Raw genomic sequence first — 230,686 nt, 5'->3', positions numbered from 1 at the left:
GCGGCCAGGGAAACCCGGCCCGCTGCCTTGTCAGGGCGGATGCCGGACCGGAACAGCGCCTCACATACATAGATGTTGCCCAGACCGGCCACGATCGACTGGTCGAGCAGGAGCTGCTTGATCGGCGCGGTCCGGTCCTTGAAGGCAGCGCGAAGGTGCGCGGCCGTGAGCGCGTCTCCCAGCGGTTCCGGACCCATGTCGGCGAACGGGCCCCATGTTTCCAGCCCATCCGTGGCGACAAGGTCGACCGAGCCGAAACGCCGGGCGTCGTTGAGTGCAAGGACATGGCCGGAGCCCGTTTCGATCACGAGGTGGTCGTGCTTTTCCGGCCGCTCCGGCTCGATCCGCCAGCGCCCCGACATGCCGAGATGGAAGACCATGGTCTGGCCGCGGTCGCTATGGATCAACCCGTATTTCGCCCGGCGCCCCATCGCGGTCACCGTCGCGCCGGTCATTACCTGCACGAGATCGGGCGGGAAGGGGCGGCGCAAGTCGGGGCGGTTGACCGCAATGCGGGCAATCCTCTCGCCCTCGAGAAAGCGGGCAAGGCCGCGCACGGTCGTTTCGACTTCGGGTAGCTCTGGCATCACCATGCAGATAGGCGCGCGATGCGCTCCTGTCATCGCTTCGTGATCGTTTGGCCGGGGCGCGCTCGCCAATCCGGCATGTCCCGGCTAAGGCCGCGGGCATGGGCAACGACCGGTCGCACCTTCGCGCATTCCTGATGCTGGGCATCGTCATGCTTTGCTGGGCAGGCAATTCGATCATCGGGCGCGCGGTGCGCGACGATATCCCGCCGCTCACGCTGGCCTTCGGGCGCTGGACTATCGCGGTGCTGATCCTGCTGCCCATCGCCTGGCGCCAGCTGCTGCTGGAGCGTGAGGCGGTACGGGCGGGCTGGCGCTGGATCGTCGCGCTGGGCGTGCTGGGCATCGTGTGCTTCAATTCGCTGGTCTATTCCGGGCTTCATTACACGACGGCGGCCAATGCCCTGCTGTTGCAGGCCTCGGTCCCGGCTGTGGTACTTCTGCTGGACCGAATCATCTTCAAGTCCCGGCCCGAGAAGATGCAGGCGATTGGCGTTATCGTATCGACCCTGGGGGTGGCGGCGATCGTCTTTCGCGGTGAGCTTTCCGCGGTCCTTAACCTGGAGATCGGCGGGAAGGGCGATGCGCTGATCCTGTGCGCGGTCACCGCCTGGTCGCTCTACACCGTACTCTTGCGCAAGAAGCCGCCGGTCAGTGCGCCGGTCTTCCTGCTGCTGACCTTTACGCTGGGCTCGGTAGTGCTTGCGCCCCTGGCCGCCATGGAATGGCTGCAGGGGCAGCAGGTGAACTGGGGCCTGCCGGTGCTGGGTGCCTTTGCCTATGTCGGCGTGTTTCCCTCGATTATCGCTTACTTCATCTACAATGCCGCGACCGCCACGATCGGACCGGCGCGCGCCGGGCAGGGCATCACGCTCATGCCCTTGTTCGGGGCCCTGCTTTCGGCGCTGCTCCTGGGCGAGCGGCTTCATGGTTACCACTTCGCCGGTATCGTCCTGATTCTCGCCGGGATCATTCTCTCGGCCCTCGCGTTGCGCAGCGGGGCAACGGGCAAAACTCCGGTGGCGCCCGGGCCGGCACGACGCTAGAGGACGGCGCATGAACGATAAGGTTTCCTTCGGCTACGAAGAAGTCGCCCCCGAGGACAAGGAGGGCCGCGTCGGTGCGGTCTTCTCCAGCGTCGCGCGCAAGTACGACGTCATGAACGATGCCATGTCCGCCGGCATGCACCGTTTGTGGAAGGACAAGTTCGTGCGCCGCGTGAAGCCGCAGGCGGGCGAGCAGATCCTCGACATGGCGGGCGGGACCGGTGACATTGCCTTTCGCATGGAGCCTTCGGGCGCGGCGATCACGGTTTCCGACATCAACCAGGACATGCTCGACGTCGGCATCGAGCGCGCCATGGAGCGCGGCATCGACAGTCTCGTCTGGTCACGCCAGAACGCCGAGGAACTGTCGTTCCCCGACCGCTTCTTCGATGCCTACACGATTGCCTTCGGCATCCGGAACGTCACGCATATCGACAAGGCACTGGCCGAGGCGCACCGGGTGCTCAAGTTCGGCGGGCGTTTCTTCTGCCTCGAATTCTCGACGACCGAATGGCCGGGCTTCAAGGAAGTGTACGACGCCTATTCGCATCATCTCGTCCCCCGGATCGGGCAGGCGATTGCCGGCGACGCGGATTCCTATCGCTACCTGATCGAATCGATCCGGCGCTTCCCGCCGATGCCCGAATTCGAGGCGATGATCCGAGGTGCGGGTTTCCGGCACACCAAGGTCGAGCCGATCATGGGCGGTCTCGTCGCGATTCACTCGGGCTGGAAGGTGTAAGCCAGCCATGGTTGCGATGAGCAAAGCCACGGTGCGGGCCGATGGCACGCGGCAGTCGGATGCCGCCGCGTGACCAGCAAGGTGACCCATATCGCCCGCCTGCTCAAATGGGGGCGGGTGCTGGCGCGCCACGGTGCGCTGCGCGGGATCGAGAAGGACCGCAATGCCCCGGCGCCGGTCAAGCGCCTGTGCCGCATCGCCCGTTTCGGTACGCGCCAGCCCAGGGAACCGGACTATGCCGGTGCCTTTCAGGAAATCGGCCCCGCGGCTATCAAGCTCGGCCAGGCGCTGGCAACGCGGCCCGATCTTGTCGGTGAAGGTCCTGCGCGCAATCTGCTTACCTTGCAGGACAGCCTGCCGCCCGTCGCCTTCGCGCTGATCCGCGAACGCGTAGAGGAAAGCTTCGGCAGGCCCATCGAGGCCCTGTTCTCCTCATTCGATGAAGAACCCATCGGTGCGGCTTCGATTGCCCAGGTGCATCGCGCCGTGACCACAGACGGCCGCCACGTCGCGGTCAAGGTGCTGCGCCCGCGTATCCGCGAGAAGTTCGCCCAGGACGTAGGCACCTACGAATGGGCCGCGGCGCACCTCGAGGCGCTGGGCGGCGAGGCGATGCGCCTGCGTCCGCGCGCGGTGATCGACAACCTCAAGCGCTGGACCCTGCGCGAGCTGGATTTGCGGCGCGAGGCGGCTTCGGCTTCGGAACTGGCCGAGGCGATGAAGGGTATCGAGGGCTACGCGATTCCCGATATCGACTGGGACCGCACCAACGGTTCGGTGCTGACGGTCGAATGGGTCGACGGCGTCAAGATGAGCGACCTCGAAGCGCTGCGCGCCGCCGGGCACGACTTGCCCAGGCTTGCCCGCAAGCTGGTGCTGACTTTCCTGACCCAGGCGATCTCCAGCGGTTTCTTCCATGCCGACATGCACCAGGGGAACCTGTTCGTGCGCGATGACGGCACCATCGTCGCCATCGACTTCGGGATCATGGGCCGGATCAACCGGCAGGCGCGCCTGTGGCTGGCGGAAATCCTCTACGGCCTGACCACCGGCAATTATCGCCGCGTCGCCGAGATCCACTTCGAAGCCCAGTACGTGCCGAGCTATCACACGGTAGAGGAGTTCGCGACGGCGCTGCGCGCGGTGGGCGAGCCGATGCGCGGCAAGCCGGTGTCAGAGCTTTCGGTCGGGCAGATGCTCGACGGGCTCTTCGCCATCACCCGCGACTTCGACATGCAGGTCCAGCCGCACCTGCTGCTGTTGCAGAAGACGATGGTCATGGTCGAAGGTCTCGCGACCGCGCTCGATCCGCAGATCAACATGTGGGACGTCTCCGGGCCTTTCGTGAAGGACTGGCTGCGCGACGAACTGGGCCCGGAAGCCAAGATCGCCGACCGCCTGCGCGAAGACCTCGGTACACTCGCGCGTCTGCCCGACCTGGTCCGCCGGATCGAGGAGAAGTTCCCGCCCAAGGGCGGCGCGCCCGAACAGGCGCCCCTGCCCGAAGTGGACCTGATCTGGGCCGGGAGATCGGCGCGTGAGGCTTCGGGCAAACCTGATGTTAACCATTGGGGTGGCTATGTTGTGGCAGCGCTTGCTGGGGGCATTGCTGCATGGGCCGTCACGTACTGGAGCATTCTGGGCTAGACCCGAGAGCCGGGGGGCTTGCGCCCGCCGCGCCTCGTGCTCCTGCTGCGCCGCGTTTTTCCGATTGGTCGCCGATGCTCGCCCGGCTCGTCCTGGCGATCCTTGGCCTGTTGCTCGTCGCCTCGGCCGTGGTGCCGGTCGGGCGACCGCAAGGCACGCCGGGGGCCATCGTGGCCTCGCACACGAAGCCGGTCGACACTGCGGAAGAGCCGTACGACGAGGACATCGCTCTGTACGAAGCGGCCATCGAACGCATTCGGCATGGCGAGAACTATTACGATTTCATCGTTCCCGAGCAGCGGGCGCGCAACTATCCGGTGAACCCGGGCCTTGCCGTGCGCCTGCCGACGCTGGCCTATCTCGATGCCTGGCTGGGCGAGGCGGGACAGATCGTCGCCGCGATTGCGCTGATGCTCGCAGTGATCGCCGCGTGGTGGTCGCGGTTTCGCGAGGACGCCTCGCTCGGCCGCCTGCCGCGCATGGCAACGACCATGGTCTTCGTCGGCGCATCGCTGGGGCTGAACCGCCACTATTTCCCGCTGCATGAGCTCTGGGCGGGCATGCTCGTTGCGCTTTCCTTCGGCCTGCACCGCATCGGTGCAGGCGGACAGGGCGGACGCTGGGGAGGGGCATTCCTCGCCGCGGCGCTGGCTCTGGCGATCCGGGAGCACAGCTTGCCGTTCGTACTGCTGATGGCGGCCACTGCGCTCTATTATCGGAACTGGCGCGAGGCCGCGGCATGGATCGCTCTGGTCGCGGTCTTCTTCGCCGCGCTGTCTTGGCACCTTGCCATCGTCTCGCGCGAAGTCCTGCCCAGCGACCCGCATTCCGCCCCATGGCTGGTGATGCGCGGTCTGTCGGGCTGGCTTGCCAATATCGTGCAGGCCAGCAACCTGCGGTTCCTGCCGCACTGGTTGGCGGGGCCCGCCGTGGTGCTCATGGCATTTGGCTGGCTGGGCTGGAATTCGCGGGCCGGGACCTTCGGGTTCCTGCTCAGCGCGGGGTATGGTTTCGCCTTCATGCTCGCCGGACGCTGGGACAACTTCTACTGGGGCGCGATGATCGCGCCGGCGATGTTCGCTGGCATCGTTTTCGCTCCGCGTGCCATTGCCGCCTTGTTGGAAGCAGCGGGATCAGGGGAAAGGCCGCGGTTAGTCGCGGTAAAGTAATTGCGTGAACTTCGATGCTGTTGCACAAGCGCCGACGATGAGTGGACCCAGGATTCTTCTGGTCATTGGCGGCGGCATTGCTGCCTACAAGGCCTGTGAGTTAGTCCGCCACATCCGCAAGGAGGGTGGCGAGGTTACCTGTGTTCTGACCGAAGGCGGATCGAAGTTCGTGACGCCGATGGCGCTCGCAGCGCTGTCCGAGAAGCCGGTCTATACCACGCTCTGGGACCTCAAGAACGAAGCCGAGATGGGACACATCCAGCTCAGCCGCGAGGCGGACCTCGTCGTCGTATGCCCGGCTACGGCGGACCTGCTCGCAAAGATGGCCTCGGGCATTGCCGACGATCTTGCCACGACGATGATGCTGGCGACGGACAAGCCGGTGATGGCCGTGCCTGCGATGAACGTGCGCATGTGGCAACACGCCGCCACGGTGCGCAACGTCCAGGTCCTGCGCGAGGCGGGTGTAGATGTCATGGAGCCAGACGAGGGCACGATGGCCTGCGGCGAGTATGGTCCCGGACGGCTGCCCGATCCGATCGCGATCTGGCAGCGTATCGCCTGGGCGCTTGGCCTCGGTCCCGTCGAAGTCGCGCCGCTGCCCGGCGACATGCCAAGCCGGGCCCTGCCCGAACCGCAGGACAATCCGCTTCAGTGGCAGCCGCAGTTCCATGAGCCTGAAGCCGATCTTTCCGAAGGTGAAGGACAGGGGCTGGGTGGGCTTTCGGGCTCTATGATCTCGCGCGGGCTGAAGAAGGCCAAGCAGGCGATTTCATTCGGGCACCACGAAGATGATCCCGCAGCCACCCGGGAGGCAGCGCCGTCGCCTGCGTCCTCGCTTCTGGTATCGAAGAAGGGCGCTGCCCGCGCGGCACCGCCGACCGACCCGGACGCGATCAACCACCTTGTCACCGGCGCCTCGGATTTTGCACGCCCCGAACCGTTCGACGGCGGCGTCGAGATGGTCGCCGACATGGGCGAGGTTCACAATCACCGCGGGGCCGGGACGCCGCAGCAGGCTTTCCCTGTCGAAGGGCCGCTGACCGGTCGCCACGTGCTGGTCACGGCCGGCCCGACCTGGGAGCCGATCGACCCGGTGCGCTACATCGCCAATCGCTCTTCGGGCAAGCAGGGCTTCTCGATCGCCGCCGCTGCGGCGGAAGCGGGCGCGCGCGTAACGCTGGTCGCCGGGCCGGTACACCTGCCCACTCCGCCGGGCGTCGACCGCGTCGACGTGGAGAGCGCGCTGGAAATGGCCGATGCCGTGAAGAACGCGCTTCCGGCCGACATTGCCGTCATGGTCGCGGCGGTCGCGGACTGGCGTACGGTCAATACCGCCAAGGAAAAGCTCAAGAAGCGCGGTTCGGCTCCGCCGGCGCTGCTGCTGACCGAGAACCCCGATATTCTGGCCACCGTTGCCGCGCGGCCGGACCGGCCGCCGCTTCTGATCGGCTTCGCTGCAGAGACCGACAACGTGCTCCAGTATGCCAAGGAGAAGCGCAAGCGGAAGGGCGCGGACTGGATCATTGCCAACGACGTGTCTGGCGATGTGATGGGCGGCGATGCCAATGCCGTGCACATCGTTACCGGCAGCGACGTCGTCAGCCTCCCCGAAATGCCCAAGGAGGATGTCGCGCGCATCCTCGTAGAAAGGTTTGCAGATGCACTCGCCCAGTAACGTTCCCGTGCCGATCAAGGTCCTGCCGCATGGCGAGGGGCTGCCGCTCCCCGCTTATGCGACGTCGGGCGCTGCCGGCATGGACGTCGTCTCGGCAGAGGACGTGACGATCGCGCCGGGCGCGCGTCATGCCGTGGCGACGGGCATTGCCGTGGCGATCCCGCACGGATTCGAGATTCAGGTGCGTCCGCGCTCCGGCCTTGCGCTCAAGCACGGCATCACTGTGGCCAATGCGCCCGGCACGGTCGATTCGGACTATCGCGGCGAGGTCAAGGCTATCCTCATCAACCACGGCAACGCGCCTTTCGAAATCCGGCGCGGCGACCGCGTCGCCCAGCTTGTTCTTGCGCCGGTCACGCTGGCCTCGTGGCTGCCGGTAGAGGAACTCGACGAGACCGAGCGCGGTGAAGGCGGTTTCGGTTCTACCGGCGGGGTCGTCGCCCTCGGCAACTGACCTTGCTTCAGTCGTCGCGGGCAGCGCTTTCGCGTCTGGCCCGGCGGCGCTTCATGCCATACCAGCCGACAAGGCCGAGCGTGCCCACAGTCGCGAACCCCTTGGCGAGCGAGGAGAAGGCTGCCGAAAGCGCGCCGACGGTCACACCCCAGAAGAGCTGCGACATGATGGCCATGAACGTGTTCATGGCTCGGGCTTGTCCGGGTTCGCGGCGGGCGCGTCAAGCTGCCTGAACGCATGAACCGCGCGGGCAGGTCTTACTGGGCATGCAAATCGGCTGGAGCAAGCTCCCCCTCCCGGCATACGCAAACGGCCAGCCAGCGGATGCAAAAAAGGACGGGCCCGCATGTCGCAGCGGACCCGCCCCTCGGTGTCTCCCTCTTTGCGCAGGGAGCCTGTCAGATCACTTCTTTTCCGGTGCGACTGTAATGCGCACGGTCTCGCCTGAGTTCCCGGGGAACCCGGTAAACATCGATTCGACGAGATTGGGTACGAGATACTGCAGGCGATTGGAGGTCGAGAGGGCCTCTGCCTTGCCTTCGAACAGCCGCTGGCCGTCGGCCGCGCGGTCGATCTTCAGGCTGATGCCGCTGGTATAGACGGTGTAGCTGTCGACGCCGCCATCGAAGAACGGGTCGTAGAAGCCATAGCGCCACGGTCCGCCCCAATAGCCGAAGCGCGACGGGCCCCAGTAGCCGAAGCGGTTGTAGCCATACCACGGGCCCCAGTAGGACGACGGGCCGATGCCGGTCGAACGGATGCGTTCGCGCCCATTGTCGACGCCATAGTCGAAGCGCACGATCATGTCCGCCTTTGCCGGGTCTTCGGTCGGAACATAGCCCAGGTTGGCCATGCGATCGCGCACGAGGCCAGCATACTGGGCGAATTCGAGACCGCCGGCCAGCTTGGGATCGTCTGCGACGACGGCGAAAGTCTGGCCCGAGGGGGCCGGAAGCTGGGACTGGAAGCGCGAGACGTCCGCCTTGAACGGCGTGGCGCAGGCGGCGACCGCCATCAGCAGCATGGCAGCGGCGACGAAGCGCAATCTGCCTAAAAATGATCCGGATTGATGTGACATCCTGGTTTTCTCCACGATCCATGCGGGGTCTGTCTTGCCCCGCCTGACGCGACCCGCGATTCCTTGCGATACTGTACTAGATTCAACGGCCTGAATAGCTGTTGAATGGAGGCGCAGCCGCGACGGGCCGTTGGCCTTGTTCAAACCGCCTTGGCGTGCGCGCTTCGGTCTATATGTAGGAAGACAAAGGCAAATGGCGAGTCTGATGTCCCCGTTGACCATTCCGGTTCTTTCCGTCCAGCGCGGCAAGGTGCGCAGCTTTCGCGGCGCGGACGAGCCGAGCGCAATCGGCAAGCGGCCGGTTGCAGGGAGGGTGGGTGTCGGCCGCCTCGGCCTCGACGGCGACGAGCAGGCCGACCTTGCCGTGCATGGCGGGCCGGACAAGGCGATCCACCACTATCCGCACGACCACTACGCCTACTGGCGGGGTGAAATCGGCGCGCACCCGCTTCTCGACGACTTCGGCGCTTTTGGCGAGAACGTGTCGACCCGGGGATTGACCGAGGACATGGTCTGCATCGGCGACCGATGGCGGCTCGGCACTGCACTCGTCGAGGTCAGCCAGGGGCGCCAGCCATGCTGGAAGCTCGACCACCGCTTCGACGGTGCGCGGGTCAACGCCGGCACCGTCAGGGCCCGGCGGCCGGGCTGGTACTACCGGGTGATCGAAGAGGGCGAGGTCGCTGCCGGCGACCTCATGGCACTCGAGCAGCGGCCCTATCCGGACTGGACGGTGCTGCGCGTCTTCGGCCTACTCATCGCAGGCGATCACAAGCGCGACCGGGCGAGCCTGGAAGCACTGGGCGATGTCGCGCCGCTCGCCGAACCCTGGGCCCGGCGGCGTACGCAACTCCTGGGCTGACGGCCTTTCCGCTGGGGGTCGCTCAGCCCCTGACGAGGCCGAGCGCCTTGTAGGTCGCATCGAGCGTCGGCACGGCCAGGGCGCGGGCCTTCTCGGCGCCCTTGTGCAGGATCGCGTCGAGTGCGCCGCGGTCCTGGCGCAGTTCGACAAAGCGCGCATTGATCGGCGCCAGCTTCTCGACCAGCAGTTCGCCCAGTGCAGGCTTGAACTTGCCGAAGCCCTCGCCGCCGAAATCGGCAAGCACGCCATCGACCGTGCTTCCGGTCATCACCGCGTAGATCCCGACGAGGTTCGCGGCTTCCGCGCGGCCCTCAAGCCCGGCCTTCTCGGAAGGAAGCGGTTCGGGATCGGTCTTGGCCTTCTTGACCTTCTTCATGATCGTGTCGGCATCGTCGGTCAGGTTGATGCGCGCCATGTCCGAGGGGTCGGACTTGCTCATCTTGGCCGTGCCGTCGCGCAGGGACATGATGCGCGCCGCCTCGGGCGGGATGATCGGTTCGGGCAGGGTGAACACCGGGTTCTCTTCCGAGGCGAAGTCGTTGTTGAACTTCTGCGCGATGTCGCGGGCAAGCTCGAGGTGCTGCTTCTGGTCCTCGCCCACCGGAACGTGGGTCGCCTGGTAGAGCAGCACGTCTGCGGCCTGCAGCACCGGGTAGGTGAACAGCGCGACCGAGGCGCCTTCGCGGTTCTTGCCGGCTTTGTCCTTCCACTGCGTCATGCGGTTCAGCCAGCCCATGCGGGCCGTGCCGTTGAGCAGCCATTGCAGCTCGGCATGGTGGGGAACCTGCGCCTGGTTGAACAGGATCGAGCGGTCCGGGTCGATGCCGCAGGCGACCAGCGCGGCGACCATCTCGCGGGTGTTTGACGACAGCGTTTCGGGCTCGAAGGGCATCGAGATCGCGTGGAGGTCGGCCAGGAAATACAGGCTCTGCCCGCCCTGCGCGGCCATGTCGTCCTGCATCTTCACCCAGTTGCGGATCGCGCCCAGGTAATTGCCGAGGTGCAGGTTGCCGGTGGGCTGGATGCCGGAGACGATACGCATGATGGATGAAGCCTGATGTTATTCCGAAAGATCGACCGGTTCCGCCTTCGCGGCCGGCCGGCGACGCCGTAGCTGGGCAAGCAGGTCCTTGTCGAGAGCGCCGACGACATAGGCGACGCCGAAGAAGACCACGAGGCCCGCCGTGCACAGGGCACCGAGCGACCAGATCTTCTCGAACACGTTGCCCCCATAGCGCGAGGCCATCGTCGGCACGAGCAGCCACAGGACCGCGCCCATCGCCGCGCTGGCGATGATCTGGCGCACGATGCGCGAGCCGAGCTTGCCGGTGAAGTGGAACCAGCCGCGCAGTTGCAGGATCGTGTAGAGCGTGATCACGTTGAGCGTGGAAGTGAACGCAGTGGCCGCTGCAAGGCCGACGATGCCGTAGATCGGCACGACGACGATGTTGATGGCGATGTTCACGATCAGCGCGCCGGCCGCGATCCAGACCGGGGTGCGGGTGTCCTCGCGGCTGAAGAAGGCGGGCTGGAACACCTTGACCAGCACGTAGGAGGGCAGGCCGATGACCAGTGCCACGACGATGTCGGCCATGATCGTCCCGTTCGCGCCGGTCATCTTGCCGCCCACGAAGAAGGCCGTGACGAAGGCGGGCGCGCAGATTGCCAGCGCAGTGGCCGCGGGCAGCGTGAGCAGGGTTGCGATTTCGACCGCATTGGCCTGAAGGCGCTGGGCTCCGGCCCTGTCATCGCTCTGGATGTGGCGCGCCAGCATCGGCAGGATCGCGGTGCCCAGGGCAATGCCGACGATGCCGAGCGGCATCTGGTTGAGGCGGTCGGCGTACTTGAGCAGCGTGAGCGAACCCTGCGCCAGCGAAGTGGCGAAGAAGGTATCGACGAACTGGCTGATCTGGTAGACGCCCGCGCCAAAGGTGGCAGGCAGGATCAGCATGCCCAGGCGCTTCACTTCGGGAGTGAACCTGGGCGTCGTGAGCTTCAGCTTCACGCCGGCCTTGCGCGTGGCCCAGGCCATGTAGGCGAGCTGCGCCACGCCCGATGCCGTCACTGCGACTGCGATCGACCAGGCGACCGTCACGTCGCTGCCGCCGTTTTCGCGCAGGAAATAGCCGGTGAGGATGCCGGTGATCAGCACGATGTTGAGCAGCACCGGCACGAAGGCGCCCGGCGCGAACTTCGAGTGCGCGTTGAGCAGGCCCGAGAGCATCGCCACCAGGCTGACGAGGCCGAGATAGGGGAAGGTCACGCGGCTGAGCGTTACCGCGAGCTCGAACTTGCCTGGGATCGCCTGGTATTCGGCTGCGAGCAGCCAGACGATCAGCGGCATCGCCAGCATGGCGATTGCCGAAAAGCCCAGCAGGACCCAGACAAAGACCGCAAGGACGTCGCTGGCGAAACGGTCGGCGGCATCCTCGCCGCCTTCGCCGGCCAGCGTCCGGGTGTACATCGGCACGAAGGCGACCGAGAAGGCGCCCTCGGCGAACAGGCGCCGGAAGGTGTTGGGCAGGACGAAGGCAAGCTGGAACGCGTCCGCGGCCAGCCCGGCGCCAAGGACGCGGGCCAGCAGCATGTCGCGGGCAAAACCGAAGACGCGGCTGAGGGCTGTGAGGCCGCCGATCGTGCCGACGTTGCGGACGAGACTCATGGCATCAGCCCTTCGGCATCCGGCCCGTTAGCCGCGCTTCGGTAGGGGTCAGGCGTTGCCTGCGGGCTGGGTTTCGGCAGCCTGCTGCTGAGCCTGAAGCTGCTGGACGTAGAGCCCGTTGAAGTCGATCGGCTCGAGCATCAGCGGCGCGAAGCCGGCATCGCGGACGGCGTCGGAAACCACGCGGCGCGCGAAGGGGAACAGGATGCGCGGCGCTTCGGCAAACAGGAAGGCGTGCGCCTGGCCCTCGTCGAGATTGCGCATGCCCACGAGCGCGCAATAGGACAGGTCGACGACATAGGCGGTGCCGGCCTCGGCCTTCGAGGTGCAGGTGATCTTCAGTTCGACTTCATGGACTTCGCCGTCGATCGGGCGTGCGCCGATGTTGAACTGGATGTCGACCTGCGGCTGGTCCTGCCACTGGAAGCTCTGCGGCGAATTCGGGTTCTCGACCGAGAGATCCTTGACGTACTGGGTGATGATGCCCGCGGACGGACCGGTGTCCTCGCCATTGCCGAGGTTGAGATCGGAGATGATGTTGCCGTCGTCGGCCATTTTGCTGTCTTCCCGCAAGTAGGTCTGAAATGAACTCTGGCGGCGCGCCTAAAGCATTTTGCCCCCCTGTGGAACACCCGAAGCGCGTGAATTTGCCTTCCGGAACGGATTCGCGCAGGGGATTTTCGTGAAGATCGGTGTCGCCGCCGGGCTATCGGGCAACGGACGGGCGAAAAAATGCCCCGACCGGGCCACTCACGCGTTGTTCATTTGTAAAGGCTACCTATCTCAGGTTATGTTGAATCGCTGGAACAGGGGCTCGTCCTTCGAGTTGAATGCCTGAAGGGTTGTTTGCCGGAACATGGCGCAATCGCTGTTTTACAGGTTTCCCTCAAAGCGAAGAAGGGATGGAATAAGGAACGTGACACCGGAAATCGTGATCCTGGCCATGATCGCAGCCTTCCTGGGCTTGCGGCTCTATTCCGTGCTTGGGCGTCGTGCCGAGCACGAAGAAGAGCCCATTCAGGGACGCTTCGAAGGCCGCCAGGGGCAGCCGGGTGCAGCGCGCGTTCCGGCTCCCAAGCCCGACGCCAAAGCGGACGATCGCAACCCTGCCCGGCAGGCCCAGCGCCTGCGTGAAATGCCGTTGGCCCCGCCTTCGGTCGAGCGGGGCCTCGCCGAAATCGCGCAAGTCGATCGCCGGTTCGATGCGCTTGCCTTCCTCGAAGGCGCGCGCAGTGCCTACCGCATGATCCTCGAGGCTTTCTGGAAGGCCGACAAGGCAGAGCTTCGCGCCCTGTGCGACGATGACGTCTACGAGAGCTTCTCGGCAGCGATCGATGCCCGCGTCGAGGCTGGCGAAACGATGGATAACCGCCTGATCCGCATTGAGGAATGCGCCGTCACGGCAGCCGGCATCGACAATGGTCTTGCCCGCATCACGCTGCGCTTCCGTTCGGACATCGCCGCGGTTACGCGCGACGCGGATGGGCATGTCGTGGCAGGCTCGCTCGACGATGCGATCGAAGCTGTCGACGTGTGGACCTTCTCGCGCGCCGTCAATTCGCCCGATCCCGACTGGCTGCTCGACGAGACCGACGCGGCCTGAGAATCAGGATCGCGGCAGCTCGAATGATGACCATTCGAAACTGAACTACGCGGGGCCGGTTTACCGGCCCCGTTCCGTCTGGGAGCATGGTCTTGGGGCAGGGACTTCAAACGGCAGGTAGAGCGCCAGAGGGCAAGTGCGCATTGGGCAACACTGGCGTTCCCGCGCGCAAGATCGCCGCTCTCTCGCTCGCCTTTCTGCTGGCCTCGTGCGTGCGACTGATCCCGGGCGGCAGCGTCAGTGGACCGGTGACGCCGCCTGTCGCGCTACCGACCGCCGAATCGGCGCTTGCCCTCGGCGTGCGGCAGGGGCCCGCCATCGCCGCCTTGCGACTCGGACAGTCCGACTCGGTTTCCGCGCTGGCCTCGTTCCGCGAAAGCTGCCCGCGCGTGACGGTGCGCGCCGACGGCAGCGGGCTTACCCGGCCAGAGGACTGGCGTCAGGCCTGCGTCGCTGCGGCGAGCTGGGCGCCTGCGACCGCGCCGCAATTCTTCACCACGTTCTTCGAGGCCGCGCGCGTCGGCGACGGATCGGCCTTCGCGACCGGATACTACGAACCGGAGATCGCGGGCTCGCGCATTCGCCGTCCCGGCTACGATGTGCCGATCTACGGCCTGCCGACGGACCTGGTGCGGGCGAACCCCGGCGATGCGCAGCCGCTTGAGAACGGTCGCATGCCGCTGGGGCGGTACGATCGCGACGGCCGTTTCGTGCCCTATTTCGACCGCGCCGAGATCGAGCAGGGTGCGCTCATGGGCCGCGGGCTGGAAATCGGCTGGGCGGCCGACCCGGTCGAAGTGTTCTTCCTGCAGGTCCAGGGTTCGGGACGGCTGCGTGCGCCGGACGGATCGGTGGTGCGGATCGGCTATGCCGGGCAGAACGGCCGGCCTTACACCGGTATCGGCGGCCTCATGCGCGAGCGCGGGCTGATCGGTTCCGGGCCCGGGCGGTATCCCGGCTCGATGCAGGGCATCATCCAGTACATCCGCGATCACCCGGCCGAGGGCGCAGCGCTCATGCGCGAGAACCGCTCCTGGGTCTTCTTCAGGGAGCTCACGGGCGACGGACCGCTTGGCGCGCTGAACGTGCCTGTACGACCGCTCAGCTCCGTTGCTGCCGATCCGCGCTTCGTGCCCCTCGGTGCCCCGGTCTGGCTGGACCTTGATCGCCGCGAGGCAGGCGGGCTCTGGATTGCACAGGACACCGGCGGCGCGATCAAGGGCGCCAACCGCTTCGATACGTTCTGGGGGGCAGGTGAGCAGGCCCGGCTCACCGCTGGCGGCATGAGCGGCCGGGGCAGTGCGCTGATCTTCCTGCCCAAGGGGACGCTGAAGCGACTTGGCGCGCAATGAGGCGTCCCAGCCGCAAGCTGTCGCCCGACGAGGCGGAAGTGTGGGCCCGCGTCGCGCGCACGGTCACGCCGCTGGAGAAGCGTAAGCCGCTGCCGGTCGCATCGCCCGCGCCTGCGGAACGGCCCAGCATCTCGTCTCCGCCAGTGCCGCCGCCGAAGAAGATCAAGGGGCGGGTGCCGCCGCCGCTCCCGCCGAAACCTCTGCCGCCCAAACCGAAGGGGGAGACGCAGCTCCACCTCGACGGTTCATGGGAGAAGCGCATTGCCAAGGGCACGCTGGTGCCCGACTTCAGTCTGGACCTGCACGGCTCCACGCTCGACAGCGCCTATCATCGCCTCATGCATGGGCTGGGACAGGCCAAGGCCATGGGCGCGCGCGTGGTGCTGGTGGTGACGGGAAAACCCCGCCCGGTCGACGCGATGGATCGCGGTGAGCGGCGCGGGGCTATCAGGGCCAAGATCAATGACTGGTTGGCCGCCAGTGAACATGCCTCCGACATCGTCGCCATTCGCGGCGCGCATCGCCGCCATGGCGGGCAGGGGGCTATCTACGTGGTGTTGAAAAGAAGGCGCTGAACCCGAAAGGGTCCAGTCAAATTCATCCGAATCGACTGTGCAGATCCGACGCGACTGCGTCAGTTCTTGCGAGCGCGTAAGTCATCGGGCCAGATCTTCTCAGGGACTGGCAAATCCAGATGCCATGGTCTTCGCAATAGTCGCGAAGTTCATGGAATTTGTCTTCTCTATACGTAAAGCGGTGAAAGTCCGATATATTGTTGGTCATGTGGCGAAGTATATACGAAGATTGCGAAATTTTCAACCGGAGCGGTTTGCATTATTTTTATGTGACCTGCGCGATTTCAGCGTCATTTTTTTCGCCGGTCCCTATGCTCATTTCCTGCAAGTCACAGGCCGGCGGGCGAGCCTTCGCTTCCACCGGATGTAAGCCGGAACGCAGGAACGGGCGGGGACCCTGCGATCCCCGCCCGTTCCGGTTATCCAGTGGAGTGCGCCGGATGATCCGGGCACCGCTGTTGCGCGATCAGGCGGCCTGGGCGGCCTGCGCGATCTCTTCGGGTGCCTCGTTGCGGATCAGGTAGTCGAATGCGGAGAGCGCCGCCTTCGATCCTTCGCCCATGGCGATGATGATCTGCTTGTAGGGCACCGTGGTGGCATCGCCTGCGGCAAAGACGCCGGGCAGGTTGGTCGCCGCCTTGCCGTCGATCGCGATCTCGCCGAAGCGGGTCATCTCGAGACCCGAGTCCTTGAGCCACTCGGTGTTGGGCACCAGTCCGATCTGCACGAAGACGCCTTCGAGCTCGACGTGGTGTTCCTCGCCGCTGTCGCGATCCTTGTAGGTCAGGCCGTTGACCTTCTCGCCGTCGCCGGTGACCTCGGTGGTCTGGGCGGAGACGAGGATGTCGACGTTCTTCATCGAACGCAGCTTGTCCTGCAGGACCTGGTCGGCGCGCAGCCTGGCGTCGAACTCGATCAGGGTGACGTGGCCGACGATATTGGCCAGGTCGATCGCCGCCTCGACGCCCGAGTTGCCGCCGCCGATCACCGCCACGCGCTTGCCCTTGAACAGGGGGCCGTCGCAGTGTGGGCAATAGGCCACGCCCTTGGTGCGGTACTCGGCCTCGCCGGGCACGCCCAGGTTGCGCCAGCGCGCGCCGGTGGTGAGAACCAGCGAACGGGCCTTGAGCGATGCGCCGTTCGAGAACTGCACTTCGTGATAGCCGCCGGCTTCGCTGGCCGGGATCAGCTTCTCGGCACGAAGCAGGTTCATGGTGTCGATGTCATACTCGCCCACGTGCTGTTCCAGCGCGGCGGCAAGTTTGGGACCTTCGGTGTAGGGAACAGAGATGAAGTTCTCGATGCCCATGGTGTCCATCACCTGGCCGCCCATGCGCTCGGCGGCGATGCCGGTGCTGAAGCCCTTGCGCGCGGTGTAGATCGCGGCCGAGGCGCCGGCAGGACCGCCGCCGATGACGAGCACCTCGAAGGGCTTCTTGTCGGCAAGCTTGGCCGCAGCCCTGGCGTCGGCGCCCTTGTCGAGCTTGCCGAGGATTTCCTCGATGCTCATCTTGCCCGAGCCCCACATGTCACCGTTGAGGAACACGGCGGGCACGGCGAGGACGCCGCGGCCTTCGACCTCGTCCTTGAACGCGCCGCCTTCGATCAGGGTGGCGGTGATGCGCGGGTTGTAGAGCGCCATCAGGGTCAGCGCCTGAACGACATCCGGACAGTTGTGGCACGAGAGCGAGAAATACATCTCGAAATCGAAGTCGCCCTCAAGCTGGCGGATCTGGTCAAGGACCTCGTCCGATACCTTGGGCGGGTGGCCGCCGGTCCAGAGCAGAGCGAGGACCAGGGACGTGAATTCGTGGCCGAGCGGAACGCCGGCGAAGCGGACCCATGCCTCGGTGTTCGAGGCACGACGGATGATGAAGCTGGGCTTGCGCGCGTCGTCGCCGTCGAAATGGGCGGTGACCTTGTCGGAGAGCGCGGCGATCTGGGTCAGCAGGTCGCGGGTTTCGGCCGACTTTGCGTCGTCGCTCAGCGAGGCAACGAGTTCGATCGGTTCGCGCAGCATTCCGAGATACTGCGAAAGCTGTTGCTTCAGGTTTTCATCAAGCATCGTGTTGGGTCCTGTGAAAATGTCGGGAGAGGTTGCGAAGGTCCGCGGCCCGGGGCTTTCGGGGGGAGGGATCCGCCCCGAGCCGCGTCCTTCAGGCGGCCCTCAGGCCGCCGTTCTCCGGTACGACCCGGAGGAAATCAGAGCTTGCCGACGAGGTCGAGCGAGGGAGCGAGGGTCTCGCTGCCTTCTTCCCACTTGGCCGGGCAGACCTGGCCGGGGTGGGCACGCACGTACTGCGCGGCCTTGATCTTGCGGACGAGTTCCGACGCGTTGCGGCCAACGCCTTCGCAGGTGATTTCCATGATCTGGATCACGCCGTCCGGGTCGACGACGAAGGTGGCGCGGTCGGCAAGGCCCGAATCCTCGCGCAGGACGCCGAAGTTGTTGGTCAGCGCGTGGTTCTGGTCACCCAGGAAAGCGTATCCGCACTTGCCGATCTTTTCCGAGGTGTCGTGCCAGGCCTTGTGGCTGAAGTGGGTGTCGGTCGAGACGCCGAACACTTCGACGCCCATGCCCTTCAGCGCGTCGTACTGATCGGCGAGGTCTTCCAGTTCGGTCGGGCAGACGAAGGTGAAGTCGGCCGGATAGAAGAAGAACACGGCCCACTTGCCCGCGATGTCGGCTTCGGTGACGTCGAAGAAGTCCTTGCCCGCCTGGAATGCGGTGTTCTTGAACGGCTTGATGGTGCTACCGATGATACCCATGGTCGTGTTTCCCTCTAGATTGGGTGTTGAATGGACGAGAGGGAGATAGGCGCTGCGCATGACGATTTGTAGCGCGATGATTCGATTGGCTTGATCGGATTGCTCGATTAGTCGCAGTCAAGTTGACCGATTTCATCGATAAGGCGTGTCCCCGCGCTTCCCGGGCCTCGAAAACGGCCGCTGCGATCATGCCGGAAGGGTTACCCTGTCGCCGCGTCCGGCACCGATCCGCTATCCCGAACGGGTAATTGACTCTCCGTGCTCCGGTCCTGTTCCCTGTAACTATAGATTAAAAAAGCGGTTTCGGAGTCGCGGTGTGAATGGGGATGAGGAACTGAACATGCGCGCCAGGTTGGGGCGTTTCGCGCGCGGGGCTGCCGGTTCGGCCATCAGGCTGCTGGATGCCTCGCTCGCGCCATTCGTGCCCGTCCGCTCGGCCCGGTCGCAGCATCCCCCCATCTTCATCGTTGGCCTGCCACGATCCGGAACCACGGTTGTCTACCAGGCAATGACGACGGTCTGGCGCTTCGCCTACATCAATAACATCACCGAGCGCTTCCCCCGCAGCAATGCGCGCGTTTCCAGGCTCTTGCGTGCGCATGCCTGGCGCGTGCCGCCCGAATTCACCAGCTACGTCGGCAGAACGCCAGGTCCGTCCGGACCGAGCGAGGGCATCGCCTTCTGGCAGCACGCCTTCCCGAGCGAGACGCACGAGGCGGTTGAGCCGGAGGAAGTGGATCCGGAGCGTGAGCGCTGGCTGGTGAACTCCGTGGCAAGCCTGAGCGAACAGTTCGATGCGCCCTTCCTGTCCAAGGTCCCCTGCAACAGCCTGCGGATTTCCGCGCTGGAGGCGATCTTCCCGGATGCGCTCTTCGTCGTCGTCCGGCGCGACCTGATGGATGTGGCGCAATCGCTGCTCAAGGCGCGCCGTGAACGCTGCGGAAACGCGCGCGGGCATTATTCCGTCATTCCGCGAGGGCTTGAGGATCTCGGCGATCTACCCCCGGTTGAGTATGTCGCCCAGCAGGTCGCCATGACCGAAATTGCCATGCGCGAAGCTCTGGAAAGTCTGTCGGGGAACCGCTTCCACGAAATCGACTATGTGGACTTCTGCGCCGAGCCGCGGGACGTGCTGGCACAGTTCGAACAATTCGCTTCGGAGCACGGTCTGGAGCTTGAGTGGCGATCCACGATGAGCCGGGTGCCCCCCGCTTTCGAAGCCAGCCAGGGGATCTGCATGCCTGCCGTCGAGCGCAAGACGATCGAAAAGACGCTGGTCAGGAACCGCGTGATCTAGACCGCGCCGCACTTTCGCGCGGCGCCGAAGCAGCCTCGTTCAGCCGCACTGGCCCCGGTGCAGGAGCTTGTGGTCCGCCAGCACCAGCGCCATCATCGCTTCGACTACCGGGACGCCGCGAATGCCGACGCAGGGGTCGTGGCGGCCCTTGGTGAACAGCTCGGTAGCTTCGCCTTCGCGCGTGACCGTCGGTTGCGGTGTGAGGATCGAGCTGGTCGGCTTGAAGGCGACGCGCACGGTCACCGGCTGGCCGGTCGAGATGCCTCCGGCAATGCCGCCGGCGTGGTTGGCGAGGAAGTCGGGGCCGTGTTCACCGGGGCGCATCGGGTCGGCGTTCTGCTCGCCGGTCAGGCGCGCGGCTGCGAAGCCGTCGCCGATTTCCACGCCCTTGACCGCATTGATGCCCATCATCGCCGCAGCGAGATCGGCATCGAGCTTGCCGTAGAGCGGGGCGCCCCAGCCAGCAGGGACATTGGTGGCCACGCATTCCACCACAGCACCGACCGAGGAGCCGGACTTGCGGGCATCGTCGACGATCTTCTCCCAGCGAGGGACCGCTTGGGGATCGGGGCAGAAGAAGGGATTGCGGCCGATCTCGGCGGGATCGAAATTCGCCATGTCGATGGCATCGCCGCCGATCTCGGCGACGTAGCCCAGGATCGAGACATCGTCGATGACCAGCCGCGCGACTGCTCCCGCTGCAACGCGGCTTGCGGTTTCGCGCGCGGAGCTGCGGCCGCCGCCACGATAGTCGCGAAAGCCGTACTTGGCGTCGTAGGCATAGTCGGCATGGCCGGGGCGATAGGCCTTGGCGACGTCCGAATAGTCCTTGGAGCGCTGGTCGACGTTCTCGATCATCAGGCTGATCGGCGTTCCGGTGGTGCGGCGCACGCCGTCGGGAGCCTCGAACACGCCGGACAGGATGCGGACCTGGTCCGGTTCCTGGCGCTGGGTCGTGAACTTGGACTGGCCGGGGCGGCGCGCATCGAGGAAGGGCTGGATGAGCGCTTCGTCGATCTCGATGCCCGGAGGGCACCCGTCGACGACGGCGCCGATCGCGGGCCCGTGGCTTTCGCCCCAGGTGGTGAAACGCAGGATATGGCCGAAGGTGTTGACGCTCATGGGTTGCGCTTTGTCGCGACAAGTACGGTTTGTCCAGCGTTTCGCAGGGTCTGGCGGCCTGCTCATATGCCTGTACTGCGTCCTGCGAGCTTTCGCGAAGTTGGCGAGTGGGATAGGGGGCAAGGATGTTTCTCGTCGTCTTCCGCAACCGCAAGCGCGCCGACATCGATGCGCGGGCCTATTCCCGCGATGCCGAGGCGATGGAAGCGCTCGCCCGCAGCCAGCCGGGCTTCCTCTCGTTCAAGAGCTACGCCAGCGAAGACGGCGAGGTGATCGCGCTGTCCGAATGGGAGGACGAAGCCAGCGCCCGCGACTGGGGCCGCCAGGCCGAGCATGTCATCGTCCAGGGCCGCGGCCGCGACGACTACTATCGGGACTATACCCTCTTCGCGTGCGATTCGCCGCGCATCCACCGCTTTGAAAGGAGCTGACATTGAGCCTCGAATTCTACGGCATTCCCAACTGCGACACCGTCAAGAAAGCGCGCAAGTGGCTGGAGGGGCAGGGGCTCGACTACGCCTTCCATGACTACAAGAAGGAAGGTGCGGATGCCGCCAGGCTGGAGAAGTGGGTTGCAGAAGCCGGTTGGGAAAAGGTCCTGAACCGCGCAGGCACGACCTTCCGCAAGCTGCCCGAAGAGGACAAGGCCGATCTCGATGCGGCCAAGGCCGTGCGCATCATGGCGGCCAATCCGAGCTGCATCAAGCGGCCCATCGTCGAGCATTCCGGTGGCATTCTCGTCGGTTTCAAGCAGCCCGAGTGGGAAAGCGCGCTGGGCTGAGGCGGCCCCGGCTCACCCTTCGGCGGAGGTGCCGAAAACCGCGGCCGCGGCACCGAGAACGGCCAGCGCGCCGAACAGCAAGACCCGCCGGTCGCGGCCATCCCTGGCGCCGCCATACCAGGCGCGCAAGGCGGCCAGCAGCGATTGCGCCGCGTAATAGAAGGCGAAGGCGCGCGATGCATAGGCGATGATCTCGAAGACATTGGCAAGCCAGGTCATGGCGAGGCCGACGCCGACCAGGATCAGGTAAGTCGTCTTGCCGCCGACCTTGCCTTGCGTCAGTTCGCGCACGAGGCCGCCCGATCCGTTGGTGTCTGCCACGGCGGCGCTGAACTGGGCGCTGAGCGCGGCCAGGATCAGCAGCGGGCCGAGGACGACCGAAACGCCGCGCATCATGTCGATGATCGCGGTTTCCTCCAGCGTGAACGAACCGCTTTCGAAGCTGACGGCGAGCAGGGCGACATAGGCGAGGTAGATGCCGGTCGCGATCCACTGCGACAGGCGCATGGATCGCTGCCGCTCGTCTGGCGAGTAGTGAGAGCCGAGATAGCGCGATGTCTCGAAGCCCTGCACCGTCACGATCAGGCCGAACATCAGCTGGACCGAGCCGATGAAGCCCAGCTTCATCCCGCTGGTTTCGAGGTGATGGCCGTTCCATTCGACCCCTGCATGGACGGCGAGGGCGGCGATCAGGGCGGCGATGACCACCAGCTTGATCGATACCGTGACCTGCTCCATCCGCTCGAGCAGCGAGAAGCCCTTGGTCAGCCCCGCCGCCAGGATCACCAGGTACACGCCGGTGGTGATGGCGCGTCCCAGGATGTCCGAAGGCGCACCGAAGATGCGCGCGGCGAAGGCGCCGAACAGGTTGAGGTAATAGGCAACCGAAATGACGTAGGCGAAGGCCAGCGCCCAGCTGGCGATCCCTTCGACGCGATTGGCGAGATCGGTGTCGCGGTCCGGCTCGTCGAGGCGGGCGATGTTGTAGCGGATCGCCGAGCCGAAGGCGTAACCGGCGAAACACAGCAGCGCCATGGCGACGATGCCCCAGGTGCCGAAAGTATCGGTGAGGATCGGGCCGAGAATGAGGAAGCCGCTGCCGATGATCGAGGCGAGCGGCGTCACCGTGGCCCGCCACAGCTTGGCCTTGGCAAGCCGCGGCCAGAACAGCAGGGCTGCCACGGCGATGCCGGCCACGGCCATGGCGATGTCGATCATGCCGGCGATCATCGGTTTCGGGTTCCGGGTGGAAGGATCAGGCCGCGCGCGCGGTGACGATGTAGTTGAGGGACATGTCCGAAGAGAGGTGCAGGCCGCTCACCGGCGACCACGAAATCCCTTTCGGCTCGCCCATGACAAGACCGGCTGCGGCCAGCAGATCGTGCAGTTCTTCGGGCGTGACGAACTGGCTCCAGTCATGCGTGCCGCGCGGCACCTTGCCGAGACGCTCGGCGGCCTCGACCAGCAGCAGGCGCGAGGCAGGTGTGCGATTGGGGCACGAGAGGATCATCAGCCCCTTCGCTGCCAGCGCTCCTGCCAGCTCGCCCACGAACTGCGCCTTGTCGGCGACGTGCTCGATCACTTCCAGCGAGCAGACGAGGTCATGGTCCTTCAGGCCCAGCGCGCCGAGTTCGCCGTGACGATAGTCGATGGCAAGGCCCATGGCCGCGGCATGGGCGCTGGCGGTTGCGACGTTCTCGGCCGCAGCATCGACGCCGGTGACCTGTCCGCCCAGCCGGGCGAGCGGTTCGCACAGCAGCCCCGCGCCGCACCCGGCGTCGAGCACGCGTTTTCCCGAAAGTGGACGCAGCGCGTGCGAATCACTCCCGAAATGCAGGTCGATCGCCTCGCGGATAAAGGAAAGGCGCACCGGATTGAGCTTGTGCAGCATCGCGGAGGAGCCTTTCGGGTCCCACCACTCTGCCGCCAAAGCCCCGAAATGTGCGGCTTCTTCCGGGCGAATCGTGGCACTTGCGGAAGGCTTGTTCACGTCCGTGCTCGTGGCAGTTGCATTGTTCATGGACCATCCCTAACAGCGCGCCGAACTCTTATCTACTCGCGCAATTTGACGGGAGCACCGGCACCTTGGCACGTATCGTGATGAAATTCGGCGGCACTTCTATGGCCGGGACCGAGCGCATTCGTCGCGTGGCGGGCATCGTCAAACGCCAGCAGGAAGCCGGGCACGAGGTTGCCGTGGTGGTTTCCGCGATGGCGGGCGAGACCGATCGCCTCGTGAACTTCTGCCGCGAGGCCAACGCGCTTTACGATCCGGCCGAATATGACGTCGTCGTCGCCAGCGGCGAGCAGGTCACGGCCGGCCTCCTGGCGCTGACCTTGCAGTCGATGGGCTGCAAGGCCCGTTCGTGGCTGGGCTGGCAGCTGCCGATCCGCACCGACGATGCCCACGCCAAGGCGCGCATCGAGGAAATGGATTCCGAAGCCGTGCTGGCCTCGATGGCGGGCGGCGAAATCGCGGTTTTCCCGGGCTTCCAGGGCATTTCGCCCGATGGCCGCGTGACGACGCTGGGCCGCGGCGGTTCCGACACTTCGGCCGTTGCCGTGGCTGCTGCGGTCAAGGCCGACCGCTGCGATATCTACACCGACGTCGACGGCGTCTACACCACCGATCCGCGCATCGTCGCCAGGGCGCGCAAGCTGCCGCTCGTCACCTATGAGGAAATGCTCGAACTGGCTTCGGTCGGCTCGAAGGTCCTGCAGACCCGTTCGGTCTCCCTTGCTATGAAGGAGAACGTCCGCGTCCAGGTGCTCTCCTCGTTCATCGACGAGAACGCCCCGCCGGCCGACGACCTGCCCGGAACGATGATCGTCAGCGATGAGGAATTGGAAGGAAGCGACATGGAACGCCAGCTGATCACCGGCATCGCCGCCGACAAGAATGAAGCGAAGATCACCCTGACCCGTGTGCCCGATCACCCGGGCGCCGTTGCCGCGATCTTCGCGCCGCTTGCCGAAGCGAACATCAACGTCGACATGATCATCCAGAACGTCCCCAAGGACAAGGGCGAGACCGACGTGACCTTCACCGTGCCGCAGGCGGACCTCGCCCGCGCACAGGCGATGCTCGAGGAACGCAAGGACACGATCGGCTTCTTCCGCCTGATCGCGGACGACAAGGTCGCGAAGATCAGCGTCGTGGGCGTGGGCATGCGCAGTCACGCCGGCGTAGCCTCGACGATGTTCAAGACGCTGGCCGACCGCGGCATCAACATCCAGGCGATCTCGACCAGCGAGATCAAGGTCTCGGTGCTGATCGACTCGGACGAAACCGAACTGGCCGTGCGCGTCCTGCACACCGCCTACGGGCTCGACGCCGCGGCCTGATTTCCCGCCAGACAGACCCGGCTTCGCGCGCTGGCGCGGACCCGGGGTGGCCGTGATGCGCTCAATCGGCCTCGCTCGCGTCGCGCACTCGGCAGCATGGATGGCTAGAGTGACCTTGCCAGTTCGTCCCGAAAGTGCGGATGGGCGAGGGCGATCATCGCTTCGGCCCGCTGTCTCAGCGATTTGCCGCGCAAGTTGGCCGCGCCGAATTCGGTGACGATCCAGTGGACGTCGTTGCGCGGCGTCGTCACCGGGCCTTCGAGGGACGGGACGATGCGGCTAACCGTTCCGTCCTTGGCGGTGGAGCGGCAGGCGATGATCGAGATACCGCCCTTCGAGGCATTTGCGCCGCGCACAAAATCGAGCTGCCCCCCCGATCCCGAGTACTGGTGGCCCATCATGTGCTCGGAATTGCACGCGCCCGACAGGTCGACCTGCAGCGTTGCGTTGACCGAGACGACATTGTCGTTCTTGGCGATGTGGCGCGGGTCGTTCACGATGTCGACCGGCAGAGAGTAGATCGCCTGGTTGTCGTCCAGCCATTCATAGAACGCGGTATCGCCCATCGCGAACGTGAAGACGGTGCGGCCCGGGAAGGTGGCCTTGCGCCGGTTGGTGACGGCTCCGCGCTGCATCAGCCCGGCGAGTGCGGGGGTGAGCAGTTCCGTGTGGATGCCAAGGTCACGGCGGCTCCTCAGGCGGCTGCAGACGGCGGCGGGCAGGTTGCCGATGCCCATTTGCAGGCAGGCCCCGTCATCGATCATTTCGGCGACGATCTGCGCGATTGCCTCGTCCTCTGGCGCTGCGGCGTGATCCTTCACGGTGATCAGGGGGGACCGGTTCTCGACGATGGCGTCGATTTCCGAGACGTGCAGCGGCGATTCGCCGAAGACGCGCGGCATGAGCGGATTGACCTCGACGATCAGCTTCCTTGCAGATCGGGCGGCAACCGAGGTGTAGTCGTTCGCCGTGCCGAAGGTGAAGTAGCCGTGCTTGCCCATCGGCGAGACCATTGTGACGCAGGCGTCGAGCGTCACATCCTCGCGCAGGAGCTGCGGCGAGGCGCTGAAGGCGGTGGGCACGAACTCGATCAATTCGTCGCAGTGCGACGGATCGTTCTTCATCAGGCCGCGCTCGACGCTGGACAGGAACATGCAGTGCGGGCGTACCCGGTCGAGCAGGTCGCGCCGCAGGACGCTGCTCGCCGCATGGGTCATCGAGTGGAAGTACCACAGGCGCAGCGCCGACAGGTCTTCGGTCTCCACGTGCCGTGCGATCGCGGCAAGCAGTGCCGGCGGTTCGGCAACGGCCATGCCCATGGCGACGTCGCTGTCGGCAACGATAAGCCGAGCCGCGTCCTGCGCGGACATCAGCTTCGAGCGATAGAGTTCCTGGACGTCCATTGCGGGCAAGGCTCGCACCGCCATGCGACAAGATCAAGTCGGCAGCCCCGCTTCGCAGCGGGCCTGACAGGCCCCATCGGTCCTGCTGCAGGCGCTGAATACGCGAAATAGCCGCAGGCGAGGCGTTCTCGACGCTTGTGCGCCGGGGTACGTCCGCCTATGGCCCATGCCCGGTTCCAAAGCGGGTTACGGGAGCATCGATGGCCGCCTACACAAAGACCTCTGCGCTGATGGCGCGGGGATGTGAATTTCTCGGCACCGAGTACGCGATCCTGTGCGGCGCGATGTCCTGGGTGTCGGAGCGCAACCTCGTTTCGGCGATCAGCAATGCCGGTGGTTTCGGCGTGATAGCTTGCGGTGCGATGACGCCCGAGCTGCTCGATGCCGAGATCGCGGGGACCAAGGCGCTCACCGCGAAGCCCTTCGGCGTGAACCTGATCACCATGCACCCCCAGCTCTTCGACCTGATCGAAGTCTGCAAGAAGCACGGCGTCGGCCACGTCGTGCTGGCCGGAGGCATTCCGCCCAAGGGCAGCGTGGAGGCGATCAAGGCGGGCGGCGCCAAGGTCATCTGCTTCGCGCCGACCCTGGCGCTGGGCAAGAAGCTGCTGCGTTCGGGCGCCGATGCGCTGGTGATCGAGGGCATGGAAGCGGGCGGCCACATCGGTCCGGTCTCGACTTCGGTGCTGGCGCAGGAAATCCTGCCCAACCTTGCTGCCGAAAATCTCGTCTTCGTCGCTGGCGGCATTGGCCGCGGCGAGCTGATTGCCGGATATCTCGAGATGGGCGCAGCCGGCGTCCAGCTTGGCACCCGCTTTGCCTGTGCGAGCGAATCCATCGCTCATGCCGCTTTCAAGAAGGCTTTCTTCCGTGCTTCGGCCCGCGATGCCATTGCGTCCGTCCAGGTCGACCCGCGCTTGCCGGTCATTCCGGTGCGCGCGCTGCGCAACAAGGGCACCGAGGAGTTTACGGCCAAGCAGCTGGAAGTGGCCCGCCTGCTCGATGAAGGCGTCGTCGACATGGGCGCGGCCCAGCTCGAGATCGAGCACTTCTGGGCAGGAGCCCTGCGCCGCGCGGTGATCGACGGCGACGTGGAAAGCGGCTCGGTCATGGCCGGCCAGTCGGTGGGCATGGTCACCAAGGAAGAGCCGGTCGTCGACATCATCGCCGAGCTGATGACCGAGAGCGAAGCAGCACTTTCCAATCGCGGCGCCGCGGCAGCCTGAGGTTAGTGCGCGTGGCCCAGCCCCTGATCCTTGCGCTGTCCTGCGCCGATCGGCCGGGCATCGTTGCCCGCGTTACCGGCTATCTCGCGCAGATGGGCGGCAACATCATCGAGGCGCAGCAGTTCAACGACCTGGATGAGGACAAGTTCTTCATGCGCGTCGCCTTCGATCCGGGGGCGGCCGATCGTGAGGAAATCCGCGAGGGCTTCGGCGCCATCGCGCACGAATACGGCATGGCCTGGTCGATGGTGCGCCGCGACCGGGCGCGGCGCGTGCTGCTCATGGTCAGCAAGTTCGACCATTGCCTCGTCGACTTGCTCTATCGCCAGCAGATCGGCGAGATCGCGATGGACGTGGTCGGCATCGTCAGCAACCATCCGCGCGATGCGATCAAGGCGCAGATGATCGGCGACATTCCCTTCCATCACTTGCCGGTGTCGAAGGAAACCAAGGCCGAGCAGGAAGCGCAGGTCCGGGCGCTGGTGCAGGAAAGCCGTGCCGAGCTGGTGGTGCTCGCGCGCTACATGCAGATCCTCTCGGATGAAATGGCCTCGTTCCTCTCCGGCCGCTGCATCAACATCCACCACTCGTTCCTGCCCGGCTTCAAGGGGGCCAAGCCCTATCACCAGGCGCACGCGCGCGGGGTCAAGATGATCGGCGCAACTGCGCATTACGTGACAGCAGACCTCGACGAAGGGCCGATCATCCACCAGGATGTGGAGGCCGTGACCCACGCCGACACGCCCGATGACATGGTGCGCAAGGGGCGCGACATCGAACGGCGGGTGCTGGCGGAGGCGGTGCGCCTGCATCTCGAGGACAGGGTCCTTCTCAACGGCAGCCGCACGGTCGTTTTCCGCAGCTGATCGACGCTCCTCTTGTCCGGGTCCGGCCGCGGGGCCATGATCGGTTGGAATTCCAGCGGAGCAGGGCCATGAAAGTCAGTGGCATCGACCACGTCAATATTCTTACGGACGATCTCGAGAAGACGGCATCGTTCTACGAGACTGTCCTCGGCCTGACGCGCAGCGAAAATCCGGCGATCGCCAGCGGCGTTGCCGGCTTCTGGATGCGCGACGCAACTGGTGCCCCCATCGTGCACCTCATAGACCGTGGGACCGTATCGGGACGCTACGACGCTTATCGGCCGGGCGAGCCGACCAATGCGCTGCATCACGTCGCCCTGCGCTGCGAAGGTTTCGCTGCGACATGTGCGCGGCTGGACGAATTGGGCTGCGCCTATCGCGTCAATGACCTGTCCCACATCAATCTCATGCAGATCAATCTGAGCGATCCCAATGCGGTCAACCTCGAGTTGAACTTCGCCGACCTTTGAACGCGACGGGAGCGAAGTCCCCCGGCGGAACCCTGCTTGTTCGCTTCATGGCGTGGTTTAAGCAATCGATTGCAATTCTTCATTCACTCTTTCTATATATAAGGGCTGCTACTTAGTGCGCCCAATTGAACGAACTGTTCGAATTAGACGGTGCATGGTAGTTCGGGGGTGATGGCAAGTTGGGGGGCAATTCGTTGAGTATCATGCGGTTTCTGGCGGGCGCTCGCTCGGAATCGGCTTCGTCGGCCGATAAATTCGTTGAACGGTCCCAAGCAGGCGAGGGCGGTCTTTCCGCGCGGGAACTCGTGCGCAAGCAGTTGATGGAAGACATCGGCGAATTTCTGCTCGGCAACGACCTCGAGATCTCCGAAGCCAATCTCTCCGCGGCGCTCGGCCTTTGCTCGGGCAACGACATCGGCCTGGCCAACCGCGTCGCTGAACGGCGGGCGAAAGGCCTGCCGATCGATCAGGCCTGGCTCGACGAGCAGCGCAAGAATGGCGACGAGGCCATCAACCGCATCTCGGACAAGCTGGAGCGAACCCTCGAGAGCTTCGCTGAGACAAGCCGCAGCGCGCGCGACACCGCAGCGCAGTACAATACCGAGATGCAGGCTCAGGTCGACAAGGTGGATTCCGGCGATGATCGCGAGGAAATCCGCAACCTGGCCGCCGTCGCCATGGCGATGATCGAGCGCACGCGCCATCTTGAACAGGAAATGCGCCGCAGCGAGAGCGAGGCGGATTCGCTGCGGGTGAGCCTTGCCAAGGCGCGGCGCGATGCCGAACACGATCACTTGACCGGCCTGCCCAACCGGCGCGCCTTCGAAGGTCTGCTCGAAAGCCACTTCCGTGAAGCCCAGCAGGAACTCGACGCTCTGAGCGTGGCCTTCTGCGACATCGATCACTTCAAGAAGATCAACGATACCCATGGACACGATGCGGGCGACCGCGTGCTTCAGGCAGTCGCGGCGACGCTGGCCAAGATCACCGACGACAACTGCCACGTCGCGCGCCACGGCGGCGAAGAATTCGTCATGCTGTTCCGCGGTCTTGGCAAGACGGCTGCCAAGGAAAAGCTCGACTCGGTGCGCGAGGTCTTCGCACGTCGCAAATTCGTGAACCGGCGCACCGATGAGCCGATCGGCACGATCACCTTTTCCGGCGGCGTGGCCGATGTCTTCGCCTATCCCACCACGCGCGATGCGCTCAAGGCGGCGGACATCGCGCTCTATTCCGCCAAGGAACAGGGCCGCAACCAGATCGTCGCGGCCTGATCCCTGATCCCTAGTCGCCGATGAAGCGGGCCCAGGCGGAGGCGTCCTTGTGGTCGCTTTGCGCCGGGTCCCATTGCACGCGAAGCAGGGCGCGCGCTTTGTCCGGGCTCATGCCGCGCGCTTGCCGGTTCCACCGGTATATGAAGGCCGAAACGCGCCAGTTGAGGATGCAATGGACGTGGACCGGCGCATCGCCGGCCGCGGCCATGGCATCGCTGAACGCGGTGAAATGCGCGTCGCCGGGCGCGTCGAACGGGACCGGGATGTGGCTGTAGGCAATGCCCGCCTCGGCCAGCAGTATGGCCTCGTCCGTCAGCGCACCCGGAGAATCCGGTAGCGCGAGGTTGATCACATGTCGCACGCCAAGGGCGCGCAGCCGCTCAGGGTCTGCGGGCGAGAGCTTGCCCGAAGTCGTCAGGCGTGCGTCGATGCGTTGCCAGCAGGGTATGTCGTCAGGGTCGCTCGGCATGGATACTCATTCTCGTGTTGAAACCATTCGCTCGCAATCTCGCTAGCGGCTTGGTAACCTCTCGGCAAATCTCGACAATCCGGGAGGCCTGTCCCCATGTGCGATGAATTCACCCAAGCAAGCGAAGACGCCAATCTGGCCCGGCGCGGCCTGAGCCGGCGCCAGTTCGCGGCCATGGGGGCAACCATTGCCCTGGCCAGTTGCTCGAAGTCGGTGGAGGCTGACGGGGGCAGCCAGGTTGCCGAGCGCATGGTTTCGATCACCACGCCTGATGGCGTTGCCGATGCCTTCTTCGTCCACCCGTCCGAAGGCGCCCATCCCGGCATCGTCATGTGGCCCGACATCGCGGGACTGCGGGAGGCCAAGAAGATCATGGCCCGCACGCTGGCTGCCGAAGGCTATGCGGTTCTGGTGGTGAACCAGTACTACCGCGGTGGCCCGGCGCCGCTTCTAAAAAGTTTTGCCGAGTGGCGCACGCCTGAGGGACAGGCCAAGATCGCGCCCTTGCGCGAACAGCTTACCCCGGCGGCAATCACCAGCGATGCCGGGGCCTATGTCGCGTTTCTCGATGGGCAGCGCGAAGTGGACAAGGGGCGCAGGATCGGCAGCAACGGCTATTGCATGGGCGGTCCGTTCACCGTGCGCACCGCGGCGGCCGTGCCCGATCGCGTCGGGGCGGCGGCCTCGCTCCATGGCGGCGGGCTCGTGACCGAGGAGCCGGACAGTCCGCATCGCCTGCTTGCGAAGACCGAGGCGTCCTATCTCTTTGCAATCGCCCGCAATGACGATGCGCGCGACCCGCAGGCCAAGGTGGAGCTGCGCAAGACAGCGGACGCCGCAGGCCGCCCGGCCGAGATCGAGGTCTATCAAGCCGATCACGGCTGGTGCGTGCCGGACTCGCCGTCCTGGGATCCGAGCGAAGCCGACAAGGCCTGGAACCGGATGCTGGCCCTGTTCGCTCGGCTCTGAGGACAACTTCCGCATCGCCGGTGCGTTCTGGCATCGCCAGGCTCAGTTGGATTGGCAGCGGGGCTTTCGGTGCAATTTAACAAGTTCCGGTTTTACTTGTCCCTTACGTCCCTGCCGCTAGGATCGTGCTTTATCGGCATGTAATGAGGGGATTGCGCCGTGACTGAATTTCTCATTGCCCTGATTGTCGTCGTGGTCGTCTTCCTGATGATGGGCGTTCGCGTCGTGCGGCAGGGCTATGTTTACACGGTAGAACGGCTCGGCAAGTTCACGCTTGCGGCGCAGCCCGGGCTTCATGTCATCATTCCTTTCGTCGACCGCGTCGGCCAGAAGGTGAACATGATGGAGCAGGTCCTGGACATTCCCGGGCAGGAGATCATCACCAAGGACAACGCCATGGTCGGTGTCGATGCGGTAGTGTTCTTCCAGGTGCTCGATGCCGGCAAGGCAGCTTACGAGGTCCACAACCTCTACAGCTCGATCATGGCGCTCACCACCACCAACCTGCGTACGGTCATGGGTTCGATGGACCTCGACGAGACGCTGTCCAAGCGTGACGAGATCAATGCGCGCCTGCTGTCGGTGGTCGACCATGCGACTTCGCCCTGGGGCGTGAAGATCACCCGCGTCGAAATCAAGGACATCCGGCCCCCGCTCGACATTTCCAACGCGATGGCCCGCCAGATGAAGGCCGAGCGCGAGAAGCGCGCCGAGATCCTCGAGGCCGAGGCAAGCCGAGCTTCGGCGATCCTGCGCGCCGAAGGCGAAAAGCAGTCGCAGATCCTCTCGGCAGAAGGTCGGCGCGAAGCCGCCTTTCGCGACGCCGAGGCGCGTGAGCGCGAAGCCGAGGCCGAAGCCCGCGCGACGCACATGGTCAGCCAGGCGATTGCGGAATCGGGCTCGCAGGCGATCAACTACTTCATCGCCCAGAAGTACACCGAGGCGGTGGCCAAGTTCGCGACCTCGCCCAATGCCAAGACGATCCTCTTCCCGGTCGAGGCGACCCAGCTGATCGGCACGCTGGGCGGGATCGGTGAACTGGCGAAGGAAGCGTTGAACAGCAATCCGCCGTCCTCGCCCCCGCCGCCTCCTGCCCAGACGCGCCGCGCCGCACCCAGCGTGCCGCCCTCTGCCGGCGGTGACCGCTGATGGATGACCTGATGAACCTGGAGGTGCATTACACCTGGCTGGCCATCGGCCTTGTGCTGGCGATTGCCGAGATGGCGATCCCGGGGGTGTTCCTGATCTGGATGGCCGGGGCGGCGCTCATCACGGGGCTCGTCGCGTGGCTGCTGCCGATCGGGCTGCCGCTGCAGATCGTGATCTTCGCGCTGCTGTCGATCATCGCCGTCTTCACCGGCAAGCGCGTGCTCAAGGATCACCCGGTGGTGGCCGCCGATCCCAAGATGAACCAGCGCGGCGAGCGCGTGGTGGGCGAAACGGTTGTGGTGACCCAGGCGATCGAGGGCGGTTCCGGCCGCGTGCGCCTGGGTGACAGCGAATGGCTTGCCAAGGGCGCGGATGCCATCGTCGGCACGCGCCTCAAGGTCGTCGGCCATGACGGCGTGGTGCTGGTCGTCGAACCGATGGCCTGAACCTGGGTGTGAGCTGCCCGGCACGGGGAGGGGCACTGGAAACCTGCGCCCCACCGCCCCATATCTGCGCCAAGGAGAAGTGCAGATATGACCGACAAGCTCAACCTCACGGAAGAAGAATGGCGCGAACGGCTGACGCCCGAACAGTACCAGGTGCTGCGGCAGGCTGGCACCGAGCGGGCCTTTACCGGCAAGTACGAAAGCAACAACCAGGCCGGCATGTACACTTGCGCCGGTTGCGGCGCGCCGCTGTTTTCGTCCGAAACGAAGTATAATTCCGGCTCGGGCTGGCCGAGCTATACGGCCCCTGTTGCGGGCGATGCCGTCGACGAACATCGCGACGTGTCGCACGGCATGGTGCGTACCGAGGTGACCTGTGCCCGCTGCGAGGGACATCTCGGGCATGTGTTCCCGGACGGTCCGGGGCCCGACGGCCTGCGCTACTGCATCAACAGTGCCTCGCTCGACTTCAAGCCGAAGGAAGACTGAACCGGCGCGCGGCGCTCGGTAAAGCGCCGTTTCATGCACATCTCGTTGTTAAGGTCGGGTTACAAATCCGGCGTACAAAGTGTACGACGCGTTCGGACAAGAAGGTCCGTCAAAGGGGTTTGCATCTAGAAGATGGCCAAGAATACCGGCCGGCGCCGCACATCGGGCGGCCCTTCCTCCAAGCCGACCAGGAAACCGCTCTGGTTCCGCGCAATCCGCTCACTGATGATCTGGGGTCTTGCCCTGGCATTGCTGGGCGGCCTGTTCCTTGCTGCGGCCGTGACGTTTACCATGCGCGAACTGCCCGATTTCAGCGCGCTCAAGAGCAGCCAGAACGGGCAGATGATCGTCGTGCGCGCCCGCGACGGCAGCGAGCTGGTCTCGCTCGGGCCGAGCTACGGCAAGTGGCTGGGCTACGACCAGATCCCGCAAATCATGAAGGACGCGATGATCTCGGTCGAGGATCGCCGCTTCCGCGATCACTACGGCGTCGATCCCATCGGCATCGTGCGCTCGGTCATGGTCCGCTATGAGGCCGGTCGCTGGAAGCAGGGCGCCTCCACGATCACCCAGCAGCTGGCGCGCAACATCTTCCTGAACAACGCCCGCACGTTCGGGCGCAAGGCGCGCGAGATGGTCCTGGCGCTGGCGCTGGAACGCAAGTTCAGCAAGGACCAGATCCTCGAGCTTTACCTGAACAAGGTCTATTTCGGTGGCGGCGCCTATGGCATCGACGCGGCGAGCCGCAAGTTCTTCGGCCATCCTGCGACCGAGCTTTCGACCGGAGAAGCGGCGATCATCGCCGGTCTGGTCAAGGCCCCGTCGAACTATTCGCCGACGGCCGACGTCCAGGCGTCCATCGCGCGCGGCAACGTCGTGCTCGGTACGATGGCCGACAACGGCGTCATTACCCAGAGCGAGGCGGACGGCACCGACCTCACCAAGGTCAAGCTTGCCAAGGAGAAGGGGCAGAACTCGGTTCGCTACTTCACCGACTGGGCGCTGCCCCAGCTGGACATGCTGCTGCCCGAGACCAACGAGCCGATCGAGGTCTGGACCACGCTCGACCCCAGGATGCAGGAAGCGGCGACCGCGGCGATCATCGCGAATGCTCCCAAGGGCGCGCAGGGCGCACTGGTCAGCCTCGACAACGACGGTGCGGTGCTGGCGCTGGTCGGCGGCACGGACTACATCAATTCGAACTACAACCGTGCAACCAGCGCGGAGCGTCAGCCAGGATCGGCCTGGAAGCTGTTCGTCTATCTCGCCGCGCTCGAGGCGGGCTACACGCCGAGCGATCCGGTGGTCGACGAGCCGGTGACGATCGACGGGTGGAGCCCGCATAATTCCGGGCGCAAGTATGCCGGGCAGATCGATATCCGCTCCGCCTTCGCCTATTCGAAGAACACCATCGCGGCGCAGCTTGGCAATGAGGTGGGCTTCGGTACCGTGGCCAGCATGGCCCGCCGCTTCGGCATCACCACGCCGATCAACACTCAGCCGGCCATGGTGCTGGGCACTTCGGAAGTGCGCCTGATCGACATGACCCGCGCCTTCGCTGCAGTCAGCGCCGGCGGCACTTCGGTGGAGCCTTATGGCATCACCAAGGTCACGACGACTGACGGCGAAGTACTCTACCAGCACAAGTCGGTGCGCGGGCAGGTTCTGGTGCCTCACTACGTTGCGGCCGGGATCACCGACCTCCTGCAGTCGGCCGTGGCCACCGGTACCGGCCGGGCGGCGCAGATCGGCCGACCGGTTGCGGGCAAGACCGGCACGACGAGCTCGAACAAGGACGGCTGGTTCCTCGGCTTCTCCAGCGGCGTGACTACCGGCGTGTGGATGGGCCGCGACGATGCCAAGGCGGTTCCCGGGCTGTCGGGCGGCCACGCTCCGGCGCGTGCTTTCGCCGACTTCATGAAGGTCGCCGTCGCCAAGCGTCCCGTGGAGGAGTTCGACACCAAGCTGCAACTTCCCGAGTGGCAGCTCGAGCCGGACGACGAGTATCTCCAGGGCAACCCGGATGACTACTACTACGTCGACGAGAACGGCAACCTGGTGCATCCGGGCAGCGGCTCGGGCGACGATGCCCCGATCTACGAGGACGGCACGATCGGCCCGGGGCCGGGCCCCGGTGCCGCGATGGTGCCAGATTACGGCAATCCGCCCGCCGCCAATGACGACTTCCTCGACCGGGCGACTGGCCGGGCCCCGGCCAATGATCCGGGTCTTCGGCCCGGACAGGGGCTTGCGCCCAAGATCGTTACCCCGCCCGCGCCGGGCGCAACCCGCACTCCGGCACCGGCCGCAACGCGCACGCCGACCCCCGTTCCCAACTACTGAGGCACTGCAAGGGGGGATCGGGGCGATCCCTTACATTGCGTTGCCGGGCCTTCCTTCGCGTTGCCGGGGGATGAGATCAGGCCCCGCACCCCGCGCCGCGAGCGCATACAGAAACACCCGCCGGATCGCTCCGGCGGGTGTTTCTGTATGTCCGCTGCCCCGACCTTGCGGCCGGGGCGCTGCGGCCCGTCAGCGGATGCGGACGGGCACGAAGGCGGAAGGCTGGCCGCGTGGCTGTACACGCAGCAGGATGGCCGAACGCCCGTCTGCCTTGGCGGCGCGGATGGCGCTTTCGAGGTCGGCTTGCGTGTTAACGTCCTGACCGTTGGCCTGGAGCAGGATGAAGCCGCGGGCGAAGCCCTTCTGGCCGGCGTCCGAGCTGGGATCGACGGCGACGATGACGAGGCCCTTCACGTTATCCGACGCACCGAGCTGGCGCGCGATCTGCGGCGTGAGCGGGGTGACCGAGAGGCCGATCGACTTCTCGATGTAGCCCTGCTCCTGCTGCTTGGGCGGGTTGTTGAAGGGATCGGCGTTCTGCTGGTCGTCTTCAGAGTTAAAGCTCTGCTGCAGTTCGTCTTCGCTCGGGCGCTTGGCGACCGTGGCGTTGAGAGTCATCTTGCGGCCGTTGCGGATCACTTCCACCGGCACGCGGCTGCCCGGCTCGGTGTTGGCAACGAGGTAAGAGAGCGTCTGCTCCTTGGTCACTTCCTTACCGCCGACCTTGACGACGACGTCGCCGGCCTTGACCCCGGCCTTGTCAGCCGCGCCGCCGGGTTCGACGGACTGGATGAACTCACCCTTGTTGCGTTCGAGGCCCAGCGACTCGGCAAGGTCGTCGTTGAGCGGCTGGATGCGCACGCCCAGGTAGCCGCGCTCGATCGCTTCACCCTTGATCAGCTTCTGCACGATCGGCGCCGCGGTTTCCGCCGGGATGGCGAAGCCGATGCCGACGCTGCCGCCGGTGGGCGAGAAGATCGCGTTGTTGATGCCGATGACCTGTCCGTTCATGTCGAACATCGGGCCGCCCGAGTTGCCGCGGTTGATCGCCGCGTCGGTCTGCAGGTAGCGGTCGTAGGCGCCGCCGCCGCCGGTGTTGCGGTAGACCGCCGAGATGATGCCCGAGGTCACCGTACCGCCGAGGCCGAACGGGTTACCGATGGCGATGATCCAGTCACCCACACGGGCGTGCGAGGAATCGCCGAACTTCACGAAGGGGAAGGGCTTGGAACGCTCGACCTTCAGGACGGCGAGGTCGGAAGCCGCGTCCTTGCCGATCAGCTTGGCGGGATATTCCTCGCCGTCGGGGGTGGTCACCGTGATCGATTCCACCTCGCCGCGACCTTCGGCGGTGATGACGTGGTTGTTGGTGACGATGTAGCCGTCGGCGCTGATGATGAAGCCAGAGCCCAGAGACTGGGCTTCACGCGTTTGCGGGCCGGCGCCGCCGCCGCCGCCGAACAGCCCTTCGAACGGCGTCCCGGCGAACGGATTGCTGTTCTGCTGGACCTGGATTCGCTGTCGGGTCGAGATGTTGACCACGGCTGGCGCAAGCTGTTCGGTCAGGTCGGCGAAACTGGCCGGAGCGCCGCCTCGCGGGACGACATGGGCCATCTGGCCGGCTTCGTTCTGGGCGACCTGCGCTCCTGCCGGATAGCCGGTTGCGAGCGACAGGGTGGCGCCTCCAAGCAGGAGGGCTGTGGTCAATCCATAAGCATATCGCACGGGCTTCACGTCCTTTGATTCCTCCATTTCGACGGTGTTCGACACCATCCATCGACCCCCTGCCGATTGACGCTCCATGAGCTTAACCGACCTTGAATGGCGCCTGTTTTCCGCCAGTTTGCGGCCTTGAAGGCCGCTCTCACGGCTCCTTGAAATGCTTCAGGTAAGCATTGTCCGACCCAAGCAGGATGGTCTTGCCGTCTTCGCTCTTGGCGAACGAAACGTCGTAGCTCTGCATGGCCCGGTAGAAGTCATAGAAGCCGGGGTCCTGGCCGAAGCTGTCGGCGTAGATCTTCGCGGCCTGCCCTTCGGCTCCGGCGCGGATGATCTGCGCGTCCTTCTGTCCCTTGGCGGTGATCGTCTTGGCTTCTTCCTGCCGGGCCGCTTCCATGCGGGTGAAGGCGCTGGCAAGCGCCCCTTCGGGCAGGTCGGCGCGCTTGATGCGCACGTCGACGACCTGGGCGCCATATTCGCGCGCCTCACGGTCGAGGCCGTCGCGGATGTTCTCCATCGCCTTGCCGCGCTCTGCGGTGAGCAGCGACTGGAACGTGCGCTTGCCCAGTTCCTGGCGCAGCACCGAGGAGAGGATCGGTTCAAGCTGCTCGGTCACGCGCTCGGTCGTGCCAGCGGTCTCGACCATCTTGATCGGGTCGATGATGCGATAGCGCGCATAGGCATCGACGATCAGGCGGTCCTGGTCGGTCGAGAGCACCTGCTGCTGCTCCATGTCGACCGAGAGCAGGCGCTTGTCGATGCGCTGGACCTTGTCGACCAGCGGGATGCGGAAATGCACGCCCGCGTCGGTCTGTCCGAAGGCGGCCTTGGGATCGTAGCCGTTGTAGACCGCAATCGGCTTGCCGGTGCGGATGACGACGGCCTGTTCGCTTTCGGGAACGACGATCATGCTCATCAGGATGGCGACGAGGATGACCCCGGCGCCGATCCAGAACGCCTTGTAGTCCTGCCAGACGTTGGACATCACTGGCCTCCCTTCGCGGCTGCATCCGGGGCAGCGTCCGCAGCGCGGCGTTTCACTTCGGACAGCGGCAGGTAGGGGGTCACACCCTTGGCTTCTGCCACGACCGTGTCGTTGTCGCGCAGCACGCGCTCCATGGTTTCGTAATACATGCGCCGCTTGGTGACCTCGGGGGCCAGCTTGTACTGTTGATAGACCTTGTCGAAGGCTTCCGCGTCACCTTGCGCGCGGGCCAGCAGCTGCTGTGCCCATGCGCGCGCTTCGGACCGGTCGCGCTCGGCTTCCTGCTGGGCGACGGTGACCTGCTGGAAGGCGGTGACCACCTTGCTGGGCGGATCGGCCTTCTTGATTTCCACGCCCTGCACCGCAACGCCTGCCTTGTAGTAGTCGAGGATGCGCTGCATGCGCTCGCGAACGTCTTGCTCCACCTGGGCGCGGCCCGCACCCGAAAGCGCGTCGTTCAGCGAGATCTGCGCGATCGAAGCGCGCATCGCCGCCTCGGCCACTTCGCGCACGGTTTCCTTCGGATCGGTGAGGCGGAACTTGTAGTTCACCAGGTTCTTGATGTTCCAGCGCACCAGGTAGCTGAGGTCGACGAGGTTCTTGTCGCTCGTCAGCATCAGCTTCTCGGTCTCGCCCTCGGGGATCGAGTCCACGGTGAAGGTGCGTACGTCCTCCACGTCGACCTGCTCGATCGGCCAGGGCAGGGTGAAGTTCACGCCCGAATCGATCGTGCGCGCATACTTGCCGAACAGGGTCACGACCGCCTGTTCCTTCGGGCCGATCATGTGAACGCTGGACAGCGCAAGCAGCGCGACGACCGCCGCGCCGATGCCGAGCGGCAGCCACGACTTGCCGTCGGGGCGCTGGGGCAGGCGCGGGAAGTTGCCGCCGCCGCCGCCGGGGCCGCCAGAGCCGCCACCGGGGCGGCGCGGATCGCGCGTGCGGAAAATGTCCTCGATGCTGGCGGACCGGCGCGGCGGCGTGGAGCCGCTGGGCAGCCATGGGTTGCGCGGACCGCGCTTGTCCCCCGAGCGATCGCCATCGCCCTCGGACCCACTGTCCCCGTCGTTGTCTTCGCCGTCCTTGCCGGACTCGTCCGAAGGCCCTTCGCCGCCCTTGTCGCTTCCGCCCCAGGGACTGCGGCGTCCGGACATGGCAAGGCCTGCTCGTGCGATTGCACCACCGATTGCTTTCATGGGACCATCTATAGGAAGCCTATCCCCACAAAAACAGTGCCTCTCTTGCCCTTTTTCGTTCCCTTTGCCACCTGAGCCCCTGAACTAGGGCCGGAGTAGACATGTCGAACGATCAAGCCGAGGGACTGAAAGCGCTGCTGCCGCAGGAGGCGGCAACGCGGTTGCAGTCGCTGCGGGTGGCGGACGGCCGGGCGACGCTGGTGCTCGATGCGACCGGTCTCGATTCGTCGGCGCGCAGCGCGCTCGAAGCGGCAGCGAAGCAGGCCCTGTCGGGCGCCGAGGGCGTTGCCGAGGTGCGCGTGGCAATGATGGCCGACAAGGTCGAGCGCCGGATCATCGCGGTCGGATCGGGCAAGGGCGGCGTCGGCAAGTCGACGCTGGCCACCAATCTGGCGGTCGCGCTCGCCCGGCAGGGGCGCAAGGTCGGCCTCGTCGATGCGGATATCTACGGGCCGTCGCAGGCGCGCCTGCTCGGCACCGAGGGCCAGCGTCCGGTCGCGCATGACAGCAAGCTGGTGCCGATCGCCAGCCGCTGGGGCGTACCGGTGCTGTCGATGGCGCACCTTTCCGACCCCGGGCAGGCCATTGCATGGCGCGGGCCGATGGCGGCGGGAGCCCTGACGCAATTGCTCGAGGGGCACTGGGACGGGGCGGAAATCCTGATCGTCGATCTGCCGCCCGGTACCGGCGACGTGCAACTCACGATGCTGCAGAAGTTCAAGCCGGCCGGCGCGGTGATCGTCTCCACGCCGCAGGACCTCGCGCTGATGGACGCCACCCGCGCGATGGAACTGTTCGAGAAGGGCGGCGTGCCGATCGTCGGCGTCGTCGAGAACATGGCCGGCTACGCCTGCCCGCATTGCGGCGAAGTCAGCGATCCCTTCGGCGCCGGTGGCGCGGAAGCGGCGGCCAAGACGATGAACCAGACTTTCCTGGGGCGCATCCCGCTCGACATGTCGATTCGGCTCGACAGCGATGCCGGCCAGCCCCCCGCTGCCGGCGAAGGGCCGCAGGCGCAGGCCTTCGCCGACCTGGCACGCAAGGTCGGGGAATGGCTGGACGGCGGCGCGAGCAAGGCTCACCCCTGATGGCGATCACGCGCCGAGGCATATTGATCGGCGCCCTTGCAGGTGGCGGACTTGCCATCGGCTACGCCCTGCGCCCGCGCCATTTCCCGCTGCCGCTCGAGCCGGGGCGCGACGAATATGCCTTCGACGCCTGGATCAAGATCGGCAGCGACGGCGTCGTCTCGGTCGCGGTTCCACAAGTCGAGATGGGGCAGGGCGTAACCACCCTCATCCCGCAGATTGTCGCCCATGAGCTCGGCGCGGATTGGCGGCAGGTGGCGGTCGAACCGGCGCCCACCAGCGCGATCTATGCCAATCAGGTCCTCGCCGCGCGATGGGCGCCGCTGTGGATGCCGGCCTTTCCCAAGCTCGCCGAGGAACCGGACAGCGTGTTCACCCGCCGCTGGGCGCAGGATACCCGCTTCAACGTGACGGCGGACGGCACCGCGGTTGCCGCCTTCGAAGCGCCGGTCCGGGAAGCGGCCGCCTCGGCCCGCGCGATGCTGATGCAGGCCGCCGCGGCTCGCTGGGGCGTTGCCTGGGAGGAGTGCCGGGTGCAGGGCGGTTTCGTGATTCACGAGGGCCATCGCCTGCCTTTCGGCGTGCTCGCCAGCGAGGCAGTCGGTTTCTCGCCGCCCGATCCGCCGCCGCTCGACCCGCAGCCGATGGGCGAGGATCCGGGCGATTTCGTACCTGGGCTGCAGCTTGCCTATCCCCGTCTCGACCTGCCCTCCAAGGTAGATGGCACCTGGACTTTCGCTGGCGACGTCCGGATCCCGGGCATGGTCCACGCCGCGATCCGTCATGCGCCGCTCGGCCGCGCCGAAGTCATCGGCTACAGGCAGGATGCCGCCAGGGGCCTGCGCGGTTTCGATCGCTTCGTGCAGCACGGCCCGTGGCTCGCCGCCGTCGCCCGTGACTGGTGGACGGCAGACACCGCGCTTTCCCGCGCTGCGCCCAGGTATCGCGTGTCCGGCGCAGCCGACAGCGGCCAGGCCGACACCGCGCTCGACGCGGCGATGCAGCAGGGTGAAACCCACCGCATCTTCGCTTACGGCGACATGGAGCAGGTAAAGGGCGGCTTGCCCCTGCAGATCCGCTATGAAGTCGCGCCAGCGCTTCACGCCACCATCGAGACTGCCAGCGCGACGGCGCGGATCGAGGGCGGCAGGCTGGAGCTTTGGGTCGGCACGCAGGCGCCCGAGGCAACGCGAAAGGCTGCGGCAAAGGCTCTGGGCATGAGCGTGGTCGACGTGGTGCTCTATCCCATGCCGATCGGCGGGAGCTTCGACCGGCGCCTCGAGCTCGATCATGCGGTGGAAGCCGCGCTGATCGCACGCGAAGTGGGCAAGCCTGTGCAATTGACCTGGTCGCGCCGGCAAGAGCAGGCCGCAGGACTGCCGCGCACGCCGGCAGTGGCCGTGATGGCCGCGAGGACCGATGCCGAGGGCAATCCGGTCGGCTGGCGGGCGCGCATAGCCGTGCCGCCGACGGCTCGCGAATTCGGCCGGCGCCTGTTCGATGGCGATACGCCGCAGGATGCGATCCGCGCCGTCGCCGGCGAAGGCGATGCCATGGCGGTGGACGGCGCAATCCCGCCCTATCGCATTGCCAATGTGGCGGTCGATCACGTACCTGCGCGGATCGACCTGCCCACCGCGCGCATGCGCGGCAATGCCCACGGCTACACCGCCTTCTTCACCGAATCCTTCATCGACGAACTCGCCCACAAGGCCGAGCGCGAGCCGCTGTCCTTCCGCATGGCCATGCTGGGCCAGAACCCGCGCCTTGCCGAATGCCTCCAGCGCGTCGCCGCGCTGGCGCAGTGGGGCGGCGGCGGTGACAACAGCGGGCAGGGGATCGCCTGCCACATGATCGGCGAAGGGCGCATCGCCGTCGTCGCCAGCGCCCGGCGCGACGAGAACGGCGTGCGGGTCGAGCGGCTGAGCGCAGTTGCCGACATCGGCCGGATCGTCAATTTCGATATTGCCCGCCAGCAGATCGAAGGCGGCCTGATATTCGGGCTCGGCCTGACGCTGGGCAGCAGCACCCGCTATACCGATGGCCGCCCCGATCTCGATGGCCTGGGCGACCTTGCCTTGCCGACCCTGGCAGACAGCCCGGAGATCGACCTAGCCTTCATCGCCAGCGATGCCGAACCGGCCGATCCGGGAGAGCTGGGCGTTGCCGCCGTTGCCCCGGCGGTTGCCAATGCGCTTTTTTCCGCGACCGGATACCGCTTCCGGCGCCTGCCGCTCTTTGCCGAGGAACTGTGATGACCAGCCCAGATATCCGCCCTGTCGATCACCCCGCGGTGGCGAGCGGAGGCGTGGCGGTCCTGCTCGTCAATCTTGGCACGCCCGATGCGCCCACCCCCGATGCGGTCCGGCGCTACCTTGCCGAATTCCTCTCGGACAAGCGCGTGGTGGAAATTCCCGCTATCGCATGGAAGCCGATCCTTCACGGCATCATCCTGCGCACCCGCCCCGCGAAATCCGCGCATGCCTATGCCCAGGTCTGGACCGAGGAGGGCTCGCCGCTTGCCGCGATTACCGCCGCACAGGCCCGCGAGCTGCAGGGCATGCTGGGAGACGGCGTGCGGGTGGACTGGGCGATGCGCTACGGCAATCCGTCGATCCCCTCGAAGCTCAAGGCGCTGATGGATGCAGGGTGTGACCGCATTCTCGTGGCCCCGCTCTACCCGCAGTACTCGGGCGCGACGACAGCTTCGGTGATGGACAAGCTAGGCGATGCGCTGCGCGATCTGCGCTGGCAGCCGGCATTGCGCACGCTGCCGCCCTACTTCGACGACGCAGCCTATATCGGGGCGCTGGAGGCGGACATCGCGGCGCAGGTCGAAGGTCTCGACTTCGCGCCTGAAGTCCTGCTGCTGTCATTCCACGGCATGCCCGAACGAACGCTTCACCTGGGCGATCCCTATCACTGTCACTGCCGCAAGACCGCGCGCCTGCTCGGAGATCGCCTTGCGCAGCGCTACCCGGGCCTGCGGATCGAGACCACCTTCCAGTCGCGTTTTGGCCGCGCCAAGTGGCTGGAACCGGCCACAGAGACGGTTCTCGAAGAGCAGGCGAAGTCGGGCACGCGGCGACTGGCGATTGCGGCGCCGGGCTTTTCCGCCGACTGCGTGGAAACGCTGGAGGAACTGGCGATCCGCGGGCGCGAGGTGTTCGAGGCGGCGGGTGGAGAGCGCTATGCCGTGCTGTCCTGCCTCAACGATACCCGGGCCGGGATGACCATGCTCGAGGCGCTGGTCACGCGGGAGCTGTCCGGCTGGTGACAGTAAGTTAACGCCCGTCATCATTGACTTGCGGCCATTTTGTTCCAACTATGTTCCTGTCCAGGAGCATGGAGGCGGGACGAGATGGCAGCGACGGACTTTGCCCAGAGCGATTTTTCCTACGGCAAGGCCGGTCTCGGCAAGGGTGCCGGCTCCGCCGGCCATGGCGATACAGGGCAGTCGGTTTCGATCTCGATCTATGCCAATCGCGGCCACTTGCGGGCAAGCCTGCGCGAAGATGCTGCTGCCGCCGGGTTGACGGTGTCGGCGGCAGGTCCGCTGCGGGATGTCGTCGATGCGCCGATGCGAGCCCTCGGCGATGTCGTCCTGCTCGATTGCCCGCAAGTCGATGGGCAGACGATGGCCGCCTTGTCCGAACTGGACCAGCGCGCGGCATCGGGGGGCTGCCGCCTGATCGTCTCGACCACGGTCGATGCGCTCGATGCGGTGTTCGCTTGCATGGATCAGTCCGCCCCAATTCTGCTCGTCGATCCCAACCGGGCCGAGCGGGTTCTGGCACTGGGCCGCGTTCTTTCGGAATTCCCCCAGGGGCGCCTGCGCGAATTGTCCGAGAATGACCGGTTGATGCTCTTGCGGTTGACCGAGCAGGTCAGCCAGATTGCCGGACGTATTGATCGACTCGCACCCGGCCGTCCGTCCGCCCCGGCCAGCGCGGCATCGGCCTTCTCGTTCGAACCCGCAGGATCGCAGGCGCGCGGCGCCCATTCCGGACGGGAGCCTGCGCGCTTGGGGCTGCCCGATGCGCAGACGGTGCGGCAGATCATCCGCATGCGGCAATTGCGGGGACGTTTCCTTGACGAGGAACTCTTCGCGGATCCGGCATGGGACATGTTGCTCGATCTCACTGCCGCCCGGCTGGAACGCAAGCGGGTTTCGGTCACCTCGCTGTGCATCGCTTCCGGCGTGCCGCCGACCACGGCGCTGCGCTGGATCGGCCAGATGGTCGAAGCTGGCCTGTTCGTGCGCGTATGCGACGACAGCGATCGCCGCCGCGCCTTCATCGAACTGACCGAGCCCGCCGTCGATGCCATGGCTCGCTATTTTTCAGAAGTTTCTCTGACCGCTCCCGTGCCTGTCTGACCCCCTCAGACACGGGAAACCCCGCTCCGGTCAGAGCCGGGTCGTCCCCTCGACCCATTGCCGTGCCACCTGTCGCAGAAGTTCCTTATCCTGCGGCAGGTGGGCGGCATCATCGAGCTCACGCGTTTTCAGCACCACGTCCCCAGGGAGCGGATCGAAAAAGGCGATGCCGCACTGAACTCCCTCAGCCCAGACCACTTCGCCGAATGCTTCGTACTTGTCCCATAGGATCAGCGCCTCGGTCCCCACCCTGGGCAGGTTCTCCAGAGCCAGTCGCGCGCCGCTTGACGACAAATCGATCAGTATCGCACGACAGGTAACGGACCTTGTTTCCAGACGCACGGGCAGGCGGACGCGCAAGCGACTCTGCTCTCGTCGTCCCCGCTGCATGGGACTGGATTTGTGCGGACCTTCGTTCATCGTTATCGCTATCTAGCAGCGGTTATATCGCACCTGATTCTACGGTTCTAGAAGAACTTGTGTGGTTATGAAACCATCAATCCCCGCCACTCCCCCTCTGCCGCAGAAGTCAGGTGGGGCTAACGAGATCCGTCACGCCTTAAGTTGCGTGCAATCATAAGTTAGGTTTCGGTTGATACAAATAACTGAAATCAGAGCGTTTCGATCCGTTCCGGAGTCAGATTGCCGCGGATAAGATCGAACAGGCCGATCCAGTTGCCTTTCATTCGTCCGGCGCGGTCCACCCACGGTTCCGGTCGCAGGGCCTTCAGGTGATTGGCAGCCAGGTTGCGCAGCATCAGCCGGGCAGCGAAGCGGCGTGACATCGTGCCCTTGCGCACAAGGTAGGAGGGATTGATGATTTGCGAATAGCCAAGCTTCAATCCAGGCGTACGCCCCAGCTTTACGCCGCGATGAACCCCCGAAAAGGCAAAAGTCTGCACAAGCCGGCCGTTCGTGCCGACCGAAGCGGCAAAGTCGATATCCTCCTGCCATGCGTAGAGCCGCAGCCGTTCGTCGAAGCGATGTTCACCGATGGCGGTGGTGCGATAGGCCATGTTGCAGCCGTAAAGACCCCGTAATCCCCTGACGATGCAGTTGGGTGCGAACCGGCGCTTCTCATGCGCGCGCACGATCTGCATCGCCTCGCCGAAGGAGATCCCTGCACCATTGATCCCGTCAGCCAGAACCTTTCCGGTCGCCCCTGCAACTTGCGGATGCTCGGCGAAGAATGCGCGGATGTTTTGGATGCTGAACTTTGATGGGACGAAATCATCGTCATAGAAAACGATGATGTCGAAGCGCGCCTTCAGCCAGTCCAGCGCGCGGTTGCGCTGGGCGCAGAGGCCCTTGCTGCCGCGGATGACACGCAAGCGGGTGCTTTCCTCCAGGCCGGGCGGAAGGTCTGCCGCGCTGACGACCGAGAACATCAGGATGTCCGGGCTGCTTGTCTGCCGCTCCATCAGGATCTGGAACTGACGTATCAGGTCGGGGCGGCCGAGGCTGGCGACGACAACTGCCACCGAAGGCTGAAGGGCCGGGATCTGGTCATATGCAGTCATCGCTTACGGTTCCGCAAAATGGGTCATGCATTTCGGCCACACTAGAACGCCGCGTCGAGGGCCGGAACGTCAGGCAAGTCCGAAACCGATCCATGGCTGGGGGGCGCCGATCGCTCGGGGCTTGCGCTGGCAGGCTCGATCAGCCGCGCTTTCCTTCGTCGCTCGCGGTACAGGTGCCTGTCGTCTGGACCGGGTTTGCGCTTGGTGGGCGCACGTCGCGAAGGAAGCGTGCGGGCACCCCCCCGACAACTGTCATCGGTGCGACGTCGCGGTGCACCACGGCCCCGGCGGCGACAACCGCCCCGCGGCCGATCTTCACGCCGGGTAGCAAGATGGCTCCAGCGCCGATCCAGGCATGGTCCTCGACGACGATCGGCGCGTAGACGCTCGGCCTTGCGCAGCCTTGCGTAAAGCTGAGTGGGTGTGTCGCGGTTTCGAAGCTGACGCGCGCGGCAATCTGTACGTTCCTGCCGATCGTTACGCCGCCGCGACTGGCAAAGCGCACGTCATTGTTGATGAAAGTCCGTTCGCCGATGCGAATGCGGCGGCCGCCACCGACCGGTACGATCGTCACCGGGCCCAGGACAATGACCTTTCCTGTCATTGCAATGCCGGCAAGCTTCAGCAATTCCCGGCGCGCCCGAATTCCGAAGCGGCCGCGTGGCATGCGATTTGCAAGCGCCAGAAAGAAGGATTCTCGCAAGTTCCGTTGCTCCCGGAAGGGTTGGCGCGCGTCCGGGCCCCTGCCGCGGGCGAGAACCCAAATGCTGCGTGCTGTCGGGTCTAGCCCCATCGGCACGCAGTGCGTGGCCCGGAATCCGCCGAAATGGAGCCAATTGCGCCCTTGGGGCAATGCGAAACCAGGAGAGGATGTTGCAGTGCCGGCAGGAGCCTGCGATCCAGTCGCAGTCGTTTCAGCAAGGAGAAGCGGTGCATGGATGGCCGGTCGCGCTTCACAAGACATTCCTGCTGGTATGGCCTTGGGCAATGCCTGCTGGCGCCGCTCCTCCTGCTTATGATCCTTGGGCGCTTCGGCAATGCGCATCCTGCGCTCGACCTCATCAATCTCTTTGCCGCACCGCTGGGATGGGCCAGCCTGGTCCTTGTTTGCGTCCTCGCGCTGCGGGCCCGATCATGGGCGGGGAGGGCGGCTTTAGCCTTCTGCTGCCTGCCTGCGCTTGGCCTGTTCTGGCCGGACCTGGCCCGATCCCCTGCCTGTTCACCCTCCAGCGCACGCCTGCGGATCGCCTGGATCAACACCCACAAGCCGAAGAATCCGGATCGCATCGCCGCCTGGCTCGACTCCGAATCGCCGCAGGTTGTCGGCGTGGCCGAATTGCCCAGATACCTGCCGCTGCACAGTGTGCTCGAAAAGCGTTATCCGCACTGGCAGTCGTGCCTCGACAATGGGCGTTGCTCGACGGCGCTGTTTTCCAGTATCGAACCAACTGCGACTGAGGCGTTGACGCACGGCGACCCTTTCAATCGCAAGTCCCTGCCGGCCGCAGGCATGGTTCTCCCATTCAAAGGACCGGCAGATCGTGCCGGAGACGAGAGAGGTCTTCAAGTCTTCGCGGTGCATTTGTCCCGTCCTCTGCCGCTGGGGCGACAGTCCCATGAACTGCGGCAACTCGACAAGGCGCTTACCGTGCCGGCTGGTTCCGTGATTGTCGGCGATTTCAATCTTTCGCCAAGAATGCGGCTCCTGGCCGATTACGCCGGGCGCAATGGCATGAGCCTGACGCGAACCGATCGTCCCACATGGCCAATCACTTACGAAGGCCACCGCTACCCCGGGTTCTGGCAAATCGATCACCTGCTGGTTGGTCGTGACTGGAAGGTCCAATCCATCCGGACCAGCCCCGATCTGGGTTCGGATCACAGGGGCTTCGTTGCCGACCTGTGCCGCGTTGACTAGGCGCACACGAATTAGGGAGAGGGCTTTTCCAAAGCTTCCGTTCCATCTTCCCAGAGATAGGTTCCTTCGTTTTCGATCTGGACGGGGACTTGCGGAACACGGCCGTTGCTCAGGATGCGGTCGATCGGATCGAGTAATGGGCGCAAGGGCAGCCCGGCGGGGATGAAGGGTTGCTCGGCGCTATCGGCAGCCAGGACCGCACCGCGAGGCGACGAATCGACATTGAACAATTCGGGGCTGAGTAGTCCGGCATCGCGCAGGACCGCGATCTTGCGGATGAACAGTTCGGCGCGCGTCTCGGCCGCGCTGGTACGGGCGGTGAGCAGGTCGTTGGTTACGTCCAGAACCTCGCGCAGGGTGCGTATGCCGGCCATTTCCTGACGTTTGACCCCGGCGACGGCGCTCTCTGCCGCGCGGACGGCCGCTTCGAATCGAGGCAGGGCCTCTGCCGCGGCGCGATAGAGGTTCCAGTCTGTCGCCAGCGTTTCGCGCACGTCGCGCCGGGTCTGTTCGGCGAACTGGATGTCGGCAAGGTTGCGCTGTTCTGCTTCCTGCAGCGCGGCAAGGAGCTGTCCGCCCGAATGAAGCGGCATCGCCAGACTGACGCCGGCTAAGAGCCGCTCGACCCGCCGCGTGTTCTGGTAAGGGGTCAACGGCGCGCGCTCGACCGAAGCGAAGGCGCTGACTTGCGGCCCCATGGCTGCGCGGGCGGAAGCGACAGCGGCACGTGATCTGAGTGCTGTATATCTGGCTGCCCGGACCTGCGGATTGTTCGCATCCGCACGCGCGTAAAGGTCCGCGAGCGGAGGAATGGGCGCAAGGTCGGGAAGCGCGGCCAGATCGCTGGGATAGGTGCCGACGATATTGCGATAGCGCGCCGCGCTGGTTTCCACGGCAGCGCGGGCTCGGATCACCCGTCCGGCGGCGATTTCGAGCCGGTTGGTAGTCTGATCGAGATCGGGTCTTGTCGAATCGCGCAGCCTGAAGCGGGCGGCAGTGACGTTGCTTTGTTGGGCGAGCAGGGCGTGGATATCCCGGGCGACACGAAAGAGTGTCAGGTCCCGCTGGACCGAGGCATAGGCATTCACGACATCAAGCATCAATTGCTGGCTGGCAGCGCGCAAGTTCTCCCGCGCGATCATCCGGCCGGCGCGGGCCCCATCCAGTCCAGAGGCAAGGCGACCCGAGGTGAACAGCGGTTGCAAAAGCGAAAGGGAGGCGGTGGTGCCGAAGCCCTGTTCGTCAAACGCAAGATCGTTCAGCGTCGTTCGATCAAAAGTATATTCATGACGGACCGAAACCGCGAGGCTGGGGCCATAGGCCCCCTTGGCCCTGGCAACTGCGGCGTCGGCAGACCGGGCCAGGAATTGCGTCCCCTTCAGTTGCGGATTGTATTCATGCGCCTTGGCAATGGCCTGCTCCAGTGTGTCCGCCATTGCCTGGCCAGCGAACAGGGCCGCAAACGGGATAATCGACAGATGCAACAAAGTCCTGCACTTCACGCATGGTTCCCCAAGGGGTGGTTTGGAAGGTATCGGACCGTGCGTGGGGGTTCTTGCGGAGCGGGCTGCTCGGGTAACGGCAGCCCGCTCCGCCGCCTCCCTCCGGCAAAGGCGCGATTGCTGCATCGATCCTAGGAGATGAGAGGCAGATGGGAACCGCGAGTGCATCCGGTTTGGCTCGGGAACGGACCTACTTCTGATCGCCAGAATCATGCTCGGCGATATGTAATGCGGCCCTCGCCATGGAAACGACAGCATGATCCTCGCGCCCCGGCTGAATACGGAACTGAAGCAGGCGCTCGTGCCGCTCAGGCGCGTGCTCTTGCCGGTTCTGGCAATCAGTAGTGTCTACAATGTGCTGCTGCTCTCCGGATCGTTCTTCATGCTGCTCGTCTATGACGACGTCCTGCCGAGCCGCAGCGTTCCCTCGCTCGTCAGCCTGCTGCTGATGGTGGCGCTCGCCTATGCATTCCAGGCCTTTCTCGATGTGGTTCGGGGGCGGGTGATGGTGCAAGTCGGCTCGATGTTCATGCGCGCGATCAGCGATCGCGTGCTCGATGTTCTGTCGCGCCATGAACTGACGCGCGGCGCAATACCGAATGGAACGCAGATCGTGCGCGACGTCGATACCGTCAGGGCGTTCATGTCGGGGCCGGGCCCGCTGGCGGTCGTCGACTTGCCTTGGATCGCGGTCTACCTGCTCATTCTTTCCATATTCCACTGGAGCATCGGCCTGCTCGCCTTGATCGGCGTGGCAGTGCTGGTGACGCTGATGTTCGTCAACAACCGGATGACCGAACCGCTGGCGCTGGCAACGATGCGCTCAGGGGCAAGGCGTGTCGGCCTGGCCGAAGCCACTTTGCGCAACGCCGAAACGCTCAAGGCGCTGGGCATGGCGAGTGCGCGCCAAAGCGAATGGCACAGTGTCGAGGCCGAATTCCTTCGTGCCAATGACCGGTTTTCGGCGATCTCGAGCACCTTGTCGGGATCGACGAAGGCCTTTCGCATGTTGCTTCAGTCGGCGACCTTGGCACTGGGCGCCTTTCTGGTGATCGACGGGCGCGCGACCGGGGGCATCATCATTGCAGGGTCGATCCTGTCGGCCCGTGCGCTTGCGCCGGTCGAACAGACCATTGCCAACTGGAAGGGGATGGTTTCATCCCGGCAGGCGCTGGATCGCCTGCGAAGCCAGTTCGAATCTGTGCCTTATCACGTTACGCCCATGGGGCTGGAGCGACCCCGGCGCGATCTTGTGGTGCAGGGAATCGCAGCCGGCCCCCCGGGAACGCAGAAAGTCACCGTGCTCGATCTTAGCTTCCGATTGCGTGCGGGCGATGCGCTGGCGGTAGTGGGCAGAAGCGGGTCCGGAAAGACGACCCTGGCGCGTGTGCTTTGCGGCATTTGGAAACCCTTGCGCGGCGCGATCCGGCTGGACGGCGCGACTCTGGACCAGTGGTCGCCGGACGAGATCGCCCGAATTCTCGGTTACGTGCCGCAGTCGATTGAACTGTTCGAAGGAACGATCGGCCAGAACATCGCCCGGTTCCAGCCAGATGCGGATCGCGAAGCGATCCTGGCTGCGGCAAGGGCTGCGGACTGCCACGACCTCATCGTACGGCTCGAGGGAGGCTACGATCATGTTATCGGGGCGCATGGCAGTGGCCTGTCGGCCGGGCAGCAACAACGGATCGCACTCGCGCGGGCCCTGTTTGCTGACCCGTTCCTGCTCGTGTTCGATGAACCCAACAGCAATCTCGATCATGACGGTGAGCGGGCCCTGGGTCTGGCGATCAGGCAGGCGCGCAGGCGTGGGGCGATCGTCGTCGTCATTGCCCATCGACCCAGCGTAATCGCTCATGCCAGTCACATCATGGCGATGGCCAACGGCAGGATCGAAAGGTTCGAAACAAGGGAAGAATTCGAGGCACGCCTCGCACCGTCAGCTACTTCCGACGGGAGTTTGCGATCGCGCCGCGATGAAAACGAAAAGGATGATGCTTCGGGCGATCCCTCGAAGGATGTCAGGCCTGCAGGCAGGCCGGTGGAGGTGGGCGAGTGAGCGTCCTTGCCCAAGCCTCGTCCATTTTGCTGGCTTCCCATGCGACGACGGGTGGGGGTGAATTCTCCACCGGGGTGGAGCGGGGGCTCTCGGATCTTTTGCGGCTGGGGTTGGGCGCAGTGGCTGTCCTGGTCCTGGGTTTCGGAGTTCTGATCGCCTTTCTGCCGATGGCTGGCGCAGTCATCGCGCCCGGCGAAGTGAGCGTCGAAACGCACGTGAAGGAGATTTCGCATCCATTCGGCGGGGTCGCAAAGGCGATTCTGGTCGAGGATGGAGATCATGTTCGCAAGGGGCAGGCGCTGATCCGCCTGGATTCGCGCGTGGCTGGTGCGGCGGCGCAGTACACAGGGCTTGATCTCTTTCAATTGCTTGCAAAGGAAGCGAGGCTGCGGGCTCTGCGCAACAATGCTGTGCGGATCGCTTTCCCTGCCGAATTGCGCAGCCGGGCCGACGATCCGCAAGTGGCGGTCATTCTGGCAGACGAGCGCCGGTCTTTCGAACTCGACCAGGTGGCGCGCGGCGATCAACGGTTGCAACTGGCCCGGCGCATTGCGCAGGCGCGGGCGGAGATTTCGGCGCAAAGCAGCCGCGCTGCAGCTTATGCCCGGCAATCCAACCTCGTTCTTGAGGAACTTTCGCAGACACGTGAACTCTACGCAGAACGGCTGACCACACTCGACAGGCTCAATGCGCTTGAACGCGCCGCAGTCGGCGTGGAAGCAGACCATGCGACGGCGCAGTCGAACATGGCCGAGGCGCGTGCGCGGATCTCCGAACTGCGCGCGCAGATGGCCTCAATCGAGAGTGTGGCCCGCAGTCAGGCAGCGATCGAACTGGCCCAGGTGCGCAATGCTATCGCCCAGGTGCGCAAGGAGGAGGTCGCCGCCAGCGATCAGAACGATCGCACCGTCATTCGCGCCCCGCAGACCGGTATCGTCGACAAGCTGGCCGTGCGGACGCTGGGTAGCGTCGTACCTGCGGGGCAGACTCTGCTCGAAATCGTGCCCGAGAAGGACCGTCTCGTCGTGAAGGCCCGGATCCGCCCCACCGACATCGATCAGGTGGCGCAGGACCAGGCCGCGCATTTGCGATTTACCGCCTTGAGCATGCGCACGACGCCCGAGCTGGAAGGCAAAGTCGTTCAGCTCGCCGCTGACCGAACCATCGACCGCGCGACGAATACGGCATTCTATCCCGCGACGATCGCGATTCCGGCAACGGAGCTGCGCAAGCTGGGCAAGACGCATCTGGCGGTGGGCATGCCTGTCGAAGTTTTTGTCCAGACGGGCGAGCGCACGATGTTGCACTACATCCTGCGCCCCCTTGGCGACCAACTGAGGCGCGCCCTTCGCGAATGAACTCAATTCGGGCTGGAGATGTCGTCAGCGTCCGGCGCGCTGCACTCCGAAATGGATTTATCACCCCCGGGTAGAAATGAAATTGGACCAGCTTGGACGTTCCCCGTCAAGTAATGAGGGTTTATTCGTATACACGTCAATTCGGGGCGTGGTCGTCTTGATGGGATCCGGGGCGGTCAGTTCATGTCTGACAATGCGCTCTGCCATTCTCGAATTGTGCTGTCAGGAGCCTGCCAATTGAATCTCCCTGTCATATATGAATCAGAAGCGGGGTTGCCGGCACCCATGCAGGGCACTGCCGGCGGCTTTCGCAGCAGGGATGAGCAGATCTCCGTGCGCTATCTGCTTTCGTTGCTGCGGCGCCGGCAGTCGGTCATGATCATGACGCTGCTCCTGGCGCTCGGGCTGGCGGTGGTCTGGACTTCAGCGTTGCCGCGCATCTATCGCAGTTCGGCTGACGTGGTGATGATTACCGGATCGACAGACGTTGTGCCGAACGAAGAGGCGCAACCTCGCGAAGCGCCAACCCGTTCTGAAGAGGTCGAGACGCAGATCCAGCTTGTCAGGTCACGGGAAATGGCCGGGCAGGTGCTCGACGCGACAAGGCTTCTGCATGATCCGATGTTCCGCCGCGATGTGGAAGTGCCCCGTTCTGCGCTCGATAACATTCTGGCCTCCATCGGCTTTGGCGCCGTTAGGCAGCGGGACAGGGTTACCGGGGATGGAGCGCAGTTTCGCCAACATGCGGTCAATTACCTCAGCTCGCGGCTCGATGTGGCGAGGGTCGGCAACTCGTTCAATCTGCGCATTGCCTTCGAAGATGCAGAAGCGACCCGCGCAGCTGCGATCGCCAATGCCTATGCGCGCCTGTTCACCACCGACGATGCCCGTGAACGTGCGCAGACCAACGCCACGGCCGCGCGCGTGCTGAAATCGAAGGTCGATGCGCTGCGTGCGCAGGCAAACCATGATTTCGCTGAAGTGCAGGCGTATCGCAATCGCCATCAACTCCTCAGTTCGCAGGCCACGAGCCTGACCGAGCAGGAGCTTTCGGCCTACAACCAGCAGATCGTCAACGCGGAGGCGGAAGCGGCACAGGATGCCGAAGCACTCGCCAGCGCTCGGGCACAGTTGCGCAGCGGCGGACCTGAAGGCGTGGGGGTCGGTGCAGGCGCCCCGGTGGTCGCCACCTTGCGGTCGCAACGCGCGCAACTGGTGATCCGCGAACGCGACCTTTCGCAGCGCTATTTTGACAGCCATCCCGACCTTGTGACCGTCCGACAGCAGATCGCCGATCTCGATCGGCAGATAGCCGGGGAAGTTTCGCGAACCCTGAGCGGCCTGGAAACCAAGGCCATGGCCTCGGCGCAACGGCTGGCCTCGCTGCGCCGCAGCCGAGGCGGCACGCAATCGCAACTGCAGACGGGCAACAGCGCGCTGGTCGAATTGGCTGATCTGGAGAAAAAGGCGGACGCTTCGAAGACTCTCTACGAATCCTACTTGCGCCGCTACAATGCCGTTGTGGCGGGAAGCGGGTCGGAGCAGCCCTCTGCTCGACTGATATCGGCCGCCAATGTCCCGGTCCTTCCCGTCTCGCCCGACCTGCCATTGAATCTGGGGTTGGCGCTCGTGGCAGGAGCGCTCTCGGGCATGATACTGGCGATCCTGGTAGAGCTTTCCTACGGCGGCCTGACAAGCCTTGGGGATGTTGAGACACGTATCGGCCTGCCGGGTTGGGGCTTCGTTCCAGCCATCCGTTCTATCGAACCTCACGCGAATACCCCGATGGATACCTTGCGCGAATACCCGGAAGGCCCCTTTTCCGAGGCGCTGCGCAACGTCATCGTTTCGGTGCGTCACTCGGTGTCGGGGTCGGGGAAGGTCCTTGCGATAACCTCGGCCATTCCCGGCGAAGGAAAATCGACGCTCGCTGCCTGCATCGGCCGGGCCCTGGCGATGGCTAACGAAAGAGTGGTGGTAGTCGACTGCGACGTCATTCGCTCGCAGCTCAGCAAGCGCTTCTGCGCGCCGGAGGGAGAGCCAGGCCTGTACGAAGCGCTTCATGACGAAACACAGGACATCGCACAATACGAAGATGCGAGTTCCCCCTTGAGGATCATTCCGATTACCCGTGCTTTCCCGAAGGGCGAACGCCTGTCGGAGCGGGGGAGGCTCGACAGGGTGGTCGCCCGTCTGCGAGAGACATTCGATGTGGTTATTCTGGATTGCCCCCCGATCTTGCCGATCGCTGAAACCCGTTCGATTGTCGCACAAGCTGATAGCGTCTTGCTCGTCGTGCAATGGCGCAAGACCGTCGATCGGATCGTCAAGGCGGCGATCCGGCAATTGCCCGGGCGTACCCTGAAGCAATGCGGCGTGGTGTTGAACCTGGTCGACATGAAGAAACAGGTGCGTTTCGGAGGAGAGGATGTCGCCAGCTTCTACGCCCATTACAAGGGATACTACCGATGACGAGGGAGGGGACAATCGCGCGCCCGTATCGCGTGGCCATCGTGCACTATTGGCTTGTCGGGATGCGCGGAGGGGAACGCGTGATCGAGCACCTGCTGGACCTGTTTCCCGATGCTGACCTGTTCACGCATGTCTATGATCCGCAGAAGGTTTCTGCCCGGATCAGAAAGGCTAATGTCAGGCAGAGCTTCGTCGGTCGTCTGCCCGGTGCGCGGCGCCACTATCAGAAATATTTGCCGCTGATGCCTCTCGCGCTCGAGGAACTGGATCTGCGGGGCTACGACCTTGTCATCAGCAGCGAGTCCGGGCCGGCGAAGGGCGTGATCACCGGGCCTGATACCCTGCACCTTTGCTATTGCCATTCCCCGATGCGATATCTCTGGGATCACTATCAGGACTACCGGGAAAGTGCGGGATGGCTCAGCCGCCGGCTCATCCCACTGGTATTCCACCGCCTTCGTCAGTGGGACGTCAGCTCGGCAAGCAGGGTCGATGGCTTTATCGCCAATTCCAGCTTCATCGCCAGGCGCATCGCCAAGGTCTGGGGACGTGAGGCATGCGTGGTGCATCCGCCGGTTGCCGTGGATGCCTTCGCGCCGTCATCGAAAGTAAGCGACAGGTACCTATGGGTCAGCCAGATGACCCCCTACAAGCGCGCCGATGTTGCGCTGGAGGCCTTCAATCGGCTGGGCGTGCCCGCCCTCATGGTTGGCGATGGCGAAATGTTCGACAGGATTGCCGCAAGTGCAGGACCGAACGTAGAGGTCCGCAAGCGGCTTTCCTTTGAGGAACTGCGGCACGCCTATGCCACGTGTCGTGCGCTTGTGTTCACGCCGGAGGAAGACTTCGGGATCGTTCCGGTCGAGGCTAATGCAAGTGGCCGCCCGGTTATAGCCTTTGGCCGGGGAGGGGTGACGGATTCCATCCTTGAGGGGCGAACGGGGATCTTTTTCGATCGTCAAACGCCGATGGATGTCGTCAACGCGATCCGCCGCTTCGAGGAATGGCAAGTGCAGTTTCGGCCCGACGATGCCATTCGCAATGCGGCCAGATTTGGTCCGGAAATCTTTGCCCGAGGCATCCGCGATGCGCTCGACCATTTTCGCCGCATGAGGCCTCACGACGCTTTCGGATCTTCGACAGGGTTTTTACAAGGGATGGGAATTGATGACAATTCGCTCGATGATAATCGCACTTTCCATGCTGATCGCGGGCTGCACGACGGTCGCGACGCGTTCTTTGCCCAGTGTCGATAGTCTCGCATACCAGCTTTCGCCGGGTGACAGACTGCATCTCGAGGTTTTCCGTGAGGACACCCTGAGCGGTGAATACGTGATCGACGATTTGGGCCTCATTGCCCTGCCACTGGCCGGTGAAGTGCGAGCTGCAGGCAAGACACTCGCGCAACTGCGACAGGACCTGCAATCGCTGCTCGGCCGCGAATATGTTCGCGATGCCCGCATCGCCATCGATGTCGTGGGATATCGGCCGATCTACATCCTCGGCGAAGTGGAAAAGCCTGGTGAATATCCCTACGCAGAAGGCATGTCCGTCCATGGACTAGTCGCGAAGGCCGGAGGGTTCACGTATCGCGCGAATGAGCATGTGGTTTACATCCGCCATGGCCGCGAAGCCGAGGAGAAGGCTTACCGGCTGACCAGTGGGGCCGCGGTACTGCCGGGCGACACGGTTCGCGTCGGCCAGCGCTATTTCTGATTGGGACCCCGTGGAACCTTCGAAGATCGGATCCTCGCCGGAGAGGGTGGTCCTGCTCCATGATTATAGCGAGGCTCTGGGCGGTGCTTCGTACCTGGTGCAAGTATTGATTGGTGAATTGCGCCGACGCGGCATTGCGACGACCTTCATCGCAGGAGACAGCGGCGCGCGCTTCGATCGCAGCGATGTCGAGTTTCTGCCGCTCCATGGGACGGCCCTGCTCGAACGTTCGAAGCTGAGCGCGCTGACCTGCGGTTTGTACAACCATAGCGCCTATGCCCAGACCCGCGATTGGATTGCGCGCAATGATACGCCGGGTACTGTCTACCACCTGCATGGCTGGTCCAAGATTCTGACCCCTGGAATATTTGCGGCCTTGCGCAAAGTGGGGGATCGGCTGATCCTGCACGGGCATGATTACTTCAATGGGTGTCCCAACGGCGCTTTTTTCGATTATCCGCGGGATCGTGACTGCACTTTGACGCCGCTGGGCAGCGCATGCCTGAAAAGCCGCTGCGACAAGACTTCTCATGCGCAGAAAATCTGGCGCGTTGGAAGGGAAGTCTTGCGGCGCGGTTTTCAGCAGTGCGGAGCCCATGCGGCACGCTTGCTGATGATCCACCCAGGGCAGGAGGCGCAGTTTCGGCTCAGTGGGTGGACCGCGGAAAGGCTTCGCGCAGTCCGCAATCCTGTTTCGCCACTTTCGGCAGATCGCGTTCCGGCCGAAGCCAATCGCGGTATCGTCTTCATCGGTAGGATTTCGGCGGAGAAAGGTGCGGACCTCGCGGCGAGAGCCGCGCTAAGGTCGAATCTGCCAATCACGTTCGTGGGCGAAGGCAGTGAAATCGAACAGGTCCGCACGTGTAATCCGGACGCAATCTTTCTGGGTCGGCAGGATCGGGCCGGTGTTGCACGCGCCCTGTCATCGGCCCGCGTCGCTGTGATGCCGAGCCGCTGGTCGGAGCCATTCGGGCTCGTAGCGCTGGAAGCCGTCGCTTCCGGCGTTCCTGTCGTCGTTAGCGATCGTGCGCTCGTTGCGCCGGAAATCGCGCAGGCTGGCTTCGGCTTGGCTGTCGATACGGCGGATCTGGATGCCTTTGCCGGCGTCTTGACTGCCCTGCATCGCGACAACCATGCGGTCGAAGCGATGTCGCGCGCGGGACACGCGGATTACAGATCGCTCTGCAATTCGGAGGAAACCTGGGCGGACGAAGTCGTAAGCCAATATCGCCAGGTTCTGACCGAAGCCAGTCATTGATCAGAGCGCTTCATCCAATCCAGGTCGCATGAGCGTTCGCGCTGCGAGTCTGGCCTTGGGCATGCAGCGCGCAATGCAGGGCGGTTCCGGCCAGATTTTCCGTGCGCCTTGCATTGGTGATTGAAAGTGCTGTGACCAAACCGAAGCCGAAAGCCGTCATTCCGCCAAAGTCGGCATCGCCAACCATCAAGGTCACGACGAAACTGGGAACGAAAGAGAAGCGAAAGCCTGATATCAGCAGCTGGCTTTCAATCGGGGTGCCTGCAGTCGGCCGCAAGAGCGATTGCAAGGCAAAGCCGTAATAGAGGGCCCCGCCGACCAGTCCCGCGCCGCTGAGAATGGCCACGAAACTGCTCGATGCGCGGGTGCTGCCGATACCGACACCGAAACCGTGCGTGGCTAGAACACTGTCCCAAGCCACGGCGCGCCACATGCCGCGTTCGGCGAAGGAATTCGACGCTGTTTTCTGCAGGACCATACGATCGATCAGCTCGAACACCGGGGCGAGGACTTCGGGCCGGACGATCAGTAGCAGTGAGACACCTATGAGAAGGGCGATGATGACGGAGAGTTCGCCGCCCAGGCCCCGGCGATAGATTGCGAACCGTCGGCTGTCTGCATTGGCGCGAACCAGCCACTCAAGCCCGGCGACCCCGAGCAGAAGAGCGATCCCGACATAAGTGCCCGATGAGGTGGAGAGCCATGCGCAAAGCGTGAGCAACGCGAAGATCATCGGAACCCAGACGTTGCGGAGTGTGCCATCGAAGATTGCCCGGCGGTAGAAGTAGAGGCCTGCCATGAGCGCCAGGCAGATCCCGCCATAGGCCGAGGCTTCCGGCATGAGCCCGGTGACCCGCCGTGAGCCCAGAACCTCAACATCTGTAACGAGTGCATAAGTTGCGGTTCGGAACGGCGCGAGCAGGGGATCGAGAGGCAGGTAGCGACTGGCATGATCGAGAAGACCGGTTGCAGCAGTCATGGCTCCCCCCAGGCACAAGGCTCTGAGCGCGTGTTGGCGCATGGCGGCAGATTGCAGGCTGACGGCAAAGGCAAAAACCGAAAAGACCGCGATCGTGAGATAGGCGAATTGCGACAGGTTCTGCAGGGTCGGCCGCAGGGGCGCAGTATCGCTCAATATGCCGCGGATGGGCACGATCATGACGGCGTTCTCGAACAGGCGCGGCATGAAGAAAGTCGTGACGCCAGCGACAAGCCAGAACAGGAACAGGAGCATCAGTCTGTGCGGTGCCAAGGCCAGCGAGAGTATTTCTGCCGGCCCTTGTGGCTTGCAGAACGTGCGCAAGACGATGAGCACGGTGACGAGCGGCGTGGGCGTGAAAGTGAGTCCGCCGGTCAGAAACGGCGGGATTGCGGCAAAAGCTCCGAACGGAAGTGTGGCGAAGAACAGGTAGATCAGCACCGGCTTGCGGCTGGCGACCCCCCAAAGCGCAAGGCTCCAGAACGCGGCGATGGGGAGCAAATCGATCACTGGCGCATCGATGCCGTGTGAGGATCGATGAGGGCCTTGGCTGCAGCTGCAGTGGCATCGGCCTGAGTGGCACCGGCCTGAATCTTGGCTTGCTCCGCATCCCACAAATCCAGCTTTCGCCCAATAAGGCTTTCAAACTGTGCGCGGCGCGGCGTGAGATATTCGGATAGGAACTGCCGGGCCTCAGCCTCGTCGACTTCTGCCTTGTCGAACGTGACGGTTGATGTTTCTCGCAGCCAGTCGATCCAACCGCGAGGCAGATGTGTGCGCAGGGCTGCCCACAGAGAGGAATCGCGCAGCTTGCGGACCGCGGCGAAGCGCTGTCTTCGGCTGGTGGGCGGCGAGCGATGGCGATCGCTGAGCTGCGCTTCGTGATAATCGAATGGAGCAAGGCCCAGCCAATCCAGTACGCCGGCCAAAACCTCACGCCGGTTCGTCCGCAATTCTTCGGCGACAACAACGTGGATCTGATCGCGATCGAAGTATTCGAGATATGCGCGAAGCTGCAGCGCATAATCCGAAGTGTCGCGATAGAGAGGATCTTCGCGCATCGCCTGGGCAACGGGGCGGACCTCCTGGAATTCCTTGTAACGCTGCCAGTAGTGACCGATCGCGCGTGTTACCGGCTCGCGAACGGTGTAGATGATGCGCGCGTCCGGGCAAGCCGCGGCAATGCGGGCTGGAACCCCGCTGCGGTGCGGAGCCTGAGAATAGTAGACGCTGCCTTCGCCGCGATAGCGCGCTGTATGGCCGCCCTTCCAGAGATCGAGATAGGCGGCTGGGTCGTGGGAACAGGGCCTGCGGGCCATGATGGGCCAGGCCTTTTCCAGTTCACCTTGATCGACGAAGAAGCATGGCTCCTTCTCGGTGCTCATGCAGATGTCCGGATGCGGTTTGAGGTAAGCGTGCAATGCGCTTGAACCTGACTTTGAAGCGCCGATCACGAAAAGGTTGGGCGCGAGTGGATTCGCCGTTGATCCATGCGATCCGACATCGAAGACACGTGCGCGGGCAGCGGCAGGGTCGGTCAGGGGCTCGGTGAGGAGAAGGGCGCTATCCTGGGGCAATTGCGCGATCCATATGCAGCTGCGGAGCAAGTCGGCACTCTAACTCTGCCAGCCTGCACTCGAAATCCGAGACGCTTCGGGAATGACGCTATCGATAGCCGTTCGCTCCATTTTGGCGCGGACCTGTGGCCCTTTTTTTTAAGTTGCGCACGGTTGGAGCGGGATGAGTGGGCCTGGCCTTACCGGGGTGCGCGTCGGGATTCAGTCAAATCCGGTTAACCGGCACCCGCAATCCCGAGGACGCGATTTAACTATGTCTGTAGGACCGGCTGGAAGACAATCCTGCCTATTGAACTACCTGAAAATTAACGTCTTGACGTTAGACACCTGACAGGTCGCGCGCAGGGAGATTGCCGCTGCCATAACGCGGGAGCTGGAAAATGGCCGCCTCAACACTTCGCAAGCCAATGCACCATGGGGACTCGGGTACTTCGTCCAAGGTCGCGTCGGGAACCGCGCGAGAGAGCAGGGAGGCGTCTCCCTGGCTTGTCGCGGTTGCCCCGGCCGATGCCGATACGCAATCCGAAGCGCGCCAGCCTGCGCTTGGACTTGCCATTGCCCTGACATTTTCGGCCTGTTTCTGGGTGGCCCTCGCAATCGCGTTCCTGTGAAGGCGCGGCGGGCAAGGTTGCCCACGCGATGCGTGAGAAAGCCGGATCGGGCGTAGGGTTACCCGATCCGGCCTCGCGTTGCCCGCCTGTCGGGCGCGCCCCTCAGACGACCAAAGTCGCCCCGGAAAAGTCGCTACCGGTGAGGTGTTCGTCGTAGAACGTGACGGAGGTACTGCCGTAAGTGAGGATCGTGTTGCTGCCGGCATAGGACAGGCTGTAGGTGCCGCCGTCGGTTAGTTCGACATTGTCATATCCCACTTCGAAATCGAAAACCTTGTCGGTTCCGTCGGCACTGTCGAATACGAAAGTGTCGAGTCCCATTTCGTTGTCGTTTCCATCGCCGGCATTGTCGCCGTAGAGCACGTCGTTGCCATCTCCGCCGATGATGATGTCGTTTCCGTCGCCGCCGTAGATGCGGTCATTCTGGGCGCCGCCATCGAGGGTGTCGTCACCGACGCCGCCGAAGAGCTTGTCGTTTGAGGAATCGCCTTCAATGTAGTCATTGCCTTCGTCGCCGTAGAGGCGATCTGCATTGGCTCCGCCATGGATTTCGTCGTCGCTCGCTCCGGCCTTCACGACATCGCGGGCGCCGCCAGCGGAAATGACATCCGAATCCGCGGTGCCGGCGATATTGTCGCCACCTTCTGTGCCAAGAACTTCTGCCATGGGAACATTCCTTTCCAATCGATCCGTCAGTTGATCTGCCTCGACTCCGAGGTGCCGGCGTCCCTTATTGTCTTTTCGGCGAGCCGGGTCTGATCGCGACGACCCGGCACGAAACAAGGCGCGTTATTGAACGCGCCCAACCCTCTTAAATTCACGACATTTTGTCTGATTAGATGGCTCGGTATCGGAGCGGCCTCTTCCCATGGCCGCGCATCGAAGGCGGTGTCTGGGCCTTTTCCGGTGTGGATTTCCAAGCAAGCACTAAGGAACGCTGCGCACGAGCCTATCATCCGATCCAGATCATTATCTTGCCGCAGCGTGCACTGCGCGTACGCAGAATGTCCCCGCCATGGCAGGGACGAAACCTAACCGGTCGAACGCGAAAGCAAAAATCGGACGGTCGCCGCTTCCCATGGGCTCTATATTCGGGAAAAGCACCGACCGTCCGACTCCCCCCAGGGGCTATGCCCAGATCAGGCCCATGTCGGCGGCGCTCAGGCCGAGCTGGTCGAGGCCTTCCCCCTTGATCCGGGCAATTTCCGTCACGTTGCCGTCGAGGTGCATTTCGAAGTACGTACTCGTGCCGGATGTGACGAATTCGAAGGTCGCATCGCTGCTGGCGGCAAGGCCGGTCACCATGATCCGATCGCCCTCGGCGGCATTGAAGTCGTAGATCACGTCGAGTCCGTCGAGATCGGCCATGTTGAATACGAAGGTGTCCGAGCCTGCATCGCCGTAGAGGCGATCGCTGCCACTGCCGCCTTCGATCCAGTCGTCGCCGTCGCCGCCCCTGAGCAAGTCGTCGCCGTCGCCGCCCATCAACTTGTCGATGCCGATCTCGCCATAGAGCTTGTCCATGCCGCTGCCGCCTTGTAGCAGGTCGTTGCCGGCGCCGCCCATCAACTTGTCGTCGCCTTCGCCGCCCTGCAGCGCGTCGTCACCGCCCCGACCGAGCAGGACGTCGTCGCCGGCCAGTCCTTCGATCATATCCGCCACTTTGCTTCCGACGATCTTTTCGCCGAGTTCGGTTCCGGCCATGTGCTTGTCATAGCTGCGCGTGGCTTCGTCTAAGGACGATTCCGACCCGGTCGCCGGACTGTTGCCAGTGTCGGTGCCGGAATCGGTTCCGCTGTCCGTCGCATGCTCGTCCGTCCCGTCGGCTGTCGGAACGTCCGCGGATACAGATCCGCTGTCCAGTCTGCCAAGGATCTGGGCTAGGGTGTACTGGCCATCGGCAAGGCTGAAAGTCTCGACATTGCAGACCCTCGACACTTCTCCGGATCGCACTGAAATCGCCAGTTCGCCGTCCTGAGTAGCGTGACCGGTGAGCGCCGTGATGCTGCAATCGAGGACCAACGTGTCATTGCCCTGTCCGCCGTCGATATGGTCATTGCCGAAACTGAAGTAGATGACGTCATCGCCGCGTCCAGCGTCCAGCACGTTTGCCTGCTTGTTGCCGATCAGCACGTCGTTGCCATCGCCGCCAAAGGCGTTCTCTATCGCATTGGCGTCGAGGGTGAGCGATACGCCGGCAATCACGCTGTGGGTCGCCGCGCTGAGGTCGATCACGGAATTTCCTGTCGCCGCCGCGGCGTTCAGGGTGTCGTTCCCCCCGTCGGTATCGTGCAGGATCTTGCGCGCGGCGAGGTCCGCGCCTGAATAGATCGAGCCGAATTCGTCGGTGTAGATATAGACATCGTCGGCCAGATTATGGGCATCGCCCGAGACCGTCAGGGTCACGCCCTGCAAGTCGCCGATGAGCGGGTTGCCGCTCTTGTCCGTGGCATCGGGATTGCGATTGTAGATGTCCACGGTCCAGGTCCCGGCCGACTGCTCTCCCATCGAGGCGACGGAATCGAGCGTGAAATTGCGCAGGTTGCCGATCCTGTCGTCGTAAGGCATGTCATAGACTAGGCGCACTTGGGTGCCGTCCGGCGACGTCAGGTAGACGTCGAGATCACCGGTATTGAGCCAGCGCAGGTCCATCGCCAGTTGCACGTGTTCAACGTCGATCTTCTCGCCGACCTCGATGCCGACCGAGATATGGTCGCGCGATCCAGCGACGAGGTTCTGTGACAGTTCGACTGTCTCGGAAATCTTGGCGAGGGTGGCGAACGTCTTCTGGCTCGACCAGGTTTCGGCAAGGCGCACCGCGTCATGTACGTTGAGGAAGCCGTAGCCGAATGCATCACTGAAGTGCAGGCCGCCACCGTTGAAGTCGGTAGCCCCATTGGTCCGCCAGCCATCGCCCCAATTGGCGGAATCGGCGAGGCCTTCGCGGTGTGCCGAGCGAGCGAGGATCTGCTGGACGTCGCGATAGCCAAGTTCGGGGTTGGCCTCCAGCATCAGCCCGATGGCGGCCGATACTGCCGGTGCGGCGAAGGAGGTGCCGTTGACCGTATCGAACCGATCCTTGAGGTCGGTGGTATAGATGTCCCGTCCGGCCGCTGAGATCAGGACATTGGCGCCCAGGCTGGTGAAGGATGACGGCGACCCGTTCGGATCGACCGCGCCAACCGCGACCGTATAGGGCGAGTTCTGGAAATTGTGGTAGTTCGACGTGCCGGAGGTGCCGGCATTGCCCGCGGCGAAAACCACTGATGTGCCAAGCCCCGCGCGGCCCTGGGACGCGAGCTCCACCAGCGCATCCTGATACTGTGAGTTCTTGGCGAAGTTGTCGGCCAGGTTTGCGACGAAGCTCCAGCTGTTGTTGACGACATCAAGGCCAGTGGAGGCCTTTAGCGCGGAGACGATCTGGTCGGTGGCCGCGTCGGAACTGTAGTCGATGCCAAGGCCGATAAGGCTTGCGCCCGAGGCGATGCCGACGATTCCGAAGTCATTGTTGGCTTCGGCGGATATGATCCCAGCCACCGAAGTGCCGTGAAACAGAGGAAGGTCGTTCGGATCGATGACAGGGGCATCGGTGTTGAGCGCGAAGTTGTAATCGTGCGTGGTGTCGTAGGCCTTCTTCAGCTCGGCGTTCGTGTAATCGATCTGGGAATCGATGACGCCGATCTTTACGCCGGTGCCGACGTATTCTTTCCAGACCGAATAGACATCGATGCTGAGCGAAGAGAGCGAAGACCCGTCAAGATACCATTGCTTGTTCTCGCGAGTGTCATTGTAATACTGCCCGGCAGGCGCAAGGCTGCTGGCTGCCTCAACGGCATCGAAAATTTCCGACATGAGCGACCCTTTGTTACTTCTTCGTTCGCAGGTTCGTGCTTATGGCGAGCACCTTTGTTTCCGCGACTGCGCAATTCGGATATCGGTCGCCTATTAAATGGAGTGTGTATTCTTGTGGTAAATCATTTTCGGTCCATTTCTCTGCCAATGGTCAGTGGATGGTAAGTATTCGACCAGGCGATGTTTCTACGTATTCTTACGTTTTTTTTGAATTTTTTGGCGTGCGTTGCGTGAGGTAGGTCACGTCAGAACGCATTCGCTCGAAGGTCGACCGTCTGCACTGCAGGGCACAGGATCGCCATATTCCTCGGGATGTTTCCATAGTGGTGCGGAAAGGAGGAATCTGCAAAGTTGGTAGAAATCGATGGCGAAATGTCAGTTTCGGGCAGGTTCGATGGCGTGCCGAGCCTCCGCGGTCGCGATGGGCGAGGGCGAATCGGGGCAATGCAGGAAGGCGCTTCTGAAGGCTCGATCAGTTTGTCAGGGCGTCGACCGCATCCGGACATTTCTTGGGGTCAAACAGGCGGATACGATAAGTGATCTGACCAGCCTTTGCTCCGGATGGAACGGCGAGGGTAATAGAAAGCCTGTCACCCCGTTTTGCCTTTATCTCTTGTTCGATGGTGAGCCGAGACTTGCTGGACTTTTGCAGGAGCAGGCGGTCATTGCTGTCCACCGAAACGCGTAATTCCGGGCCGCTAGCCTGAGTGGGCGCAAAGCTGGCGCGGATCATGAGGCGATCGGATTGCCGGACAAGATAGCGATGGACGATTTCCGTCGCACCGGGATTTGGGCGCTCGGCACTCGTGTCCCGCCGCGTTCGTCCCGCAAAGACCACTGTGTCGGCAGCAAGGCGCAAGCCGGGGAGGTCCGTCAGCCCAAGGTAGGGTGTCCAGGGTACGCCGCGGCGCTGTTGCCCGGGCATGGTTTCCAGTGCAAACTTATTGCGACCAATCTTGATGAAGCGCTCGAAAGCGTCCGGCTCCTGCGAATTCGTGGGGATGACCGGATCAGGATAGGCGAACTGGTAAAAGCTGTCTGCGATCAGCGGGTTACAGCCGACGCGGACGTTGGTACCCAGCACGAGAGGCTTGCTACCGACGAGCATGATCGCGCGATCCGCCGCCATTTGCAGTCCATCGACTGACAGGGGCGAGCCGGTTGCATCGAAAGCGCGAACAATGCTGCCATCGGCGAAAACCGGGCGGGGCGCACCCCATAGCGCCCAGGTCCTGGGTCCGAAGGCATGGATGAAGGTGAAGGGATCCGGGCTGATGTTGATGGCTGCATGGCGCGCCAACCGGCTTTGCACCAAGCGGAAGGCTAGGCCGGCCCCGGTCAGGCTCTGGTTGCGGCCGAGCAGCGGAACGTGCCCATCGCCCCGCTCATTGAGTGGATACCAGTCCATCTCCTGCACGCCGGCCGCCGAGAGGGTCGCATAGGCCCTGAGCAGATCGTCGGCGGCGCGGGTCGGGTCGCGACTGGCGAATTCCGTGACATATAGCGGCACCTGTGCCGCACGCGCACTTCTGCGCAGCACCGCAATCTGTCTTTGGAGTTGGTCGATCGCCGTTGTGTAAGGGTGAACGGCAAGCCCCTCTATAACAGGTGGGACATCTTCCTCCAGCAGGGGGCGGAGATAGCCCGCCGGCAGGGAATGGGTGGCGCCGCCCAGCACTTTTACTTGAGGGCGCACGGCCTTGGCATACCGCGCGGCGCTGCGAACCATTGCGAGGTGATAGCGACGGCGCTGCTCAAGCCCGGCCTTGGCAACAGGACCGTTTACGAAATTGCCGCCATTGAACTCGTTGCCGATCTCGAGCCGGTCTATGGCAGGAAAGCGGGCAACCAAGGCGGCGGCAAAACGGCCGAAGGCTTCAAGCGCTTCGGCAGAATGTGGCGTCTTGCCGTCATCGTAGAGCGGATTGCCCCAGTTGAGAGTCAAGGTCAGATGCGCTCCGGCCTGCCCGATCTGCGCCATATAGGCCGTGCGCGGCTCGTCGAAATCGTAGCGGCCCGGTTTGCGCTCAACCTCGCCCCAGCGAATGCCGTCTCGGAAGCGGCGCACCGGCAATTGCACGGCGGCCTGAAACGTTCCGGGATTCCATCCTTGCGAGAAGTTCGATGCAGCCCCCAATTCCATCGGACGACGACTGGTGTTGTGGGCGGCGGCCGTCGTCGGCGCAATGGCCTCCGTGCTTTCGTCCGCTGCCTGCACGGAGGCGCAGGCCAGTGCGAGACACGGGATGGCCGCTAGCCATTTGAGTCGCATCCTCGATCCAGTCGGGCGATTGAGCAGGATGCAGCTCATGCTATCCGATCGCGCGATAGATCTCGGCCAGCAGATCGGACACGCCTTGCCGCGTCTGCCCGGCTACCCGCGCGCGTTCACCGGGCGCGATGCCCTGATCCATGGCCTTGATGAGTTGTTCACCGGCATCTTTACTGGAGGTCCGTACCGGTGGGCAGAGCCAATCGGCGCGGTTCACCGAGCGAACGAAGGACTCCAGCTTAGGGTCCCAGCTCAGGGCCAGGAATGGCACACCGCAGGAATAGGCGGCAATGATCGCATGCATGCGGAACGCCGCAATGCCGGCGCAGCCGGCGATCAGCCTCGTGAGCTCGGCGGGTGTGTCAATCACCGGAAAGCTTACGCGGCCCAGCTTGTCCAGGCGCATGAGCGGGGCATGCAGGCGGCAGGTATATTCGCGGTCTTCCGGACTGCCGTTGGAGAACACCGCCAGCCTGTATCCGCGATCGAGCAGGCTGCGTGCCAGTTCGACATACCATTCAGTCAGTTCTGCTTCGCCGGGGGCATGGCTGGCGTGGTAGCGGACCGCCAGCGGGCTTGTCAGGTTGAGGCCGATCAGCGGCTCACTCCGGGCGAATGGCCTTGTGCGGATGGCGTAGCGCGAGCTGGCGAGCAGCCCGGGGTCGCGCACAGTATCGGCTGCAAGAGTCGTATCGTGGCCGATCAGTTCGTTCCATATCCGGCGGGATCGTTCGTCGCGCACCCATACCTTTCGGATATTTCCCCGTCGCACGGCGGCTTTCATGAGGGTCAGGCCCTGGCGGCTCCATCCGGAGGATACGCCGCAGCCGTATATGAACACGGGCAAGTTCCGCCATGCTGCTGCCGCAAGGGCAAGTGACAGTTTGGTGGGAAAGTTCAGGTCGAGATCGGCGATCAGGTTGCCGCCGCCGATAACGGCACACTGGGCTCCTTCGAGCGATCGCAGGTAGTGCGGCATCCAGGATCGCCGGCCCTGAATCGCCAGGGGCGCGCGAACGGCCAACTTGCGCACCGGGTCGGGGAAGGTGCCCAAGACGCGCATTTTCAGCGCTCTACCCTCTGCGCCTTCGCCGTAGGCGGTACGCGCCGCCAAGTCGATCGACCAGGTATCAGCGCTGGCCCCGGCATCGATTAGCGCCTGCTCGAGGCACTCGGAAAGCAGGCCGTCGCCCAGGTTGGGGCTGAACTTCACGTTGAATAGCCGAATGCGCGGGCCGACCCGCGGCAAGGCTTCGATATTGTCAAGCGGCTGTGTCAGGCCCTGCGTCATCAGGCGGCCAGTTCACGAGAAGGCTTGGCGAGGCCGGCGACTTCGAGCTCCTCGATGACGCGCCGAATGACTCCGCTGGATGTCGGCAGGTATTCGAAGCGCCCTTGCCGCCCTGCCGTGACGATGCCCTTGGATGAGATCTTCGCGAGAAGCGATTGCACTCTCGCCCTCGTGCCCGGTGTATGCAGCGGATAGCAATTTTCTACCCGCTCATGGCCTTCCAGCGACAGTCCGTGGGCGACACCGAGAACGGTGGCATGGCGACAGAAATCGTCGAAAGCCGAAAGCGGGTCATGTTGACCGCCCGGCGGGATGGTTGTCTCGACTGCGAGGTATTCCCGCCGGATCACGCTCTTGGCGTAGATCCGGGAATATATCGTTGCGCGCTTCCAGCGACCGTCACGGTGGAAGTTGAAAAGGACATTTCCTGCTTCCGGATCAATCCAGCGAGCCGAGACGAACAGGGTTGTCATGTCCAGCGAAACGAGGCCGGATGCCGTGCCGAAAAGGGCTTGGTGCAGTGTATCGATCGGTATGGTGCTGACGACGGCGTCGGCGAAGTGGCATGCCTTGTCGGTCCGCAGCATGTGGACCTTGCCGTCGGAGCGTATCGCCTGCAGGTCCTGGCCCAGCTCGAAACGAACGCCCTTGGCCGCTAGTGCGGCTGCGATCCGATCGAACACGATATCGAACCCGCGCTGCGGGCGCACGCGCAAGGGGCGTCTCCTCGGTTCCTGACTGCGGGAAGATCTGAGGAGCGAGGCCAGGCCGGTGCGCAGTAGGACATTAAGGCGTGTCGACTTTTCGATCTGGCCCATACGGCAAAAGAAGAACTCTTCGTCGATCTGGTTGGGTGGGCGATGATGATAGCGCGCCATGTAGGCACGGAGGCCAGTCGCGTCGAAGAAGCGGCTGCCCAGTCGTTGACGGGAAATGGCATCGAGCGTTCCGTCTCGTTTTACGCGAATACGGGAAAGCGCAAGGTCGAGCGCGGCGGGCCACAGCCGCAGGCCATGTTCCGAGATGATCTCCCGAATGTCGAGTGGGTAATGCAGGAGATTGCCGGAGGGGCTTATGCGGCGTTGAATGCGCCGTACTTCGGGGCACAGTTCCTTGATGTCCGGTGCCAGTGCGAAGATCTTGGCGTTGTCTTCATAGAAGATGCAGCCGACATCGAAGGTATATTCGTCGATCTGGCGCGAACGGTGAATGCCGCCGCAGGCACTGCGTCGATCGATCACCGTGACGCGAAATCCCGCATCGGCAAGTCGATCGGCTGCAGCGAGTCCGGCAATGCCGGCGCCGAGCACCACCACGGTTTCGGCGGCGTGCGAGGGCCTGGGATCAAGCATGTGCAGATCGCCTGCAACGGGGTGCCCGCATCGCTGTCGATGCGCTGGACAGGGCTCCATCTCAATAGGACCCGCGTGCAAGCATGACGGTCGGCACCGTCTTGCAGATCAGCCAGGTATCGAGCAGCAGGCCCTTGCGGGAGACATAGGCGACATCGAGACTGACACGCTGCTGGTAGGAGGTGTCGCTGCGTCCGCTTGTTTGCCACAGCCCGGTCAGGCCTGGGCGCACAAGGCAATAGTGTTCGAAGTGGCGTCCGTAACGTTCAACCTCGGCTTCGACGATCGGGCGAGGACCGACAATGCTCATCTCACCGCGCAGGACATTGATGAGCTGGGGGAATTCGTCCAGGCTCAGCTTTCGGACGAGCACACCGATCCGGGTTACGCGGGGGTCCTCCTTCAGTTTTCGGGTCGCGTTCCATTCCTGTCGGGCTTCCGGATTGTGCCGCAAGTGGACCGAGAGGATGGCATCGCCATCGACCTTCATTGTCCGGAACTTGATGCAATCGAAGTAGCGGCCGCTGAAGCCGATGCGCCGATGCTTGTAGAAGAGGGGCCCCGGATCGCTTGCCATCAGTACCGCCGAAAGCAGGGCGAGGAAGGGCAGGACAAGAAGCAGCAGTGCCACGGCGACGACGATATCGAACGATCGCCAGAGGAATGCTGCGAGAACTGGCGAAGGGCTCGGTGCTGAAGGGTGATCGTCGGCAGTATCTGGCAGGAAATAGTTGTCATTTCGAGTGACGGTTATTTCCATGATTGGTTTGTTCACCGGATACCCCCGTGTTGCCGCAGTTTGTACTGTCGATAATCGTCTTCATTGGAGTATCATCGGCCAGATTGGGCTCACAATCGAAGTTGCCTCCATACTGCACCAGATTGAACTCTAGCGGGGATTCTGCAACGATTGCCTGGAGGCGTTAGGGATTTAAGAATATGATATTTATAGTATAACTTAGGCTATTGGGGATGGCTCGCATTCGGCGGTAAATGTTCATCAGCCAGACACCTTGACTGTTTATCCGTATAATTACCGGGTAATTTCCATAAATATTCCGAAATTGAAGCGATTGGCCGCGAGGTATTTAAATAACAGCGCCTTCAAGGCGTTCTTCGAACAGGTCTGCAAGCAGTAGGTAGGCTTCATTCGCTCGTTTCCGCAGGGGGGCGGGCAGGTCGGCCATGACCGACTTCCCTTTCGGACGAAGGAGCGCCGGTTCGATCCGGTTGTACAGTCCGCTCATGAGGGGATCGCCGCCGCCACGTTCCCGCGATGCGGCGGTGCTTATGTATTCGTTCTTGAGTGGGGGGGTGAAGCGCAGGCGCCCAGAAATCCGTGCCAGTGTCTCATCCGGGTCGCGCAGGAGCCGTTCGTGTAGAATGCCGATCCGGCGGTGGGGAGGAAAGCGGGTCCAGAGCCTTGCCAGCGCCTCGGTACGTTCTGCGTAATAGCCGGCGGCCTTGAGCGGCGTATCGTAAGCCTGGCGTCCGAGCCGGACGAAGAGATCGGCAATGGAGGCAATCGACTCATCCGGGTGGCGCGCCATGAAAATGGCGCGCGCTTCGAAGAATTCGGGCTGGGCGTCCGCGTCGTGCCGGTTGTGCAGGACCTTGTCGAACAGCAACCGTGCTTCTGGGCGCCAGCCTTTGCGCCGCATCTGGTTGATCGCCAATCGTCCAAGGGCGCCGGGGCCGTCGTGGCGCACATGGGCTTCACCATAGCCGCTGATGTCGCCGCGCGAACACAGGATGTTGGCCAGGGCGGTGGAGCCGCAACGCATGTGCGCGAGGACAAAGACGCAATTGCGATAGCTGTAGAGATCGCTCGTGCGGCTCAAGAGCCAGCCGGCAGAGCGCTTGCCCGTTTCGCGAAGGGCCTGGATCATCGGGCGGACGCCTCCTTGATAGTCTGGGAAGGGTTAGTCCCTAACGGTTCGGCCGGCAGGACGCCGCCGGAATTGGGTCCATCGTGGAGCTAGTCGCGCTTGGGATTGCGGGGCCGCGGCCGCTACATGCCAGTGGTCACCCAGACGTGATGCGTGACAGGCGGCCTAGCCCGGTGCGCCTGTTTCTCCCGAATTGAGGCCAGTCGATCGCATGCAGGATCTGCTGCGTCCGCCCGGCCCGGTGCACGAGGATCAGTTGAAGCGAAGGACGGCTGCAGAATTGGAAACCACGGTGGGCCGGGTCAGGGATCTGCACGCGTCCGGAAGGCGCGGCGGCATCGCGCTCTTTGCATTTGTGGCGCGGTCGCTGCAGCAGGTGTCGACTCTCGTCATGACCTTTCTGGCTGCCCGTTTCTTGCTGCCGGCCGAATACGGGGTCTATGCCCTGGGGATCGTGTTCGTCGTCCTGATCCAGACGTTGACCTACACCGGCTTCTATCAGTTCATTCTCAATGCAAGGCAGGAAGAGGGCGTTGTGCTGTCGACTTGCTTCTGGCTGATCTTTGGGCTCGTCACCGCAGCGTCCGTGGTTCTGGCTGCGGCGGCCTATCCGATCGAGTGGCTTTTCGGTGCAAGGCACCTGGGCAACGTGATTGTCCTGCTCGCCCTGATCCAGCCCCTTGCCAGCATCGGGGCATGGTCTTCAGCGGCCTTGCTGCGCAGACGGGCCGTGATGCTGAATTTCACGATCATGTTCCTGCAGAACCTCATCGCTCTCCTGGCTGGTGGGTTCCTGATCTGGTTCTGGCATTCGCTCTACGCGCTCGTTGCCTTGCGCTATATACGGGTGATTTCAGGGGCCGTGCTGTTCGCCGTGCTCGGGCGCGACAGGCCCGGCCTGCGCTTCTCTCGTGCACTGGCCATTGACGCGACCGGGTTTTCGGGCGGTCTCTATCTTTCGCGCCTGCTGGGGTTCCTGTCGCGCTATGCGGGGGATATCCTGCTCGGCCTGTTCTACTCGTCGGGCGCCGTTGGCCTTTACCGGTTCGGCAACCGCGTCGCCACCGGAGCGACCGATATCGCGATGCAGCCGATGAGCAACTTCGCGGCCACGCAGTTCGGAGCGGCGGCCCGCGATGACCGGGAACTCGGCGCCGTCCTCGCGCGCTTTACCGGAACGATCGCCTTGCTCGGCGGAATGGTCGGGGCGGTAGTGATCGTGCTTGCGGCAGACGCCATAGCCGCGTTCTTCCAGCCTTCGTACAGGGGGGCCCTCGCCGTTACCGCCGCGATGGCTTTGCGGGGAATGGCCGGAGTAGGGCAGTCCCTCGTCGAGCCGGTCTTCGCTGCGCTGGGCAGGACGAGTTGGGTGCTGCTGTTCAACCTTATTGCCGGCACGCTGTCGGTTGCCGCCATCGCGGTGACGGCGCCCTTCGGACTTGGTGCGCTGGCTTGGGGGCAGGTTCTCGCAGTTCTTGCGATGACGGGGCTGGCGTTCTTCTTCATGCGCCGTCGTGGCGGCGTCGATATCGGCGCTGCCGGTCGGCGTTTTCTCGGCGCCGGCGCGCTGGCGCTTGCCTATGGCCTCGCACTTGCCGTCGTCCGGTATCAGGTCCTGCCGCTGGCGGGATTCTCGGCCGCACAAACGCTCTTTGCCGGCCTCCTGGTTGCGGCAGTAATGGGCGCGCTGTTCCTCGCTTTGTCGGCCCGTCTGCGCATCTTCAGTCTCCATGCCTTTTCGGGCTGACAGCGACTTATCCGGGAGATCAAGCCATGCTTCACTGTCCTGCCGAGAACCTGGTGTTTCTTCATGTGCCCAAGAATGCCGGAAAGAGCGTGCGTCATGCGCTTTCACGCCATGCGGCTCTCTCGTGGTCGTTTCTGGCGAGCGATCTTGGTGTCAACGAAGTGCGAGCCGAACGGGCGATGGACGAGGAAGTCGAAGTACACGGGCTCGGTATCGTCAAGCCGGCGCATCTGCCGCTGCCGATCATAGCGGGGCACTTTCCGCAGACATGGGCAACGATACGGTCCGCCCGCAGTTTCATTCTCACGCGACCTCCGCGCGATCGGTTCTTTTCGGCGCTGATGCAGCGACTTGGAGAATTCGCGGATATGCGATCGATCCGAGCCGACGACTTTCGAGTGCGTCAAGAAGCGGAGCATGTTTGCGCATGGCTTGATGGGCGCGATGACTTTGCCGATGTCGAGTACATCCACTTCTCACGGCAAGTGGACTATGCTGATCATGGCGGTGAGCGGATCGTTTCTGCGCTTTTCCCGCTCGAGCATATCGGCAGCGCTGCGCGTTGGTTGGCAATCGAGACCGGCCTGCACCTGGAATTCGCCCACGATCACGTCCGACGCGAGCCGCGCAAATGGGCAGGTGCACTTCAACCGGCCGCGCGAATGGTGGGGAGACGGGTCCTGCCCTTGGCACTAAAGAAGGCGATATATCCGCTCTGGAGGAACAGCGGCATTTTTGCCGACGCGGCAGGTCGGTATGACTTGATCGATCTCGGCCCGGATGTGGAGAGGTTCATATCGGACTATTATGCCGCGGATGTCCGTTTGCATGCCGAAGCTGTGGCCTTTGCCGAACGGCTGGAAATCAGGTCCGTGGCCTGAATCATGGTGGCCATTACGATCAACGGCAAATTCCTCGGTGCACCGCTCAACGGGGTGCATCGCACGGCGGCACTCTATGCGCGTGAATTGATCCGGCGGGCCGGGGAGGCACACCGGGTGCAGGTCCTCGCACCGCAGGGCGCGGAGGTGCCTGCCAGCTTCCGGGATCTCGCTCCCAGCGTGGCGAAGGGGGTGTTCGGCACCGGGCAGGGATGGGAAATGCTCACTTTGCCGGCCCGAGCACGTGGGCATTTGCTGGTGAACTTCTGCAATCTCGCTCCCCTTGCCCATGGCAATTCGGTGGTCATGATTCACGATGCGCAGACTTTCCTCTATCCTGACGATTACAGCGGGCGGCAGGCGCGGGCCTATCGCGTGCTTCTGCCCCGCATTGCGCGGCGTGCGCGCAAGATCCTTACCGTGTCGCACTTCGCGCGGGAATCGTTGATCGCGCACGGCATCGGTGCGGCAACGAAGATCGAGGTCGTTCACAACGGGACCAACCATATCCTCGCGGAGGCGGAAGATGCATCCGTCCTGCGCCGCCATGGTCTGCTGCCCGGCGGCTACTTGCTGACGATCGGATCGACCAAGGTCTACAAGAATCTGCGCTGTGTGTTCGATGCCATGGCCTCGCCCTTGCCGGGGGGGCAGAGGCTGGTCGTCGCTGGTGGCCCTGACGAGGTGGATTACCGGCGTGCTGGCTGGAGGCCGCCCGAAGGGACGATTTTCACCGGTTTCGTCTCCGACAGCGAACTGCGCGCGCTTTACGGCTCGGCAGGCGCTTTCGTCTTCCCTTCCTTGACCGAAGGGTTCGGGCTGCCGCCGGTCGAAGCCATGCACTGCAATACCCCGGTGGTGGCGGCTCGTGCTGGCGCAATGCCGGAAGTCTGCGGCGACGCGGCCCTGCTGGTCGAAGCGGACGATCCTCAGGCCTATCGGGAGGCGATCCTGACCTTGTTGGAGGATACCGAATTGGCGGAGCGCCAGCGCTCGCGCGGCCGCCATCGAGCTGCGGCGCTATCGTGGGAAGCCGCCGGCTCGCGTTTGGCCGAGTTGGTCACCGCGCTGGTTCCGGCAGGGCCAGGACGCACGTGATGGCGGCATCTGGTCGGGCCAGCGGGATTCGGCCGAAATGTCTAATCGCCGCGTCGATGAGCGTATCGGTCTCGACAAATTCCTGCGCCATCCCTTGTCGCGCTGTGCCGCTTTGCTACACACCTGCGCAATTAGGTCGATCATGACTTTTGAGCACGGGATGTTGGTACTTGCCCATGCCCCGGTCAATCAGTCTCACGTCACCTCCAGTCCCAGCAGGGCGGCTGCATTGAGGCCGAGGATTTTGGCCCGGTCAGCAGCGTCGAGCCTTGCATGGAAATCTACAGGATCGGGCTCTGACATATCGAAGGGGTAATCGGTGCCAAGGCACAGCTTGTCCGCGCCATGGGTGCGCACAAGGTTGTCCAGTTCGTCCCGGTCGAAAACCAGTGTGTCGAGCCAGAGTTTGCGCAGATAGCTGGAGGGCGGGTGCTGACAATGTTCGCTGCAATCGCCGCGTGCGCGCCATCCATGATCCATGCGGCCCCAATAACCTGGGATATAGCCCCCTCCGTGGGCCACGCAGATGCGCAGGCCCGGATAACGGTCCAGAACGCCGCCGAAGATCATGTGGCCGATTGCCAGCGTGGATTCGAGGGGATTGCCGATCAGGTTATTGAAGTAATACTCGCTCATCCGCTGCGCGTGCGTGAAGCCGAGTGGATGGATGAAGATGAGAACACCCAGTTCTTCGGCGGCGGCCCAGAAGGGGCGCAGCGCTTCGGCATGAAAGTCCATGCCGTTCACGTTGGTGCTGATCTCGATCCCACGCAGGTCCAGATCCTTGACGCAGCGCCGCATTTCCGTGACAGCCATCTCGACATTCTGCAGCGGAACCGAGCCCATAGCGACGAACCGGTCCGGATGTTGCGCGACCGCCTGTGCCATCCCGTCATTGACGGCGCGAGCCGCATCGCGGCCGGTTTCGGCGTCGGTGAAGTAGAAGTACTGCCCCGGACTGGGCGAGATGGCCTGCACGTCGATACCCAGTCGGTCCATGTCCTCGAGGCGGGTGTCCAGCGTGTTGAGAGTGCGCCCGATGCTGGCGAACTGGGCGCGGTTGACTTCAGCGGTCTTGGCGCTGGTGAAATCGTTGATGCCGGGAGGCGGTCCCGGATACTTCGCCTGAACTATGGCGTCTGCGGCAGGAATGCCGAGGTGGCAATGAATGTCGACGACCAGGTGCTTGCCTCGCGCGTGCACGGGGATCGGCTTGCGCTCGCCGCAAGTGAAAAGGGTCATGTAAAACTCCGTGCTGGGTGAATGGTGCCCGCGCAAGGGCCAAATCCTATGGGTACGAAGCCCTCGGCCATGGCGCGGCCGCGCAGGGTCAACGTGTCGCCATCTTCCAGCATCGTGCGTTCGCTGCCGTCGGGTAGGCGGATCGGCGCCCCGCCGCGCAAGGTGATCTCGGCAAGGCAGGCGCGGGCTTCATCCTGCGGGCCGGAGACGGTTCCGGTAGCGATAAGGTCGCCCGTTTCCAGCGGAGTGCCATTCGAGCCTTGATGCGCAACCATCTGGGTCAGGGTCCAGAACAGGTCGCGCAGATTGCTGCGCGAAATTCGCTGCGAAACGCCCGTATTATTGGAGAGCTCGGCGGTGAGTTCGACGCAGATTGCGCCTCGCGCCTGATCGTCAGGACAGAGCAGGTGGGCAGGAACGGGCGCTTCCGTTTCAGCGCGCCCGCGAGCGGCTACGCGAAAGGGTGCGAGCGCTTCCATGGTCACGATCCAGGGGCTGATGGTGGTGGCGAACGATTTTCCCAGATGCGGGCCGAGGATGGACTCGAAGAACTGGATGCCGCGCGCAGACCAGTCATTGACGAGACAGCAGCCGAATAGCGATGCATGCGCATCGGCCATGCCCACCGGTTCTCCCAAGGCTTTGCCCGCCCGCAGCCAAGCGCCGAATTCCAGTTCGAAATCGAGCATCGGCTCCGGGCCGAATCTGACTGCGCCGCTGCCCGTTGGCAATTCGTACTGGCCGCTGGGGCGCACGACCGGTTTCCCGCTGACTGCGACTGAACTGGCGCGCCCGTTATAGGCGACCGGCAGGCTCATTGCCGCGAGCTTGGGTGGGGCGCCGCCCATGCGGACAATGTGGTCGATGGACGTGCAGAAATCAGTAAAGGCTGTGGGTTTGAGCGGCAGCAGCAATTCTGCCTCGGCCATGGGCACCAGCATGTTCTGCAGGATGTTCGGATCGCCGCCGCCGCCCCGGCGGAAAAGGTCTGAGAGGCGCGCGCGCAAGGCGCTGACCGCCGCGGGCTCGCAAGACAGCAGAGGTGCGAGTGTTTCCCCCGATGCCGCGCTTGCTGCGTTCGACGCCAGACCATCGATCAGGCCACTTTCAAGCAGAGCATCAAGGTCTATGATCGCATCGCCCAGCGCTACGCCGCCTCGCGTCCGGCCGGCTGAACGAAAGAGGCCGAACGGCAGGTTCTGGATCGGAAAATCGGTATCGTCGGAATTGGCGGATGCGAACCATGATCGACGTGCGGGATCATGCGTTTCGTTCAGATCAATGGTCATGACCGCAGCCGTCAGCATGCGCCGCCAATTCACGGCTGTAGCGTCCCATCTCGCCGAACAGGTCGCGCGCATCCTCGGGCGGCATCTCCACGCCCCATTGGCGATAGAGCGAAAAGACATTGGCGACGATCCGTTCAGGATCGGTCCAGCCGCGATATTCGCGCATATTAATGTCGCGCGCGGTTTCCTTCCAGCCCATCCCCGCCTCATAACGCTTGCGGGTCTCCTCGCGAACGTATTCGAAATAGGCCTTCAGGCTGGCGACAGCCGACTTGTCCGTGATCGGCCCATGACCGGGCACGACCACCTGCGGGTCAAGCGTGATAATATGGTCGCAGGCGGCGATCCAGTTCTCTACGGGGCCTTCCCACATGATCGGGTGGCCTTCGTTGAACAGCAGGTCGCCGGTGAAAACCACGCGATCGTCGGGAATCCACAGGATTGTATCCGAGGTTGTGTGCGCCGGGCCGAGGTCGACGAGGTCCACCTGCTTGTCGCCCACGCTCAACGTCAGCCGATGCTCGAATGTGCGCGTCGGCATGGCAACGGAGTCCAGGTCGGTCCAGTCGAACTTGCGGCCCATCGTCTCATAGAGGAAGGCGCCCGCATCACCCATCTTTTCCCAGTTGTCGGGCAGGCTGGCGAATTGCTGCGGGTTGAAATCGGCCATCTCGCGTGCGGTTTCGCGCGTGGCGATGATTTCGGCGCCTTCGACCAGTCCGTTGCCGACGAAATGATCGGGGTTGGCATGGGTGTTGACCAGTCTGTCTATATGATCTCCCCCCGGTACGCGGGCAAAATCATTCAGCATGTCGCGGGTGAGCGACCGGCTCATCAATGTATCGACCAGTAGCGTTTCGCCGCGTGATGCGATCAGGCCGGCATTGGACCAGCCCCAGGTGCCGTCGGGTTGAACATAGCCGTAAACGCCGTTGCCGATATCATGTACGCCTTGCGTGAATGGCCAATTCGCCATTGGATGCCTCCTTCATCTGCGCCGACTCTAGCGCCTTAATTCCTGTTCACAAGAATAATGTTTGCGTCTAGCGTCCGCGACATGACGACCAGGAAATCGAAGAAGCGCGGACAGGGGCGACCGATCGCCTCCGAGAACGGCGTAGGGCGCGATGCGTTGATCGCAGCTACGTGCAAGCTATTGCAGGATCTGCCTCCCGCGCAAGTCACGATCGCCGCGGTCGGGCGCGAGGCCGGCGTCGATCCCGCATTGATCCGCTATTATTTCGGCAATCGCGAATCCCTGCTTTTCGAAGTCGCGCAGCGGCTCGCCCATCCGACTGAAGACCTGAGCAGCGACGCCGATATCGACCCGGTCAACCAGTTGGAAGCGTTCATTCACGCCGCCTTCGCCTTCACCCGATCGGCTAAATACATGCAGCGGCTGATGACGGATGAACTGAGCGAGGCGAAATCGCCGGAGATCCGTCAGAAGCTGCGCGAATGGCAGAAGCGGCCGGTTTCCGTCTACGAGGCTATCAAGCAGCGCGATGATGGTGACTCCCTGGCGGACTACGATCCGCTCTTTCTCCATCTCGCGATCGTCGGCATGAGTGACTTCTTCCATTCCGGCGCATCCGTGGTGAAGATGCTGGCGCCCGAGGGGGAGGACCTCGCAGAGCTGGAGAAGCGCTACGAGGCCTTTGTCGTGCGTGTTCTGCTGGACGGGTTGCGCCGGCGCGAGTCCTGAGCCAACCGGACCTCGCACGAAGGCGACTTGTGGCCTGGCCCGCTCACGGCATCTCTTCGGCAACGCAGGGATTGCGCTGGCTGCCAAGTCCCGTGATGCTGCCTTCCATCACATCGCCCGGCTGCAGGAAGACCCCGAAGGCAGAGCCATTACCATAGGGAGAACCGGTGCAGAGGAGGTCGCCGGGCTGAAGCACGACCCGTTCGGACAGGAAGGCGATCTGGCGTTCGATACTGATCATCATGTCGGCCGTGCTCTCGTCCTGATAGACTCTGCCATTCACCGACAGTCGGATGCCGAGATTGTACGGGTCTGCGATAGCCTGCTTCGGCACGATCAGCGGACCGAAGGGAAGAAAGGTCGGAAAGCTCTTGCCCGATAGCCAATCCGGTCCGATCGCGGAACCGTCACGGCGAAACAGGAGTTCGCGCGCCGTGATGTCGTTGACCACGGCAAAGCCGGCGACGTAGTCCATGGCATTCTCGGGCGTCACGTGGCGGCAACGCTTGCCGATTACCACGCCCAGTTCCAGCTCCCAGTCCGGCTTCTCGACATTGTGGGGCAGGATCACCGTGTCATTCGGACCGATCACGCTCGACGGCAGCTTGATGAAACAGAAGGGCGTGGCGGTCGCAGCCTTTGCGTCCATCACTTTCTCGGCATTGGCACGTATTTCCTCTGGAGTCATGTTCTCCTGCTCGGCCGTTCGCATCGAGGGATCGCCCATCATCAGGCCGACCACGTGCTTGCGGTAATTGGCCCCGGCGCAGAATACCTGCCGGGGAATGAAGGGCGCGAGCGCAGCGCGCTCGTCGAAGCGAACCGCATCGGCCCAGAGGCTTTCGTCCAACCCTTCGATGGCTGCGCAGGTCGCATCCCAGTCGTCGAGAAGGGCCAGAAGATCGTCCTTCAGGCCGTGCCGGGCGAGTGGCAGGGCCTTGCCGTCCCGGACCAGGACGGGCTGCGCCTTGCCGTCCAGCGCCAGAGTCGCCAGTCCAAAGTCGCTCATGTCAAACTCCCGGGATCACCTAATAGGCCTGTTGGAGCTGGGCCATGGTGGTGCCCAGCATTCTGTTGGCTTCGACCTGGTCGCCTCCGGTCATTTCGATCTCGCCAATGCGCACCGAGTTTTCCACTACGAGCCGCGCGCGCTCGATCCGCCGGGCCACGAAGGCTGCCAGCGCCGTCGCGATATCGTCGTGCCGTCCCAGTTCATCGGCGAGCACCAGCCCGTCCTCTACTGCCATGCCCGCGCCCGATGCCATGTGCGGCGTCGTTGCATGGACGGCATCGCCGATCAGCACGACGCGACCCTTGTGCCAGGGTTCGTCGAGCAGCAGCCATTCGAGTGGACGATAGTTGACCAACGACTGCGGCCCCAGGCCCTCGCGTACCTCGGTGACGTAACTCCCGAACGGGGCCAGCAGGTCCTTCAGGTGATCGACGAGCATATCCTCTGAAAACCAGGGATTATTCGGTACATGCTCGAGGACAAACATGTACATGTCCGTGTCGGAGACCGGGTTGAAACCCACCTTGACCGGACCGCCGAAGAACATTTCAGCACGGTCGAACCCCGCCGGACGCGGAGCGATGGCGCGCCAGCAACCTTGCCCGGTAAAGCGTGGTGCAGGGGCCTTGGGGAAGACAGTCTGACGCGTCTGGGAGTTGATGCCGTCTGCGCCGATGACCAGATCGTATCGGCCAGCAGCGCCATCGTCGAAGCGAACGTCGACGCCCTCGCTGTCATCCTCGAGCCGATCCACGCGCACACCCAGGCGCACTGCGATGTCTTCCGCCCGCACCCGCGCGGACAGGATGTCATGCAGTACGGGCCTCATGATCCCGCCGCCCGACTGGATCGGCGCCGGGTTTTCCGGCACCGGGGACTCGAACAGGACCGTGCCGTCCGGAGCGCGTCCGCGCATCCCGGCTCCGACGTGCCCGCGCTCGCGCACTTCATCCAGGATGCCCAGATCGTCGAAAGCCCGCAGCGACAGTCCCGTGACGCTGATGCCCGCACCGTAAACCCGCCAGTTCGGATCCGCGTCGATCAATTCGACAGTGACGCCCTGGCGAGCCAGCGCAAGTGCGGCCGTCATGCCGCCAATGCCGCCGCCGATGACCAGCGCAGTCGCAATCATGCCGGCACCTGCCACAGGCCCTTGTCCGGCGCCATTTCCGCATGGGGGCGATTGCCCGGGATGATGCGCCCGGTGCCCCACTGGTCCATTACCTCCAGGCCCGGTTTGTAGACGGTGGGCTGCCAGCTTTCCTCGTCCACCGTTTCGAGATCGGAGGTGTATTCGACAGTGTTGTCGTTGGGCGTCGAGTAGTAGCTGAAGGTGTTGTTACCGGCGGTGTGCCGGCCCGGCCCCCACTGTAGATGGACGCCCGCCTGTGTCATGCGTCCGAGCCCCTTCATCAGTGCGTCGATGGAGGCGACATCGAAGGCGATGTGGTTGAGCGCGGGCGGGCCGGGCAGGATCGCGAGGCGATGATGGGCCGGATTGCAGCGCAGGAAGACCATGAAGTCTCCCAGCCAGTCCGACAGACGGAAGCCAAGAACTTCGCGATACCAGCGTTCCAGCTCCGCATGCTGCGGTGAGTGCAGGACGACATGGCTGATCTGCAGCGGGATCGCCTCATGCTCATCGACTTTGCGTATTGCGCGCGGAGTTGTATCCGCAACGATCTCCAGCGCGCGGCCATCGGGATCGAAGAAGCGAAAGGCGTATCCGCCACCCGGACCGGCGGCCGGACCGGGTTCGGTAATGATTTTTGCGCCCGCTGCCTTCACTTGCGCAAACAATGCGTCGAGATCGGGCCTGCTGTTGGCGGTGAAGCCGATCAGGTCGGTCTTCTTTTCTTCGTCCTCCCGCAGCCGGATCACATAGGGGTGAGGGGAGGCGGCGGTGGCGAAATAGACCTTGCCATCCACCTCAGCGACTTCCTCGAGGCCCCAGGTCTTGCTGAAGAAAGTCCGCTCCGCCGCGAGATTGGGCACGGCAAGCGCGACATATTGAAGATCGTTTACTGATACTGTCATTTCGGTCCTCTCAGGACGGGTTACCCTCAATAGTGGAAGCTGGCGCGAAGTCCGTAAGTGCGCGGCTGTTCGGCATCGGCTACGTATAGGTCGGCGCTGTTGATAACCCCGTTCACCAGGCGCCGACTGTCCGTGACATTGAATGCGTAAGCTGTGATCGACCACCGATCGCTTGCCTCGGCCAGGGTGGCGGACAGTGTGGTGACGAAATTGCTCTTGCTCTTGAGGAAAGGCAGGTAATCGGCACTGAAGTAGGTGGAACTGCGGTAGCGCGTTCCGGCCTGCAGCACGAGCTTGAGGTCGCCGAGCGGCACGGTCTGTTCGCCGTTGACCGTGAAGGACCACCGCGGCGCGTTGAAGGCCTGCCGTCCCGAGCAATCGATCTCGAAGACGTTGACTACGGAACCGCCAGGCGTGGTTTGCGTCGTTGGGCTGTAGCCGCAGGCCGTCTTGGGCGGCAGGCCCTGATTCGGCGCATAATAGACGAAGCTGTCGTATTTCGTGTCCAGATATTGGACGCTACCGGAAAGCAGCGTATCGGGCGTTGCCTGGAACTCAACATCGAGATCGACGCCCTTGATCGTACTGGTGCCGATGTTCCGGGTCAGCAGCACGGTCGAGGGCGGATCGCCCAGATCGTATCCGAACTGGCTGAATTGCTGGTTGCGATATTTCCAGAGGAACGCCTCGACATTCAGCTGCAGGCGATTGCCAAGGAAGCGGTTCTTCGAACCGAGCGTATAGGCGTCGAGCGTTTCGGGTTCATAGCTGTCCAGCCCCCGCGCAAACGAGAATCCGCCTGCATGATAGCCGGTTTCGAAGCTCGCATAGACCATGTTGCTGGGCGAAAAATCGTACTGCGCCGCAAGTCGGTAGGTGAACTTGTTGTCCTTCAGGGACGAATTGATGACGATGGGCGAGCGCAACACGAATGGCGCCGTTTGGGAACCGCCGATGGCATCGGGCAAGACGAAGAGCGGAACTGACGTGACCGGGATACCTGCCGCGCCATAGAAGCTCTCGACCTCAGCGCCGCTGGTTGCGAGCGGCATGAACGGCAGCGTCGGACAGCTATTGCCCAATGCAGGATTGCCGCAGAACAGGATATAGACGTTCGAGGTGCCGTCGAAGGACTTGCGATCCGATGTATAGCGTCCCGCTGCCGTCAGGCTCAGCCGTTCGACGGGACGAAAGGTGACTTTGCCGAAGCCCGCCCAGGATTTGGTGTGCGTATCGAACTGTTGGAAGGGCGAAAGCGTCCACTGGTTATAGTAGGCCGTGGCGCCGATCTTCTCATCGAAATATATGCCGCCAAGCAGGTAGTCGATCTGAGGGCTGGCCTGTCCCGCCCAGCGCGCCTCGATGCTTGCCTGACGATCGTCTTCCTTCGAGCCGCCCTCGCGGAATATGTTGGCGAAGCGGTAATCGATGTGCGCCTCGCGCCAGGCGGGCTGGATTGTCAGGGTGCCGATATCGGTCTTGTAGTTGAGTTCCGCCGTCACGCCCCAGTAGTCGTTGTCGTTCGACGGCGTGCCATCGCTTACCGCACCTGCGCGACCGACTTGCGGGATGTACCGTGAGGCGAGGTATGCCTGGGATGCCGGATCGCCCAGGCCTTGCAGGCTCGAGAAGCCCGATCGCGTGTATTCGTAGCCGGCAAATCCGTTCGGACCGAAGGTCGGATCCACGGAGCCGACATAATAGCTCGAGGAACTGGCGCCGCCCTGATGGGCATAGTCGGCGGCAATGCGCAGATCCAGTTGCGGGTCAGGCTCGGCATAGATCTGGAAGCGAGCACCATATTCCCGCTGGTTGCCGGTGCCATCGCTCATGAACGCGTCGTGCCGGGACAGCGTACCCGCCAATCGCATGGCCACCGCTTCGCCCGCTGGGACATTGACCGCGGCTTGGGCGGTCCACCAGTTGTAGTTGCCATAGCCGATAGTGGCGTCGGCGCCGACCTCGCCGAGGCGCGGCTTGTTAGGGATCACGTTTATCGCGCCGCCGGTCGCATTGCGGCCGTAGAGCGTACCTTGCGGCCCCTTGAGCACTTCGACCCGTGCGAGATCGTAGAACATGCCGGAGGTGGAGCTGGGGCGGCCGATATAGACCCCATCGTAGTTGAACGCGATTGCCGGGTCAGAATAGGCGTTCACCGTGTTGTTGCCGACGCCGCGCACATAGAAAGTAGTCGTGCCGCCCGCGCCGCCGACGGTGGCGAGCGCCGGAGAGGTGCGGGACAAGTCCTCCGCCCGCGTCACGATCTGCTGACGAAGGTCCGCGCTCGTTACCACATCGACCGGCAAGGGCGCCTTTTGAGCGCTCTGGCTGACGCGCTGGGCAGTGACCACGATCTCCTCCAGACCTCCTAGTGGAGCCTGTGCATTGCTCTCCTGCGCGACAGCAATCTGCGGCAGCACCATGGTCGTGCAAATCGCAAGTGCAGACACGCTACGATGTAAGACGTTCATCCCACTCTCCCCTCTGCTTCCACCACATTATTCCTTGGTGAATGAATTATTTATTCCCGCTATCATGAATAATGAGCCCGATCAACACCGAATTTATCCGCCCGGACGCCCTCCCGGGCCCGGCGGGTTCGGTTCGGCAAAGGTCCTCATCGAGCCCTTGCGCTGTCATATTTTCAGCGAAGTTCCGCCCGATTCACTGCAGCCGTTTCAGGATGCGATAATGCAGTGGGCGCAATTACGACGTGGCCCGCAGCGAAGAGGACAGTCGCACTGCGGGGCCGCTGGGACGGCTGCGAGTGGCGAAAACAGGAAGGCGGCTTCATGTCCTCGCGGTTGCCAGGACCCGAAGCCACCCGCTCAGCTATCTTTGCGCTGCTTCACAGATCGTCGGACATGCCGCAGGTAAAACTGGTGGCCGACGATGGATCGCCATTGCCGTCATATTGCGCAACCCATGGATAAGCACAGAGCGGCCGTTCCATCGGTGCGCGTGGCGGGGCGGGCGGTTGTCCCGGAAAGGTTACGGCCCGGGTCGGGCGCGTGGCGGCGATCCGATCGGGCGCATTGCCGGTTTCCGCCCATTCGTCGATAGTGCCGAGCGTGTCGAATTCGCTCGGGCCCTCGCCGCCCGAACAGTGGTCCATGCCGGGCGCCATGAACAGGCGAAGTTGGTCCTGCGCGACTTCCTGCGGGAGCGCTGAGTAGAGGTCCCGATAGAAGCGTAGAGTATTGGTTGCCGGGATCAGTCCATCGGTCCAGCCGTGGCTCAATAGCAGCTTGCCTCCGCGCGCGAAGAACTGACCGAGCCCGTCCGAAGGCACATTGAGTATACCGGCGCCGAACTGGCGCGCGTCGTTCGCCAAGGTGCGATAATCGGTCGCACGCCAATCCCAACGATCGCTTCCGCCATAGACCAGGTCGCGGAAATAGCTCATCGCAACGGGGAAAGGCTCGGTGCCCATGACCAGTGCGGCAAGCTGCATTTCCGAACCGATTGGCCAGCCTGTCAACAACTGCGTACCGTCCGTGGCGCGCACTCCGCCATAGAAGTTGCCAATGGCGGAAACCTGACCTGCGCTCAGGCAGCCTTTTGTCTGCCCGGGTTTGCACTGCAGGCTGGTAGGGGTGAAGCTGCATTGCTGCGGCCGGCCGATCAACCCATCCTCGACCCCATCCAGCGTATCGCATTGCGCGACTGCGGCGGCGTGAACCATTCCCAGATCGGCGGGCGTGATCTGCACATTGAAGCGCTGCGGCTGCCAGCCCTGCCACATGCTCTGGGTCATCAGGTCAGTCATCGGATTGGCCGGAGCCATGGCGCTTATCGCGTCGAAATCCTCCGGATAGCGATGGGCGGCCATAAGGCCCTGCCTGCCGCCCGTCGAGCAGGAGTTCCAAAAGGAAAGATCCGGCGCGCGGCCATAGAACGCCTTGATTACCTGTTTGGCCGCGACGGTCGTCACATGTACCGCACGGTAGCCGAAGTCGATCAGCTTTTCCGGATGTCCCACGGCCCATTCGGCCGTCATGCCATTACCGACATGGCCCGTGTCGGTAGCGGCCGTGGCATAGTTGCGCGCAATATTGCGGCCCAGTTCCGCGAAGCTGATAGAGCCGGCCCAAATACCATTGCCGACCCCGGCGTATTTGCCGTTCCAGCCTTTGAGCGGCAGCCAGACCTCGCTATTGATGTCCGAGTCCGACGAAGGCGCCAGCCTCAGGCGCACGCGGCAAAAGGCGGGCGCATCCGAATAGCTTGCTGCGGCAACGCCGGGCGGCAGACCGGAGCCGGCAGGCGGCTCGAAATCTCCTTTGGAGACGATCTCGGCGCTGGTGACCTTGCCATCCTGAATGGCGAGACTGGCCAGGTCCGCACAGGCCGCCTGGGCCGGGTCTGCGAGGGCCAGCGCGCAAGTCGAGGCAGTGATGGCAAGAATGCCCTTGGTATGTAAAATCGTCACTGCGGTCTCCCGGCTTTCTCGGCCTCGGCTGCTTGTTTCATCCGTACAAAGGTCATTTGGCAGTCCGTATCGGCTGCGCACATTCCTTCGGCATGAGAGTTCAAGCGATAGTTAGTTCGAGGGTCCGCCCCAGAGGAAGTGACAAATTGTACAAGGTGTCTCCACAGCTTATGTTCGAGAGGCGTGCGCTGCCCGCGCAGGACACGCGATAGAGGAACTTGCCGACCATTCAGATGAATAGCCCCAAGACCGTATGTTCGTGCGGTGAAGTTGGCCCGCCCTCGGAGTAAGCAGGAAACGGGGGTTACGCCGGACGGGCCGGCGCCTATCCCCATGCTTAGGCGAGGGCGAACCATGCACGAGTATAGCGAACTTTTCATCGGACTCGATACATCGAAAGCGAAGATCTCGGTTGCGGTCGCGGAAAAGGAGCGGAACGGCGAAGTCCGTTTCTTCGGCGATATTTCAGCCGAACCGACATCGGTTGCATCGATGGTGGCCAAGTTGGCAAAGCGCGGGGCCGAGCTTCACTTCTGCTATGAGGCTGGCCCGACCGGGTACGATCTTTACCGCCAGATTATCGCGCTGGGACATGCGTGCCAGGTCGTTGCGCCATCCCTTATTCCCAAGCGTCCGGGCGATCGAGTGAAGACCAATCGACGCGATGCAGTCAGCCTGGCACGGCTGCATCGCGCCGGAGAGTTGACTGGTGTGTGGGTTCCGGACGAAGCGCATGAAGCTGTGCGAGACCTTGTCCGTGCCCGTGAGTGCGCTCACGACGCGCTAAAGAAAGCACGCCAGCAGCTTCAGTCATTCTTGCTGCGCCGTGGCCGGATATATCCCGGCCGCTCGCCTTGGACACGGGCCCATTTTCGATGGCTGGCGGCGCAAAGCTTCACCCATCCTACCCATCACATAGTCCTAGCCGAATATATCCAGGCCATTGAGGATGCGGCCATCCGTGAAGACCGGCTGACAAAACAGGTCGCGGAGGTAGTTGCGTCCTGGTCCATGGCGCCTGTCGTGGAGGCCTATCAGGCAATGCGCGGCATTGCGTTAATCGCAGCGGTCACCTTTGTCGTGGAAATCGGCGACATACGACGCTTCGAAACAGCGCCGCAGTTGATGGCATACCTCGGGCTTGTTCCATCCGAGAGTTCAACTGGCGAGCAGGTGAAGCGCGGCGGCATTGCCAAGGCCGGCAATAGGCGAGCACGCTGCGTGCTAATCGAAGGTGCATGGACTTATCGCTACCCTGCTCGGGTGAGCCAGACGATCCAGGCACGATTGGACGGGCTGCCATGCATAGTAGCCGCTGGGTTGCACGGCCAAACACCGGCACATTGCCCGCACGCCAAAATGATCGCGATGCTCAGCAATGAACGCGTATCTCACTTTGCATCTCGAGCGAAATGCGCGGTGGCTTTTTTTGGATGTCGCGCTCCTCGGTTACCCGGGCCAGATCGCGCTTCAACTGGCGGATCTCGCCATCCTTGCTGGCATCGCCAGATACCGCCTTCGCCAGCTGCCGCTTCAGGCATACAGCGAATGCTGACTGACGCCGAGCCGCTCAGAAGCCTCCGCTACCCGATACCCACGCTCGGTGATCTGGGCTACCGCATCACGCTTAAACTCATCACTGAAATTGGGCTTCCCCATCGTCGTCTCCTGTCCTCAAAATTAGGATAGAAGGCGTCCAGAAATCTTGGGGCTATTCACCTCTCGGAGACTTGCTATCGATCTGTCGGCCTGCTCCCCAATGTGGAGAGCAGACCATAGGAGGAATGGGTGAAGGTTTTCTGATCCTGGCAGGATGACGTCTCACCGAAGACCAACGGTCATTTCATCAAGGCCGCGCTCGAGGACGTAGTTGCGCTGTTGGCGGGAGATTTCGACTTCGACGATGCTGATCGGCCATCGTTGGATCACGACACGAAGGGAGCGCTCGGCGCCGTCGAGATCATGCCTCTAATCCTTGAGAAGATTGCTTCGAGTGCGGTGTTCGTGGCGGACGTGACGCCAGTTGGGAAGTCGGATTTTTGAAGGCAATTTGTTCATTCTTTGTGTCCTTTTTTGGGGTCTGAAATTATTTAGGTCAGGGATTGTTTCGGCAAAATGCTATGTCGTGCGCCCATGAGAGAACCCATTCAATCTCGATCGAGTCCCTCCAGCGCTCAACTTGACGCCAGCTATGCGACCGAAATCAGTCCACGTAAGCGCGAAATTCTTGAAATTTCTGCTCAACTCTTCGCCCGGAAAGGGTATCGGGGTACGTCACTTCGGGATATCGGCGCACTAGCAGGCGTCTTTGGCGGGTCGCTCTATCATCATATAAAGTCCAAGGATTCGCTCTTCCTTGAGCTTCACAACGCCGCGCTCGATGCCGCAGAGGTTAGAATTGCGGAGGCGGTCAGCCGGGTAGAGGGGCCTTGGCGCAAGCTGGAAGTCGCGTGTGCGACATTGCTCGACATCCAGCTTGCACCCGATTCCCTGACGATGCCGATGATGAATGATTTTCGGGAAGTGCCTGACGGAATACGCGGGGCGCTGATCGCGCGACGTGACAAATTCGAGGAGCTGTTTCGGTCGTTAGTGGATGCCTTGCCGCTTCCATCACAAATTGATCGGTCGATCTATCGCAATCTCCTGCTATCCCAGCTGAACTCCGCCAGCGACTGGTTTCGGCCTGGCAGGCTCACACCTGCGCAAATCGCGGCGCAGATTGTAGCTGTGTTCCGCCACGAATAACTGGTCATTCGAACAACGATCCGCCGCCAGGGTTTGTCGCCGATTTGACTGTAACAGTCGTTTGGTGTAGCTCGCGCTCCATCGAATTCGGAGTGATGCAATGATCGATTACATGCCCCCGATTGAAGACTACCGCTTCCTGCTGACAGAAGTGCTCGGCTTCGACAGCGCCATGGCCGATCTTGGCAAGGGCGTGGACGCGGACCTCGCAGCCGCAGTACTCGAAGAAGCCGGCAAGCTGTGCACGCAGACGCTTGGTCCGATCAATCGCGAGGGCGACGAGGAGGGGAGCCGCCTGGTCGATGGCGCGGTGCAGACGCCTTCCGGCTTTGCAGATGCTTACCGCGAGTTCGTCGAAGGTGGCTGGCCCGCGCTCTCCGCCGATCCCGAGTGGGGAGGGCAGGGGCTGCCCTTTATCCTGCAACTTTGGCTCGATGAGATGATGTCGGCGACCAATCTCTCTTTCGGCCTGTTCCCTGGCCTGACACGCGGTGCGGCCGAAGCAATTGCCGCCCATGCGAGCTACGAGCTGAAAGCAATGTACTTGCCGCAGATGGTGAGCGGCGAGTGGACTGGGGCCATGGCGCTGACCGAGAGCGGGGCAGGCACCGACCTGGCGCTGCTCAAGACCAAAGCTGTGCCCAAGGGCGATGACAGCTATGCCGTGAGCGGGCAGAAGATCTTCATTTCCTCGGGCGATCACGATTTTGGCGGCAATATAGTCCACCTCGTGCTCGCACGCCTTCCCAATGCTCCTGCCGGGGTGAAGGGGATCAGCCTGTTCCTGGTGCCTAAGTTCCTGCCCGATGGTGAAGGCGCCTTCACCATCCGCAATGCCATGTCGGTGGGCGCGCTTGAGAAGAAAATGGGTATCCATGCGCAGCCGACTTGCGTGATGAACTATGACGACGCCATCGGCTGGCTCGTCGGGGAGCCGCATCGCGGTCTGGCCGCCATGTTCACGATGATGAATGCCGAGCGTCTGATGGTCGGGATCCAGGGGCTGGGCATAGCAGGCGCCGCCTATCAGCAAGCCACAGGCTACGCCCGTGAGCGCCTGCAGGGCCGCAACGCCGATGGTTCACGCGGGCCGGTTGCAATCATCGAGCATGCCGATGTTCGCCGCATGCTCCTGAATGTTCGCGCCTTCGTAGAGGCCGGGCGTGCGCTTGCTGGCTGGACTGCCCTCCAGTTAGACCGTGCGCATTCTCACCCCAATGCGGCCGAGCGCGAGCGGGCTGATGGCGTTGTCGCGCTTCTCACTCCGGTCGTGAAGGCGGCCTTCACAGACTTCGGCTTCGAGAGCGCGGTTCAGGCCCAGCAGGTCTTTGGCGGCCACGGCTACATCCGCGAATGGGGCATGGAGCAATATGTGCGCGATGCGCGCATTGCCCAGATCTATGAGGGCACCAACGGGGTGCAGGCTATGGATCTTGTCGGACGCAAGCTGTCGATGGCCGGCGGCACGGTTGCGCAAGGGTTCTTCGACCTGATTGAAGCCGATCTTGCCGGGGCGTTGCAAGTTGAGGCCGCATCGCTGGTCGCGCAGCGCACCGGAAAGGCACTGGGGCTCCTGCGCGAGTCGACAGTTGAACTTAGCGGTGGAAGCGTCGATGCGCTCGGCGCGGCAGCGGTCGACTACCTGCGCTTGTTTGCGCTCGTATCCTTTGGCTGGATGTGGTCGCGCATGGCAGTGGCGGCTGCGTCAAGCGACACTCCGTTCCATGCCTCGAAAATACATGTAGCGAACTTCTTCGCATCACGGGTTCTGCCGCAGGCAGATGGCCTGGCCGTCAGCATTGCTGCAGGTGAAGAGGCGATCATGACAATGATTGTGGACGCGTTCTGAGCTGACGGAAGTTCTCATGAGTCTCGAAGTAGCGCAGGCATGTTGTGTGCCGAATGGTATGACGTGTAGGGTCTGGGGACATCATTTCATTGCAGAAAGAGCTTGGTCGATGCGGTCGTCATGATGTCGCATGCGTTCTTCGGCGGGCTCGAAGCGGACGTCGACCTCCTCGCGAAGCGGCGTTTTCTCCATCAACTCTATTACCCGGCCGATGGGAGATGCGCCGCTGAGCGCGGTGTGCGGGCGGAACCAATTCCAGTGGTGTTGCCACTCGGCAAGCCGATCAGCGATGTCCGGTTCCCTCGGATCTACCGTGCACCAGAACTCCTCGAGATCGGCGCGTCGGGTACGTGCAACCTTTCCGTTGAGATGAGGCGAACGCGGCCGGATCGGACGGAACTCGCAGCCCCAATCGATCAGCCGCTGCTGAACCGCTTGCGCGAAGAACTCGAGCCCGCGGTCAGTTTGAATTCGCTGGATGGCGAAGGGCATCTCCTCAATCACCTGTTCAAGAAAGATCAGCGTATTGGCGGTTGCACGACGAGGAAAAGCGCTCAGCACCTTGTAGCGTGAGCAGTCATCGATGGCGGTGTACTGGTACACGCCAGGCACGATCTTGTAGACATCCATCTGCACGCGGTCGCCGGGAATGGGCTGACTGTAGCGGATCTTCCCTTTCACCCTTCGCCGCGGTCGCTTGAGGACCTGCTCGTCGTGGCGGACAAGCACGCGGTGAATGGTATCGAGCGAAAGCGTCAGATCATGCTGACGAATGAGCTCGTTGCGCAGCTGCTTGATCCCGAGCTTGCGTTCTCGGCGCAATCTGAGGACCAGGACCTCCTGCTCGGCAAAGACCTTCTGGGCTGCGAACCGCTTCGGTCGTCGGCTCTCCTCGATCAGCCCGGCAACGCCGGCTGCTTGATACCGTCGCCACCATTTGCACAGCGTTGGACGCGAAATGCCGCAATGCCGACAGACGAGGCCGGCATCACCCGTTTGCGCATACAGCTGGACCCAGCCTAATCGCGCTTTGACCAGATCCATCGCCCTCCCTCCTTGGCTGGGGATATGATGGACAGGCCGGCCGGGCATTAGGCCAGCAAAATTGAAACGATGTCGCCGAACCTCACAGCTCTATCGACCGGTCACAACAATCCTCGATCACGCGCAGGCGCCGGAACTGGCCGCACTCAATCACGAACGCTGGGAAATCGAGACCGCCTTCGATGAGTTGAAGACCCATTTGCGTGGTTCACGGATCGTCCTGCGTTCCAAGACACCCGATTTGGTGCGCCAGGAATTCTACGGCATGATCATCGCTCACTTTGCCATCCGCAAACTGATCCACGAGGCCGCACTCTCGGCCGACGAGGATCCCGATCGGTTCTCCTTCCTCCATGCTGCCCGTGTTGTCCGCCGTAAACTTGCAACGGCGGTCGCGATTCGCTCCTCGGAAGCGTGAGATCTTCTATCGCGCCGTTCTCGTGGAATTGCTCCCCAACAGATCATGCCTTGGTCGATCACGGTCGAAGCCGAACGAGTAGCCATTGGGCTGTGCTGACAAAATGCTTCATGCTTCAACTATAGCCTTGCGGCGGCGAAGTTGACAAAGCTGAAGTAGGAAGGTGCGGTTTTCTAGAAGCGTGTTGCGATGCGGCGTTGGTACTTGAGGAACCCATACATGCGTTCGAAGAGATTGCGATTTCGATAGCGGCGATAGTCAGGATGCTCCGGAGCATTGCGGTTCGAACGCAGTGTGATGACGGGCACGATGTTGCGCAGGAGGAGGTCTTCGCCATCGTAATCCTTATCGGCGAGCAAGGCCGCAGTTTTTTGGCACCAGCATAACCATGAGGTGATGCGACGTACCGGGCATAATCTGCTAAGCCCGTGGCTATGTCTGTGCCTCGAGCGCGGACGCTAACCCGCACCCGTTGACGTCAGATCATCAAAAATCATCCTTGATCGCAGGGCGCCGTCCAAACATGACAGAGCTAAGGCGCGAAAATGGACGGTCCTTTACGAGTGATCGCATCGTAGAGTGCGTTGCCAGGATACCGCTTTGACTTCGAGCCGGCGAAAATCGCGAACTCCACCTCGGCGAGTAGCGGCAGGTCCGGATCACGAAGTTCACGAAGGCCCGTGGGGATCAGCGAGCGAGCATGCGGCGCAATACCCAAACCCGCTTCCAACGCGGCATGGACGCCGCTCTGACTATCACTGGTGCAAACCACGCGCCAACTCATCTGCGCGCGCTCCAGCGCGGCCAGTGCCAGATCTCGAGTTATCGCAGGCTGCGACAACAGGATCAAGGGCAGCGGCTCATCGACCGGCAACCGGAAATCGGCTGCCGCGACCCAGCACAATCGCTCAAGCCAAATCGGTTCTCCCTGCGTATCGGCTTTACGCCGCTTGATCACGATCATGTCGAGTTCACAGCGTTCGAAACGCCCGCGCAGGATTTCGCTAAGTCCGACCGTCAGTTCGAGCGAGACACGCGGATGTTCGGCGCGAAACCCGCGCAGCAGTTCCGGCAGGCCTGCCAGCGCAACGTCCTCGGTAACGCCAACCGTGATGGATCCGCCAATATCTGTCTGCCGAAAGTGGCGCTGCGCTCGCTCGCAAGTCTCTAAGATGGAATTGGCGAACCCAACCATCGCCTCGCCGTCGCGGGTTAGCGCAACACTATGAGTATCGCGCAGGAAAAGGCGAACATCGAATTCCGTCTCCAGCTTGCGGACATGTTCGCTCACCGTAGGTTGACGCAGTCCCAAATTCGCAGCCGCATGCGTAAAGTTGCGTACACGAGCCACAGCGAGAAAACTTCGCAACCATGCGTGATCCAGCATTTTGTTATCCAATTTTACGATGACTAATATTATGATTATCGTAATTCCCAATCAAGGAGTTTTGTCCGACAACGCTTTTATGAGCAGAATTCTCCGCATATGCGATCCGTACATTGCCTTGATGCTGACCACCGTCGCGATAGCTGCACTTTTCCCGGCGCATGGCTTTGGCGCGCAAGTGGCTGGAGATGTCGCGGATGGTGGTATCATCCTGCTCTTCTTCCTCTATGGCGCCCGATTGTCGCCGCAGGCGGCGGTAAGCGGAATTGCTCAATGGCGACTGCACGTTGCAGTACTAGCCAGCACCTTCGTGGTGTTTCCTCTATTGGGAGTCGGTGTCGCCGCGATCGCGCCGGCCAGCCTCCCGCGGATGCTGGTGACCGGTATTGTTTTTCTTTGCCTGATGCCTTCGACCGTCCAGTCCTCAATCGCCTTTACCGCGATTGCCCGCGGCAACGTGGCAGCGGCTCTTTGCGCAGCTTCCGGATCCAACATCCTTGGCGTGTTCATCAGCCCGATGTTGGCCGGCTGGCTGCTTCAGACAGGCGGCGCGGCGCTGAACTTCAATGTCTTCGAGGACATCCTGCTGCAACTACTGGCGCCATTTCTGGCAGGACAACTGGCACGTCCCATTATCGGCAATTTAATTGCCAAGAACAAACGCTGGCTCGGCTATGTCGATCGCGGCTCGATCCTAATGATCATCTATACCGCCTTTTCGAAGGGTGTGATCGCGGGAATCTGGCACCAAATATACCTATCAGACCTCGTGGTCCTGACCATTATCCTTTCCACCTTGCTGACGGCTGCCTTGATGATTACGGGTTTTGTCGGCCGTAGATTGATGAAAATGTCAATTGAGAACGAGATCGTCCTGCAGTTTTGCGGCTCCAAGAAGTCGCTGGCCAGCGGCCTGCCGATGGCCAGCGTGCTGTTCACAGGCTCGGCGGTGAGTATGATTGTGTTGCCGCTGATGATCTTCCACCAGATTCAGCTGATCGTTTGCGCGTTCCTTGCTCGCCGCTATAGTCTGCGCGTCGAAGGAGATGGCGAGCCTGGTGTTCAACGGTGATCAGGCAATCTCAACGTGAGATCGGAAAGGCTTGCGACGTCACCGCTCTCACTTGGTGTAGTTTCTGGTCGGAAGGTTTGCGCGGTCGGTGCAAAGAGTAGGGCGGGGGGCGTGTCCCACCTTGCAAAATCTGCCTCGCCATTCCGGAATTTCCACTCGTCGCCAAAGGTGGCAGCCATTTTGCAGGACTGCGGTAGTGCGAGCGCAAGTAGTACTTCGACGTCCTCAGGCATTCCGCCAATCAGGACGCGCAGAATAGGCGCTGTGCCCCCGACTTGAAAGGTGGGTCGGCGACTACTCTGCGGATTCAACCGGTCGTCGCAACACCTGCTTCATACTGCGGAGCGAGGAACTGGTCGAGGACTTCTGCAGGGGTCTTCCATCCGAGCGTCTTTCGTGGTCGCGCGTTCGTGGCGTGAGCAACTGCTTCGAGCTCCCCTGTCGAGTGCCGGCTGAGATCGGTGCCTTTCGGGAAGTACTGGCGGAGGAGACCGTTGGTGTTTTCATTTGAGCCACGCTGTCACGGGCTTTGCGGATCGCAGAAGTAGATTTCCAGCCCGCTGTCGACCCGGAGCGTTGCGTGCTGGGTCATCTCGGCACCTTGGTCCCACGTTAGCGACTGACGGAGTTTCTCTGGCAGCTCCCGCATGGATTCGACGATGGCCTTGCGGACGACTTCGGCTCCATGCAATCGACCAGCGCCGACTCTGTCGAAGCACGGCGCGCCGCTTCTTCCATATCACTTCAGGGCTGGCGATCCGCGCATGGCCGGCGTCGCGGTGCTGGTCCTGGCCTTCATCAAGGTCCGGCTGGTTGCGTTCGAGTTTATGGAACTGCGCGAAGCGCCGCTCCTGATGAAGCTGGCCACCGATTTCGGGATCATAACCATGCTCGCGATACTGGTGGCGCTCAATCTCGGACTGGTCGCTGCGTTCCTCTGACCGGTCTGCTGTTCATTACGGGCCACTACCGAATCGCCACTCGCGGCATCTTGGGGCCAGATGCGCCGGTCATCTGGCCCCAAGATGCGAGATCCGCGTCCGGTGCGTTTAGACGTAGCGACCGTGGCGCTGCAGGATCTCGATCTTGTAGCCATCGGGGTCTTGAATGAAGAAGAAGCGCGCCATCAGCGATCCGTCGCGGAAAAATTCCTTGATCGGTGCGGGAGCTATCCCGGAAGCCTCCATGCGGGCATGCTCAGCATCCAGGTCCTCTACGGCGACAGCGACATGACCGTAGCCGTCGCCAAGGTCATAGGGTTCGGCGCGGTCGAGGTTGATCGTCAGCTCGATTTCCACGTCGTTCTGCGCGTTGCGCAGATAAACCAAGGTGAAACTGTCGAAGGCGAAGCGGTCGGCGACATCAAGACCGAGCGCAGTCTTGTAAAAGGCAACGGACCGATCTTCTTCAAGAACCCGGATCATCGTATGTATCAGTTTGGCCATATCATGTTCTTCCGTTTGCCGTCATCAAGGGCTGAGCACCTGGATGGTGCCGGGGCGCCCGCATGAGCGCCTATTTGCTGGCCGGAGCAGTGGTCAATCGCCAATGCTCAATGGACCCAAAGCAATATGCGCGATCGGTCAAATCGACATTGGCGCGACACAGTAATCAGGCCGGAACGAACTGAAGCCGATGCTTGGCCATGCCGAAAGAACCAGTATGTACGATTCAGAAGGTCCATGCACTAATTGGATTCTGGGATAGGACGCACAGTATGCCACTCAAACCGCAGTTGCCCGGTGTTGTTGACGACTTGCGAGCCATCGTCGGCTCGCGTTCGGTTATTACAAAGAAGAGCCGCGCTAGACGCTTCACGACCGGCTATCGTTATGGCGAGGGATCGGTGCTCGCGGTCGTCAGGCCAGCTAATCTGGTCGAGTTGTGGAGGGTGTTGAAGGCTTGCGTGAATGCCGGGGTTATCGTCATCATCCAGTCGGCCAATACCGGGCTGACTGGCGGGTCTACCCCCGATGGCAGCTATGATCGCGAAGTGGTTCTCATCAACACGCTGAGGATAAAGGGAATTCATCCGATCGACGGTGGCCAGCAGGTCCTGTGCATGCCTGGATCCACCCTGTTCGAACTGGAATCAGTACTCAAGCCGTTCGACCGGGAGCCGCATTCCGTCATCGGGTCTTCCTGCATCGGCGCATCCGTGTTGGGTGGCGTCTGCAATAATTCCGGGGGAGCACTGGTCCAGCGCGGGCCTGCCTATACCGAACTCGCTCTGTTCGCCCAAGTCGATGCGCAAGGCCGCCTGCAACTGGTCAATCATCTGGGCATCAGGCTGGGCGATGGGCCCGAGGAGATATTGCGTCGCGTCGAGAAGGGGGACTTTTCCAGCAACGATGTCTCAACCGATGAGGTCCGTCATGCTTCGGACCATCGATATTGCGAGCATGTGCGCCAAGTCGAGGAACCAACCCCGGCCCGTTTCAACGCCGATCCGAGCCGGCTCTACGAAGCATCAGGCAGTGCCGGCAAGGTGGCCGTTCTTGCAGTGCGACTCGACACGTTTCCCGCCGAGACAGACACGCAGACCTTTTATATCGGTACTAACAATACGGCTGAGTTGGCCAGGATCCGGCGCGATATCCTCAAGGATTTCGAATGTCTGCCGGTCGCTGGCGAATATATGCATCGCGAGGCCTTCGACCTTGCTGCGCGCTATGGTAAGGATACCGTGATCGCCATCGAGCGACTGGGAACCGCGCGTTTGCCCAGGTTGTTCGGCGCCAAGGCGCGCCTCGATGCATGGATGCGCAAGGCCCCGGGGGGGCTGCGCCATGCCAGTGACAGCTTCATGCAGGCGGCGGGTCGGTGTTTTGGCGATCATCTGCCCACCCGGCTGCGTGCTTTCAGGGACAAGTTCGAACATCATCTGATCCTGAAGATGGGCGGCAATGGCGTGGCAGAGGCGCAGGCCTATCTCGAGCGCGCCTTTCCCAGCGCCGATGGAGACTTCTTCGCCTGTTCGCAGAAGGAAGCCGCCAAGGCCTTCCTGCACCGCTTTGCAGTGGCGGGGGCGGCGATCCGATACCGTGCGATCCATCACCGCACGGTCGAGGACATCATCGCTTTGGACATTGCCTTGCGGCGCAACGATCGTGACTGGTTCGAGATGCTGCCGGACAGCATTACGGACAAGCTTGTCCATAAGCTCTATTACGGCCACTTTTTCTGCCACGTCTTTCATCAGGACTATATCGTCAGGAAGGGTGCGGACCCATTGGCGCTGGAACGCGAAATGCTGGAGATCCTGGACCGGCGCGGTGCGGAATATCCTGCGGAGCATAATGTTGGCCACCTCTACGCGGCGAAGCCGGATCTGGCTAATCACTACCGTGCGCTCGATCCATCGAACATGTTCAATCCGGGGATAGGCGGGACGGCGCGGGGCGCGAATTGGAAGAATTGAAGCGACTCGGAACTTAACAAGCCAAGGATAGCCTGGGCGTGCAGGTTACACACTCGATCCGCGCAGCGAGCTGAAAACCGCTGTTGGGCTTGTGCCCCGGCGCATTGGAAAGCGCTCTGGACCAATTGCAATTTCCCCGATTGGTGCAAGCACAGCGGGTGAATCCGGTTACATATCAAATCGGCGCGGAAGTAGGTCTTCTCGCGGAAAATCGCCGCCCGTTGGCGAGGCTTCTGTTGGCGACTTCGATTCACGCCGTGCCGCTATTGCCGGGTAAATCCTCCGGTATTTTGGTTTCGAGGGGGGCAGGTCATGTCGCTGATTGATTTCAAAGGTCAGGTTGCGATCGTAACAGGCGCCGGGCGGAACCTTGGGCGCGGGTATGCGATCGACCTCGCTCGTCGCGGTGCGTCGGTCATCGTCAACGACATCGACTCAGCTTGCGCGGATGCTGTTGTGTCGGATATCGTGGCTGCGGGTGGCAAGGCGGTTGCATCGTATCATTCGGTGGCCACGCCGGAGGGTGGATTGGCGATCGTCGCGGCGGCGCTGACGCATTTTGGTACGCTCGACATTCTTGTCAATAATGCCGGCAACGTCCACGCTGGCCTCTTCGCGACAATGCCGCTCTCGCATTTCGAAGACGTTCTGGCGGTCCACCTAAAAGGGGCGTTCTGCGTCACGCAGCCGGCCTGGGCAATCATGCAGGCCAAGGGCTATGGCAGGATCGTTATGACCGGTTCGGCGGGCGGCGTGTATCCCGAGCAGGGCTATAGCGAATATGCCACGGCGAAGGCCGGGCTAGTCGGTATGACGCGGGCGCTGGCCGCCGAGGGCAAGGAGCACGGCATCCTTGTAAACATGATCAATCCCCAGGCCGGCGGCTCGACTATGACGCAAGATGCCAACCCGATTCCGGAAATCGCCTATGAAAAATCCGATCCTGATGCTGCGTTGGCCCCTTACAAGTCGGTCGCCGCGATCAGCCCTCTGGTTCAGTACCTGTGCTCTTCCCAGTGCAGTCAGACCGGTATGGTACTGGCGGCGGGCGCCGGCTGGTATGGGCGCGTTTTTCTGGGACTTACACATGGTTGGGCGGTTCCGGGGGCGGGCGTCCTGCCCGAGCTTGAGGATGTCGCCGCCAATATTGCTCGCATCACGCGCACGCGGGAGCACATCGTTCCGCATAGCCCGTCAGGGGAAATGCATCACATCGCAACGCGCCTTGGCTTGCTCGAGGCATAGCTGAGGGGCCCCGCGTGTTGCCGACAGATTGGAGATGAAGCGATGAACAGCGAAAGATGTCTAATGGAGGCTTCCTTGCGCAGTGAAAGTCGAACGGGCGAAGCGGCATGATCCGCGGCATTCATCACATCGGCATCCATACCGGCAATCTTGATCGCCTGCGTGCCTTCTATGAGGCCGCGTTCGGCTTTGAAGCTGTGGGCGAGGAGGTTCGGCTGGAGGATTTCGAAGTGGCCACGCTCGTCGTTGGCGTGCCGGACGCGAAAGCCCGGATATTGATGATGCGCACTGCCAACTGCTTGATCGAACTGTTCGAGTGGCAGACCCCGAAGGGTGACAAGCTGGAGCCCGCCAAGGCCTATGACCGCGGCTATACCCATTTCATGGTCGATGTGACGGACATCGATGCGGAGTACGAGCGGCTTTCGGCACTGGGCATGACATTCGTGCATCCGATGCCGCTGCATTTCGGCGCCAACGCTTCGGTCTATGGGCACGATCCCGATGGCAACCTCATCGAGATCGGCATGATCCCTGAAAGCGAAAGCCTTCATCTCAAAATGCCCGCCTGAATTCGACTGAGTGCCCGGCGAGGCGCTCATAAGCCTACAATCACGCCGAGGAGTTCAATCTCATGAGCGCCAAGACAGTCTACATGGTTTACGGAGGGGCAACCTCCGATGAGTACGAAGATGAAGTTGCCGCCTGGTACAAGACCCATCTCATCGAGATGTGCACGCTGCCGGGGCTGATCTCGGCCCAGTTGTTCAAGCCCGCCATCGCGCAGATGCCGCGCTTGACGGTGAAGCTGCCGAAGACCATGGCACTCTATGAGTTCGAGACCGACGATCTGGCCGGCAATTTCAGGACGTTGTGGGCAGCTAGCTTGGCAAAGCGGATTCCGCCGCCGCGGCCCGAAGCATTCGAGCTGCACCCTACGTTCCAGTCGTGCGTCTATGAACTCGACTGCGAGTTTCCGGAGAATCACGGCAATGAGCCGCTAGGCGAGGGGCTGCCTCCGCTGCCGCCCGCGCGCAAGCACATCATGATGGTTTTCGGCTCCCCGACATCGGAAGAGGCAAAGCCGGTGGTCGACGCCTGGTGGCCGCCCCACGTCGAGGAAATGACGACCTCGCCCGGCCTGATCGCCTGCAGCTTCTACCGGCCCAGCAAGGTCCAGTTGCCGCGCCTGATGGGCGATCTGCCGCAGAACATGGCGATCTGCGAATTCGACAGCGACGACATTAAGCGCGACATCGCCAAGCTGGTACGGATCGGCATGGAAGGCCACCGCACCGGCAAGTTCGTCCCTGGCGAATCCATTGCCTCGCCGCCAGTCGGCTCGTTCCTGCTCGATCCGGTTTACCAGACCGGCGTGTTCGAACTCGTCGCCCAATGGCCGAACCCGGCCTGAAACGCCGACGGATGAACAGCGCCGTGAATCCGACTGGAGAGATGTATCGGTCTCATCAGGACATGACACCGAAGTTCGGCGTCGGCCTGATGCTGTCCAGAAAGCCGCTGGTCCAGGTGGAGTCCTTCACCGCCGTGCTCACGGCTTTCGCCAACCGCATCGGCGCAAGTTTAGGGGCAACGGTTCGGGTCGGTATTCATGGCGATCACGATCCGTTCGAGGACGGCGTCTGGGGGCGTTGCCAGGATGCGCGGATCGATGGCGTCGTTGACTTGCGGCTCGATGCACCACAAGCGCCCGATAGCTTATTGCGTACGCTTGCCGAAGCGAAAGCGGGGCTGGACGATGTCATCGTGCGCGGCCGCAGCACGGTTGTCGTCGGCGATGCGTTCCTGCTTGTCGACAAGAGCCCATCCAGCCCGTTCGCGGTGGTGTGCGGTACGCGCCGCAACCGGGCGATCGACCAGGCGGCCCTGCGCAAGTGGTGGCTCGAGGAACACAGCGTCTGGATGTTTCCCTACTTCGAAAAGAGCTGCCAACGCTTTGAGGCGATCCTTGCCGATACCCGTCTGACAAGGCTGGTTGCCCTCGCGCTTGGATTTGGCGGCGCGCTTTATGATTTTTACGAATACCACACCTTCAATGCCTGGGAGGAGTTTGTCGGCGCGATCGATGCCGAAGCGAACTCCCTCGCCCTCAAGGACGAGGCGGGACACCTCGAGTGCGATGCGGGCATGCGGGTCGGTTGGGTTGCCGAACTCTAGCACCAGACACCGGCTCGCCAACAATACCACACGTTCAAACGAGATATTTCGGAGTTCAACACGATGGATCAGGCAAAAAGTTTCGACCCGGCAGATCCCGTTGCGGGTCTCAGCGTGGTCGCAGGCGGATTGCGCACGCATTATATCGAGCTTGGCGAGGGCGATCCGATTATCCTTCTGCATGGTTCGGGACCGGGCGTCTCGGCTTGGGAAAACTGGGCCCAAGTGCTTCCCGTCATGGCGCGCTATCGCCGCGTTATTGCCATCGACATCCCCGGCTTTGGATCGACCGAGCGCAAGGCCGATGGTCAGTACGACATGGATTTTTGGGTTGGCCACCTGTTTGCGTTCATGGATGCCTTGAATCTGGCTGCCGTGCCGCTGGTTGGCAATTCTTTCGGTGGCATGGTGGCGATGGCAGCATCGCTGCGCGATCCCGCACGGGTCTCCGGCATGGTCCTGATGGGTTCGGCCGCCGGCGACGTGCCGATGAGCGAGGCGCACAAGCTGGCCTCCGTCTACGACGGCTCGATCGAGAAGCTGCAAGAGATCTTGCGGATATTTCCCTTTGATCCGGCCCAATTGACTCCAGAAATGCTCAAGCGTCGTCATGCGCAGAGTATCGATCCGGAAGCCAAGAAAAACCCGCACCCGGTGCCGGTTGTCGAGAACGACCAGGGTGAGAAGGTGTTCCGCACGACACCGGAAGAGGAACTTGGCGCAATTACCACGCCGACGCTGATCCTGCATGGCCGCGACGATCGTGTTTTGCCTGTGGAACTGGCCATGCGCGTCCACCGCGCGATCAAGACGTCGCAATTGCACACATTCGGGAATTGCGGGCACTGGGTGCAACTCGAGCGGCTAGACGATTTCGTGCAGCAGACCGTGCTGTTCGCGGCGGAACTGTAATGGCGGTGAAGGTGGACCAGACAAGGACGACGAGCAAGTCGGTTGCCGCAGCTTCCAATAGCGCCGTGGCATCGCCCCATTGGCGCGCAAGCCAGGCCGGACGGGATGTCCTGGCTTCGGGCGGCAACGCGTTGGATGCGGCGTTGGCCACCAATGCTATGTTGTGGAGCTGCTATCCTCACATGTGCGGAGTAGGTGGGGACATCTGGATACTCTATCATGAAGCTGCGACGGGGCGCGTTCATTGCCTGAACGGTTCCGGCGGCGCCCCGCGCGCCGCCACGCCGGAGGAATTTGCGCGGCGTGGGCTGGCGCAGATCCCGGTCAAGGGGCCGCTATCGCTTGCCGTTCCGGGGGTTGCAGCCGGTTGGCTGGACGCCACCAGCCGCTTTGGAACCATGCCGGTCGCCGAACTGTTGCGGCCGGCCGCGCAAGTGGCGCGCTCCGGTGTGGAAATCACGCCGAAGATTCGGGGGTGGATGGACAAGGTCGCCGATCTGCTGCCGGCCGATCCAACACTTGCGTCCTCCTTCACGGCTGATGGTGCACTGCTGGCGACACGCGCCGTCTTCCGCCAGCCCGCGCTGGCCGATGCCATTGACCGCCTTGCCGATGCCGGACTGGCGGATTTCTACACTGGCGACCTTGCGGCGCAGATCGGTAAGGGTGTCGCCGAAGCCGGCGGCATCCTTACCGCGGATGATCTCAAAGCCCATGCCTCGTTGTGGGTGGAGCCGGTTCGCACCCGTTTCGATGGTCTGGATGTCCTCACCACGCCGCCAAACAGCCAAGGCATCGCTGCGATCGGGATTCTCAACCTGCTTTCTCTGATCGAGGGCGGGCGAGCGGCGCCGGGCACGACAGCGCAACTGCGGGCTTTTCTGGAAGCGAAGAGTCTCGCCTATCGTGATCGCAACACTTATGTCGCCGATCCCGCCCATGTGCCTGTGCCCGTCGACATGCTCAGCAGCCTCGATCATGCGCGCATGCTGGCCGAACAGGCCGAAGCTTTCGAGCCAGCTTCGTCGAGGCCGATGGAAGGCGATACCGTCTACCTTTGCACCGCCGACCGCTGGGGCAATGCCTGTTCTGTGATCCAGAGCCTGTATCATCCGTTCGGCTCATGTTTCGTGCCAGCGGGAACCGGTGTGGTCATGGCCAATCGGGGGTCCTATTTCTCGCTCGACAAGAGCCACGCGAACGTCGTCGCGCCGGGCAAGCGTCCGGTGCATACGCTGATGGCCTCGATGGCACTGAAGAAGGGCAAGCCCTGGCTTGTCTTCGGTTCGATGGGCGGCGAAGGGCAGCCGCAGACCACCGTGCAGGTGCTGTTGCGCGTACTCGCCGGCGACAGTCCTGCCGCCGCCGTTGCGGCACCGCGCGTGCTTAGCGGCCAGATCTATCCCGGCGATGCCGATAATCAGTTGCATATCGAGGAAGACTACGGCGGCAAGGTGATCCGCCAAATCGCCGAGTTCGGCCATACCGTCAAGGCTGTGCCCAAGCACGACGAGATGATGGGGCATGCCCACGCCATTCTCATCGACGGTCAAACCATCGAGGCCGGCGCCGATCCGCGCAGCGACGGTGCCGCTCTCACACTCGCCGCATAGCTGCGACTGCCAGGTCCAACCAATTCAAGAAGGAGTTTCGGCATGACTACGACACCTTTGCAAGCTGCACACACTGCGGTGGCGTGCTGGAAGCTAAACGAGGATAACACCGAGGCCCACGCCGCTGAGCTCTCGGGTGCTATCGAGGCTCAGATCGATATACCCGGAGTCGTCGCGGTCGAGCATGGCCCGCGCATCGCGGCCGTCGACTGGGAAGGCCCGGACAAGGATTTCGACTATGCGATGATCGTGCGTTTCGCCGATCTCCAGTCGGTTCGTGCTTATCCTTCCCACCCGCTCCACCAGCAACTGATCGGAACGATCTTCTACGTCGGTGACGGCGAAGTGCGCTGGTACTGGCTGGATTGTTGATCGCGATCGCAAATCGCCGTCGGCCAGGCCGGGTAAAATAGATAAAGGTCTGAAGTAATGAAAAAAATTCAGGGGCAGGCGCGCCTGGCGGTGTTTTGGGTTCTTAAGAACCCTGACGACGAAAGCGCCATGAAGTCACTCGTGACCGCGCTTGACGAGCAGTTCACTATTCCCGGCGTGCTAACGCTGGATCATGGCCCGCGCGCGTTGGCAGTCGATTGGGAAGGGCCGAAAAAGGCGTTCAACTACGGTATGGTCATGACGTTCGACAGTTTCGAGTCCGGCCGCGCCTGGGTGCCGCATCCGATCCACCAAAAGCTCGTTCAGACCATCATGCATCTGGGATCGACGGCATCGGATTTCCACGCGTTCTGGATCGGGGACTAGCCCGGATGGCCAGCCGATACGCAAATTTCCTGCGAGGTCAACGATGACGATCGATCCAGAAATAATACGATTTCACGGCGATGCGCTCTACGAAGCCTTTGTCAGTGGCTCGACGATTCCGCCGCTGCGCGCGCGCGTTCCAGGTATGACAATTGTGGATGCCTATCACATCGCCGGACGCATGATTGAGCGGCGGGTTGAGGCGGGCGAAACCGTTGTCGGCAAGAAAATCGGGGTTACCTCGAAAGCGGTGCAGGATGCGATCGGCGTGTTCGAACCCGATTTCGGGCTCCTGACTTCGGGAATGGCTTTAAGCGATGATGCGGTTATCGCGTTGGACACGCTTATCCAGCCGCAGGCCGAAGCCGAAATCGCATTTGTCCTGAAATCCGATCTCAAAGGGCCCGGCATAACGCCGGAGGACGTTCTGAATGCGACCGATTACGTTTGCCCCTGCTTCGAGATCGTCGATAGCCGAATCGAACGCTGGGATATCAAGATCCTCGATACGGTGGCGGACAACGCTTCGTGCGGGGTCTTCGTGCTGGGGGACAGCAAGGTCGATCCACGGGACATCGAACTCGACTTGGTCGGGATGATCGCAATGAAGAACGGCGAACTCGCGTCGACCGGGGTTGGTGCCGCGGTGCAGGGGTCGCCCCTCAATGCAGTCGCCTGGCTTGCCGATACGCTGGGCAAGCTGGGCATGCCTCTGCTTGCCGGCGAAGTCATTCTGTCCGGCTCACTGGGGCCACTAATGGCAATCGGGCCGGGCGACAGCCTGCACATGCGGGTGGGAGGCATCGGCACCTGCTCGGTCAGGTTCGAATAGCCACAAAATCGGTCGCGCCGGCACAATATCGTGCCGCGTCGGACCATAGTTGATGGAACTTTGCAATGAGCAAGATAAAGTGTGCGATCATCGGCCCCGGCAACATCGGGACTGACTTGTTGTACAAGTTGCTGCGGTCCGAATTGCTTGAGCCGGTATGGATGGTCGGTGTCGATCCGACATCGGCCGGACTGGCGCGAGCGCGCGAAATGGGTCTTAAGACCACCGAGTTAGGTGTCGACGGGCTGGTGCCTCACGTCCTTGAAGACGGCATCCAGATCGCATTCGACGCAACCTCGGCATATGTCCATGCGGAAAACAGTCGCAAGCTCAATGCCCTTGGCGTTCTGATGATCGACCTGACGCCGGCGGCGATCGGTCCCTATTGCGTGCCGCCCGCGAACCTTGGCCAGCTGGTCGGCAAGAAAGTGATGAACGTCAACATGGTCACCTGCGGCGGGCAGGCGACGATTCCGATGGTCTATGCTGTTAGCCGGGTGCAAGCGGTCGAATACGCGGAAATAATCGCGACAGTAGCGTCGAAGTCGGTCGGCCCCGGCACCCGCAAGAATATCGATGAATTCACCCGTACAACCTCAGGCGCGGTGGCGGCCGTGGGCGGGGCCAAGATTGGCAAGGCCATCAACGTCATCAATCCTGCGGAACCGCCGCTGATGATGCGCGACACCATTTATTGTGAGACAGAAAGCGAGCCCGACAGAGACGCGATCACGCGGTCGATCCATGACATGGTAACGCAAGTGCAGAAATATGTCCCGGGCTATCGTCTCAAGAACGGCCCGTTGTTCGATGGACGCAAGGTTTCTGTCTTTCTCGAAGTGGAGGGGCTGGGCGATTTCCTGCCGAAATATGCTGGCAACCTCGACATCATGACCTCGGCTGCGGTTCGGACCGCCGAGATGTTCGCACAGGAAATCCTGAGTGGCGAACTGACACTAGAACCGACAAGAGAGGAAACAGTCTGATGACCGACAAAGTCCAAGTCAGCGGCCGCCCGATTAAACTGCATGACATGTGTCTGCGCGATGGCATGCATTCGATGCGGCACCAGATCACAATTTCGCAGATGATCGATATTGCGACTGGCCTCGACGCCGCCGGCGTGCCGTTACTGCAGGTCACCCACGGCGATGGTCTGGGCGGTTCCTCGCTCAATTACGGTCGCGGTCTGCACAGCGACAGCGAATATATTACCGCAGTCGCGTCTCGTATGAAGAATGCCGTCGTCTCGGTGCTTCACGTGCCCGGCATCGGCACGCTCGACGAATTGCGCATGGCCGCCGATTGCGGCGCCGGCTGTGTCCACGTGGCCTCGCACTGTACGGAAGCCGACGTGACCGAACAACATATCGGACTTGGCCGCAAGCTGGGCCTTGATACTGTCGGGTTCCTGATGATGGCGCATATGACCACGGTTGAAACTATGGTCGAGCAAGCGCTGCTGATGGAGGGCTATGGTGCGACCACCGTTTACTGCACGGACAGTGCGGGCTACATGCTGCCGGAGGAAGTGACCGAGCGGATCGCTGCCCTTCGCGCCGGGCTACAGCCGGAAACCGAGATCGGTTTCCACGGTCACCACAACCTCGGCATGGGGGTTGCCAATTCGCTCGCGGCGGTGGCGGCGGGGGCCAACCGGATCGATGGTTCCGCGGCAGGGCTTGGTGCCGGGGCCGGCAATACCCCGCTGGAACTGTTCGCTGCCGTCGGGGAACGCATGGGTATCATCACCGGTGTCGATGTGTTCGGTCTGATGGATGTGGCGCAGGACCGGGTGCTGCCGATCATGCCCCAGCCGCCGCGGGCCGATCGCGATGCGATTACTCTGGGTTATGCCGGCGTCTATTCGACGTTCCTTTACCTCGCGAAGGACTGCGCTGCCAAGTACGGCGTGCCTGCCCGTGACATCCTGATGGAACTCGCCGCGAAAAAGATGATCGGTGGTCAGGAGGACATGATCGAGGATACCGCGTTGACCATGGCGCGCGAACGGGGACTGGCGGCTTAGCGCAAACGGCTTGGATGATGTCGGGCATCGTCCCAGCCAGAATATCGAAAGGTTGCAAGGGCAACTGCGCGGCGTCCGACGGTGGCGAAAGCAACAAGGAGATCGGTGTGGCGGAAATAACTTCCGCGGACATGGTCGTGGTCGGATCCGGGCTTGCCGGAATGATGGCTGCGCTGCGCGGGCACGAGCTTGGCCTCAAGGTTGTCCTGATCGAGAAGGCGTCGCATTATGGCGGCACTTCGGTGTTTTCCGGCGGCGGAATCTGGATTCCCAACCATCGCTGGCTGAAATGTACCGACACTCCGGCCAAGGCGCTGACTTACCTGCGCGCGATCACGCGCGGGCAGGGCGATGAAAGGAAATTCCAGGTCTTCATCGAGATGGCGCCTATCATGTCGGAATTCGCGATGTCGCTTGGCGCGCAGTTGTTCATGCTAGAAGGTGGACCAGACTATTTTTCCGAGTTTGAGGGGGCGATGACGGGGCGGCAACTGTCCCCTCGCGACTATGTAGCCAAGCCACTGGGTGACGAATTCCACCGCATGCGCTTGGCCTACCCCGGATTCTATGTGGCAGGCCGTTACCATCTGAGCATTGATGCGTTGGGCCCGCTGATGAATCGAAGCAAGGGCTGGATTCGTGCGGCATTCAAGCTGGTGGTGGGCTACTGGCTGGATTGGCCCTGGCGCTTAAAGACCAAGCGTGACAGCCGTCTGTCGATGGGCGCCGCATTCATCGGCTACATGCGCAAGGCGATGCAGGAACGCAACATTCCTCTCCTGCTCAATACTAGGCTCGTGTCACTGGAAGAGTCCGACACCGGTATCGCGGGCGTGCGTGTAAGCCATAACGGCAACGAGCGTATGATTGCCGCTCCAGTGGTAATGCTGGCGGCTGGCGGCTTCGATCAGAACCAGGCCATGCGCGATGCGTTTCTCCCCGTCCGCACCGAAACCGCGAACTCGCTGACCCCGCCTGGCGGCAATACGGGAGATGCCATCCGCGCTGGCCAGGCGATCGGTGCGGCCATCGAAAACATGGGGCATTCCTGGTGGTGCCCATCATTGCGCCTTCCGGCGCACAACAACATGAGCGAGCCGGCCGGGCAACTAATCTTCGAGAGAGCCCGCCCCGGGGCGATGTGCGTGAACCGGCTGGGACGGCGTTTCGTTAACGAAGCCTGTTCCTACGACCGTTTCGGTCACGCCATGATCGCGGATCACGAGAAGACCGGCGCGAACCTGCCGTGCTGGATGATTTTCGATGCGCGGTACCGGCACAAGTATAACCTGAGCAGCCTGCTGCCTGGTTGGCTGTACCCGGATACTTGGCTGCCGAAGGAATATATCGACAATATTCTTTACCGGGCGGACACGATTGAAGATCTCGCGCGCAAGATCGAAATTGACGCTGAGGCTTTGAACCAAAGCGTGCAGACGATGAACGACTACGCCCGAACCGGCAAAGATCTCGATTTCGGGCGCGGCGACTTCATCTACGACCAAGCATTCGGCGATAAGCGCCATGGTCCGAATTGCAATCTCGGTCCGATCGACAAGGCGCCCTTTTATGCGATCAGGGTGGAATTGGGCGATCTGGGTACTAAGGGTGGCCTCAAAGTCGACGAGTGCGCGCGTGTGCTGGATAGAGCGGGCGCGCCGATCAAGGGGCTCTACGCGACGGGCAACACCACAGGTTCCTTGTTTGTTGATACGTACCCCGGACCGGGGAGCACACTGGCTGCATCAATGACCTTCGCATATGTCGGTGTCAACCACGCAGCGGCCTCTCTGCTGGACCGGTGAAGCGGCCCCTAGGCCGACGTAAACGCGAGAACTTTCCAAAAAAGGCGATGCAACAATGCATCGAGGGGCATTGGACCAGTCCGGCTGTCCGGATCAGCCATTGACCATAGGGGCGGAGAGACTGGCCGGTTCGTGAATTAGGCGCTTTAAGAGCGTGATCGCATTTCTGATCTTGTCGGGCGTCAGGCAGGCGTAACCGAGCATCAGCAGACGGTCGTGATCTGGGCGCCGCACGATCTCGCGGGTTGGACCGCCGGCCAGGCTGTATATGCCGACACCAAGCTTGCGCGCTTTCATCTGGAGATCCAGCGCGGGTTCCCATTCCGCCAGCGTTGTCCAGACCAGGTGCATTCCCCCTTCGTAGCCGCTCGTCTTAGTTCCGGGGAAGGCTTCGGCCAGCCCGGTAATTACGGCATTGCGGCGATCGAGGTAGTTTTTGCGCATGCGTCCCAGATGCTGCTCGAACGCGCCCGAACTGATGAACTGGGCCATGATCGATTGTTCGAGCCAGGGGTGACCGTTGTTCAGGATCGATTTGACGGCGGTCGCGGAGCTGGCAAGATGCTCGGGAAAGACCGCATAGCCAAGACGAAGGCCCGGACCGATCGATTTGGAGAAAGTGCCCAGATAGACGGCGCATTCCGGACCCATCGCCTGCAGAGCCATGATAGGGACGGAGTTGTGCCTGAAATCACTGTCGTAATCGTCTTCGACCAGCAGCGTGCCGGTCTTGCGCGCCCAAGCGATGAGCGCCGCGCGGCGTTCGTTCGCCATCGTCACGCCCAGCGGAAATTGATGCGAGGGCGTGACGTAGGCGATGCGCGCGCCGTTTTCCGGCAACTGGTCAGTGTCGATGCCATCGGGCGCTACCGGGACTGGGACCAACTGGCCTCCTAAGCTGCTGAAGGCTTGCGCCGCGCCGTCGTAACAGGGATCTTCGACAACGACCGGTCGGTTGTTGATGCACATCAGCCGCGCGACGAGATTGAGACCTTCCTGCGCCCCGGCGGTGATGATTACTTGTTCGGGCTGACACGCGATCCCCCGTGCAATCCGCAAGTGGTGCGAAATCGCTTCCCGCAACAGCAGGTGGCCCGCGGGCTGGGTGTAGTCGCTGACGGTTTTCGTGAAGGTGTCGAGATATTCGGACGCCAGCTTGCGCCAATGATTGCGCGGAAACAGGCCGGCGTCGGGTCTGCCGATTCGAAAGTCATATGGCAGGCGCTCGTTCATTGCCTGGAACAGGCCCATCCCCACTACCGGTTGATCGATCTGTGCGAGAACGGGTGCCGGACTATTCGGATTGCAGGAAGGGCTGGGGACGCGGATGCGCTGGCTGGGCAACTGTTTGTAAATGAACGTGCCATGGCCGGGACGCGTTTCGATCCAGCCTTCGTCAATCAGTCGCTCATAGGATAAGACCACGGTGCGTCGGGACAGCCCGAGCAATTCGGCCATTTCGCGGCTGGACGGTATCTGGTCGCCGGGGCGCAGGACGTTCTGTTCGATCAGGCCGCGGATTTGGTCAACAATCTGCTGCTGCAGCGACTTGTCCTTCGAAACGCTGATTGTGATGGGAAGTTGCATGACAATGTACCTTGATTAATCGCGAATGACGGCAGACCATCCATCTGCTCGAACTTGTACCGAAACACGATTTGACTCGAGGCCATTGCGGCTCTGCAACATTTACATTCGCCCCCGCTGACTTGTGATCAATCCTGCCGATCGGTGGGTGAACGCAATCTAATACCGTTTTCGCCCCCTTGACAAGCGGAACAGTGGTCCACATAAACGGATCAGTGATCCACTTATGTGGACCACTGTGTGGGGAAGGCGCTGGCATATCACTCGTTAGCTGCCCTCCGTGGTTACCGCTCCGTCTATAAAGGTTGCAAAGTGTCAGAATTGGTCAGCTTAGGCAGCGAATTCACCGGGCGCAGAGCCATGGTCACGGGGGGGACGCAGGGGATCGGGGCGAAAATCGCGCAACGCCTGATTGACGGCGGCGCGCAGGTCGTCGTCGCGGGGCGCGCAGGCAAGGACGAAACTCCCGCCGCTGCCCGTCTCGTCGTCGGCGACGTCGGCACGGCCGAAGGCGTTCGTACGGTTGCCGATGAAGCGCTGGCGCTTCTGGGAGGGTTGGATATCCTGGTGAACAATGCCGGTGGCGCGCCGATCTTTCTGGGCGGTATCGCGGCCATACCGGATGAGGCCTGGCAGAACAGTCTGGCGCTCAATCTGATGGCGGCGGTCCGCCTGACCAGTGCGATGCTCCCGTCGCTCCAGCGGTCGGGCAGCGCGGCAATTGTCAACATGTCGTCCGTCTCGGCGACGATGACGTTCCCTTTCGCGGTCCAGTATGGTGCCGCCAAGGCGGCGTTGGACTATTATTCGCGCACACTCGCAGTTGAACTGGGGCCGGTCGGTATCCGCGTTAACGTAGTCTCTCCGGGGCCGATCTCAACTCTGAACGCCGACGCCCAGCGGCGGGAATTTCCCATGAGCGACGAGGATTGGCGCCGGGCCGTGCCGCTGGGGGCGGTCGGCTGCACCGATGACGTGGCGGAAGTTGTCGCATTCCTGGTTTCTGACCGGGCAAGGTACGTGACCGGCGCCAATTTTCCGGTCGACGGCGGCATGACCGCACGCTGAGAAATGCGGGCGCCGTGGATCAATGTGAAATTCGATTATTGGTCCAATTGGCGTTGGCAAAGTGCGGTACAGCTGTTTCGAATTGATCGAGGAACAGCCTTTCGAAACAGCGAGGCTCATAGTGGACCATGGGGTCGGGCAGACTGGACCTGCGCGGTGGGTGCGTAGCCGGTTACGACTGCTGCATCGGCATTTGCGGATGCCCGGCGCTGCTCCTGGGCTCGAATGAGCGGACGTTATTCTGGTTCCAATTGAAAGGTGATTTGTGGGTAAACTCGAAGGTAAAGTCGCAGTCGTCACTGGCGCAACGAGCGGCATGGCGCTGGCCAGTGCGAAGCTGTTCGTGGAAGAAGGCGCCTATGTGTTTATCACGGGGCGTCGTCAGGATCAGCTCGACGCTGCGGTCAAGGAAATCGGTCGCAACGTGACCGGAGTGAAGGCGGATTCCACCAACCTTGAGGATCTCGACCTCCTCTTCGAAATCGTCAAACGCGAAAAGGGCTCGATCGACGTGCTCTATGCCAGCGCCGGGATGGGCGAGCCGTGTCCAGTGGGTGAAATCACGCTGGAGCACTACGACAAGCAGTTCAACCTCAATACCCGCGGCACTCTGTTCACCGTGAACAAGGCTATCCCGCTGTTCAATGACGGGGGCTCGATCCTGATGACCGGCTCGATCGCTTCGGTGAAGGGCTGGGCCGGCTGGTCGGTCTATGCGGGAAGCAAGGCCGCGCTGCACGCCTTCGCGCGCAACTGGGTCAGCGATCTGGCGGAACGCAATATCCGCGTCAACGTACTAAGCCCGGGCCAAGTGTACACGCCCACGCAGGAAGAGGTGATGGCCGATCCCGAAATGAAGGCCGCGTTCGAATCCCTGATACCGCGCCGTAGGATGGGCGTGCCCGAAGAGATTGCCACGGTGGCCTTGTTCCTGGCGAGCAATGATTCCAGCTACGTCAACGGGATGGAATTGAAGGTCGACGGCGGCACGTCGTCGATCTGACGGATGCGCCTGGGCAGGTGGCAGCGTATGCCGCCTGTCCGCCGCCAGGCGTGACAACGGGTTGCAGGATAGTCGCAAGCAGGGGAATAGGTCGATGTACGGTGTTACGGAACTGGGATATCTCGCGCTGGGCGCGAAGGACATGGCGCATTGGCGTGTGTTCGCCGGCGATTTCCTGGGACTGGAAGTGGTCGACGGAAGCAATTCAGCTGAAGCGTTTCTGCGCATGGACTTCTGGCACCACCGGTTCATCCTGGAAGAAGGCCCGGTCGATGACGTCACCGCCATTGGCTTGCGTGTGAGCGATGACGATGCTTTCGAGAAATTAGCCAGCCGGCTGGGCGAAGAAGGCATCGTCCATCGCATCTGTTCCAACGACGAGGCGGAAAGGCGACGGGTGCTGCGCCTGATGAAGTTGCAGGATCCCGACGGTCATCCACTTGAGATCTTTCATGGCCCGTTGGTCGAATTCAACAAGCCGTTCCATCCAGGTCGGCGCATGTATGGCCAGTTCGTCACCGGTGATGCCGGTCTGGGGCACATCCAGATGGCGGGCGTCGACATTGCTCGGTTCCTGAAATTCTACCGCGTCCTGGGTATGCCCGGCGATATCGAATACAAGGCGGAACTGGCGCCGGGAAAGATCAGTGAACTGGCTTTCGTTCATACATCTGGCCGCGAGCGCCAGCATGTCATTGCTTATGGCTTTAACGGCACAAAACGGATGAATCACATCATGATCGAAAGCAATTCGATCGATGATGTGATCTACACTTATGAAATGGCCAAGCAGACTGGCATCGAGATCGTGCTAGATCTCGGCCGGCATTCGAACGATTTTCAGTATTCGTTCTACTGCATGTCGCCGTCGGGATACATGATGGAATATGGCTGGGGATCACGTCCGGCCCCCGTTCAATCCGAATATTACGCCGCCGACTTCTATGGCCACGCGCTGCTGACGCCGCCGCCCTGGACGCGTTGACAGGCAGCCAAGGCGTTCGCGGGCCGCGTTGCCACGCCGACCAGGCCTGAGTGCCAGCAATCGAGGAATAAAGCATGACGATCAAGGTTATTCAGTGGGCTACCGGCGCTGTTGGTGCCTCCACGCTCAAGGCCATCATCGAACATCCCGCGATGGAACTGGTCGGGGTTTGGGTCCATGCCCCGGAAAAAGTCGGAAAGGACGCCGGCGAGCTTGCTGGCTTGGCGCTGACCACCGGGATCCTTGCGACCAACGACGTCGCCGCACTGATAGCGCTGGATGCCCACGTCGTCGTCCACGCGCCGGCCGGGCAGGGCCCGATCGAGGAACGCGACCAAATCGTCTTCGATCTGCTGCGCTCCGGCAAGAATGTCGTTTCGTCAACCGGTCCCTGGTATGTTCCGGAACTGCGCAGCCCGGACTATCTCAGGCAGATCGAGGATGCCTGCCGGGAAGGCGGGTCGACACTCATGGCGGCGGGCGCCAATCCCGACGTCGTTGTGCCCTGGCTGGGCACGGCGATGACACGTATGTCGATGGATGTCGATCACATCTACATGGCCGAGATCGACGATTTCTCGCCCAACCCCAATCTCAACATGATGGTGGAACTGCTGGGCCTGGGCAAGCCGCCAGAAGAGTTCGAGCCTTGGATGGAGGAGGGCGGCTATTTCCAGCAGAGCGTGCTCGAATGGCTACACCTGCTGGCCCGCAATACCAATGTTCAGCTCGGAGAAATGGTGGGTAGCTACGATTTGTTCCTGGCGACGCGCGATTTCAAAATTGCCGTCGGCGAGATCAAGACCGGAACCGTGTGCGGCGCTACTTTCCGCTGGTCGGTTCCCAAGCTCGGCGAAACCAAGCCGTTCATCGACTTCGAATTCATCTATACCGTTCAGCGCGACCATCCCGATTTTCCGGGCCTGCCGGAGGAAGTGCGGTTGGTGGTCGAAATCGAAGGCGCGCCTTCCACGCGTACCACGATCGACATTGCACCGGCCTTTTCGGAAAATGGTCGCGCGATCGATGAATGGCCGGCTTCGGGAGTGTTCCTGGCCGCGGCGGCCAGCGTGTTCAACTGCATTCAGGTGGTCATCGACGCGCCTGTCGGCCTGTTCACGATGCCCACTCCCGGCGCCTGGAAGGCGCGCTGACCACGTTTCCAAACAGGGGTACAGGGGGGCGGCTGATGTGCAGGTCGGGCGTACGGCAGGCGACCGGCTATTGCTCCGGGCGGACCGGTCCATAGGCGGAAGGTGATGGCGCAAGGCTCTCCATCTGCGCAAGGTGGGACAGACTGGGGGCACCAGGTCGCTTTCCAGATCCTGCTGTTGGCGTTTATCAACATGATGGGCGCGTTCTCGCGGTCCATGATGGGACCGGTTCAGGAAGCCATGCAACGTGATCTGGTGTTCACGGATCAGCAGGTCGCCTTGCTTCAGGGATTCGCCTTGGCAGTACCGCTAGCAGTCATGTCTGTGCCGGCTGGAATCCTGATTGATCGCTTGTCACGAGTTCGGCTACTGCTTGCTGGCATCATAGGCATGGTCGTTTCAACCGCGATCACGGCGTTCTCTACTACCTTTGCCGCCCTGCTTGTTGGCCGCTGCCTGCTTGGCGTCGCTTATCCGATCATAGGCATCGGCGTTTATGCCATCTCGAGCGATTTGGCCCCCGAGACAACGCGCGGGCGTTCGGCGACATGGTTGGGTGTGGGCGAACAGTGCGGAGCACCGCTGGCTTTTGTTCTCGGTGGTTTCCTGCTGGTCCATACGCAAGGCCTCAGGGGCCCCTTCGTGTCCCCGCATCCGTGGGGGCTGAGCCTACTAGTAATGGGCGCTGTGCTGATCCCGGTCGCCTTCTCGCTCAAACTGCTGCGCGACCCCCGCGGGCAGGGTGTTGCGCATGAGCCGACGGCGTTCGAGCAGGACTGGACGGTTGAGGTTGCCCACGCGGCAAGCATCGCGGGTGGTGGTACTGCGACGGAAGCCGAACGCGATGCTGGCGCGATGGCTGCCGAACAGTCACAAGGGACGATCTGGGCCCGCTTGTGGGCCTTGCGGGCGACGGCCATTCCGCTCCAGTTCATCCGCGCCACCCTGTTCATAGCCGACGGTGCCGTCTTCGTCTGGGGTGCGCCGCTGTTCTTGCGCAAATTCGACCTGCGTGCAGACGAAGTGGGCCTTATCATCGGTGCAATCTTAATGGGCGGCGGCATTGTCGCGGCCAAGGTTGGCGGCACTCTGGTCGATGTATTCTACCGCAGAGGCGGCGCGCGTAACGTGATCGTGGCGATGACCGGCGTTGCTTGCCTGTGCGTGCCGTTCAGCCTTTACGCCTTGCCCGGCAATTGGCTGGTTACGGCCGTTATGTTGACCATTTTTCTTATTGCCGGGATTTCGATAGCAACCGGCGCGCTGTCGCTGATAACGATCGTCATTCCGTCTGACATGCGTGGCTTGAACCTAGGCATCAGCACGGTGGTGGGGTCGCTTTTCTTTGTCGGCCTGTCGCCGCTGGCGGTAAGCTTCACGTCGGACTTTCTGGGTGGTCCCAACCAGATCGATCGAGCGCTGGCGATCGTCTGTTGTGCCGCCAGCATGCTCAACGCTCTCGTCTTGGCGCTTTCGATCCGGAATTTCCCTAAAAATGCTGCGGCGCCATAGCACCTAGGGTCACCGCTTAGCGCAGCATGGCGCGTGCGATGAAGTCGATGAGGTGATCTGCGCGATCATTGAAGGAGGGCTGATCGCTCATCCATCCTGCCGCTGCGATTAGAGCGAAAAGGTCGGCTTCATCGAGTTCGTTTGATGCGACGCCGACGGCCTGAGCGCGCGCCAGCAGACTGTTGCCGGCGGCCCGAACTCGCGAGCACGATGTAAACAACGCTGATTGCGGATCCGCGTATGCGGCAGCCATAAGGTCAGTAACGCCGCGATAGCGCTGAAAGTAGCGGACCGAATCCTTGAACCAGTCGATCAGTGATTCTGCGGACGGGGGTTCTTTCTCCAGTTCGGTGGCGCGATCGGTAAGCACATCGAGCTCGGTACGCAGCAAGGTTTCAACCAGCGCATCGCGCGAAGGGAAATGGCGGTACAAAGTAGCAAGTCCGACGTCGGCCTTGCGGGCAATGTCACGCAACGATGCCGTCGCGCCCTGTTCCGTCAGGACCTCGCGGGCAACCGAGAGGACATGGGTATAATTTTTCCTTGCGTCGGCACGCATAGACCGGCTCCGATCTTCTCGATCATTAATGGTAGCAGATAGCATCGCCACACCGTTGCGCAAGGCTGCGTGGCGGATGCGCGTGTGCCATCGGGTGCCTACTGGATCAACCACCAAATAATCGACTGGTCCAAAGCGTCTGGACGAATTGCGATAACCTCCATTGATCGCGTCTGCATTCTAGGCCGGGGTAGGGCGGGTTGTCTTCACGGTCTCGATCATCTCAGTCGTGGGTGCCGCGGTGATACAGGGCCTGCGTCGCGAATTGGACAATCAAAAATAGGCGGATCAAGCAATGGCATTGAGTTTACACCACATCAACATCAGCACGCCCAACCTGCAGCGGATGCAGGAATTCTACGAAAAGGCGTTCGGGTTTGAGCCGGTTTTCGTGCACAATCTGGAAGACTACCAGGAAGAAGCCGAGCGCGTGATCGGCGTGAAGGATGCAGTTTGTACGACGGTCACGATGAAGGGCGGCAACGTCTATATCGAACTGTTCCAGTGGTCGAACCCCGTCGGCAAGCGGCTGGAGCCGTTGCGGCCTTATGACTATGGCTATACCCACCTGTGCTTCAACGTTGATGACATCGACGCTGAATTCGAGCGCCTTTCAGGCCTCGGACTGCCCTTCGTGCACGGTTCGCCCACCAAGACCGTGTTTGACGGCAAGACCTATGGCTCAGTCTATGGCCGCGACCCGGACGGTAATCTGATCGAGATCATGCAGTCGCCTTCGGATAGTGACATGTCATTGAACCGGTGTGAGGCGCTCGCGCTGGGCTGATCGTTTGCGAACGGCACGTATGGCGGGGTCCCCATTGAACGTCCTTCCGGATTTGTCATGTAATGGCCGCCAGCACTTCGCGTGTGCTGGCGGCAAAGCCTGTGGGTGCCGGAATAATAATATCAGTGACATTTTCATTAATGAATCTGTAATAATCAGAATTCGCGAAACCGGATATGTGGACCAATTAAAATATTCGAAACTGGTCCAATGCATGTAGCCGAAATGTATTAGCTTCGTAATCGTCAGGTGGCGTGAATTTTTTATTTCTTCGGAGCAATTAAGATGGCTGTATATCAGAGCATGCAAAGAGTGAGGTTCTCCAGCGAGGACGGTTACAAAAAATTCCAAATGGTTTTTGCTGATGTGCGGACAAAGCTGAAGAAACTTCCAGGTTTCCTCCACCTGACCTGGTGGGTGCATCCTGATGATCCGAGCTGGTACAATGAAGTGAGCTTCTGGACCAGTTTCGAAGCGCTGAAGGACTGGCACATGGACACGTACCATAAGCATGCCAAGGAATGGGCGGTTCGGACCGGTGCGATCATGGAAGATATCATCACCAACTTCGAATACAAGAATGCCCGATTGATCCGCGTTTGCCCTGCCTGCGCGCACATTTCGGACAAGGCTTACGATGTTGCGGTCGAGCAGGCTGCTCTGGCCGAACCCTGCCCGCAATGCGGCTATAATTTCCCGGTCATGCCTGAAACTTTGAACAGCACTGCTGTATTCAAAGACGAACCTTCCACGATATTCTGAAGAAAATATTCGTCGAAGATCCAGTGCTTTTGTTTCTGACGAAACGAAAAATTTTATTTTTGTTGGATCGTCGTTTTTCTTAATCGAAAAAGATCACTAAACAGGGATATTTATATGAGGCAAGATATATCCGGAAAGAGCCAGTTGCTCCAGCGTGCGAGTGGCGCTTCGATCGCAGTTGCAACTTTGGCGATCATTGCCTTGCCGGCCAGTGTACATGCCGAGGAGGTGGCAAGTGCTGAAGTTACTGCTAGCACGGACGGAGGGGGCAACCGACTAAACGATATCGTTGTGACGGCGCAGCGCCGCGAGGAAAACGTACAGGACACGCCGGTCTCGGTTAATGCCTTCGATGCCGAGGCGTTGCAGGCGAGAGGTGTGACCAGCGCGCTGCAATTGACGCAAGTCGATCCATCCCTGAACATTTCGTTCAACGCGGACACCGCGTACCCGTTTATCCGTGGTATCGGCAACATCGCCGCAGGCGTGATCGGAAACGAGGCCAGCGTTGGCACGTACATCGACAATGTCTATTATGGGCGTCTGTTTTCCGCCTTGCTCGATCTCGGCGATGTGGAGCATGTCGAGGTGCTGAAGGGACCGCAAGGCACTCTGTTCGGTCGCAATACGTCGGGCGGCGCGATTCAAATCTTCACCAAGGATCCGGGTCAGCAGAAGGAATTCGAAGCAGCCGTCGGATACGGCAACTACAACACTATCAGTGGACGGCTTTACGCCGCAATGCCGATAACGGACACTCTGTCATGGAGCGTAGCTGCCGGTGGCCATGATCAGCGTTCGGGCTGGGGGCATAGCCTGGTCGACGGTTCGGATGTCTATCTGGGGAGTGCTGTATCGGTACGCACCAAATTCATCTTCGAGCCTTCGGCATCGACCAAGTTCAAGCTCATCGGTTACTATGCCTATTCCAATGATGACTTCGGCAACGTGCACGATGTTCTGGGTGGTACTTACACGGCGTCGGTCCCATATTCGGGAACCGGGACTCCGGTAACGGTACCGTCGCTTGCAGATCTTGGTGGGTTCTATGACGCCCGCCAGATTTCCACAGAGACACCGGAAGGCAACACAATGCGTACCTGGGGCGCGTCACTGGAATTTGATCAGGACGCGGGTTTCGGGCAGTTCGTCTCAATCACGGCGTTTCGTGATTCGCTTGGTCACGCTAAAAACCAGGTTGCCACGGCGATCCCCGGTTACATCAGTCTCCCGATCACCACGACGGACCGCCAGTTCTCTCAGGAATGGCAGATCAAGTCCCAGCCGCACAGCCCGATCAAGTGGATCGCGGGCCTCTATTATTTTCACTATCACTCGGGCTACAATCCCTACGAACTGGCGGGAACCTATGTCGATGGGCTGACCGGAGTACCCGGCTCGTATATCTCGGTCACCGGCTTGCAGACGATAAACAGCTACGCGGGCTTCGCGCAGACGAGCGCTCCAATCACCAAAAGCACCAACTTTACGCTCGGCGCGCGCTACAGCATCGACGACCTGAGTGGATATGGCGAGCAGACGCTGACCATTCCTGGCTCTGGGACGTATGACGCCCAGCCTTCTGGCGTTGACAATCCATATACGAATTCCAAGACGTTTCATTCCTTCACCTGGCGTGCCGCGCTGGATCAGCATTTGGGCCGCGACATCATGGGTTACGGGTCTGTCAGTCGCGGATTCAAGGCGGGTACGTATAACACCGCTGGGTTGGTGGCGCCTCCCGCCAAGCCGGAAATCGTCACCGCCTATGAATTGGGTCTCAAGTCCGAACTGTTCGATCGCCGGCTGCGTCTTAATGCGGCGCTTTTCTTGAACAACATCAAGGACCCTCAGGTCCAGACCGCCATTCAGGTCGGCGACGTGATTGCGATCGGACTGACAAATGCTGAGAAGGCGCAGACCAAGGGCGTCGAATTCTCCGGCGAACTCCTGGCGGCAAAAGGACTGACGCTACGCGCGAGCGCAGTCTATCTCGATGCCGTGTTCAAGTCGTTCACGACTGCTCCGGTCTACACCGGCGCGTTCGAACCGGGTACGACACTTACCGGACCGACTTACGTCGACAGGTCCGGCGCGCGCATGGTGCTGGCCCCCAAGTGGCGTATCACCGGCGGCCTGAACTATAAGACCTACACCGACATCGGTGAGTTCGTGGTCGATGTGAATGCCGCCTACACCAGCCGCTTCTTCTGGACGATCCAGAACGTGGCCAGCCAGAAGCCGACGACGCTCGTGGACGGCACACTGAGTTTCACGCCCGCTTCGCTGGACAACGTCACTTTCAAGCTCTGGGGCAAGAACCTGACCAACGTTCAGTACAACGGTTGGGTTCAGGAAAGCGCGTTCCCGAACGGCACAGGCGGCTACCAGCGCCAGGCCGCCGCGCCTCGCACGTTCGGAGGCGAAGTCGCAGTCAAGTTCTGACGGAGGACGGACCGGATGGTGGGAAACTGTCATCCGGTCTTTTTGCCGAACATAGCTTCTTCGATGGCAGGAATAGGAGCAGAAATGGGCATACTGGACGGGCGGGTGGCGTTGGTGACGGGCGCGTTGCGTGGTATTGGTGCCGCGACCGCCAAGGCGCTGGCCCATGAAGGTGCGCTGGTCATCGTGACGGACAAGGACGATCCTCACGACTTCGCAGCGACGCTGGGTGGGCTGGCATTCCAGTTTGACGTTACGGACGAGGTAGCATGGGCCAAGGCGATGGCATTCGCCAGGGGCGCAGCCGGCGGGTTGGATATTCTTGTCAACAATGCCGGATTTTTTCAGATGAAGCCGCTGATCGAAACCACGCGGGACGAATGGCGACGTATGCAGATCGTTAACGTTGAAAGCATGTTCCTGGGGGCCAAGCACGCAGTTCCTCTGCTTGCCGAACGTGCGACCGACCTCCCTGGCGGCGCGTCCATTATCAATCTGTCGTCGATCGGCGGGATCATCGGGTCGGCGGGCGCGGTTCCCTACTGTACCTCCAAAGGGGCGGCGCGCATCTTTTCGAAAGCACTTGCCATGGAAGTGGCGCCGCTGGGCATCCGGGTGAATTCTGTGCATCCGGGCTTCACGAACACTCCGCTGGCCGAAGAGGCCGTCGTCGCCTTCGCGAAATTGACCGGCATCAGTGTCGAAGAAGGGCGCAAGCAGTTGGCCCACCAGCACCCGCTGGGCCGCAATGCCGATCCGTCCGAAATCGCCAATGCCGTGGTGTTTCTCGCGTCATCAAAATCCTCCTTCATGACCGGTTCGGAAGTCGTGGTGGATGGCGGCATGACGGCTCAATAGAGCGAATTAGGCGGGAAGGCTCCGCTATCGCTGGCCTTACGTCAAATGCAATGTCCTTCGTCGAAACATGTGGCGAAGATCGCAGGGTGAATTAACGGACTGCAGTTCTCGTTTGGGATTTGATGCCGCGTAGCAAGTTATCGGTGTTGGATGATTCTCTCTGAAATTGCGATAGGCCACTCCGGTTGGCTCCACTGAGTCGAAATTGCGATAGTACCAGAAAATCTGCCAAAAAATTAAAATGCTTGTTGGGTATATCCCACGCAACGAATGGACCAAGTAAGTCACAGTGAAGTACCAAGGCATCTCAAAGCGCCATTCTTTGCAGTATCTTCTTCTATTTTTGGTCTGATGAGACCTGTGCGCGGGTGGGCGCAGGGCGATGGAGGAGTGGTGCACGCGCACTCCTTCAGCCTCATCCAGCGCGTCCCGCAGTTCATTCAGCGCGATATCGGGATCCTGTGCAACCAGCTCTTTGAAGAACCCGCAGTAGGGCTCCAACTTGCCACTGCCTTTGGGCCGCCCCTGGCGTGCGGGTTCCACATGCCCGTTGGTGCGCGCCGAATGCAACCAACGTGACCCGGTCGCCGGCGATACCTTCAGCCGCGCCGCCGCAGCCCGTTCGCTCAACCCTTCATCCAAATACTACAGGAACGGCTTTCGAAGCGCAGTGGGTAATGGCGCTGCCATGAATAATCCTCCTCGAGAGTACCAAATGAATCAGAGCTAAGCGGTCCAGGGAAGAGGCGCGATTCGGCTTTTCAGAGGGACGCTATAGTACGGACAAGTCTGAATTGCCTCCTATTTGGCGTCGCCGAGCTGCCCCTTTGATCGGTTCATTCGCGTTCGCTGCGGCGCGACGGCAGCACGGATTTCCAGCCCGGGCTAAGGAAGTACCGCAACTCAGTCGTCGCAAGCTCGAGTGCCTGCGCTACTGTGCGCTCGCCAAGACTGACCGCGAGATTGCGACTATACTAGATATCCGCAAATCCACCGTTCGCACCGATATGGCCATGTTGCGCAAATACTTCGATGTCGTCGCCAGGTCCAAACTTACGGCCGCGGCTCTCCAATTCGGGTTTGTCAGATACGACGATGCAATGCCATCATTTTACTGAATAGCGCGTCCGCGGCGCTGCTGCTCCCCTCGTGCCTGTCCGAAACGGGAGTTTGCAATGATCGTTATCCACAAGGGCATTACGCTTTCCGATCCGCTGATCGCCGCCATGTTCGCAGACCGCAAGCAGCTCTTTGTCGACCTGCTCGACTGGGATGTGCCAACAGTCGGGGGGCGATATTAAATCGACCAGTTCGACAGCAAGCGAGCAACTTATCTCATCGCAGGCGATCACGAGGACCATCAGGGATCCCTGAGGTTGTTGCCGACGAATACAGCGCATATCCTCGGAGATCTCTTTCCGTCGCTGTGCGGTGAAGATGTTCCGCGCGACCCCAATATCGCGGAGATCACGCGCCTGTGCCTGCCCGCTCGCCTGGGCGCAGTCGAGCGCCTGCGCGTGCGCAATGGCCTGATTTCAGCGATGGTCCACCATGCCCTGGATACTGGGATTGCGACACTGACCGGCGTCGTCTCCGCGAGCTTTCTTTAGCAGGTCCTGGTCATGGGATGGCGGTGCGAAGCGCTTGGAGCGCCGCGCTAGATCGATGGAGCGCGACTGGGGGCCTTTCGTACCGAAGTCGAACCAGACACAGCCGATCGCTTAGCCGCGACGGGGATCTATTCGCCCGTCTGGTCAAGGAGGGCAGGGACATTGCCGAAATCTCCACGACTTTCGGCCTTTCCGAATTGGGCGTGACGCGCATTCTCGCGCCGGGCAACCTGATTCCGCGCATCCGCGCGCTCTACCGCGACGGCGAAATCGATGCCGTCACCGTCCGCCATCTGACCATGGCGAGCAAAAGGCAGCAGCGCGCCTGGCTGGCACTTTACGACGATGCCGATGCCTGGGTGCCGAGCGGGCACCAATTGCAGGCATGGCTGTTGGCGATAAGTCGATCCCGGTCAAACATGCCTTGTTCGGCACCGAAGGGATGGGCGGGATCGTCTCCGACCTGTTCGGCGAGAACCGCGATTTTGTCGACGCCGATGCCTTCTGGAGCGCGCAGATTGCCGCCATCGAGGAACACCGCGAGGGCTATCTCGAGGCGGGCTGGCCCGACGCGGTGATCGTGCCGCCGTCCGAATACTTCGCGTCGTGGGAACACGCAAAGGCCCCGAAGCGCAAGGGCGGGCGCGTTCACATCGACGTGCGCGGCAATGGCGAGGTGAACTTTCACGAGGGCTATGTGCCCCCCAAGGAAGCGCGCCGTTTGGAGAAGGGCAGGCCCTCCATACCGGCCACAAGCCGCCCCGGCCCGAGGTCACCGGCACTTGCCAAACCTATATCGACCTGCACCGCCATGCCGCCGTGCGCGCCGCACTCACCGGGCATCCGAGCGTCGCGCTGCGCCTCATGGTTGCGCACGCAGTCGTCGGCTCGCATCTGTGGACCGCCAGGCCCGAGCCGCAGACTGCACGCAACGAGGCGACCAGGGAAAGCGTCGAAGCCTGCGCCGCCGAGGCCCAGTTCGACGCCAAGCGCCGTGTCGTGCTCGACGCGCTCGGATTCTCGCTCGAGGAGGCGATCGTCACCGGCGTCAACGGCGATGGCTACGGGCTGGTTACGGTCTTCCTGCGCCCGCTCGATATTACCGAAGATGCGGCAATGGAGGCCCGAGCCGGACTCCCTGAATCGTTATATTTTAGGAGGATGCAGTGTCTAACCATCCCGAAATGCCAATTGAACTTCTGAGGCATCCCATGCCGGATGTCTAACCGCTGGGCGCCTAAATTCTACTCAATCGTTGAGCATTCCGATAGCGGTATTGTCCCGGGCTGCGAACCGTTCGGAACGGCAGCCGATAGTCGGAGAATATTGGGAAAGCGGATATTCGAATGCGTCGGTGTCGGCATCCTGGGCCGACCCGAGCCGAATACTCGACTGCGATTTTTCGAGCTTTGCGTGCGAGCCGTCAGGTTCTGGCGGCTCGCGACCAGAGCCCGGCGTTCGCTGGCCTAGCCATCGACGGTAGCTTCTCTACGGAACCCGGCCACACCACGCTTCGAAGCGGACTGGCACCCAAATAGTTCCGTCACATTTCAGGTAGGCTGACGGGGAGCAATCGATGAAGCTAGCGCGACCAAAGGATTGAAAGCTGGGCGATACGTTCGAGCGGCTGCGAGTGGAGCAGACCCTGTTTAGCCATTTTCAAGGTATGGACCCGAAGGCGCCGCCCGATGTGGACATCAGAGCGCGGCCTCTGTCCACGCATCAAATATTTGAAAATTGACTTGACGTGGGGTCAAAAAATCGGGAATTCACTTGCAGAATTTTTCGAGGCGCAAGGCATGGCGATTTTTCAGGACCAACTGGACGAGGCGTTCCCGCCCAACACGGATGCCGCACTCGTCAGAATCGTATCGCAGGCAATTGTCCTGGCGAGTGACGTAATGGATCACGAGTCCTTTCTCGCATCCCTGATCGGCGGCGATATCCGTGGCCATATCCGCCGCGCCGCCGTCCTCTTCAGCGTCCATGAAAACTGTCAGGCTGGCAATCTCCCTTTTGTCTCAGAAATGACTAGAATGCCGCTTGGCGGCGGTCACTGGGTTGAATTGCGCTCGGGAGCTTACCGCGCTCACATTTGCCGCACCGACAACCCTATCGCTTTTCCGGAGGAAACGCCGACGCGTCAGGACCAGCGTTTGAGCAACCAACTGGACTTGTTCATGCGAGATCCGATCGTGGTTCCAATTCGCCCTGATCCGACTCCCCAAATGTATGCCTGGCTCACATTTGGGGCGACTGGCCGCGAGCTGACGCATCTTTGCTGGGGTATGCCGGAAGCTGGTCGTAACTCTTGGCTTGCGCGGACGAACATCATCAACCGGTTGGGATCGGCGATCGAAACAGTAGCGTCGGAAACTTCGACTCCCGCGGTTGTTCTGCGCTTTCGCGATCATATCGAGGAAGCGCTACGGAAGGACGATGCAGAGTCGGATTCCGATCACAGCGCCTGATTATTGGTGACGAAATGAGCATTGATCGAGACGCTCCCGCCTCGGCGGGAGCCAAGCCGATTCCTGAGCGGATCAGGGAAGCCCGAGAAGCCCGTGGTCTTTCCGGGGAAAATCTTGCGGAGATCATAGGCGTCAGCCGACAGGCGGTTGCCCAGTTCGAAACTGGCCAGGCATCACCGGGTGGCGAGACGATGAGTAAAATCATCGCGGAAACCGGGCAGCCGATTTCCTTTTTCACCAGCATGCCGGTTCGAGCGGGTGAACCACGTTCGCCATTTTTCCGAAGCCTGAAACGCATGGAGCAACAGCACCGCCGCCGTATCGTCCGGCGCATGCAGTGGGCCGGGGACATCGGCATGCTGCTGGAGCGTTTCATTGACTTGCCAGCGGTTAACTTCCCCGAGTTCGAGTTTGACGCGGATAGCGGAGATGAAGACGACATCGAGCGTGCCGCCGAGAAATTGCGCGATCATTGGGGGCTGGGCCGGGGACCAATCCGTGGCCTCGGAGCGGTCATGGAAGCGAATGGGATTCTTCTGGTCCGTGAACCTGTCCGCTGTCAGGATATGGATGCTGTTAGCTGTTGGATCGGTGGTCGCGCGATTGTCCTCTTATCCAAAGAGATAACTAGCGGGCCTCGTGATCTATTTAACCTCGCTCATGAACTAGGCCACCTTGTTCTTCATCCGGATGTCGAGGTGAATAGCACGAACCTTGATATGATCGAAAAGCAGGCGAACCGGTTCGCGAGCGCGTTCTTGCTTCCACGCGAGACCTTCAGCCAAGAAGTGCTCGGCAGTTCCCTCGCCTTCTTCAAATCTCTCAAAGCACGGTGGGGTGTGGCCATTGCCGCTATGGCTTACCGTAGCCGGGATCTCGCAATATTATCCGAGAACCAGTTCTCGTACCTGTTCCGTCAAATGAATGCCCAGCGCATTCGGAAAGTTGAGCCGCTGGATGATGCTTTCCCGGTAAACCAGCCGGGCGTTCTCGCGGAAGGCCTGCGCATGCTGGTAGAGCACGGCGTGCATACACGTGCCCAGATCGAAGCCTCTCTCGGCCTCAATTTGCGAGATGTCGAAGCGATCGCCGGCCTCTCCGAAGGCTACCTCGATCAGAGGGTCGTGCCGATCCGCTTTCGACAACCGATCTCGGACGAGGGTTAGATCATTGAATGATGGACTGACTGACCGCCTAAGAAGATCGACACGGCCATTGCCAGATGGCGCACGGAAGTAGCTTCTACTGCGCGCCTATGGTTGCGGCGGCTTTGCAGTGAATCTCGGGGGAATGCCAACATCATCACAAACCGCGTCGATGAACATGACAGGCAGTTGGATCGCGGACTGTTGCGCAAGGGGGCCGAGTACCGATGGGGATTGGATTTCAGATCATAGACGGTGATGGCCGCTTCTTAGTTGATGGTCTTTTCCGCCAGGCCGAAGAGCGGCTGGACGATGTGCTTGATGGGTACAGCGCCGGGATGCTCTCTGATTCGGCCTACATCGCCGAACTCAATGCGCTCGTGACGGATTGCCCCGAATATATCGACGGCTACGCTCATTTGGGCCATGCCTTGCTTGCATCGGGGAAACCCAAGGCCGCTTTGTCCTCTTATGAACGCGGGATCGCGCTGGGTGAAGCCGCTATTCCCGTAGATTATTCCGGCACTCTCTCTTGGTACGAACTGGACAACCGGCCTTTCCTTCGCGCGCTGCACGGTGCGGCGTTGGCGCAGCTTCGCCTTAGGAAGCGCAAAGCGGGCCTTACCCTGATGGAGCGCATGCTTTCGCTCAATCCCGATGATAATCAGGGCGTCCGTTACCTGCTGGGATCGGAATATCTGCGGAACCGCGAACCGGAAAAGGCTGGTTTCCTGCTGGAAAGCTGGGCCGAACACTATCCGCCCTGTGCGTATGATCTGGGCCTCCTGCGTCTCAAGCAAAACAAATATGTCGCTGCCGCCACCCAGTTACGCCGGGCATTTGCCGCGAACTTCTATATCGCGGACATTCTCTGCGGACATCCCGATCCAGAGCCGCTGTCAATATGGCACAGCTCCAATTACGCCATGCCAGATATCGCTAGCGATTATGTGCGTGATTATGGAAAACTCTGGCATGGCACAGGCGATGCACTGCCATTTCTGCACTGGCTCTACCACCATCCGAAAGTGATGGCTGAACGGGCAGCGCTCCTGGATTGCCGAGAGCAGTTGCAGTGGGAGCACGGTGTGGAGCAGCGACAGAATATTCTGGGCCGCGAGCAGGAATTACTGACGCAGATCGACGACCGGATTTCAGATGAAATTGTTGGCATGCGATCCACGCGCGATGGTCTGCCCGTTTATCCCTGGTGGCGGTTATGAGCGAGACGCGCCGATGAGTACGACGCAAAAGGGAAATGCCTTTCGCGATGCCGTTGCCCAACTCCTCCGCGCGGCGGGTTTTTCTCACACGGAGACCGAAGTCCAGCTCGGTTACAAGAATGCCGACGTATCCGCAGTCTGGCTGCGCGACGAAGTGGCGGGCGAACAGCGCTACGCCTTCGAGACGAAAGCCTATTCCAGCAGTCTGAAGCTCGGGGAATGCAGCCAGTTTGCCTATGATTATGGGCCGCTGATCTCGAATGACACGATCGATCAGGCATGGCTCGTCTCGCAAGGCCCGATCACGCCGGAAGGCCGGAAGGCCGCACAGAGCCAACGCGGGCTTCAGGCCATGACGTTCGCCGAACTACAGCGGCGTCTGATGCGGCTCGACCCTTATCTAAAGGCACTTGTCGAAGCGCACCAGCGCAGCCGGCTTGCCGAATATTATGTCCCGCCGGAGACCGCCACTGGTGAGGATCTGGCCGCCTTTGTCGAGGCATGGCAAGCCGAGCAGGACGCACCGCCGCTGTTTGTTCTTGGCCCTTATGGCAAAGGCAAATCGACATTCGCCAACCATCTGGCTGCCACTATGGCCGCACGAGCACTCGACGACCCCACGGCGCGCGTCCCCATATTGGTGCGTCTCGGCGAGATTGCAGATGAGCAGTCCCTGGAAGGCCTGCTGGGCAAGGTATTAGCCAGCCAGCATCGCGTCCCTGGCTATCATTTCGACACCTTCGCTGCCCTCAATCGCAACGGCCGCTTTCTCGTCATTTACGATGGCTTCGACGAGATGAAGCATGGTCTGACCCCATCGAAGTTTCAGACCGTCCTCGCCGAACTCATGAAGCTGGATCAGGGCGATGCCCGCATCCTCGTGCTCGGCCGCGACACCGCCTTTCATGATGATGTGGAATTCAAGGCCGTCATAGATGGCGTCGAGACCACTCCAGCGGGCCGATCGGTTCCGACGCCGGGGCGGCGGGCCTATCGGCATGTCGAGATTCGTGGCTTCACACCTGATGAAGCACGATCTTATGTCGAGCGCTACTTCCCGATCAGAGCGGCAGAGGAACAGGACGGTCCCGCCACCGATCCCAAATGGGTCGAGCAGCGCGTGGCTGAACTGGTCTCAGGCCGATTTGATCAGCTTCTCGAACGGCCTGTCCATGCACAGATGCTGTGCGAGATCGCCGCGCACTCTGACCAGCTCCGTACCGATATGTCGGTTTATGAGCTGTTCGACAGCTTCGTGCATTATCTTCTGCTGCGCGAACTGGAGAAACGCGGGCGTGACAAGGATTTTCCAATCAAGGTCAGGCGCCGGTTCAATGCGAGCCTTGCCTGGTGGCTGTGGGAACGAGGGGGAGCATCGACGACTACCCTTAACGATATCCCCCAATCCCTATGCGACGAAGCTGCTCGCGACATCAGCCATTCGCTCCAGAAGGAGGAAATGCGCCGAGAACTGATTCAAGGCTGCCTTATCGAGAAAGGCGCGCAGACAATCTATTTTCACCGCTCGATTCAGGAGTTTCTGGCAGCCGAGTATCTGATCGAAACCGACCTTCTCCAGCGCGGCGGCTATGGTGCCAACTGGCTCCAGACGCTGACATCCGCAGTGACGCCTGAAGTTATCGAGTTCGTTGTGGCCGGTGCGAATGTGAATTTGGAACGACGGGAACGCGCGCTGAAATGGTTCGATGCGTTATCCAGTGCTCGCGCATATCGCGTACCTCTCGCCGGCTTCGATCTTTTCATTCAACTGGCAAAAGCAGTTGATGGGACGTTGCCGGCGGTTCCCGATTCTCCCTGGCTGGTCTGGTTGGCATTCTTCATGCGGACAGGCGCCAAGGATTTCGCTCACCGGGGACGGAACACGTTCCCAGTCCTCGCGGACATGCTCCTTGCCGCGCGCGACGCCGATCGCGAAGTTCAGGCGGCTATTCTCTACGCGCTGTCACGAATATTGTTTCATGCGCGCGGCGGACAGGACGGAAGCGTAGCCCTAGCAGCTTCCGCCCATCTCCCTGTAGAGCGAATCAAAGCTCTTGTTGCTGAAGCAGCCGCCAAAAAGTCCGAGCGTCAAATCGTCCGCTACAATGAGGATTATCTCCTATGGAGTCTATTGAGGTCTTGGCGGGTGGAGCGCAACGACGCCGATGTCCTAACGCTGATGATCGACGTTACACGGATGCACGATGATGCCATGGGAGTCATGCCTGATGGTTTCGACAGTGATGTCGATAATCCTCAGCAAACGGTTTCCCTGACCGTCCAATCGCTTTACGTCGCGCTCGGCAACCGTAAGCCGCCAGTAAGCGAACGCGACATCGACGCGATACGCCCCTTCTTCAACGATGCGAAACTGCGCGCGGCATTCTCACCGGTGGAGATCATCCATCGGCAGACGGCGCCTGTTCTGGAGACTGCGCCACCGGTGCGGGTTGCAAAACCTAAGCTGGGCCTTCGCACTGCACAGCGCGAATAACGATCTTCCGCTACCCCATCAAAACGATTCCTCAACTGGCACGCTAGCGACCGCTATGCGTGATTGATTTTCCAGAAGCAGTCAGCCTTCAATCGGTCGTCATCGGGAAATCGAAGATGGAACCATGCCGCGCTCGAGCGTCTGCTCCTGGCATCATCGTCGACAGCCCGGCAAACACATCTCCGGTGCATCCAGACAACCACCGCTGCGCTGCTGTGGTGCCTCCATCAAAGCGCACACTTCAACCCGCCAGACCACACCAACGCGTAAATCCCCATAGCCCAGCCTGTCGGGCCCGCGGGTTCCTGCATGGGAGGCTTTCGTGCGCAAGCGCCCGAAACCCTTCACCTTGTCGGTCGCTCAGCAACCAATTTTCGATTCCCAAGTTCAGACTGGCTGTTAATCGAATTCCGTCCGTCAACTTTGGCCGTGCAGAGATGGTCAGGTTATTACCAAAATACGCCGTTCTGGTCACTCACGCTCAAGTTAATGGGAGAGGAGGGTCGTAATTTTTCTCCAGCCAATTGGACACCGTCCGGTCTCGATCGTCGGGCACATCTTCCGGACTTGGGTCGACTAGGCCAGCGCGCCGCTAGTAGCGGTAGCCGGCCCGACCGCCTGGGATCATGTTTAGCCGCCTGGTGTCGTCCCAATGACCGCGCACCAGCGCTTCCTCCGCTTCGTAAAGCGCCTCGACGTTGGTCGTAACGGCCATCACCTTGTGGTGGATGTAGGTCACCCGCTTGGCATCCAGTTCCTCCCGCAGCTTGCGGTGGAACAGCAGGTTGCTGCCCTTGCGCATCGCGCGCCGATGCTCGGCCCAGCGGGTCTTCCAGCTACGCGTCGTGATGCCGACGTAGAAGTAGCCATCGACGGGATAGGAGCAGCCCTCGCCGAAGATATGCTGGTAGAGGACGAACGACTTCTTTGGCCAGCCATTCGGCGCAATGAGGATGTGCGCAGGTGCCGAGAACAGGATGCTCGGTTCAGTCACACTTGAGGAGGGCATATCGATGTCAAACCTGCGCGCTGCACCCATGAGCGCCGGGTCGGTCACGAGGTCGAGACGGATCACGGGCGATAGCATGAGCCCACCGGCTTGTTGAGGCTTACCGGACCTATATTCATTCGTGCCGATCGACACGCTTCGGTGCCCCTCGCGCATGCGCTTCTGCGGCGCAATGAACTTCAAGCCGTTGCGCATCGCGACCAAGTGGAAATCCGGGATGGCGTCGCCTGCGTTGATCCTGATCACGCCACCTGGCGCCCGCGTGCTGCTTAACCAGAACTTGCCGTAGTCCGTCTTGCACCAGGCACGCAGCCGCCGTTCGACCTCCCCGCGCAGCTTGTGCATCGGTGTTGGGGTGAGATGCTCCCACCACGCCCTATCGATCGAGACCGGGCTGTCCATCGGCTATCCAGCCACTGGCTGCTCGGGAGCTGGGGTAGGCGGGGTAGGTGTAACGGGAGGAGCCTTGACTGCGCCCACAGGTGTCGCAGCCACTCCGCCACCTTCCGAATCGTCCTCGCTGATGCGCATCATCATCCGGTAGTGCGCGCCGTGCCCTGTGCGCTCGAACACCTCTCTGAACACGCGCAGGTAGCCTTGCACGGCATTGTCATCGACGGCGACGTAAATATCGTCGTGCGAGCTGTGTGATCCGTCGTTGATCCACGAGAACAGCGAAGCGCAGATCTGGGCGTCGCGCCCTTCAAAAAGTGCGACGATCTCGTCCTGCTTCAGCCCCCCCAGGACGGTTAGATAGTTCTCGACGATCCGGCGCATCGTGTTCTGGATCGTGAGGTTTGGTCGATTCGGATTGCGCACCTCATCCCACAGTAATTCGTATGAGGTCTTGATCGGGTTGTAATCGTAGTGGGTGAGCGAGGACTCATTCTCGCGCTTCCGCACGATCCAGAAGGACTCGAATGGCCGCGCCCGGCCGCGGCGATCTCGGTCGAAACTGACCTCCTTGTGAAAGTAGATGTTGTGCGTGAGCACGAACACTTGGCGGACGTTGCCTACATTCTCCCGCACATCGGATATGACCTTCCGGATCAGCGCACTGACCACAAACAGGACGTCGGCGTCGAGGCTCGAGACGGGATCGTCGAATACCACAACCTTATCGACCGCGGTGCCTGTGCTCGAGGTGCTGCCAGCTAGCTGGTGATAGAAGTAGAGGAAGGTGATGAAAGAACGCTCGCCCTCGCTCAAGGAGTGTGCCGCCTCGCTCCCGTCCAGTCGCACGATGCGATACATGTCGCCGCGCTCGCCAGCTACCTCGAGGCGGAAATTGGAGAAGCCATACTGGCCGAGGATCCGATTAATGGAATCGACCGTCGGGCGGACGCTGGTGATCGTCTCCTCGATCGCGGAGAGTTGGCGTCTCAGGTCCGCTCGCCGCGTGGTCTTGTGGGTGATGCTGCCACGCATACCGTCGATCGCGCGCTGAAGATTGTCGGCCGTGGTCTTGTAGGTGTCGAGATCCGTGCGTCGTTCCTCGACGACGAACCTCCATATCTGCGCGGTTAGCGCCGACTTTGCGCTCGCGAGGTTGCGGATGGTGGCGTTATACTGCTCGGTCGCCTCGTTCGCGGCCGCGATCAGGGCGGTGATCGCAGCCGTCAGCTCGGCCGTAGCGTCGAGCTCGACTACACCACTCGGCTCCTTCCGTTTCGCCGTGATGCGTTCGATGTTGAGTTCGAAAGCGGTCTTTAGCGCCGCGGCGCGTTCGCCGAGGACCGCCGCGTCCATAAACCGATGTGGCGCCGCAACGAGGGCGTCAATGCTGGCGACGACGGCATTGACGGCTTGTTCATACGAGGCCGCGAGAAGGTCGATCGAGGCGAGATCAGCCTCATACTGTTCGTTGAAGAACGCGTTGAGTTCATCAAGCAGTCCGACGGGCGCTGGTTGCTGGCAGAATGGGCATGGGCCGTCGGCTTCGTTCAGATATCCAACGCCCTGCTTGACCCAATCGCTGTTGCCAAGGCGACCGATGAGAGCGGCCACGACCACGTCGTCGCAGCCCACGATGCTGCGAGCGAGGATCGGAGAAGCCTCCAGACCCGCAAAGCGATCGAAGGAAATCGGAGCGATCGCGATCTCCGGCGTCGCGGCATCTTGGAAGACGGTCGCCGCCTCCGCCGTCAGGGCGTCCAGCGTCTTCAACTCCGAAGTGTTGCCCTCTGCCTCGGACAGCAGCTTCGTGCAGAAGTCGCCCTTCTTGCCACGGAAGCCGGTGAAGGCGCCCATGAACGCGTCCTTGTGGTCGACCTGCGACTTCCAGCACGCCTCGGTCAGCGCCGCGCGCGCCGCCGCGAGTTCGGCCTCGCGGCCGCCGGTGCCGTCCTCTCCAACGAGATTCCGGCGCAGGTTGAGCATGTCGTTATCTATTCCAGCGATCTCGTCCGTAAGGCGCTCGATCTCCGCCACCGCCCGGGTCGAATCCTCGCCGAGCGTAAAGATGCCCTGCATCTGGTCCCCGAAACTGGCATCGGCGAAATCTCGGTTGAAAACCAGCGTCGCAAGCTCGCGTCCGTCGCGCCAACTGACGGTATATCCCGCGCAGATCGACGGGTCGTGAACCGCGCGAGAGATTGTCGTCTTGCCGCAGCCATTGTGGCCGAACAAGTAGTTCACCTTCTTAAGGTCCGTCAGCCGCTCACCAGTGGCCGGGTAGGTCGCCACGTCGACAATCTTAATCTCGGTTATCAAGAGATTTCCCCCTTAATATGACCTTGTCCGAAAATATTGCATCGATATAGGCGCGAAATTTACTTAAAATGTTCATCGCCATTACGTCGTAGCCGAATACAAGAACGAACAATTATGACAATAAATCGGCATAAGTTTGTTTGTATTTGCAGTGTTTATGCGTTGGAAATTAGAGTAAATACGTTACCTGAAAATTCTTTAGATGAAAAACTTCGATGCCTGATGGTGGCGCTGGAGCCCAATAGGGCGGTAAGGGGCCATTGTGTCATATTGTCCCACTGATGGCGCATGAAGGCGCGTGAGAACCGTATCATGCAATACAGCTTCGGGATGGATGCTGCGGCTTTCCTCCTTCCAGCCAAATCGAGCCCAGCGAGGCCACCAGCGCGGCCAAAGTTCACGGCTGGCTTTCACTTCATCATGCTGCAGACCGAGGGCATCGGGGAAGGTGCGCACGAACCTGTCATCGATCAACGGCGGGTTTGGTATCGATCGCAATTCGTCAAGCATCCATTGTAGCGAAATGTCGGAGAGGCGAGATTCGTTCTCAGGGTAGCTCCCGCCGATGTCGGAATGGTTCCCCGCAAACCACACTTGCTTGAGCCAGGCGAGATCGCCGCGATCCTGTTCATCTGTATCCTTGCGCAACCCCCAACCGACGCGCGGGAAGCGCTTGCGGTTCTCATCAATCGACAGGGCGTGCCGCGCATAGCCAACACTGCTGTCGAGAAACCGGTCATAGTTCTTAAGATTCCATGCAGCAAAGTGCCAACTGAGCCGCCCTCCCTGCGGCGGATTACGAATGTACTTGAACTGCTTCTTCGAAGCCCAAAGAAGGCTGATAAGGAAGAACCCCGCAGGAACGTGCGCGAGCAATTTCCACGGCTCCGCCCAATCGAACCCCCACGCGCTCGCGACCAGCGCGAGGCTAACGACGAAGAGGAGCCCAAGGATACGCCTGACGATGACGGTGCCGAGTGCCGCTACGGTATCGAACACGCCCACAAAGGCAGGAGCGACATTCCCTTGGGCTTCGCCAGAATAGCCGGTGCCCCGGCTTCCATACTTTTCGCGGAACCTGCGTGCGAGCTCCTCTCGCTCTGTCTCGTACTCGGCACGGGAATGTCCCGATCCATGCTCGTAGACCTTATACACGGCCTCTTCGGCAATTTTTCGCAGAGCTATGCCGCCGGCGGGTAGTGGATTACCGTTCTCCCCGCTCCTCGGTACGCCGCACAGATTCATGACGTTGGCAATGCAGCGGGCTGTATACGCGCCGCGGCTAAAGCCGAAGATGAACACGCGGTCGCCGTCTTCATAATTCTTGATGATCGCTTCGTAGCAATCGACAATGTTTTCGCTGATGCCGGTACCGAATGCCGAGGCGAGGATGTTGCGCAATCGACCGCCGAGTTCGCCCGAGCCCAGGCCGGGATCATAGTAAGCGACTTGTTCAGCGGGGCTGATGCCGGTCTGGGTTCCCGGCCGCATGGCACGGTACATCTTGTAGATATTGGACAGGCGCTGATCCGGGCGGATACCACCATATTGGCCGGTACCGTCCGAAAAAATCAGGATGTTCTTGCTCATTTCCCCTCCCGGCTCTGACTGGCTAGTCGATCACAACATGGAATGGACGACTTTGTCCTAGCAGCGCGCCGTCCGCTGAGATCAGAAATGCTTCGGCGACATGCACGCCGTGGTACGCCAATGGCTCCCAACGGGTATTGCCCTTCTCTGAGGAATAGAAATCACCCCTACCGCATTTGGCAATCATGGCTGTAATTCCGGTGTTTGTGATGCGCCATTTGATGTGGCAATCCGAGGGGAACGATTGGCCGCCAAAAGCAAATGCACGAAAGAGCAATCCGCCTCTGGGGGCGAGGACCTCACCAGATTGTACCGCTTTGCCCGCCGAACTTCGCTTACGCTGATGGTGTGCCGTAATCAAAAGATCGATCCACGGCCGGGCGCTTATGGGCCATGCGGCAGGTTCTTGATGATCAGGATGACTGACAGATGCCGGGACGATGGCAGCGCCATAGAGCCGCACATCGCGAACCAGGTCATGGTTGTACGCAGCATCCGATGCCAGCACTCGTGCCAAAGCGGTCGCTTCACTGAGACTCTTTTTAACTTCGACAGTGACGCCCTTGGCAAATTCGGGTCCGAAAACCCGGCGCCAAGCGATTATGCTCTCGTTCTTGTCCGGCTCATCATAGGCCTCATCGATCCAGGTCCGATAGCGCTGGATCTTGTTGCGGAAATTTTCGTACTTCGCTTCTGGCCAGTTCGCCGCGAAATCTTCGCCGAGCAATTTGGGATTGGGTATCTGCGGTTTGTCCGGCCTTGCCTGAAGCCAGTCATCGAGGCGCCCCATAAGGGTCTTGAGGGCCGTCGGGACATCGGCGAAGCTGCTGCTGCCCTTGTCCCAATCATGGATGTGATTGCCCAGTAGTGTCGTGAGAATCACTGAAGGGCAGCTGAAAGTCAGTTTGATGTCTCGCAGGTATTTTACGAGGCGCGTCACCTTCCGGAACGAGTTGGTTCCCGAGATTGCATTCCTGTCCTTTAGCCACTGCGTGTATTCTTCCGGCCGACTCTCTTCGAATTCATCGTGCTTTTTGTTGCAGACTTCGAGAGTATTGGCCCAGATGCGTTCAACGACACAGGGCGCGACATCAACCTTATGCTCCTTCGCATAAGTGACGGTGATGCAATAATCCCAGACTTTCGTTTTTTCGCCGTAAGTGCTGCTTTCCTTGAGAGTTTTCCCGAGCGTTTTGACGTAATCTTCGGCCGTCCAGCCATCGACGGGGTCCACCATGACCAGGAGGTCCGCATCGAACTCACCTTGGTCGACCGGCTTGATGATCGTGTCATGAGCCCAGGAACCCTGCTCCGCAAACCGTTTGATCGTCGGTTCCCACGTGCTCTGGCGAATAAAGCGTTCGATTGCTCCGGTGGAATTTTCGAGATCAGTGATCCTGGTTTGATTGAGGTTGACCGTATCCTTCAGGAAGTTGCGAAAATGCTCGACGTGCTTCATGCGATCGGTCCCGTTGCCGCATCGAGTTCCACGTCTGTGTAGTCGGCGTGACCGGCGTGAATGCTCTTGTATGCCTGCTTATGCGCGTAGCGCGGTATTGGCCGTGACCGCTTTTGAACCACCGCGACTTCCGCCTCTAACGTGGAGAGAGCGTCACCCAGCCTTGTGCAATCTGCACTGGTGTCTTGGGCTTCAATCTGGATGAAATGACGGATCCGCCGGCGTAGAACGCCATAGTCCACCCCGGCAGCGTGATGTTTCTCCCAGACCTGATCAGGTTTCAGGATCGTCGACAGTGTCGTGATCAATGAAGCCATGAATGCCAGCACCGCTGGCAGCCATTCCTGTACGGCTGGGTCGAAAACCTTGGAAAGGAAACTCGCCCCAGCGAGTGCGGCCAGCGCTGCTGCGCTTATGCCAAGCCAGAACTGCCAATAGCGCCACCGGCTCGCCGCAGCGAAATGGGCCTTCTCGGAATAAAGGACATCAGTCGCCAACTTTCGCCCCTCGGATACGATGCGTCCGCGCTGATCGTTTTCTTGCATTGCGCTACCCACATACCTCTGCGTTCGACATTTGTTCGTTTATCGGATGGAAGGCGGTTCTCAAAGGAAGAGCGTAATTAAAAATGTGAAAAACAGGCATTTCAGGAAACTAGCGCCACGGAACATCACGTTCGGACCCAACCGGAGGTGAGGCGGCGGCCTCCAACTCGCTCTGATTTTCATCGCAGGGAGTAGGCCATCACCGCTGCGTTCGTCATCTCAAAGAGAGATGTCGCTATTTGCAGAGAAGGTTGAGCAAATTAGATCGGTCGAACGCGTCGCCGCGGCGTTCGAGTTCTTCGACAGTGGCGAGCGCCATGGCGCGATAGGTGGGGAGCAATTCGGGGCAATCGCCTTCCAGTGCCGCGAGGTGGCGACGGATAGTCTCCGTATCTCCACGCAATACGGGTCCCGATAGCGCGTCAAATCCATTTGCGATGCTGTTTTCCAGGGCTGCGCATGCCAGTGGCGCAAGCAGACCTGCAGGATCTTCTACACCTGCGGCGCGCAGAGCATGGGACGCACCGGCGAACAAGGTAACGAGATGGTTCGCGGCGTGGCACAGCGCGGCATGATAAAGAGCGCGATGAGCTTCCGGGACCTCGACGGAAATTCCGCCCAGCGCTTCCACGATGGATTGCGCAATTTGGGAGCTTTCCGGGCTTGATCCGGTGACCGCAAAGCGCGAGCCGGCCATGCGTTCCAACTCAAGTTTCGGGTCGCCCGTGAATGTCATGGCAGGATGGATCGCCGCCGTCTGCGCGCCCATTTGGCGCAGAGGTTCAAGCACCGCTGTCCCGCTTCCGCCGCTGACATGGAAGACGAGCGGGGCTTGGCTCAGCGCCCCGGCCTCGGTGATCGCGCGAACGATTTCCGGGATCGCATCATCGGCAACCGCGATGGCAACGACGTCGCAAGCATCCACGATATCGGAGAGTGAACTGACAGCCTGGGCGTGGGAAAGATGTCCAACCGCCTCGCAGCACTTCGCAGGTGTGCGTCCCCATACCATGAGAGGCGCCGATGAATGGTTTTGCAGACCGAGCGCAAGTGCTCGTGCGACCCTGCCGGTTCCGACGATCCCGATCTGACTGAAAGGAAGTGTGTTCACGGCTTCCTGTTACCGGTCTACGTTCCGTCGTTCCATAAATACCGCATTGCCGAACCCGAAAATTCTGGCACTGATGGCGGCCAGGGACGCCGCAATTTGACATTCAACGTGACGCGGGGCAGCACGGGATCACCGCCCCTTGCACCAAATTTCCCGATGGACAGTTATGGACGACTTTGACGCGCGCCGTGCTTCGCTTGATCTGGTCACGGCCTTTGTGAACAACAACAAACTCAGCGCTGCCGAACTGCCGACATTGCTGGGCGATGTATTCAAGGCGATTTCCGGCTTTGAAGTTCAGGCTGGAGAAACCGTCAAGCTGACAGGCAAGCAGGCCGAGATTGTTGCGGAACTCGAGGCCGCACCTGCGCCTGAAACAAAGCCTGCGGCAACACCGGCTGCACCGGCAAAGGCCACAAAAGCGAAAGCCTCGGCACCCAAGCCCGCGCCAAAGGCTTTAGCTGCCAATAAACCTGCGGTGTCGATAGAGGAATCGCTGGCCGATCCGAATGTCATCGTCTCGCTGATCACAGGCGAGAAATTCAAGATGCTGAGGCGTCACCTGACCAAGCATGGTCTGACCGAGTCCGAATACAGAGTTCGTTTCAATCTGCCCGATGATTATCCAATGGTCGCGCCGGCCTATGCCGAGCTTCGTCGCGATTTGGCGACCAGAATGCATGCCAGTTCCAAGGATGTCGGTGAAGGGAGCAAGCCCGCGGATGCACCGGCACCTGCAGTTAAAGAAGAAGTTGCCAAGCCGGTCAAAGCGAAGGCAGCTCCAAGCAAGAACACCTCGAAGAAGAAGGCGGATTCGCCCAAGAAGGCTGTCGGCGCGGAAACCGCTGCTGCCCCGAAAGCGCCCGCCCGGCGAACTCGCGTTAAGGGCGCCGCAGCCAATGCCGCACAGGTAAGTGCTGCCGATGCCGTCCCGGCACTTCCGGAAACTCCGAACGCCAGCCCGGCACCGGCACCTGAGGTAAAGACCACACCGCAGACAGAGACGGCAAAGGCAGTCGAAACGCCGAAGAAGGCCGCAGCCAAAAAGCCAGCTCCCAAACGGCGCATGGCAAGGCAACCGGCAGCGGAGCCCACTTCGGCCGATGCCACAGCAACTCCGGCTCCGGTCGAAGCATCCGAGGCCACCGAAGCCGGTCCAGTCGCTGCAACTGCTGCGGCCAAGGCGACAAAGGGCCGATCCAGAAAATCGAGTGGTAGGGCTGCGGTGTCCGAGGACGGTCCCAAGGCAAAGCCTGCCCGCAAGGAGCGCAAGACGCTGACACCGGCCTATCGCTGAATTGCCGGCAAGCGACAGATCGGCGCGGCAAGTCCGAGTAATCCCCGAAGCCCTGCAGGTCGGTCACGATCGGCCTGCTGGGCGCTTGTATTTCACGGGCGCTCGAGTTGGGTGTAAAAACGACGGCTGCTGCAAGGTCGGCCAACCTGCGGCAGGAACTCACCGGCTGGCGAACCGGACAGTGAAGCGCAGGAGGAGGTGAGGAGAAGGGCATGTTCCTGTCGAGGAGCAGCCATGCCCACATCGTCCATCTTTCACCCCTATCGAGATCTGGAAAGCGAGGCGGCCAATCTCGTTAAACGCCTTGGCGGGATCTGGTCGCCGAGCGGCGGAATGTGTCGGTGCCCGGCGCACAATGACCACACGCCCAGCCTGTCTGTTCGTGTCGGCAAGAAGGCCCTGTTGTTCAAATGCTTTGCAGGCTGCGAGACCATCGACGTCATGCGGGCAATCCGGGGTCTCGACATGAGCATCCCTGCCGATGGCGAGAGGCTCGCCGGATCACCCAGCTCGCCCCTCAGCCCGGCCTGGCTTCGACGCCGTGCACAGGACTTGTGGGACGAGGCCTTACCGATCACGGGAACACCCGCCCAGACCTACCTCCGCCGCCGCGCGATCCCGCAGACGCCGCCTGTCTTGCGGTATCACCCCCGAACGCCGCTTGGGCGAGGTAAGCTAGCTGTGTTTCGTCCCGCCATGCTCGCCGCAATCCACGAAGATGACCGCCTCGTCGCGCTCCAGCGGACATTCCTCGACACGCAGGAACCGCGCCGCGCCCGTGACCTTGCCCATCCGCGCCGCTCTCTTGCCCAACCGGGCCGAGGCGCTGTCATCCTCGCGCCGGCGACTGAAGTGCTGGGCCTTGCCGAAGGTGTGGAATCGGCCCTTTCGGCCATGATCCTGCTGGGTCTCCCTGTCTGGGCAACGCTTGGCAGTGAACGGTTTCCTCACGTCGCCGTGCCGGAAACCGTCACCCGCCTGATCCTGCTGCCCGACGCCGACCGGGCTGGGCGCATCGGTGCCGCCAAGGCCAGCGAGGCCCATGTCGTGCCAGGCCGCGCCATCGAGACGATCTGGCCGCCTGCGCCCTTCAACGACTGGAATGACGCGCTACGCGCATGGAGGAAGGGAGTGGTGAAAGGGACGCGGCAAGCGGCCTGAATGGTCGGGCCTCGTCCGCCAGGAGAATATCCATGTCCCAGCCCATCATCTTCGTCCCGGCCTCAAAACTGACGAAGTCGCCCAGCAACGTGCGCAAGACAAGCGATCCCGAGGCCGATGCCCAGCTCGAGGCCAACATCGTGGAACGCGGGGTGATCCAGAACCTTATTGGCCTTCCGGTCACGCGCAAGAAGGGCCACTATCGGATCACTGCCGGTGGCCGCCGTCTCGATGCCGTTCACCGCGCGATCGAAAAGGGCGACTTGCCCACCGATACCGAGCTTCCGGTCTTGGTCGTGGCCGACGCCAACGATGCCATCGAGATCAGCCTCTCGGAGAACTTCTTCAAACTCTCGATGTCGCCTGCCGATGCCTGCCGCGCGTTCCAGGATATCATCGAGACCGAGAAGAAGACGCCCGCAGACATCGCCAAGCGTTTCGGTCTCACTGAACGCTTCGTGCTTGGCCGCCTGCGGCTAGCCAACCTCGCCGAACCGGTCTTCGAAGCCCTGCGCGAAGGCGAGATCACGCTCGATGTTGCCATGGCCTACGCCAGCACGTCGGATACCGCACGCCAGGCCTCGGTATTCGAGCAACTGGGGCAGGGCTACTACCGCAGCAACCTCAGCGAAATCCGCCGCCAGCTTGCCTCGGGCGGCTATCGCGGGAGCGACCCCAAGTCGCTGTTGGTGGGCCGCGAAGCCTACGTTGCCTCTGGCGGCCGGATCGATGCCGATCTCTTTTCCGACGAGGAAAGCGAGATGTGGATCGACGGCGATATCCTCGATCACCTCGCAGAAGAAAAGCTTACCGCCGCCGCTGAAGCGATCCGGACACGTGAAGGCTACGCCCAGATCCGTGCGGTTCCAGCTTCGCACATACCCTACACCGAGACCTATGCCCTGCGCCATGTCGAGGGCGAACTGCCGCCGCTCACCGAGGAGCAGGAAGCGCGCTGCGAGGCGATCCAGTCCGAGATCGAGGCCATCGAAGAGACGGCCGCCGACGAGGACGGTGAGGGTTACACCGCCGATGATGAAGCCCGCGTCCAGGCGCTCGAGGCGGAATACGAAGCGATCCAGAATCGGGTCCCCATCCTCACTGACGCGCAGAAGGCGTCGTCGCTCGCCTATGTGGTGATTGGCCGCGACGGCCAGCCCAGGGTTCACGAGCAGCTCTACGTCGCACCGGTCGATGAGCCGATCGGCGATGCCAATGATTTGGAGGGCCATGACCGCGAGGACGAGGATGGTGAGGACGCTCAGGCGGATGCCGCATCCAGGCCCGCGCACAGCCAGCGTCTCATCGACGAACTGGCCATGATGAAGACGGAGATGCTGGCGGTTCATGTCGCGAGCGATCCGCGTTTCGCGCTCGATCTCGGGACCTTCATCATGGCCGATGCGGCAACCCGGCTCTACAGCGGAATGGAACTCGCCAGCGATTTGCGCGCCCGCGTACCAAGCCCCCGCGTCGCCAACTTCGAGAGCGGCACGCAGGCGGGCGAGGAATGGGCACGGATCGAGGGGGCCCTCGATCGCAGTTGGTGCGATCACGACGATGTTCGTATGCGCTACGATGCTTTCTGCGCTCTGCCCGAGGAAGCCATCGCGGCCTGGTTGGGCTGGGCGGTAGCGCGCACGATCGACGCCGTACCAGGCGGTGCAACGGGCAGTGCCTTTATCGACCATCTGGGCACGAAGCTGGATATCGATGTCGCGGCCTGGTGGCGGCCTACGGCCCGCACCTACTTCGATCGCATCACCAAGCCGGCGATCCTTGATCTGTTTGACGAAGTTGGCGGCGGCGAACTTCGTCAGCGCTACGGGGCCTCGAAGAAGCACGACCTTGCAGCGTCGGCCGAGAAGCTGTTTGCCGGCGACATCCTGGTCGAGACCGAGATCAAGGAGCGAGCCTTGGCCTGGCTGCCCGATGCCATGCGCTTTGCGCCACTCGATGCTGCGGCCGGCGCCGATCTGGCATCGGACGACAACGACACCGCTGTGGCGCGTACCGAGCCGGAGATGGAAACCGGTCGCGACATGGAAACGGACCCGAACACGGCAGACGAGGATGACAGCGATCCGATCGCCGCAGCCGCCTGAACTCGACTGAACCCTCCTCACGGGGCCGTGACGATCATGTCGTGGCCCCGTTTCCTGCGTCCCGCTCACACGGACCGAGGGGGAAAGGAGGGACGGGCAAGGTGGCGGAAGAGCCGCCTGATTTACCCAAGGATCACCTCGATGAACCTGCCGCTTCTCAATCTCGCCGGGGCCCATGGCGCTGCCGGCACCACCAAGGCCGACAAGCTGCTCAGCGTTGCCAGGGTGTTGGCCGATAGACTGTCACGGTCTCAGCCCGTCTCCCGGAAAAATCTCACGCAGCTGATGGCCGAGACGTTCGGCGCAACGGATGCCAATGGCGTCTGGTCGATGCGCGATGCCTATGATGCACTCGAGACCGGGCAGATCCTGCTGCTGCGTCACAAGGACTGGGAGCCACGGCATGGTGATGATCCCCGTGCCGTGTTCGCTGCGCTTTTCGCTGTCCAGAAGAGCTTGCCGACACAGACCTACCGGTCCGAGACCCAGATCGATCTGCAGCAGTTCAGCACACCGCTAGCCCTGGCCTGGCTTGCCACCCAAGCCGCGCGGATTGTCCCGTCGGACCTCGTGCTCGAACCATCGGCGGGGACAGGCATGCTCGCGGCCCATGCGGCACAGGCCGGTGCGCGGCTGCTGCTCAACGAACGCGATCCCGGCCGCGCTGCATTGCTGGGCAGGGTGCTAGACCGCGAGGTTACCACGCACGATGCTGAATTCATTCACGACAAACTGCCCGCTGGCATTTCACCCGAGGTCATTCTGATCAACCCGCCTTTCAGCCGCAGCGAGGGGCGCGGCAACGATCGGCACGCCGGCGCGCGCCATCTGCGCTCGGCACTTCTGCGTCTCGTTCATGGGGGACGCTGCGTGGCGATCATGCCGCCCGGTTTCGCCTGTGATGGCAGCGCCTCGGCGGGCTACACCGCAGTGGCCGAAGCCGCGCCGCCGCGCGTGGAACTGACGATCCTGGGCAGTCCTTTCGCCAAACACGGCACCAGCATCGCGGTGCGTTTGCTGGTTTACGACAAGGGCTGGGCGGGGCCGGTGGAGCGCCACACCGTCCATTCGCTGGAAGAGGGCTTGTCAGTCGTTCTGGCATTGCCGCCCCGGTTCGATCTCCCGCCGACACCGCCACCTGCGGCGGCCCTGCCGCAACCGCCAGTGCGTGCCGCGGCGCGGCCTTCCGCCTCGCCCTTGTTCTCGGGGCTCGCATCGCCGCGTCGTACCGTGCCCCGGCGAGATCCACGCGTCGATGATGCGGCTAAACCGCTCGAATATTCTGTCCGCGAGACGCCGCTGCCAACGGGCGATCCCGTTGGCATCTACGTGCCCTGGCGGCTTTCCCGCATCGCAATCCCGGGAGCTGCTGCACATCCCGACCAGCTTGTGGAATCGCTTGCCATGGCTTCGGTCCTTCCGCCGGCCCCCTGCTATCGGCCCATGCTGCAGGCGCGCGCCCTTGCCGCGCTTTCCGATGCCCAACTGGAAACGGTGATCCAGGCCGGCGAGGCGTTCGAGCGCGATCTGCCTGGCACCTTCATTCCCAACGAGGCCGGCGATCACCTGGCCGAAGCCGCGGATGGGCATGTCTATCGCACCGGGTATTTCATTGGCGATGGCACCGGTGTCGGAAAGGGACGCGAAGTCGCCGCTGCGATCCTCGACCAGTGGAACCGGGGACGCCGCAAGGCGGTGTGGATCTCGCTCGCCTCCGGCCTCATCGAGGATGCCCGCCGCGACTGGGCGGCGCTGGGCGGCCTTCCCATCGATATCCAGCCGCTTGATGCCTTCCCGCTCGGCCAGCCGATTGCGATGGCGAGCGGCATCCTGTTCCTGACTTACGCGACGCTGCGCTCCTCGCGGCACGACGAGGCCTCGCGGCTCCAGCAAATCCGTGCCTGGCTGGGCGAGGGCTTCGAAGGCATGCTGGTGTTCGACGAGGCGCACGCCCTGGCCAATGCAGCGGGAACCGAGACCGAGTTCGGCGCGGCCAAAGGCTCCGAGCAAGGTCTTGCCGGCGTCCGATTGCAGCATGCCCTGCCGCGGGCACGGGTACTCTATGTCTCCGCGACCGGCGCTACCGATCCGGCGAACCTGTGCTACGCCGCGCGCCTCGGATTATGGGGGCCGGGCACGGCCTTTCGCGACCGGGCCGGGTTCATGGCAGCGATGGAAGATGGCGGCATTGCCGCCATGGAAATTGTCGCACGCGATTTGAAGGCCATGGGGCTCTATACCGCCCGGGCTCTCAGCTTTTCCGGCGTTGAATACGAGGCCCTCGAACATAAGCTGACGCCGGACCAAATCGCGATCTATGATGCCTATGCTGATAGTTGGAGCATCATTCACAGGCACCTGGATGAGGCCCTGAAAGCCACCGGCGTCGTCGATCGCATGTCGGGCGATACCCTGAACGCGCAGGTCAAGGGTTCGGCACTCTCCCGCTTCGAAAGTGCCAAACAGCGATTCTTCAGCCAGGTGCTCCTGTCGATGAAGATGCCGAGCCTGATCCGGGCGATCGAAGCCGAAGTGGCGGTCGGCCATGCCGCCGTCGTGCAACTGGTGACGACGGGGGAAGCTGTCCTTGAGCGGCGTCTGTCAGGCCTCTCCGCGCAGGAACGCGCGCATCTGGCCGTGGATGTATCGCCCAGGGACGGGCTTGTGGATTACCTCAGGAATGCCTTTCCCACCCGGCAGATGCGGGTATTCACGGCCAGCGATGGCACCGTGCGGTCCGAGCTCATGGTCGACGAACAGGGCGCGCCGGTGCCTTGCCGCGAAGCTATAGCTGCGCGCGACGATCTGATCGAGCAGCTGTGCGGCATGCCGCCCATTCCCGCTGCGCTCGATGCCTTGATCGCCCACTTTGGCAGAGATGTGGTCGCTGAAGTGACTGGCCGGACAAAACGCATCGTCCTCGATCCGCACGGCAACCAGAAACTGGAATCGCGCAGCACCGGCGCGCGCAAAGCCGACAGCGAAGCCTTCATGGCCGGACGCAAGCCGATCCTGGCATTTTCCGATGCCGGTGGGACGGGGCGCTCTTACCATACGGACCTCGGCTGCGGCAGCGCCGGGAAACGCCGTATTCATTTCCTGCTCGAACCGGGCTGGAAAGCAGCAAGCGCCATTCAAGGGCTCGGGCGTACCCATCGCACCAACCAGGCCAGTGCGCCAGTCTTCCGTCCCGTTACCACCGACTGCAAGGGCGAGCGACGGTTCATCAGTACCATCGCTCGGCGGCTCGACAGCCTGGGTGCTCTCACGCGCGGCCAGCGCCAGACCGGCGGGCAGAACCTCTTCAATCCGGCCGACAACCTCGAAAGTACGTATGCGCGCGAAGCCCTGACCCAGTGGTATCACCTGCTGCACGCCGGCAAGCTTGCCAGTACGACGCTTCCCGACTTCACGAACATGACCGGTCTCAAACTGGTCGAGGAAGACAGCGGCGCCCTGCTCGAACGTCTGCCTCCGATCCAGCGCTGGCTCAATCGCATTCTGGCGCTCAGGATCGCAGCGCAGAATGCCATTTTCGAGGAATATGGCGGCCTCATCCAGGCCCGTATCGATGCCGCGCGCGAGGCGGGCACGCTCGATCTGGGCGTCGAGACCATTGTCGCCGAACGGATTGAGCCGCTTGGCGAGCAGGTCCTGCGCACGGATCCCGTCACCGGTGCGCAAACACGTTTGCTGCGCCTCGAACTTCACACCAAACCGCGCACCATGTCATGGGCGCGGCTCACGCGCATGTGGGAAGGCACCGAGGGCGTTGCCTGGCTGCGCAACGGCCGCTCGGGCAAGGTCGCGTTGCGCGTTCCCTCCTGGTCCATCACCGATGACGAGGGGCGCCCGGTGCCCATGTGCCAACTGGTCCGGCCCACAGGAAGCGAACGCCTGTCCGCGCATGCCTTAGAGGACACCCACTGGCAGCCGATCGAGCAGGATGCGTTCCGCACATTGTGGGAGGCCGAAGTGACGGCAGCCTCGGTCCAACTCGACGTTGAGACCATCAGCTTGGCAACCGGGCTCCTGCTGCCGGTCTGGCACAAGCTTCCATCGGACGATGTTCGGGTCCGGAGGATTACTGACAGGTCCGGCGAGGCTTTGCTCGGCCGGATCGTCATGCCTGCCGCCGTCGAGAAGCTTCAGGCCGAGTTTGGCCTTGCCGCATCAGTGCGCCTGACGCCGGCCGAACTGATAGCTGCCGCGCGAAGCGAAGGCGGTGTTCCCGTCCCCGGGCTCGACGGTGTTCGCCTGGCCTCGGTCTTCGTCAACAACAGCCGCCGCCTGGAATTGCGCGGGGCGGCCCCCGGCGACCGCGACTGGCTCAAGGCGCACGGCTGCTTCACCGAGGTCATCCAGTACACCACGCGCATTTTCGTGCCCAGCGATCGGGCTGAAGAGGTGCTGGCGGCGATCTCGCGAGGCTGACCAAGCTTCGGCATCCACACCATCTCGCGCGAGGTTCGTGAAGGGAGTGGGGGAGGGGAGGTGCGCCCGGTTGGCCGGGCGCACATTTCTGAACCTGAAACATGGAGAACCCAGATGGCTGACCGGACAAGTGCGTCGATCCTTATCGGCGGCGTGATTCCTCATTCGTGTATTTCCGGCCTGTTCGACGCGCTTGACGGCGACGGCGGGCGTGCCGATTGGGAAGGCGAACCACTCGATCCTACATCGCTGCGTCCCGGCGAGACCCTCGCGGCCTTCGCCTATGCGCAGCCCGGCGGCATGTTCGAGTGGACCGAGCAGTTCTGCGAAGACCATGGCATCGCCTTTGTGCGCAATTCCGGCAGCTGCATCGGCGTGTTCGGCCCCGAGCGCGTGGTCTTTACCGGAACGGGCACGCCCGCACAGTTCGACATGACCGAGAACGAGGAGATCGTCCTTGCCCGCAGCATGATTGGCGCGCTCGGGACCATGGAGGCGATCGAAGCGTGGTTCGACAACGCGGCGTTTCAGCCGCCGCCGATCACCATCGTGGGAGGCACCGCCAACGCCGACGTGATGGGGGAGACGGACAATGGCTGAATCCTACATTCAGGGCAGTTTCGCATTTAGTTGCACCCATGCCGAACTGGCGCTGATCGAGGAGGCATTCGAGGCGAGCTACGCTTTCATGGCCGAAGACACGCCTGATGGCCCTTCGCTCGAGTTTTTGACCGCATTTCCGCCGGTCCAACCGGACGATCGGTGGAGCGGGTTTCTTGCCATCTTTGCGGATCCGGATTTTCCGGACTTCGGCGTGGACTTCGAAGCAGAGAACCCGCGAGACCGTCCGGAGGTGTCCACCGTCTTCCTGTACTCAACGACCGACTTCCAGCCGGATGCACTCGCGCAGCTGATCCGGCATTGCTGCCAGGATACCTTGCGCCAGGCGCCCATCGGGTTCGAATGGGCATGCAGTTGTTCTCGGCCCAAGGTGGGTAAATTTGGCGGCGGGGCCTGCGCGATCTTTGCCGACGGTATGGCCTTCAAGACGACGGACGCCATGCTGAGTGACATGCTGTCGCAAAAATCCCATGCGGCCTCCGCCGCTGATAGCCGCAATGGCTGGAGCGAGGATCCAGAATACCCTCTCGCCGATTGGCAGGCCGAAGTGGCCAATGACGACACCCGGCTCGGGTACTGGGCCTGGGTAGCCGCGGGCCGCGCCTGACACTCATCCCTCCCCAATGAAAAGGATATGATGATGGCATCCACCACACCGGTGGAGGCGCCCGCGCGCCTCTACAGCGAGACGCCCTATGACGAGCAGGGTAATTTCCACTATCAGGGCGACCTCTATCGTGCGTCCGAGGACCTGGGCACATTGTGCCGCCGCATCGAGGCGCACCTTGCGAGCCATTTCCCTGAAATCCGCTTCGCCCTTCGCAGCGAGCGATTTACCGGCGGCCGCAAGATCACGGCCGAAGTTCTCGACGCTCCGGGCGATCTGTCCACGCGCGACGCGCAGGAGACGTTCATTACGACGGTGCGCGATCAGATCGAGCGCTTCGGCTTTTGCAGCACCAATCCGCTTCAGGATTACTGGAGCTGCTCGTTCTATGCGGAAGTGGCCATCGGGCAGGCCTACTGGGCGGCGCTCGCTGCCCGGCGCGGGAAGGCCAATCCGGTCGCCAATCTCGTCTCGCTCGCGAGCTTCAGGAAGCGTCTCAAACCCGGCGATACCCTCACACTCTTGCACGCGCCCTTCAACCATCGCGCACTGGGCGCGGCGCGCAAGGTGATCCAGGTCCGCTCGCGGGATTTCGTGTTCGAAGGGCGCAGCTACTGTGATTTTCCGCGCGCCGGCAATTTTGCCTGCGATGGACGCCTGGTGCGGATCGCGATCGGGAATGAACACGATCCGGATGCTCACCTGCTTTACGAATGGCAACCGCTGATCGCCGGCCCCAACGGGGCGGGGTCAACTGCCATGTGACGGAAGGGGAAGGGGGGATGAAGAGGGTGAGCCTGAGGGCGGCGACGCTTCGGGCTTTTGACCATCACCATCTTCGAGGAACACCACCATGGCCACCATCGCCCGCATCATCGATAACCCTTCTGACGCGCCCGTCAGCGGCGGATACCGCGTCGACATCTCGCGCGGCCAGAACATCTCGCGCGTATCGTCCGAATGGTTCTCGCGCCCCGACGACGAACGCTATCTCTCGCTCACCGACCTTCACGCCAGCGTGCGCCGCCGGGCCGATCAGGCGACAACACGCATCGTTGAAAGCAGGCAGGTGCGTGTCGAGGCGCGCAGCGAGGATCCTGAAATGCTCACGCTGATCGCGCCCGGCGACGACACGCCGATCGCGCCGACCAACTGGTCCTTCGGGCAGCTCGCGAGCCTGGTAGGCGCGCCCGCTTCCTATCTGCGCACGCTGCCGGCGGCGCTTGCCGGCATCAATATGCAGCACGGCCTGCTCTCCCATCGCGGCGAGCAGGTGAAGCTGCTCCAAACCGACGATGGCCGTACCGAACTGCGCGCGGTCACGGGCCCCGATTACGGGCCGTTATCTGAACAGTCAACCTGTCTCACCGACGGCTCACTAATCTTTCCATCGCACCGCTGAGCCCCGTGCGCGCCCCGATGCGGGCGATGCCGACGTGCGCTCGCGGCCATTTCCCAGGAGATGAACATGGCATATCGCAAGCAGGCTGGCGAGCGCGCTGACGTCTACACGCGCGTCACCGCCGAGATTATCGCAGCTATCGAGAACGGGGCCGGTGACTGGCGCGCACCTTGGCATCATCATGGCACCAGCGTTGCGCGCCCGACCAACGTCAGTTCGGCCAAGCGCTATCGCGGCATAAACACCGTGGCGCTCTGGGTGGCGGCGATGGCGGGCGGCTACAGCGATGGGCTGTGGGGCACCTATCGCCAATGGATCGAGGCCGGCGCGCAAGTCCGCAAGGGCGAGCACGCCACCACCGTGGTGTTCTGGAAGCAGGTGTCTTCCGCTGCCGACGATGACAGCGATGAGGACGAGAATGGCCATCGCAAGATGTTCGCGCGCGCATTTTCCGTCTTCAACGTGGCGCAGGTTGATGGCTATGAGGTGCCGCCCATCACGATGCTCCCGGACACGGCGCGCCATGCCGCAGCGGAAGCGTTCATTTCCAGCCTGGGTATCGCGACTGTCTTTGGCGGTTCGGAGGCCTATTATCGCCCCTCGACGGATACGGTGTGCATGCCCCCGTTCGAGTGTTTCCGCGACGCTGCCTCTTTTTACGGTGTCTGGCTTCACGAGAACGGCCACGCCTCAGGAGCCAAGCATCGGCTCGATCGCGACCTCTCCGGCCGCTTCGGTTCCGCCGCTTATGCGGCCGAGGAGTGCTGCGTTGAGATTCTGAGCGGCCTCGTGCTCGCGGACCTCGGCATCGCGCATCACCCACGTCCCGATCATGCAGCGTACATTGCCTCCTGGCTCGAGGTGTTGAAGAATGACTCACGCGCGATCTTCACGGCTGCCAGCAAGGCGCAGCAGGCTGCGGACTGGATGCACGCTCAGCAGCCAACGCCCCCGCCGGAGCAGATTGTATCATCGCCGCAGGATGGGGACGACGTTGCCGGCGTCGGCATTTCGCCTGCGTTCCTCGCCGCGTAGCAGCGCACGTACCTGCACGTGTTGGGCGAGGATATTCTCGCCTATGGTCTGCGACTGCTCGCCGCTGTCGATTGCTGCCGGTGCGGCACCTTGGCGCCCGGCTGCGGCCTCGCGCAGCTCTGCCCGGACCGCAACCGCCCTGTTCGCGGTAGCGCGGCTCACACCCGCCTGCCGCGCCAGGTTCGCGACCGACAGCCGGTCGCCGCTCGCCACGAGGCGCGCCAGGGCGCCCCGTAATCTGCGTTCGGTCTCGGTGCTGACCGGCTTCATGCCGCTGGATCCGCCCATAGCGCGATCACCTTCTTCATGCGGTCCCGATCCGCACGTATCGCCGTGCGTTGGGCGGCTGACAGGCGCTTGCTCTTCAACACCGCCTCGGCATCATCGATGGCGGATTGCCATGCCGGAACATGGCGGCTCGTGATACACGAGTTCGGACAGCGATCCGGCGCGCAGTTTGAGAGCCGCGGCGCCGCACCTTCGTTGGCGCTCCGCAGGCATAGCGCGGTCGCGCGATCGAAGAAGCAGTCGTTGAGCACGCCCACATGCAGCGTTCGCGCCAGATGAGCGAGCATCGCTTTCACCCGTTTTTCGTCTGCAACAATGCCGGGCAGCTCGGCGGCAGTTGCTACCCGCATCATTTCCGCAGTGATCCGAGCGCCTGCAGGTCCCGCCAGTCTCTCGCCATTGCGGTAGCCCTCATAATGGACGACGATATCATCGAGTTGACCAAGGGCGCGTTCCTGCTCGACCTCCTGCCGGAACCCGGATGCTGACGCTCCGGCGTAGCCGTCGAACATGGCGACCGAGGCGTGCTTGTACTGGATTTTCCCGGCAACCACGCCGAACGGCCGATTGGCGATATACCAGGCAAGCGTGCGACGGAACTGGCGGGTGTTGAAGACCCAGTTTCGGCCATCAACGAGCGGCACGGCAGGCATGTCGACAGAGCCATATTGCGCGTCGAGGTGCTCACGATAGCGGTTGATCTGCTGCACGATGTGGGGAAGCGTGCGCTCAACGGCTGTGCCCCGTTCGAGCACGATCCATAAACCGTCATGCTGATGCGGTGCGCGATGGCGGCGCGCAAGGCGCTCGGCCACCTCAACGGCGCGTGCGACGGGTGCAATCGTCACCCATTCTTCGATCTCACCGTGTGTCCCGCGTCCCTTGTAGATCATGCTCTGCACCGCGATCCGCTCGATCCGCCCATCGGCACTTTTGCCTCGCTTGATGCAATTCGGGCGCATGGCCTGGATTTCGCCATCGCGCATGCCGGTCAGATAGGAACACAGAATGTAGGCTGCCGTTTGCAGGTGCCGCTCTTCTCGGACAAGATCGAACGCATCGAACCGTTCACGCCAAGGACGTCCGCTATCGGGATCGAGGGTGATTAGCGTGTCCATACCGCCATGCTCGATGCCGAGTTCCTCGATTGCCGAGAGCACGAGCGCCCTCATGTTGGGCTGACTGAGCGTGGTCGGATGGATCCCTGCCTGCATGGCGATCAGCCGCATGTTCACGACGTGACCGTCGTAACGGTCGGATTCCGCGATGGCCTGGCTCATCCCCCCATTCCGCTGTGGGCGGTTCCAGACAGGAACACCACGGCCCGCCAACCGACGGGCAGCGGTCCACTCCGCCATCCGGTCCGCCAGACGGCTATGCTTTGTACTGGCGGGGCGCTCGGCATAGGCCGTTTCAAGTGCATCCAGTTCAGCGCGCGCTGCGAAGATGTCGGCCGCGAAGATGTCGATATATTTGAGCGACCAACGGATAAGTGCGCCGATTACCGGCTCAGGTATGCGCGGCGTGAGATTCTCGGAGGGCCGACCCTTGCAGCCCGCGACGGTGTAGATCGCGCGTCCGTGCCAAGGCACGAAGCGCAGCCCACCGTGGGACAGGAAGGGTGCCAGGCGGCGAAGCTGCACGATCGGCCGCAGGCATGCCGCCACCCGGCTCGGCTGCACGTTTCGCGCCCTCAGTTCGGCGAGATATCCATCGAGCAATGCCTGGTCGATGATCCGAACGTCGAACCGTCCGACTCGCTCCCGGACGAACGCCATGAACCTGCAGAGCGTCGCCAGCGCGGTGCGGGTCGATAGCGGGCGTAAACGCCCCGCGCGATCCGGGAGTAGTTCGTTCAGCCATGCATAGATATATTCCTTGGCTGTCAGACGTTCGATGGGGCAGGCAATCCCGCTGAAGTCGATCGTGCGGAAGGCATTACGCGCTGTGACGTGAATGATTGCGGGGTCGATATCCCAGATATCGTCGTGGAATCGGGACAGTTTGGCACGGTCGGTGCCATCCTTGAGCGCCATCGAAGCCAGCACAACGTCATCATGGGCGCGTATCGCGGAAAGTCCCGGCGCAAGGGCTGGCTGGCTCTCGCTCATAGTCGTGCTTCCACGGGAAGATAGAACAGTTCCGTGCCCGATAATTCGGCTTCGGTGCGGGCTGCCTCGACCAGCGCCATGGGGAAGGCTGGCAGGATCTGGCCCGCAATCCGCCACCAGGCCCGGCCGAACTTGCTCGCCCACTCTTCGGCGTCGAGCACCTCGCGCTGCGCAACCATGAAAGTTTGGAAGGCAACAAGCGCCGGCAGCTTGCGCGCCGTGATCACCGCGTTTTCGCATTCAAGGCACCCCCAGAAGGGCGTCGGGCAGGCTTCGCCCGCTGAACCGAACGGGCTTTTGAAGAAGCCGCTACAGCGGGCAAGCCACAGGTCCTCACCGGATGAAGATCTACAGTACGCAGGTTTCCCACCTTGCTCGCCCGCAGTATGCTGATCTCCATCGGCGTCGGGCAACAGGATAGTTGGCCGTAGCGCCATTTCCAGCGCGTCTCCGATGGCCTCGGCGACGGTTCGCTCGTGGATCGGTCGAAGTGCCGGGATTTCGGCATAATGCCGCGCCGCGACCGGTATCGAGTGCCCAACAGCGAAGTGCTCGAGCTGCCCACCGGTCTTGCGATACCATTCGGCCTTGTTGGTCTTGCGAAGGCGCGACAGCGACAGGTGTAGCGGCGCGCCGTCATCATCGAGCAATTGGTGGTGACGGACAAAGACCTCTATGCCTTTGCGGCTATCGTCGCCAGCCACGCGGAGCCCTGTGATGGTCCAGATCGCCCACAACCGATCTGTTCCGAGATGCCCTCGCGCCCGCTCGGTCAGCGCGAGGGCGAGCTTGATCAGGCCGCCTGGCGTGCCACTACCACCATCGCGTACACGCAAGCGTTTCCATTCCGATCCGCGCGCGCGACGCTTGTAATACTCGATCTCGACATAGCCCTTGGTGGGATTACGCAGGCAGTCCGCCTTGAGACGCAGCAGGCATTCCATTTCCATGCCGGTCTCAAGAGACAGGAGCACGAGGAACGCGATGAAGTCGAGCCGGGTCAGGTAGAAGCCGGCATGCAGGGCTTCCATCGTATTATCGATCCCACGGTGCCCGGCGAGTTGGACGAAGCGTCTTACGTCCTTGCGGCGTGTGCCGACCTGACCCAAGCGAACGATCGCGTCGACCACGGCGGCATAATGCTCGTGGACGCGAGTCCCGATCTCCATGCGCTTCGGAATCGGCGGTCGCGCGTCGCCCAGTGCTATCCGGCGTCGCGCGTCTTCGATCTGTACGCGGGCGGCATTTCTCAGCCGGTTTGCAATGCCGCTGCTATAGGCATCTCGTGGCTGGCTGACCCCGCCTTCGCCGTGGCCGATGAAGGTCAGGCGTGCGACCGTCTCCTGCGAGAGGATGCCGCCGCGCATTTCCGGTGCAAGGCGCAGAAGCCCAATCAGCGTTGCGAGAAGGTGACGCTGGTGGAAGCGCCCTCCGCCATTGCGCTCCAACCAGAGTTCGTAATCGTTGATCAGCGTCGTATCGATGTCGCCGAGCCCGCTCACCGACAGATCATTCATATCCAGGAACGTCCAGAACAGACCCAGTTGCCTGACCTTTCGTTGAACCGAACGGGCGATGGGGCTTGGTCCCATCCGGCGGATATATTCATCGAGCAACACCGCCATTTCGGCTGTAAGGGCTGTGCGCTTCCAGTTGCGCATGTCTACCAGCACCTCGCTGCCGTCATCGCAGCGAACAGCGAACCGCCGCGGATCGAGCGCCGTTGCACCTGTTGGGGACTCCGGCGCAGCTTCCGGGAAGCGGGCATGGTGCCCGCGTGTCACGCTGCTTTTTCCGGCGCGAGATCAAGCCCCCACTGCTCCACCGCCACATCGATAATCGCCTGACTTTCGTCGAGATGATCCAGATAGATGTAGGTGCTCTCGATCCGGCTGTGTCCCATCAGCCGCTGCAGCTTGAGCAGCGGATCGCCGATCAGGCGCCGATAGACCGAGCCGGTCTGCCCCGCGTCACCGCTGGCGGCGTATTTGACCTGTTCGCGCAGAAGCAGGGCAAGCATATGGACGGCAAAGGCGTGGCGCAGCATGTGTGGGGTCACGTCGATTTCAACCCCCAGTGCATGGCAGCGGGCGCTCGCGCGCATGAATACCGCCTCCCATGCCGGCATCGTCATCGGCCGCCCGGTTTCGGTGAGCCACAGGCTTAACGGTGCGAACGTATCTGCATCGATGAGCCTGGCGCGTTCGGTCGGAGACAAGCGATCGACGCTGACGACAGCTTCACGATCACCGTTGCTGACACGAAGGGATCTACGCCCAGTCGGCGTCGCGAGGATTGGCCGCGCATTCGAAGGTGGGGCGCGGCCTCCTCGCTTGCTGACGGCATTTTCCCGTTCGATGCGCGCATAGTCGTGCAGTTGGGCCAGCAGCCTGACGGGCAGGCGGATATCTCGTCCGCGACCTCCCTTCGCCGTAGCCGCCGCAAGCCGATACGGCACCGATCGGATCGACGGGTCGGAGAGCTTATGGTGTGGAAGCTCGCCGAGCAGCAGGCTCGATGCTTCCTGCAGCCTTAGCCCCGTCGTGATCAGGAACTCGGCGAACAGAGCGTTGCGCTCACCGTGGCGTCCACGCCAGTATGGATCCTCACGTCCATCCGGCAGCCGGCCTCGCAGGCCGACATCCCGGAACAGCATATAGCGCTCCAGATCGACGAAGCGCATGTTACCCTTGCGTGCCCCAGGCTCGCGCGCGCAATTGGCGGCTACGGCCTGACGTGGTCCGTCCGGCGCCGAACGGACCCAGCTCTGGCGATAGGTGAACGGCAGATCGGCGACCAGATTCTCGTCGCGCGCCCAGCGATAGAGTTTGTCGAGCGCGGCTACGGCGCGATTCCACGATGCGGCCGAGATTCGATAGGGCGGCTTCGACAGCCGCCGGGCATGGTGGAAGGCGGTGACGTCATCACGATCGGCCTGCCAGAGGGATTTGCCGTTTCTGCGTTCGCCCAGGAACCGCATCCAGACGACGATATCGCGCGCGTAGGCCCGAAGGCTGTTGAGCGACCGCACGCCCATCGTGGGACAGGAGCGGAAGAAGCGGTTGAGCTGATGATCATAGCTCCCGTCATCGCGCAGGATAAACGGCATTCCATCGACCAGTCCACACCTGCTGGCTGCTGAGATTTCGTCAGGCGTCAGCCCGTGAACCTGCCCATCGATTACGACGGTGGAGGGGAGGGAGGAGAGATCGGTGAAGAAGAGCTTGGGGATGGGAAGTCTCCGGGCGCCGATGTTTTGCCGGGGTGGGCTCGAGCCCACCCCGGCAAAACATCGCACCTCCAACAGGAAGGCGATCGATCATGGAGCTGCCTCATCATCATTGCGTCTGTGAGACGGTCCTGAAGAGTCGGGATAATGGCCGCATCTGGGATCACGAACTGGTGAGCGCGGTCATGCGCATCGCCGGTGATGGCGTCGGCGATACGCGCTGGAAGGTCCCCGGCGTACTCGACTGGGGCTCGATGGTCTACAATCCCCATGTCGATGTGAGCAGCGAGACGACGACGCTCTATGCCTCCGACCGCGATGTCTTCCTGTTCCTGGTCGATGACACCCACCCGATCGAGGCCGGAAAGCTGCCTAATGGCGAGCCCGATTTGTTCTTCCGGGGGTTCTATGCGTGGAACTCCGAAGTCGGCGCCAAAACCCTTGGAATAGCGACGTTTTACCTGCGTGCAGTGTGCCAGAATCGCAACCTTTGGGGCGTTGAAAACTTCGAGGAAATCAACATCCGCCATTCGAAGTTCGCCGCAAACCGTTTCGCGCATGAGGCTGCGCCTGCCTTGGCGCACTTCGCGGATTCCTCGCCCCGGAGCTTCGTCGACGGCATCAAACAGGCCCGCGAGCGCATTGTTGCACGTAAGGACGAGGATCGCGAGGAGTTCCTGAGAAAGCGCGGCTTCTCCAAGGCCGAGACCGGCAAGATCATTGCCACTGTGCTCGCCGAGGAAGGTCGTCCGCCCGAGAGCCTTTATGACTTCGTGCAGGGCATCACCGCCCACGCACGCAGCAAGACCAACCAGGATGCCCGGCTCGAGATCGAGGGCAAGGCGCGCAAGATCCTCGAAAAGGTCAATTGAACCGCCACGTGCCGGCCGTGCGATCCTCGCATAGGTCGGCACGTTTCCATTTTTACTACCGTTGGAGGTGCCTGTGGAATTCGGGCGCTACCTCGTGCTCAGCACATCCCATGTATGTTTGAGCACAGCCAAGCGGCTCGATGCCTGGGCCGCGCTCGATCGCTCGCTTCGGCCCCTGGCTGTCGCATCGACCCATGAAGGCTGGTTCGTTGCCAGCCGTGAGATCCCCGACCCCTACCGCCGGAAGGTTCCCCTGGAGCTTCTCGCGGCCATGCGGTTCGCCCGGGATCTAGAGTGCAGCTACCTGCTGTTCGACTGCGATGCCGACGCCATCGATGCCCTGCCGGTATTCCCGTGGTGAACGGCATGAGCCCTGCGGAAGTTCCGCATGGCGTGCCTGTCGTTGCTGCCTGGGGCATGGGAATCGACAGCACGGCGATGATCATCGAGTGGGTCGCGCGGGGCATGCCGATTTCCGCGGTCCTCACTGCCGATACCGGCACCGAACGCGAAGAGACTTACGCCTTTCAGCCCCTGTTCCAGCAATGGATGGATGAGCGAGGCATCAAGCACCATGTGGTGCGCTATACCCCTCGCCGTTTCAAGCACTGGCCGCCGTACTTCACCCTGCTTGAGAACTGTCTCACCAACGCCACGCTACCCTCGATCAGCTTCGGGCGCCACAGCTGCAGCCAGAAGTGGAAAATCCAGCCGCAGGACCGATGGGTCTCCGACTGGAAGCCGGCGCAGGACTGCTGGCGTCGCGGCGGGAAGGTCCTCAAGCTTATCGGCTATGATGCCTCTCCCGCCGATAGCCGCCGCTACGCGCATCGCGAAGGGCACATCAGCGAACGCTTCGACTACCGCTATCCCCTTCGCGAATGGGGATGGGATCGTGCCCGCTGCGCCAGCCGCATCCGCGAGGAAGGCCTGCCCGTCCCGATCAAGTCGGCCTGTTGGCTTTGCGCTGCCCAGAAAGTCGATGAACTGCGCTCACTGCCCCGCTGGTGTTTGCGCCTGATCGTGCTGGTTGAGGCACGAGCGGGGCCACGTCTGCGCAGTGTCGAAGGTCTGTGGCGCAGTTCCACCGCATCACGTCCAGGTTCGATGACGGCCTACATTCGGGATCAGCGCCTGCTCGATCCTGATGAGGTCGATGAGATCATTGCCGGGGCTCCGGTCGATCTCGTTGAATTCCAGAAGGCCGCCGCCGCCGTTCCCTTGGAAGACCGTCAACCGATGCGCGACTGGATTGAGCGCTTCAACGCAGGAATCGTCCATGTGACGGCCTGACTATCATCTTGTTCCGGAAGCATTGATGTTCACCCTGAACCGTGGATTGGAGACACCGCATGCGTGATGACGGTCCCGCTCAAGCGCTATCCCCGCGAAGAGCAGTGCTCACGAGCTTCGATCATTGCTACGCAGTCGGACTCCAGCGGCGCCGGCATTCCGGAGTGAGCCAGTTTATTCTTCGGACGGGGGATCCGTTGCAGCCATTCCGAACGTCCAGTCGGGCTCCCAGGCTTGACGAGCGCATTGTCGCACTCATTGCATAAGCTCAAACTGAAGCAGGTTTCCGCACGCTTCCCCGCCTGTGGAAGACTTGCCTTCATGTATCATAAAGTGATATTTCTCCCCGCCAGAGGAGTTTGATCATGCCTTCCAGCTTTACCCTGGGTGCCCATTTCGAGGGCTTCATCAAGAGCCAGGTGAACAGCGGTCGCTACGCGTCCGCCAGCGAGGTCGTTCGCGATAGCCTCCGCTTGCTCGAGGAACAGGACGCAATGCGTCAGGCTCGGCTCGATGCGCTGCGCGCCGAGATCGAGCACGGCGCTACCAGCGGTCCGGGCATTCCTGCTGAGCAGGCATTCGCGAACGCACGCAAGCGGATCGCTGATATCGCCGCCGCCGCCAGGGATAGTTGATGCATCTGCAGTTTTCGCCCGCGGCGGAAGCAGACCTTGTCGATATTGCCGCCTTCATCGCTCGCGACAATGTTCCGCGGGCTTTCACCTTTGTTGACGAACTTGAAGCGGCATGTGCCAGACTTGTCGATTTCCCCGAGTCCGGGAGTGCTCGTTTCGACCTTCGTCCCGGGCTGCGCTCCAGACCGCACGGTAGCTATGTGATCTTCTACAGCACCCTGGACAGGGTCATTCGTATCGAGCGTATTCTGCATGGGGCCCGCGATGTCGGCGCGATCCTCTTTTCCAGTTAGGCAGTAACTCCAATGCCGCGACTCAATTGCCGTATCGGCGCCCCGTCCTCAGGAGCTGCCGTCTGATGGCCTCGCACCATCCTACCTATCGCCGCCTTACCGGCTTGCTGCGTCTCAACGGCCGCAGCTCCGTTCTCGAAACGGGTGATGGGGAATTGATCTTCCTCGTTTCCGAGGACGATCTTGCCCCATTCCATGACCAGCAGGTTGTCGCCGAGGGCCAGATGGCCGGACCAGACCGCCTCACGTTGACCTGGATTGCTCCAGCTTCAGCCTGACCTCGACATGCATCGTGTGATTGGAAACTGAGGTGCGGTGATCCGGAACGCGACCGGATAGCCCCTTCATCCCCAAGGGCTGATCAGTTCCGCCTTCGCCGCGAACCGGTAGTGCGCTCAAGTTCGGATGCGGAAATTTCGAGATCTACAGCAAGCTGGGTGAGGGCGCGCGCCGCGCCCAGCCGCATCATGCCATCGCCATGCGTGCCGGAGCACCCGCGCGCTGCGCGCTTGCGCGCAAGGTCCGCCACAGTGCGAAGCGTTTCCGAGTCCATCGCCGAAGAATACCCCTGAAGTGCATAGCAGGCCAGTCCGGCGAGGTTTGCGGACGGCCGGATGATGGCGCGGCGCGGGAGGCGAGGGCGGTGCGCCCGGCCACGCAGGGGTAAGGCCGCGAGGGCGGGACATAGAGGAGAGGAGGTCCGGAGAAAGTGTCGCGAAGAAATTGGTTCGAGAGCGACATCATCAAGGAGTGAAGATCATGAACATTGGAGAAATCCGCAACGTCAATGGCCGCCTTACCGGAGCCATCGCCACCCGCACCATCGACCTGCCGCGTATCGGCCTGCGCAAGGTTGAGAGCATGAGCGACCGCGCGCCTGCCTACGAGATCCTGGCGCTCAACGTCGCGCGGCGCTGGGTGCAGATCGGCGCGCTGTGGGAGGCGTTCTCGAAGAAGACCGGGGAAGCTTTCCTTGCCGGATCGGTCGATGATCCGGGCCTTCCCGAGCCGCTGCCCGTCGCGCTCTTCCCGACCGAAGACGGCGGCTACGCCATTGCCTGGCGGCGCGAGACCATGCGGTCCGAGTTCGCCGGTGGCTTTGGCGGGATGCAGCGCTCCTACGACGAGCGTGGGCAGGAAGGCTTCGGCGGCAGCACCGCGGGCGCCGATGGCGCGCTGATGAGCGCGGGTGCCGACGAAGGCGACGAACCGCTGTTCTGATCCTGCACGAACAGCACCTTGCGAAGGCCGGGGGCGCAATCAGCGCCTCCGGCCTTTTTCTTGTTCAAGTTCCGATGCGTGAAAGGCACTCTGCCATGACCAGCACCAATCTCACGCGCAGCGTCGATCGCTTCGCGGACCTCAAGACACTCTACGCCGAGATGACCGCCACCCCGGAATTCCAGGCGGCATTCGGTGATCCGCTTGCCGTCTCCATCACCCAGCCGGGCGAGGAACCCGGTGAACATGACATGCCCGAACCCTTCGCGGCGCAGGCCGAATGCGGCGGCGTGATCGCCGCGATCTTCGACCTGTTCACCGGCACCCGGCTCGAACCGCTCGGCGCCGAAATCGCCTGGGGCTTCGTCAACAGCTTCCACTTCGTTGCCGGAAAGCTGGAACGCCGTGAGGACGCGATCGCGCTCGAACTGGGCGATCTGGCGCGTCATCCCGACATGAGCGAGGTCTACAACAACGAGCTCGAAGAAAAGCAGCTCCTGTGCCAGTCGCTCGCCGAGCAGCGCGCCGCGATCGAATGCATGCGCGACTATGCCGCCGAGATGTACCGCGTGCAGTCGGGCTGGCCCTGGTCCCCGGCGCGCGGCAGCAAGGCCTCTTCGGCCTCGTCCGCGAGCCAGATCGCGGCGCTCGACTTCTTGCGCGCCCGCGAGCTCGCTGCGCGCGAGAAGCACAGTCCCAGGGGACCTGTCGTGGTGTTCTCGGGTCCCGCCCAATGGCACGACTGGGAAACCTTGTGGGCGCGGCTCGACGAGATCAAGGCGCGTGTGCCACACATGACACTGGTGACGACCGGGCAGCGCAAGGGCGCCGATGCGATCGCGGCGGCCTGGGCCGCGCGGCCGGAAAACAGTGTGCCGGTCGTCGCCTACGGGCTCTACGGTTCGGGGCGCAAGACGGCCTTTACCCGCAACCGCAAGCTGGCAGAGCTGAAGCCGGTCGAGGCGCTGCTGTGCGAAGGATCGGGCCTGCAGGCGAACCTCTATCAAGTTTTGCGCGAGGCCAATGTTCCGATCCATGCCTTCCGCAAGGCGGACCAGATCGCGGATACCGTTGTCCCACGCATGCGGGCGTGAGGTCAGCGTGATCATCCGGGGCAGGGCCTTTGGCCCGCCCCATCGTTTCCCGATGACAGGAGGTTCGCATGGCAATCCCTGAACCTTATCGCCGCAATTTCGAGACGCTCCTTCGCGCTGCGGCCGATGGGAATCTCGCGCTGCTGGAATGCAGGGATGCCCTGACCGGCGTTCCCCGCTACGTCGTCACGGCCGTGGGCCGCGACGGGGACGATTTCGTTATGACGCCCTTCGGGCATCTCCATGACGGCAACCCTTTTGACGCCTACCTTCCGCCTGATCCGGGCGATGGCCCACTACCACGAGCATGACGAGGCCGGCGCGGACAGGAGTGGTCCGTGCGACGGAACAGGACAATTCGGGCTGGCCGCACTCCTCGCGCGCCAGCCCATTTTTGTGCTGCCGGGGAATTCACACCTTCCGCTGATCCCTCCGTCAAAGATGCAACCCTTGGCTGTCAAAAGCCCCGTCATGGGCATCGAGCCCATGCCAGGGCTCGGGCGTATGGGGCAGGCGCCCGTGTATTATTCTCTCTTCCAACAAGTCCAAGTCTGGCACGGGGTCAGCCCCGGCCTCAAGGATCGACGGCCCCTCCAATTTGCTGCGCAAATCGGTTCCTCCGTCGCCCGCTTCGCGGCCGGGCTGCGCCCGGTCCTTGACCCCGGCGCTCGCAGCCCGTGCAGGAGGGGAAGCCTCTTTTCCTGGATTCAAGGAGGCTACGATGAACACCAAGCGCACCATTCGCGACTTTTCAGAAATCGCCGATCTCATTGCTGCGGAAACCCTGACACCGGCCGATGGCTTCTCCACCGCTTTCGCAACCGGGCTCGATGCGAGCCGCATGGGTGTCGCCGAAGACGAACTGACCTGCGACATGCCGGACGCCATGCAGGCTCAGCTCGCCACCGAAATGCTGGTCGCCACGCTCTTCGACGTGCTGCGCGATACCCGCATCGAAAGCCTCGCGCCGCGCCTGGCCTGGGGGATCGTCAACTCCTTCCACAAGGTCGCCGAGCAGCTCGATGGCGAAGCCGACCGGGCGGCAATGAAGGTCCGTGATCTCGTCCGCGATGCCGACGGGAGCGAGGTGCTGATGGGGGAACTCGAGGAAGCCCAGCTGCTCTGCCAGTCGCTTGACGAAGCGCGCGAAACGGTAGCCTGCATGCGCGACCACGCGGCAGCGACGTACCTTGCGGAAAGCGGCCGGCCCTGGTCCTCCCCGAGGGGCTCGCTGGTCTCTTCCAAGCGCACCGCCTCGGTCATTGCCGCGCAGGACTTCCTCGCCGCGCGGCGGATGCGCAAGGCCGAGGCGCACGCCCCGCAAGGTCCGGTGGTGGTCTTCTCGGGAGGGCAGGTCTGGGAGGATCACGAACTTCTCACCGAAGCGCTCGATGCGGTGAAGGCGCGGGTCCCGAACATGGTGCTGGCGACCACCGCGCAGGACAAGGGGTGTGATGCGATCGCGGCGGCCTGGGCGGCGCGCAGTGGCACCATGCTCATCGCTTTCACACTCGACCGGCGCCTCGGCAAGCGGGCGGGGTTTGCCCGCAACGAGCAGCTCCTGGTCTTGCGTCCGGTCGAAGCGATCGTGTGCGAAGGCTCCGGGCTGCAGTCGCATCTTGCCCGTGAGGTGAGAGCCAAGCGGATCCCGGCGCACTTCTTCGCGCTGAAGGACCAGCGCACCAATCGGGACGCGGCATAAGCGGCAAGGAAGGGGACCGGTCGGGCTTCGGCTCGGCCGGTCTCTCTTTTTTCCAGCGTGAAAATCGCCCCCACTCAGGGACCCGAAGCCTCTCGGCTTCGTGCCCGTCGCGGGGCCGATGCGGAGCCACGAGTGTGGCTCCGGCCTCCTGCGCGTGACTACGCCATGCTCGTCGCTGGGCCATCCCTTCGGGATGACTTCGTATGGGCTGGAGAACTTCGCTGGGAGGAAGCGCTCACCTCCGGAAGAGCACGAAGGGCAGTCACGGCAGCTGCCCCGCCACACCGGATCGCGGCGACAAGTAGGTCGCGAAATTCCCGTTCGGTGAGGTCCTCGACGGGCAGGTCGGTGACGATCTCGGCGTACTTGCCGCGCAAGGCGCGGCGGGTCTTTTCTACCTCTTCGGCTATCATGCGTTGGCGAGCTTCAAGGTCGGCGAGGCGTTCGCGGTCGGTCTTCTTGGGCATGTCCATCGATCCTTCGATGGTCTGCCCGCCGTCACCATTATCGGCCGCCTGGAGGCGGCCTGCAATCCCTGGACCCGCGAGGTCATCATGAAATCGAAGGTTCCTCTGTACGGCACGATAATCAGCCTGCCGGAGTCCCACCGGCGAAAGGACAAGGCCCCCTTCGGGGGAGCCGCGCCCCTTCCGGGACGTGGCGACGCAGCGAGAAATCGCTGCGCAAGAAAGCACTCACGGCCGTGGCCGTTTTGTAATGCACCGTACGCACCGGTGCTGCGCGTGTTTTCTCCTCCTGTTCAGTGGGTTGGAGAGGGTGCCGTGTCACCCGCTGGCACGCGTTGGTGTCATACCGGTAGTATCGCGATTGCACCTAGCCCTGCGAAGCCTTTGGGCTTCCTCGCTTTTCTCGCGTGTGCCGCGGCGGACAGCGGCATTTCTTGAGTTTTCTGCCGATTTGCGGTAGAAAGCCTCCGCTTCATGACATTCTGACGCCGGGCTTCGCGCAGCGGAGCAATGGCATGCACAGAATAAGCGTCCGGGTGGACGACACCCTTTACCGGCGGCTTCAGCGCCGGGCCTACGGCGCAAACCTCACCTTGTCCGAGTTTGTTCGCCAGGTGCTGGGCGAAGCAGCCGATCCCGATGGCCGCTACATCTATTCCTCGCAGGATGAAGTCCTGGCGACTTCGATCCAGATCCTGACCTTGCTCGCCACCTCGATCAGCGCCCGCGCGCCCGAGCTCCTCGAGCGCGGGATGCTCGATGCCCGCGCGATCCTCGGCGAACGGGGCCTCCTCGATCCGGAGCAGGACCGATGAAGGGGGGCATGTCAGGAGGCCGATGGCACCCAAAGGGAGCGGTCTGGTCGTCGCCAGCTGTTCCCCGGTACGGGGCCGGCGCTTGCCCCGATCGGGTTCAACCCGGCCTGTGTTTCGGCGCTGGGGCATTCCCTTCTGCGCAGGAGGGGAGGCGCTCATGAGCATCTTTCGCAACGATACCCTCGGGAGTTGGACCCGCGGCGGCCAGTCGATCGTCCATAATGTCCGCATGACCACGCAGGTCTTTTTCCAGACCGTAATGGCCGGGCTGGGATTGTGGGTGATCCTGACGGTCTGGTGGGTGCTGGAGCATGTCAGCGACTATCAGCGCTTCGTCCTCCTCAAGCTTCTTGAAGCGAGTATGAAGGTTCAGGCGGCCCCCGGAACGAACGATCCCGTCCTCTTCAAGACACCCGCCGGCTATCAGTACTGGACCTCGGCCGACTGGCTCCTGGCGTCGCCGATCGCGACGAAGACACTCCATGCGTTCGAAGCAGAATGCATCCGGGGTGCCATATTGTCGGGAGCAGGTTCGCTCGTCGTGCTTGCCTGCGCCTGGTTTGCCTTCACCCGCACGGGCAGGGGGCTCGGCTCGAACGAATACCTTCGCGGCGCAAAGTTCGGCACGGTCAGGCAGGTCCGGCGTGCGCTATCCAAGTTCGAGCGTGGAAGTTTCCGGATCGGCGGTGTTCCGGTGCCCGATGCCTTCGAACCGGAACATATCCTCCTGTGTGGAGCTCCCGGCACGGGCAAGACGAACATCATCGTCAAGATGCTCGAAGGCATTCGCAAGGAGGGCAAGCGCGCGATCGTCTACGATACGGCAGGGACCTTCGTCGAGAAGTTCTACCGCCCCGGCAAGGACATCATTCTCAATCCCCTCGATGCTCGAACGGCCCACTGGTCGCCCTGGGGGGACGTTCCGCGCGAATATCACTATGACCAGATGGCGGAATCGACGATCCCCGACAGGGCGGGCGATCCGTTCTGGGCAAGGTCCGCACGCGGGACCCTGGTCGCGGTGCTGAGGAAGCTTGCGCGCGAAGGCGAGATGCTGGTTTCGGTTCTCCTCGACCGCTTGCTGCGTTCCCGGCTCAAGGACCTGGCCGCCTTTGCAAAGGATACCGAAGCGGCGGCATTCATCAGCATGGAAGGGGACCGGACATCAGCCGGTATCCAGGCCGAGCTCGCATCGGTGATGCGCAGCTTCTCCTACCTCGACGATACCCGGACGGGCCTTTCGATCCGCGACTGGGTGAGCAACGAGGAAGGAGACAACTGGCTCTTCATCACGGTGAAGGCCGACCAGCTTCCTTCCTTGCGACCGCTCATCACCGTCTGGCTCGACATCGCGATCTCGGCGATCATGAGCATGGCACCGGATCACCGGCGCCGCCTCTACTGCGTCATCGACGAACTACCCACCCTGCAGAAGCTGCCGTCCCTCTCGGACTTCCTGGCCCGCGCGCGCAAGTACGGCGGCTGCGGGATCCTCGGCTTCCAGTCCTACCCGCAACTGGAGGCGACTTACGGGATCCAGGATGCCGCGGCGATCACGGGCTATTGCTCGACCTGGGTTGCGCTTCGGGCGAACGACACCCCCACTGCCAAGCACGTTTCGGAGAACCTGGGCCAGGTCGAACAGATCGAGGCGAATGAAGGCATGTCCTACGGCGTCAACGACATGCGCGACGGGGTGAACCTCTCGCGCATGCAGGTGACACGCCCACTCGTCATGCATACCGAGGTCACCAACCTGCCCAATCTCTCGGGGTATTTGCGCTTCGGCCGGGACTTGCCGGTGGTGCGCTTCAAGGACAAGTTCAATTCCTTGCCGACGATCGCCGAAGGCTTTGTGGAGCGTGACGATCCTCCCCTGCGCGACGGAGACGGGGCTGCGATCATTGCTGCCTTGCGGGCGGCAGAGAAACCAGAGGTGTGCTCCGAACACGGTGAAGCGGGCACTGCGAATGGCAAACCAGGACGGCGCGAGCAGCGACGCAATCCAGGCGGAAAGCCCGGCAATGCAGGTGGGCAGCCTGATCTGTTCGAGAATGTTCCTTCATCGGATGGCCAGCCTCCCCGCGAACCTGTTCCGCCCGTATCGCCGGATAACGGCGAGGCCATCCCGGACGACAATTCAGACCAACCACGCGAAGTGCAGGACTTCACACTTGGCGCGAAGCGTGGCCGTCCGCGTATCGAGATCAATGTCTATGATCGTTCCGGCGGACCTGCGCGCAAGGCCCGGCCGGCATGATCCATCCCCGCCGTCTCAAGGGCACTTCGGGCAATATCGCGCGCTATTATACGGTGGGCGATTATTACACGAAGGGTGGTGACGAGCCCAGCCAATGGGGAGGAAAGCTCGCGCCCGAACTTGGTCTTGAGGGCAGGGTCGATCCCCATGTCTTTGCCGAACTGCTTGCCGGAAGCGTCGCCGGCCAGCAGCTTGGACGGCAGCGCGGCGATGGCGATATCCAGCACCATCCCGGATGGGATTTCGCCGTCAATGCGCCCAAGTCCGTTTCGATCATGGCGCTGGTTGCGGGCGATGACCGGATCATCGCCGCTCACGAACGCGCAGTGACCACGGCTCTCTCCTATCTGGAAGAACATGCCTCGCTCCGCCGGCGCGAGGACGGCGAGATCATACACGAAGCTACCGGGCGATTGCTTTTCGCGCGCTTCACCGAGCATGCAAGCCGGGACCTTGACCCGCACCTTCATACGCATGTCGTCGTTCTCAACATGACCAACCGTGAGGCGGATGGCCCCATGGCGAGCCTCGAGACCCGGGGCATGTTCACCGAGCAGATGGTGGCAGGTCAGGTCTATCGCAATGAACTCGCCCGGGACCTGCGCGAACAGGGCTTCGAAATCGAATTCGATCCGCGCCGGGGCCTCTTCGAGATCGCCGGCGTGCCCAAGGACTTCATCCGCGAGACATCACAGCGTTCCCGAAAGATCGATGCTCATGCGCAGGAGCATGGCCTGGCAGGGCAAGCCGCGCGCCGGGCCTCCTTCTACGAAACGCGCGGTGCCAAAGTGAAGGTGGGGCTCGACGATCTGAAAGCGCAATGGGCCGAGCGCGCGAAACCTTATGTGAAGGAGCTGGCTGACCTTGGTTCCCAAGCGGCGGACCGCGAGGGGCAGGGGCTCGAGTTTGATCCCATGGCGAGCAGGCGCGCAGCCCTGTTCGGAATCCGTCAGGCGGAAACCCGCGAGGCCGTCTCCAACCTAGGCTCACTCTACCGTCATGCGCTGGCAAGCCATGTCGGGGAGGTCGGCCTCACCGATGTGCGCCCGCTCATCACCGAGCATGAAGCACGGCGCAAGCTGCTCGCGGCGCGCGAGCCGACCGGCGATCGCCCCCTGACCCGGGGGCGCACAACGCGGCGCAGTGCCCGCCTCGAGCAGGCATTGTCGCGCGAACTGGCCCTTGCGATGGACGATGCCCGGCCCATCGCTTCGTCCGATCGCTTGCTGGTCCGGCTCGAGCGGGCCGGACTCAACCCGGCGCAGGAACAAGCGCTGGTCATGCTCGCATCGTCGCGCGACCGTGTCACGGGACTCCACGGCGTCGCCGGTGCAGGCAAGTCGACCTTGATGCGAACGCTTGCCGAGGCGGCCGAACCTGGAACGCGCTTTCTTGCTCTGGCGCCGACGTCCTCGGCCGCCGCCAATCTAGGCGACGGGGCACGCGTTGATGCCAGAACCGTGGCCAGCCTGTTGGCAGGCGGCGGGCACGGGATCACCGATACCCACGTCCTGCTGGTCGACGAGGCGGGGCAACTGGGGAACCGGCAGGCTCAACGCCTGCTCCAGATAAGCCGGGAGACAGGCGCGAGGCTCATCCTGCTGGGGGACAACCGGCAGACTGGAGCGATCGAGCAGGGCAAGCCGTTCTGGCTCCTTCAGCGCCTGGGACTCCCGACCGCCGAGCTGACGGAATCGATGCGGCAGGAAACGCGGATGATGAAGGCCGCGGTGACCGAAGCCCGCGCCGGTAACTATGCCTCCTCTATGGAAAAGCTCGACAAGGTGGTCAGCGGGGTAAGCGCGGAGCGCCTGGCGCGAGGGCTCGTCGAAGAATGGACCCGGCTCAAGCCGGAGACCCGCGCAACGACCAATATTCTCGTGCTCGAAAACGAAACCAGACTCCTGGTCAACGCAAAAATTCGCGAGACCCTGAAGTCCGAGAGTACAATTGCGGCCGAGGATACCCGCCTTTCCGTGCTCACACCCGCGGGCATGACCGCCCAGGAAAAGCACTTCGCGCGCTTTTATTCCGGCGGGCAGGTTGTGACATTTGCGCGCGATCTGGCCGGTCCGGGCATTGCGCGAGATACCGAGTACCGGGTGGCCGGTCTCAGCCAGGATACCAGTGGCAGACAGGTCGTTAGGCTTGTCGACGAGAATGGCAGGATAATCCGTTGGGATCCGCGCCTGGGGCAGGCGCGTCACGTCAACGTATTCCACCGCGAGGAGCGTGACCTTGCCCAAGGCGACCGCATCCAGTGGCGGCTCGTCAATCGCGAACTGGACTTAAAGAACGCCGAGCGCGGTACAGTCGAGAAGCTGGAAGGGAGCCTGGCAACCATCCGTTGGGACCGCGGGGAGCGCGTCCAGACCATCGATCTTTCCCAGCACAAGACCTGGGATCATGGCTATGCCGAGACGGTCTATTCCGCGCAGTCTAAGACGTACGCGCGCGTCTATGTCCTGGCGCCGGTGAATTCCGCCTTGGTCAATGGGCAGAACTACTACACCGCGATCACCAGGGCCCGTCTGGGCGTCAAGCTCTGGACCGAAAGCGAGAAAAAACTCGTTGAGAAGCTCGAAGCCCGGTCCGGAGAGAAGGCATCAGCACTGGAGGGGCTGGGCCGGCTCGATCGAGATACTGCGCGCGCCCTTGCCGATCGCCATGCAGGCCGGTTGGCAGAGGCGCGTGACGATCAGCAACGCACGCATCAGGACCGGCGCGACCAACTGCTGGAACGCCAGCTGGATCAGCGCCGTTCACCGCAGGGCCTGGGTGAGCATCTTGCAGAAGGCGCGCGCGGCATTGCCGAATTGATGGATCGCATCCTGCAATCGGCACTTGAGCGCCGGGCCAGTAGCGAGCGCGGTCATGCGCAGGCGGGCAGGGGGCAAGCTTCACCGCCCGCCGACCATGATCTCCAGAAATCCAACGATCGTCCCGGCTTCGACCGCTGATACCATTGCTCAACCGTGAGGGAGTTCGCGCATGACCACCATTTTCCTTCGATCCAGGCAATTACGGCAGGCAGTTCGACTTTGGCTGCCAGTGCCGGCTTTCATGCTTGTGGCAATGCCGGCGCATGCCGCGGTGGATAGCTCTGATGAGGCCCGCATTGCCAGTTGCATCCACGACGCTGCTGCGGGCCGTCCCTGGCTTGAAAAGACTCTCTGGGGCCTGCGCGACCAGGAGGCGGGCTGGATCGGCGCCGAGGTCAGCAACACCAATGGCTCGCACGATCTTGGTCCCTTGCAGATCAACACATGGTGGGTGCCGAGGATTGCACAACTGATGGGCAGGTCAGGGCCTGAGGTCCGTAATTGGCTGCGCTACGATGCCTGCTTCAATGTGGAAGCGGCTCGCTGGATATTTCTGGCGGCGCTGAGGGACACCGGTGATTTCTGGAAGGCGGTTGGGGTCTATCATAGTCCGACCGCCTGGCGGCAGCGGCGATATTCATTGAGTGTTGCGAAGCGCATGAAACACAGGTTCGGGGACAGAGCATTTCTGGAAAGGCAGGACTAACAGCGCGCCAATCTGCCATGCCGCCAAATTACAGATATTTCACGCTAACGAGACAGTACTCTTGCGGGCAATCGACTATCGATAATCGGACGTTATCGATAGTGACATGCCCGCAAAGGCGGCGTAGCCTGCCGAAATGCCTGTCGTTTTCAGCAAACGACCGGACTCCGGCCTTGTGCGCGACGCGGGCTGTCGGATTGTCATCAAACCCCCGGATTCTGATCAATAAACCGCTGGACTCACCGACGAGTGGTGCCGGAAAGTTCGCAGAATCGAGCCGATTCCCAATGGGCAAAGGGCAGAACGGTTGATCTGCTGCGGGCTACCTTGAGGCGCCGCGCTTGCTTTCACAGCCGAACGCGGTGCCGACCCCTGCGGTGATCGTTTTAGGGGCGATTGTCGCTGGCAATGAGGGCAGAAAATTCTTATCGCACGGGAGCAACTGAACGGATGACCCCATTCTATGAAATGTGACACATGGCCCTGATTGGCTACGCCCACGTTTCGACCGACGAACAGGACACGGCAGCGCAGCAGGATGCGCTGCGCGCGCAGGGTTGCACGGTCATCTTCGAGGATAACCAGCGGTGCCAGCAAGGAGCGTCCAAACCTCGCTCGCGCGTTGGACCGGGTGGGGAAGGGGGATACCTTGCTGGTGGTCCGGATAGATCGCTTGGCGCGCTCGCTGGCGCATCTGCTCGAGATCGTCGAAACGCTCAGGTCGAAGGGTGCCTATTTCCGGTCGATCAATGACCCTATCGATACTTCGAGCGCGCAAGGCATGCTGATGACCCAAATGCTCGGCGCCTTTGCCGAGTTCGAACGCGCTCTGATCCGGGAACGTACGAGGGCGGGACTCGAGGCCGCAGTCGCGCGCGGCGCCAAGCCTGGAAACCCCAGAATGCGCGCGCGTGATCCGGCGGCAATCGCTGACATCCGGTACAGTCTCAACGAGAAGCACCTCAACGAACTGCTCGATGGACGTCATCGCTGGTTGCCGACGGTCAAAAGACTGCGTCCGCACTTGCCGTCGGCACTGGTGCTGCGTCAAATTCGCGCGATCACGCCTCCGGTGCGTTCGTTCACCGAGCGCACCCTGGTAAAGGCTTGCAGGACCTTGGTGAGGGCAGGCTATGCAGAGGCGATCATACTCGATCCAGCTCCGCAGCTGCCGCCAGACACGCGCGTGGCCCGTCTCGTTGCCGATCGGCTCAATACCCATCCGAACTCTTCTTTGCGCGAAATTGCGTCATGGTTGTCACGCGATCTGCGAGAACCAACTCCCCGAGGTGGACTGGCTTGGTCACCGGAGGGGGTACGCCGTGCTCTAGCACAGGCGAGGAGCCTGCATCTGATTGTCGAGGGTGGCCCTAACGGATTGGAAGGCGCCGCGGCTTGTTCCAACGAATGATTCCCGCGTTTCAAGGTAAGCACGGCACGCGCTGCGCCGCATTCGCTGCTGCGCATCAGCGAAATGGCGAACGAAGGCAGGCGACCACCGCCCTGATGCCGCCATGCAGCGTTCGAGGGAGTGCGGGTTCACTCTCGTCACGAAGGTGTCGATTGCTGGATGCGCGGACGGGCCGAAAAGCGCACTTCCCACTGAAACATCGGGATCGATGACGGCACATGCGGCTGCAAGCAACCTTCGTCGCTCCGCCACGCTGGAAACCGCGAGAGGAAATCGCGTGTTGTGGGCGAGAAGCTCAGGTCTGGGCCGTCCAGGTGTCATGGCTGGGCAGTCGAAGTCGTCGAGCGGGATGTTCGAGCGCGTCTGCAGCCGGTTGTGCCCTACAAGGAATCGGCAGACATCGCGCATTTGGTCGAGCAGTTGACCCGCCGAAGTGGAGTTGAACCGGAACTGGTCGGGTGACTTGTCCAGGAGCGCGGCATGGATTTTTGTTTCTAACTCAATGATATATACCCAGCTTGCGCGGTATCGCGACCCTGCCATGAGTACCTCTGGATGCCCTTGCGGTGACCGCCGAAGTAACCGGCAAGCAGTTCCGATGCCTCGGCTGCCAGGGCCTCGAAGATCACCTCGCGCAGCTTGTGGTAGAACAGGATCGCGGTGTTGCGGTTGACGCCCGAAATCTCCGCCGCCGCGCGCGCTGTCACGCCCCCGCAGAAATACTTGATCAGTTCTTCCTGGACACCACGCCCAAGGCGGCTCCTGCGCCTCTCACTAACCATATGACATACATAGCCTTTATCTGCTATCTAGGTCAGCCCCCAATCAGTTATGGCATGTTGACCCAGTCACGGAACACGCCGATGACGTCAACTTTGGCAGCCTACACACTGGCGCATTGAAGCCAGTCAAAGTACCCCGGTCGCGCTCATCACGTTGCGGCCATCGGCGGCGAAGGCACCGAGTTCCACCTCGTCGCTTGTCCGGCGCAGGACGAGGTGCAGTGCCTCGCCGCACATGCCCGGCGAATTGCCACGGAAGGCGAAGCGCTTCATCGCATTGTCACCGAACTCGCGCGCGGCGAGATCAAGCAGCAGAGTCGCGGTGAGCGGGCCGTGGACGACGAGCCCGCGATAGCCTTCCTCGGCAGTCGCATAGGCGAGGTCGTAATGGATGCGGTGGCTGTTGAAGGTCAGTGCGGAAAAGCGGAACAGCAACGGCTCGGTGGGAAGGATCGTGCGGTGCGTCTGCCATTCGGACGGATCAAAGCGCCCCTCGCCAAGCGGTGAGGGCACCGGCGGACTTCCGGCGTGGGCGGCTTCCTTGTAGACGATCGACTGCACTTCGCTGACTGCCAGCCCGTTTTCGCCATGCGTCTCATGCGCCACATCGACGAAGACCAGCGAACCCGAACCGCCCTGTTTGGCCTTGATCGAGGCAACGCGCGACGTGCGCTTCACCGCTTCGACAGCCTTGAGTGGGGCATGGAATTCCACCGCGCTCGATGCCCACATCCGGCGTGGCAGTTCGACCGGCGGCAGGAAGCTTTCCGGGCTGTCGTCACGCCGGGGATGGCCATCGGTGCCCAGCACCGCAGTCGGCGCGTCGGGCAGGCACAGGCACCAGTGGAAGGCCTGGGGCGTGGCTCCATCGGCGGGTGCGGCGCGATCGAGCGTGGCGAGCCAGCGGGCGAAGTGGCCCGGATCGATCCGGTCGGCGCGGTGTTCCTCGCGGCCGATCCATGCGCTGAAATCGCTCATCAGTTGCGTCCTCCCGCCATGCCCTTGGCAATCACCTGCGCCTGGATTTCCGCGGCGCCTTCGAAGATGTTGAGGATGCGCGCATCGCACAGCACCCGGCTGATCTCGAATTCGAGCGCATAGCCATTGCCGCCGTGAATCTGCAAGGCCGCATCGGCGTTGCTCCACGCCGCGCGCGCGCCGAGCAGCTTGGCCATGCCCGCCTCGATATCGCAGCGCTTGCCCGAATCCTTGGCCCGGGCGGCGGCATAGGTCAGCTCGCGTGCGAGCACCATGTCGGTGAGGCTCATCGCCAGCTTGTCGGCCACGCGCGGGAACTGGACGATCGCCTTGCCGAACTGCTTGCGGGCAAGCGCATAGTCGAGCCCCAGTTCGAGCGCGCGGCGGGCGACGCCCACGGCACGCGCGGCGGTCTGGATGCGCGCGCCTTCGAAGGTGCGCATGATCTGCTTGAAGCCCTGTCCTTCCTCGCCCCCGAGCAGCGCATCGGCGGGCGCGCGCATGCCATCGAACGAGAGCGCAAATTCGCGCATGCCGCGATAGCCGAGCACCTCGATCTCGCTCCCCGCCATGCCCTCGGCGGGGAAGGGATCACCCTCGGTCCCGCGTGGCTTGGGCACCAGCAGCATCGACAGCCCGGCATAGCCCCTGGCATCGGGCAGCGTCCTGGTGAGCATGGTCATCAGGTCAGACCGAGCGGCGTGGGTGATCCAGGTCTTGGCCCCATCGATCACCCATTCGCCCGAAGCATCCTGCCGGGCGCGGGTTTGCAGGCTGCCGAGGTCAGAGCCGACATCGGGCTCGGTAAACACGGCGGTGGGCAGCACCTCGCCGCTGGCGATCTTTGGCAGCCAGTGCGCCTTCTGCGCCTCGGTGCCGCCGAGCACGATCAGCTCGCCCGCGATTTCCGAGCGGGTGCCGAGCGATCCGGTGCCGATCCACCCGCGCGAGAGTTCCTCGGTGACGAGGCACATCACCAGCTTGCCGAGGCCCAACCCGCCGAATTCTTCCGGAATGCACACGCCGAAAGTGCCGAGATCGGCCATGTGCTGCACCGTCTCGTCCGGGATCAGATCATTGGCCAGGTGCCACTTGTGGGCATGGGGAATGATCTCGGCATCGGTGAACCTGCGATACTGGTCGCGGATCGCGTCGAGTTCGCTGTCGTGGAACGTCTCGGACGGCCACTGCCCTTCGGCGAGCGCAGCGGCCACATCGGCGCGGGCTTTCGCATGATCGCCGTGGATCACGTCGAGTGCGGCTTCGCGCAGGGCAAAGGCCGCTTCGCCAAGATCGAGGTCGCCGGGGCGGAATATCTCGTTCTGCCCCATCGGCAGGCCGCCGATCAACTGCGAGATCGTTTCGGCGAAGGCCAGCCGGGCCACCTTGGCATCAAGCGGATTGGCATTACCGCCCGCCTCCAGCCATTCCGCCACCGCCTCCAGCGCGGCGACCGATGTCGCTACCCAGGCAAAGCCGTGGGCAGCGCGCTGCTCGGTGTCGATATGGCTCACCTCAAGCCGCAGGCGCAGCTTGTCGAGTGCGGCGGCGCGGAAGCTCCGTGCGCCTTCGAGTGCTTTTTCGAATGGTGAGGAATTTGGCATCATGCCTTCTCGAAAATCGCGGCGAGGCCCTGGCCGCCGCCGATGCACATCGTTTCGAGGCCATAGCGGCTTCCGCGCCGCTGCATCTCGCGCGTCAGATTGGCGAGGATGCGCCCGCCCGTCGCGCCAATCGGGTGCCCGAGCGAGATGCCCGAACCGTTGACGTTGAGAATCTCGTGCCGGCTGTCGTCGTCCGACCAGCCCCAGCCTTTGAGCACGGCGAGCACTTGCGGGGCGAAGGCCTCGTTGAGTTCGATCACGCCGAGATCATTCCAGCCAAGGCCCGAGCGGCGGAAGAGCCGCTCGACCGCCGGCACCGGGCCGATGCCCATGCGGCTCGGTTCGCAGCCTGCCGCGGCCCATGAATGGAACCAGGCGATAGGTTCGAGTCCCAGTTCCTCCAGCTTGTCCTCGGCGACGACGAGGCAGGCGGCACCGGCATCGTTCTGCTGGCTGGCATTGCCCGCCGTCACCACCCCGCCTTCGAGCGGACGCAGCGCACCGAGCGATTCCATCGTGGCATCGGCACGGTAGCCCTCGTCGTGAGCGAACAGCACGGGATCGCCCTTGCGCTGCGGGACGGGCACGGGAACCAGTTCATCGGCGAACAGGCCGTTCGCCCAGGCTGCCGTGGCGCGCTGGTGGCTGCGAACGGCATAGGCATCGCAAGCCTCGCGCGTGATACCATAATCCTTGGCGCAATTTTCTGCCGTTTCGATCATGCCGGTGATGACGCCAAAGCGCGAAATCGGCTGGCTCATCACCCGCCCGCGCGTCAGCCGATCGTGCAGTTCCAACCCGCCCGACTTCACGCCCTTGCGGATCTGGGTCGTGTAATGTTCGACGTTGGACATGGACTCGACACCGCCCGCCAGCACCACGTCGCTGGCGCCGGTCTGGACCATCATCGCCGCGTCGATCACCGCCTGGAGCCCTGAGCCGCAGCGCCGGTCAAGCTGGTAGCCGGGAACCTCGATCGGATAGCCCGCCGCCAGCCACGACCAGCGCCCGATCGCCGGGGCCTCGCCATTGCCATAGCCTTGGGCAAAAACGACATCATCGACCCGTGCGGGATCGATCCCGGTTCGCTCGATCAGCGCCTTGATGATGACGGCACCGAGATCGCCTGCGCCCATCGAGGACAGCGATCCGCCGAACTTGCCGACGGCGGTGCGAAGGGGCGCGACGATGGCGGCCCTTCGCAGACTTTGGGTGCGGAGCTGGGTCATGCGGCGGTTCCTACGATTCCGGAGTCGATGAGGCGGGCGATTTCGCCCGAGGAGAGGTTGAGGCGTTGGCTGAGCACCTCTTCGCTGTGCTGGCCATTGCGCGGGGCGCTCTGCGGGGCGGTGCGCTCCACCTGCGGAACCGAGGCGAAGGCTCCTGCGGCGGGATAGACCAGATGGCTGGGGTTCGGAGCGGAACCGAAGATCGGATTGTCCGCCACCATGGCCGGATCGTTCACCGCGTCGAGCATGGTGCGATAGGCGGAATGGACCACGCCCGCGGCATCGAAGGCCGCGGCCAGTTCTGCATGGCCGCGCGCCGCAATCGCTGCCTCGAACAGCGAGAACAGGGCGTCGCGGTGGGCAAAGCGCAGGCCATCGTCCCTGGCGAAGGACACGCCGCGCGTCGCCTCTATGGCGGCGATGGCCTCGCCGATGCCGAGCACGCTGATCAGGTTCGACCATTGGCGCGGCGTGACCACCACGATCATGGTCCGCTGGCCGTCGGCTGTCACGAAATCGCGCCCGAACAGGCCATAGACGGCATTGCCGGTGCGCGGCCGGTTGGCGTCTTCATAGACCATCTCGGCCACCCCGCCGAGGTTGGCCACCGTGCCTATGGCGACGTCGGACAGCGGAATGCGCACCTCGCAGCCCTGCCCGCTGCCATCGCGGCGGCGCAGCGCGGCCATCAGCGCGAATGCGGCATAGGCGCCGGTGAGCAGGTCCCACGCGGGAAGCACGTGGTTGACCGGATCGGGTCCCGGCCCGGTCATCATCGGATAGCCGACCGCGTTGTTCACCGTGTAGTCGAGCGCGGGCGCGCCATCGGGCCAGCCCATGACGCGGATCGTCACCAGCCCCGGGCAGCCCTGCGCCAGCCTGTCATGCCCGAGGAACCCCTCGGCGGGGAAGTTGGTGATGAACTGGCCAACGCTTCGCACCAGTTCCTGCAGCAGTTCGCGCCCTTCCGGCCTGCCGAGATCGAGCGCGACCGATTTCTTCGCCCGGTTGAGGTTTTCCCAGTAGAGCGAATCGTTGGCCTGGGTGACCGGCCAGCGGCGGAAGTCCGGGCCGCCGCCGATCTGGTCGACGCGAATGACCTCGGCGCCCATCTGCGCGCAATAAAGGCCAGCGGACGGCGAGGCGACGAACGAGCTTGCCTCGATGATCGTCAGGCCGTCCAGCAGGTCATACATGGCAGGTCAGCCCCGGCTGCCGGCGTTGAATTCGCGCAGCATGTGCTTGGCGATCTGCAATTGCAGGATCTGGGTGGTGCCTTCGTAAATGCGGAACACGCGTGCGTCGCGGAAGAAGCGTTCGGCATCGTATTCGGCAAGATAGCCCGCGCCGCCATGGATCTGGACGCAGCGATCGACGACGCGGCCGCACATTTCCGAGGCGAAGACCTTGAGCGCGGCCGCCTTGCGCAGCACGTTCTCGCCGCGATCGGCGCGGGCGGTGACATCGGCCATCATGCATTCGGCGGCGTAGATCTCCGTCTCGCTTTCCGCGAGCATCTGCTGGATCAGCTGGAAATTGGCGATCGGCTCGCCGAATGCCTTGCGTTCGGTGGCATAGCGGATCGCCGAATCGAGCGCGCGCCTGGCCTGCGCCGTCGCCATGGCGCCCACCGAAATCCGCCCGTTGTCCAGGCTCTGCATGGCAAAGACGAAGCCCCGGCCAAGCTCGCCGCCCAGCAGGGCATCGCCGGGCAACCGCACGTCGTCAAGGATGATGTCGGCGATGGAACTGCCTGCCTGGCCCATCTTCTTGTCGTTCTTGCCAACCGAAACGCCGGGCGTGTCCATGGGAACGATGAACGCGGAAACATGCGCGTTCTTCGGAAGGTTGTCCTTGCTCGTGCGGGCCATGATCACCGCAACCTTCGCGTAGGGGGCATTGGTGATGTAACGCTTGGTGCCGTTGAGCACCCAGCCATCGGCCGTCTTTGCCGCGGTGGTCTGCATTCCGGCAGAATCCGAACCGGAACCCGGCTCGGTCAGGCCGAACGAGGCGATTTCCCCCGCTGCGATGCGCGGCAGCCACTGGGCCTTCTGCGCCTCGGTTCCGCCGTTCTTGAAGGCCGAACAGACCATGCCGATGTTGATCGAGACCAGCGAGCGGAAGGCCGGCATGGCATAGGACAGGGCATGAATGGTGCGCGCATACTGATCGATGTTCATCCCCGCGCCGCCGAATTCCTCGGGAACGGTCAGGCCGAACAGGCCCATGTCGCGCATCTCCTGCACGATTTCCTCGGGGACGGCATCGTTCTCGATGACATCCTTCTCGATCGGAATGAGCCGTTCGCGAACATAGCGGTGCACCTGCTCCACGAATTGATCGAAAACGTCGTCATCCATTCCGGTATTGCGCATAGTGCACCTCAATTTCAGCGGGGAGCGGTAATCATACGGGATCGTAAGGGAACACGTCGGCCGAAACCTCGTCGGCGCGCGCGAAGCTTGGCCTGAAGGCGGGAATCAGCTGATCGGCAATGTCCTGCGGCGTCCAGCCTTCCGTCCTGGTCATCGAACGGACTGGGCGCGGTTTGCTGAACAGGAGGATTTCATTCTTGCGAACCGAGAATATCTGATTCGTCACATCCCTTGCCGCGTCCGAGGCGAGATAGACCACGAGCGGCGCGATCTTGTCCGCGCTCATCGTTTTGAGCCGCTCGACGCGCTGCTTCTGATCGTCCGTTTCGGCGGGGATCGATGAGGTCATCCGGCTCCAGGCGAAGGGCGCGATGCAATTGGAGCGCACGCCCACCCGCGCCATATCGAGTGCGATGGATTGCGACAGGCCGACGATGCCCAGCTTGGCCGCGCTGTAATTGGCCTGGCCGATGTTGCCGATCAGGCCCGAGGTCGAGGTGAAATGGATGAAACTGCCCGACCGCTGTTCCCGGAAATAGGGGGTCGCCGCCTTCGACACGTTGAAGCAGCCGTTGAGATGAACGTCGATGACCGCGCGCCAGTCCTCATGGCTCATCTTGTGCCAGATCGTGTCTCGCAGAATGCCGGCATTGTTGACCACGGCATCGATTCTGCCGAACTGCTGCACGGCGTCGTCGATGATCGATGCCGCGCCTTGCGGAGCGGTGACGCTGGCAAGGTTGGCATGGGCCTGTCCGCCCGCGGCGACGATTTCCCGGGCGGTCTGGAGGGCAGGCCCTGCATCCTCGCCGTCGCCCTCGCCGCTGACTCCAGGATCGTTGACCACCACCGCCGCCCCGTGGCGCGCGCAAAGCAGCGCGATCTCGCGGCCCACGCCCCGGCCAGCCCCGGTCACGGCGATCACCTTGCCTTTGAGCATGTCCATGATTCGAAGTCCTCTATGAAAGCAGTCGCATTACAATCTTGCGCGGAAAATTCAATATTCTGCATTGTAATTCACACTTAGGAATTTTATCTAATGAATATGGTCGGCCCAGTTCGTTCAGTTTCCCATGCGATCGCAATCCTGCGCCTGTTGTCGGTTCGGAGCGAGGCGCTGACTCTGGCCCAGGTCGCACGGTCACTCGGTCTCAGTCCTTCCAGCTGCCTCAACCTCCTCAAGACCCTGGTGTGCGAGGGGGCGGTCCGGCAGGATGAGGGCAAGCGCTATTCGCTTTCCGAAGCCTGGGTTTCCTGTCGTGGTCTGGCAGAGGATCGTCAGGCGCAATTCGTATCCCGTGTGCAAGCTCTGCTTTGCCGGTTCGCGAGGCAGCAGAAGGCGACGGTCGGTCTTTGGCGCATGAGCAGCCCCAATCGCGTTGAACTGATTGCGCTGGGCGAAAATGATTCGCCCACCCGCATCCTGCTCGCCTTGGGGCAGCGCCAGCCCTTGGGGGCCGGTTCCGTTGGCAGAGCCCTTGCTGTGGGCCAGGACATCGACAGGACTGAACTGCAGAACAGGTTTACCGACTGCCGCTGGGCGCGCCCGCTGGATTTCGCGGATTTTGCCGCGCAAGTGGATCAGGCCCGGCGCGATGGCTTTGCCGCTGACCAAGGGTTTGCCTTCGCCGGCGTTGCCTCCGTTGCCTGCTTTCTTGCCGTGAAATCAGGTTCATACTGCGTGTCGGCCTCCGTCTTTGAAGGGATGCGCGACGCGGCGGAGATGCACCAACTCGGAACAGGTCTTTGCCGGATCGCTGCGACGATCGAAGCTGCCGAAACGCCCTGATTCGGGCTTCATGAGGGTCAAGCCAGCCATGCACGAAGAAGAGAGCTTTGCCGAAATCCGCGAAGCAGTGCGCAGGCTTTGCGCAAATTTTCCCTCACTTTATTGGCAGGAACTTGACCGGGATCGAAGCTATCCCGCCGCTTTTGTCCAGGCGCTGACCGAGGCGGGTTTCCTGTCCGTCCTCATTCCCGAAGAATTCGGCGGTTCGGGCCTGGGGCTTGGCGCGGCGACGGCAATTCTTGAGGAGATTCACCGCACCGGTTGCAATGGCGGTGCGTGCCATGCCCAGATGTATACTATGGGCACACTCCTGCGTCACGGGTCACCGGAACAGAAGGCGCGCTACCTGCCGGGCATCGCCAGCGGCACACTGCGTCTCCAGGCCTTTGGCGTGACCGAGCCCGGAGCCGGGACGGATACCACCCGCATCACCACCACGGCGCGGCGGGAGGGCGACGATTACGTGGTCAACGGCCAGAAAATCTGGATCAGCCGGGCCGAACATTCCGATCTGATGCTCCTGCTGTGCCGCACGACGCCGCGGGATCAGGTCCAGCGCACCTCTGACGGCATGAGCGTCTTGATCGTCGATTTGCGGGAAGCCGTCGGCCATGGCCTGACGATCCGTCCGATCCGCACCATGCTCAACCATGCGACGACCGAACTGTTCTTTGACGACCTGCGGGTCCCTGCCGGGAACCGGATCGGCGAGGAAGGCCGCGGTTTTCGCTACATCCTTGACGGCATGAACGCCGAACGCATCCTGATCGCGTCGGAATGCGTCGGCGATGCGCTCTTCTTCATTGATCGGGCCAGCGCCTATGCCAGGGAGCGCCGCGTTTTCGGCCGGCCTATCGGCCAGAACCAGGGCGTGCAGTTTCCCATCGCCCGGGCATACGTGCAGGCAACATCAGCAGCGCTGATAGTTGATCGTGCCGTCTCCAGGTTCGAAGCGGGAGATCCTTGCGGGACCGAGGCCAACATGGCCAAGCTGGTCGCTTCGGAGGCTTCATGGTTTGCGGCGGACATGTGCCTTCAGACGCACGGCGGCTTCGGTTTTGCTGAGGAATACGACATCGAGCGCAAGTTCCGCGAAACCCGCCTCTATCAGGTCGCGCCGATTTCGACCAATCTCATCCTCAGCCATGTGGCGACCCATGTGCTGGGGCTGCCCAAGTCGTTCTGAGGCGCCCGATCACATGAACCATCATTTCAAGGGGCTGGATGATATGCCGCTAGATGTATCCAGATTGATGGCCTTCCGCATTCCTGATGGAAGGCAGGAAATCGACGCGCGCAAGGTGGCGTTCTATGCCCTGTCCGTCGGCATGGGCCAGGACCCGCTTGATGCGCGCCAGCTGCCCTACGTCAATCTTGCGGCGAAGCAGAAGATCATGCCGTCGATGGCCCTGGTCTTGGCCCATCCGGGCTTCTGGCTGGCCGATCCGGCCACGGGCGTCGATCCGGCCAGCGTCCTGCATGCCGAGCAGCGCTTCGATCTGCTCGCGCCGATACCGGGTGAGGGCATCGTCACCAGCCGCAGCCGGATTACCGGCCTGATCGACAAGGGGCCCGGCCGGGGGGCCTTCATGATCACCGAAACCATGCTGTTTGACGGGATGGAGCGCCCGTTTGCGCGGCTGGAACGATCCACTTTCCTGCGCGGTGCAGGGGGCTTCGGGGGAGACAACCCTGCGCAGGACAGGATCGCGATGCCGGACCGCGCACCCGATCACGTGGCCGAACTGGCAACCCGGCCCGAACAGGCGCTGTTCTACAGCCTCAACGGCGACACCAACCAGATTCACCTGGACCCGGCGGCAGCAGTGCGCGCAGCGCTTGAGCGCCCCATCCTGCACGGGCTTTGCACGGCAGGGCTGGTCTGCCACGCCCTGCTGCGAACGCTCGCCGACTATGACGAAACCAGGCTGACCGGCTTCAGCCTGCGGTTCAGCGACATCGTATATCCAGGCGAAACCATAAGCGTTGAAATCTGGGATTGCGGCGCCTTCCAGGCGCGCGTGGCCGAACGCGGCGTCACGGTGATCAATGCCGGGCGATGCGTCATCGATCACAAGGCCTGAACGCCTGCCGGATGGCGGCGTGCAGGGCCTTTCCGGCACAGCGGCGCCGGTCAACCGCTAGCCAGACGGCCCGGAAACGGAACACTGGCTGACTTCTGCAATTGAAAACCCATTCCCAATAGTGCAACGAGGGGGCGGGTAGGGAAGCAAGGCTCCTTGATCGTTTCGTGCACATGAACGTTTCGTGCACGCGCAGGATTGCGGGCCGGAAGGAATGGCAGAGACCATAGGGGTGGAAAGCAGCGACGATCTTGAAGCGCAACGCCAAATGCGGATCGGCTTTGCCCTGGCAACTGTCGCTTACCTGATCTACGGCATCATGCCGATCTACATGAAATTGCTGCAAGCGGTGCCGCCCGGGCAGATCATGGCGCACCGCGTGGTCTGGTCGGTTGCGCTTCTGGCGCTGACCGTCAGCCTCTCGCGGCGGTGGAACGTGATCGGGCTGGCGATCACCCGGCCGGGGCAGGTCGGCCTGCTGGCCATGGCGGCAGCGATGATCGCCGCCAACTGGCTGCTTTACATCTGGGCAGTGCAGCACAATTTCGTGCTTGAAACCAGCCTCGGGTTCTTCATCACGCCCCTGCTTACCGTTCTGCTGGGGATGGCCGTGCTGCGCGAGCGGCTGCGGCGGCTTCAGGCCGTTGCCGTCGGCCTCTCCGCCGTCGGAGTGGGCGCGCTGGCGCTTGGCCAAGGCGGCAGCCTGTGGATCGCGCTGGTGCTTGCCGGCACCATCAGCTGCGCCGGACTGATTCGCAAGACCATGCCGTTTGATCCTTTGTGCGGACTGCTCCTGGAAACCTTGCTGATGGCCCCGTTTGCGATCGTCTGGCTTTGGTGGGGCGTGTCTCACGGCCAGCCCCTTTTCAGCGCTGTTCTTTGCGAGAACATTCTCTTGGTGCTGACTGGCGTGGTAACTGCGGTTCCACTTCTGCTTTTCAGCATTGCCGCGAAAAAGATGCCTTACGCATTGGCTGGGCAATTCCAGTATATCGGACCGACACTCCAGTTCATGCAGGCTGTGTTGCTGTTTCATGAACCCTTCGGCATCCTTCATATGTTCACCTTCGCCTGCATCTGGATCGGTCTTGCCTTTTTTGCCTACGATGTTCTGCGTCCTTGGTTCAGGCAGGTTTCCGCAGTTCGGGCGGTCGCTGAGTCGAGACAGTGACGGCAAGCTTGTTAGACCTGATCGATGTATGTACACGGCTGGTGTCGCTAGCTGCGCACACGCTGGTTCTGAACCGGGAAGGAAAACTACGCGCCGAATTGGCTTCGGCAGCATAAGGGCGATCAGGCGAGATCAGCATTGAACGGTGGAACCATGAACTACGGAAGAGATGCAATCGCGGCCCTAAGAGACATCGAAGCCAAGGATGGTGAGAGTCAGCGAAAGTCGATTCAATCAGTCGAGATCGGCGCAAGGGTGCTGCTTGCCTTGTTGAAGGCAGACCGAGGCGAGTCCTTCCTCAGGGAAGTTGCCGACAATTCCGGGCTGTCGCGCAGTCAGGCACACCGCTACCTGTTGGCCTTTGTCAATACCGGGATGGTTGAACAGAATCCCGAACGCGGACAATACGCTCTGGGCCAGCTTGCTGTGCGCCTTGGCCTTGCCGCGATGGCCCGAATGGATCCCTTGCGCATTGCAACCGAGCATCTTGAAAGACTACTCAGTGAACTCAAGACCACCGGGTTGCTGAGTGTGTGGGGCGATTACGGGCCCACCGTAATTCGCTGGATCGATGGCGGCATACCTTTGTTCACCTCGATGCATGTCGGCTCGAACTTGCCGTTGCAAGGTTCATCGACGGGTACCCTTTTCCTCGCCTTTTGCCCGAAAGAACAAACGGCCGAAAGGGTCGCACGAGAAAGAGAGGAGGGAATCGTCGTTGACGATGAGGAACTCGCCAAACAGGTTGAAGAGGCCCGAAAGCAAGGTCTTGCGAGAACCTATGGAAGCGTTGTTCCGGGTCTTTCCGCAGTCTCGGTGCCTGTCCTGGATTCGCAAGGCAACCTTGTGGCGACGATGAGCATTCTGGCACGTTCCCAGGACAAGCCCTTTTTCAGCAAGGCCAGGATCGAGCGAATTATCCAGCAAGGGCGGGAAGCGAGCATTGCGATCGGCTGGTCTGGCAAGACTTGATCTGCCGTTCTATCTGATGCAATTAATTGTATTATATGCTATGCACATGGAATCTGATCTGCGGCTCGATAATTGATCCGAGAGCGTTGATTTGCGTGCCCATAATAAGGGGAGCACCTCTCGATGCCGGGTGGGATGTTGGCTGAGTTGTCAAATGTTTAGCTGGTTTATAGGCAAAGGCATGACGCAGCCTTAGTGAGCGAAAAAAGGCGTCGGCACCCATCTGTAGAGTAAACGATGCCTCCTGAAGCCGCTTATCCTGGAAAAGTGATCGGTCGACGCGAATTCATTGCCATGATGGCGATGATACAGGCGTTGCAGTCGCTTGCCTTTACCGCCCTTCTGCCTGCTCTGGGGATCATTTCGATCGACCTGCAGGCCGGGGAACCTAACCAGCGCCAACTCTTGATAAGTGTTTTCCTGGTCAGCTCGGGGTTCAGTGCGTTACTGCCCGGGACCATCTCGGATCGTTACGGACGCAAGCCCGTCCTTCTTTCCTTCATGGCCATGTTTGTCGTCATCAATTTCGTCTCGGCGTTCGTGCGCGATTTCCATCTGCTCCTAGTTCTTCGCGGGCTGCTGGGCGTAGCGTCGTCCGGACTGACCGTGCTGCCGCTGGCCATCATCCGCGATCGCTTCGAAGGAGCGGGGATGGCAAAACTGCAAGCGACGGTTGCGATGCTGTTCATGGCTGTGCCAACTTTCGCCCCCAGTCTGGGTTTCGTATTGCTTGAGCTGGCGGGCTGGCGGGCCATCTTCGTCGTCATCGCGGTCCTGGCTCTGGGCGGCATGGGGTGGTATTTCTTCCGCCTTGAGGAAACCCTGCCGCCCGAACGGCGCCGCGCGGGCCGTTCGCGTGATCTGCTTGGCAATGTCGGGCTGGTGCTGACCAATAGGGAGTCGATCGGCTACGTGATCGGCATGGCGCTGATTTTCGGCGGTCACTTCGGCTTCATCAACAGTTCGCAGCAATTGATTGCGGAGCACTTCGGCGCGGGATCGGCCTACCCTCTGATCTTCGGAACAATGGCCGCCACGATGGCGCTTGCCAGCTTCACCAACTCCGCGATCGTCGAGTGCTATGGGGCCAGGCGAATTGGGCATGTGGCGATCTTCTGCCATCTGGCGGCATCCACCGGGCAACTGGTGCTGGCCAGCATGCCGGGTGAGACATTGCTCGAGTTCGTACTGCTGATGTCGGCCAACATGTGCCTGCTGATCACGGTCTTCATCAATTTTACCGCCATCGCCTTGCAACCGTTCGGACACCTTGCCGGCGCTGCGGCTTCGGTGCAGTCGTTTTTCAGACTGGTGCTGGGTGCCGGGCTGGGAGGGCTGATCGGTCTGGCTTACGACGGCACACCCCGACCGCTGGCGCAATCCCTGGTCCTGGTCGGCCTCCTGACCTTGCTGCTGGTCCTGTTCAGCGAGCGGGGAAAGCTGTTCGGGCAGGCAGGTGCCCAGTCGGCTTCGCGCTGATGATCGGGATACCTAGGCTCAGCCCGGCCCGGCGGTTTCGGGCACGCCCGGCGCGGCCTTGTCGGAAACCATCCTGATCCCGTCGATCACGATCGGGCTGGCCACGCCGGGGCGGCCCTCGCGTTCGATCGCCATGCCGCGTGCAACGACCTGCGGGTTGGCAAAGACCTGATCGAGTTCGTTGATCGGGCCGGCGGGGACCCCGGCAGTCTCCAGCCGCTCGGCCAGGTCTTCCCGATTCCATGTCATGGTCAGGTCTTCCAGCAGGGCGATCAATTCCACCCGGTTGCGGATGCGCTGCGGGTTGGTGGCGAAGCGCTCGTCCCGATCCAGCGGGGTATCGAGCACCCGGCACAAGCTGGCGAACTGGCCATCGTTGCCCGCCGCGATGATCAGTTCGCCATCGCGCGTTGGAAAGGCCTGGTAGGGCACGAGATTGGCATGGCCATTGCCGACACGGCGCGGCACGACGCCCGATGTCATCCAGTTGAGCGCCTGGTTGGCCATGACGCTGACCATGGTGTCGAGCAGAGCCATGTCGATATGGGAACCCAATCCGGTGTCACGCCGCCGGTTGAGCGCGGCGAGGATCGCGACCGTGCTGTAGAGCCCGGTGAACAGGTCGGCTGCGGCGATTCCGGCTTTCTGCGGTTCGCGCTGCGGCTCGCCGGTCATCGACATCAGGCCGCCCATGGCCTGGGCGATATAATCGTAGCCGGGACGGTGTGCAAAAGGCCCTGTCTGGCCAAAACCGGTGATTGAGCAAGTGATCAAGCGTGGATTGAGCTTAGCCAAGGAAGCATGATCGAGCCCGTACTTGGCGAGGCCACCCACCTTGTAGTTCTCGATCACGATGTCGGCTTGCCGGACAAGATCGCAGACCAGTTCCTGCCCTTGGGCCGTTGCAATATCGACCGCTACAGAGCGTTTGCCCCGGTTGGTCGAGTGGTAGTAGGCAGCGCCCAAATTTTCACCGTCATCCGACATCATGAAGGGCGGACCCCATTGGCGAGTGTCATCGCCGCTGCCGGGACGCTCGATCTTGATGACCTCGGCGCCCAGATCGGCCAGCAGCTGTCCGCACCATGGACCGGCCAGGATCCGGGCCAGCTCCAGCACGCGAACCCCGCTCAGCGGCTTGGCCATGCCGTCGGCGGGCGATTGCGTCTGCCATCCGATCGTCGGCATCGTTTCAATCCGCTGCTTGTCCGGCGATCCGGGCCGCCCAGTCCTTGGCCATGTCGCCAGCCGCCTTGGCCAGCGCGAAGGCATCGATCCCGATCGCGACGAAACGCGCGCCGCCATCAAGGAATTGCTGGACCAGGCGCTGGTCGCGCGACAGGATGCCGCAAGGTTTGCCGGTTGCCCTGATTCGGGTCAGCGCGCACGCGGTCACTTCGGACAGGGCGGCGAAATTGCTTTCGCCCAGCAGACCCAGCGACGCGGCCAGATCGACCGGGCCGACGAACAGCGCATCGATGCCATCGACGGCGGCGATCGCCTCGACGTTTTCCAGCGCCAGCGCGGTCTCGATCTGGACGATGATGCACAGATGGTGGTTGGCTTCGGCAACATAGGCCGGGTAGCGCCCCCAACGCGCAGCCCGGGCGCCACCGATGCCGCGCTCGCCCTGCGGTGGATAGCGCGCGGCCTTGACCAGCGCTGCCGCCTGTTCGGCGGTTCGACCATCGGGACCATGATCGTCTGGGCGCCGAGATCGAGAACCTGGTGGATCGTCACCGGGTCATCGCTGGCGACCCGGACGACTGCGGAACAGGGCGGATTGGCGTCCACCGCGCGGAGCTGATCGGCGATGCCCGGCAGGGTTTGGGCGCCGTGCTCGGCATCGACCAGCACCCAGTCGTAACCCAGCCCGGCGCAGATTTCGGCGATGTTCGGGCTTGCAAGTGCGAGCCAGAAGCCGAGCTGCACCGGCCCCTCGGCCAGGCCTTGCTTGAAACGGTTCGCAGGAGTCTTCATCGGTTGTGGTTTCCTCAAACGAACCGGAAACCGATTGCGCCCAGCGGTCCGAAATCGGCGTTGAAAACGTCGCCGGGACGCGCTTCGACCGGACGGGTGAACGAGCCGCCGAGCACGACCTCGCCGGGTTCCAGCGCCTGGCCCCACGGCGCCAGCCGGTTTGCCAGCCAGGCGATGCCGTTGGCGGGGTTGTTGAGCACGCCTGCCGCGATTCCGGTTTCCTCGACCACCGCGTTGCGGCTCAGCATCGCGCCGATCCAGCGCATGTCGACCTTGTCGGGCCGCATCGGCAGGCCGCCGACGATGATACCGGCGTTGGCCGCATTGTCGCTGATCGTGTCCTGCACCTTGCGGCGGGCCCCGGTGTCGGCATCCACCACGGTCGTGCGGCTGTCGATGATTTCAACCGACGGGATGACATATTCGGTCGCCCGCAGCACGTCGAACACGGTGACATTCGGGCCTTCGATCCGGCGGGCCAGGACAAAGGCCAGTTCGACCTCGACCTTGGGGGTAATGAAGCGACCGCAAGGGATGTCGCCGCCCTGTTCGAACACCATGTCGTCGAGCAAGGTGCCATAATCCGGTTCGGTGATGCCCGCGACCTGCTGCATGCCGCGCGAGGTAAGACCGATCTTGTGGCCGTAGACCGTTCGCCCGCGCGCGAGTTTGAGATCGACCCAGTGCTTGCTGATCCGATAGCCATCGGCAATCGTCATATCGGGATGGCGGGCGGTGAATTGGCGGATCGGCTTGCGGTCCTGCTCAGCAGCATCCAGTTCCTGCGCGAGCTTCGCGATTACCGCCGGATCAAGCGTCGGCTGCGACTGGTCGGGCTGGCTGCCGCGATCTGGCCTTGTCATGTTCTCTCCCGACACACCAAGCATTATGCCAAATGCATTGCACAATAACGAATGGGCGTCTACCACATCCTGCGCCCTCCCAATGAGCCCGGGCCTTGTTCGCAAGGGCGGCGCCAAAGGGGCACAAGAGCAAAACCGCGGAGATAGAGGATGACCATGGACACAAGTGTTCGGGAAGAAAATATTACGGGGCGGGGGCTGACTTCGCATACCCTTCTGGCCGGCGATCCGAGCAAGCCTGCCGTGCTGCTGCTGCACGGGGCCGGACCGGGCGCCCACGCCGGATCGAACTGGCTGCATCTGATGCCCGACCTGGCGGAAAACTTCTTCGTCATCGCGCCCGACCTCATCGGTTTCGGCCAGTCGGTCATCCCCGAACCCTGGCCCGACAATGTCATGGCCTGGATCGGCACCCGGGTGGAGCAATGTTTCGGGCTGCTGGACACGCTGGGCATCGAAAAAGCCCATGTCGTCGGCAATTCGATGGGCGGCGCGCTGACCCTGCAGATGATGAGCGAAGAGCCCGACCGGATCGACCGGGTGGTGCTGATGGGCTCGATCGGGGCGCCGGGACCGAAAACGCCCGAACTGATCCGCCTGCTGTCGTTCTATTCCGACCCGCGGCAATCGCGCTATCGGCAGTTGATGCACAGCTTTGCCTATGACGCCGACAAGTTCGAAGGCATGGAAGAAATCGTCAACAACCGCTACAAGATCGCGACCGATCCCGAGATCATGAAGACCGCGGTCAAGATGATCGATTCGATGAAGCAGGGCGTCGATACCCTCAACATGCCCCCGTCGATCCTGTGCAAGATACCGCACAAGGTGTTGATCTTCCACGGGCGACAGGACCGCATCGTTCCGCTCGACACCAGCCTCTATCTGATCGAGCACCTCAAGCATGCCGAACTCTACGTGCTCGATCGCTCCGGCCACTGGTCGCAGCTCGAGCGTTGGGACGTGATGCGACCGATGCTGGAAATCCACTTCGGTGCGCGTTCGTTCTGAGCGCAGCCGATTGCATGGGCGCCTGGCACCTGCTTTGCGGAGCAGGGCTGGGCAAGCAAAGAAGCGAAGGGGTGGTTAGGCGGCTTGTCTGGCCGCCCTTTCCGTTTGAAGGTGTTGTGCATGGATGAATCAGCAATCGCTGCCGAAGCCTTCTGGGCGTTTTCACTCAAGGTCTATGCCAGGCCGCAGGTGGCGGAACTGTGTATTGCCCTGCAGGACGAATACGGGTTCGACGTCAATGTGCTGCTGCTGGGCTTGTGGATAGCGGAGACGGAGCGGACCGCCTTCGAGGCCAAGCTGATTAGGGAATTGCGCGAAGCCGTCGCTCCACTCAACGACAACCTCGTGCATCCCCTGCGCCGGTCGAGGCGTTGGGTCAAGCCTGCTGATCCCGTTGCCGAAACACCGCGACACAAGCTCTACGGGGCTCTCAAGCAGGTGGAACTGAAGGCCGAACGTCTCGTCCAGGCAGCGCTGATGGAAACATTGGCGACAGGCTTGGTGCGGGGCGGCGAATCGCCAACCCCGCAAGCCGCAGCAACGGTCAGCCTTGAGAATTACCAGAAGGCCATTGGCGCGCCCGACGCAGCCTCGACGCCGCTTGCGCAGCTGATCGTCAGGGCGCTTCCTTAGCCGGCATTGCCGGGGTCTGCTCAGGCGGCTTCGCATCCTTGATATAGGCATAGATTTCCGCGATCTCGTCGTCGCTCAATTCGGTCGGGCGGAATGGCGGCATTTCGATCAGGCCGTGACGCACAACCGACTTGAGGTAATCGAGTTCAAGATCCTTGCGGCCGATCAGCGCCGGAACGGGACGCTCCAGCTGTTCGAGCAGCATCGTGCCGGGATGGCCGGGCCCCGGATTGTGGCACCCGGCGCACTTGAGCGCGTAATTTTCAGCGCCGTCGGGCTTTTCGGCATTCGGGGCCTTGCTGCAGGCACCGAGAACGGCAATGAGCGACAGGACAGCCAGCTTTTTCATCATCTCTCCAACTCGAATAAGCGCGGGACGGGCTCAGGCGGATGCAAACAGGGCCGTCGGGTCCAGCGCCTTCTTGACCCGCTCATGCAGGGTTGAAAGTCCCTTGGTTTCGAACGTCTTGCCGACCACTTCGCGCATTCCCGGCTCGGCGATGGCCTGGCCGAAGCCGGCTTCGGCCTGCGCCGCGATCAGTACGGCGGCGCAGTCGCGGGCGCGGGTTGCGCTTGCGGGCTGCGCGGCGGTGAAGGGCAGGATCTGGCGATGGTTGGCCGACCGCCAGATCGCCACGGTCTCGCCGAGATAGTCGAATTCGTGCTTGGCGCAGATGTCGCGCGACAGTTCGTAGAGCCGCATGGCCTCCTCACCATCTACGGGGCTCACCGGGTTGGCGGCAACCGCCTGATCGCCGCTCCATGCCGGAACGAATGCTGGCGCATCGGCCACCACGCCGGTCATGGCGCCAATACGCCACGCCCACAGGCGGGGATCGATGCCCTTGCCGTCGGCGATCACCCGAGCACCGGAGATCGACGAAAACGCCCCCTTGACCATATCCCACAGGATCGGGACATTGCCTGGCAAGCCATAGAGCGCGCCGTAGAGATTCCAGTGGCCCAGGCCCAGCGCCTCGCCCGCAGCGGTTACCGCGCTGGCCGCCATAGGCCCCTTGCCATCATAGTCGCCGCGCTTCTTGCCGAGCAGGGCGGCTTCGTGCAGCGCGCTGCCGACCGCGACGCCATTGGCCACGACCATGTTGAGCTTGAGCGGCCCGAGCACGTCGAGCAGATCGGCCAGCTGGTCTTCCTTGGGCACGGTCACCATGAAGGTCTGGTGGGCTGGCGGTTGCGGCATCATCCACATGCCGACCTTGGTCGGCACCGCGAAATCCGACTGCGTGAACAGGCCATCGACCCAGGGGCCGTAGCCGAACTTGAACAGTTGCCAGCAGGTGCTCTTGGGCATGGCGCCCATGCCCGTCCGCACAAGCTTTCCGTCCGCGAGCATGACCTCAAGCCCGCACTGCATCAGGAAGTGATCGGAGTAGGGGGTGTAGCCGGGCTGACGATAGACGAAGCTTGCGGCCACACTGGCGTCGGGGTTGCCGCCATGGTCGATCCACAGCTTGATGCCCTTTTCCTTGATATGGGCATCGAGCTGGCGGAAGGTCACCCCCGGTTCGACCAGGCAATAGGCCAGCTCCTCGTTCACCTCGAGAATTGCGTTCATGCGCTGGAGGTCGAGGATGATGACCTTGTCCAGCCCTGCCTTTTCGAGGCCGTGGGCGCCGTTGCACACGGGTTGCAGCACACCGCCGGCGGTTCGCGCCGCCTCCAGCGCCTTGGCGAGCTGGGTTTCATCCGCCGGCAAGACGATGCCAAGCGGTGCCGCGCCGCTGATTGCAAAGCGGGCCAGCCCCTGAGGGGTGCGATCGACTGCCGCGGCGCCGATCGCAGCTTCCACCGCGGTCAGCGCGGCCATCTGGCGAGCTTGGTCTGTCATGGGTCCTGTTCCGCCTGTCTATTGCTGGAGAATCTTCACGTAACGATCGAGATTGGCTGCATCGACGGCGAAGTGCGCCGAACGAATCCCGATGCCGATGGCGCTGTCCGGTTCGCTGTCGCGCCACGAAAAGCAGCAAGTCGGGCAACGGTGGATGGTCCACACCACCTTGCCGCCTTCCTTGCCTTGATAGTCAGCGAGGGCGCCGCCGGTCGCGCAGCGCGGACAGACCGTCTTGCTCATTGCAAAGCTCCCAGTTGCATGGCCCGGATCTTCTTGCTCAGCTCGTCAATGTCCGGCCCGGTCGGAGGGGTGACCAGATGCGCTTCGCCGACCGGGTCGGGGGGCAGGTAGCTGGTCGCGTCGATAATCAGGCGATGACCCTTGCCGGGAACGACGGCCGAAGGATCGATCGGGACCGCAGGCATGTTGGGCAGGACGATGATGTCGTCGGCGCGGGTGCGGGTGGAAAGCGCCCACATCACCTGGTTGAGATCGAACGGATCGACATCGGCATCGACCATGATCAGGTTCTTGAGATACATCACCCCGTGCGGAGTGCTCAGCGCGCGCAGCGCGACGGTCTTGGCAAAGCCCGCCATCCGGTTCTTGACCGAAATGATCCCGGTCAGCCCGTGCTGGTACAGCGCGTTGACCGCGGTGACTTCCGGAAAATTCTGGCGCAGCTGCGCATAGATCGGCGCCGAGGTATGCAGGCCGATCAGGGTATCGTGTTCGGTCCAGCCGCGGCCGATATAGATGTTCTCGAAGATCGGGTTCTTGCGGTGCGAGATGGCAGTCACCTTGAAGATCGGCGCCTTGCGGACCCCGCTGTAGGAACCGGGAAACTCTCCGAACGGACCTTCCAGGACCCGTTCGCCCAGTTGCATTTCGGCTTCGATCACTATCTCGCTGTCGGCGAGGATGTCGATGCCATTGCCCGACCTGGTCAGCCGGATCGGCGCGCCCATCATCGCCGAGGCATAGGAATATTCCGATTCTTCGTAACCGATCGGTGTCGCCGCGAACACCGCCAGCCCCGGATGGTTGCCCAGCATGACCGCGATCTTGAGCGGCAGGCCGGTACGTTCGGCCGCCATGATCTGCTTGCCCATGTCGTGCGACGGGATGGTCATCAGGGTGAAGCTGTCGGGACCTTGCAGTTGCAGCCGGTAGATGCCGACGTTCTGCTTGCCGAAATTGTCCGGGTCTTCCGGATCGCGCGACGCCACCGACGCCTTGCCGAGGTAGAAGCCGCCATCGAATTCGTTGATGCGGTAGACCGGCAGCACGTCGTAGAGGTTGATCCCGCTTTCGATCCGGCATTCGTGAACCGGCGCCTGGCCTTCGGGAACGGTGCTGATCTGCGCCGCCGCATCGCCCCAGCGCCCGGCGATCTCGAAGAACAGTTCGCGGATTGTCGTTCCCTTGGGGCGGCCGAGCAACAGCGCGATATTGTCCCATGAACCGTGCACGCCGACTGCGGTGCGTTTGCCGGGGTATCCGGCAATGTTGTCAAACACGATCGCAGGCGCGCCGTTGGCGTCGCGCGATGCGGCGACCGCGATGTTGCGCACGTCGGGCTCGGGCATCACCCGCTCGCTCCAGGTGATCGCCTGTCCGGCATCGCCCAGCAATTCGAGGAAGTCCCGCAGCGAGGTGATGGACCGCGATCGCTTGGCCAGATCCTGCATCATCAATTCCCTTCAGTCAGACCAGCTCAATGGCCGCCGTGGCCGGCGGGGGCCGTCTGGACGGTCACCCATTTCCACTCGGTCATGATTTCCAGATCGGCCTCGGTGCCTTCGCGCCCGAACCCCGAAGCCTTGGTGCCGCCGAAGGGAACGTGCGGTTCGTCGTGCAGGGTCGGAGCGTTGATATGGACCATCCCCGCTTCCGCCTGCTGGGCAAAGCGCAGGGCCTTGTCGATATCGCGGGTGAAGATCGACGCGCTCAGGCCGTATTCGGTGTCATTCGCCAGGTCGATCGCTTCCTCGAGCGAGTCGAATGGATAGAGCGAAGTGACCGGGCCGAAGGTTTCCTCGGCAAAGACCGTCATCTCTGGCGTCACGCCGCTCAGCACCGTGGCCGAGCAACAGTTGCCGTTCCATTCGGCCCCCGCAAGAATTGCAGCGCCCTTGGTGCGGGCATCGTCGATATGCCGGCGGACGCGATCGCGTTGGCGTTCCGAAATGATCGGTCCGAGCATGGTGGTGGGCTCGCGCAGGTCGCCGCCCTTGGCCTTGGCCGTCGCGGCGGCGAAGGCCTTGGCAAAGGCGTTGAAGATTGGACGTTCAACGTAGATCCGCGATGCCCCCATGCAGACCTGGCCCTGATACATGAAGATGCTGAACAGCGCGGCACCGACGGCCTTTTCGAGATCGGCATCGGCGCACACGATCAACGGGCTCTTGCCGCCGAGTTCGAGTGTATACTTCTTGAGGTTCCGGGCGGCGATCCCGGCGATGTGCTTGCCGACCCGCGACGACCCGGTGAAGGTTATCGAGGCAACCTTGGGATGGCCGGTCAGGGCATCTCCGATTTCCGCGCCATTGCCGTAGACGATGTTGAACAGCCCATCGGGCACGCCGGCTTCGCGCCACAGGGCGGCGAGCAGATCGGCGACCTTGGGTGCGGCTTCGGACGGCAGGAGAACGAAGGCGTTGCCGGTCGCCAGCGCCATCGCAGATTGCTTGATGCCCTTTATCAGCGGCACGTTGAACGGGGTAATCCCGGCGACTACCCCCACCGGCTGGCGCAGGCTCATGCTGAAGCGGCCCGGCGTGTCGGAGGGAATTGTCTCGCCGCGGACCCGCCGCGGCACCCCGGCGGCGGCGCGCAGGAAGCTCACTGCGAACCGCGTCTCGAACCCGGCCTTGGCAGCGGGCGAACCGATTTCGTCGATCAATACCTCGCTGAACAGCGCGGCGTCGCGCTCCATGATTTCCGCGGCCTTGACCATCCAGCCTTCGCGCACCGCGGCGGGCAGGTCGCGGTGCTGGCGAAACGCCTTGTCGGCGGCCTCGACAGCACGATCGACGTCGGCGGCGGTGCCCGCCGCAACCCTGGCGTAGACGCTGTCGTCGACCGGATTGAGGTCGTCGAAATAGGTGCCACTTCCAGGCGCTACCGCCACGCCGCCAATCCAGTGATCGAGGTTCTTCATCTTGCTGCTTTCCTTGGGTCAGAATCTGGCGCCGTTACGCGCTTGTGCGCATCGCCTTGGGCCAGATGCCCTGCTTGCCCGGAGAGAGAATGCCGTTGGGATCGAGAACATCCTTGAGACGGTGGTGGAGATCCCAGAGTGCGCCGTCGTTGTGTTTGTAGGTCCTGGCGATCTGATCCATGAAGGCGAGGTGCGTGCGGTATTCGCCGAACCCCGCCTCCGCAGCCTCGTCGACCAGCAGGCCGAACAGGTCGTAGGCGCTCTTGCGCATCGTCTCGTCGGCGCGGTCGTACATGATCATCAGGATGTGATGCATGTCGCGCCAGCCGACCAGGAATTCGCCGATGTAGTCGAAGCCGTGATCGTTGCAGCGCTGCTTGATCAGCTTGTATTGGGCAAGTGCTTCGGAACCACTGGGCGCCGAGATCGGCGAAAAGTTGATGTGCCCGCCGCCGCCGATCCAGTTCATGATGCTGAATTCGGTCATGTTCGGCTCGCCGCGCATCAGCCGTACGCGATAGTCCCAGGCCGGATCGTTCTTGCGATCGAAATGGACCTTGGCGCCGGGAATGCTCATCAAGGCATCCTCCACCACCTTCCAGTTGTTCTCGATCACCGGAGGCGGGCCGTACAGCGCACCGTAATAGTTCCACATTCCCAGATCGTGGTCCGAGGCGATCTTGGCACGGATCGACGGCGGCAGCGGGCCCTTGCCATCGTAATAGTGGCGCCGCGTGGTCTTGGCCGAGGCCTCCCACAGCAGATCAACCGCAACCGCCGCATTCGGGATGATCTGGTTGACCTTGAGCGCCCGGGTGACCTCGAAGATCGCCTCAAGATCCTCCTCCTTCTGGTAGGTGATCATGAAGGGCTTGTAGCCCGGCGGTTCCGGCATCAGCCAGATGCCCATCTTGGTCACCACGCCGAAATTGGATTGGGTGAACATGCCGTCGAAATGCGGGCCGGCCACGTGCTTGGTGACTTGCCAATGCTTCGATCCGGCAAGTGCGCCCTGGCCGGTGCGGACGATTTCACCATCGGCCAGAACCACTTCCATGCCGCACTGCATGACAAAATGGTCGCCATAGGGGGTATAGCCGGCGCCATGCTCCAGCGCATTGCCCATCACGCCGCCCCAGGCTGGTGCGGCAGGATCGATCCACAGCTTGCTGCCGATCTGGCGCAGATGGCGATAAAGCTGCATGTAGGACACGCCGGGTTCGACCAGCGCATAGCCGTATTTCTCGTTTACTTCGATCACGCGGTTCATCCGCCGCAGATCGAGCATGACATAGCCGGATTTGCGCGGGGCCGGGCCGCCATAGGCAAAATTGCGGCCGGTCCCGATGGTCCAGACAGGGATCTTGTAGGCGTTTACGACTGCCAGGATCTTCTGGATTTGCTCGACACCGTCGGGCGCAACAGCGGCGGACGGCAGCATTTCGCCGTCGGCCAACGGAGAATAGGCGTCGCGGTAGGCCGACAGCGGAAGCTCGTCGAGGAATACCCATTCCTTGCCGACGACCGCAGCGAGCTCGTCAAGCGCCTTGTTGAAGGTGGATGCGTCGACACCCTGGGGAACGATGCGGCTCAAGAAAGGTCTCCCCCGATTTCATATACCCAGGAAGCCAGCAGTCCGGGGCTGCTGGCTGCGATGTCGCACGAACCCGACTTGCAGGTGTTCAAGCGGGATTCGGTTGGCGCGCCGATCGCGTCACGAACCAGGTGGGCGACGGCCACCGGCCATGCCGCCGCAGTACCCTCGAGCAGACGCGCGGCGCCCTCGGTCCGGTGCTGCCAGCGCCCGCCTTCGTAATGGTGCCGCCACTGCAGCGCCGACCGTCCGCCGCGCTCGACCAGCAGCTGTCCGGCGATCATGGCTGCGGGATCCGACGTCAGCCCGACGATCAGGCCATCGGTGTCGTCGAGATCGTGCAGGAGGTCGTTGAGCGACCGGTCGAGCCGCACGGTCCGGCCGACCACGCCGCTGTCGGCGAGCGTCGCCGCGAACAGCCGGCTCTCCGGCGAAGCGGTTTCCTCGACGACCGTCACCTTGCGCGCACGGGCCGCAGCCGCTCCGGGCAAGACGCCAAGCCCGGCCACGGTGGCGCCCAGCGCCCCGGCTCCGAGAAATTCGCGTCGCTTGATATCCCAAGCCATCATGCCTGCCTTTCGATCTTCAGCGGCGCCGGTTCGGCGACCGCGCCCTCGGTGGATAGTCCCTGCCAGCGAACCGCTGCGCTGCGATGTATGTCGAAGTGATCCAGCACCCGTGTGCAGCTGTGATCGACGATGTCCTGAAGTCCGGTTGGTCGGGCGTAGAACGCGGGGACCGGAGGGAAAATGACCGCGCCCATTTCGGTGCAGGCGGTCATGTTGCGCAGGTGAGCCAGGTTGAGCGGCGTCTCGCGGGTCATGAGCACCAGCTTGCGCCGCTCTTTCAGCATCACATCGGCGGCGCGCGTGATCAGATTGTCGGACAGGCCATGGGCCACTGCGGCCAGCGTGCGCATCGAGCAGGGCGCTATGACCATGCCGTCGCACAGGAACGAGCCGCTGGCGATGCTGGCGCCGACATTGCGGACATTGTGCACCACATCGGCTGCCGCTTCGATCAGGCGGCGACCGTCCGGGATTTCCTCGCGAATGTTGAGCAAGGCGGCCTGCGACATGACGAGGTGGGTTTCCCAGCCACCCTGTTCGCGGAGCATTTCGAGCAAGCGCTGCCCGTAGACCGAACCCGTCGCTCCGGTTATGGCAACGACCACGCGCTTCACGGGCGGGCTGCCCCGCCGACGTTTTCGCCGCGTACTTTCGTCGGAACGTTCATGCCCGAATCCTTCTCCCTCATCCATTATGCAACAAATTGCACTATAAGCAACACATAAGAGTGCCTCGAGCCTTTCTGCTTTGAGAATTCTCCTATTCAATTCCGGGTTGCGGCGGCAAGCCGAGACTGATGGCCTTGAGTTCCAGGAATTCGTCAATGCCGTGACGCGATCCCTCGCGCCCCAGACCCGATTCCTTGACCCCGCCGAAAGGCACGGTTTCCGAGGAAATGATGCCGTTGTTGAAGCCGACCATGCCAACCTCGAGACCTTCGGCGAGTCGCCAGAACCGGTCCATGTCGCGCGTGAACGCATAGGCGGCAAGGCCGGAACGGGTGCTGTTGGCCAGGGCCAGGGCTTCGCCCTCGTTTGCGAAGCGGAAGAGCGGCGCGACCGGGCCGAACGTCTCCTCCTGCGCCAGCCGCATGTCGGGGTTGGCGCCGATCAGGACCGTGGGCTGGTGGAACAGTTCGCCGGCTTCATGGCGTTCTCCGCCCGTGACGATCCGGGCGCCGCGCCCGACGGCATCGCCGACATGGTCGCGGACCTTCTGCAAGGCGGCGGCGGTGATCAGCGGGCCCTGGTCGGTCTCGCCTTCAAGGCCGTTGCCGACCCGGAAGGCCGCGACCCTCGCGGCCAGGGCTTCGGCGAACCGGTCATGGATGCCGCTCTGCACCAGGATGCGGTTGGCGCAGACGCAGGTTTGTCCGGTGTTGCGGAATTTGGAGGCGATCGCGCCTTCGACAGCCGTATCGATATCGGCGTCGTCAAAGACGATCAAAGGGGCGTTGCCGCCCAGTTCCATCGAGACCCGCTTGAGGGTTGTGGCGCATTGCGCCGTCAGCAGCTTGCCGACCGCGGTCGAACCGGTGAAGGTGAACTTGGCGACGGTCGGATCGCTCGTCAGCACCGAACCGATCGCCGGAGCATCCCCCGCGATGACGTTGAAGACGCCCGGTGGGACGCCTGCATCGAGCGCGAGGTGGGCGAGAGCGAAAGCCGAAAGCGGGGTCAGTTCCGCCGGCTTGAGTGTGACGGTGCATCCTGCGGCGAGCGCGGGGGCAACCTTTCGGGTAATCATCGCGGCCGGAAAATTCCACGGCGTGATGGCACCAACCACGCCGACCGGCTGCTTGATGACCATGACCCGGCGCTCGCGCGCGGCGGGGATGATCTCGCCGTAAACGCGCCGCGCCTCTTCGGCAAACCAGCGCACGAAGCTGGCGGCATAGTCGATCTCGCCCCGCGCTTCGTTCAGGGGCTTGCCCTGTTCGCTGGTCAGCAGCCGGGCCAGGTCTTCACGGTTTTGCAGGATCAGGCCATGCCAGGCCAACAGGATGTCGGCGCGTTCGGCCGCTGCGCGTTTGCGCCATTCCTGCAGGGCGGCAGCATTGCTGGCCACGGCGCGTTCGGCCGCCTCCGCGCCCAGCAGTGGTATGGTCGCGATAGTTTGGGTGGTAGCCGGGTTCGTCACCGTGAAGACGCAGCCCTTGCCCGCAGGGGGCAGGCCGTCGATAATCGGCGTGGTCCGAAGGACGACGTCTTCGGCTAGCGAGGGTCTTGTGCTTGCCATCGATCCAACTTCCCGGACTGGGCAAAAAACCTTTGGGGTGGAACCGCGGATGCGGTTCCACCCCATCGGAGGGAGGACGGATCAAATTACCGTCCCGGGAGAGCTTAGTACTTGTACGCCAGCTTGAGGAACCATTCGCGCGGACGCGAATAGCTTGCCGTGGCAGCGCCGCCGACATTCAGATCGACATAGCCGCCCTGAAGGTAGCGCTCGTCGCCGATGTTGGTGACGCCGGCGGTCAGCGTGAAGTGATCGCTGGGATCGGTGTAGGAAGCGCTGGCGCCGAACACGCTGTAGGCCGGTTGGAACAGCTGCGGGCTGTTCACGGCATCCTTGAAGGTGCCGCTCTGGTGATACCAGTCACCGCGCAGGACCAGCTTGCCCTTGTCGCCATCGAACACGGTGGCGTTTGCCGCGACCGTCGCGGTCCATTTCGGAACGAACGCGAACTTGGAGTTCGTGTTGACGGGGAAAGCAGTGGGATCGACGGAGCGATAGAAGGCATCCAGATAGCCGACACCATAGTCGATCCGCAGCCAGTCGGTCGGTGCGGCCTGGCCTTCGATTTCGAAGCCCTTGATCCGCCCCTCGCCACCGTTGCGGACCTTGGGTGCAATCCCTTCGTTGACCACGATCTGGATGTCGCTGTAATCGGACTGGAACAACGCAAGGTTCATACGCAAGCGCCGGTCAAACAGCTCGGTCTTCAGGCCGACTTCATACGATGTGACGAACTCCGGAGAGAAGGCCGGTGTCGCTAGTTCGGCAGGGAAGATTCGCTGGCTGAAGCCACCGTTCTTAAAGCCTTTCGAGTAGGACACATAACCCATGACATCATCGGTGAACTGATAGTTCACCGAGACCGCCGGGGTCCATTCCTTGGCCTTTGCCGAAACCTGGACCGCAGGGAGAGTGTGGTTCCCACCCGGATTGGTTGCTGTTGCCACGCAGGCTGGATCGGGGAAGCCGGCAAGAGGGCCGCTCGGGATAAGCTGCGGCGTTGCTTGGCCTACGAGGCAACGGCTATACTGGATGAACACGCCATCGGGATAGGGCGGAAGCAGCCCTGCGGTGTAGTCCCGAGTGATGACCTGGGCCGAAGGATCAAACCGTTTGGTCTCATCGGTGTAGCGGATGCCCGGCGTGATCGAAAGCTTGTCAGTGACCTTGTAGGTGAACTGGAGATAGCCAGCATAGCTGTCGTTATCGATCAGGCCGCCGCTGAAGAAGTTGGCGAACCCGAAGCGCAGCGGCTCGATGTCGCCACCTTTTTCCTTCAGATAATAGGCGCCAAGCGCGAACTTGAGCGTGTCGTCGAACACGCTGCCGTTCAGCTGCAATTCCTGCGATGCCTGCCACACGTCGACATTGTTTGTCAGCTGCAGGACTTCGTGCGGGGTGCCGTCGAAGTCGTATTCGATGACCGACTTCTGGTCGCGATAGGCGCTGATCGATTTGAGCGAAATATCGCCGAAATCGTATTCCATGGTCAGGTTGACGCCCCAGAGGTCGAAGTCCGAACGGTTCGGGCCGCCGGCCCAGGTCGTGTCGATATCTCCGGTCACCCAGCGCGAGGATACGCAATTGGGATTGCTGACCGGGGCCAGTTCGCCCGGAAGTCCGCACTGTCCAGCGCCCAGGCCGAGCTTGTTGAAAGCGAAATTGGAACTGGGGAAGGCCACAGTGCCGAACGGTGTGGTGACGATCTGCAACAGATCGGGCGAATCGCGGTTCTCGATCAGGTAGATGGCTGTCTGCTCTTCCCGTCGAATGTTGACGTCGCCAGCGAGAATCGCGGTGAAGGCGTCGGTCGGCGTCCACTTGAACGCCACTCGGCCCGAGAAGCTGTCCTTGTTGCCCTGACGCCCGCCGTCGAACAGGCGCCGCTGGTAGCCATCGCGGGTTTCGTAGGAAGCCACGGCTCGCATCGCCAGCGTGTCGCTAATCGGAACGTTGATCAGGCCCTTGATATCGGCGCGATTGAAGCTGCCGGTCGCGGCTTCGAGCTTGAGCTCGAAATCGTTGCTCGGCTGGTTGGTGTTGACGATGATCGCGCCGCCGATGGTGTTCTTGCCGAACAGCGTGCCCTGCGGACCGCGCAGGATCTGCACGTTGCTGATGTCAGCCATGTCGAGCAGCCCGCCCACCGAGCGCGCCACGTAGACGCCATCGACATAGATGCCGACGCCCGGATCGACGGTGATGTTGAAATCGGTCTGGCCGACGCCGCGGATGAATGCGGTGAGCGAGGCGCTTGAGCCCGAAATGTTGCCGACTGGCTGAATGTTGACGTTAGGTGCATAGGACGCGACCTGCGCCACGTTGGCAATCTGGCGGTCCTCGATCATGGCCCCGCTCATCGCGGTGATGGCCACCGGGGTTTCCTGGGCATTTTCCTCACGCTTGCGCGCGGTGACGAGAATCTCGTCGAGTCCGCCCTGGCTTTGGGCTTCCTGTGCGGCATCGCCTGCTGCGGCGTCCTGCGCAAAGGCATTGGTCGGCGCTATGGCAAGGCAGGCAAGCGCAAGGCTGCTGCCGGCTAGCAGCCGCCGCTTGCGGTTGCTCGTGCGGTAAATCACTGACATGGCATTTCTCCCTTGAGTTCTATTTTGATCGCGGTTCCGATCTATTTTTCCACCTTGTTCTTAAAACTTGACTTCGACCGTCGCGCCAACTTTGCGCGGCTGTTCGTAGAAACCGTCGTTCGAAAGGGCGCCAGGACGCATCGTCTGGAAGACCTTCTCGTTGGTCAGGTTGGTCGCCCAAATCGAGAACTTCCAGTTCTCGCTCTCGGGCGTCCAGGAAGCCGACAGGTTGGTCAGCGAGTAGGCTTTCTGCGAGAAGTTGTTGGCGAAATCGTAGTAGAGGCGCGAGCTGAACGAAAGATTGCCGTTGAGCGACAGGCGGCCACCCGCCAGGTCGTGCCCCCAGTCAAAACCGACATTACCGGACCACTCGGGCGCCCGGGTCATGACGTTGCCCGAGGCATCCAGCGTCACGACGGTATTTCCGCCGTCAACCCGCGAGATAAAGCCCTGCGCCGCGATGAAATCCTTGTAGCGAGCGTGGGTATAGGCCAGGGCGCCGCGCAGCTTCAGATCGCTGGTCGGTGCCACGGTCAATTCCAGTTCGCCGCCATAGATTTCCGCATTGGCAGCATTCTGGAGGATGTAACCCGCTCCGAGGTTATCCTTCGACTGAAGCTGAAGGTTCTTGTAGTCGTAGTAATATGTCGCAAGGTTGACCCGCAGCCAATTGAACGGGTCCGACTTGATCCCGAATTCGGCGGCCTTGATCTCTTCAGGCTCGACCGGCACGCTGCGGGTACTGGCCATGTTGTAGACACCGCTCTTGAAAGCGGTGCTCCAGCTCGCATAGACGTTCGTGGTGTTGTTGATTTCGTAACGAAGGCCAACCTTGTAATTGAACTTGTTGAACGTCTTGTCGACGTTGTTGACGACCAGGTTGCCATTCACCGTCTGCGAGAATTCACGCTTTTCCGTGGTGTAACGACCGCCGAGATTGACGAACAGGCCGGGCGTGGCCTCATAGGTCACGTCGGCAAAACCCGCGAAGGAGCGGCCGCCGAGGTCCGGTTCGAGAGTCGGCCCGGCGAGGGGGAGGGTGGGATTCGCGGCCGTCCATGGTTGGAGGAAAGAGCTGCCCCCGAACTGGTAAAAATAGCCGCCCACCAGCCATTGAAATGGCCCGGGGTTCGCCGAACTGAGCTTGATTTCCTGGCTGCCTGATTCTGCGTTGAAGATGGCCGGAAAGTTTCCAAGACGCAGGTTCGACGCGTCCGAATCGGTGGTCTGGGTCCAGCGCAGGTTCAGGAAACCGCTGGTGGTTTCCAGGTTGACTGCGCCCAGATCGAGTTTGGTGTGCAGGGCGAATGTCCAGCGCCGCAGGTTCAGCAGGGGAACCTCGGTCAACGACGCCTGCCACGGGCCGGTGGGCAGAATGACGCCGGTGAAGCGGCGCCCGGCGGTGTTGCCATCGACCGGCTGGGGTGAATTGGTCGTGCTCTGCTGGTCGAAGAATTCACCGGTCAGGACTACCTTGAAATTGTCGGCCGGCTTGAACAGAACCTTGCTGCGCAGATCGATGACCCGCTGGTCGCCAAGGGTGCCGCCGCGAACCAGATCGTCGATATAGCCATCGTTCTTGCGGAACAGCGCCGACAGGTCGATCGCGGCCTTCTCGCTGATTGGCCCGGTTACATAGAGCCGGGCATCATAATCACCGGCCTCGCGCCGCATGCGCCCCACCCGCAGCGAAGCCTTGCCGCGGAAATCGAAGCTCGGATCGGGGGTGATGACATTGATCAGCCCGCCGGTCGCGTTGCGGCCAAAGGTGGTGCCCTGCGGACCGCGCAGTACTTCGACCCGCTCGACCTCGACAAGATCGATCCAGTTCGCGGCGGATTCGGGCTGATAAACACCATCGATATAGGTGGCGATGTTGGGTTCGTCGCCGATCGAGATGCCGGTCGAACCGACGCCGCGAACCACTGGTTGGAACACGCCCATGTTGCGGCTGCCGACAAAGCCGGGGACGACCTGGGTCAGCGTGCGGACGGTCGAGACGTCGGCCGATTGCAGGGCATCGCCGCCGATTGCCGTCACTGCCACCGGCACTTGCTGCAGTCTTGCTTCGCGGCGGGTTGCGGTAACGACGATATCTTCGATACCGGTCGTTGCCTGCTCGTCCTCGGGTTGGGCGGCCGCTGTATCCTGGGCTTGTACGACCGAAGAAAAAAGCGACTGCGCCAGAACGACCGTTGCAGTTGCGAACAAGCGTACTTTGAACCTTTTCATTTTCCCTCTCCCTGCGTTGTGCAATTTATTATATTGGCTCATTAACTAAACTATTTTTGTTGTGAAATATACTCTTGCAGAAAATCCAGGCGGTCATTGCCCCAGAATATTTCATCGTCGACAAACATCAATGGCGCGCCGAACACGCCTCGCTGGTAGGCCAGGCTGCGGGCCTTGCGGTATTCGTTTTGGCCGATCGGCGATTCCACGAAGGCAATCAGCCCCTCTGGGTCAAGGCCGGCTTCCGTTGCGCAGGCGCGCAGCTCTGCGCGGTCGCCCGGATCGATGCCCTGTCCCCAGATGCGATTGAAGGCGGCGGTGACATAGGCGCCCGCCTTGCCCTGCTCGCGCGCGTAAAGCGTGGCGCAATTCCAGTCGGCGCAGGCAAAGCTGGCCGGAAACCGCAAGGGGACGTCGTACTTGCGGGCCCAGCGGTTGAGGTCCGCCATCATCACCTTGATCTTGGGGGCGACCTCGCGATTGGACGGGCCGTAGTTCCCCGCCGCGATCTTCGCCTCGGGGATATCGATCGGGCAATATTCGAGTTCGTAACCGGCCTTGCGGGCAATATCGGGCAGCTTCAGCTGCGCGAGGTAGCTGAAGGGACTGATGAAGTCGAAATAGAAGTCAATCTTGCGGGTCATCGCGCGGTCTCGAAGCCGACCAGCTTCTCGTAATTGTCCCAGAAGCCGACAATGGCGCCTTCAGTGACAAGGTGGTCGGCATCTTCGGCGCGGCCACCGCCCATGGCGATGAACGAGGTCGCCTGCTGCTCGCCGACGATTGCGTTCTGCACGATTTCGACCGCTTCGCCGTCTTCCATCGAAATCAGGCCGGCCGGACCGATCAGATTGGTCTGCTTGCGCCGGATTGCCTGCATTTCGGCGTCGTCGTCGGCATAGCCGAAGTGGGTCCAGACCAGCTCGAAGGCCTCCGGCCCCTTGGGCACGATCTGCCGCACCGCAAGCGTGTTCTGGATCTGCTGGAGGACGAGGTTCGGGAACACCGCAAGGATAACCAGGGTAATGCCGTCCTCGAATTCCTGGCGGCCCTTGAGCAGCGACATGTCCTGCAGCTTGAACTCGGTATCGAAGGTCCGGGAATCGCCATAGGCCTGCTTGTCAGCAGTCTCGTCGTTGCTGGCGGCGATCGAATAGAGCAGCGAATGCCGCTTTTCGGTATCCATCACCGACTTGCCGGTCTGGGTCGAGCGATAGAGGCCGAACGTGTTGTGGAACAGGTGCAAGAGGCTGGCGTGATAGGGATCGCGGGTATTCTCGGCATAGAGCTTCCAGTTGCCGTGAACATATTGCCGCTGGTCGCCCAGCACCTTGATCGGCTTGTGCATGATCCGTTCGACATGCTCGACCACCAGCGGGCCGAGAAAATCGTTCAGGGGCACCACGCTTTGCGAAAAGCTCGCGAAGACCAGCCCGCCGACGATCCCGACGCGCAGCTGCTTGAGGCCGTGCTGCTTCATGTCGAAATCGCCGGGCATGCCGCCCTGGCCCTTGAGACCCCGGCGAAACGGCACCCCGATCAGATTGCCGGCGAGGTCATAGGCCCATTGGTGGTACACGCATTCGAGGTTCGGACGATTGCCGCGCAGTTCGCGGCAGACCAGGGCGCCGCGATGGGCGCAGCGGTTGACCACGACATGAACGGCGCCGTCCGCAGCCCTGGTAACGATGACCGGCGTTTCGCCAATGAACGTCGATTTGAAATCGCCAGCTTCCGGGATTTCCGCTTCGAGCGCGACGAACGACCAGTTCTCGCCCTGGAAGATCTTTTCCTGCTCGCGCGCGTGATATTCCGGGTCGGTGAAGACCCGATAGGGAACCCGGCGACCAGTTCCGGTTGCGGTCTTCGAGAGGTTCTCACCTAGCACAGCTGTGTCGGTCATGGTCAAAATCCTGGTCGCGGACTAAATCGGGCGAACCATCATCGTGTCGATGAGGTTGGTATCGAAAACGGCGATCTTCGAACGGAACATCGGGCGTTCGCCCGACAGATCGATCTCGTCGATATATTTGCCTGAATTGTAGATCGTGGTGCGTCCGTCAGTGCGGGTCATGAGGACCGCGTAGTTGGTTTGCGCCTTGGCGAGCGTTCCAGTTGTGGAAACGACCCGGGTCGGACCGAGAATATGACGGTAGGCATGAACCGGAAAGATATTGGCCTTGCGCAGGGACACGATGCGATCCACCAGCATGCCGCGGCTGTCGCAATAAATCGCGGCCGAAACCATGTTTCGCTCGAAATTTTCGCGCGCGATCACGGTATAGACGCAGTCCGAAACAAACAGTTCCGGCCATTCTTCCAGGCGATCGTCGTCGATGAGTTCGGCGTAGAGCGCGTTGAGCTCGGTCGCGAGCTGCTGGATTTCGAAGCGTGCAGGAGCGTCGGCTAGCATTCAGGCGCTCCCTTCGGGCTTGTCGATGCAAACCCAGCCGTCTTCGATCGTGACGGAATAGGTCCTGAGCGGAATCTGGCAGGGAAAGGCCTTGGCCGCGCCGGTCGCGATGTCGAACGAACCGCCGTGGAACGGGCATTCGATGAGCCCGCCGTCCTGGTAGCCATCGGTCAACATGGCATTGCCATGCGTGCACAGATTGTCGGTGACGAACACATCGCCATCGACGTTGTAGACCGCAAGCGCAGGCATCTGTTCCTGGTAAACCGCGACCGGTTCACCGTCCTTGACGTCTGCCACTTGGCAAAGGCGCAATTTGTTCGACATGGCGTCTGGCAATTCCAATCTGGGTTCTGGACAAGCGATCGAATGGGCGATCAGCCGAGGGGAATATCCATTCCGTAGCCCGCAGCCTCGTTGCCGTGACCGAAGATGTCGCGGGTGTAATATTCTTGCTGGCTCGGGGCCTTGCGGGCACCCCAGCCGAACTCCCACAGCCAGCCCGACGGGTTGGCGCAGTAGAAGGTCAGCGCCTGGTCGTTTGCGTGCTTGCCGAGTTGCAGGGCGACGTCGATCTTGCGGGCCCGCACAATGTCATGCGCGAGGCCGAGATCGTCGAGGTCGGTATATTCGAACATCAGGTGGTTGATGCGTTTTTCCATCGGGCCAAGCCCGAAGGCGATCGAATGCTGCCGCTCGTTGCAGTGCATGAAGTACGGCTGCGCCACCATCCCGTTGGGCAGCTGCAGGTGATACTCGACCGACCCGCGCAGTCCCAGCAGGCCATAGAACGCCGCTGCCGCCGCAACATCGTCCTGGCGCAGGATGCAGTGGCCGATCCCTTCGGAGCCGGTCAGGAACCTGCCGAACATCGGGCGCCCGGGGTGGAAGGGCTTGTGGGTGTCGACCTGGGGTGCGTAAAAGATTTCGGTCGGATTTCCGCCGGGATCGGCCAGCTTGGCAAGGCCGAGCACGCGCCGTTCGCGCGCTTCGGCTTCGCTCGCCACTTCAACCGCGATTCCGGCGGCAGCCAGCTGTGCCACCATGGCGTCGAATTCCACCGGACCGGCAACGCGCCAGCCAAGATAGGCAAGATCATCGGTATCACCGGCATGCAGGGCAATGCGATGGTGCCACTGGTCCATGCGCAGATAAAGGCAGTCACCTTCACCCTCATCGACGATCTCCATGCCGGCGACTTCGGCAGCATAACTGCGCCACGCATCAAGGTCGGTGACGGTCAACCCGAGGTAACCGAGTTCCGTGACTGCTACCATTTGCCTTCTCTCCCAGAGGACGCGGTTCGCGTGTCGCCGAACCGTCATCGCCGATTATTTTGACGCCGACTCTTGCCGACCGAGTCGAGGCGATAGTCGATAGTTCTCCATAGTGCAATACGTTGCACTGGGTAATTTGTTGGTGTAGGAAGTTCGCAACAGAAGGTCGGTCCAGCGATTCGTCCGTGATGCGCGGACGGCGTGGAGCCGGGTTCGTGAGCACCGCCAAGGTGTTCGGCCAGCCAGCGAAAGCCGTCCGTGCGGCTTCCGCTTATTGGGAGTGGAGCGTTATGGAAGCCGCAGAGAAGCGTGTCGGCCGGATTGCCGATTTGCAAGCGATCAAACAACGACTGAAATCGTGGCTCGTCAAGGATCAGGCGAGGGGAATCTTCCAGATCGACCGTGCCGCTTTCACCGATACCGAACTGTTCGATATCGAGATGAAATACATTTTCGAGCGCAACTGGATCTTCCTTGCGCACGAAAGCCAGGTCGCCAAGCCCCACGATTTCCTGACCACCAAGATCGGGCGATTCCCGGTGATCATCACCCGGGACCGTTCGGGGACGGTCCGTGGGCTGGTCAACGCCTGCGCTCACCGCGGCGCCAAGGTGTGCCGGGAGAAAGCCGGCAACAAGAAGACTTTCATGTGTCCTTTCCACGGTTGGACCTATTCGTCCGCAGGCGACCTTCTTGACGTCACCGAGGAAGCGGCAGGGGGATATGGACCCGGTTTCGACCGCGCCGATTTCGGGCTTCCCCAGATCGCCCGGCTCGAAATCTACCGCGGCTTCATCTTTGGCAGCCTGTCGGACGATGTCTTGCCGCTTGAGGAATATCTGGCCGGTTCGAAGGCGTTCATCGACTTGCTGGTGGACCAGTCGCAGCACGGCGAGATGGAGGTTCTTCCCGGCTCCACCCGCTATCGCTACAAGGGCAACTGGAAAATGCAGGTCGAGAATGGGCTCGACGGCTACCATGTGGCCACCGTTCACGGCAATTATTTCATGACGGTCCAGCGCCGCGTCGAAGGCGCTTCGAAGAATGATACCAAGGCGATCGATTTTGCGAATTTCAACCAGCAGGATGGCGGCTCGTTTTCCTTCCACAACGGACATTCGGTGCTTTGGGCCGACTACGCCAATTTCAGGGACCGGCCAAACTTTGACGTGCTCGACTGGATCGTGGATACCCATGGCGATGAAAAGGCGCTGTGGATGAACAAGCGGATCCGCAACCTGCAGCTTTTCCCCAATGTCTTCCTGATGGATCAGACCAGCACGCAGATCAGGATCATTCAGCCGATCTCCGTCGATGAGACCGAGGTCACGACCTATTGCGTCGCGCCGGTTGGTGAAAGCGCCGCGGCCCGGGCGCTGAGGATCCGGCAGTATGAGGACTTCTTCAATGCCAGCGGCATGGCGACGCCGGACGACCTGACTGAATTCAACAACTGCCAGGCCGGGTTTGGCGCGGGAGAAGGGCGGATGAACGACATGTCGCGCGGCGCGACGCGCTGGACCAAAGACGCCGGGCAATTCGGTGCTGCGCTTGCGGTGGATGCGGTGATGAGCAGTCCGGCGGTGGCCGACGAGGGGCTCTATGTTGCCATCCACGACGAATGGATCAGCCGGATGAACACCGCGATCGACCAGGAGACCGCAGAATTGATTGCCAAGGGCGATCTGGAGTTGGCGCGATGACGGCGGCCGATACGCAGTGGCTGGCCGTTTGCCGCTTTCTCGGCCGCGAGGCGGTTGCGCTCGACGAAAAGGACTGGGACACTTGGCTGTCGCTCTATGCGGAAGACGCGGAATACTGGGTTCCGGCCTGGGATGATCGCGAGCGTCTGACCGCCGATCCGCAGCGCGAAATCTCGCTGATCTATTACCACAATCGCGGCGGTCTTGAGGATCGTGTCTTTCGCATCCGCACTGGGCGGTCCTCGGCAAGCACGCCTGGCGCGCGCACTTCCCACATGTTCACACTGCTATCGACTGAAGATGCCGATGGTCTGGTGCGGGCGCGCACGTCGTGGACGGTGACGTCGGTGCTCGATGGGGTGGTAACCGTCTACAGCGGATCGGCCTTCTACGATCTTGAGCCGGTCGGCGGAAGTTTTGTGATCAAGCGCAAGAAGACCGTGATCATCAACGACCTCGCGCAGACCATGCTCGATGTCTACAGCATCTGATCGGTCCATGTCAGCTTCACCAATGCGTCCCGTCGTCGGGACCATGATCGGCGATCCTGCCGGGATCGGGCCCGAAGTGACAGTTAAGGCGCTCGCGGACGGATCGGTGCACGAAGTGTCGATACCGGTGCTGGTCGGCTCGGCTGCGGCGGTGGAGCGTGCTCTCGACATGACCGGGGTCAAGGCACGGGTGCGCCGGATGCGCTCGTTCGAGGCGCCCAGCGACGAGGCCGGGGTGATCGACGTGATCGACACCGGCGCCTTGCCGGACGGCGTTCTGCCGCTGGGTGAGGATACCGAAGTGGCCGGCCATGCCACTGCGCAATGGCTGGACGAGTTGGACGGTCTGGCCCGGGACGGGTCCTTCGCCGCTACGATCATGGGGCCGATCAGCACCGGTTCGCTCAAGATGGCCGGAAAACTCGACAAGGTCATCAGCCCGACGCCAGGCGAAAGCTATCTGGTGTTGTTGACCGGCCCCTTGCGGGTCGCGCATCTCACCGATCACATGTCGCTGCGTCAGGTGATCGACGTCATCACCGCCGATCTCGTGGCCAAGGCGATCGGGCAGGTCAACGATGCCATGCAATCCTGGGGAATCGCCCGTCCTCGTATCGCCGTGGCCGGGCTCAACCCCCACGCCATGGGTGACGAGGACCGGCTCGCGATTGCCCCGGGGGTCGAGCGGGCGCGGGCATCGGGCATCGCGGTGGAAGGTCCGATTGCACCCGATTCGGTGTTCCGCCAGTGCATCGAGGGGCGTTACGACATGGTCCTGGCGATTTTCCACGATCAGGGACACATTGCGGTCAAGACCTGGGGTTTTTCGGGCAACTGCGTGATCATGATGGGGCCGCCCTATCTGCACATGTCGGTCGCCCATGGTACCGCCTATGACATTGTCGGCACGGGCAAGGCGGACGCGGCGATGATGCGCAGCGCGATGCGCACCTGCGGCCAGCTCGCATCGGGCCAGGGATTTGTGGGAGAAGCGCAATGAATGCCTTTGCACCAGTGGGGGCACCTTCGCTGCCGACGGCGGTCGATTACAAGGTTTACCACGATACGCGGATTTTCGCTGCCGAGCAGCGCAACGTCTTCAAGGGGCGCACCTGGTGCTACCTTGGGCTCGAAGCCGAGATACCCAACGCCGGTGACTTTCGCGCAACCCATGTCGGCGAAACGCCGGTGGTGCTGGTGCGCGGTCAGGAAAACAAGGTCCACGCCTGGGTCAACCGGTGCGCGCACAAGGGGGCGACGGTGTGCCGCTCGTTGCGCGGCAACCAGGCCGACGGTGCGTTCGTGTGCGTCTACCATCAGTGGGCCTATGATGCCGAAGGCACGCTGGTCGGCGTGCCGTTCCGGCGTGGCCTCAAGGGAGTAGGGGGCTACGACAAGGATTTCGATCCGGCCACTCACTCGCTCGAAAAGCTCCGGGTGGAGAGCTACAAGGGCATGGTGTTCGGCACGTTTTCAACCGACATCGAGTCGCTTGAAGATTTTCTCGGTCCGGTGATGCGCAAGTATATCGACCGCGTTTTCCACCACCCGATCAAGGTGCTGGGTTACTCCCGGCAATATATGGCGGGTAACTGGAAGCTCTATTCCGAGAACAGCCGCGACAGCTACCACGGGGCCTTGCTGCACCTGTTCTACCCGACCTTCGGAATCTACCGGCAAAGCCAGGACAGCGCGGGGGAACTGGCCGAGCAAGGCTTCCACAACGTCTTTACCGTTGCCAAGCCCAAGGGCGACATCGACTACGGCTCGTTCGGCGATGAGGCCAATCGCGAAATGCAAGGCGCTGCCAAATTGCAGGACGAAAGCCTGTTGCAGTTCCGGCCCGAGATCGAGGACGATGTCGGCCTGCACATCCAGTCGCTGTTTCCCTCGGTCGTTCTGCAGCAGATCCAGAACACGCTGGCGACACGCCAGATCGTGACGCACGGTGTCGACAAGACCGAATTGGTCTGGACCTATTTCGGCTATGCTGACGACGATGAGGAAACCACGCGTCACCGCCTGCGCAACCTGAACCTTGTCGGCCCCTCCGGCCTGATCTCGATGGAAGACGGCGAAGCGGTCGAGCTTTGCCAGCAAGGGACGATTGGGGCCGAAGGCAAGCACAGTTTCATCGAAATGGGCGGCGACGACGTGCGGGGCTATTACGCGCCGATGGGCATGGACGAGAACGCCGTGCGCGGCTTCTGGAAAGGCTACCTAAGCCTGATGGGCGATGCCCTTGCCGCCAGCGCGGAAGCATCGGCATGAGCCTGGTCGATCCCGCATTGCAGGGCCTGGTCGATGGCCTGAACGCCGCCTACGGTCTGTGCCTGAATGACGGCCGGCTCGAGCAGTGGCCCGAGTTTTTCGTCGATGATTGCCTTTACCAGGTGATCGCCCGCGAGAATGTCGACAACGGGCTGCCCGCCGCGGTGATGTATTGCGACAGCAAGGGCATGCTGGTCGATCGGGTGGTGGCGCTGCGCCGGGCCAACGTCTTCCCGGAACATTTCAGCCGTCACCTGATTTCGCGGGCGGTCCTGACCGGGACTGATGGCGAGACCGTGACGGCCGAGGCCAGCTATGCCGTGCTGCAAACCCGCAACGACGGTGAGACCCGCATCTACAACGCCGGGAAATATGTCGACCGGCTGGCGATCAAGGACGGTGCGGCCAAACTGGTGAGCCGGATGTGCGTCTACGACACCCATCGGATCGCGACGCTGCTGGCGACTCCGATCTGATGGCCGAACATCGATCTGGCGTCGAAAAGAAACCTAGAGGAGAAGCACAATGAAACTGTTCATCAGCCCGGGCGCCTGCTCGCTCGCCCCTCATATCGCCCTGCGCGAAACCGGAGCCGATTTCGAAGCGGTCAAGGTCGATCTGGCCGTACGCAAGACCGAGGCGGGCGAGGATTTCCTCGCCGTCAATCCGTCCGGCAAGGTCCCGGCCCTGACTCTGGACAGCGGCGAGACCCTGACCGAAAACCCCGCCATCCTGCTGTATATTGCCGACCAGAACCCCGCATCCGGCCTGGCCCCGGCCGAAGGCAGCCTCGATCGCTACCGGTTGCTGAGCCGCCTCAGCTTTCTCGGTTCGGAATTTCACAAGGCGTTCGTGCCGCTGTTTGCTCCCGGGACCTCCGACGAAGCGAAGGCGTCGGCCGCAGAATCGGTCAAGAACCACCTCGCCGCGCTCGACAAGGAACTCGCCGGGCGTGACCATTATGCGGGCAACGCCTTCAGCGTGGCCGACATCTACCTGTTCGTGATGCTGGGCTGGCCGGCCTATGTCGGTATCGACATGACCGCCTACCCCGCGCTCGGCGCCTATGCCGGCAAGATCGCGCAGCGGCCCGCCGTCGGCGCGGCGCTCAAGGCCGAAGGCCTGGCGTGAGCCGGACCGGCCGGTTTGGGGCATGATGCGATCGGGTTGAATCATTCTCCATTTGCAAATGCGTTCTGTTTTATGCAATAACGCCGGGAATCCGAACGAACACGAGTCCGGTTGCCTTGCCTGTCGCAATGGCAGGCAAGGCAACCGGCCAAAAATCGGTTGAGAATTGATCGGGAGAGCCATGACTGCCGTAACCAACGACATCGCACGCCCGGAGATTGGCAAGTCCATCACGGTCGATGGCAGCGTCACCAACTACCACGATGTGGGCGAGGGCGCACCCGTCCTGCTGATCCACGGATCGGGACCCGGGGTGACCGCCTGGGCCAACTGGCGGCTCAACATGCCCGAGCTGGCGAAGCGCTTCCGCGTCATCGCGCCCGACATGTTCGGCTTCGGCTATTCGGATCCCAAGGGGCGAATCGAAGACAAGCGGGTGTGGGTCGATCAGGTGGCATCGCTGCTGGATGCCCTCGGGATCGACAAGGTCTCGATGGTCGGCAATTCCTTCGGCGGGGGCATCACCCTGGCATTCATGATCGCGCATCCCGATCGGGTCGAACGGGCGGTGCTGATGGGGCCGGCAGGGCTCGATTTCCCGATCACGCCGGCGCTCGATCTGGTCTGGGGCTACCAGCCTTCGCTGGAAGAAATGCGCGCCTCGCTCAAGTACCTGGCCTGGGACCACAGCCGTCTGACCGAAGACCTGATCCAGTCGCGCTATGAAGCGAGTGCGCGTCCGGAAGCGCACGATCCCTATCACGCGACCTTCGGCGGGGCGGACCGGCAGCGCAACATCGCGATGCTGGCAAGCCGCGAGGAAGACGTGGCGGCGCTCCAGCATGAAACGCTCATCCTGCACGGCCTGTTCGACCAGGTGATCCCGCTGGATTCGACCGTGCGCCTGGCCAGCCTGCTGGCGCGCGCCGACCTGCACGTATTCGCGGAATGCGGCCATTGGGTGCAGATCGAACGCATGGCGAGCTTCAACCGCATGGTGACCGAATTTTTTGAGAACGGCCTCAAGGCCTGAAGGGACAAGGAGATCTGAAATGGCGCTGACCGGTGTACTTCGCCCTGGCTATGTCCAGCTGCGCGTCCTCGATCTGGATGAGGCAATCCAGCACTATCGCGACCGCATCGGTCTCAACCTGGTGAGCGTCGAAGACGGAAGGGCGTTCTTCCAGGCCTTCGACGAGTTCGATCGCCACAGCATAATCCTGCGCGAGGCCGATTCCGCCGGGCTCGACCGGATGGCGTTCAAGGTCGCCAAGGATGCCGATCTCGACCACTTTGCCGAACGGCTGCTCGACATGGGGGTCCACGTCGATATCATTCCGGCTGGCGAGGATCCCGGCGTCGGTCGCAAGATCCGCTTCAACACGCCGACCGCCCACGTGTTCGATCTCTATGCCGAGATGGAGCTGTCCGAAACCGGGCCGGCCGTGCGCAATCCCGACGTCTGGATTGCCGAGCCGCGCGGCATGCGCGCGACCCGGTTCGATCACTGCGCCCTCAATGGTGTCGATATTTCGGCTAGCGCGAAGATCTTCGTCGAGGCTCTCGATTTCTCGGTGACCGAAGAATTGGTGGACGAGGCTTCGGGCACGCGCCTTGGCATCTTCCTGTCGTGCAGCAACAAGGCGCACGACGTGGCATTCCTGGGCTATCCCGAAGACGGGCGGATCCACCACACTTCCTTCAACCTCGAATCCTGGCACGATGTCGGCCATGCGGCGGACATCATCAGCCGCTACGACATTTCGCTGGATATCGGCCCGACCCGCCACGGGATCACGCGCGGGCAGACGATCTACTTCTTCGACCCGTCGGGCAACCGCAACGAGACCTTCAGCGGCGGCTACACCTACTATCCCGACAATCCGCGCCGGATGTGGCAGGCCGAGAATGCCGGCAAGGCGATCTTCTATTACGAGAAGGCGCTCAACGACCGCTTCATGACGGTGAACACCTGAGCATGGACGGGGTGGCGACCATCCGGTCGGTCGGGCACGATCTTGCCGCCAAAGCGGTGCAGGTCGCCGTGGCCAAAGGCGGCGAGGTGGGCTGCCCTCTCGTCGCTGCGGTGGTTGGTGCCACGGGGGAGTTGGTCGCCCTGCTGCGCGCCATCGGGGCGCCGTTCCCATCCTCGCAGATCGCGCAGGACAAGGCCTATACCGCAGCCAGCTTCAAGGTTCCCTCGCCTGACGTCTTCAAGATGGTCGAAGGCAACCCGGCGCTAAGCGGGGGTATAGCCGCTAAGCCCGGCATCGCCATGTTCGGCGGCGGGTTGCCGATCATGATCGCTGGCGAGATCGTTGGCGCTATCGGCGTGTCTGGCGGAACCGAGGAACTCGATACGCAGTGCGCCAACGCCGCCCTCACCGCGATCGGAGCGGCGCAATATTGAGCGCGCGACACCATTGAGACTTTACGGAGAAACGAAAAACCCATGGCAACCCAAGGCACCCTGGCCGTTACCGATACCGTCCTGAACTTCATCGGGGGCTCCTATCGCCGTGGGAGCACCGGCAAGACGTTCGCCAATATCGATCCGGCAACCGGCTTGCAGACCGGCACCGTCCACGAAGCGAGTGAGCAGGACGTTGCCGATGCCGTGGCAGCCGCCAGGGAAGCCCTGAACGGTCCGTGGGGCAAGATGACGACGGCCGAGCGAGTCAAGCTCATCTCGGCCGTCGCCACCGAAATCGAACGCCGCGCGGACGATTTCCTCGCTGCCGAAGTGGCGGATACCGGCAAGCCGCGCCATGTCGCCTCGCACATCGACATTCCGCGCGGCGCCGCTAACTTCCGGATGTTCGCCGACGTCATTGCCACTACCCCGACCGAATCCTTCGCCACGGCGACGCCCGATGGCGGGAAGGCGCTGAACTACGTCGTGCGCAAACCCAAGGGTGTGATCGCAGTGATCTGCCCGTGGAACTTTCCCCTTCTACTGATGACCTGGAAGGTCGGCCCGGCGCTGGCTTGCGGCAACACAGTTGTGGTCAAGCCCTCCGAGGAGACACCGCGGACCGCGGCGCTGCTGGGTGAGGTCATGAACGCGGTCGGGATGCCCGAGGGTGTCTACAACGTGGTGCACGGCTTCGGGGGCGGCTCGGCCGGTGAATTCCTGACCTCGAACCCCGATGTCGACGCGATTACCTTTACCGGCGAGACCGGCACCGGCCAGGCGATCATGCAAAAGGCCGCGGTCGGGGTGCGCGATATTTCGTTCGAGCTTGGCGGAAAGAATCCGGCCGTCGTGTTTGCCGACGCCGATCTCGACAAGGTGGTCGAAGGACTTTCGCGCTCGGTGTTTCTCAACACCGGGCAGGTCTGCCTCGGAACCGAGCGGGTCTATGTCGAGCGGCCGGTTTTCGATGATTTCGTCAAGCGGATGACGGCGGCGGCCAAGGCGTTCAAGCCCGGCGCGACCGGCGATAAGGCCTATCTGGGGCCGCTGATCAGCGCCGAGCACAAGGAAAAGGTGCTGGGATATTACGCCCGCGCGGTGGCCGAAGGTGCCACTGTCGTCACCGGCGGCGGGGTTCCCGCGCTGTCGGGTGACGCAGCGGGCGGCTTCTATGTCGAGCCGACGCTGTGGACGGGCCTGGCGCACGACAGTTCGGTGATGCGCGAAGAGATCTTCGGCCCGTGCTGCGGGGTCATTCCCTTCGATGCCGAAGACGAGGTGATCGGCCTGGCCAACGACACCGACTACGGGTTGTGCGCGACGATCTGGACCGAAAACCTCTCGCGGGCGCACCGCGTCGCCGCCGCGATGCAGGTTGGCGTGTGCTGGGTCAATTGCTGGTTCCTGCGCGATCTGCGCACCGCCTTCGGCGGTTCCGGACATTCCGGGATCGGCCGCGAAGGCGGTGTGCACAGCCTCGAATTCTATACCGAAACCGAAAACATCTGCGTGAAGCTTTGACACCATGACGACTGAAACCAAGATCGATCCCAAGGCGATTCAACAGGCGGCCGAGCAATTGCGGGGCGCGGCTGCCAGCGGCAAGCCGGTAGCGCCGATCCGCGATCTCATTTCGGCCGGCGGGGTGGATGCCGCCTACGCCGTGCAGGAAATCAACACCCGGCACGCCCTTGACAGCGGGCGGCGCCTGGTCGGCCGCAAGATCGGGCTGACCTCGCTGGCGGTGCAGCGCCAGCTCGGCGTTGACCAGCCCGATTACGGCATGCTGTTCTCCGACATGGACGTGCCCGAAGGGTTTCCTATCTCGCTCGATCAGGTCATCCAGCCCAAGGTCGAGGCGGAAATCGCGATCGTGGTCGGCCGTGATCTGCCTCATCCCGATCTCACCACCGCCGAGATGATCCGCGCGGTCGAATATTTCGTGCCCGCGATCGAGATCGTCGACAGCCGGGTCGCCAACTGGGACATCCGGATCTGGGACACCGTCGCCGACAACGCCTCGAGCGGGTTGTTCGTGCTTGGCGCGGTGCCGCGCAAGCTCGAGGCGCTCGACCTGCGCGAATGCGGCATGGTGATGGAAGTGAAGGGCGAGCCGATCTCGGTAGGTGCGGGGATTGCCTGCCTCGGCAGCCCGATCACCGCAGCGCTGTGGCTGGCGCGGGTGATGGCCAAGGTGGGGCGTCCGCTGCTTGAAGGCGACGTGATCCTGTCCGGCGCGCTCGGGCCGATGGCGGGAGTCGCGCGCGGCGATGTCGTGGAAGCGAGGATCAATGGGGTCGGTACGGTGCGGGCGGCTTTCGCCGCCGAAGCCGGCTGACGCAGGTTAACGGGAAGATCGAAGCATGACCAAGATGAAGTGCGCCATCATCGGCTCCGGAAATATCGGAACCGACCTGATGATCAAGCTGCTCAAAGGGTCCGATAGTCTTGAACTGGCAGCAGTGGTCGGGATCGACCCGGCCTCGGAAGGGCTCGCCATGGCCCGCGAACGCGGCGTGATGACGACCCACGAGGGAATCGACGGGCTGCGCAAGCTGCCGGTCTACCCCGAAATCGGCATCGCCTTCGATGCGACGTCGGCCTACGCCCACAAGGAACACGATGCCGCCCTGCAGGCCGATGGCAAGCTGGTGGTCGACCTGACCCCGGCCGCGATCGGGCCGTTCTTCGTCCCGCCGGTCGGCGGGGTGCTTGAAGACAACATTCGCAACGTCAACATGGTCACCTGCGGCGGCCAGGCGACCATTCCCATGGTCGCCGCGGTTTCGCGGGTGACTCCGGTTCATTACGCCGAAATCGTCGCGTCGGTGTCGTCGCGTTCGGCGGGTCCGGGGACGCGCGCGAACATCGACGAGTTCACCCGCACCACCGCGAAGGCGATCGAAACGGTGGGCGGAGCCGGCCGCGGCCGGGCGATCATCATCCTCAACCCCGCCGAGCCGCCGATGATCATGCGCGACACGATCTTCACGCTGACCGATCAGGTCGACGAGGACGCCATCCGCGCCTCGATCAAGGAAATGGTCGAAACCGTCCAATCCTATGTCCCCGGCTATCGCCTCAAGCAGGAAGTGCAGTTCGAACGGTTCGGCTCGAACCGGCCGCTGAAGATCCCCGGATACGGGGAATTCGTCGGCCTGAAGACCAGCGTGTTTCTCGAAGTCGAGGGCGCTGGCGACTATCTTCCCAAGTATTCCGGAAACCTAGACATCATGACCGCTGCCGCCAAGGCAGCCGGCGAACGCATGGCCCAACAACGCCTCGCAAAGGTGGCAGCATGACCTTCAACCCCGAAACCGGCAAGCTCTACATCCAGGACGTCACCCTGCGTGACGGGATGCATGCCATTCTTCACATGTACGGCACCGACAGCGTCCGCACCATCGCCAAGGCGCTGGACGATGCCGGCGTCGATGCGATCGAGGTGTCGCACGGTGACGGCCTCAACGGCAGCTCGTTCAATTACGGCTTCGGCGCCCATACCGACTGGGAATGGATCGAAGCCGCCGCCGACGTGATCAAGAACGCCGTGCTGACCACCTTGCTGGTGCCGGGCATCGGCACGGTCGAGGAACTGCGCCGCGCCTACGCGCTCGGCGTGCGCTCGGTCCGGGTCGCCACCCATTGCACCGAAGCCGATGTCGCCAAGCAGCATATCGGCATTGCCCGCGATCTCGGCATGGATGTTTCGGGCTTCCTGATGATGAGCCACATGATCGATCCCGAGGCGCTGGCGCAGCAGGCCATTCTGATGGAAAGCTATGGGGCGCACTGTGTCTATGTGACCGACAGCGGCGGCGCGCTCGACATGGACGGGGTGCGCGATCGCCTGCGGGCCTATGACCGCGTCCTCAAGCCGGAAACCCAGCGCGGCATCCACGCCCACCACAACCTTTCGCTCGGTGTGGCCAACTCGATCGTCGCGGCCCAGGAAGGCGCGGTGCGGATCGATGCGAGCCTTGCCGGAATGGGGGCAGGGGCCGGCAACGCGCCGCTCGAGGTGTTCGTCGCCGCCGCCGACCGCAAGGGCTGGAACCATGGCTGCGACGTGATGGCACTGATGGACGCAGCAGAGGACATCATCCGTCCGTTGCAGGACCGCCCGGTGCGGGTGGATCGCGAAACGCTGAGCCTGGGCTATGCGGGGGTCTATTCGAGCTTCCTGCGCCACGCGGAAAAGGCCGCCGAACAGTATGGGCTGGATACGCGCGAAATCCTGATCGAACTGGGCAAGCGCCGGATGGTCGGGGGGCAGGAAGACATGATCGTCGATGTCGCGCTCGATCTTGTGTCCGCACGCGCAGCATAGGCCCAAGGCAATGGACAAACTTGAGCGATACGCCGAAACCCTCGACAGCGCAGCGTTGCACGCGCGTGCCACTCCGCAGCTCACCCATACCGATCCCGACCTGAGCGTCGCCGATGCGTACCGGGTCCAGAAACTGTCGGTCGCGCGGCGCCTGGCGCGGGGCGAGCGCCGCATCGGGGTCAAGATGGGGCTGACGAGCCGCGCCAAGATGCTGCAGGTCGGGGTCGACGAGGTCGCCTGGGGGCGGCTGACGGATGCCATGCTGATCGAGGAGGGCACGGCCATATCGCGGGCGCGCTTCGTCCATCCGCGGGTCGAGCCGGAAGTCGCCTTCCTGATGAAGGCGCCGCTGGCCGGCAAGGTGACCGCGGCGGCCGCGCTGGCGGCGGTCGAGGCGATTGCCCCGGCCATGGAAATCATCGACAGCCGCTATGAAAACTTCAAGTTCGCGCTGTCCGATGTCATCGCCGACAACACGTCGTCGTCCGGGCTGGTGATCGGCTCCTGGAACGATCCCGCAATGGATTTTTCGAACCTCGGCGTATACCTCGAAATCGACGGGGAAGTGACGCAGGTCGGATCGACCGCCGCGATTCTCGGCCACCCCCTGCGCTCGCTGGTCGCGGCAGCCAGGCTTGTCGCCGAAGCGGGTGAGGAGATTTCTGCCGGGGACATCGTGATGGCGGGCGGGATCACCGCCGCGCCCAATCTGGCGCCTGGCCAGACGGTGCGCACGACCGTCCAGGGGCTGGGTTCGGTCATGTTCCAGGTGGAGGCCTGAATGCCGATCATCGAGGTCAACATGCTCGAAGGGAGGACTCCCGACGACAAGGAGCGGTTGATCCGGGCTTTGACCGCTGCCGCCATCGAATCGATCGGTGCGCCGCGCGAATCGGTTCGCATCATCCTGCGCGAGATGCCGCCAGGCCATTTCGCGGTGGGTGGAGAATCCTTTGCGGCCAAAGCGGCCGCGAAGGCAGCTGGACAAGGCTAGGACAGTGACCGGCCTCCATCAAATCCGCGTGATCGGCGGCGGCGAGTTTACCTGCGGCGAGGACGAGCGGGTCCTCCTCGCAATGGAACGCTGTGGTGCCGGCGATATCGGAGTTGGTTGCCGGGGCGGCGGCTGCGGAATTTGCCGGGTGAAGGTAGTCGAAGGCGATTACCGGACCGGCAAGATGAGTGCGGCGAAGGTGCCGGATAGCGATCGCCGGGCAGGTTATGCCCTGGCGTGCCGACTGTTTCCGGCCGGAGACCTGGTCATTGCAGTGGAATAGGTTTGGAAGGAGATTTGAAATGGCTACCCAACTGAAGAGCGCGGAAAACGAATACGGCATCAAGCCCGAATACGGACACTTCATCGGCGGTGAATGGGTTTCGGGCGACAGCGGCAAGACGATCGACCTGATCAACCCGGCGACCGGGGCGGTACTCACCAAGATCCAGGCCGGCAACGCCAAGGACATCCAGCGCGCGGTCGCGGCGGCCAAGGCCGCCTTCCCGAAGTGGTCGGAAAGCTCGCCCGCCCAGCGCCAGGAACTCCTGATCGAGGTCGCCCGCAGGCTCAAGGCGCGCCACCAGCACTACGCGACGCTCGAAACCCTGAACAACGGCAAGCCGATCCGCGAATCGATGTACTTCGACATGCCGCAGGCGATCGGCCAGTTCGAAGTGTTCGCCGGCGCGGCCTATGGACTGCACGGCCAGACGCTGGACTTTCCCGATGCGATCGGCATCGTCCATCGCGAGCCTCTGGGCGTTTGCGCGCAGATCATCCCCTGGAACGTTCCGATCCTGATGATGGCCTGCAAGATCGCGCCGGCCCTGGCTTCGGGCAATACGGTTGTGCTTAAGCCCGCGGAAACCGTCTGCCTTTCGGTGATCGAATTCTTCGTCGAAATGGCCGACCTGCTGCCCCCGGGCGTAATCAACGTCGTGACCGGCTACGGTGCCGACGTCGGTGAAGCGCTGGTGACCCACGAGGATGTCCGCAAGGTCGCGTTCACCGGTTCGGTGGCGACGGCTCGCCGAATCATCCAGTATGCTTCGTCGAACATCATTCCCCAGACCCTGGAACTGGGCGGAAAGTCGGCACACATCGTTTGCGCGGATGCCGATATCGATGCCGCAGTGGAGAGCGCCACGATGTCGACCGTGCTCAACAAGGGCGAGGTCTGCCTGGCCGGTTCGCGGCTGTTCCTGCACGAATCGATCCAGGAAGAGTTCCTCGCCAAGTTCAAGGTGGCCCTCGAAGGCATCCGCCAGGGCGATCCTCTGGACTTTGCTACCCAGCTCGGTGCGCAGGCTTCGCAGATGCAGATGGACAAGGTCCAGAGCTATCTCCAGCTGGCCACCGAAGAAGGCGCGACCGTCCTCACCGGCGGCAGCCGGAACGATAGCCTGGCCGACGGGCATTTCATCAAGCCCACGGTCTTCACCAATGTCAGCAACTCGATGCGCATCGCCCGCGAGGAAATCTTCGGTCCGGTCACCAGCGTGCTGTCCTGGAACGACGAGGACGCTATGATGGCACTGGCCAACGACACGACCTATGGCCTGGCCGGCGGCGTCTGGACCAGGGACATCGCCCGCGCGCACCGGATTGCCCGCAAGCTTGAAACCGGAACGGTGTGGATCAACCGTTACTACAACCTCAAGCCCAACATGCCGCTGGGCGGATACAAGCAGAGCGGTTTCGGTCGTGAATTCAGCCATGAGGTGCTGAACCACTACACGCAGACCAAGTCGGTTATCGTCAATCTGCAGGAAGGGCGCGTGGGGATGTTCGACCAATAAGGTTTGTCCAACCTGCACAATCGGTTCGAAGAGGAGAGAGGCATTGTCTGCAAGGCTCGAAGGACAGGTCGCGCTGCTGACCGGCGGCGCAACCGGAATTGGTGCGGCGGTGGTCGCCCGCTACATCGAAGAAGGGGCCAGGGTCGGCCTGCTCGTCCGCGACGACGAGCAGGCCCAGCTGGTGCGTTCGCGCCACGGTGACAAGGTCGCCGTGGTAGCGGGCGACGTCCGTTCCTATGCAGACAATGCCCGGGCCGTTGCCGAGACAGTCGGGGCATTCGGCAAGCTGGATGTTTTTGTCGGCAATGTCGGGATCTGGGATTTCATGGTGCCGCTCGAGCAGCAGGATCCCGAGCTTCTGGAAAAGACATTCGATGAAATCTTCGATGTCAACCTCAAAGGGTACTTCTTCGGCGCGCGCGCCGCGATTCCCGAACTGAGGAAGACCAAGGGCAGCATCGTCTTCACCGCCTCGACGTCGAGCTACTACACTGGCGGCGGCGGGACACTGTATGTCGCATCGAAGCACGCGGTGCTTGGCCTGATCCGGCAGCTGGCCTGGGAACTGACCCCGGATATCCGGGTCAATGGCGTCGCGCCGGGGGGCACCCGGACTCCGCTCAGCGGGACCAAGACCGGAGGGTTTTCCGAAACCAAGATGGAGGAAATGCCTGGGCTGGACGACCTCATTTCGGGCATGACGCCGCTCGCGCGGATCGCCGAACCGGACGATCATGCGGGTCTCTACGCTCTTTTGGCTTCTCGCCGCGATTCGGCTTACATGACCGGAACGGTTCTGCTCAGCGATGGTGGCATCGGCATCGGCAAGCGGCCCGGCAGCTGACCTATCAAGATCGTTCCGGCAAGCTTTCCCGGGACGGCCGGGACGGCAGGTATATCTGGATATCGGAAAAGAAGGATCGAAACAATGGCTGAGAGATTTCCCTTCACCGACTTGCTTACCATTCCCGGGGTCATTGGTGCTGTGCGGTGGAAGCCGACGCATGTCGGACCTAGCGTCGCTCCGCCAGAACTCGTCGAATTCGGCGGCAATCTGACGAGAGACCGGGCCGAGCGGATGATGGGCCATGCCGAAGCCGGCGGGTTGGCGATCTACGGGATCGGACAGCTGAGCTATCAGCGTGCTCCGGTGGACAAGACCGTGGTCTATCCGATCGACGCATATTATGCGCACGGTCAATACACGTCTGCTATCGCTACCTTGAATCGCGTGGCGATTTTGCTCGACAACACTGAAAAGGTCGATGTTCAAGATATCGTGAACAAGATGACACGGGTCGATAACTGACATGCATCCATATCTACGCCAGCATACCAACTAGATGCCGTAATGGGCCGGCGTCTCAAGAGTAGGCAGTTGGTTGGCTGTCCCTCAGAATGATGATGTTTGGAAGCGAGGTCCGAGCGATCGGCCTCAAGCATCATGAGAGGAACAGCCATGGACTATTATGCCGGAATCGACGTCTCGCTGAAAGAGAGCAGCGTGTGTGTGGTGGATGCAGCGGGCGAAGTGGCGCGCGAAGTCAAGGTCGGCAGCGAGCCTGAATGCCTGGTCAGGTATTTTGATCAGGTGGAATTGCCGGTGGTGCGCCTCGGCCTGGAGGCGGGTCCGCTATCCCAGTGGCTGCACGCCGCTCTCGTAGCTGCGGGTCATGAGGTTGTTTTGTTGGAGACGCGGCACGTGAAGGCTGCGCTTTCGGCGATGACGGTGAAGACCGACCGCAAGGATGCGCGGGGGATCGCGCAACTGCTTCGCATGGGCTGGTACCGCCCGGTCCACGCAAAATCATCGTCGGCCTAGGACACCCGTGCGCTGCTGGTTGGCCGAAAGCTTCTGCAGTCCAAGCTACTCGATGTTGAGCTCAGCATCCGGGGCGTCCTGCGTGGCTATGGATTGAAGGTCGGCGAAGTCAGTCGAGGGCGTTACGAGGCACGCATCCGCGAGCTGATCGGAGGGCACGCCACCTTGTCGATGGTGATCGGCGCCATGCTGACGGCGCGAGCAGCGTTGTGGAGCGAGTTTACGAAGCTGCACCGCGAGATGCTCAAAATTGCGCGCTCAGACAAAATTTGCCACCGGTTGATGAGCACACCTGGCGTTGGCGCGCTGGTCGCCCTGACCTATCGGTCCGCAGTGGACGGCCCTGCTCGGTTCGGAAAATCGAGCAGGGTGGGTGCCTATTTCGGGCTCACGCCGAAGAAATATCAATCCGGCGAAACCGACCGCGACGGCCGCGTCAGCAAGGTCGGCGACGCGATGGTGCGAACCGCATTGTTCGAGGCAGCCCACATTATGTTGACGCGGGCGACGCGCTTTTCCAGCCTGAAGCGCTGGGCGCTCGATGTGGCGCAGCGCCGCGGGATGAAGCGCGCCAAGGTCGCCCTGGCACGCAAACTGGGTGTCGTTCTTCACCGCATGTGGATGGATACGACGGACTTTCGTTGGAGCGCAAACCCTGTGGTGGCATGAGGAGAGCTATGTGATTGACGCGGGCAAGTAGTAGGACTGCGTCTGATGAGGTCCCGTCGCCGGGACGCAGGCTTGGCAAGGTCGTGTGTAGTGCTGTGATTGCTTCGGCGAAGCACGCTTCCTAGATTGACCTGTCGGCTTGGTGAACTGATGGCATGGTGTGGCGGTCTTCGTGCCGACTACGGACAGAAGCATGACCCTGGCGACGAGATAATCATTCAGAGGGACTTGACGATCAAAGGCCCATTACAGAAGCACTACCTTGGCAGATTTAGGCTGGGAGGGTCGGCAGCCGCAGTGAGGGCATGCTTGTCCGGCGGTCTGGTCAGGCGGTCAATGATAGCCAGCCTAATTGCCGGCAGGCTCGGTTTCGGCGGAGGGCCCGAGACTCTTTTCCCCCCTTTGGCCTGCTTGAGCCGAAGGGGCTGGAGGAATGCGAGAGCGATCATGGGCATCAGCGCGTGTCGGTGCAGACCTTTCCTCGAGCTCACGCAGCCGCCGCATCTCCGTCGGCAACAGCCCTGCGTATTTCTTCTTCCAGTTGAAGTACGTCGCCTGGCTGATTCCTGCCTTGCGGCAGACCTCCGCCAC

At 62.4% G+C, this 230,686-nt stretch carries 205 protein-coding genes and 8 pseudogenes (2 of these 213 running past the window's edge); 127 read left to right on the top strand and 86 right to left on the bottom strand.

The features are described from left to right. Positions 1-587, bottom strand: the 5' portion of a protein-coding gene (gene mutM / locus PP1Y_RS22685; RefSeq protein ID WP_013834274.1) for a bifunctional DNA-formamidopyrimidine glycosylase/DNA-(apurinic or apyrimidinic site) lyase. It extends 226 nt beyond the left edge of the window; 587 of the gene's 813 nt are visible here — the first part of the coding sequence; its start codon is at positions 585-587; the stop codon falls past the left edge of the window. 101 nt (positions 588-688) lie between these two features. On the opposite strand from mutM, the gene PP1Y_RS22680 reads away from it, so the two are divergent. The 6 genes from PP1Y_RS22680 to dut all read left to right on the top strand — a co-directional run bounded on the left by PP1Y_RS22680 (position 689) and on the right by dut (position 7,323). Beyond that, positions 689-1,633, top strand: a complete 945-nt coding sequence (locus PP1Y_RS22680; RefSeq protein ID WP_013834273.1) for a DMT family transporter — start codon at positions 689-691, stop codon at positions 1,631-1,633. A gap of 10 nt (positions 1,634-1,643) precedes the next feature. Next, positions 1,644-2,375 carry a class I SAM-dependent methyltransferase gene (locus PP1Y_RS22675; RefSeq protein ID WP_013834272.1) on the top strand — a complete coding sequence of 244 codons (732 nt, stop codon included), beginning with the start codon at positions 1,644-1,646 and terminating at the stop codon, positions 2,373-2,375. Positions 2,376-2,444: 69 nt separating this feature from the next. Then, positions 2,445-4,022, top strand: coding sequence for a 2-polyprenylphenol 6-hydroxylase (gene ubiB, locus PP1Y_RS22670; RefSeq protein WP_013834271.1), 1,578 nt, complete (start codon positions 2,445-2,447; stop codon positions 4,020-4,022). 74 nt (positions 4,023-4,096) lie between these two features. Next, positions 4,097-5,191 (top strand): hypothetical protein, encoded by a 1,095-nt coding sequence (locus PP1Y_RS22665; RefSeq protein ID WP_013834270.1) that lies wholly within the window; start codon positions 4,097-4,099, stop codon positions 5,189-5,191. 37 nt (positions 5,192-5,228) lie between these two features. Then, complete coding sequence (locus PP1Y_RS22660) at positions 5,229-6,869, top strand: phosphopantothenate--cysteine ligase family flavoprotein (RefSeq protein WP_013834269.1); 1,641 nt, start codon at positions 5,229-5,231, stop codon at positions 6,867-6,869. After that, positions 6,853-7,323 carry a dUTP diphosphatase gene (gene dut, locus PP1Y_RS22655; protein ID WP_013834268.1) on the top strand — a complete coding sequence of 157 codons (471 nt, stop codon included), beginning with the start codon at positions 6,853-6,855 and terminating at the stop codon, positions 7,321-7,323. The genes PP1Y_RS22660 and dut overlap by 17 nt, the downstream gene beginning before the upstream one ends. Positions 7,324-7,330: 7 nt before the next feature. Here the strand turns inward: dut and PP1Y_RS22650 are convergent, their stop codons facing one another. After that, positions 7,331-7,510 carry a hypothetical protein gene (locus PP1Y_RS22650; RefSeq protein ID WP_007012238.1) on the bottom strand — a complete coding sequence of 60 codons (180 nt, stop codon included), beginning with the start codon at positions 7,508-7,510 and terminating at the stop codon, positions 7,331-7,333. A gap of 216 nt (positions 7,511-7,726) precedes the next feature. Then, entirely contained in the window at positions 7,727-8,401 is a 675-nt protein-coding gene (locus tag PP1Y_RS22645) for a DUF4136 domain-containing protein (protein ID WP_038576145.1), read from the bottom strand. 193 nt (positions 8,402-8,594) lie between these two features. Between PP1Y_RS22645 and PP1Y_RS22640 the strand changes: the two genes are divergently transcribed. Further along, on the top strand, positions 8,595-9,263 hold the full coding sequence (locus tag PP1Y_RS22640; protein WP_232512538.1) for an MOSC domain-containing protein: 669 nt from the start codon (positions 8,595-8,597) through the stop codon (positions 9,261-9,263). Between the two features lie 22 nt (positions 9,264-9,285). On the opposite strand, the gene trpS is transcribed toward PP1Y_RS22640, so the two are convergent. From trpS to secB, 3 genes are read right to left on the bottom strand one after another with little or no spacing between them, the layout of a single operon-like run. Further along, on the bottom strand, positions 9,286-10,305 hold the full coding sequence (gene trpS, locus PP1Y_RS22635) for a tryptophan--tRNA ligase (RefSeq protein ID WP_013834265.1): 1,020 nt from the start codon (positions 10,303-10,305) through the stop codon (positions 9,286-9,288). A gap of 18 nt (positions 10,306-10,323) precedes the next feature. Further along, entirely contained in the window at positions 10,324-11,925 is a 1,602-nt protein-coding gene (gene murJ / locus PP1Y_RS22630) for a murein biosynthesis integral membrane protein MurJ (RefSeq protein WP_013834264.1), read from the bottom strand. Between the two features lie 48 nt (positions 11,926-11,973). After that, complete coding sequence (gene secB / locus PP1Y_RS22625; RefSeq protein ID WP_007012233.1) at positions 11,974-12,480, bottom strand: protein-export chaperone SecB; 507 nt, start codon at positions 12,478-12,480, stop codon at positions 11,974-11,976. Positions 12,481-12,841: 361 nt separating this feature from the next. On the opposite strand from secB, the gene PP1Y_RS22620 reads away from it, so the two are divergent. The 3 genes from PP1Y_RS22620 to PP1Y_RS22610 all read left to right on the top strand — a co-directional run bounded on the left by PP1Y_RS22620 (position 12,842) and on the right by PP1Y_RS22610 (position 15,455). Further along, the gene (locus PP1Y_RS22620; protein WP_041559113.1) at positions 12,842-13,528 is read left to right on the top strand and encodes a Tim44/TimA family putative adaptor protein; all 687 of its coding nucleotides are present in this window, start codon (positions 12,842-12,844) and stop codon (positions 13,526-13,528) included. Between the two features lie 143 nt (positions 13,529-13,671). Further along, a complete protein-coding gene (locus PP1Y_RS22615) occupies positions 13,672-14,880 on the top strand; it encodes a murein transglycosylase A (protein WP_148275052.1) in 1,209 nt (402 codons plus the stop codon). Continuing rightward, positions 14,877-15,455: a Smr/MutS family protein gene (locus PP1Y_RS22610; protein ID WP_013834261.1), complete on the top strand. Its 579-nt coding sequence runs from the start codon at positions 14,877-14,879 to the stop codon at positions 15,453-15,455. The genes PP1Y_RS22615 and PP1Y_RS22610 overlap by 4 nt, the downstream gene beginning before the upstream one ends. A 466-nt stretch (positions 15,456-15,921) precedes the next feature. Here PP1Y_RS22610 and ahpF read toward each other — a convergent pair whose 3' ends face one another. Then, on the bottom strand, positions 15,922-17,520 hold the full coding sequence (ahpF, locus tag PP1Y_RS22600) for an alkyl hydroperoxide reductase subunit F (RefSeq protein WP_013834259.1): 1,599 nt from the start codon (positions 17,518-17,520) through the stop codon (positions 15,922-15,924). 137 nt (positions 17,521-17,657) lie between these two features. Further along, positions 17,658-18,224, bottom strand: a complete 567-nt coding sequence (gene ahpC, locus PP1Y_RS22595; protein WP_007012227.1) for an alkyl hydroperoxide reductase subunit C — start codon at positions 18,222-18,224, stop codon at positions 17,658-17,660. A 340-nt stretch (positions 18,225-18,564) separates the two neighbouring features. On the opposite strand from ahpC, the gene PP1Y_RS22590 reads away from it, so the two are divergent. Further along, entirely contained in the window at positions 18,565-19,521 is a 957-nt protein-coding gene (locus tag PP1Y_RS22590) for a sulfotransferase (RefSeq protein ID WP_013834258.1), read from the top strand. Between the two features lie 39 nt (positions 19,522-19,560). On the opposite strand, the gene aroC is transcribed toward PP1Y_RS22590, so the two are convergent. Next, on the bottom strand, positions 19,561-20,643 hold the full coding sequence (aroC, locus tag PP1Y_RS22585) for a chorismate synthase (protein ID WP_013834257.1): 1,083 nt from the start codon (positions 20,641-20,643) through the stop codon (positions 19,561-19,563). 125 nt (positions 20,644-20,768) lie between these two features. On the opposite strand from aroC, the gene PP1Y_RS22580 reads away from it, so the two are divergent. After that, positions 20,769-21,074, top strand: a complete 306-nt coding sequence (locus tag PP1Y_RS22580; RefSeq protein ID WP_013834256.1) for an antibiotic biosynthesis monooxygenase — start codon at positions 20,769-20,771, stop codon at positions 21,072-21,074. A 2-nt stretch (positions 21,075-21,076) separates the two neighbouring features. Continuing rightward, positions 21,077-21,424, top strand: coding sequence for an arsenate reductase (locus tag PP1Y_RS22575; protein WP_013834255.1), 348 nt, complete (start codon positions 21,077-21,079; stop codon positions 21,422-21,424). 12 nt (positions 21,425-21,436) lie between these two features. On the opposite strand, the gene PP1Y_RS22570 is transcribed toward PP1Y_RS22575, so the two are convergent. Next, positions 21,437-22,654 (bottom strand): hypothetical protein, encoded by a 1,218-nt coding sequence (locus tag PP1Y_RS22570; RefSeq protein WP_051010095.1) that lies wholly within the window; start codon positions 22,652-22,654, stop codon positions 21,437-21,439. 25 nt (positions 22,655-22,679) lie between these two features. Beyond that, on the bottom strand, positions 22,680-23,444 hold the full coding sequence (gene ubiG, locus PP1Y_RS22565) for a bifunctional 2-polyprenyl-6-hydroxyphenol methylase/3-demethylubiquinol 3-O-methyltransferase UbiG (protein WP_013834253.1): 765 nt from the start codon (positions 23,442-23,444) through the stop codon (positions 22,680-22,682). 80 nt (positions 23,445-23,524) lie between these two features. Between ubiG and PP1Y_RS22560 the strand changes: the two genes are divergently transcribed. Next, entirely contained in the window at positions 23,525-24,769 is a 1,245-nt protein-coding gene (locus tag PP1Y_RS22560; RefSeq protein ID WP_013834252.1) for an aspartate kinase, read from the top strand. Positions 24,770-24,873: 104 nt separating this feature from the next. Here PP1Y_RS22560 and PP1Y_RS22555 read toward each other — a convergent pair whose 3' ends face one another. Then, positions 24,874-26,196 (bottom strand): acetyl-CoA hydrolase/transferase family protein, encoded by a 1,323-nt coding sequence (locus PP1Y_RS22555; protein ID WP_148275050.1) that lies wholly within the window; start codon positions 26,194-26,196, stop codon positions 24,874-24,876. A 176-nt stretch (positions 26,197-26,372) separates the two neighbouring features. On the opposite strand from PP1Y_RS22555, the gene PP1Y_RS22550 reads away from it, so the two are divergent. From PP1Y_RS22550 to PP1Y_RS26440, 4 genes are all read left to right on the top strand, one after another. After that, complete coding sequence (locus PP1Y_RS22550; RefSeq protein WP_013834250.1) at positions 26,373-27,398, top strand: nitronate monooxygenase family protein; 1,026 nt, start codon at positions 26,373-26,375, stop codon at positions 27,396-27,398. Between the two features lie 11 nt (positions 27,399-27,409). Beyond that, a complete protein-coding gene (gene purU, locus PP1Y_RS22545; protein WP_013834249.1) occupies positions 27,410-28,264 on the top strand; it encodes a formyltetrahydrofolate deformylase in 855 nt (284 codons plus the stop codon). A 68-nt stretch (positions 28,265-28,332) separates the two neighbouring features. After that, positions 28,333-28,734, top strand: a complete 402-nt coding sequence (locus PP1Y_RS22540) for a VOC family protein (RefSeq protein WP_013834248.1) — start codon at positions 28,333-28,335, stop codon at positions 28,732-28,734. 203 nt (positions 28,735-28,937) lie between these two features. After that, positions 28,938-30,008, top strand: coding sequence for a diguanylate cyclase (locus tag PP1Y_RS26440; protein WP_013834247.1), 1,071 nt, complete (start codon positions 28,938-28,940; stop codon positions 30,006-30,008). Positions 30,009-30,018: 10 nt separating this feature from the next. Here the strand turns inward: PP1Y_RS26440 and PP1Y_RS22530 are convergent, their stop codons facing one another. Continuing rightward, positions 30,019-30,477, bottom strand: a complete 459-nt coding sequence (locus tag PP1Y_RS22530; RefSeq protein WP_013834246.1) for a protein tyrosine phosphatase family protein — start codon at positions 30,475-30,477, stop codon at positions 30,019-30,021. 96 nt (positions 30,478-30,573) lie between these two features. Between PP1Y_RS22530 and PP1Y_RS22525 the strand changes: the two genes are divergently transcribed. The 5 genes from PP1Y_RS22525 to PP1Y_RS22505 all read left to right on the top strand — a co-directional run bounded on the left by PP1Y_RS22525 (position 30,574) and on the right by PP1Y_RS22505 (position 35,873). Further along, positions 30,574-31,446, top strand: coding sequence for a dienelactone hydrolase family protein (locus tag PP1Y_RS22525; RefSeq protein WP_013834245.1), 873 nt, complete (start codon positions 30,574-30,576; stop codon positions 31,444-31,446). A 210-nt stretch (positions 31,447-31,656) separates the two neighbouring features. Then, positions 31,657-32,595, top strand: coding sequence for an SPFH domain-containing protein (locus PP1Y_RS22520; RefSeq protein ID WP_013834244.1), 939 nt, complete (start codon positions 31,657-31,659; stop codon positions 32,593-32,595). Continuing rightward, positions 32,595-33,041 carry an NfeD family protein gene (locus PP1Y_RS22515; RefSeq protein WP_041559110.1) on the top strand — a complete coding sequence of 149 codons (447 nt, stop codon included), beginning with the start codon at positions 32,595-32,597 and terminating at the stop codon, positions 33,039-33,041. The genes PP1Y_RS22520 and PP1Y_RS22515 overlap by 1 nt, the downstream gene beginning before the upstream one ends. Positions 33,042-33,128: 87 nt before the next feature. Then, positions 33,129-33,530 (top strand): peptide-methionine (R)-S-oxide reductase MsrB, encoded by a 402-nt coding sequence (gene msrB, locus PP1Y_RS22510; RefSeq protein ID WP_013834242.1) that lies wholly within the window; start codon positions 33,129-33,131, stop codon positions 33,528-33,530. Between the two features lie 132 nt (positions 33,531-33,662). Next, on the top strand, positions 33,663-35,873 hold the full coding sequence (locus tag PP1Y_RS22505) for a transglycosylase domain-containing protein (RefSeq protein ID WP_013834241.1): 2,211 nt from the start codon (positions 33,663-33,665) through the stop codon (positions 35,871-35,873). Between the two features lie 189 nt (positions 35,874-36,062). On the opposite strand, the gene PP1Y_RS22500 is transcribed toward PP1Y_RS22505, so the two are convergent. The 3 genes from PP1Y_RS22500 to hflK all read right to left on the bottom strand — a co-directional run bounded on the left by PP1Y_RS22500 (position 36,063) and on the right by hflK (position 39,731). Then, entirely contained in the window at positions 36,063-37,646 is a 1,584-nt protein-coding gene (locus tag PP1Y_RS22500; protein WP_232512536.1) for a Do family serine endopeptidase, read from the bottom strand. A gap of 91 nt (positions 37,647-37,737) precedes the next feature. Further along, the gene (gene hflC / locus PP1Y_RS22495; protein ID WP_013834239.1) at positions 37,738-38,577 is read right to left on the bottom strand and encodes a protease modulator HflC; all 840 of its coding nucleotides are present in this window, start codon (positions 38,575-38,577) and stop codon (positions 37,738-37,740) included. Beyond that, positions 38,577-39,731 (bottom strand): protease modulator HflK, encoded by a 1,155-nt coding sequence (gene hflK, locus PP1Y_RS22490; RefSeq protein ID WP_013834238.1) that lies wholly within the window; start codon positions 39,729-39,731, stop codon positions 38,577-38,579. Before hflK ends, hflC begins: the two co-directional genes overlap by 1 nt. 143 nt (positions 39,732-39,874) lie before the next feature. Here hflK and PP1Y_RS22485 point away from each other — a divergent pair, with 143 nt between their 5' ends. The 4 genes from PP1Y_RS22485 to PP1Y_RS22470 all read left to right on the top strand — a co-directional run bounded on the left by PP1Y_RS22485 (position 39,875) and on the right by PP1Y_RS22470 (position 45,239). After that, positions 39,875-40,861: an Mrp/NBP35 family ATP-binding protein gene (locus PP1Y_RS22485; protein WP_007012204.1), complete on the top strand. Its 987-nt coding sequence runs from the start codon at positions 39,875-39,877 to the stop codon at positions 40,859-40,861. Continuing rightward, positions 40,861-43,116, top strand: coding sequence for a xanthine dehydrogenase family protein molybdopterin-binding subunit (locus PP1Y_RS22480; RefSeq protein ID WP_013834237.1), 2,256 nt, complete (start codon positions 40,861-40,863; stop codon positions 43,114-43,116). Before PP1Y_RS22485 ends, PP1Y_RS22480 begins: the two co-directional genes overlap by 1 nt. Then, positions 43,116-44,138, top strand: a complete 1,023-nt coding sequence (gene hemH, locus PP1Y_RS22475) for a ferrochelatase (RefSeq protein ID WP_013834236.1) — start codon at positions 43,116-43,118, stop codon at positions 44,136-44,138. Before PP1Y_RS22480 ends, hemH begins: the two co-directional genes overlap by 1 nt. 84 nt (positions 44,139-44,222) lie before the next feature. After that, positions 44,223-45,239, top strand: a complete 1,017-nt coding sequence (locus tag PP1Y_RS22470; RefSeq protein ID WP_013834235.1) for a MarR family transcriptional regulator — start codon at positions 44,223-44,225, stop codon at positions 45,237-45,239. Between the two features lie 30 nt (positions 45,240-45,269). On the opposite strand, the gene PP1Y_RS22465 is transcribed toward PP1Y_RS22470, so the two are convergent. From PP1Y_RS22465 to PP1Y_RS26545, 3 genes are all read right to left on the bottom strand, one after another. Continuing rightward, complete coding sequence (locus PP1Y_RS22465; protein WP_232512534.1) at positions 45,270-45,599, bottom strand: PilZ domain-containing protein; 330 nt, start codon at positions 45,597-45,599, stop codon at positions 45,270-45,272. A gap of 251 nt (positions 45,600-45,850) precedes the next feature. Then, on the bottom strand, positions 45,851-46,759 hold the full coding sequence (locus PP1Y_RS22460; protein ID WP_013834233.1) for a glycosyltransferase family 2 protein: 909 nt from the start codon (positions 46,757-46,759) through the stop codon (positions 45,851-45,853). A gap of 139 nt (positions 46,760-46,898) precedes the next feature. Beyond that, a complete protein-coding gene (locus PP1Y_RS26545) occupies positions 46,899-47,363 on the bottom strand; it encodes a DapH/DapD/GlmU-related protein (RefSeq protein WP_013834232.1) in 465 nt (154 codons plus the stop codon). A gap of 330 nt (positions 47,364-47,693) precedes the next feature. On the opposite strand from PP1Y_RS26545, the gene PP1Y_RS22450 reads away from it, so the two are divergent. Continuing rightward, positions 47,694-48,677, top strand: a complete 984-nt coding sequence (locus PP1Y_RS22450) for an endonuclease/exonuclease/phosphatase family protein (RefSeq protein ID WP_041559109.1) — start codon at positions 47,694-47,696, stop codon at positions 48,675-48,677. A gap of 11 nt (positions 48,678-48,688) precedes the next feature. Here the strand turns inward: PP1Y_RS22450 and PP1Y_RS22445 are convergent, their stop codons facing one another. Next, on the bottom strand, positions 48,689-50,113 hold the full coding sequence (locus PP1Y_RS22445; RefSeq protein WP_232512532.1) for a TolC family protein: 1,425 nt from the start codon (positions 50,111-50,113) through the stop codon (positions 48,689-48,691). A gap of 322 nt (positions 50,114-50,435) precedes the next feature. Between PP1Y_RS22445 and PP1Y_RS22440 the strand changes: the two genes are divergently transcribed. The 6 genes from PP1Y_RS22440 to PP1Y_RS22415 all read left to right on the top strand — a co-directional run bounded on the left by PP1Y_RS22440 (position 50,436) and on the right by PP1Y_RS22415 (position 59,042). Further along, a complete protein-coding gene (locus PP1Y_RS22440) occupies positions 50,436-52,238 on the top strand; it encodes a type I secretion system permease/ATPase (protein WP_013834229.1) in 1,803 nt (600 codons plus the stop codon). Beyond that, complete coding sequence (locus PP1Y_RS22435; protein WP_148275048.1) at positions 52,235-53,596, top strand: HlyD family type I secretion periplasmic adaptor subunit; 1,362 nt, start codon at positions 52,235-52,237, stop codon at positions 53,594-53,596. Before PP1Y_RS22440 ends, PP1Y_RS22435 begins: the two co-directional genes overlap by 4 nt. 285 nt (positions 53,597-53,881) lie before the next feature. Next, entirely contained in the window at positions 53,882-56,068 is a 2,187-nt protein-coding gene (locus PP1Y_RS22430; RefSeq protein ID WP_083835239.1) for an AAA family ATPase, read from the top strand. Further along, positions 56,065-57,324, top strand: coding sequence for a glycosyltransferase (locus PP1Y_RS22425; protein ID WP_013834226.1), 1,260 nt, complete (start codon positions 56,065-56,067; stop codon positions 57,322-57,324). The genes PP1Y_RS22430 and PP1Y_RS22425 overlap by 4 nt, the downstream gene beginning before the upstream one ends. Next, positions 57,251-57,784, top strand: a complete 534-nt coding sequence (locus tag PP1Y_RS22420) for a polysaccharide biosynthesis/export family protein (RefSeq protein ID WP_232512528.1) — start codon at positions 57,251-57,253, stop codon at positions 57,782-57,784. Before PP1Y_RS22425 ends, PP1Y_RS22420 begins: the two co-directional genes overlap by 74 nt. Before the next feature lie 46 nt (positions 57,785-57,830). Next, complete coding sequence (locus PP1Y_RS22415) at positions 57,831-59,042, top strand: glycosyltransferase family 4 protein (RefSeq protein ID WP_232512526.1); 1,212 nt, start codon at positions 57,831-57,833, stop codon at positions 59,040-59,042. A 10-nt stretch (positions 59,043-59,052) separates the two neighbouring features. Here the strand turns inward: PP1Y_RS22415 and PP1Y_RS22410 are convergent, their stop codons facing one another. Together PP1Y_RS22410 and PP1Y_RS22405 are read right to left on the bottom strand one after the other, a co-directional pair. Continuing rightward, positions 59,053-60,531, bottom strand: coding sequence for a hypothetical protein (locus tag PP1Y_RS22410; RefSeq protein ID WP_193789710.1), 1,479 nt, complete (start codon positions 60,529-60,531; stop codon positions 59,053-59,055). Further along, positions 60,528-61,598: a sulfotransferase gene (locus tag PP1Y_RS22405; RefSeq protein ID WP_013834222.1), complete on the bottom strand. Its 1,071-nt coding sequence runs from the start codon at positions 61,596-61,598 to the stop codon at positions 60,528-60,530. The genes PP1Y_RS22410 and PP1Y_RS22405 overlap by 4 nt, the downstream gene beginning before the upstream one ends. A gap of 380 nt (positions 61,599-61,978) precedes the next feature. On the opposite strand from PP1Y_RS22405, the gene PP1Y_RS22400 reads away from it, so the two are divergent. Next, the gene (locus tag PP1Y_RS22400; RefSeq protein WP_041559104.1) at positions 61,979-62,209 is read left to right on the top strand and encodes a hypothetical protein; all 231 of its coding nucleotides are present in this window, start codon (positions 61,979-61,981) and stop codon (positions 62,207-62,209) included. Between the two features lie 102 nt (positions 62,210-62,311). Here the strand turns inward: PP1Y_RS22400 and PP1Y_RS22395 are convergent, their stop codons facing one another. The 7 genes from PP1Y_RS22395 to PP1Y_RS22365 all read right to left on the bottom strand — a co-directional run bounded on the left by PP1Y_RS22395 (position 62,312) and on the right by PP1Y_RS22365 (position 72,865). Next, positions 62,312-62,875 carry a calcium-binding protein gene (locus tag PP1Y_RS22395; protein ID WP_013834221.1) on the bottom strand — a complete coding sequence of 188 codons (564 nt, stop codon included), beginning with the start codon at positions 62,873-62,875 and terminating at the stop codon, positions 62,312-62,314. Between the two features lie 462 nt (positions 62,876-63,337). Further along, a complete protein-coding gene (locus PP1Y_RS22390; RefSeq protein ID WP_013834220.1) occupies positions 63,338-66,061 on the bottom strand; it encodes a S8 family serine peptidase in 2,724 nt (907 codons plus the stop codon). Between the two features lie 472 nt (positions 66,062-66,533). After that, positions 66,534-68,372, bottom strand: coding sequence for a hypothetical protein (locus tag PP1Y_RS22385; RefSeq protein WP_232512524.1), 1,839 nt, complete (start codon positions 68,370-68,372; stop codon positions 66,534-66,536). Between the two features lies 1 nt (position 68,373). Continuing rightward, positions 68,374-69,624, bottom strand: coding sequence for a polysaccharide pyruvyl transferase family protein (locus tag PP1Y_RS22380; RefSeq protein ID WP_013834218.1), 1,251 nt, complete (start codon positions 69,622-69,624; stop codon positions 68,374-68,376). Next, positions 69,624-70,976 (bottom strand): FAD-dependent oxidoreductase, encoded by a 1,353-nt coding sequence (locus PP1Y_RS22375; RefSeq protein WP_013834217.1) that lies wholly within the window; start codon positions 70,974-70,976, stop codon positions 69,624-69,626. The genes PP1Y_RS22380 and PP1Y_RS22375 overlap by 1 nt, the downstream gene beginning before the upstream one ends. A 61-nt stretch (positions 70,977-71,037) precedes the next feature. Continuing rightward, positions 71,038-71,751: a sugar transferase gene (locus tag PP1Y_RS22370; protein WP_232512522.1), complete on the bottom strand. Its 714-nt coding sequence runs from the start codon at positions 71,749-71,751 to the stop codon at positions 71,038-71,040. A gap of 313 nt (positions 71,752-72,064) precedes the next feature. Further along, on the bottom strand, positions 72,065-72,865 hold the full coding sequence (locus PP1Y_RS22365) for a sulfotransferase (protein WP_013834214.1): 801 nt from the start codon (positions 72,863-72,865) through the stop codon (positions 72,065-72,067). 211 nt (positions 72,866-73,076) lie between these two features. Here PP1Y_RS22365 and PP1Y_RS22360 point away from each other — a divergent pair, with 211 nt between their 5' ends. The 3 genes from PP1Y_RS22360 (at position 73,077) to PP1Y_RS22350 (ending at position 76,591) form a co-directional block, all read left to right on the top strand. Then, complete coding sequence (locus PP1Y_RS22360) at positions 73,077-74,612, top strand: oligosaccharide flippase family protein (protein ID WP_013834213.1); 1,536 nt, start codon at positions 73,077-73,079, stop codon at positions 74,610-74,612. Positions 74,613-74,791: 179 nt separating this feature from the next. Continuing rightward, the gene (locus PP1Y_RS22355) at positions 74,792-75,493 is read left to right on the top strand and encodes a hypothetical protein (protein WP_148275046.1); all 702 of its coding nucleotides are present in this window, start codon (positions 74,792-74,794) and stop codon (positions 75,491-75,493) included. Between the two features lie 3 nt (positions 75,494-75,496). Then, positions 75,497-76,591 carry a glycosyltransferase family 1 protein gene (locus PP1Y_RS22350; protein WP_013834211.1) on the top strand — a complete coding sequence of 365 codons (1,095 nt, stop codon included), beginning with the start codon at positions 75,497-75,499 and terminating at the stop codon, positions 76,589-76,591. Between the two features lie 195 nt (positions 76,592-76,786). On the opposite strand, the gene PP1Y_RS22345 is transcribed toward PP1Y_RS22350, so the two are convergent. The 3 genes from PP1Y_RS22345 to PP1Y_RS22335 are packed head-to-tail and all read right to left on the bottom strand — an operon-like array spanning position 76,787 to position 80,098. Next, a complete protein-coding gene (locus PP1Y_RS22345; protein WP_013834210.1) occupies positions 76,787-77,833 on the bottom strand; it encodes an amidohydrolase family protein in 1,047 nt (348 codons plus the stop codon). After that, positions 77,830-79,122 (bottom strand): fumarylacetoacetate hydrolase family protein, encoded by a 1,293-nt coding sequence (locus PP1Y_RS22340; RefSeq protein ID WP_013834209.1) that lies wholly within the window; start codon positions 79,120-79,122, stop codon positions 77,830-77,832. The genes PP1Y_RS22345 and PP1Y_RS22340 overlap by 4 nt, the downstream gene beginning before the upstream one ends. Continuing rightward, a complete protein-coding gene (locus tag PP1Y_RS22335; RefSeq protein WP_013834208.1) occupies positions 79,112-80,098 on the bottom strand; it encodes an MBL fold metallo-hydrolase in 987 nt (328 codons plus the stop codon). Before PP1Y_RS22335 ends, PP1Y_RS22340 begins: the two co-directional genes overlap by 11 nt. 180 nt (positions 80,099-80,278) lie before the next feature. Between PP1Y_RS22335 and PP1Y_RS22330 the strand changes: the two genes are divergently transcribed. Beyond that, complete coding sequence (locus tag PP1Y_RS22330) at positions 80,279-80,827, top strand: TetR/AcrR family transcriptional regulator (protein ID WP_232512520.1); 549 nt, start codon at positions 80,279-80,281, stop codon at positions 80,825-80,827. A gap of 43 nt (positions 80,828-80,870) precedes the next feature. On the opposite strand, the gene PP1Y_RS22325 is transcribed toward PP1Y_RS22330, so the two are convergent. The 5 genes from PP1Y_RS22325 to PP1Y_RS22305 all read right to left on the bottom strand — a co-directional run bounded on the left by PP1Y_RS22325 (position 80,871) and on the right by PP1Y_RS22305 (position 88,308). Continuing rightward, positions 80,871-81,836 carry a fumarylacetoacetate hydrolase family protein gene (locus PP1Y_RS22325; protein ID WP_013834206.1) on the bottom strand — a complete coding sequence of 322 codons (966 nt, stop codon included), beginning with the start codon at positions 81,834-81,836 and terminating at the stop codon, positions 80,871-80,873. Between the two features lie 19 nt (positions 81,837-81,855). Next, on the bottom strand, positions 81,856-82,971 hold the full coding sequence (locus tag PP1Y_RS22320) for an FAD-dependent oxidoreductase (protein WP_013834205.1): 1,116 nt from the start codon (positions 82,969-82,971) through the stop codon (positions 81,856-81,858). Continuing rightward, positions 82,968-83,876, bottom strand: coding sequence for a VOC family protein (locus PP1Y_RS22315; RefSeq protein ID WP_013834204.1), 909 nt, complete (start codon positions 83,874-83,876; stop codon positions 82,968-82,970). Before PP1Y_RS22315 ends, PP1Y_RS22320 begins: the two co-directional genes overlap by 4 nt. A 26-nt stretch (positions 83,877-83,902) precedes the next feature. Further along, a complete protein-coding gene (locus PP1Y_RS22310) occupies positions 83,903-86,347 on the bottom strand; it encodes a TonB-dependent receptor (protein WP_013834203.1) in 2,445 nt (814 codons plus the stop codon). 377 nt (positions 86,348-86,724) lie between these two features. Continuing rightward, entirely contained in the window at positions 86,725-88,308 is a 1,584-nt protein-coding gene (locus tag PP1Y_RS22305) for a tannase/feruloyl esterase family alpha/beta hydrolase (RefSeq protein ID WP_013834202.1), read from the bottom strand. 333 nt (positions 88,309-88,641) lie between these two features. Here PP1Y_RS22305 and PP1Y_RS25550 point away from each other — a divergent pair. Next, a pseudogene (locus PP1Y_RS25550) lies at positions 88,642-89,517 on the top strand (IS110 family transposase); the annotation flags it as partial. Positions 89,518-89,607: 90 nt separating this feature from the next. On the opposite strand, the pseudogene PP1Y_RS25905 reads toward PP1Y_RS25550, so the two are convergent. Then, positions 89,608-89,967 (bottom strand): annotated as a pseudogene (locus tag PP1Y_RS25905) (transposase); the annotation flags it as partial. 474 nt (positions 89,968-90,441) lie between these two features. Here PP1Y_RS25905 and PP1Y_RS22295 point away from each other — a divergent pair. Both PP1Y_RS22295 and PP1Y_RS22290 read left to right on the top strand, forming a co-directional pair. After that, positions 90,442-91,056 carry a TetR/AcrR family transcriptional regulator gene (locus PP1Y_RS22295; RefSeq protein WP_013834200.1) on the top strand — a complete coding sequence of 205 codons (615 nt, stop codon included), beginning with the start codon at positions 90,442-90,444 and terminating at the stop codon, positions 91,054-91,056. Between the two features lie 100 nt (positions 91,057-91,156). Then, positions 91,157-92,905, top strand: coding sequence for an acyl-CoA dehydrogenase C-terminal domain-containing protein (locus PP1Y_RS22290; RefSeq protein ID WP_013834199.1), 1,749 nt, complete (start codon positions 91,157-91,159; stop codon positions 92,903-92,905). An 81-nt stretch (positions 92,906-92,986) separates the two neighbouring features. Here PP1Y_RS22290 and PP1Y_RS22285 read toward each other — a convergent pair whose 3' ends face one another. Beyond that, a complete protein-coding gene (locus PP1Y_RS22285; RefSeq protein WP_013834198.1) occupies positions 92,987-93,949 on the bottom strand; it encodes an IS481 family transposase in 963 nt (320 codons plus the stop codon). A 91-nt stretch (positions 93,950-94,040) separates the two neighbouring features. On the opposite strand from PP1Y_RS22285, the pseudogene PP1Y_RS22280 reads away from it, so the two are divergent. Continuing rightward, positions 94,041-94,367 (top strand): annotated as a pseudogene (locus PP1Y_RS22280) (transposase); the annotation flags it as partial. A 173-nt stretch (positions 94,368-94,540) separates the two neighbouring features. Here the strand turns inward: PP1Y_RS22280 and PP1Y_RS22275 are convergent. Together PP1Y_RS22275 and PP1Y_RS22270 are read right to left on the bottom strand one after the other, a co-directional pair. Next, the gene (locus PP1Y_RS22275; protein WP_013834197.1) at positions 94,541-94,726 is read right to left on the bottom strand and encodes a hypothetical protein; all 186 of its coding nucleotides are present in this window, start codon (positions 94,724-94,726) and stop codon (positions 94,541-94,543) included. Between the two features lie 173 nt (positions 94,727-94,899). Beyond that, the gene (locus PP1Y_RS22270) at positions 94,900-95,754 is read right to left on the bottom strand and encodes a LysR family transcriptional regulator (RefSeq protein WP_013834196.1); all 855 of its coding nucleotides are present in this window, start codon (positions 95,752-95,754) and stop codon (positions 94,900-94,902) included. Positions 95,755-95,833: 79 nt separating this feature from the next. Here PP1Y_RS22270 and PP1Y_RS22265 point away from each other — a divergent pair, with 79 nt between their 5' ends. Then, positions 95,834-96,826 carry a bile acid:sodium symporter family protein gene (locus PP1Y_RS22265; RefSeq protein ID WP_013834195.1) on the top strand — a complete coding sequence of 331 codons (993 nt, stop codon included), beginning with the start codon at positions 95,834-95,836 and terminating at the stop codon, positions 96,824-96,826. Positions 96,827-97,133: 307 nt separating this feature from the next. On the opposite strand, the pseudogene PP1Y_RS26430 reads toward PP1Y_RS22265, so the two are convergent. Continuing rightward, a pseudogene (locus tag PP1Y_RS26430) lies at positions 97,134-97,514 on the bottom strand (IS30 family transposase); the annotation flags it as partial. 76 nt (positions 97,515-97,590) lie between these two features. On the opposite strand from PP1Y_RS26430, the gene PP1Y_RS26060 reads away from it, so the two are divergent. Continuing rightward, entirely contained in the window at positions 97,591-97,767 is a 177-nt protein-coding gene (locus PP1Y_RS26060; protein ID WP_158511872.1) for a cytochrome C oxidase subunit IV family protein, read from the top strand. Positions 97,768-97,875: 108 nt separating this feature from the next. Here the strand turns inward: PP1Y_RS26060 and PP1Y_RS22255 are convergent, their stop codons facing one another. After that, positions 97,876-98,271, bottom strand: a complete 396-nt coding sequence (locus PP1Y_RS22255; protein ID WP_013834193.1) for a VOC family protein — start codon at positions 98,269-98,271, stop codon at positions 97,876-97,878. Positions 98,272-98,543: 272 nt separating this feature from the next. On the opposite strand from PP1Y_RS22255, the gene dld reads away from it, so the two are divergent. From dld to PP1Y_RS22190, 13 genes are all read left to right on the top strand, one after another. Beyond that, the gene (dld, locus tag PP1Y_RS22250) at positions 98,544-100,247 is read left to right on the top strand and encodes a D-lactate dehydrogenase (RefSeq protein WP_013834192.1); all 1,704 of its coding nucleotides are present in this window, start codon (positions 98,544-98,546) and stop codon (positions 100,245-100,247) included. A 312-nt stretch (positions 100,248-100,559) separates the two neighbouring features. Next, the gene (locus tag PP1Y_RS22245; protein WP_013834191.1) at positions 100,560-101,492 is read left to right on the top strand and encodes an SDR family NAD(P)-dependent oxidoreductase; all 933 of its coding nucleotides are present in this window, start codon (positions 100,560-100,562) and stop codon (positions 101,490-101,492) included. Between the two features lie 107 nt (positions 101,493-101,599). Continuing rightward, on the top strand, positions 101,600-102,064 hold the full coding sequence (locus PP1Y_RS22240) for a VOC family protein (RefSeq protein ID WP_013834190.1): 465 nt from the start codon (positions 101,600-101,602) through the stop codon (positions 102,062-102,064). A 62-nt stretch (positions 102,065-102,126) separates the two neighbouring features. After that, positions 102,127-102,906 carry a hypothetical protein gene (locus tag PP1Y_RS22235; RefSeq protein ID WP_013834189.1) on the top strand — a complete coding sequence of 260 codons (780 nt, stop codon included), beginning with the start codon at positions 102,127-102,129 and terminating at the stop codon, positions 102,904-102,906. Further along, a complete protein-coding gene (locus PP1Y_RS22230; protein WP_013834188.1) occupies positions 102,888-103,670 on the top strand; it encodes a hypothetical protein in 783 nt (260 codons plus the stop codon). Before PP1Y_RS22235 ends, PP1Y_RS22230 begins: the two co-directional genes overlap by 19 nt. 63 nt (positions 103,671-103,733) lie before the next feature. Next, positions 103,734-104,582 (top strand): alpha/beta fold hydrolase, encoded by an 849-nt coding sequence (locus PP1Y_RS22225; protein ID WP_013834187.1) that lies wholly within the window; start codon positions 103,734-103,736, stop codon positions 104,580-104,582. 11 nt (positions 104,583-104,593) lie between these two features. Beyond that, the gene (locus PP1Y_RS22220; RefSeq protein WP_158511871.1) at positions 104,594-106,195 is read left to right on the top strand and encodes a gamma-glutamyltransferase family protein; all 1,602 of its coding nucleotides are present in this window, start codon (positions 104,594-104,596) and stop codon (positions 106,193-106,195) included. A gap of 42 nt (positions 106,196-106,237) precedes the next feature. Continuing rightward, positions 106,238-106,567, top strand: a complete 330-nt coding sequence (locus PP1Y_RS22215) for a Dabb family protein (RefSeq protein ID WP_013834185.1) — start codon at positions 106,238-106,240, stop codon at positions 106,565-106,567. A gap of 57 nt (positions 106,568-106,624) precedes the next feature. Further along, the gene (locus tag PP1Y_RS22210) at positions 106,625-106,954 is read left to right on the top strand and encodes a Dabb family protein (protein WP_013834184.1); all 330 of its coding nucleotides are present in this window, start codon (positions 106,625-106,627) and stop codon (positions 106,952-106,954) included. A gap of 43 nt (positions 106,955-106,997) precedes the next feature. Then, positions 106,998-107,786: a fumarylacetoacetate hydrolase family protein gene (locus tag PP1Y_RS22205; protein WP_013834183.1), complete on the top strand. Its 789-nt coding sequence runs from the start codon at positions 106,998-107,000 to the stop codon at positions 107,784-107,786. A 65-nt stretch (positions 107,787-107,851) separates the two neighbouring features. Further along, the gene (locus tag PP1Y_RS22200) at positions 107,852-108,772 is read left to right on the top strand and encodes an acetaldehyde dehydrogenase (acetylating) (protein WP_013834182.1); all 921 of its coding nucleotides are present in this window, start codon (positions 107,852-107,854) and stop codon (positions 108,770-108,772) included. After that, complete coding sequence (gene dmpG / locus PP1Y_RS22195; protein ID WP_013834181.1) at positions 108,772-109,815, top strand: 4-hydroxy-2-oxovalerate aldolase; 1,044 nt, start codon at positions 108,772-108,774, stop codon at positions 109,813-109,815. Before PP1Y_RS22200 ends, dmpG (PP1Y_RS22195) begins: the two co-directional genes overlap by 1 nt. A gap of 14 nt (positions 109,816-109,829) precedes the next feature. Then, positions 109,830-111,620 (top strand): FAD-dependent oxidoreductase, encoded by a 1,791-nt coding sequence (locus PP1Y_RS22190; RefSeq protein ID WP_051010093.1) that lies wholly within the window; start codon positions 109,830-109,832, stop codon positions 111,618-111,620. A 93-nt stretch (positions 111,621-111,713) separates the two neighbouring features. On the opposite strand, the gene PP1Y_RS22185 is transcribed toward PP1Y_RS22190, so the two are convergent. After that, a complete protein-coding gene (locus tag PP1Y_RS22185) occupies positions 111,714-113,207 on the bottom strand; it encodes a PLP-dependent aminotransferase family protein (protein WP_013834179.1) in 1,494 nt (497 codons plus the stop codon). A 360-nt stretch (positions 113,208-113,567) separates the two neighbouring features. On the opposite strand from PP1Y_RS22185, the gene PP1Y_RS22180 reads away from it, so the two are divergent. The 5 genes from PP1Y_RS22180 to PP1Y_RS22160 all read left to right on the top strand — a co-directional run bounded on the left by PP1Y_RS22180 (position 113,568) and on the right by PP1Y_RS22160 (position 118,929). Further along, a complete protein-coding gene (locus tag PP1Y_RS22180; RefSeq protein WP_065762423.1) occupies positions 113,568-114,275 on the top strand; it encodes an oxidoreductase in 708 nt (235 codons plus the stop codon). 265 nt (positions 114,276-114,540) lie between these two features. Continuing rightward, positions 114,541-115,278: an SDR family NAD(P)-dependent oxidoreductase gene (locus PP1Y_RS22175; RefSeq protein WP_013834177.1), complete on the top strand. Its 738-nt coding sequence runs from the start codon at positions 114,541-114,543 to the stop codon at positions 115,276-115,278. A gap of 94 nt (positions 115,279-115,372) precedes the next feature. Further along, positions 115,373-116,263, top strand: a complete 891-nt coding sequence (locus tag PP1Y_RS22170) for a VOC family protein (RefSeq protein WP_013834176.1) — start codon at positions 115,373-115,375, stop codon at positions 116,261-116,263. Between the two features lie 74 nt (positions 116,264-116,337). Further along, positions 116,338-117,417: a dihydrodipicolinate reductase gene (locus tag PP1Y_RS24805; protein ID WP_013834175.1), complete on the top strand. Its 1,080-nt coding sequence runs from the start codon at positions 116,338-116,340 to the stop codon at positions 117,415-117,417. A gap of 105 nt (positions 117,418-117,522) precedes the next feature. Then, positions 117,523-118,929, top strand: coding sequence for an MFS transporter (locus PP1Y_RS22160; protein ID WP_013834174.1), 1,407 nt, complete (start codon positions 117,523-117,525; stop codon positions 118,927-118,929). A 16-nt stretch (positions 118,930-118,945) separates the two neighbouring features. Here PP1Y_RS22160 and PP1Y_RS22155 read toward each other — a convergent pair whose 3' ends face one another. Beyond that, complete coding sequence (locus tag PP1Y_RS22155) at positions 118,946-119,488, bottom strand: TetR/AcrR family transcriptional regulator (protein WP_013834173.1); 543 nt, start codon at positions 119,486-119,488, stop codon at positions 118,946-118,948. 295 nt (positions 119,489-119,783) lie between these two features. On the opposite strand from PP1Y_RS22155, the gene PP1Y_RS22150 reads away from it, so the two are divergent. The 4 genes from PP1Y_RS22150 to PP1Y_RS22135 all read left to right on the top strand — a co-directional run bounded on the left by PP1Y_RS22150 (position 119,784) and on the right by PP1Y_RS22135 (position 124,340). Further along, positions 119,784-120,275: a VOC family protein gene (locus PP1Y_RS22150; RefSeq protein ID WP_013834172.1), complete on the top strand. Its 492-nt coding sequence runs from the start codon at positions 119,784-119,786 to the stop codon at positions 120,273-120,275. A 285-nt stretch (positions 120,276-120,560) separates the two neighbouring features. Continuing rightward, entirely contained in the window at positions 120,561-121,037 is a 477-nt protein-coding gene (locus PP1Y_RS22145) for an antibiotic biosynthesis monooxygenase (protein WP_013834170.1), read from the top strand. A 114-nt stretch (positions 121,038-121,151) separates the two neighbouring features. Then, positions 121,152-123,482 (top strand): TonB-dependent receptor, encoded by a 2,331-nt coding sequence (locus tag PP1Y_RS22140; RefSeq protein ID WP_013834169.1) that lies wholly within the window; start codon positions 121,152-121,154, stop codon positions 123,480-123,482. Positions 123,483-123,566: 84 nt separating this feature from the next. Then, a complete protein-coding gene (locus tag PP1Y_RS22135) occupies positions 123,567-124,340 on the top strand; it encodes an SDR family NAD(P)-dependent oxidoreductase (protein ID WP_013834168.1) in 774 nt (257 codons plus the stop codon). 36 nt (positions 124,341-124,376) lie between these two features. On the opposite strand, the gene PP1Y_RS25895 is transcribed toward PP1Y_RS22135, so the two are convergent. Next, entirely contained in the window at positions 124,377-124,970 is a 594-nt protein-coding gene (locus PP1Y_RS25895) for a hypothetical protein (protein ID WP_148275045.1), read from the bottom strand. A gap of 164 nt (positions 124,971-125,134) precedes the next feature. Here PP1Y_RS25895 and PP1Y_RS26675 point away from each other — a divergent pair, with 164 nt between their 5' ends. From PP1Y_RS26675 to PP1Y_RS26425, 3 genes are read left to right on the top strand one after another with little or no spacing between them, the layout of a single operon-like run. Next, on the top strand, positions 125,135-125,458 hold the full coding sequence (locus PP1Y_RS26675) for a LuxR C-terminal-related transcriptional regulator (RefSeq protein WP_369799487.1): 324 nt from the start codon (positions 125,135-125,137) through the stop codon (positions 125,456-125,458). 57 nt (positions 125,459-125,515) lie between these two features. Next, positions 125,516-125,641, top strand: coding sequence for a hypothetical protein (locus tag PP1Y_RS26530; protein WP_013834165.1), 126 nt, complete (start codon positions 125,516-125,518; stop codon positions 125,639-125,641). Further along, a complete protein-coding gene (locus PP1Y_RS26425; protein ID WP_255327369.1) occupies positions 125,642-125,950 on the top strand; it encodes an acyl-homoserine-lactone synthase in 309 nt (102 codons plus the stop codon). Positions 125,951-126,287: 337 nt separating this feature from the next. Here PP1Y_RS26425 and PP1Y_RS24800 read toward each other — a convergent pair whose 3' ends face one another. After that, positions 126,288-126,638, bottom strand: a complete 351-nt coding sequence (locus PP1Y_RS24800) for a hypothetical protein (RefSeq protein WP_051010092.1) — start codon at positions 126,636-126,638, stop codon at positions 126,288-126,290. A gap of 131 nt (positions 126,639-126,769) precedes the next feature. Here PP1Y_RS24800 and PP1Y_RS24795 point away from each other — a divergent pair, with 131 nt between their 5' ends. The 5 genes from PP1Y_RS24795 (at position 126,770) to PP1Y_RS22095 (ending at position 133,283) form a co-directional block, all read left to right on the top strand. Then, positions 126,770-127,153, top strand: a complete 384-nt coding sequence (locus PP1Y_RS24795) for a hypothetical protein (RefSeq protein WP_051010091.1) — start codon at positions 126,770-126,772, stop codon at positions 127,151-127,153. Between the two features lie 485 nt (positions 127,154-127,638). Beyond that, positions 127,639-128,421, top strand: coding sequence for a hypothetical protein (locus tag PP1Y_RS22110; protein WP_013834163.1), 783 nt, complete (start codon positions 127,639-127,641; stop codon positions 128,419-128,421). A gap of 14 nt (positions 128,422-128,435) precedes the next feature. After that, on the top strand, positions 128,436-129,587 hold the full coding sequence (locus PP1Y_RS22105; RefSeq protein WP_013834162.1) for an XRE family transcriptional regulator: 1,152 nt from the start codon (positions 128,436-128,438) through the stop codon (positions 129,585-129,587). 206 nt (positions 129,588-129,793) lie between these two features. Continuing rightward, positions 129,794-130,789, top strand: a complete 996-nt coding sequence (locus tag PP1Y_RS22100) for a lipopolysaccharide assembly protein LapB (protein WP_013834161.1) — start codon at positions 129,794-129,796, stop codon at positions 130,787-130,789. A gap of 13 nt (positions 130,790-130,802) precedes the next feature. Next, complete coding sequence (locus tag PP1Y_RS22095; RefSeq protein WP_013834160.1) at positions 130,803-133,283, top strand: NACHT domain-containing protein; 2,481 nt, start codon at positions 130,803-130,805, stop codon at positions 133,281-133,283. A gap of 592 nt (positions 133,284-133,875) precedes the next feature. On the opposite strand, the gene PP1Y_RS22090 is transcribed toward PP1Y_RS22095, so the two are convergent. The 6 genes from PP1Y_RS22090 to PP1Y_RS22065 all read right to left on the bottom strand — a co-directional run bounded on the left by PP1Y_RS22090 (position 133,876) and on the right by PP1Y_RS22065 (position 141,709). Then, positions 133,876-134,694 (bottom strand): hypothetical protein, encoded by an 819-nt coding sequence (locus PP1Y_RS22090; RefSeq protein ID WP_013834159.1) that lies wholly within the window; start codon positions 134,692-134,694, stop codon positions 133,876-133,878. A 3-nt stretch (positions 134,695-134,697) separates the two neighbouring features. Beyond that, on the bottom strand, positions 134,698-136,977 hold the full coding sequence (locus PP1Y_RS22085; protein ID WP_158511870.1) for an AAA family ATPase: 2,280 nt from the start codon (positions 136,975-136,977) through the stop codon (positions 134,698-134,700). 225 nt (positions 136,978-137,202) lie between these two features. Further along, positions 137,203-138,594 carry a DUF2235 domain-containing protein gene (locus tag PP1Y_RS22080; RefSeq protein WP_013834157.1) on the bottom strand — a complete coding sequence of 464 codons (1,392 nt, stop codon included), beginning with the start codon at positions 138,592-138,594 and terminating at the stop codon, positions 137,203-137,205. A 22-nt stretch (positions 138,595-138,616) separates the two neighbouring features. Then, positions 138,617-140,053 (bottom strand): cyclic GMP-AMP synthase DncV-like nucleotidyltransferase, encoded by a 1,437-nt coding sequence (locus PP1Y_RS22075; RefSeq protein ID WP_013834156.1) that lies wholly within the window; start codon positions 140,051-140,053, stop codon positions 138,617-138,619. Beyond that, a complete protein-coding gene (locus PP1Y_RS22070) occupies positions 140,050-140,598 on the bottom strand; it encodes an SLATT domain-containing protein (RefSeq protein WP_013834155.1) in 549 nt (182 codons plus the stop codon). Before PP1Y_RS22070 ends, PP1Y_RS22075 begins: the two co-directional genes overlap by 4 nt. Before the next feature lie 235 nt (positions 140,599-140,833). Beyond that, positions 140,834-141,709, bottom strand: coding sequence for a Rossmann-like and DUF2520 domain-containing protein (locus tag PP1Y_RS22065; RefSeq protein ID WP_041559095.1), 876 nt, complete (start codon positions 141,707-141,709; stop codon positions 140,834-140,836). A 166-nt stretch (positions 141,710-141,875) separates the two neighbouring features. On the opposite strand from PP1Y_RS22065, the gene PP1Y_RS22060 reads away from it, so the two are divergent. The 9 genes from PP1Y_RS22060 (at position 141,876) to PP1Y_RS22020 (ending at position 154,371) form a co-directional block, all read left to right on the top strand. Then, the gene (locus tag PP1Y_RS22060) at positions 141,876-143,006 is read left to right on the top strand and encodes a MucR family transcriptional regulator (RefSeq protein WP_013834153.1); all 1,131 of its coding nucleotides are present in this window, start codon (positions 141,876-141,878) and stop codon (positions 143,004-143,006) included. Positions 143,007-143,240: 234 nt separating this feature from the next. Next, positions 143,241-144,167: a toprim domain-containing protein gene (locus tag PP1Y_RS25530; protein ID WP_013834152.1), complete on the top strand. Its 927-nt coding sequence runs from the start codon at positions 143,241-143,243 to the stop codon at positions 144,165-144,167. A gap of 32 nt (positions 144,168-144,199) precedes the next feature. Then, complete coding sequence (locus PP1Y_RS22050) at positions 144,200-146,272, top strand: ParB/RepB/Spo0J family partition protein (RefSeq protein WP_041559093.1); 2,073 nt, start codon at positions 144,200-144,202, stop codon at positions 146,270-146,272. 141 nt (positions 146,273-146,413) lie between these two features. After that, positions 146,414-150,706, top strand: coding sequence for a strawberry notch family protein (locus PP1Y_RS22045; protein ID WP_013834150.1), 4,293 nt, complete (start codon positions 146,414-146,416; stop codon positions 150,704-150,706). 114 nt (positions 150,707-150,820) lie between these two features. Next, positions 150,821-151,306 carry a hypothetical protein gene (locus PP1Y_RS22040; protein WP_013834149.1) on the top strand — a complete coding sequence of 162 codons (486 nt, stop codon included), beginning with the start codon at positions 150,821-150,823 and terminating at the stop codon, positions 151,304-151,306. Further along, complete coding sequence (locus PP1Y_RS22035; protein ID WP_013834148.1) at positions 151,299-151,934, top strand: hypothetical protein; 636 nt, start codon at positions 151,299-151,301, stop codon at positions 151,932-151,934. Before PP1Y_RS22040 ends, PP1Y_RS22035 begins: the two co-directional genes overlap by 8 nt. Before the next feature lie 33 nt (positions 151,935-151,967). Beyond that, positions 151,968-152,699, top strand: coding sequence for a hypothetical protein (locus PP1Y_RS22030; protein ID WP_013834147.1), 732 nt, complete (start codon positions 151,968-151,970; stop codon positions 152,697-152,699). An 88-nt stretch (positions 152,700-152,787) separates the two neighbouring features. Beyond that, complete coding sequence (locus PP1Y_RS22025; protein ID WP_013834146.1) at positions 152,788-153,336, top strand: hypothetical protein; 549 nt, start codon at positions 152,788-152,790, stop codon at positions 153,334-153,336. Between the two features lie 66 nt (positions 153,337-153,402). After that, positions 153,403-154,371, top strand: coding sequence for an ArdC family protein (locus tag PP1Y_RS22020; RefSeq protein ID WP_013831460.1), 969 nt, complete (start codon positions 153,403-153,405; stop codon positions 154,369-154,371). Here the strand turns inward: PP1Y_RS22020 and PP1Y_RS22015 are convergent. Genes PP1Y_RS22015 through PP1Y_RS22000 form a run of 4 tightly spaced genes read right to left on the bottom strand, consistent with a single transcriptional unit; the run spans position 154,306 to position 160,050 of the window. Beyond that, the gene (locus PP1Y_RS22015) at positions 154,306-154,641 is read right to left on the bottom strand and encodes a hypothetical protein (protein ID WP_079731798.1); all 336 of its coding nucleotides are present in this window, start codon (positions 154,639-154,641) and stop codon (positions 154,306-154,308) included. The genes PP1Y_RS22020 and PP1Y_RS22015 overlap by 66 nt on opposite strands. Continuing rightward, positions 154,638-156,770, bottom strand: a complete 2,133-nt coding sequence (locus tag PP1Y_RS22010) for a hypothetical protein (protein WP_013831461.1) — start codon at positions 156,768-156,770, stop codon at positions 154,638-154,640. Before PP1Y_RS22010 ends, PP1Y_RS22015 begins: the two co-directional genes overlap by 4 nt. After that, positions 156,767-158,554 (bottom strand): hypothetical protein, encoded by a 1,788-nt coding sequence (locus PP1Y_RS22005; protein ID WP_013831462.1) that lies wholly within the window; start codon positions 158,552-158,554, stop codon positions 156,767-156,769. The genes PP1Y_RS22010 and PP1Y_RS22005 overlap by 4 nt, the downstream gene beginning before the upstream one ends. After that, positions 158,551-160,050 (bottom strand): site-specific integrase, encoded by a 1,500-nt coding sequence (locus PP1Y_RS22000; RefSeq protein ID WP_013831463.1) that lies wholly within the window; start codon positions 160,048-160,050, stop codon positions 158,551-158,553. The genes PP1Y_RS22005 and PP1Y_RS22000 overlap by 4 nt, the downstream gene beginning before the upstream one ends. Positions 160,051-160,148: 98 nt before the next feature. Between PP1Y_RS22000 and PP1Y_RS21995 the strand changes: the two are divergent. The 6 genes and pseudogenes from PP1Y_RS21995 to PP1Y_RS21970 form a co-directional block, all read left to right on the top strand. Then, positions 160,149-160,871, top strand: a pseudogene (locus tag PP1Y_RS21995) (hypothetical protein); the annotation flags it as partial. Positions 160,872-160,989: 118 nt separating this feature from the next. After that, positions 160,990-161,232 (top strand): hypothetical protein, encoded by a 243-nt coding sequence (locus tag PP1Y_RS21990; protein WP_232512518.1) that lies wholly within the window; start codon positions 160,990-160,992, stop codon positions 161,230-161,232. A gap of 5 nt (positions 161,233-161,237) precedes the next feature. Continuing rightward, complete coding sequence (locus PP1Y_RS21985; protein ID WP_013834144.1) at positions 161,238-162,164, top strand: hypothetical protein; 927 nt, start codon at positions 161,238-161,240, stop codon at positions 162,162-162,164. Between the two features lie 365 nt (positions 162,165-162,529). After that, on the top strand, positions 162,530-162,799 hold the full coding sequence (locus tag PP1Y_RS21980; protein ID WP_013834143.1) for a type II toxin-antitoxin system ParD family antitoxin: 270 nt from the start codon (positions 162,530-162,532) through the stop codon (positions 162,797-162,799). After that, positions 162,799-163,092: a type II toxin-antitoxin system RelE/ParE family toxin gene (locus PP1Y_RS21975; protein WP_007013302.1), complete on the top strand. Its 294-nt coding sequence runs from the start codon at positions 162,799-162,801 to the stop codon at positions 163,090-163,092. Before PP1Y_RS21980 ends, PP1Y_RS21975 begins: the two co-directional genes overlap by 1 nt. Before the next feature lie 65 nt (positions 163,093-163,157). Further along, the gene (locus PP1Y_RS21970; protein ID WP_041559091.1) at positions 163,158-163,370 is read left to right on the top strand and encodes a DUF5818 domain-containing protein; all 213 of its coding nucleotides are present in this window, start codon (positions 163,158-163,160) and stop codon (positions 163,368-163,370) included. A gap of 83 nt (positions 163,371-163,453) precedes the next feature. On the opposite strand, the gene PP1Y_RS21965 is transcribed toward PP1Y_RS21970, so the two are convergent. Further along, positions 163,454-163,645 (bottom strand): hypothetical protein, encoded by a 192-nt coding sequence (locus tag PP1Y_RS21965; RefSeq protein WP_041559090.1) that lies wholly within the window; start codon positions 163,643-163,645, stop codon positions 163,454-163,456. A 206-nt stretch (positions 163,646-163,851) separates the two neighbouring features. Between PP1Y_RS21965 and PP1Y_RS21960 the strand changes: the two genes are divergently transcribed. From PP1Y_RS21960 to PP1Y_RS21940, 4 genes are all read left to right on the top strand, one after another. Then, positions 163,852-164,313, top strand: coding sequence for a DUF736 domain-containing protein (locus PP1Y_RS21960; protein WP_013834140.1), 462 nt, complete (start codon positions 163,852-163,854; stop codon positions 164,311-164,313). 95 nt (positions 164,314-164,408) lie between these two features. Beyond that, positions 164,409-165,407, top strand: coding sequence for a DUF2493 domain-containing protein (locus tag PP1Y_RS21955; protein WP_013834139.1), 999 nt, complete (start codon positions 164,409-164,411; stop codon positions 165,405-165,407). Between the two features lie 68 nt (positions 165,408-165,475). Next, positions 165,476-165,718, top strand: coding sequence for a DUF6117 family protein (locus tag PP1Y_RS21950; protein ID WP_041559089.1), 243 nt, complete (start codon positions 165,476-165,478; stop codon positions 165,716-165,718). A 410-nt stretch (positions 165,719-166,128) separates the two neighbouring features. Continuing rightward, the gene (locus tag PP1Y_RS21940) at positions 166,129-167,109 is read left to right on the top strand and encodes a DUF2493 domain-containing protein (RefSeq protein WP_013834138.1); all 981 of its coding nucleotides are present in this window, start codon (positions 166,129-166,131) and stop codon (positions 167,107-167,109) included. Between the two features lie 158 nt (positions 167,110-167,267). On the opposite strand, the gene PP1Y_RS25890 is transcribed toward PP1Y_RS21940, so the two are convergent. Further along, positions 167,268-167,576: a hypothetical protein gene (locus PP1Y_RS25890; RefSeq protein WP_041559484.1), complete on the bottom strand. Its 309-nt coding sequence runs from the start codon at positions 167,574-167,576 to the stop codon at positions 167,268-167,270. 515 nt (positions 167,577-168,091) lie between these two features. Here PP1Y_RS25890 and PP1Y_RS21930 point away from each other — a divergent pair. From PP1Y_RS21930 to PP1Y_RS21910, 5 genes are all read left to right on the top strand, one after another. Further along, positions 168,092-168,391: a ribbon-helix-helix protein, CopG family gene (locus tag PP1Y_RS21930; RefSeq protein ID WP_041559087.1), complete on the top strand. Its 300-nt coding sequence runs from the start codon at positions 168,092-168,094 to the stop codon at positions 168,389-168,391. 157 nt (positions 168,392-168,548) lie between these two features. Further along, a complete protein-coding gene (locus PP1Y_RS21925) occupies positions 168,549-170,651 on the top strand; it encodes a type IV secretion system DNA-binding domain-containing protein (RefSeq protein WP_013834135.1) in 2,103 nt (700 codons plus the stop codon). Next, complete coding sequence (gene mobF / locus PP1Y_RS21920) at positions 170,648-173,611, top strand: MobF family relaxase (protein WP_013834134.1); 2,964 nt, start codon at positions 170,648-170,650, stop codon at positions 173,609-173,611. Before PP1Y_RS21925 ends, mobF begins: the two co-directional genes overlap by 4 nt. A gap of 31 nt (positions 173,612-173,642) precedes the next feature. After that, complete coding sequence (locus PP1Y_RS21915; protein ID WP_369799486.1) at positions 173,643-174,179, top strand: lytic transglycosylase domain-containing protein; 537 nt, start codon at positions 173,643-173,645, stop codon at positions 174,177-174,179. A gap of 538 nt (positions 174,180-174,717) precedes the next feature. Further along, positions 174,718-175,590 (top strand): recombinase family protein, encoded by an 873-nt coding sequence (locus PP1Y_RS21910; RefSeq protein WP_013834132.1) that lies wholly within the window; start codon positions 174,718-174,720, stop codon positions 175,588-175,590. 494 nt (positions 175,591-176,084) lie between these two features. Here PP1Y_RS21910 and PP1Y_RS21905 read toward each other — a convergent pair whose 3' ends face one another. The 7 genes from PP1Y_RS21905 to PP1Y_RS21875 form a co-directional block, all read right to left on the bottom strand. Continuing rightward, entirely contained in the window at positions 176,085-176,372 is a 288-nt protein-coding gene (locus PP1Y_RS21905; protein WP_041559086.1) for a hypothetical protein, read from the bottom strand. 126 nt (positions 176,373-176,498) lie between these two features. Beyond that, positions 176,499-177,350, bottom strand: coding sequence for a MaoC family dehydratase N-terminal domain-containing protein (locus tag PP1Y_RS21900; RefSeq protein ID WP_013834131.1), 852 nt, complete (start codon positions 177,348-177,350; stop codon positions 176,499-176,501). Then, the gene (locus tag PP1Y_RS21895; RefSeq protein WP_013834130.1) at positions 177,350-178,954 is read right to left on the bottom strand and encodes an acyl-CoA dehydrogenase family protein; all 1,605 of its coding nucleotides are present in this window, start codon (positions 178,952-178,954) and stop codon (positions 177,350-177,352) included. The genes PP1Y_RS21900 and PP1Y_RS21895 overlap by 1 nt, the downstream gene beginning before the upstream one ends. After that, a complete protein-coding gene (locus tag PP1Y_RS21890; RefSeq protein ID WP_013834129.1) occupies positions 178,954-180,183 on the bottom strand; it encodes an acetyl-CoA C-acetyltransferase in 1,230 nt (409 codons plus the stop codon). The genes PP1Y_RS21895 and PP1Y_RS21890 overlap by 1 nt, the downstream gene beginning before the upstream one ends. Further along, a complete protein-coding gene (locus tag PP1Y_RS21885; protein ID WP_013834128.1) occupies positions 180,180-181,379 on the bottom strand; it encodes a CoA transferase in 1,200 nt (399 codons plus the stop codon). Before PP1Y_RS21885 ends, PP1Y_RS21890 begins: the two co-directional genes overlap by 4 nt. A 6-nt stretch (positions 181,380-181,385) precedes the next feature. Then, positions 181,386-182,561 (bottom strand): acyl-CoA dehydrogenase family protein, encoded by a 1,176-nt coding sequence (locus PP1Y_RS21880; protein WP_013834127.1) that lies wholly within the window; start codon positions 182,559-182,561, stop codon positions 181,386-181,388. A gap of 31 nt (positions 182,562-182,592) precedes the next feature. After that, a complete protein-coding gene (locus PP1Y_RS21875; protein ID WP_013834126.1) occupies positions 182,593-183,501 on the bottom strand; it encodes an SDR family NAD(P)-dependent oxidoreductase in 909 nt (302 codons plus the stop codon). Between the two features lie 99 nt (positions 183,502-183,600). Between PP1Y_RS21875 and PP1Y_RS21870 the strand changes: the two genes are divergently transcribed. The 6 genes from PP1Y_RS21870 to PP1Y_RS21845 all read left to right on the top strand — a co-directional run bounded on the left by PP1Y_RS21870 (position 183,601) and on the right by PP1Y_RS21845 (position 190,056). Continuing rightward, positions 183,601-184,350, top strand: coding sequence for an IclR family transcriptional regulator (locus PP1Y_RS21870; RefSeq protein WP_041559084.1), 750 nt, complete (start codon positions 183,601-183,603; stop codon positions 184,348-184,350). 10 nt (positions 184,351-184,360) lie between these two features. After that, a complete protein-coding gene (locus tag PP1Y_RS21865) occupies positions 184,361-185,536 on the top strand; it encodes an acyl-CoA dehydrogenase family protein (RefSeq protein WP_083835234.1) in 1,176 nt (391 codons plus the stop codon). 13 nt (positions 185,537-185,549) lie between these two features. Next, positions 185,550-186,434: a MaoC/PaaZ C-terminal domain-containing protein gene (locus PP1Y_RS21860; protein WP_232512506.1), complete on the top strand. Its 885-nt coding sequence runs from the start codon at positions 185,550-185,552 to the stop codon at positions 186,432-186,434. Between the two features lie 214 nt (positions 186,435-186,648). After that, on the top strand, positions 186,649-187,605 hold the full coding sequence (gene rarD, locus PP1Y_RS21855) for an EamA family transporter RarD (RefSeq protein ID WP_065762421.1): 957 nt from the start codon (positions 186,649-186,651) through the stop codon (positions 187,603-187,605). A gap of 138 nt (positions 187,606-187,743) precedes the next feature. After that, on the top strand, positions 187,744-188,577 hold the full coding sequence (locus PP1Y_RS21850) for an IclR family transcriptional regulator (protein ID WP_232512505.1): 834 nt from the start codon (positions 187,744-187,746) through the stop codon (positions 188,575-188,577). A 294-nt stretch (positions 188,578-188,871) separates the two neighbouring features. Beyond that, on the top strand, positions 188,872-190,056 hold the full coding sequence (locus PP1Y_RS21845) for an MFS transporter (RefSeq protein ID WP_041559083.1): 1,185 nt from the start codon (positions 188,872-188,874) through the stop codon (positions 190,054-190,056). 18 nt (positions 190,057-190,074) lie between these two features. Here the strand turns inward: PP1Y_RS21845 and PP1Y_RS21840 are convergent, their stop codons facing one another. The 3 genes and pseudogenes from PP1Y_RS21840 to hpaH all read right to left on the bottom strand — a co-directional run bounded on the left by PP1Y_RS21840 (position 190,075) and on the right by hpaH (position 192,899). Beyond that, positions 190,075-191,202, bottom strand: coding sequence for a CaiB/BaiF CoA-transferase family protein (locus PP1Y_RS21840; protein WP_013834119.1), 1,128 nt, complete (start codon positions 191,200-191,202; stop codon positions 190,075-190,077). A gap of 46 nt (positions 191,203-191,248) precedes the next feature. Continuing rightward, positions 191,249-192,036: pseudogene (locus PP1Y_RS25510) on the bottom strand (HpcH/HpaI aldolase/citrate lyase family protein). 14 nt (positions 192,037-192,050) lie between these two features. Further along, positions 192,051-192,899, bottom strand: coding sequence for a 2-oxo-hept-4-ene-1,7-dioate hydratase (gene hpaH, locus PP1Y_RS21830; protein ID WP_013834118.1), 849 nt, complete (start codon positions 192,897-192,899; stop codon positions 192,051-192,053). Positions 192,900-193,049: 150 nt separating this feature from the next. Between hpaH and PP1Y_RS21825 the strand changes: the two genes are divergently transcribed. Both PP1Y_RS21825 and PP1Y_RS21820 read left to right on the top strand, forming a co-directional pair. Further along, a complete protein-coding gene (locus PP1Y_RS21825; RefSeq protein WP_013834117.1) occupies positions 193,050-193,910 on the top strand; it encodes an alpha/beta fold hydrolase in 861 nt (286 codons plus the stop codon). A 120-nt stretch (positions 193,911-194,030) separates the two neighbouring features. Next, complete coding sequence (locus tag PP1Y_RS21820) at positions 194,031-194,543, top strand: TIGR02444 family protein (protein WP_013834116.1); 513 nt, start codon at positions 194,031-194,033, stop codon at positions 194,541-194,543. On the opposite strand, the gene PP1Y_RS21815 is transcribed toward PP1Y_RS21820, so the two are convergent. From PP1Y_RS21815 to bphC, 16 genes are all read right to left on the bottom strand, one after another. After that, entirely contained in the window at positions 194,527-194,892 is a 366-nt protein-coding gene (locus PP1Y_RS21815) for a cytochrome c (RefSeq protein WP_013834115.1), read from the bottom strand. The two genes, PP1Y_RS21820 and PP1Y_RS21815, sit on opposite strands and share 17 nt — an antisense overlap. A gap of 33 nt (positions 194,893-194,925) precedes the next feature. Further along, entirely contained in the window at positions 194,926-196,392 is a 1,467-nt protein-coding gene (locus tag PP1Y_RS21810) for an FAD-dependent oxidoreductase (RefSeq protein WP_013834114.1), read from the bottom strand. Between the two features lie 18 nt (positions 196,393-196,410). Next, entirely contained in the window at positions 196,411-196,635 is a 225-nt protein-coding gene (locus tag PP1Y_RS21805) for a non-oxidative hydroxyarylic acid decarboxylases subunit D (protein ID WP_037513049.1), read from the bottom strand. Continuing rightward, entirely contained in the window at positions 196,632-198,089 is a 1,458-nt protein-coding gene (locus tag PP1Y_RS21800) for a non-oxidative hydroxyarylic acid decarboxylases subunit C (protein WP_232512501.1), read from the bottom strand. The genes PP1Y_RS21805 and PP1Y_RS21800 overlap by 4 nt, the downstream gene beginning before the upstream one ends. Before the next feature lie 23 nt (positions 198,090-198,112). Further along, positions 198,113-199,558 carry an aldehyde dehydrogenase family protein gene (locus tag PP1Y_RS21795; protein WP_013832793.1) on the bottom strand — a complete coding sequence of 482 codons (1,446 nt, stop codon included), beginning with the start codon at positions 199,556-199,558 and terminating at the stop codon, positions 198,113-198,115. Positions 199,559-199,592: 34 nt separating this feature from the next. After that, positions 199,593-201,152 carry an FAD-binding oxidoreductase gene (locus tag PP1Y_RS21790; RefSeq protein WP_013832794.1) on the bottom strand — a complete coding sequence of 520 codons (1,560 nt, stop codon included), beginning with the start codon at positions 201,150-201,152 and terminating at the stop codon, positions 199,593-199,595. After that, the gene (locus PP1Y_RS21785; protein WP_232512499.1) at positions 201,149-201,721 is read right to left on the bottom strand and encodes a hypothetical protein; all 573 of its coding nucleotides are present in this window, start codon (positions 201,719-201,721) and stop codon (positions 201,149-201,151) included. Before PP1Y_RS21785 ends, PP1Y_RS21790 begins: the two co-directional genes overlap by 4 nt. Next, positions 201,718-202,335: a UbiX family flavin prenyltransferase gene (locus tag PP1Y_RS21780; RefSeq protein WP_051010110.1), complete on the bottom strand. Its 618-nt coding sequence runs from the start codon at positions 202,333-202,335 to the stop codon at positions 201,718-201,720. The genes PP1Y_RS21785 and PP1Y_RS21780 overlap by 4 nt, the downstream gene beginning before the upstream one ends. A gap of 145 nt (positions 202,336-202,480) precedes the next feature. Further along, on the bottom strand, positions 202,481-203,959 hold the full coding sequence (locus tag PP1Y_RS21775; RefSeq protein WP_013832797.1) for an NAD-dependent succinate-semialdehyde dehydrogenase: 1,479 nt from the start codon (positions 203,957-203,959) through the stop codon (positions 202,481-202,483). Between the two features lie 104 nt (positions 203,960-204,063). Beyond that, positions 204,064-206,544, bottom strand: a complete 2,481-nt coding sequence (locus PP1Y_RS21770) for a TonB-dependent receptor (RefSeq protein ID WP_013832798.1) — start codon at positions 206,542-206,544, stop codon at positions 204,064-204,066. 60 nt (positions 206,545-206,604) lie between these two features. Further along, entirely contained in the window at positions 206,605-208,776 is a 2,172-nt protein-coding gene (locus tag PP1Y_RS21765; RefSeq protein WP_013832799.1) for a TonB-dependent receptor, read from the bottom strand. Between the two features lie 50 nt (positions 208,777-208,826). Then, positions 208,827-209,420 (bottom strand): 2-hydroxychromene-2-carboxylate isomerase, encoded by a 594-nt coding sequence (locus PP1Y_RS21760; RefSeq protein ID WP_013832800.1) that lies wholly within the window; start codon positions 209,418-209,420, stop codon positions 208,827-208,829. Then, complete coding sequence (locus PP1Y_RS21755; protein WP_013832801.1) at positions 209,417-210,679, bottom strand: Rieske 2Fe-2S domain-containing protein; 1,263 nt, start codon at positions 210,677-210,679, stop codon at positions 209,417-209,419. Before PP1Y_RS21755 ends, PP1Y_RS21760 begins: the two co-directional genes overlap by 4 nt. 21 nt (positions 210,680-210,700) lie before the next feature. Next, a complete protein-coding gene (locus PP1Y_RS21750; RefSeq protein ID WP_013832802.1) occupies positions 210,701-211,189 on the bottom strand; it encodes an aromatic-ring-hydroxylating dioxygenase subunit beta in 489 nt (162 codons plus the stop codon). Continuing rightward, the gene (locus tag PP1Y_RS21745; protein WP_013832803.1) at positions 211,190-211,516 is read right to left on the bottom strand and encodes a non-heme iron oxygenase ferredoxin subunit; all 327 of its coding nucleotides are present in this window, start codon (positions 211,514-211,516) and stop codon (positions 211,190-211,192) included. Positions 211,517-211,566: 50 nt separating this feature from the next. After that, complete coding sequence (gene bphC, locus PP1Y_RS21740) at positions 211,567-212,466, bottom strand: biphenyl-2,3-diol 1,2-dioxygenase (protein WP_013832804.1); 900 nt, start codon at positions 212,464-212,466, stop codon at positions 211,567-211,569. A gap of 215 nt (positions 212,467-212,681) precedes the next feature. On the opposite strand from bphC, the gene PP1Y_RS21735 reads away from it, so the two are divergent. From PP1Y_RS21735 to PP1Y_RS21640, 20 genes and pseudogenes are all read left to right on the top strand, one after another. Beyond that, positions 212,682-214,169 carry an SRPBCC family protein gene (locus PP1Y_RS21735; RefSeq protein ID WP_232512497.1) on the top strand — a complete coding sequence of 496 codons (1,488 nt, stop codon included), beginning with the start codon at positions 212,682-212,684 and terminating at the stop codon, positions 214,167-214,169. After that, positions 214,166-214,660, top strand: coding sequence for an aromatic-ring-hydroxylating dioxygenase subunit beta (locus PP1Y_RS21730; protein ID WP_013832806.1), 495 nt, complete (start codon positions 214,166-214,168; stop codon positions 214,658-214,660). Before PP1Y_RS21735 ends, PP1Y_RS21730 begins: the two co-directional genes overlap by 4 nt. Before the next feature lie 7 nt (positions 214,661-214,667). Beyond that, complete coding sequence (locus PP1Y_RS21725; RefSeq protein WP_232512495.1) at positions 214,668-215,660, top strand: PdxA family protein; 993 nt, start codon at positions 214,668-214,670, stop codon at positions 215,658-215,660. Beyond that, positions 215,657-216,931: an aromatic ring-hydroxylating dioxygenase subunit alpha gene (locus PP1Y_RS21720; RefSeq protein WP_013832808.1), complete on the top strand. Its 1,275-nt coding sequence runs from the start codon at positions 215,657-215,659 to the stop codon at positions 216,929-216,931. Before PP1Y_RS21725 ends, PP1Y_RS21720 begins: the two co-directional genes overlap by 4 nt. Beyond that, positions 216,928-217,407, top strand: a complete 480-nt coding sequence (locus PP1Y_RS21715; protein ID WP_013832809.1) for an aromatic-ring-hydroxylating dioxygenase subunit beta — start codon at positions 216,928-216,930, stop codon at positions 217,405-217,407. Before PP1Y_RS21720 ends, PP1Y_RS21715 begins: the two co-directional genes overlap by 4 nt. A gap of 49 nt (positions 217,408-217,456) precedes the next feature. Then, on the top strand, positions 217,457-218,062 hold the full coding sequence (gene gstA / locus PP1Y_RS21710) for a glutathione transferase GstA (protein WP_013832810.1): 606 nt from the start codon (positions 217,457-217,459) through the stop codon (positions 218,060-218,062). A 181-nt stretch (positions 218,063-218,243) separates the two neighbouring features. After that, entirely contained in the window at positions 218,244-219,095 is an 852-nt protein-coding gene (locus PP1Y_RS21705; protein ID WP_013832811.1) for an alpha/beta fold hydrolase, read from the top strand. 19 nt (positions 219,096-219,114) lie between these two features. Further along, positions 219,115-220,038: a catechol 2,3-dioxygenase gene (locus PP1Y_RS21700; RefSeq protein WP_013832812.1), complete on the top strand. Its 924-nt coding sequence runs from the start codon at positions 219,115-219,117 to the stop codon at positions 220,036-220,038. 2 nt (positions 220,039-220,040) lie between these two features. Continuing rightward, complete coding sequence (locus PP1Y_RS21695) at positions 220,041-220,472, top strand: heme-binding protein (protein ID WP_013832813.1); 432 nt, start codon at positions 220,041-220,043, stop codon at positions 220,470-220,472. Between the two features lie 42 nt (positions 220,473-220,514). Further along, entirely contained in the window at positions 220,515-221,999 is a 1,485-nt protein-coding gene (locus PP1Y_RS21690) for a 2-hydroxymuconic semialdehyde dehydrogenase (RefSeq protein WP_013832814.1), read from the top strand. Between the two features lie 4 nt (positions 222,000-222,003). Continuing rightward, on the top strand, positions 222,004-222,816 hold the full coding sequence (locus PP1Y_RS21685) for a 2-keto-4-pentenoate hydratase (RefSeq protein ID WP_013832815.1): 813 nt from the start codon (positions 222,004-222,006) through the stop codon (positions 222,814-222,816). 25 nt (positions 222,817-222,841) lie between these two features. After that, positions 222,842-223,780, top strand: coding sequence for an acetaldehyde dehydrogenase (acetylating) (locus PP1Y_RS21680; RefSeq protein WP_013832816.1), 939 nt, complete (start codon positions 222,842-222,844; stop codon positions 223,778-223,780). Then, positions 223,777-224,808, top strand: coding sequence for a 4-hydroxy-2-oxovalerate aldolase (dmpG, locus tag PP1Y_RS21675; protein ID WP_013832817.1), 1,032 nt, complete (start codon positions 223,777-223,779; stop codon positions 224,806-224,808). The genes PP1Y_RS21680 and dmpG (PP1Y_RS21675) overlap by 4 nt, the downstream gene beginning before the upstream one ends. Before the next feature lie 10 nt (positions 224,809-224,818). Then, positions 224,819-225,589 carry a 2-keto-4-pentenoate hydratase gene (locus PP1Y_RS21670; RefSeq protein WP_013832818.1) on the top strand — a complete coding sequence of 257 codons (771 nt, stop codon included), beginning with the start codon at positions 224,819-224,821 and terminating at the stop codon, positions 225,587-225,589. Further along, entirely contained in the window at positions 225,590-225,802 is a 213-nt protein-coding gene (locus tag PP1Y_RS21665) for a 2-hydroxymuconate tautomerase (protein WP_013832819.1), read from the top strand. It begins immediately after the preceding gene. Positions 225,803-225,806: 4 nt separating this feature from the next. Beyond that, positions 225,807-226,085, top strand: a complete 279-nt coding sequence (locus PP1Y_RS21660; protein ID WP_051010036.1) for a 2Fe-2S iron-sulfur cluster-binding protein — start codon at positions 225,807-225,809, stop codon at positions 226,083-226,085. Between the two features lie 19 nt (positions 226,086-226,104). Then, positions 226,105-227,604, top strand: a complete 1,500-nt coding sequence (locus PP1Y_RS21655) for an aldehyde dehydrogenase (protein WP_013834113.1) — start codon at positions 226,105-226,107, stop codon at positions 227,602-227,604. 43 nt (positions 227,605-227,647) lie between these two features. Further along, entirely contained in the window at positions 227,648-228,448 is an 801-nt protein-coding gene (hcaB, locus tag PP1Y_RS21650; protein ID WP_013834112.1) for a 3-(cis-5,6-dihydroxycyclohexa-1,3-dien-1-yl)propanoate dehydrogenase, read from the top strand. A gap of 84 nt (positions 228,449-228,532) precedes the next feature. Continuing rightward, positions 228,533-228,913, top strand: a complete 381-nt coding sequence (locus tag PP1Y_RS21645; RefSeq protein WP_013834111.1) for a hypothetical protein — start codon at positions 228,533-228,535, stop codon at positions 228,911-228,913. 150 nt (positions 228,914-229,063) lie between these two features. Next, positions 229,064-230,095: pseudogene (locus PP1Y_RS21640) on the top strand (IS110 family transposase). Positions 230,096-230,563: 468 nt separating this feature from the next. Here PP1Y_RS21640 and PP1Y_RS21635 read toward each other — a convergent pair. Next, positions 230,564-230,686, bottom strand: a pseudogene (locus PP1Y_RS21635) (transposase); its annotated part runs 69 nt beyond the window's last position; the annotation flags it as partial.

The organism is Novosphingobium sp. PP1Y (assembly GCF_000253255.1).
In the GTDB taxonomy this organism is placed as follows: Bacteria; Pseudomonadota; Alphaproteobacteria; order Sphingomonadales; family Sphingomonadaceae; genus Novosphingobium.
This window is presented reverse-complemented; position numbering and strand designations above follow the sequence as displayed.

Bases quoted from the DNA above. Each gene is read 5' to 3' on its own strand.
- PP1Y_RS22680 (WP_013834273.1), top strand. From the start codon at position 689: ATGGGCAACGACCGGTCGCACCTTCGCGCATTCCTGATGCTGGGCATC.
- PP1Y_RS22675 (WP_013834272.1), top strand. From the start codon at position 1,644: ATGAACGATAAGGTTTCCTTCGGCTACGAAGAAGTCGCCCCCGAGGAC.
- PP1Y_RS22665 (WP_013834270.1), top strand. From the start codon at position 4,097: ATGCTCGCCCGGCTCGTCCTGGCGATCCTTGGCCTGTTGCTCGTCGCC.
- PP1Y_RS22660 (WP_013834269.1), top strand. From the start codon at position 5,229: ATGAGTGGACCCAGGATTCTTCTGGTCATTGGCGGCGGCATTGCTGCC.
- dut (WP_013834268.1), top strand. From the start codon at position 6,853: ATGCACTCGCCCAGTAACGTTCCCGTGCCGATCAAGGTCCTGCCGCAT.
- PP1Y_RS22650 (WP_007012238.1), bottom strand. From the start codon at position 7,510: ATGAACACGTTCATGGCCATCATGTCGCAGCTCTTCTGGGGTGTGACC.
- PP1Y_RS22645 (WP_038576145.1), bottom strand. From the start codon at position 8,401: ATGTCACATCAATCCGGATCATTTTTAGGCAGATTGCGCTTCGTCGCC.
- PP1Y_RS22640 (WP_232512538.1), top strand. From the start codon at position 8,595: ATGGCGAGTCTGATGTCCCCGTTGACCATTCCGGTTCTTTCCGTCCAG.
- trpS (WP_013834265.1), bottom strand. From the start codon at position 10,305: ATGCGTATCGTCTCCGGCATCCAGCCCACCGGCAACCTGCACCTCGGC.
- murJ (WP_013834264.1), bottom strand. From the start codon at position 11,925: ATGAGTCTCGTCCGCAACGTCGGCACGATCGGCGGCCTCACAGCCCTC.
- secB (WP_007012233.1), bottom strand. From the start codon at position 12,480: ATGGCCGACGACGGCAACATCATCTCCGATCTCAACCTCGGCAATGGC.
- PP1Y_RS22610 (WP_013834261.1), top strand. From the start codon at position 14,877: ATGAGGCGTCCCAGCCGCAAGCTGTCGCCCGACGAGGCGGAAGTGTGG.
- ahpF (WP_013834259.1), bottom strand. From the start codon at position 17,520: ATGCTTGATGAAAACCTGAAGCAACAGCTTTCGCAGTATCTCGGAATG.
- ahpC (WP_007012227.1), bottom strand. From the start codon at position 18,224: ATGGGTATCATCGGTAGCACCATCAAGCCGTTCAAGAACACCGCATTC.
- PP1Y_RS22590 (WP_013834258.1), top strand. From the start codon at position 18,565: ATGCGCGCCAGGTTGGGGCGTTTCGCGCGCGGGGCTGCCGGTTCGGCC.
- aroC (WP_013834257.1), bottom strand. From the start codon at position 20,643: ATGAGCGTCAACACCTTCGGCCATATCCTGCGTTTCACCACCTGGGGC.
- PP1Y_RS22580 (WP_013834256.1), top strand. From the start codon at position 20,769: ATGTTTCTCGTCGTCTTCCGCAACCGCAAGCGCGCCGACATCGATGCG.
- PP1Y_RS22570 (WP_051010095.1), bottom strand. From the start codon at position 22,654: ATGATCGCCGGCATGATCGACATCGCCATGGCCGTGGCCGGCATCGCC.
- ubiG (WP_013834253.1), bottom strand. From the start codon at position 23,444: ATGAACAATGCAACTGCCACGAGCACGGACGTGAACAAGCCTTCCGCA.
- PP1Y_RS22560 (WP_013834252.1), top strand. From the start codon at position 23,525: ATGAAATTCGGCGGCACTTCTATGGCCGGGACCGAGCGCATTCGTCGC.
- PP1Y_RS22555 (WP_148275050.1), bottom strand. From the start codon at position 26,196: ATGGCGGTGCGAGCCTTGCCCGCAATGGACGTCCAGGAACTCTATCGC.
- PP1Y_RS22550 (WP_013834250.1), top strand. From the start codon at position 26,373: ATGGCCGCCTACACAAAGACCTCTGCGCTGATGGCGCGGGGATGTGAA.
- PP1Y_RS22540 (WP_013834248.1), top strand. From the start codon at position 28,333: ATGAAAGTCAGTGGCATCGACCACGTCAATATTCTTACGGACGATCTC.
- PP1Y_RS26440 (WP_013834247.1), top strand. From the start codon at position 28,938: ATGCGGTTTCTGGCGGGCGCTCGCTCGGAATCGGCTTCGTCGGCCGAT.
- PP1Y_RS22530 (WP_013834246.1), bottom strand. From the start codon at position 30,477: ATGCCGAGCGACCCTGACGACATACCCTGCTGGCAACGCATCGACGCA.
- PP1Y_RS22525 (WP_013834245.1), top strand. From the start codon at position 30,574: ATGTGCGATGAATTCACCCAAGCAAGCGAAGACGCCAATCTGGCCCGG.
- PP1Y_RS22520 (WP_013834244.1), top strand. From the start codon at position 31,657: ATGGGCGTTCGCGTCGTGCGGCAGGGCTATGTTTACACGGTAGAACGG.
- PP1Y_RS22515 (WP_041559110.1), top strand. From the start codon at position 32,595: ATGGATGACCTGATGAACCTGGAGGTGCATTACACCTGGCTGGCCATC.
- msrB (WP_013834242.1), top strand. From the start codon at position 33,129: ATGACCGACAAGCTCAACCTCACGGAAGAAGAATGGCGCGAACGGCTG.
- PP1Y_RS22505 (WP_013834241.1), top strand. From the start codon at position 33,663: ATGGCCAAGAATACCGGCCGGCGCCGCACATCGGGCGGCCCTTCCTCC.
- PP1Y_RS22500 (WP_232512536.1), bottom strand. From the start codon at position 37,646: ATGGTGTCGAACACCGTCGAAATGGAGGAATCAAAGGACGTGAAGCCC.
- hflC (WP_013834239.1), bottom strand. From the start codon at position 38,577: ATGTCCAACGTCTGGCAGGACTACAAGGCGTTCTGGATCGGCGCCGGG.
- hflK (WP_013834238.1), bottom strand. From the start codon at position 39,731: ATGTCCGGACGCCGCAGTCCCTGGGGCGGAAGCGACAAGGGCGGCGAA.
- PP1Y_RS22485 (WP_007012204.1), top strand. From the start codon at position 39,875: ATGTCGAACGATCAAGCCGAGGGACTGAAAGCGCTGCTGCCGCAGGAG.
- PP1Y_RS22480 (WP_013834237.1), top strand. From the start codon at position 40,861: ATGGCGATCACGCGCCGAGGCATATTGATCGGCGCCCTTGCAGGTGGC.
- hemH (WP_013834236.1), top strand. From the start codon at position 43,116: ATGACCAGCCCAGATATCCGCCCTGTCGATCACCCCGCGGTGGCGAGC.
- PP1Y_RS22470 (WP_013834235.1), top strand. From the start codon at position 44,223: ATGGCAGCGACGGACTTTGCCCAGAGCGATTTTTCCTACGGCAAGGCC.
- PP1Y_RS22460 (WP_013834233.1), bottom strand. From the start codon at position 46,759: ATGACTGCATATGACCAGATCCCGGCCCTTCAGCCTTCGGTGGCAGTT.
- PP1Y_RS26545 (WP_013834232.1), bottom strand. From the start codon at position 47,363: ATGACAGGAAAGGTCATTGTCCTGGGCCCGGTGACGATCGTACCGGTC.
- PP1Y_RS22450 (WP_041559109.1), top strand. From the start codon at position 47,694: ATGGATGGCCGGTCGCGCTTCACAAGACATTCCTGCTGGTATGGCCTT.
- PP1Y_RS22445 (WP_232512532.1), bottom strand. From the start codon at position 50,113: ATGGCGGACACACTGGAGCAGGCCATTGCCAAGGCGCATGAATACAAT.
- PP1Y_RS22440 (WP_013834229.1), top strand. From the start codon at position 50,436: ATGATCCTCGCGCCCCGGCTGAATACGGAACTGAAGCAGGCGCTCGTG.
- PP1Y_RS22430 (WP_083835239.1), top strand. From the start codon at position 53,882: ATGCAGGGCACTGCCGGCGGCTTTCGCAGCAGGGATGAGCAGATCTCC.
- PP1Y_RS22425 (WP_013834226.1), top strand. From the start codon at position 56,065: ATGACGAGGGAGGGGACAATCGCGCGCCCGTATCGCGTGGCCATCGTG.
- PP1Y_RS22420 (WP_232512528.1), top strand. From the start codon at position 57,251: ATGATAATCGCACTTTCCATGCTGATCGCGGGCTGCACGACGGTCGCG.
- PP1Y_RS22400 (WP_041559104.1), top strand. From the start codon at position 61,979: ATGGCCGCCTCAACACTTCGCAAGCCAATGCACCATGGGGACTCGGGT.
- PP1Y_RS22395 (WP_013834221.1), bottom strand. From the start codon at position 62,875: ATGGCAGAAGTTCTTGGCACAGAAGGTGGCGACAATATCGCCGGCACC.
- PP1Y_RS22390 (WP_013834220.1), bottom strand. From the start codon at position 66,061: ATGTCGGAAATTTTCGATGCCGTTGAGGCAGCCAGCAGCCTTGCGCCT.
- PP1Y_RS22385 (WP_232512524.1), bottom strand. From the start codon at position 68,372: ATGAGCTGCATCCTGCTCAATCGCCCGACTGGATCGAGGATGCGACTC.
- PP1Y_RS22380 (WP_013834218.1), bottom strand. From the start codon at position 69,624: ATGACGCAGGGCCTGACACAGCCGCTTGACAATATCGAAGCCTTGCCG.
- PP1Y_RS22375 (WP_013834217.1), bottom strand. From the start codon at position 70,976: ATGCTTGATCCCAGGCCCTCGCACGCCGCCGAAACCGTGGTGGTGCTC.
- PP1Y_RS22365 (WP_013834214.1), bottom strand. From the start codon at position 72,865: ATGATCCAGGCCCTTCGCGAAACGGGCAAGCGCTCTGCCGGCTGGCTC.
- PP1Y_RS22360 (WP_013834213.1), top strand. From the start codon at position 73,077: ATGCAGGATCTGCTGCGTCCGCCCGGCCCGGTGCACGAGGATCAGTTG.
- PP1Y_RS22355 (WP_148275046.1), top strand. From the start codon at position 74,792: ATGGACGAGGAAGTCGAAGTACACGGGCTCGGTATCGTCAAGCCGGCG.
- PP1Y_RS22350 (WP_013834211.1), top strand. From the start codon at position 75,497: ATGGTGGCCATTACGATCAACGGCAAATTCCTCGGTGCACCGCTCAAC.
- PP1Y_RS22345 (WP_013834210.1), bottom strand. From the start codon at position 77,833: ATGACCCTTTTCACTTGCGGCGAGCGCAAGCCGATCCCCGTGCACGCG.
- PP1Y_RS22340 (WP_013834209.1), bottom strand. From the start codon at position 79,122: ATGACCATTGATCTGAACGAAACGCATGATCCCGCACGTCGATCATGG.
- PP1Y_RS22335 (WP_013834208.1), bottom strand. From the start codon at position 80,098: ATGGCGAATTGGCCATTCACGCAAGGCGTACATGATATCGGCAACGGC.
- PP1Y_RS22325 (WP_013834206.1), bottom strand. From the start codon at position 81,836: ATGAGCGACTTTGGACTGGCGACTCTGGCGCTGGACGGCAAGGCGCAG.
- PP1Y_RS22320 (WP_013834205.1), bottom strand. From the start codon at position 82,971: ATGATTGCGACTGCGCTGGTCATCGGCGGCGGCATTGGCGGCATGACG.
- PP1Y_RS22315 (WP_013834204.1), bottom strand. From the start codon at position 83,876: ATGACAGTATCAGTAAACGATCTTCAATATGTCGCGCTTGCCGTGCCC.
- PP1Y_RS22310 (WP_013834203.1), bottom strand. From the start codon at position 86,347: ATGAACGTCTTACATCGTAGCGTGTCTGCACTTGCGATTTGCACGACC.
- PP1Y_RS22295 (WP_013834200.1), top strand. From the start codon at position 90,442: ATGAGAGAACCCATTCAATCTCGATCGAGTCCCTCCAGCGCTCAACTT.
- PP1Y_RS22290 (WP_013834199.1), top strand. From the start codon at position 91,157: ATGATCGATTACATGCCCCCGATTGAAGACTACCGCTTCCTGCTGACA.
- PP1Y_RS22285 (WP_013834198.1), bottom strand. From the start codon at position 93,949: ATGGATCTGGTCAAAGCGCGATTAGGCTGGGTCCAGCTGTATGCGCAA.
- PP1Y_RS22270 (WP_013834196.1), bottom strand. From the start codon at position 95,754: ATGCTGGATCACGCATGGTTGCGAAGTTTTCTCGCTGTGGCTCGTGTA.
- PP1Y_RS22265 (WP_013834195.1), top strand. From the start codon at position 95,834: ATGAGCAGAATTCTCCGCATATGCGATCCGTACATTGCCTTGATGCTG.
- PP1Y_RS26060 (WP_158511872.1), top strand. From the start codon at position 97,591: ATGGCCGGCGTCGCGGTGCTGGTCCTGGCCTTCATCAAGGTCCGGCTG.
- PP1Y_RS22255 (WP_013834193.1), bottom strand. From the start codon at position 98,271: ATGGCCAAACTGATACATACGATGATCCGGGTTCTTGAAGAAGATCGG.
- dld (WP_013834192.1), top strand. From the start codon at position 98,544: ATGCCACTCAAACCGCAGTTGCCCGGTGTTGTTGACGACTTGCGAGCC.
- PP1Y_RS22245 (WP_013834191.1), top strand. From the start codon at position 100,560: ATGTCGCTGATTGATTTCAAAGGTCAGGTTGCGATCGTAACAGGCGCC.
- PP1Y_RS22240 (WP_013834190.1), top strand. From the start codon at position 101,600: ATGATCCGCGGCATTCATCACATCGGCATCCATACCGGCAATCTTGAT.
- PP1Y_RS22235 (WP_013834189.1), top strand. From the start codon at position 102,127: ATGAGCGCCAAGACAGTCTACATGGTTTACGGAGGGGCAACCTCCGAT.
- PP1Y_RS22230 (WP_013834188.1), top strand. From the start codon at position 102,888: ATGGCCGAACCCGGCCTGAAACGCCGACGGATGAACAGCGCCGTGAAT.
- PP1Y_RS22225 (WP_013834187.1), top strand. From the start codon at position 103,734: ATGGATCAGGCAAAAAGTTTCGACCCGGCAGATCCCGTTGCGGGTCTC.
- PP1Y_RS22215 (WP_013834185.1), top strand. From the start codon at position 106,238: ATGACTACGACACCTTTGCAAGCTGCACACACTGCGGTGGCGTGCTGG.
- PP1Y_RS22210 (WP_013834184.1), top strand. From the start codon at position 106,625: ATGAAAAAAATTCAGGGGCAGGCGCGCCTGGCGGTGTTTTGGGTTCTT.
- PP1Y_RS22205 (WP_013834183.1), top strand. From the start codon at position 106,998: ATGACGATCGATCCAGAAATAATACGATTTCACGGCGATGCGCTCTAC.
- PP1Y_RS22200 (WP_013834182.1), top strand. From the start codon at position 107,852: ATGAGCAAGATAAAGTGTGCGATCATCGGCCCCGGCAACATCGGGACT.
- dmpG (WP_013834181.1), top strand. From the start codon at position 108,772: ATGACCGACAAAGTCCAAGTCAGCGGCCGCCCGATTAAACTGCATGAC.
- PP1Y_RS22190 (WP_051010093.1), top strand. From the start codon at position 109,830: ATGATGTCGGGCATCGTCCCAGCCAGAATATCGAAAGGTTGCAAGGGC.
- PP1Y_RS22185 (WP_013834179.1), bottom strand. From the start codon at position 113,207: ATGCAACTTCCCATCACAATCAGCGTTTCGAAGGACAAGTCGCTGCAG.
- PP1Y_RS22180 (WP_065762423.1), top strand. From the start codon at position 113,568: ATGGTCACGGGGGGGACGCAGGGGATCGGGGCGAAAATCGCGCAACGC.
- PP1Y_RS22170 (WP_013834176.1), top strand. From the start codon at position 115,373: ATGTACGGTGTTACGGAACTGGGATATCTCGCGCTGGGCGCGAAGGAC.
- PP1Y_RS24805 (WP_013834175.1), top strand. From the start codon at position 116,338: ATGACGATCAAGGTTATTCAGTGGGCTACCGGCGCTGTTGGTGCCTCC.
- PP1Y_RS22160 (WP_013834174.1), top strand. From the start codon at position 117,523: ATGGCGCAAGGCTCTCCATCTGCGCAAGGTGGGACAGACTGGGGGCAC.
- PP1Y_RS22155 (WP_013834173.1), bottom strand. From the start codon at position 119,488: ATGCGTGCCGACGCAAGGAAAAATTATACCCATGTCCTCTCGGTTGCC.
- PP1Y_RS22150 (WP_013834172.1), top strand. From the start codon at position 119,784: ATGGCATTGAGTTTACACCACATCAACATCAGCACGCCCAACCTGCAG.
- PP1Y_RS22145 (WP_013834170.1), top strand. From the start codon at position 120,561: ATGGCTGTATATCAGAGCATGCAAAGAGTGAGGTTCTCCAGCGAGGAC.
- PP1Y_RS22140 (WP_013834169.1), top strand. From the start codon at position 121,152: ATGAGGCAAGATATATCCGGAAAGAGCCAGTTGCTCCAGCGTGCGAGT.
- PP1Y_RS22135 (WP_013834168.1), top strand. From the start codon at position 123,567: ATGGGCATACTGGACGGGCGGGTGGCGTTGGTGACGGGCGCGTTGCGT.
- PP1Y_RS26530 (WP_013834165.1), top strand. From the start codon at position 125,516: ATGATCGTTATCCACAAGGGCATTACGCTTTCCGATCCGCTGATCGCC.
- PP1Y_RS22110 (WP_013834163.1), top strand. From the start codon at position 127,639: ATGTGGACATCAGAGCGCGGCCTCTGTCCACGCATCAAATATTTGAAA.
- PP1Y_RS22105 (WP_013834162.1), top strand. From the start codon at position 128,436: ATGAGCATTGATCGAGACGCTCCCGCCTCGGCGGGAGCCAAGCCGATT.
- PP1Y_RS22100 (WP_013834161.1), top strand. From the start codon at position 129,794: ATGGGGATTGGATTTCAGATCATAGACGGTGATGGCCGCTTCTTAGTT.
- PP1Y_RS22095 (WP_013834160.1), top strand. From the start codon at position 130,803: ATGAGTACGACGCAAAAGGGAAATGCCTTTCGCGATGCCGTTGCCCAA.
- PP1Y_RS22090 (WP_013834159.1), bottom strand. From the start codon at position 134,694: ATGGACAGCCCGGTCTCGATCGATAGGGCGTGGTGGGAGCATCTCACC.
- PP1Y_RS22080 (WP_013834157.1), bottom strand. From the start codon at position 138,594: ATGAGCAAGAACATCCTGATTTTTTCGGACGGTACCGGCCAATATGGT.
- PP1Y_RS22075 (WP_013834156.1), bottom strand. From the start codon at position 140,053: ATGAAGCACGTCGAGCATTTTCGCAACTTCCTGAAGGATACGGTCAAC.
- PP1Y_RS22070 (WP_013834155.1), bottom strand. From the start codon at position 140,598: ATGCAAGAAAACGATCAGCGCGGACGCATCGTATCCGAGGGGCGAAAG.
- PP1Y_RS22060 (WP_013834153.1), top strand. From the start codon at position 141,876: ATGGACGACTTTGACGCGCGCCGTGCTTCGCTTGATCTGGTCACGGCC.
- PP1Y_RS25530 (WP_013834152.1), top strand. From the start codon at position 143,241: ATGCCCACATCGTCCATCTTTCACCCCTATCGAGATCTGGAAAGCGAG.
- PP1Y_RS22050 (WP_041559093.1), top strand. From the start codon at position 144,200: ATGTCCCAGCCCATCATCTTCGTCCCGGCCTCAAAACTGACGAAGTCG.
- PP1Y_RS22045 (WP_013834150.1), top strand. From the start codon at position 146,414: ATGAACCTGCCGCTTCTCAATCTCGCCGGGGCCCATGGCGCTGCCGGC.
- PP1Y_RS22040 (WP_013834149.1), top strand. From the start codon at position 150,821: ATGGCTGACCGGACAAGTGCGTCGATCCTTATCGGCGGCGTGATTCCT.
- PP1Y_RS22035 (WP_013834148.1), top strand. From the start codon at position 151,299: ATGGCTGAATCCTACATTCAGGGCAGTTTCGCATTTAGTTGCACCCAT.
- PP1Y_RS22030 (WP_013834147.1), top strand. From the start codon at position 151,968: ATGGCATCCACCACACCGGTGGAGGCGCCCGCGCGCCTCTACAGCGAG.
- PP1Y_RS22025 (WP_013834146.1), top strand. From the start codon at position 152,788: ATGGCCACCATCGCCCGCATCATCGATAACCCTTCTGACGCGCCCGTC.
- PP1Y_RS22020 (WP_013831460.1), top strand. From the start codon at position 153,403: ATGGCATATCGCAAGCAGGCTGGCGAGCGCGCTGACGTCTACACGCGC.
- PP1Y_RS22015 (WP_079731798.1), bottom strand. From the start codon at position 154,641: ATGAAGCCGGTCAGCACCGAGACCGAACGCAGATTACGGGGCGCCCTG.
- PP1Y_RS22010 (WP_013831461.1), bottom strand. From the start codon at position 156,770: ATGAGCGAGAGCCAGCCAGCCCTTGCGCCGGGACTTTCCGCGATACGC.
- PP1Y_RS21985 (WP_013834144.1), top strand. From the start codon at position 161,238: ATGAGCCCTGCGGAAGTTCCGCATGGCGTGCCTGTCGTTGCTGCCTGG.
- PP1Y_RS21980 (WP_013834143.1), top strand. From the start codon at position 162,530: ATGCCTTCCAGCTTTACCCTGGGTGCCCATTTCGAGGGCTTCATCAAG.
- PP1Y_RS21975 (WP_007013302.1), top strand. From the start codon at position 162,799: ATGCATCTGCAGTTTTCGCCCGCGGCGGAAGCAGACCTTGTCGATATT.
- PP1Y_RS21970 (WP_041559091.1), top strand. From the start codon at position 163,158: ATGGCCTCGCACCATCCTACCTATCGCCGCCTTACCGGCTTGCTGCGT.
- PP1Y_RS21965 (WP_041559090.1), bottom strand. From the start codon at position 163,645: ATGGACTCGGAAACGCTTCGCACTGTGGCGGACCTTGCGCGCAAGCGC.
- PP1Y_RS21960 (WP_013834140.1), top strand. From the start codon at position 163,852: ATGAACATTGGAGAAATCCGCAACGTCAATGGCCGCCTTACCGGAGCC.
- PP1Y_RS21955 (WP_013834139.1), top strand. From the start codon at position 164,409: ATGACCAGCACCAATCTCACGCGCAGCGTCGATCGCTTCGCGGACCTC.
- PP1Y_RS21950 (WP_041559089.1), top strand. From the start codon at position 165,476: ATGGCAATCCCTGAACCTTATCGCCGCAATTTCGAGACGCTCCTTCGC.
- PP1Y_RS21940 (WP_013834138.1), top strand. From the start codon at position 166,129: ATGAACACCAAGCGCACCATTCGCGACTTTTCAGAAATCGCCGATCTC.
- PP1Y_RS25890 (WP_041559484.1), bottom strand. From the start codon at position 167,576: ATGCCCAAGAAGACCGACCGCGAACGCCTCGCCGACCTTGAAGCTCGC.
- PP1Y_RS21930 (WP_041559087.1), top strand. From the start codon at position 168,092: ATGCACAGAATAAGCGTCCGGGTGGACGACACCCTTTACCGGCGGCTT.
- PP1Y_RS21925 (WP_013834135.1), top strand. From the start codon at position 168,549: ATGAGCATCTTTCGCAACGATACCCTCGGGAGTTGGACCCGCGGCGGC.
- mobF (WP_013834134.1), top strand. From the start codon at position 170,648: ATGATCCATCCCCGCCGTCTCAAGGGCACTTCGGGCAATATCGCGCGC.
- PP1Y_RS21915 (WP_369799486.1), top strand. From the start codon at position 173,643: ATGACCACCATTTTCCTTCGATCCAGGCAATTACGGCAGGCAGTTCGA.
- PP1Y_RS21910 (WP_013834132.1), top strand. From the start codon at position 174,718: ATGCGCTGCGCGCGCAGGGTTGCACGGTCATCTTCGAGGATAACCAGC.
- PP1Y_RS21905 (WP_041559086.1), bottom strand. From the start codon at position 176,372: ATGGTTAGTGAGAGGCGCAGGAGCCGCCTTGGGCGTGGTGTCCAGGAA.
- PP1Y_RS21900 (WP_013834131.1), bottom strand. From the start codon at position 177,350: ATGAGCGATTTCAGCGCATGGATCGGCCGCGAGGAACACCGCGCCGAC.
- PP1Y_RS21895 (WP_013834130.1), bottom strand. From the start codon at position 178,954: ATGCCAAATTCCTCACCATTCGAAAAAGCACTCGAAGGCGCACGGAGC.
- PP1Y_RS21890 (WP_013834129.1), bottom strand. From the start codon at position 180,183: ATGACCCAGCTCCGCACCCAAAGTCTGCGAAGGGCCGCCATCGTCGCG.
- PP1Y_RS21885 (WP_013834128.1), bottom strand. From the start codon at position 181,379: ATGTATGACCTGCTGGACGGCCTGACGATCATCGAGGCAAGCTCGTTC.
- PP1Y_RS21880 (WP_013834127.1), bottom strand. From the start codon at position 182,561: ATGCGCAATACCGGAATGGATGACGACGTTTTCGATCAATTCGTGGAG.
- PP1Y_RS21875 (WP_013834126.1), bottom strand. From the start codon at position 183,501: ATGCTCAAAGGCAAGGTGATCGCCGTGACCGGGGCTGGCCGGGGCGTG.
- PP1Y_RS21870 (WP_041559084.1), top strand. From the start codon at position 183,601: ATGAATATGGTCGGCCCAGTTCGTTCAGTTTCCCATGCGATCGCAATC.
- PP1Y_RS21865 (WP_083835234.1), top strand. From the start codon at position 184,361: ATGAGGGTCAAGCCAGCCATGCACGAAGAAGAGAGCTTTGCCGAAATC.
- PP1Y_RS21860 (WP_232512506.1), top strand. From the start codon at position 185,550: ATGAACCATCATTTCAAGGGGCTGGATGATATGCCGCTAGATGTATCC.
- rarD (WP_065762421.1), top strand. From the start codon at position 186,649: ATGGCAGAGACCATAGGGGTGGAAAGCAGCGACGATCTTGAAGCGCAA.
- PP1Y_RS21845 (WP_041559083.1), top strand. From the start codon at position 188,872: ATGATGGCGATGATACAGGCGTTGCAGTCGCTTGCCTTTACCGCCCTT.
- PP1Y_RS21840 (WP_013834119.1), bottom strand. From the start codon at position 191,202: ATGGCCAAGCCGCTGAGCGGGGTTCGCGTGCTGGAGCTGGCCCGGATC.
- hpaH (WP_013834118.1), bottom strand. From the start codon at position 192,899: ATGACAAGGCCAGATCGCGGCAGCCAGCCCGACCAGTCGCAGCCGACG.
- PP1Y_RS21825 (WP_013834117.1), top strand. From the start codon at position 193,050: ATGACCATGGACACAAGTGTTCGGGAAGAAAATATTACGGGGCGGGGG.
- PP1Y_RS21820 (WP_013834116.1), top strand. From the start codon at position 194,031: ATGGATGAATCAGCAATCGCTGCCGAAGCCTTCTGGGCGTTTTCACTC.
- PP1Y_RS21815 (WP_013834115.1), bottom strand. From the start codon at position 194,892: ATGAAAAAGCTGGCTGTCCTGTCGCTCATTGCCGTTCTCGGTGCCTGC.
- PP1Y_RS21810 (WP_013834114.1), bottom strand. From the start codon at position 196,392: ATGACAGACCAAGCTCGCCAGATGGCCGCGCTGACCGCGGTGGAAGCT.
- PP1Y_RS21805 (WP_037513049.1), bottom strand. From the start codon at position 196,635: ATGAGCAAGACGGTCTGTCCGCGCTGCGCGACCGGCGGCGCCCTCGCT.
- PP1Y_RS21800 (WP_232512501.1), bottom strand. From the start codon at position 198,089: ATGATGCAGGATCTGGCCAAGCGATCGCGGTCCATCACCTCGCTGCGG.
- PP1Y_RS21795 (WP_013832793.1), bottom strand. From the start codon at position 199,558: ATGAAGAACCTCGATCACTGGATTGGCGGCGTGGCGGTAGCGCCTGGA.
- PP1Y_RS21785 (WP_232512499.1), bottom strand. From the start codon at position 201,721: ATGATGGCTTGGGATATCAAGCGACGCGAATTTCTCGGAGCCGGGGCG.
- PP1Y_RS21775 (WP_013832797.1), bottom strand. From the start codon at position 203,959: ATGGCAAGCACAAGACCCTCGCTAGCCGAAGACGTCGTCCTTCGGACC.
- PP1Y_RS21770 (WP_013832798.1), bottom strand. From the start codon at position 206,544: ATGTCAGTGATTTACCGCACGAGCAACCGCAAGCGGCGGCTGCTAGCC.
- PP1Y_RS21765 (WP_013832799.1), bottom strand. From the start codon at position 208,776: ATGAAAAGGTTCAAAGTACGCTTGTTCGCAACTGCAACGGTCGTTCTG.
- PP1Y_RS21760 (WP_013832800.1), bottom strand. From the start codon at position 209,420: ATGACCCGCAAGATTGACTTCTATTTCGACTTCATCAGTCCCTTCAGC.
- PP1Y_RS21755 (WP_013832801.1), bottom strand. From the start codon at position 210,679: ATGACCGACACAGCTGTGCTAGGTGAGAACCTCTCGAAGACCGCAACC.
- PP1Y_RS21750 (WP_013832802.1), bottom strand. From the start codon at position 211,189: ATGCTAGCCGACGCTCCTGCACGCTTCGAAATCCAGCAGCTCGCGACC.
- PP1Y_RS21745 (WP_013832803.1), bottom strand. From the start codon at position 211,516: ATGTCGAACAAATTGCGCCTTTGCCAAGTGGCAGACGTCAAGGACGGT.
- bphC (WP_013832804.1), bottom strand. From the start codon at position 212,466: ATGGTAGCAGTCACGGAACTCGGTTACCTCGGGTTGACCGTCACCGAC.
- PP1Y_RS21730 (WP_013832806.1), top strand. From the start codon at position 214,166: ATGACGGCGGCCGATACGCAGTGGCTGGCCGTTTGCCGCTTTCTCGGC.
- PP1Y_RS21725 (WP_232512495.1), top strand. From the start codon at position 214,668: ATGTCAGCTTCACCAATGCGTCCCGTCGTCGGGACCATGATCGGCGAT.
- PP1Y_RS21720 (WP_013832808.1), top strand. From the start codon at position 215,657: ATGAATGCCTTTGCACCAGTGGGGGCACCTTCGCTGCCGACGGCGGTC.
- PP1Y_RS21715 (WP_013832809.1), top strand. From the start codon at position 216,928: ATGAGCCTGGTCGATCCCGCATTGCAGGGCCTGGTCGATGGCCTGAAC.
- gstA (WP_013832810.1), top strand. From the start codon at position 217,457: ATGAAACTGTTCATCAGCCCGGGCGCCTGCTCGCTCGCCCCTCATATC.
- PP1Y_RS21705 (WP_013832811.1), top strand. From the start codon at position 218,244: ATGACTGCCGTAACCAACGACATCGCACGCCCGGAGATTGGCAAGTCC.
- PP1Y_RS21700 (WP_013832812.1), top strand. From the start codon at position 219,115: ATGGCGCTGACCGGTGTACTTCGCCCTGGCTATGTCCAGCTGCGCGTC.
- PP1Y_RS21695 (WP_013832813.1), top strand. From the start codon at position 220,041: ATGGACGGGGTGGCGACCATCCGGTCGGTCGGGCACGATCTTGCCGCC.
- PP1Y_RS21690 (WP_013832814.1), top strand. From the start codon at position 220,515: ATGGCAACCCAAGGCACCCTGGCCGTTACCGATACCGTCCTGAACTTC.
- PP1Y_RS21685 (WP_013832815.1), top strand. From the start codon at position 222,004: ATGACGACTGAAACCAAGATCGATCCCAAGGCGATTCAACAGGCGGCC.
- PP1Y_RS21680 (WP_013832816.1), top strand. From the start codon at position 222,842: ATGACCAAGATGAAGTGCGCCATCATCGGCTCCGGAAATATCGGAACC.
- dmpG (WP_013832817.1), top strand. From the start codon at position 223,777: ATGACCTTCAACCCCGAAACCGGCAAGCTCTACATCCAGGACGTCACC.
- PP1Y_RS21670 (WP_013832818.1), top strand. From the start codon at position 224,819: ATGGACAAACTTGAGCGATACGCCGAAACCCTCGACAGCGCAGCGTTG.
- PP1Y_RS21665 (WP_013832819.1), top strand. From the start codon at position 225,590: ATGCCGATCATCGAGGTCAACATGCTCGAAGGGAGGACTCCCGACGAC.
- PP1Y_RS21655 (WP_013834113.1), top strand. From the start codon at position 226,105: ATGGCTACCCAACTGAAGAGCGCGGAAAACGAATACGGCATCAAGCCC.
- PP1Y_RS21645 (WP_013834111.1), top strand. From the start codon at position 228,533: ATGGCTGAGAGATTTCCCTTCACCGACTTGCTTACCATTCCCGGGGTC.